Origin of the sequence: Roseibium sp. HPY-6, assembly GCF_040530035.1 — a bacterium.
Taxonomy (GTDB): domain Bacteria; phylum Pseudomonadota; class Alphaproteobacteria; order Rhizobiales; family Stappiaceae; genus Roseibium.
The window spans coordinates 224772-455457 of sequence record NZ_JBEWCD010000003.1 but is presented as its reverse complement, the minus strand read 5'-3'; the positions used below and the strand labels follow the sequence as shown (position 1 = coordinate 455457).

The 230686-nt window shown below is 57.3% G+C and carries 214 protein-coding genes, 2 tRNA genes and 1 pseudogene (1 of these 217 running past the window's edge); 101 read left to right on the top strand and 116 right to left on the bottom strand.

Translation table 11 applies throughout. The features are described from left to right. Positions 1-167: 167 nt before the first annotated feature. The 5 genes from htpX to ABVF61_RS28060 all read left to right on the top strand — a co-directional run bounded on the left by htpX (position 168) and on the right by ABVF61_RS28060 (position 8559). Positions 168-1130, top strand: coding sequence for a zinc metalloprotease HtpX (htpX, locus tag ABVF61_RS28080; RefSeq protein ID WP_353996916.1), 963 nt, complete (start codon positions 168-170; stop codon positions 1128-1130). A gap of 140 nt (positions 1131-1270) precedes the next feature. Continuing rightward, positions 1271-2647 (top strand): RsmB/NOP family class I SAM-dependent RNA methyltransferase, encoded by a 1377-nt coding sequence (locus ABVF61_RS28075; protein WP_353996915.1) that lies wholly within the window; start codon positions 1271-1273, stop codon positions 2645-2647. A 147-nt stretch (positions 2648-2794) separates the two neighbouring features. Next, complete coding sequence (locus ABVF61_RS28070; RefSeq protein WP_353996914.1) at positions 2795-4552, top strand: heparinase II/III family protein; 1758 nt, start codon at positions 2795-2797, stop codon at positions 4550-4552. A gap of 97 nt (positions 4553-4649) precedes the next feature. Then, positions 4650-6266: a bifunctional phosphoribosylaminoimidazolecarboxamide formyltransferase/IMP cyclohydrolase gene (gene purH / locus ABVF61_RS28065; RefSeq protein ID WP_353996913.1), complete on the top strand. Its 1617-nt coding sequence runs from the start codon at positions 4650-4652 to the stop codon at positions 6264-6266. 181 nt (positions 6267-6447) lie between these two features. After that, the gene (locus ABVF61_RS28060) at positions 6448-8559 is read left to right on the top strand and encodes a methyl-accepting chemotaxis protein (RefSeq protein WP_353996912.1); all 2112 of its coding nucleotides are present in this window, start codon (positions 6448-6450) and stop codon (positions 8557-8559) included. 35 nt (positions 8560-8594) lie between these two features. On the opposite strand, the gene ABVF61_RS28055 is transcribed toward ABVF61_RS28060, so the two are convergent. Together ABVF61_RS28055 and ABVF61_RS28050 are read right to left on the bottom strand one after the other, a co-directional pair. Continuing rightward, complete coding sequence (locus ABVF61_RS28055; protein ID WP_353996911.1) at positions 8595-9974, bottom strand: MFS transporter; 1380 nt, start codon at positions 9972-9974, stop codon at positions 8595-8597. A 78-nt stretch (positions 9975-10052) separates the two neighbouring features. Further along, the gene (locus tag ABVF61_RS28050) at positions 10053-14864 is read right to left on the bottom strand and encodes an NAD-glutamate dehydrogenase (RefSeq protein WP_353996910.1); all 4812 of its coding nucleotides are present in this window, start codon (positions 14862-14864) and stop codon (positions 10053-10055) included. A 95-nt stretch (positions 14865-14959) separates the two neighbouring features. Between ABVF61_RS28050 and ABVF61_RS28045 the strand changes: the two genes are divergently transcribed. From ABVF61_RS28045 to ABVF61_RS28030, 4 genes are all read left to right on the top strand, one after another. Further along, complete coding sequence (locus ABVF61_RS28045; protein WP_353996909.1) at positions 14960-15526, top strand: peroxidase-related enzyme; 567 nt, start codon at positions 14960-14962, stop codon at positions 15524-15526. 89 nt (positions 15527-15615) lie between these two features. After that, positions 15616-16566 (top strand): N-acetyl-gamma-glutamyl-phosphate reductase, encoded by a 951-nt coding sequence (gene argC / locus ABVF61_RS28040; RefSeq protein WP_353996908.1) that lies wholly within the window; start codon positions 15616-15618, stop codon positions 16564-16566. A gap of 53 nt (positions 16567-16619) precedes the next feature. Beyond that, complete coding sequence (leuD, locus tag ABVF61_RS28035; protein WP_353996907.1) at positions 16620-17225, top strand: 3-isopropylmalate dehydratase small subunit; 606 nt, start codon at positions 16620-16622, stop codon at positions 17223-17225. 380 nt (positions 17226-17605) lie between these two features. Further along, complete coding sequence (locus ABVF61_RS28030; protein ID WP_353996906.1) at positions 17606-19459, top strand: sensor domain-containing protein; 1854 nt, start codon at positions 17606-17608, stop codon at positions 19457-19459. Between the two features lie 63 nt (positions 19460-19522). Here ABVF61_RS28030 and ABVF61_RS28025 read toward each other — a convergent pair whose 3' ends face one another. The 5 genes from ABVF61_RS28025 to ABVF61_RS28005 all read right to left on the bottom strand — a co-directional run bounded on the left by ABVF61_RS28025 (position 19523) and on the right by ABVF61_RS28005 (position 24349). Beyond that, the gene (locus ABVF61_RS28025) at positions 19523-20389 is read right to left on the bottom strand and encodes a formyltransferase family protein (protein ID WP_353996905.1); all 867 of its coding nucleotides are present in this window, start codon (positions 20387-20389) and stop codon (positions 19523-19525) included. Then, entirely contained in the window at positions 20382-21509 is a 1128-nt protein-coding gene (locus ABVF61_RS28020; RefSeq protein ID WP_353996904.1) for an SIS domain-containing protein, read from the bottom strand. The genes ABVF61_RS28025 and ABVF61_RS28020 overlap by 8 nt, the downstream gene beginning before the upstream one ends. Positions 21510-21729: 220 nt before the next feature. Continuing rightward, the gene (locus ABVF61_RS28015) at positions 21730-23049 is read right to left on the bottom strand and encodes an FAD-dependent oxidoreductase (RefSeq protein ID WP_353996903.1); all 1320 of its coding nucleotides are present in this window, start codon (positions 23047-23049) and stop codon (positions 21730-21732) included. A gap of 84 nt (positions 23050-23133) precedes the next feature. Then, entirely contained in the window at positions 23134-23640 is a 507-nt protein-coding gene (locus ABVF61_RS28010) for a Crp/Fnr family transcriptional regulator (RefSeq protein WP_353996902.1), read from the bottom strand. A gap of 25 nt (positions 23641-23665) precedes the next feature. Further along, complete coding sequence (locus tag ABVF61_RS28005) at positions 23666-24349, bottom strand: response regulator transcription factor (RefSeq protein WP_299477884.1); 684 nt, start codon at positions 24347-24349, stop codon at positions 23666-23668. A 229-nt stretch (positions 24350-24578) separates the two neighbouring features. Between ABVF61_RS28005 and ABVF61_RS28000 the strand changes: the two genes are divergently transcribed. From ABVF61_RS28000 to ftsY, 4 genes are all read left to right on the top strand, one after another. After that, positions 24579-25082 carry a L,D-transpeptidase family protein gene (locus ABVF61_RS28000; RefSeq protein ID WP_353997331.1) on the top strand — a complete coding sequence of 168 codons (504 nt, stop codon included), beginning with the start codon at positions 24579-24581 and terminating at the stop codon, positions 25080-25082. Positions 25083-25301: 219 nt separating this feature from the next. Beyond that, positions 25302-26210, top strand: a complete 909-nt coding sequence (gene dapF / locus ABVF61_RS27995; protein WP_353996901.1) for a diaminopimelate epimerase — start codon at positions 25302-25304, stop codon at positions 26208-26210. Then, positions 26207-27475: a tRNA (N(6)-L-threonylcarbamoyladenosine(37)-C(2))-methylthiotransferase MtaB gene (mtaB, locus tag ABVF61_RS27990; RefSeq protein WP_353996900.1), complete on the top strand. Its 1269-nt coding sequence runs from the start codon at positions 26207-26209 to the stop codon at positions 27473-27475. Before dapF ends, mtaB begins: the two co-directional genes overlap by 4 nt. 29 nt (positions 27476-27504) lie before the next feature. Further along, a complete protein-coding gene (ftsY, locus tag ABVF61_RS27985; protein ID WP_353996899.1) occupies positions 27505-28830 on the top strand; it encodes a signal recognition particle-docking protein FtsY in 1326 nt (441 codons plus the stop codon). Between the two features lie 76 nt (positions 28831-28906). Here the strand turns inward: ftsY and ABVF61_RS27980 are convergent, their stop codons facing one another. The 3 genes from ABVF61_RS27980 to ABVF61_RS27970 all read right to left on the bottom strand — a co-directional run bounded on the left by ABVF61_RS27980 (position 28907) and on the right by ABVF61_RS27970 (position 30602). Continuing rightward, the gene (locus tag ABVF61_RS27980) at positions 28907-29395 is read right to left on the bottom strand and encodes a DUF1993 family protein (protein WP_353996898.1); all 489 of its coding nucleotides are present in this window, start codon (positions 29393-29395) and stop codon (positions 28907-28909) included. Between the two features lie 105 nt (positions 29396-29500). Next, the gene (locus tag ABVF61_RS27975; RefSeq protein ID WP_353996897.1) at positions 29501-29905 is read right to left on the bottom strand and encodes a GNAT family N-acetyltransferase; all 405 of its coding nucleotides are present in this window, start codon (positions 29903-29905) and stop codon (positions 29501-29503) included. A 73-nt stretch (positions 29906-29978) separates the two neighbouring features. Then, the gene (locus tag ABVF61_RS27970) at positions 29979-30602 is read right to left on the bottom strand and encodes a CGNR zinc finger domain-containing protein (protein ID WP_353996896.1); all 624 of its coding nucleotides are present in this window, start codon (positions 30600-30602) and stop codon (positions 29979-29981) included. A 139-nt stretch (positions 30603-30741) separates the two neighbouring features. Between ABVF61_RS27970 and ABVF61_RS27965 the strand changes: the two genes are divergently transcribed. Further along, complete coding sequence (locus ABVF61_RS27965; protein WP_353996895.1) at positions 30742-31359, top strand: FMN-dependent NADH-azoreductase; 618 nt, start codon at positions 30742-30744, stop codon at positions 31357-31359. A gap of 64 nt (positions 31360-31423) precedes the next feature. Here the strand turns inward: ABVF61_RS27965 and ABVF61_RS27960 are convergent, their stop codons facing one another. The 4 genes from ABVF61_RS27960 to gloB all read right to left on the bottom strand — a co-directional run bounded on the left by ABVF61_RS27960 (position 31424) and on the right by gloB (position 33476). Then, entirely contained in the window at positions 31424-31846 is a 423-nt protein-coding gene (locus ABVF61_RS27960; RefSeq protein WP_353996894.1) for a hypothetical protein, read from the bottom strand. A 10-nt stretch (positions 31847-31856) separates the two neighbouring features. Continuing rightward, the gene (locus ABVF61_RS27955; protein ID WP_353996893.1) at positions 31857-32303 is read right to left on the bottom strand and encodes a cupin domain-containing protein; all 447 of its coding nucleotides are present in this window, start codon (positions 32301-32303) and stop codon (positions 31857-31859) included. Positions 32304-32362: 59 nt separating this feature from the next. Then, complete coding sequence (locus ABVF61_RS27950; protein WP_353996892.1) at positions 32363-32569, bottom strand: hypothetical protein; 207 nt, start codon at positions 32567-32569, stop codon at positions 32363-32365. Between the two features lie 124 nt (positions 32570-32693). Beyond that, positions 32694-33476: a hydroxyacylglutathione hydrolase gene (gloB, locus tag ABVF61_RS27945; protein WP_353996891.1), complete on the bottom strand. Its 783-nt coding sequence runs from the start codon at positions 33474-33476 to the stop codon at positions 32694-32696. Between the two features lie 149 nt (positions 33477-33625). Here gloB and ABVF61_RS27940 point away from each other — a divergent pair, with 149 nt between their 5' ends. Beyond that, positions 33626-34426 carry a class I SAM-dependent methyltransferase gene (locus ABVF61_RS27940; protein ID WP_353996890.1) on the top strand — a complete coding sequence of 267 codons (801 nt, stop codon included), beginning with the start codon at positions 33626-33628 and terminating at the stop codon, positions 34424-34426. Between the two features lie 63 nt (positions 34427-34489). Here ABVF61_RS27940 and metW read toward each other — a convergent pair whose 3' ends face one another. Both metW and metX read right to left on the bottom strand, forming a co-directional pair. Further along, the gene (gene metW, locus ABVF61_RS27935; RefSeq protein ID WP_353996889.1) at positions 34490-35122 is read right to left on the bottom strand and encodes a methionine biosynthesis protein MetW; all 633 of its coding nucleotides are present in this window, start codon (positions 35120-35122) and stop codon (positions 34490-34492) included. A 1-nt stretch (position 35123) separates the two neighbouring features. Further along, positions 35124-36326, bottom strand: coding sequence for a homoserine O-acetyltransferase MetX (metX, locus tag ABVF61_RS27930; RefSeq protein ID WP_353996888.1), 1203 nt, complete (start codon positions 36324-36326; stop codon positions 35124-35126). Positions 36327-36551: 225 nt separating this feature from the next. Here metX and ABVF61_RS27925 point away from each other — a divergent pair, with 225 nt between their 5' ends. The 3 genes from ABVF61_RS27925 to ABVF61_RS27915 are packed head-to-tail and all read left to right on the top strand — an operon-like array spanning position 36552 to position 39516. Then, on the top strand, positions 36552-37421 hold the full coding sequence (locus tag ABVF61_RS27925; protein WP_353996887.1) for a chorismate mutase: 870 nt from the start codon (positions 36552-36554) through the stop codon (positions 37419-37421). Beyond that, positions 37418-38554 carry a histidinol-phosphate transaminase gene (gene hisC, locus ABVF61_RS27920; RefSeq protein ID WP_353996886.1) on the top strand — a complete coding sequence of 379 codons (1137 nt, stop codon included), beginning with the start codon at positions 37418-37420 and terminating at the stop codon, positions 38552-38554. The genes ABVF61_RS27925 and hisC overlap by 4 nt, the downstream gene beginning before the upstream one ends. A gap of 17 nt (positions 38555-38571) precedes the next feature. Further along, entirely contained in the window at positions 38572-39516 is a 945-nt protein-coding gene (locus ABVF61_RS27915) for a prephenate/arogenate dehydrogenase family protein (protein WP_353996885.1), read from the top strand. Here the strand turns inward: ABVF61_RS27915 and ABVF61_RS27910 are convergent. Then, positions 39500-40405, bottom strand: coding sequence for a polyprenyl synthetase family protein (locus tag ABVF61_RS27910; protein ID WP_353996884.1), 906 nt, complete (start codon positions 40403-40405; stop codon positions 39500-39502). The two genes, ABVF61_RS27915 and ABVF61_RS27910, sit on opposite strands and share 17 nt — an antisense overlap. Positions 40406-40610: 205 nt before the next feature. On the opposite strand from ABVF61_RS27910, the gene ABVF61_RS27905 reads away from it, so the two are divergent. From ABVF61_RS27905 to ABVF61_RS27890, 4 genes are all read left to right on the top strand, one after another. Continuing rightward, positions 40611-41831 (top strand): class I SAM-dependent methyltransferase, encoded by a 1221-nt coding sequence (locus tag ABVF61_RS27905; RefSeq protein ID WP_353996883.1) that lies wholly within the window; start codon positions 40611-40613, stop codon positions 41829-41831. Continuing rightward, a complete protein-coding gene (gene mtgA, locus ABVF61_RS27900; protein WP_353996882.1) occupies positions 41818-42555 on the top strand; it encodes a monofunctional biosynthetic peptidoglycan transglycosylase in 738 nt (245 codons plus the stop codon). The genes ABVF61_RS27905 and mtgA overlap by 14 nt, the downstream gene beginning before the upstream one ends. 181 nt (positions 42556-42736) lie before the next feature. Next, positions 42737-42922, top strand: a complete 186-nt coding sequence (gene rpmF, locus ABVF61_RS27895; protein ID WP_353996881.1) for a 50S ribosomal protein L32 — start codon at positions 42737-42739, stop codon at positions 42920-42922. A gap of 156 nt (positions 42923-43078) precedes the next feature. Continuing rightward, positions 43079-43498: a hypothetical protein gene (locus ABVF61_RS27890; protein ID WP_353996880.1), complete on the top strand. Its 420-nt coding sequence runs from the start codon at positions 43079-43081 to the stop codon at positions 43496-43498. A gap of 19 nt (positions 43499-43517) precedes the next feature. On the opposite strand, the gene ABVF61_RS27885 is transcribed toward ABVF61_RS27890, so the two are convergent. Continuing rightward, positions 43518-44159 carry a septation protein A gene (locus ABVF61_RS27885; protein WP_353996879.1) on the bottom strand — a complete coding sequence of 214 codons (642 nt, stop codon included), beginning with the start codon at positions 44157-44159 and terminating at the stop codon, positions 43518-43520. A gap of 339 nt (positions 44160-44498) precedes the next feature. Between ABVF61_RS27885 and ABVF61_RS27880 the strand changes: the two genes are divergently transcribed. Next, positions 44499-45224 carry a DUF3299 domain-containing protein gene (locus ABVF61_RS27880; protein WP_353996878.1) on the top strand — a complete coding sequence of 242 codons (726 nt, stop codon included), beginning with the start codon at positions 44499-44501 and terminating at the stop codon, positions 45222-45224. A gap of 42 nt (positions 45225-45266) precedes the next feature. Here ABVF61_RS27880 and ABVF61_RS27875 read toward each other — a convergent pair whose 3' ends face one another. Genes ABVF61_RS27875 through ABVF61_RS27865 form a run of 3 tightly spaced genes read right to left on the bottom strand, consistent with a single transcriptional unit; the run spans position 45267 to position 46721 of the window. Continuing rightward, on the bottom strand, positions 45267-45728 hold the full coding sequence (locus ABVF61_RS27875; RefSeq protein WP_353996877.1) for a YybH family protein: 462 nt from the start codon (positions 45726-45728) through the stop codon (positions 45267-45269). A 59-nt stretch (positions 45729-45787) separates the two neighbouring features. After that, positions 45788-46192: a hypothetical protein gene (locus tag ABVF61_RS27870; RefSeq protein WP_353996876.1), complete on the bottom strand. Its 405-nt coding sequence runs from the start codon at positions 46190-46192 to the stop codon at positions 45788-45790. After that, positions 46185-46721: a peroxiredoxin-like family protein gene (locus tag ABVF61_RS27865; protein ID WP_353996875.1), complete on the bottom strand. Its 537-nt coding sequence runs from the start codon at positions 46719-46721 to the stop codon at positions 46185-46187. Before ABVF61_RS27865 ends, ABVF61_RS27870 begins: the two co-directional genes overlap by 8 nt. 70 nt (positions 46722-46791) lie before the next feature. Here ABVF61_RS27865 and ABVF61_RS27860 point away from each other — a divergent pair, with 70 nt between their 5' ends. Next, complete coding sequence (locus tag ABVF61_RS27860) at positions 46792-47397, top strand: TetR/AcrR family transcriptional regulator (protein ID WP_353996874.1); 606 nt, start codon at positions 46792-46794, stop codon at positions 47395-47397. Between the two features lie 185 nt (positions 47398-47582). Continuing rightward, positions 47583-48383 (top strand): hypothetical protein, encoded by an 801-nt coding sequence (locus tag ABVF61_RS27855; RefSeq protein ID WP_353996873.1) that lies wholly within the window; start codon positions 47583-47585, stop codon positions 48381-48383. Between the two features lie 385 nt (positions 48384-48768). Here the strand turns inward: ABVF61_RS27855 and phbB are convergent, their stop codons facing one another. Both phbB and ABVF61_RS27845 read right to left on the bottom strand, forming a co-directional pair. Then, positions 48769-49497 carry an acetoacetyl-CoA reductase gene (gene phbB, locus ABVF61_RS27850; RefSeq protein WP_353996872.1) on the bottom strand — a complete coding sequence of 243 codons (729 nt, stop codon included), beginning with the start codon at positions 49495-49497 and terminating at the stop codon, positions 48769-48771. A 137-nt stretch (positions 49498-49634) separates the two neighbouring features. Continuing rightward, entirely contained in the window at positions 49635-50816 is a 1182-nt protein-coding gene (locus tag ABVF61_RS27845) for an acetyl-CoA C-acetyltransferase (protein WP_353996871.1), read from the bottom strand. Between the two features lie 298 nt (positions 50817-51114). Here ABVF61_RS27845 and phaR point away from each other — a divergent pair, with 298 nt between their 5' ends. After that, positions 51115-51708, top strand: coding sequence for a polyhydroxyalkanoate synthesis repressor PhaR (gene phaR / locus ABVF61_RS27840; protein WP_353996870.1), 594 nt, complete (start codon positions 51115-51117; stop codon positions 51706-51708). A 154-nt stretch (positions 51709-51862) separates the two neighbouring features. Here phaR and ABVF61_RS27835 read toward each other — a convergent pair whose 3' ends face one another. Further along, a complete protein-coding gene (locus ABVF61_RS27835; protein ID WP_353996869.1) occupies positions 51863-52297 on the bottom strand; it encodes a GlcG/HbpS family heme-binding protein in 435 nt (144 codons plus the stop codon). Positions 52298-52550: 253 nt separating this feature from the next. Here ABVF61_RS27835 and ggt point away from each other — a divergent pair, with 253 nt between their 5' ends. Together ggt and ABVF61_RS27825 are read left to right on the top strand one after the other, a co-directional pair. Next, positions 52551-54146: a gamma-glutamyltransferase gene (ggt, locus tag ABVF61_RS27830; RefSeq protein WP_353996868.1), complete on the top strand. Its 1596-nt coding sequence runs from the start codon at positions 52551-52553 to the stop codon at positions 54144-54146. Positions 54147-54227: 81 nt separating this feature from the next. After that, entirely contained in the window at positions 54228-55613 is a 1386-nt protein-coding gene (locus tag ABVF61_RS27825) for a multicopper oxidase family protein (RefSeq protein WP_353996867.1), read from the top strand. A 14-nt stretch (positions 55614-55627) separates the two neighbouring features. Here ABVF61_RS27825 and ABVF61_RS27820 read toward each other — a convergent pair whose 3' ends face one another. From ABVF61_RS27820 to ABVF61_RS27790, 7 genes are all read right to left on the bottom strand, one after another. Further along, complete coding sequence (locus tag ABVF61_RS27820; RefSeq protein WP_353996866.1) at positions 55628-55951, bottom strand: hypothetical protein; 324 nt, start codon at positions 55949-55951, stop codon at positions 55628-55630. A 232-nt stretch (positions 55952-56183) separates the two neighbouring features. Next, a complete protein-coding gene (locus tag ABVF61_RS27815; protein WP_353996865.1) occupies positions 56184-56528 on the bottom strand; it encodes a hypothetical protein in 345 nt (114 codons plus the stop codon). 200 nt (positions 56529-56728) lie between these two features. Beyond that, the gene (locus tag ABVF61_RS27810) at positions 56729-57235 is read right to left on the bottom strand and encodes a hypothetical protein (RefSeq protein ID WP_353996864.1); all 507 of its coding nucleotides are present in this window, start codon (positions 57233-57235) and stop codon (positions 56729-56731) included. Positions 57236-57267: 32 nt separating this feature from the next. After that, complete coding sequence (locus ABVF61_RS27805) at positions 57268-58704, bottom strand: alanine/glycine:cation symporter family protein (RefSeq protein WP_353996863.1); 1437 nt, start codon at positions 58702-58704, stop codon at positions 57268-57270. A gap of 258 nt (positions 58705-58962) precedes the next feature. Beyond that, complete coding sequence (gene rplT / locus ABVF61_RS27800) at positions 58963-59322, bottom strand: 50S ribosomal protein L20 (RefSeq protein ID WP_353996862.1); 360 nt, start codon at positions 59320-59322, stop codon at positions 58963-58965. A 26-nt stretch (positions 59323-59348) separates the two neighbouring features. Beyond that, positions 59349-59546 (bottom strand): 50S ribosomal protein L35, encoded by a 198-nt coding sequence (gene rpmI, locus ABVF61_RS27795; RefSeq protein WP_145345317.1) that lies wholly within the window; start codon positions 59544-59546, stop codon positions 59349-59351. Between the two features lie 273 nt (positions 59547-59819). Continuing rightward, complete coding sequence (locus tag ABVF61_RS27790) at positions 59820-60434, bottom strand: FMN-dependent NADH-azoreductase (RefSeq protein WP_353996861.1); 615 nt, start codon at positions 60432-60434, stop codon at positions 59820-59822. A gap of 94 nt (positions 60435-60528) precedes the next feature. On the opposite strand from ABVF61_RS27790, the gene ABVF61_RS27785 reads away from it, so the two are divergent. Continuing rightward, on the top strand, positions 60529-61422 hold the full coding sequence (locus ABVF61_RS27785; protein WP_353996860.1) for a LysR family transcriptional regulator: 894 nt from the start codon (positions 60529-60531) through the stop codon (positions 61420-61422). 912 nt (positions 61423-62334) lie between these two features. On the opposite strand, the gene acuI is transcribed toward ABVF61_RS27785, so the two are convergent. The 5 genes from acuI to ABVF61_RS27760 are packed head-to-tail and all read right to left on the bottom strand — an operon-like array spanning position 62335 to position 67537. After that, positions 62335-63327, bottom strand: a complete 993-nt coding sequence (acuI, locus tag ABVF61_RS27780; RefSeq protein WP_353996859.1) for an acryloyl-CoA reductase — start codon at positions 63325-63327, stop codon at positions 62335-62337. Between the two features lie 15 nt (positions 63328-63342). Further along, the gene (locus tag ABVF61_RS27775; protein WP_353996858.1) at positions 63343-64977 is read right to left on the bottom strand and encodes an AMP-binding protein; all 1635 of its coding nucleotides are present in this window, start codon (positions 64975-64977) and stop codon (positions 63343-63345) included. Between the two features lies 1 nt (position 64978). After that, entirely contained in the window at positions 64979-66100 is a 1122-nt protein-coding gene (locus tag ABVF61_RS27770) for a dimethylsulfoniopropionate demethylase (protein ID WP_353996857.1), read from the bottom strand. A 12-nt stretch (positions 66101-66112) separates the two neighbouring features. After that, complete coding sequence (locus ABVF61_RS27765; RefSeq protein ID WP_353996856.1) at positions 66113-66739, bottom strand: DUF1326 domain-containing protein; 627 nt, start codon at positions 66737-66739, stop codon at positions 66113-66115. A gap of 15 nt (positions 66740-66754) precedes the next feature. After that, on the bottom strand, positions 66755-67537 hold the full coding sequence (locus ABVF61_RS27760; RefSeq protein WP_353996855.1) for a DUF2182 domain-containing protein: 783 nt from the start codon (positions 67535-67537) through the stop codon (positions 66755-66757). Positions 67538-67693: 156 nt separating this feature from the next. On the opposite strand from ABVF61_RS27760, the gene ABVF61_RS27755 reads away from it, so the two are divergent. The 15 genes from ABVF61_RS27755 to ABVF61_RS27685 all read left to right on the top strand — a co-directional run bounded on the left by ABVF61_RS27755 (position 67694) and on the right by ABVF61_RS27685 (position 83650). Continuing rightward, positions 67694-68425 (top strand): FadR/GntR family transcriptional regulator, encoded by a 732-nt coding sequence (locus tag ABVF61_RS27755; RefSeq protein WP_353996854.1) that lies wholly within the window; start codon positions 67694-67696, stop codon positions 68423-68425. A 266-nt stretch (positions 68426-68691) separates the two neighbouring features. Next, positions 68692-69204 (top strand): tetratricopeptide repeat protein, encoded by a 513-nt coding sequence (locus ABVF61_RS27750; protein WP_353996853.1) that lies wholly within the window; start codon positions 68692-68694, stop codon positions 69202-69204. 8 nt (positions 69205-69212) lie between these two features. Continuing rightward, positions 69213-69848 carry a hypothetical protein gene (locus tag ABVF61_RS27745; protein WP_353996852.1) on the top strand — a complete coding sequence of 212 codons (636 nt, stop codon included), beginning with the start codon at positions 69213-69215 and terminating at the stop codon, positions 69846-69848. 306 nt (positions 69849-70154) lie between these two features. Then, positions 70155-71645: a type II and III secretion system protein family protein gene (locus ABVF61_RS27740; RefSeq protein ID WP_502950023.1), complete on the top strand. Its 1491-nt coding sequence runs from the start codon at positions 70155-70157 to the stop codon at positions 71643-71645. Continuing rightward, positions 71626-71916, top strand: a complete 291-nt coding sequence (locus ABVF61_RS27735; RefSeq protein ID WP_353996850.1) for a pilus assembly protein — start codon at positions 71626-71628, stop codon at positions 71914-71916. Before ABVF61_RS27740 ends, ABVF61_RS27735 begins: the two co-directional genes overlap by 20 nt. Before the next feature lie 277 nt (positions 71917-72193). Next, positions 72194-73480 (top strand): metal-dependent hydrolase family protein, encoded by a 1287-nt coding sequence (locus tag ABVF61_RS27730; protein WP_353996849.1) that lies wholly within the window; start codon positions 72194-72196, stop codon positions 73478-73480. A 48-nt stretch (positions 73481-73528) separates the two neighbouring features. After that, entirely contained in the window at positions 73529-74656 is a 1128-nt protein-coding gene (locus tag ABVF61_RS27725; RefSeq protein ID WP_353996848.1) for a substrate-binding domain-containing protein, read from the top strand. 58 nt (positions 74657-74714) lie between these two features. After that, the gene (locus tag ABVF61_RS27720) at positions 74715-76238 is read left to right on the top strand and encodes a sugar ABC transporter ATP-binding protein (protein ID WP_353996847.1); all 1524 of its coding nucleotides are present in this window, start codon (positions 74715-74717) and stop codon (positions 76236-76238) included. Beyond that, complete coding sequence (locus tag ABVF61_RS27715; RefSeq protein WP_353996846.1) at positions 76231-77175, top strand: ABC transporter permease; 945 nt, start codon at positions 76231-76233, stop codon at positions 77173-77175. The genes ABVF61_RS27720 and ABVF61_RS27715 overlap by 8 nt, the downstream gene beginning before the upstream one ends. After that, positions 77172-78131 carry an ABC transporter permease gene (locus ABVF61_RS27710; protein WP_353996845.1) on the top strand — a complete coding sequence of 320 codons (960 nt, stop codon included), beginning with the start codon at positions 77172-77174 and terminating at the stop codon, positions 78129-78131. The genes ABVF61_RS27715 and ABVF61_RS27710 overlap by 4 nt, the downstream gene beginning before the upstream one ends. 21 nt (positions 78132-78152) lie before the next feature. After that, positions 78153-79514, top strand: coding sequence for a substrate-binding domain-containing protein (locus ABVF61_RS27705; protein WP_353996844.1), 1362 nt, complete (start codon positions 78153-78155; stop codon positions 79512-79514). Then, entirely contained in the window at positions 79507-80145 is a 639-nt protein-coding gene (locus tag ABVF61_RS27700; protein ID WP_353996843.1) for an IclR family transcriptional regulator, read from the top strand. Before ABVF61_RS27705 ends, ABVF61_RS27700 begins: the two co-directional genes overlap by 8 nt. Next, positions 80142-80978 (top strand): alpha/beta hydrolase, encoded by an 837-nt coding sequence (locus ABVF61_RS27695; protein WP_353996842.1) that lies wholly within the window; start codon positions 80142-80144, stop codon positions 80976-80978. Before ABVF61_RS27700 ends, ABVF61_RS27695 begins: the two co-directional genes overlap by 4 nt. Then, positions 80975-82129, top strand: coding sequence for a fumarylacetoacetate hydrolase family protein (locus ABVF61_RS27690; protein ID WP_353996841.1), 1155 nt, complete (start codon positions 80975-80977; stop codon positions 82127-82129). The genes ABVF61_RS27695 and ABVF61_RS27690 overlap by 4 nt, the downstream gene beginning before the upstream one ends. Before the next feature lie 12 nt (positions 82130-82141). Further along, positions 82142-83650: an aldehyde dehydrogenase (NADP(+)) gene (locus ABVF61_RS27685; protein ID WP_353996840.1), complete on the top strand. Its 1509-nt coding sequence runs from the start codon at positions 82142-82144 to the stop codon at positions 83648-83650. A gap of 44 nt (positions 83651-83694) precedes the next feature. Here ABVF61_RS27685 and ABVF61_RS27680 read toward each other — a convergent pair whose 3' ends face one another. Continuing rightward, complete coding sequence (locus ABVF61_RS27680; RefSeq protein WP_353996839.1) at positions 83695-84471, bottom strand: SDR family oxidoreductase; 777 nt, start codon at positions 84469-84471, stop codon at positions 83695-83697. Further along, on the bottom strand, positions 84468-85454 hold the full coding sequence (gene denD / locus ABVF61_RS27675; RefSeq protein WP_353996838.1) for a D-erythronate dehydrogenase: 987 nt from the start codon (positions 85452-85454) through the stop codon (positions 84468-84470). Before denD ends, ABVF61_RS27680 begins: the two co-directional genes overlap by 4 nt. 1043 nt (positions 85455-86497) lie before the next feature. Between denD and ABVF61_RS27670 the strand changes: the two genes are divergently transcribed. Next, a complete protein-coding gene (locus ABVF61_RS27670; RefSeq protein ID WP_353996837.1) occupies positions 86498-87739 on the top strand; it encodes a metallophosphoesterase family protein in 1242 nt (413 codons plus the stop codon). A gap of 25 nt (positions 87740-87764) precedes the next feature. Beyond that, on the top strand, positions 87765-88520 hold the full coding sequence (locus ABVF61_RS27665) for a hypothetical protein (RefSeq protein WP_353996836.1): 756 nt from the start codon (positions 87765-87767) through the stop codon (positions 88518-88520). Positions 88521-88848: 328 nt separating this feature from the next. On the opposite strand, the gene ABVF61_RS27660 is transcribed toward ABVF61_RS27665, so the two are convergent. The 5 genes and pseudogenes from ABVF61_RS27660 to ABVF61_RS27640 form a co-directional block, all read right to left on the bottom strand. Beyond that, positions 88849-89658, bottom strand: coding sequence for a peptidoglycan-binding protein (locus tag ABVF61_RS27660; protein ID WP_353996835.1), 810 nt, complete (start codon positions 89656-89658; stop codon positions 88849-88851). Positions 89659-89979: 321 nt separating this feature from the next. After that, positions 89980-90078 (bottom strand): annotated as a pseudogene (locus ABVF61_RS27655) (transposase); the annotation flags it as partial. A gap of 528 nt (positions 90079-90606) precedes the next feature. Continuing rightward, the gene (locus ABVF61_RS27650) at positions 90607-91530 is read right to left on the bottom strand and encodes an alpha/beta hydrolase (protein WP_353996834.1); all 924 of its coding nucleotides are present in this window, start codon (positions 91528-91530) and stop codon (positions 90607-90609) included. Positions 91531-91868: 338 nt separating this feature from the next. Further along, complete coding sequence (locus ABVF61_RS27645; RefSeq protein WP_353996833.1) at positions 91869-92747, bottom strand: ester cyclase; 879 nt, start codon at positions 92745-92747, stop codon at positions 91869-91871. Positions 92748-93173: 426 nt separating this feature from the next. Next, a tRNA-Arg gene (locus ABVF61_RS27640) sits at positions 93174-93250 on the bottom strand. A 428-nt stretch (positions 93251-93678) separates the two neighbouring features. Between ABVF61_RS27640 and ABVF61_RS27635 the strand changes: the two genes are divergently transcribed. Both ABVF61_RS27635 and ABVF61_RS27630 read left to right on the top strand, forming a co-directional pair. Next, positions 93679-94467: a hypothetical protein gene (locus tag ABVF61_RS27635; RefSeq protein WP_353996832.1), complete on the top strand. Its 789-nt coding sequence runs from the start codon at positions 93679-93681 to the stop codon at positions 94465-94467. A gap of 43 nt (positions 94468-94510) precedes the next feature. Beyond that, positions 94511-95962 carry a M48 family metalloprotease gene (locus ABVF61_RS27630; protein WP_502950033.1) on the top strand — a complete coding sequence of 484 codons (1452 nt, stop codon included), beginning with the start codon at positions 94511-94513 and terminating at the stop codon, positions 95960-95962. Positions 95963-96006: 44 nt separating this feature from the next. Here the strand turns inward: ABVF61_RS27630 and ABVF61_RS27625 are convergent, their stop codons facing one another. From ABVF61_RS27625 to ABVF61_RS27605, 5 genes are all read right to left on the bottom strand, one after another. Further along, positions 96007-96870: an RNA polymerase factor sigma-32 gene (locus ABVF61_RS27625; RefSeq protein WP_353996831.1), complete on the bottom strand. Its 864-nt coding sequence runs from the start codon at positions 96868-96870 to the stop codon at positions 96007-96009. 225 nt (positions 96871-97095) lie between these two features. Next, positions 97096-97686 carry a CarD family transcriptional regulator gene (locus tag ABVF61_RS27620; RefSeq protein ID WP_353996830.1) on the bottom strand — a complete coding sequence of 197 codons (591 nt, stop codon included), beginning with the start codon at positions 97684-97686 and terminating at the stop codon, positions 97096-97098. Positions 97687-98138: 452 nt separating this feature from the next. Continuing rightward, positions 98139-98471, bottom strand: a complete 333-nt coding sequence (gene fdxA / locus ABVF61_RS27615) for a ferredoxin FdxA (protein WP_353996829.1) — start codon at positions 98469-98471, stop codon at positions 98139-98141. A 220-nt stretch (positions 98472-98691) separates the two neighbouring features. Then, on the bottom strand, positions 98692-99105 hold the full coding sequence (locus tag ABVF61_RS27610; protein WP_353997329.1) for an RNA-binding S4 domain-containing protein: 414 nt from the start codon (positions 99103-99105) through the stop codon (positions 98692-98694). Next, positions 99105-102326 (bottom strand): helicase-related protein, encoded by a 3222-nt coding sequence (locus ABVF61_RS27605; RefSeq protein WP_353996828.1) that lies wholly within the window; start codon positions 102324-102326, stop codon positions 99105-99107. The genes ABVF61_RS27610 and ABVF61_RS27605 overlap by 1 nt, the downstream gene beginning before the upstream one ends. 794 nt (positions 102327-103120) lie before the next feature. On the opposite strand from ABVF61_RS27605, the gene pyc reads away from it, so the two are divergent. Both pyc and ABVF61_RS27595 read left to right on the top strand, forming a co-directional pair. Then, on the top strand, positions 103121-106561 hold the full coding sequence (gene pyc / locus ABVF61_RS27600; protein WP_353996827.1) for a pyruvate carboxylase: 3441 nt from the start codon (positions 103121-103123) through the stop codon (positions 106559-106561). 189 nt (positions 106562-106750) lie between these two features. Further along, a complete protein-coding gene (locus ABVF61_RS27595; RefSeq protein WP_353996826.1) occupies positions 106751-107347 on the top strand; it encodes a cytochrome P460 family protein in 597 nt (198 codons plus the stop codon). A gap of 24 nt (positions 107348-107371) precedes the next feature. Here the strand turns inward: ABVF61_RS27595 and ABVF61_RS27590 are convergent, their stop codons facing one another. Continuing rightward, positions 107372-108127: a glutamine amidotransferase gene (locus ABVF61_RS27590; RefSeq protein ID WP_353996825.1), complete on the bottom strand. Its 756-nt coding sequence runs from the start codon at positions 108125-108127 to the stop codon at positions 107372-107374. A 121-nt stretch (positions 108128-108248) separates the two neighbouring features. Beyond that, the gene (locus ABVF61_RS27585; RefSeq protein ID WP_353996824.1) at positions 108249-108725 is read right to left on the bottom strand and encodes a tellurite resistance TerB family protein; all 477 of its coding nucleotides are present in this window, start codon (positions 108723-108725) and stop codon (positions 108249-108251) included. 305 nt (positions 108726-109030) lie between these two features. Here ABVF61_RS27585 and ABVF61_RS27580 point away from each other — a divergent pair, with 305 nt between their 5' ends. The 5 genes from ABVF61_RS27580 (at position 109031) to ABVF61_RS27560 (ending at position 117156) form a co-directional block, all read left to right on the top strand. Then, entirely contained in the window at positions 109031-110293 is a 1263-nt protein-coding gene (locus tag ABVF61_RS27580; protein ID WP_353996823.1) for an imelysin family protein, read from the top strand. A gap of 77 nt (positions 110294-110370) precedes the next feature. Next, positions 110371-111909, top strand: a complete 1539-nt coding sequence (locus ABVF61_RS27575; RefSeq protein ID WP_502950022.1) for a di-heme oxidoreductase family protein — start codon at positions 110371-110373, stop codon at positions 111907-111909. Then, entirely contained in the window at positions 111909-112985 is a 1077-nt protein-coding gene (locus tag ABVF61_RS27570) for an imelysin family protein (protein ID WP_353996821.1), read from the top strand. The genes ABVF61_RS27575 and ABVF61_RS27570 overlap by 1 nt, the downstream gene beginning before the upstream one ends. Further along, positions 112966-114123 (top strand): DUF1513 domain-containing protein, encoded by a 1158-nt coding sequence (locus ABVF61_RS27565; protein ID WP_353996820.1) that lies wholly within the window; start codon positions 112966-112968, stop codon positions 114121-114123. The genes ABVF61_RS27570 and ABVF61_RS27565 overlap by 20 nt, the downstream gene beginning before the upstream one ends. A gap of 147 nt (positions 114124-114270) precedes the next feature. Further along, on the top strand, positions 114271-117156 hold the full coding sequence (locus ABVF61_RS27560) for an AsmA family protein (RefSeq protein ID WP_353996819.1): 2886 nt from the start codon (positions 114271-114273) through the stop codon (positions 117154-117156). 18 nt (positions 117157-117174) lie between these two features. On the opposite strand, the gene ABVF61_RS27555 is transcribed toward ABVF61_RS27560, so the two are convergent. From ABVF61_RS27555 to ABVF61_RS27545, 3 genes are all read right to left on the bottom strand, one after another. Beyond that, positions 117175-118233: an adenylate/guanylate cyclase domain-containing protein gene (locus ABVF61_RS27555; protein WP_353996818.1), complete on the bottom strand. Its 1059-nt coding sequence runs from the start codon at positions 118231-118233 to the stop codon at positions 117175-117177. Then, positions 118230-118598 carry a group I truncated hemoglobin gene (locus ABVF61_RS27550; protein ID WP_353996817.1) on the bottom strand — a complete coding sequence of 123 codons (369 nt, stop codon included), beginning with the start codon at positions 118596-118598 and terminating at the stop codon, positions 118230-118232. Before ABVF61_RS27550 ends, ABVF61_RS27555 begins: the two co-directional genes overlap by 4 nt. Before the next feature lie 308 nt (positions 118599-118906). Next, positions 118907-119716 carry an alpha/beta fold hydrolase gene (locus ABVF61_RS27545; protein ID WP_353996816.1) on the bottom strand — a complete coding sequence of 270 codons (810 nt, stop codon included), beginning with the start codon at positions 119714-119716 and terminating at the stop codon, positions 118907-118909. Positions 119717-119772: 56 nt separating this feature from the next. Here ABVF61_RS27545 and ABVF61_RS27540 point away from each other — a divergent pair, with 56 nt between their 5' ends. Continuing rightward, on the top strand, positions 119773-120093 hold the full coding sequence (locus ABVF61_RS27540) for an ArsR/SmtB family transcription factor (protein WP_353996815.1): 321 nt from the start codon (positions 119773-119775) through the stop codon (positions 120091-120093). Between the two features lie 70 nt (positions 120094-120163). Here ABVF61_RS27540 and ABVF61_RS27535 read toward each other — a convergent pair whose 3' ends face one another. Next, positions 120164-120997: a hypothetical protein gene (locus ABVF61_RS27535; RefSeq protein WP_353996814.1), complete on the bottom strand. Its 834-nt coding sequence runs from the start codon at positions 120995-120997 to the stop codon at positions 120164-120166. Positions 120998-121357: 360 nt separating this feature from the next. Here ABVF61_RS27535 and ABVF61_RS27530 point away from each other — a divergent pair, with 360 nt between their 5' ends. Further along, positions 121358-122149, top strand: a complete 792-nt coding sequence (locus ABVF61_RS27530) for a ChbG/HpnK family deacetylase (RefSeq protein WP_353996813.1) — start codon at positions 121358-121360, stop codon at positions 122147-122149. A gap of 53 nt (positions 122150-122202) precedes the next feature. Here ABVF61_RS27530 and phnN read toward each other — a convergent pair whose 3' ends face one another. The 9 genes from phnN to phnG form a co-directional block, all read right to left on the bottom strand. Next, positions 122203-122781, bottom strand: a complete 579-nt coding sequence (gene phnN / locus ABVF61_RS27525) for a phosphonate metabolism protein/1,5-bisphosphokinase (PRPP-forming) PhnN (RefSeq protein WP_353996812.1) — start codon at positions 122779-122781, stop codon at positions 122203-122205. Further along, the gene (locus tag ABVF61_RS27520) at positions 122774-123919 is read right to left on the bottom strand and encodes an alpha-D-ribose 1-methylphosphonate 5-triphosphate diphosphatase (protein WP_353996811.1); all 1146 of its coding nucleotides are present in this window, start codon (positions 123917-123919) and stop codon (positions 122774-122776) included. The genes phnN and ABVF61_RS27520 overlap by 8 nt, the downstream gene beginning before the upstream one ends. Continuing rightward, a complete protein-coding gene (locus ABVF61_RS27515) occupies positions 123916-124665 on the bottom strand; it encodes a DUF1045 domain-containing protein (RefSeq protein WP_353996810.1) in 750 nt (249 codons plus the stop codon). The genes ABVF61_RS27520 and ABVF61_RS27515 overlap by 4 nt, the downstream gene beginning before the upstream one ends. Positions 124666-124772: 107 nt before the next feature. After that, a complete protein-coding gene (phnL, locus tag ABVF61_RS27510) occupies positions 124773-125477 on the bottom strand; it encodes a phosphonate C-P lyase system protein PhnL (RefSeq protein WP_353996809.1) in 705 nt (234 codons plus the stop codon). A 15-nt stretch (positions 125478-125492) separates the two neighbouring features. After that, positions 125493-126281: a phosphonate C-P lyase system protein PhnK gene (phnK, locus tag ABVF61_RS27505; protein ID WP_353996808.1), complete on the bottom strand. Its 789-nt coding sequence runs from the start codon at positions 126279-126281 to the stop codon at positions 125493-125495. Next, positions 126278-127207 carry an alpha-D-ribose 1-methylphosphonate 5-phosphate C-P-lyase PhnJ gene (locus tag ABVF61_RS27500; protein ID WP_353996807.1) on the bottom strand — a complete coding sequence of 310 codons (930 nt, stop codon included), beginning with the start codon at positions 127205-127207 and terminating at the stop codon, positions 126278-126280. The genes phnK and ABVF61_RS27500 overlap by 4 nt, the downstream gene beginning before the upstream one ends. Next, a complete protein-coding gene (locus ABVF61_RS27495; protein WP_353996806.1) occupies positions 127204-128328 on the bottom strand; it encodes a carbon-phosphorus lyase complex subunit in 1125 nt (374 codons plus the stop codon). The genes ABVF61_RS27500 and ABVF61_RS27495 overlap by 4 nt, the downstream gene beginning before the upstream one ends. 3 nt (positions 128329-128331) lie before the next feature. Next, positions 128332-128973 (bottom strand): phosphonate C-P lyase system protein PhnH, encoded by a 642-nt coding sequence (gene phnH / locus ABVF61_RS27490; protein WP_353996805.1) that lies wholly within the window; start codon positions 128971-128973, stop codon positions 128332-128334. Continuing rightward, positions 128973-129458: a phosphonate C-P lyase system protein PhnG gene (phnG, locus tag ABVF61_RS27485; RefSeq protein WP_353996804.1), complete on the bottom strand. Its 486-nt coding sequence runs from the start codon at positions 129456-129458 to the stop codon at positions 128973-128975. Before phnG ends, phnH begins: the two co-directional genes overlap by 1 nt. A 130-nt stretch (positions 129459-129588) precedes the next feature. Here phnG and phnF point away from each other — a divergent pair, with 130 nt between their 5' ends. Beyond that, positions 129589-130329, top strand: coding sequence for a phosphonate metabolism transcriptional regulator PhnF (gene phnF / locus ABVF61_RS27480; RefSeq protein ID WP_353996803.1), 741 nt, complete (start codon positions 129589-129591; stop codon positions 130327-130329). A gap of 91 nt (positions 130330-130420) precedes the next feature. Here phnF and ABVF61_RS27475 read toward each other — a convergent pair whose 3' ends face one another. Then, on the bottom strand, positions 130421-131263 hold the full coding sequence (locus tag ABVF61_RS27475) for a LytTR family DNA-binding domain-containing protein (RefSeq protein WP_353996802.1): 843 nt from the start codon (positions 131261-131263) through the stop codon (positions 130421-130423). 389 nt (positions 131264-131652) lie between these two features. Between ABVF61_RS27475 and ABVF61_RS27470 the strand changes: the two genes are divergently transcribed. After that, entirely contained in the window at positions 131653-132309 is a 657-nt protein-coding gene (locus ABVF61_RS27470; protein ID WP_353996801.1) for a VPLPA-CTERM sorting domain-containing protein, read from the top strand. A 112-nt stretch (positions 132310-132421) separates the two neighbouring features. Here the strand turns inward: ABVF61_RS27470 and ABVF61_RS27465 are convergent, their stop codons facing one another. After that, a complete protein-coding gene (locus ABVF61_RS27465) occupies positions 132422-132886 on the bottom strand; it encodes an Lrp/AsnC family transcriptional regulator (protein WP_353996800.1) in 465 nt (154 codons plus the stop codon). A 156-nt stretch (positions 132887-133042) separates the two neighbouring features. Between ABVF61_RS27465 and ABVF61_RS27460 the strand changes: the two genes are divergently transcribed. Further along, complete coding sequence (locus ABVF61_RS27460) at positions 133043-134059, top strand: 1-aminocyclopropane-1-carboxylate deaminase (RefSeq protein ID WP_353996799.1); 1017 nt, start codon at positions 133043-133045, stop codon at positions 134057-134059. A gap of 93 nt (positions 134060-134152) precedes the next feature. On the opposite strand, the gene ABVF61_RS27455 is transcribed toward ABVF61_RS27460, so the two are convergent. Next, a complete protein-coding gene (locus tag ABVF61_RS27455) occupies positions 134153-135763 on the bottom strand; it encodes a BCCT family transporter (protein WP_353996798.1) in 1611 nt (536 codons plus the stop codon). Between the two features lie 263 nt (positions 135764-136026). Between ABVF61_RS27455 and ABVF61_RS27450 the strand changes: the two genes are divergently transcribed. Both ABVF61_RS27450 and ABVF61_RS27445 read left to right on the top strand, forming a co-directional pair. Then, positions 136027-136791 carry an SDR family oxidoreductase gene (locus tag ABVF61_RS27450; protein ID WP_353996797.1) on the top strand — a complete coding sequence of 255 codons (765 nt, stop codon included), beginning with the start codon at positions 136027-136029 and terminating at the stop codon, positions 136789-136791. Positions 136792-136896: 105 nt separating this feature from the next. Continuing rightward, a complete protein-coding gene (locus ABVF61_RS27445) occupies positions 136897-137793 on the top strand; it encodes a DUF5996 family protein (protein WP_353996796.1) in 897 nt (298 codons plus the stop codon). 152 nt (positions 137794-137945) lie between these two features. Here the strand turns inward: ABVF61_RS27445 and ABVF61_RS27440 are convergent, their stop codons facing one another. Continuing rightward, a complete protein-coding gene (locus ABVF61_RS27440) occupies positions 137946-138806 on the bottom strand; it encodes an SDR family oxidoreductase (RefSeq protein WP_353996795.1) in 861 nt (286 codons plus the stop codon). Positions 138807-138830: 24 nt separating this feature from the next. Continuing rightward, positions 138831-139601, bottom strand: a complete 771-nt coding sequence (locus tag ABVF61_RS27435) for an SDR family NAD(P)-dependent oxidoreductase (protein ID WP_353996794.1) — start codon at positions 139599-139601, stop codon at positions 138831-138833. Between the two features lie 103 nt (positions 139602-139704). Between ABVF61_RS27435 and ABVF61_RS27430 the strand changes: the two genes are divergently transcribed. From ABVF61_RS27430 to ABVF61_RS27390, 9 genes are all read left to right on the top strand, one after another. Further along, entirely contained in the window at positions 139705-140607 is a 903-nt protein-coding gene (locus ABVF61_RS27430; protein WP_353996793.1) for a LysR family transcriptional regulator, read from the top strand. Between the two features lie 335 nt (positions 140608-140942). Beyond that, positions 140943-141968 (top strand): LacI family DNA-binding transcriptional regulator, encoded by a 1026-nt coding sequence (locus ABVF61_RS27425; protein WP_353996792.1) that lies wholly within the window; start codon positions 140943-140945, stop codon positions 141966-141968. 227 nt (positions 141969-142195) lie between these two features. Then, positions 142196-143515: an ABC transporter substrate-binding protein gene (locus tag ABVF61_RS27420; protein WP_353996791.1), complete on the top strand. Its 1320-nt coding sequence runs from the start codon at positions 142196-142198 to the stop codon at positions 143513-143515. Positions 143516-143646: 131 nt separating this feature from the next. Beyond that, the gene (locus ABVF61_RS27415; RefSeq protein ID WP_319384609.1) at positions 143647-144594 is read left to right on the top strand and encodes a carbohydrate ABC transporter permease; all 948 of its coding nucleotides are present in this window, start codon (positions 143647-143649) and stop codon (positions 144592-144594) included. Further along, entirely contained in the window at positions 144591-145532 is a 942-nt protein-coding gene (locus tag ABVF61_RS27410; RefSeq protein ID WP_353996790.1) for a carbohydrate ABC transporter permease, read from the top strand. The genes ABVF61_RS27415 and ABVF61_RS27410 overlap by 4 nt, the downstream gene beginning before the upstream one ends. Next, complete coding sequence (locus ABVF61_RS27405; protein WP_353996789.1) at positions 145529-145717, top strand: hypothetical protein; 189 nt, start codon at positions 145529-145531, stop codon at positions 145715-145717. The genes ABVF61_RS27410 and ABVF61_RS27405 overlap by 4 nt, the downstream gene beginning before the upstream one ends. A 4-nt stretch (positions 145718-145721) precedes the next feature. After that, a complete protein-coding gene (locus tag ABVF61_RS27400; RefSeq protein WP_353996788.1) occupies positions 145722-146819 on the top strand; it encodes an ABC transporter ATP-binding protein in 1098 nt (365 codons plus the stop codon). Further along, entirely contained in the window at positions 146812-147807 is a 996-nt protein-coding gene (locus tag ABVF61_RS27395; RefSeq protein WP_353996787.1) for an ABC transporter ATP-binding protein, read from the top strand. The genes ABVF61_RS27400 and ABVF61_RS27395 overlap by 8 nt, the downstream gene beginning before the upstream one ends. Before the next feature lie 11 nt (positions 147808-147818). Beyond that, positions 147819-149456, top strand: a complete 1638-nt coding sequence (locus tag ABVF61_RS27390) for a dihydroxyacetone kinase subunit DhaK (RefSeq protein WP_353996786.1) — start codon at positions 147819-147821, stop codon at positions 149454-149456. Positions 149457-149503: 47 nt separating this feature from the next. On the opposite strand, the gene ABVF61_RS27385 is transcribed toward ABVF61_RS27390, so the two are convergent. The 3 genes from ABVF61_RS27385 to ABVF61_RS27375 form a co-directional block, all read right to left on the bottom strand. Next, entirely contained in the window at positions 149504-152656 is a 3153-nt protein-coding gene (locus tag ABVF61_RS27385) for an efflux RND transporter permease subunit (protein ID WP_353996785.1), read from the bottom strand. A 15-nt stretch (positions 152657-152671) separates the two neighbouring features. Beyond that, complete coding sequence (locus tag ABVF61_RS27380; RefSeq protein WP_353996784.1) at positions 152672-153769, bottom strand: efflux RND transporter periplasmic adaptor subunit; 1098 nt, start codon at positions 153767-153769, stop codon at positions 152672-152674. Between the two features lie 184 nt (positions 153770-153953). Further along, a complete protein-coding gene (locus ABVF61_RS27375) occupies positions 153954-154445 on the bottom strand; it encodes a hypothetical protein (RefSeq protein ID WP_353996783.1) in 492 nt (163 codons plus the stop codon). 231 nt (positions 154446-154676) lie between these two features. On the opposite strand from ABVF61_RS27375, the gene ABVF61_RS27370 reads away from it, so the two are divergent. Both ABVF61_RS27370 and ABVF61_RS27365 read left to right on the top strand, forming a co-directional pair. Next, positions 154677-155399: a LamG-like jellyroll fold domain-containing protein gene (locus ABVF61_RS27370; protein ID WP_353996782.1), complete on the top strand. Its 723-nt coding sequence runs from the start codon at positions 154677-154679 to the stop codon at positions 155397-155399. Positions 155400-155520: 121 nt separating this feature from the next. After that, positions 155521-156408 (top strand): phytanoyl-CoA dioxygenase family protein, encoded by an 888-nt coding sequence (locus ABVF61_RS27365; protein WP_353996781.1) that lies wholly within the window; start codon positions 155521-155523, stop codon positions 156406-156408. Between the two features lie 14 nt (positions 156409-156422). On the opposite strand, the gene ABVF61_RS27360 is transcribed toward ABVF61_RS27365, so the two are convergent. Next, on the bottom strand, positions 156423-157988 hold the full coding sequence (locus ABVF61_RS27360; RefSeq protein WP_353996780.1) for a CYTH and CHAD domain-containing protein: 1566 nt from the start codon (positions 157986-157988) through the stop codon (positions 156423-156425). A gap of 209 nt (positions 157989-158197) precedes the next feature. On the opposite strand from ABVF61_RS27360, the gene ABVF61_RS27355 reads away from it, so the two are divergent. From ABVF61_RS27355 to speB, 3 genes are all read left to right on the top strand, one after another. Next, positions 158198-158282 (top strand) — tRNA-Leu (locus ABVF61_RS27355). Between the two features lie 519 nt (positions 158283-158801). Next, positions 158802-160397, top strand: coding sequence for an autotransporter domain-containing protein (locus ABVF61_RS27350; RefSeq protein ID WP_353996779.1), 1596 nt, complete (start codon positions 158802-158804; stop codon positions 160395-160397). Positions 160398-160653: 256 nt separating this feature from the next. After that, complete coding sequence (gene speB, locus ABVF61_RS27345) at positions 160654-161619, top strand: agmatinase (protein WP_353996778.1); 966 nt, start codon at positions 160654-160656, stop codon at positions 161617-161619. 72 nt (positions 161620-161691) lie between these two features. Here speB and ABVF61_RS27340 read toward each other — a convergent pair whose 3' ends face one another. The 9 genes from ABVF61_RS27340 to ABVF61_RS27300 are packed head-to-tail and all read right to left on the bottom strand — an operon-like array spanning position 161692 to position 169696. Beyond that, positions 161692-162219 (bottom strand): 2,4'-dihydroxyacetophenone dioxygenase family protein, encoded by a 528-nt coding sequence (locus ABVF61_RS27340; RefSeq protein WP_353996777.1) that lies wholly within the window; start codon positions 162217-162219, stop codon positions 161692-161694. Between the two features lie 33 nt (positions 162220-162252). Further along, complete coding sequence (locus tag ABVF61_RS27335) at positions 162253-162954, bottom strand: SDR family NAD(P)-dependent oxidoreductase (RefSeq protein WP_353996776.1); 702 nt, start codon at positions 162952-162954, stop codon at positions 162253-162255. Then, positions 162951-163874: a sugar kinase gene (locus ABVF61_RS27330; RefSeq protein ID WP_353996775.1), complete on the bottom strand. Its 924-nt coding sequence runs from the start codon at positions 163872-163874 to the stop codon at positions 162951-162953. Before ABVF61_RS27330 ends, ABVF61_RS27335 begins: the two co-directional genes overlap by 4 nt. A 57-nt stretch (positions 163875-163931) precedes the next feature. After that, complete coding sequence (locus ABVF61_RS27325) at positions 163932-165140, bottom strand: L-dopachrome tautomerase-related protein (RefSeq protein WP_353996774.1); 1209 nt, start codon at positions 165138-165140, stop codon at positions 163932-163934. 26 nt (positions 165141-165166) lie between these two features. Further along, the gene (locus tag ABVF61_RS27320) at positions 165167-165817 is read right to left on the bottom strand and encodes an RraA family protein (RefSeq protein WP_353996773.1); all 651 of its coding nucleotides are present in this window, start codon (positions 165815-165817) and stop codon (positions 165167-165169) included. 60 nt (positions 165818-165877) lie between these two features. Next, on the bottom strand, positions 165878-166870 hold the full coding sequence (locus tag ABVF61_RS27315; RefSeq protein ID WP_353996772.1) for a C-terminal binding protein: 993 nt from the start codon (positions 166868-166870) through the stop codon (positions 165878-165880). Position 166871: 1 nt separating this feature from the next. After that, positions 166872-167885, bottom strand: a complete 1014-nt coding sequence (locus tag ABVF61_RS27310) for a DctP family TRAP transporter solute-binding subunit (protein ID WP_353996771.1) — start codon at positions 167883-167885, stop codon at positions 166872-166874. 18 nt (positions 167886-167903) lie between these two features. Next, the gene (locus ABVF61_RS27305; protein ID WP_353996770.1) at positions 167904-169190 is read right to left on the bottom strand and encodes a TRAP transporter large permease; all 1287 of its coding nucleotides are present in this window, start codon (positions 169188-169190) and stop codon (positions 167904-167906) included. Next, positions 169190-169696 (bottom strand): TRAP transporter small permease, encoded by a 507-nt coding sequence (locus ABVF61_RS27300; RefSeq protein ID WP_353996769.1) that lies wholly within the window; start codon positions 169694-169696, stop codon positions 169190-169192. The genes ABVF61_RS27305 and ABVF61_RS27300 overlap by 1 nt, the downstream gene beginning before the upstream one ends. Positions 169697-169857: 161 nt before the next feature. Between ABVF61_RS27300 and ABVF61_RS27295 the strand changes: the two genes are divergently transcribed. Continuing rightward, complete coding sequence (locus ABVF61_RS27295; protein ID WP_353996768.1) at positions 169858-170502, top strand: GntR family transcriptional regulator; 645 nt, start codon at positions 169858-169860, stop codon at positions 170500-170502. Between the two features lie 87 nt (positions 170503-170589). Here the strand turns inward: ABVF61_RS27295 and ABVF61_RS27290 are convergent, their stop codons facing one another. After that, positions 170590-171192, bottom strand: a complete 603-nt coding sequence (locus ABVF61_RS27290; protein ID WP_353996767.1) for a helix-turn-helix domain-containing protein — start codon at positions 171190-171192, stop codon at positions 170590-170592. Between the two features lie 281 nt (positions 171193-171473). On the opposite strand from ABVF61_RS27290, the gene gcvT reads away from it, so the two are divergent. From gcvT to ABVF61_RS27270, 4 genes are read left to right on the top strand one after another with little or no spacing between them, the layout of a single operon-like run. After that, on the top strand, positions 171474-172571 hold the full coding sequence (gene gcvT, locus ABVF61_RS27285; protein WP_353996766.1) for a glycine cleavage system aminomethyltransferase GcvT: 1098 nt from the start codon (positions 171474-171476) through the stop codon (positions 172569-172571). A gap of 15 nt (positions 172572-172586) precedes the next feature. Beyond that, positions 172587-172952, top strand: coding sequence for a glycine cleavage system protein GcvH (gene gcvH, locus ABVF61_RS27280; RefSeq protein ID WP_353996765.1), 366 nt, complete (start codon positions 172587-172589; stop codon positions 172950-172952). Between the two features lie 12 nt (positions 172953-172964). Then, positions 172965-175820, top strand: coding sequence for an aminomethyl-transferring glycine dehydrogenase (gcvP, locus tag ABVF61_RS27275; protein ID WP_353996764.1), 2856 nt, complete (start codon positions 172965-172967; stop codon positions 175818-175820). A 47-nt stretch (positions 175821-175867) separates the two neighbouring features. Continuing rightward, positions 175868-177283 (top strand): L-serine ammonia-lyase, encoded by a 1416-nt coding sequence (locus ABVF61_RS27270; RefSeq protein WP_353996763.1) that lies wholly within the window; start codon positions 175868-175870, stop codon positions 177281-177283. Between the two features lie 66 nt (positions 177284-177349). On the opposite strand, the gene ABVF61_RS27265 is transcribed toward ABVF61_RS27270, so the two are convergent. After that, positions 177350-178882 carry a cellulose binding domain-containing protein gene (locus tag ABVF61_RS27265; RefSeq protein WP_353996762.1) on the bottom strand — a complete coding sequence of 511 codons (1533 nt, stop codon included), beginning with the start codon at positions 178880-178882 and terminating at the stop codon, positions 177350-177352. Positions 178883-179278: 396 nt separating this feature from the next. On the opposite strand from ABVF61_RS27265, the gene ABVF61_RS27260 reads away from it, so the two are divergent. From ABVF61_RS27260 to ABVF61_RS27245, 4 genes are read left to right on the top strand one after another with little or no spacing between them, the layout of a single operon-like run. Then, a complete protein-coding gene (locus tag ABVF61_RS27260; protein WP_353996761.1) occupies positions 179279-179857 on the top strand; it encodes a YqaA family protein in 579 nt (192 codons plus the stop codon). Between the two features lie 14 nt (positions 179858-179871). Further along, positions 179872-180396, top strand: a complete 525-nt coding sequence (locus ABVF61_RS27255) for a disulfide bond formation protein B (RefSeq protein ID WP_353996760.1) — start codon at positions 179872-179874, stop codon at positions 180394-180396. After that, positions 180393-180647 (top strand): hypothetical protein, encoded by a 255-nt coding sequence (locus tag ABVF61_RS27250; protein ID WP_353996759.1) that lies wholly within the window; start codon positions 180393-180395, stop codon positions 180645-180647. Before ABVF61_RS27255 ends, ABVF61_RS27250 begins: the two co-directional genes overlap by 4 nt. A 38-nt stretch (positions 180648-180685) precedes the next feature. Beyond that, entirely contained in the window at positions 180686-181120 is a 435-nt protein-coding gene (locus ABVF61_RS27245) for a metallopeptidase family protein (RefSeq protein ID WP_353996758.1), read from the top strand. Between the two features lie 41 nt (positions 181121-181161). Here ABVF61_RS27245 and ppa read toward each other — a convergent pair whose 3' ends face one another. Then, positions 181162-181701 (bottom strand): inorganic diphosphatase, encoded by a 540-nt coding sequence (gene ppa, locus ABVF61_RS27240; RefSeq protein WP_353996757.1) that lies wholly within the window; start codon positions 181699-181701, stop codon positions 181162-181164. Between the two features lie 131 nt (positions 181702-181832). On the opposite strand from ppa, the gene ABVF61_RS27235 reads away from it, so the two are divergent. Beyond that, the gene (locus ABVF61_RS27235) at positions 181833-182408 is read left to right on the top strand and encodes a hypothetical protein (RefSeq protein ID WP_353996756.1); all 576 of its coding nucleotides are present in this window, start codon (positions 181833-181835) and stop codon (positions 182406-182408) included. 15 nt (positions 182409-182423) lie between these two features. Here the strand turns inward: ABVF61_RS27235 and ABVF61_RS27230 are convergent, their stop codons facing one another. Then, positions 182424-182942, bottom strand: coding sequence for a GNAT family N-acetyltransferase (locus ABVF61_RS27230; RefSeq protein ID WP_353996755.1), 519 nt, complete (start codon positions 182940-182942; stop codon positions 182424-182426). 548 nt (positions 182943-183490) lie between these two features. On the opposite strand from ABVF61_RS27230, the gene ABVF61_RS27225 reads away from it, so the two are divergent. Continuing rightward, the gene (locus tag ABVF61_RS27225) at positions 183491-183880 is read left to right on the top strand and encodes a DUF2794 domain-containing protein (RefSeq protein WP_353996754.1); all 390 of its coding nucleotides are present in this window, start codon (positions 183491-183493) and stop codon (positions 183878-183880) included. 69 nt (positions 183881-183949) lie between these two features. Here the strand turns inward: ABVF61_RS27225 and ABVF61_RS27220 are convergent, their stop codons facing one another. The 4 genes from ABVF61_RS27220 to ABVF61_RS27205 all read right to left on the bottom strand — a co-directional run bounded on the left by ABVF61_RS27220 (position 183950) and on the right by ABVF61_RS27205 (position 189124). Then, positions 183950-184732, bottom strand: a complete 783-nt coding sequence (locus ABVF61_RS27220; protein ID WP_353996753.1) for a Bax inhibitor-1/YccA family protein — start codon at positions 184730-184732, stop codon at positions 183950-183952. Between the two features lie 171 nt (positions 184733-184903). Then, a complete protein-coding gene (locus ABVF61_RS27215) occupies positions 184904-185677 on the bottom strand; it encodes a hypothetical protein (RefSeq protein WP_353996752.1) in 774 nt (257 codons plus the stop codon). 151 nt (positions 185678-185828) lie between these two features. Continuing rightward, complete coding sequence (locus ABVF61_RS27210) at positions 185829-188411, bottom strand: ABC transporter permease (RefSeq protein ID WP_353996751.1); 2583 nt, start codon at positions 188409-188411, stop codon at positions 185829-185831. Continuing rightward, positions 188408-189124 (bottom strand): ABC transporter ATP-binding protein, encoded by a 717-nt coding sequence (locus tag ABVF61_RS27205; protein WP_353996750.1) that lies wholly within the window; start codon positions 189122-189124, stop codon positions 188408-188410. The genes ABVF61_RS27210 and ABVF61_RS27205 overlap by 4 nt, the downstream gene beginning before the upstream one ends. Positions 189125-189248: 124 nt before the next feature. Here ABVF61_RS27205 and ABVF61_RS27200 point away from each other — a divergent pair, with 124 nt between their 5' ends. The 3 genes from ABVF61_RS27200 (at position 189249) to thpR (ending at position 191729) form a co-directional block, all read left to right on the top strand. Then, on the top strand, positions 189249-189878 hold the full coding sequence (locus ABVF61_RS27200) for an arylesterase (RefSeq protein ID WP_353996749.1): 630 nt from the start codon (positions 189249-189251) through the stop codon (positions 189876-189878). A 69-nt stretch (positions 189879-189947) separates the two neighbouring features. Further along, positions 189948-191000: an aldo/keto reductase gene (locus ABVF61_RS27195; RefSeq protein WP_353996748.1), complete on the top strand. Its 1053-nt coding sequence runs from the start codon at positions 189948-189950 to the stop codon at positions 190998-191000. A 192-nt stretch (positions 191001-191192) separates the two neighbouring features. Continuing rightward, positions 191193-191729, top strand: a complete 537-nt coding sequence (gene thpR / locus ABVF61_RS27190; protein WP_353996747.1) for an RNA 2',3'-cyclic phosphodiesterase — start codon at positions 191193-191195, stop codon at positions 191727-191729. Here the strand turns inward: thpR and ABVF61_RS27185 are convergent. Further along, positions 191711-192898, bottom strand: coding sequence for a glycosyltransferase family 4 protein (locus ABVF61_RS27185; RefSeq protein WP_353996746.1), 1188 nt, complete (start codon positions 192896-192898; stop codon positions 191711-191713). The genes thpR and ABVF61_RS27185 overlap by 19 nt on opposite strands. An 86-nt stretch (positions 192899-192984) precedes the next feature. Between ABVF61_RS27185 and ABVF61_RS27180 the strand changes: the two genes are divergently transcribed. Continuing rightward, entirely contained in the window at positions 192985-193758 is a 774-nt protein-coding gene (locus ABVF61_RS27180; protein ID WP_353996745.1) for an alpha/beta hydrolase, read from the top strand. 7 nt (positions 193759-193765) lie between these two features. On the opposite strand, the gene ABVF61_RS27175 is transcribed toward ABVF61_RS27180, so the two are convergent. Further along, positions 193766-194407 carry a DNA-3-methyladenine glycosylase family protein gene (locus ABVF61_RS27175; protein WP_353996744.1) on the bottom strand — a complete coding sequence of 214 codons (642 nt, stop codon included), beginning with the start codon at positions 194405-194407 and terminating at the stop codon, positions 193766-193768. A gap of 106 nt (positions 194408-194513) precedes the next feature. Here ABVF61_RS27175 and gluQRS point away from each other — a divergent pair, with 106 nt between their 5' ends. After that, positions 194514-195398, top strand: coding sequence for a tRNA glutamyl-Q(34) synthetase GluQRS (gluQRS, locus tag ABVF61_RS27170; protein ID WP_353996743.1), 885 nt, complete (start codon positions 194514-194516; stop codon positions 195396-195398). Positions 195399-195402: 4 nt separating this feature from the next. On the opposite strand, the gene ABVF61_RS27165 is transcribed toward gluQRS, so the two are convergent. Beyond that, positions 195403-196377, bottom strand: coding sequence for an AEC family transporter (locus ABVF61_RS27165; protein ID WP_353996742.1), 975 nt, complete (start codon positions 196375-196377; stop codon positions 195403-195405). A 200-nt stretch (positions 196378-196577) separates the two neighbouring features. On the opposite strand from ABVF61_RS27165, the gene ABVF61_RS27160 reads away from it, so the two are divergent. Next, entirely contained in the window at positions 196578-197732 is a 1155-nt protein-coding gene (locus tag ABVF61_RS27160) for an ATP-binding response regulator (protein ID WP_353996741.1), read from the top strand. Between the two features lie 51 nt (positions 197733-197783). Here ABVF61_RS27160 and ABVF61_RS27155 read toward each other — a convergent pair whose 3' ends face one another. Then, on the bottom strand, positions 197784-198440 hold the full coding sequence (locus tag ABVF61_RS27155; protein WP_353997328.1) for a 2-hydroxychromene-2-carboxylate isomerase: 657 nt from the start codon (positions 198438-198440) through the stop codon (positions 197784-197786). A 184-nt stretch (positions 198441-198624) separates the two neighbouring features. Here ABVF61_RS27155 and ABVF61_RS27150 point away from each other — a divergent pair, with 184 nt between their 5' ends. Further along, positions 198625-199404, top strand: a complete 780-nt coding sequence (locus tag ABVF61_RS27150) for a phosphatase PAP2 family protein (RefSeq protein WP_353996740.1) — start codon at positions 198625-198627, stop codon at positions 199402-199404. 432 nt (positions 199405-199836) lie between these two features. On the opposite strand, the gene ABVF61_RS27145 is transcribed toward ABVF61_RS27150, so the two are convergent. Continuing rightward, entirely contained in the window at positions 199837-200286 is a 450-nt protein-coding gene (locus tag ABVF61_RS27145; protein WP_353996739.1) for a low molecular weight protein-tyrosine-phosphatase, read from the bottom strand. Positions 200287-200443: 157 nt separating this feature from the next. Between ABVF61_RS27145 and ABVF61_RS27140 the strand changes: the two genes are divergently transcribed. Next, positions 200444-200737 carry a 4a-hydroxytetrahydrobiopterin dehydratase gene (locus tag ABVF61_RS27140; RefSeq protein WP_353996738.1) on the top strand — a complete coding sequence of 98 codons (294 nt, stop codon included), beginning with the start codon at positions 200444-200446 and terminating at the stop codon, positions 200735-200737. A gap of 6 nt (positions 200738-200743) precedes the next feature. Here ABVF61_RS27140 and ABVF61_RS27135 read toward each other — a convergent pair whose 3' ends face one another. Then, a complete protein-coding gene (locus tag ABVF61_RS27135; RefSeq protein ID WP_353996737.1) occupies positions 200744-200980 on the bottom strand; it encodes a sulfurtransferase TusA family protein in 237 nt (78 codons plus the stop codon). A 166-nt stretch (positions 200981-201146) separates the two neighbouring features. Between ABVF61_RS27135 and ABVF61_RS27130 the strand changes: the two genes are divergently transcribed. The 4 genes from ABVF61_RS27130 to ABVF61_RS27115 all read left to right on the top strand — a co-directional run bounded on the left by ABVF61_RS27130 (position 201147) and on the right by ABVF61_RS27115 (position 204720). Further along, positions 201147-201977, top strand: coding sequence for a substrate-binding periplasmic protein (locus ABVF61_RS27130; protein ID WP_353996736.1), 831 nt, complete (start codon positions 201147-201149; stop codon positions 201975-201977). 76 nt (positions 201978-202053) lie between these two features. Then, the gene (locus tag ABVF61_RS27125) at positions 202054-202605 is read left to right on the top strand and encodes a DUF924 family protein (protein WP_353996735.1); all 552 of its coding nucleotides are present in this window, start codon (positions 202054-202056) and stop codon (positions 202603-202605) included. Positions 202606-203029: 424 nt separating this feature from the next. After that, complete coding sequence (locus ABVF61_RS27120; protein WP_299478375.1) at positions 203030-203368, top strand: P-II family nitrogen regulator; 339 nt, start codon at positions 203030-203032, stop codon at positions 203366-203368. Positions 203369-203388: 20 nt separating this feature from the next. Next, the gene (locus ABVF61_RS27115) at positions 203389-204720 is read left to right on the top strand and encodes an ammonium transporter AmtB (protein WP_353996734.1); all 1332 of its coding nucleotides are present in this window, start codon (positions 203389-203391) and stop codon (positions 204718-204720) included. A gap of 113 nt (positions 204721-204833) precedes the next feature. On the opposite strand, the gene ABVF61_RS27110 is transcribed toward ABVF61_RS27115, so the two are convergent. The 21 genes from ABVF61_RS27110 to ABVF61_RS27010 all read right to left on the bottom strand — a co-directional run bounded on the left by ABVF61_RS27110 (position 204834) and on the right by ABVF61_RS27010 (position 226397). Beyond that, complete coding sequence (locus tag ABVF61_RS27110; RefSeq protein WP_353996733.1) at positions 204834-205949, bottom strand: methyl-accepting chemotaxis protein; 1116 nt, start codon at positions 205947-205949, stop codon at positions 204834-204836. Between the two features lie 205 nt (positions 205950-206154). Beyond that, positions 206155-206835 carry an HAD family hydrolase gene (locus ABVF61_RS27105; protein WP_353996732.1) on the bottom strand — a complete coding sequence of 227 codons (681 nt, stop codon included), beginning with the start codon at positions 206833-206835 and terminating at the stop codon, positions 206155-206157. A gap of 30 nt (positions 206836-206865) precedes the next feature. After that, entirely contained in the window at positions 206866-207696 is an 831-nt protein-coding gene (locus tag ABVF61_RS27100) for an ABC transporter permease subunit (protein ID WP_353996731.1), read from the bottom strand. A gap of 48 nt (positions 207697-207744) precedes the next feature. Beyond that, complete coding sequence (locus ABVF61_RS27095; protein ID WP_353996730.1) at positions 207745-208638, bottom strand: cation diffusion facilitator family transporter; 894 nt, start codon at positions 208636-208638, stop codon at positions 207745-207747. Positions 208639-208764: 126 nt separating this feature from the next. After that, a complete protein-coding gene (locus tag ABVF61_RS27090) occupies positions 208765-209538 on the bottom strand; it encodes a DUF1223 domain-containing protein (protein WP_353996729.1) in 774 nt (257 codons plus the stop codon). A gap of 127 nt (positions 209539-209665) precedes the next feature. Further along, positions 209666-210292, bottom strand: a complete 627-nt coding sequence (locus ABVF61_RS27085; RefSeq protein ID WP_353996728.1) for a DsbE family thiol:disulfide interchange protein — start codon at positions 210290-210292, stop codon at positions 209666-209668. A 5-nt stretch (positions 210293-210297) separates the two neighbouring features. Beyond that, the gene (gene ccmD, locus ABVF61_RS27080; protein ID WP_353996727.1) at positions 210298-210471 is read right to left on the bottom strand and encodes a heme exporter protein CcmD; all 174 of its coding nucleotides are present in this window, start codon (positions 210469-210471) and stop codon (positions 210298-210300) included. A 4-nt stretch (positions 210472-210475) separates the two neighbouring features. Continuing rightward, complete coding sequence (locus tag ABVF61_RS27075; protein WP_353996726.1) at positions 210476-211240, bottom strand: heme ABC transporter permease; 765 nt, start codon at positions 211238-211240, stop codon at positions 210476-210478. Positions 211241-211426: 186 nt separating this feature from the next. Then, on the bottom strand, positions 211427-212959 hold the full coding sequence (gene tssC / locus ABVF61_RS27070) for a type VI secretion system contractile sheath large subunit (protein WP_353996725.1): 1533 nt from the start codon (positions 212957-212959) through the stop codon (positions 211427-211429). 131 nt (positions 212960-213090) lie between these two features. After that, positions 213091-213747: a heme exporter protein CcmB gene (gene ccmB, locus ABVF61_RS27065; RefSeq protein ID WP_353997327.1), complete on the bottom strand. Its 657-nt coding sequence runs from the start codon at positions 213745-213747 to the stop codon at positions 213091-213093. Positions 213748-213758: 11 nt separating this feature from the next. Beyond that, positions 213759-214421, bottom strand: coding sequence for a heme ABC exporter ATP-binding protein CcmA (gene ccmA / locus ABVF61_RS27060; protein ID WP_353997326.1), 663 nt, complete (start codon positions 214419-214421; stop codon positions 213759-213761). 181 nt (positions 214422-214602) lie between these two features. After that, entirely contained in the window at positions 214603-215385 is a 783-nt protein-coding gene (locus ABVF61_RS27055; protein ID WP_353996724.1) for a YciC family protein, read from the bottom strand. A 159-nt stretch (positions 215386-215544) separates the two neighbouring features. Further along, on the bottom strand, positions 215545-216324 hold the full coding sequence (locus ABVF61_RS27050) for a hypothetical protein (protein ID WP_353996723.1): 780 nt from the start codon (positions 216322-216324) through the stop codon (positions 215545-215547). 146 nt (positions 216325-216470) lie between these two features. Next, a complete protein-coding gene (locus ABVF61_RS27045) occupies positions 216471-217238 on the bottom strand; it encodes a DUF7847 domain-containing protein (RefSeq protein WP_353996722.1) in 768 nt (255 codons plus the stop codon). Positions 217239-217300: 62 nt separating this feature from the next. Continuing rightward, on the bottom strand, positions 217301-218221 hold the full coding sequence (locus ABVF61_RS27040; RefSeq protein ID WP_353996721.1) for an RDD family protein: 921 nt from the start codon (positions 218219-218221) through the stop codon (positions 217301-217303). Continuing rightward, complete coding sequence (locus ABVF61_RS27035; protein ID WP_353996720.1) at positions 218218-219216, bottom strand: stage II sporulation protein M; 999 nt, start codon at positions 219214-219216, stop codon at positions 218218-218220. Before ABVF61_RS27035 ends, ABVF61_RS27040 begins: the two co-directional genes overlap by 4 nt. Further along, positions 219216-220451 carry a DUF58 domain-containing protein gene (locus ABVF61_RS27030; RefSeq protein ID WP_353996719.1) on the bottom strand — a complete coding sequence of 412 codons (1236 nt, stop codon included), beginning with the start codon at positions 220449-220451 and terminating at the stop codon, positions 219216-219218. Before ABVF61_RS27030 ends, ABVF61_RS27035 begins: the two co-directional genes overlap by 1 nt. A 59-nt stretch (positions 220452-220510) precedes the next feature. After that, positions 220511-221467, bottom strand: a complete 957-nt coding sequence (locus ABVF61_RS27025; protein ID WP_353996718.1) for an AAA family ATPase — start codon at positions 221465-221467, stop codon at positions 220511-220513. Next, positions 221457-222788 (bottom strand): hypothetical protein, encoded by a 1332-nt coding sequence (locus ABVF61_RS27020; protein WP_353996717.1) that lies wholly within the window; start codon positions 222786-222788, stop codon positions 221457-221459. The genes ABVF61_RS27025 and ABVF61_RS27020 overlap by 11 nt, the downstream gene beginning before the upstream one ends. Continuing rightward, positions 222785-223501 (bottom strand): DUF4129 domain-containing protein, encoded by a 717-nt coding sequence (locus ABVF61_RS27015; RefSeq protein ID WP_353996716.1) that lies wholly within the window; start codon positions 223499-223501, stop codon positions 222785-222787. The genes ABVF61_RS27020 and ABVF61_RS27015 overlap by 4 nt, the downstream gene beginning before the upstream one ends. Positions 223502-223604: 103 nt before the next feature. Further along, positions 223605-226397 carry a bifunctional aconitate hydratase 2/2-methylisocitrate dehydratase gene (locus ABVF61_RS27010; protein WP_353996715.1) on the bottom strand — a complete coding sequence of 931 codons (2793 nt, stop codon included), beginning with the start codon at positions 226395-226397 and terminating at the stop codon, positions 223605-223607. 445 nt (positions 226398-226842) lie between these two features. Here ABVF61_RS27010 and acnA point away from each other — a divergent pair, with 445 nt between their 5' ends. Together acnA and ABVF61_RS27000 are read left to right on the top strand one after the other, a co-directional pair. Continuing rightward, complete coding sequence (gene acnA, locus ABVF61_RS27005) at positions 226843-229518, top strand: aconitate hydratase AcnA (RefSeq protein ID WP_353996714.1); 2676 nt, start codon at positions 226843-226845, stop codon at positions 229516-229518. Positions 229519-229812: 294 nt separating this feature from the next. After that, positions 229813-230686 carry the 5' portion of a DUF1963 domain-containing protein gene (locus ABVF61_RS27000; protein WP_353996713.1) on the top strand. 848 nt of this gene lie beyond the right edge of the window, so only the first 874 of its 1722 coding nucleotides appear in the window; it begins with the start codon at positions 229813-229815; its stop codon lies off the right edge, out of view.

Here is a 230686-nt window from a genome sequence, read left to right as displayed (position 1 = left end):
GAAATCAGCGTCTGCACCACTGCGTCCATGTGAGTTACGTCTTGGCAAGGTGACTGGTCCGCAACTTGCCAAGTCTGGCTTCAATACCCATCTTCAGTCAGGATTTTGACCTGATCGGCGCCACTGCGCTCCGGTGACAAAAGGACAGGAAACGGACACAGGCACAAATGAACTACATTCGTACGGCAATGCTGCTGGCGGCAATGACCGCCCTCTTTATGGGAATCGGCTTCATGATCGGCGGACAGGCGGGCATGCTGATTGCCCTGGCCATCGCAGCTGCAATGAATGTGTTCAGCTATTGGAACGCGGACAAGATGGTCCTGCGTATGCACCATGCTCAGGAAGTTGATGAGCGATCCATGCCGGACTTTTACCGTATGGTGCAGCGGCTGGCTCGAAATGCAGACTTGCCGATGCCCAAGGTTTATATCATCAACAATCCGCAGCCGAATGCTTTCGCCACCGGGAGAAACCCCGAAAACGCTGCCGTTGCTGCCACGACCGGCCTGTTGAACATGCTGACACCCGAAGAGGTTGCCGGCGTGATGGCGCATGAACTGGCGCATGTAAAGAACCACGACACTCTGATCATGACCATAACGGCGACAATCGCAGGTGCCATTTCGATGCTGGCCAATTTTGCGTTCTTTTTTGGCGGGAACCGGAACAATCCGCTTGGTATCGTCGGGATGCTGCTGATGATGATCGTGGCGCCGATGGCGGCGATGGTCGTTCAGATGGCGATTTCCAGAACCCGTGAATACGCCGCGGACAGGATGGGTGCACAGATCTGCGGCGAGCCAATGTGGCTGGCGTCTGCCCTTGGCAAGATCGCCGGTGGTGTCGAGCGCATTCATAATCCGGATGCGGAGGCGAATCCGGCGACAGCACACATGTTCATCATGAACCCGCTGTCCGGAGAGCGCATGGACAATCTTTTCTCGACCCACCCGAACACGCAGAACAGGATCAACGAACTGCGAAAGCTCTCCAGCGGCGGTCTTGGAACCGGCGGATCGGCATCATTTGGCGATACCGGTTCAGCGCCGCAATCCGGTCCTTGGGCGGGAATGGGCTCGCGGCCCGCATCTACCAGACAGGATGCGCCTAAGGGTCCTTGGGGCTGACAGACGTTCTTGCGCTGGAAGAAACTGCTTTTCCGCGTGGGCGGTTGGTCTTAAAACAATGCGATTGCGCCGCAGCCGGGTGTCCGGTCTGCGGCGCTTGGTTTTCGTTGCCGAAACGCAGCGCCAAACAGGAACATTCTTTGAGAAGTCGCGCACACAAGACATCCGGATCGCCCGGCAAAAATGAGACTGAACGCACGGAAAAACCCGGGTTTGCCGCGCGCAAGGTTGCGGCTGATATCCTGGGAAATGTCGTTCACAAGAAGAGACCGCTCGACGGTGAAACCGACATTTCCTCCGGACATTCGGGATTCAGGTCACTTGCCGGCAACGACCGGGCACTTGTTCGCGCGATTATCGGAGCATCGTTGAGACATCGCGGTGAAATTTCGGAAATCGTGGACCGGCTGCTCGACCGGCCGATCCCCGAAAAGACCGGAAGGGTCCTGGACATACTGCACATCGCCATCGCGCAGATGCTGTTCCTGGAGATACCGGATCGGGCCGCGGTGTCACTCGCAGTCGATCACGCGGGTCTGGACCGCAGGGCCAGACCATACAAAGGGCTTGTGAACGGCGTTCTTCGCCGGCTTGGCAGGGAGCGGGAAGATCTCGTTTCGGACCTTGATGCGGAGAGGTTGAATACGCCCGAGTGGCTTTGGGAGAGCTGGCACACCGCCTATGGCGAAGACACAGTCCGTGCCATTTCGCGCGCGCATCAGAGCGAAGCGGCGCTTGATCTGACAGTCAAGTCGGACCCGGAAGGCTGGGCAAAAACGCTCGGAGGCAAGGTTGTTGGTGCAGGCAGCGTCAGGTTACAGAACAAGGGAGCTGTCGACACTCTTGCCGGATTTGATGACGGGATGTGGTGGGTTCAGGACGCAGCAGCTGCCTTGCCGGCGCGGCTTCTGGGAGACGTTCACGGCTTGAAGGTGGCTGATCTTTGCGCTGCTCCCGGCGGCAAGACCGCACAGCTGGCAGCTGCCGGCGCCGAGGTGACGGCCGTCGACATATCGAAGGGCCGCCTTGCCCGCCTGCAAGAGAACATGACGAGGCTCAAACTTCAGGTCCGGACCGTTGTGTCCGACCTGCGCGCATTTGAACCGGAGGAACCGTTCGACGCCGTATTGCTGGATGCTCCCTGCAGTGCGACCGGAACCATCCGCCGACATCCAGATGTCGCCTGGATCAAGAAACCCTACGACATTGAAAAACTGGCAGAAATCCAGCTTGAATTGCTCGACAGGGTGTTGGCGTGGGTCAAGCCGGGTGGTCTGCTTGTCTATTGCACATGTTCGCTCGAGGCGGCCGAAGGAGAACATCAGGCAAGTGCCTTCCTGGAACGCAATGCCGGAGCTGTCGAACTGGAACCGGTTCAGGCCAGCGAGGTCGGAGAACTTGACGAGGTTGTATCAGCGCAGGGGTATTTGCGGTGCCTGCCGAACCACAGGGCTGCATCGGATCTTCAAACTTTCGGGATGGACGGGTTCTTTGCCGCTCGTTTCAGGCGGTCTTAACGTGACATAAACCGTTCATTTGCAATGTTTCTATAAATGAAATGCTAACCTTAATGGTCTGTTTCAGAATTGAAGAGGGCTAAGCAGCTCTAAAACCGGAGAATTCACTATAGTTGCGCGTAAACCATCAGCGTCGGGGATGGTTTGGTGAATATAGCAAGCCTCAATGAAAGAAGCCGAGTCTGGCGTCTTGTGGCCCTGCATATCTGGCACCGTACCCTGAAATGGATGCATGGCGGACCTTTCTTCCGCCTGCAGCCGTTTTCTGCTGTGCCCGCGCGCCTTTTGATTGCACCGCAGGACCTGCGTACGGCCGATGAGACCAACGCCGCTGATATCTATGGCGGCCGGTTTCTTTTTTCCGGTCATCTGGTGGAAACCCAGGGCCGCTCGCCGTTCGAGCTGAATGCGGTTCACGAGGACTGGCAGCGGGAGCTGCACAGTTTCGGCTGGTTGCGGGATCTGCGCGCATCAGACAGCCAGATTGCCCGTCAGAACGCGCGCGTCCTGGTCGAAGACTGGATGAAATACTGCGGACGGCGGCATCCAATCGGCTGGGAAGCTCCCGTGGTGACCCGGCGCATATTGTCATGGCTAGCCCATTCGCCCTTTATTCTCCAGGATGGTGATCACGAGTTCTATCGCAACTTCGTCAAGTCACTCGCACGGCAGGTTCGGTATCTCCGCCAGACCATCAATGAAACAGAAGACGGTGTCGTGCGGCTGCGTGCCTCGCTTGCCGTTGCTTCCGCCTGCATTTCCATGGCTGGTCAGGGCCGTTTCGCGCGCCAGAGCATTCGCCGGCTTGAGCATGAGTTGACCCGACAAATACTGCCGGACGGCGGTCATATCTCGCGCAATCCGCGAGCTCTGATCGACATTCTGGCCGATCTCCTGCCGGTCCGTCAGGCCTTTGTGGCACAGGGGTTGGAAATGCCACCTGCCATGCTGCAGTCTGTTGACCGTATGATGCCGATGCTGCGCTTTTTCAGACATGGTGATGGTGCGCTCGCCCACTTCAACGGAATGGGGTCCACACCAAGCGACCTTGTGGCGACGATCCTTGCCTATGATGACGCCCGGGGAGCGCCGCCTTTGAACGCGCCCCATTCCGGCTATCAACGGCTGAGCGGCGCCAATTCGGTGGTGTTGATCGATGCCGGGCCGGTCCCTGCTCTCGGCGTTTCCGGTGACGCGCATGCCGGATGCCTGTCGTTTGAGTTTTCGTCGGGCACAAACCGGATCGTCGTCAATTGCGGTGTCTCGACCAAATCCAACCCGATGTGGCGCAAAGTCAGCCGATCGACCGCGGCGCATTCGACCGCAACGGTCGAAGACACGTCGTCCTGCCGTTTTCTCTCTGAAAAGCCCTTCGGCAGACTGCTTGGCGCGCCGATCCTCTCCGGCCCATCGGTAGTGGACCTGGAGCGTGAGGACGACCAGGCGGGAAGCCGGATTACCGCGTCTCATGACGGCTATGCGGCGGAATTCAACGTTGTCCACGAAAGGGACCTTCGCCTTTCAGGTGACGGTACGGTGCTTGACGGCATCGATACGTTGCGGGCCGTCGGGTCGATCGACCCTGAACATCGCTATGCGCTTCGTTTTCATCTGCATCCGGGCTTGCGGACGTCCATGCTGCGGGGCGGATCGGCAGTCCTGCTCGTCTGCCGCGATGGCGAGGCCTGGGAATTCGAGGCGCCTGGATGCGAATTGTCGCTCGACGAAAGCATCTATCTCTCGGACGTATACGGGCACCGGAAAACCGACCAGATCGTTGTCACAGGCTCGCTTCAGGAGGCACCGTCCGTTGGATGGCAATTCCGCAAAACGGCGACTGCCAAGCTGAGCCGCCGCGGGACAAGCGAGTTCGATGACTTTGGCGAGTTGCCTCTCGAAGACTAGCCTGTCCCGGAGCTCTTTCAAGAACCTTCCGATTTGCCGTAAGACGTGTTAGGGCGACGTCGAGCTCCCCGATCGTCCCCACTTGCGAGGCAAATTCATGGCCATTGTGTCGAAAGCCGTTCCCGTTCCCGAACTGGTGCCCGTCAAACGCGCGCTTCTTTCCGTTTTTGACAAGACCGGTCTCGTTGCGTTTGCAAAGGCGCTTTCTGAACGCGGCGTCGAGCTTGTTTCAACGGGGGGCTCCTACAAGGCTTTGAGAGACGCAGGGCTGAGTGTTCTTGATATTTCCGAAATCACCGGATTTCCGGAGATCATGGATGGCCGTGTGAAGACGCTCCATCCCAAGGTGCACGGAGGATTGCTGTCGATCCGCGATGATCAGGACCACCAGGCGGCGATGAGTGCGCACGGAATTGCCGGTATAGACCTCTTTTGCGGCAATCTTTATCCGTTTGAAGAAGTCGTGGCCTCTGGCGCCGACTACGCGACGGGCATCGAGAATATCGACATCGGCGGGCCCGCCATGACCCGTGCTGCTGCCAAGAACCACGCATATGTGACGGTCGTGACCGATCCGGCTGACTATGACACAGTGATCTCCGAGCTTGATGCCAATGACGGCCAATCGCCGATCGAGCTGCGCAAACGGCTCGCCCTGAAGGCCTTTGCCCGCACGGCTGCCTATGATGCCGCCGTTTCCAACTGGATGGCAGCTCAGCTCGAAGAAGCGACACCGGCGCACCGGGCTGTCGGCGGCGAACTGGCGGAAGTCATGCGCTACGGGGAAAACCCGCATCAGACCGCCGGGTTTTACATCACCGGCGAAAACCGGCCTGGCGTTGCAACTGCGCGCCAGCTGCAGGGAAAGACCCTGTCCTACAACAATATCAATGATACGGACGCGGCATTTGAACTCGTCAGCGAATTCGATCCCGCGCGCACGCATGCTGTCGCAATCATAAAGCACGCCAATCCCTGTGGCGTCGGCGAAGGCGCATGTCTGAAGGACGCCTATCTGAAGGCACTACGCTGCGATCCTGTCTCTGCTTTTGGCGGTATCGTCGCCTTGAACGGGCCTTTGGACGGGGCCGCGGCGGAGGAAATCGTCAAGACGTTCACCGAGGTGATCATTGCTCCGGATGCGGATGACACGGCACGCGACATCATTGCATCAAAGAAAAACCTTCGGCTTCTCGTCACGGGTGGGCTTGCAGATGCCAACGCGGATGGTCTTTTCGTCAAGTCCGTGGCAGGCGGGCTTCTTGTTCAGTCCAGGGATAATGGCGTCGTCGATGACCTGGATTTGAAAGTCGTTACCAAACGTGCGCCGAGCGAACAGGAACTTGCAGACCTGAAATTCGCGTTCCGCGTGGCGAAACACGTGAAATCAAACGCAATTGTTTATGCCAAGGACGGTGCAACCGTTGGTATTGGCGCCGGTCAGATGAGCCGCGTGGATTCGGCTCGGATTGCCGCCAGAAAGGCACTGGACGCTACCGAAGCGGCTGGTCTCAGCGAGCCGCTGACCAAGGGTTGCGTTGTTGCCTCCGATGCTTTCTTTCCGTTCGCGGACGGGTTGCTTTCCGCTGCCGAAGCAGGTGCCACGGCTGTTATCCAGCCCGGTGGTTCCATGCGCGATGATGACGTCATCGCCGCGGCCGATGAAGCGGGTCTTGCGATGGTGCTCACGGGCATGCGTCACTTTAGGCATTAATGACGGTATTCTGTCATCCTTGGTGACCTAACGAACTGAAAACGCTGTAATTTCTAACGATAGCAAGCGACGAAATATCGCGTTGCACAAAAGAGCTTGTTAACGTCCAGCGGGTAATTTGGGTCCAATTGCATTCGGTCAGTGAGTCGGCCGAATTCTTGCTGATCGCGGAGATTACCCGGTGTTTAAGAAAGCTAAGGTCACTACAAAGCTCATTGGTGCAAGTGCAGTCACGTTGACGGTTGCGCTGGCAATCGGAATCAGTGCCATCGGATGGCAGGCTTCGCGAATCACGGGTGAACTTGCGCGGGAAGAAGCTGAAACGATTGCGCGCGAGCAGGTGCAATTCGTTCAACGCGGTCTGGAAAAGGGTCTCAAGTCGGCCCAGTCGCTCGGAAGCACGCTCAGTGGTCTGAAAGCAGCAGGAGCGGTCGACCGGGAGGCCTGGAATTCAGTTGTTGAAACACTTGCCAGGGACAACAAGGATCTTTCCGGTGCCTGGGGCGTCATCGTGGAAGACCAGCTCGACGGCAGAGACAAGGAGTTCGTCGGTAACGAAAAATGGGCAACCCAGGGACAATGGCAACCCTACTTCTTCCGCAAGTCGGACGGCAGTCTGGCCTACCGGCCCATTGAAGATATCGATGTTGGTGATCTGAGCGACGAGGGTGAGCTCTGGTTCAACGGGGCCTATGTCAGCAAGCGGGACTACATGACCGAGCCCTACAGCTGGGAAGCGGACGGCAAGACGGTCACCGGCGTCTCCTTCAGTGTTCCGATCCGTGACGGGTCGAACGTGATTGGTGTTGCCGGTGGTGATATCCTGCTGACGCCTTTGTCCGACGTGCTCGGCCAGCAAAGACCGCTGAAAACCGGTTCGGTTCAGCTTCTGTCGCAAAAGGGCACGTGGATCGCACATGCCAACCCGGAAATCCTCGGCAAGAGCTGGGAAGAAGAGCGCTCTAAAGCCGATCTGGCCGTCAAGGCCGACGTGCTGAACGCCGTACAGAACGGCACACCTTTTACATACACAGGTTACTCCAACTCTCTCGGCGCTGACGTTTACCGGGTCGTTTCGCCGGTTACGGTTGGTGATACGGATGCCAAGCTTGCGGTTGTGGTCAGCGTTCCGCTTGAGACCCTACACGCTGCATCCACCCAGATCCTGACGATGATCATCGGTGTCGGCGTTGTCCTTTTGATTGTTGTTGCAATGTCGACTTACTTTGTCGGCAACAGCATCGTCCGCCGGCCACTCGAGCGGGCCGTTGGAAGCATTCAGGCACTGATTGACCGCCGCTACGACGAAAAAATCGAAGATACGGACCGCGAAGACGAGATTGGCCAGATCAGCAAGGCGCTTGAGGTCTTCCGTGACAAGGCCCGTCAGGCGGAAGCCCTGTCACTGGAGCAGGAAGAAACCCAACGCCAGCAGCTGGCGCGGGCCGAACGCATCAGCGATCTGTCGCAGGATTTCGACCGCCAGATTTCGGAGCTTACCGAAACCGTGATGACACAGGTCCAGGATCTGAACGCGGCTTCCGTTACGCTGACGGCCGGCGCTGACGACACCAGCGAAAAGAGCACAACCGTTGCCGCTGCTTCCGAAGAGGCATCGTCCAACGTTGAAACCGTCGCCTCTGCAGCTGAAGAGCTCATGGCATCGGTTGGCGAAATTTCGCGTCAGATGTCACAGTCGTCCGAGATTGCCTCCCATGCGGTTGAACAGGCTCAATCGACGAACAGCAAGATTGAAGGCCTTATGGAGGCTGCCAACCGGATCAGCGAAGTTCTAAAGCTGATTACCGATATCGCCGAGCAGACGAACCTCCTGGCGCTCAACGCCACAATCGAAGCGGCCCGCGCGGGTGAAGCCGGCAAGGGATTTGCCGTCGTTGCCGCCGAGGTGAAAGAGCTTGCGAACCAGACGGCCAAGGCGACCGAGGAAATCTCGACGCAGATCCAGTCGGTGCAGACGGAAACCGCCGGATCCGTGGAAGCTATCCGGGGCATTTCGGAGACGATCGAGAAGATGAACGAAATCTCCTCGAGCATTCAGTCTTCGGTCGAACAGCAGGGCCTTGCGACCGACGAGATTGCCCGCAACATCCAGGAAGCTTCCAATGGAACCCAGGAAGTGGCGCAGAATATCGTTAAGGTTGCAGCTTCGGCAGATGATACCGGCAACGCTGCCCGTCAGGTCAGCGCTTCGGCAAACGTTCTTCAGACCGAGGCCGACCGGCTGAAGCAGGAAGTTGTCGGCTTCCTGGACAATGTGCGTCAGGTCGCCTGATCCTACAGAACATTTTCACGTTAAGGCGCGCCGGTTTATCCGGCGCGTTTTTCTTTTACGACGAACAGAAGTGCCAGGCCGATTGCGAAGAAAACCAGAATGACAGACATGCCTGCCGGCTGACTGTTGAAGAGCGCGGTGACGACGCCAACGGCCAATGGGGCCAGGAAGCTCGTCACTTTGCCCGACAGCGCCAGAAGACCAAAATACTGGGTCATGTGCTCCTGCGGAGCGAGGCGTATCAGAAGGCTTCTGCACGATGCCTGCAATGGGCCCGATACGGCACCAATTAGCGCTCCTAGAGCGATAAACACCTGTTCCGGCAGTGACGCGAACAGCGCACCCTCCGGTGCAGCCTCTGTCTCAATGACAAAAAAGACCGTCGTTCTGTCGACGGAAATCATGCCGAGGCCGCATATCATCAGGACGACCAGTGAAAAAATGATCACCGGTTTTGCTCCGAAGCGATCATCCATTGGACCGCCAAGCAGAAGGCCGAGCGTGCCGGTGATTGTCAGGATGATCCCGAAGGTGCCGATTTCGATCGAACTCCAGCCCAACTGTCCGGCAGAATAGATCCCGCCGAATGCGAACAAGGCAACAAGGCCGTCCTTGAAGACCATGTTGGAGATGAGGAACAGGAAGATATTCCGGTTCGAGCGGGCCTTGGCGATGCTGTCGGAGAGTTCCTTGAGGCCTTTTCGGATTGCGGGTCCGATCTTTGCCTGATGTGGTGCGTCCGGAACAAACAGGAACATCGGCAGTACGAAAATCAGGTACCAGATGACGGAAAACGGACCGACTGCCCTGTCGCCCTCATGCGTTGTCGGGTCCAATCCAAAGATTGGTTCAAATCCTAACAGCGTCTTGCCGGTTTCGGGGCTCGCGGCCAGAAATCCGAGCGCGATTACCAGCGTCACCAGACCACTGACATAGCCCATTGCCCAGCCAAAACTCGACAACCGCCCAATCTTGTCGTGAGGCACGAGCGACGGCATCATTGCGTTGTTGAAGACCGTGGCAACCTCGATACAAAGGGTTCCGATGGCAAATGCCACCAATGCAATAGCGATGCTGTGCTGGCCTCCGGGAGCGGCATACCAAAACGCCCAGCAACAAATCAGAAACGGTATTGAGAATCCGAGTATCCAGCGCTTCCGGCGGCCTGTGGCATCGGCTATGGAGCCCAGTATCGGCGCCAACAAGGCTATTCCGAGCCCGCCGGCAGCTGTGGCAAAGCCCCAGAGCGATTGTCCTTCTTCAGGGGTACTGGCCAGCGTCGAGGCAAAATAGGGAGCAAAGACGAAGGTTGTTACAAGCGTGAAGAAGGGCTGGGCCGCCCAGTCGAACAAGGCCCAGGACACGACTGCCCGACGATCCGTCTTCTTGGGATGAGCACCGGAAACAGCAGACATTTCAATCCCTTCTTGTTGAATAAAGAAAGCCGGCAGCGGAACTGCCGGCCTTCGATATTCTGCACCGAGGCTACCACATCAATCCGAGCTGCAAATTTCAGCGAGCAAACCGGCCGCGACCGTGAATTTGGACACGCTCAGGCCACCATCGAGGATCTCGGTGACAGCAAGATGCCGGCTTGCGGCTTCGTCTTGATGTTCTTCGAGCCATTGGGAGAAGCTGCCGGCCCGGATGGACGCACTCGCCAGGGCCCTGTGTGCGGAAAAGAGAGTGGCACGGGCCCGATCAAGAGCAAGGCCATCGTAATAATCGCGGACCTCCAGGTTACTGGCCATCTCGTGCATGTTGCCAATCTTGAAGTGGTGGGCAACCTGGTAGTAGGCCATTGCAGCCGTATCAAGATCGGCTTCTGTCTCCTCCGAAACGATGACGATATCCGGGATCGCCTGTTCAGCCAGAAGCCAGGCAACCCTGCGCGCAAGCGTTTCAGGAACGCCCTTCGACACATATTCGGCAGCGCGTTCGTTCAAGATTGCGGCAGGTTCTTCCGGTAGCAGGCTTTCCAGGCGCTCCCGCAGATCCGAGATTCCGCTGCGGAACCGCTCAACGACAGCGGAAAGACCCTTGTCGAAGGCAACGTTGCGTTTGAACCAGACGACACGTTCCAGAAGCAGCGACTGGATCTCGGTATAGAGGTCAAGCTGCAGGCCGCCGTCAATTTTGGTGTCGAGTGCATCGATTTCAGCGTTGAGATCGGTCAGTTCGAAACTGTTGCGCACGGCAACAAAGCCTTGCGCGATTTCCGTCGGCGTGGCTCCGGTCTGATCCATCAGGCGGGTAAGGAACGTCGCACCGCCCCTGTTGATCATGGAGTTGGCCAGCATCGTTGCGATGATTTCACGGCGCAGCCGGTGCCCGCTGATCTCATCCTCGTAGGTCGTCGCCATCTGCGCAGGGAAGTAGCGGAACAGCTCTCTGGCAAGATACGCATCATCCGGCACTGTGCTGTCCAGAAGCGCGTCATAGAGCGTAATCTTGGCATAGGCGAGCAGAACACCAAGTTCCGCGCGGGTCAGAAGCTGACCGGCCTTGCGCATTTCCCGCAATGTCGCTTCGTCAGGAAGCTGCTCGACCACACGGTCCAGATGACCGGCCTGCTCCAGTTGGCGCATCATGCGGACCTGAAAGCCGAAATCCTCCAGCCCGCGCAGTTCGGTCATGGAAATCGCCAGCGTCTGCAGATAGTTGTTTCGCAGCACGAGATCGGCGACCTCGTCCGTCATGTCGGCAAGCAACTCATTGCGCTGTTCCAGGGAAAGTTTTTCCGATTTGACCGCCGCACCAAGAGCGATCTTGATGTTGACCTCCATGTCCGAGGAATTCACGCCAGCGGAATTGTCGATCGCGTCGGAGTTACACCGCCCGCCCTTCTTGTTGAACTCGATGCGCGCCAGCTGGGTCAGGCCGAGGTTGGCCCCTTCCCCGATAACCTTCGCGCCGACATCCGGTGCGGTGATCCTGATCGGGTCGTTGGCCCGGTCGCCCGCATCCGCGTCGGTTTCCGTTGTTGCGCGGATATAGGTGCCGATGCCGCCGAACCAGAGCAGGTCCACGTTCATCTTCAGGATAGCAGTCATGACTTCCTGGGGCGTCGCTGCGGCCTTCTCGAGGCCAAGCAGTTCCTGGATCTCCGGGCTCAACGGGATGGACTTCAACTGCCGGGAGAATATGCCGCCGCCTTTCGAGATCAGGTCGGTGTTGTAATCGTTCCAGGAAGACCGGCCGAGATCGAACATGCGCTTGCGTTCGTCCCACGTTTTCGCCGGATCCGGATCCGGATCGATGAAGATGTCCCGGTGATCGAATGCGGCAACCAGTTTGGTCGCCTTGGACAAGAGCATGCCGTTGCCGAAGACGTCGCCCGACATGTCGCCGACACCGGCGGCTGTAAATGGTTCGGTTTGAATGTCGCGGTTCATTTCACGGAAATGCCGTTTGACCGCTTCCCAGGCACCGCGCGCCGTGATGCCCATCTTCTTGTGGTCGTAACCGGCCGACCCGCCGGAGGCAAAGGCATCACCCAACCAAAAATGCCGGCCTTCGGAGATGCCGTTTGCCGTGTCGGAAAACGTCGCCGTGCCCTTGTCGGCGGCAACGACCAGGTAAGGATCGTCGCTGTCGAAACGTTGTACGCGCTCGGGTGGCAGGATAGCGTCTTCATCCAGGTTGTCGGTTACATCCAAAAGCGCATTGATGAAGATCTTGTAGCTCTCGGTGCCTTCCTTGAACCAGGCCTCCCGGTCAGTGATGGGGGGCAGGTGTTTGGGGACGAAGCCGCCTTTGGCACCAACAGGCACGATCACCGCGTTCTTGACCTGTTGCGCTTTCACAAGGCCGAGCACTTCCGTCCGGAAGTCCTGCGGCCGATCAGACCATCGCAGACCGCCGCGTGCAACCATGCCGAAGCGAAGGTGAACGCCTTCAACACGCGGGCTGTAGACGAAAATTTCCCGGAACGGACGGGGTTGCGGAAGGTCGTCGATACGCCGGCTGTCGATCTTGAAGGAAAATGTCGGCTTGGGCTGACCCTTCTTGTCGAGCTGATAGAAGTTTGTGCGCAGGATGGATCCGATGGCGTTCTGGAAACGGCGCAGGATGCGGTCATCGTCGAGACTCGAAACCTCTTCCAAATCGGCTGTCAGCTCTTCTGCCAGTCTGTCCGAACCGAGGTCCCGATCCTTTTGCGTAACGTCCGGATTGAACCGCAAATGAAACAGTTCCACCAGTTTCGCTGCGATCACCGGATAGTTGTTGAGCGTGCCCCACATATAGTCTTCGGAAAAGGGAATACCGGCCTGGCGCAGATATTTCGACAGGGCCCTGACGACTGCAACATCGCGCCAGGCAAGATCTGCGGTCATGACGAGGCGGTTGTAGCCGTCGTTTTCGGCGTGTCCCGTCCAGATGGCCATGAACATGCTTTCAAGGCGGGTCTGAAGTTCCTGCGGCAAATCGAAATCTTCCCCTGAATGACTTTCAAGGGTCATTTCATGGAGATAGGACATCGGCGTATCTGCGGGCGTGACGCGGTATGTCCGCTCGTTGATCACCTTGAATCCCATGTTTTCAAGGAGTGGTACGCGGGCCGACAACGGGATCGGAGAACCACAATGATACACTTTCAGGGACAGACGGTTCCCGGTTGTCCCTTGAGGCCTGTGAAAGGTGATCGTGGTGTCGTCCAGACCGGTAAGGGTCTCGAGCTTGACGATATCGGACAAGGCGGACTGGGCGTTGTAGACTTCCTTGTAGCCGCCATGGAACGACAGCGCATAACGCTCGGCAAGCTGCCGCGCCTGCACCGGTGGAAATTCCTTGTTGAGGGCATCGCGAACGTTGTCCGACCAGGTACGAACCATGTCCGCTACAGCGTTCTCAAGTTCCTCCTGCTCGGGTTTGGGCGTTTCGCCCTTGTCGCGCCCGATAATGTAATGGACGCGAGCAAGCGGGCCTTCGAGATAGGTCACATACCAGGCGGACAGGCGGCCTTCGTAGACCGAGGCCAGGTAGGTGCCGATATTGATTCTGACTTCAGTCGAATACCGGTCGCGTGGAACGAATACGAGGATTGAGACATAGCGATCGAACTTGTCCGGCCGGGACAGAACCCGGATCCGCGGACGTTCGTCCAATTGCAGGATCGCAATGGAGAAATCGAAAAGACGTTCGCGCTCGATCTGGAACAGTTCGTCGCGCGGGAAGGCTTCAAGCACGTTTCTGAGCGCGCGCCCCGAATGACTTTGTGAGCCGTAGCCGGCACGTGCCAGCACGCTCGCCACCTTGCGGCGCAAGAAGGGGATTGTGCTTGTCGGCTCGGTGTAGGCCGTTGAGGCGAACAATCCGACAATCCGCAATTCGCCGGTCAGATTGCCGTCATCGTCATAGATCTTGGCCCCGACATAATCCATATGTACCCGCCGGTGAACCGTGCTGCGCACATTGGCCTTGGCGATAATGAGCGGTTCCGGATTTTTCAGGAACTCGCGGATTTCGGGCGTGATCTGTACATATTCCGAGCCGCGTCTCAGGACGCGGACATCCGGGTCGGTGAGTAGCCCGAGACCGGTCCCTTCAGAGGGCGATAGTTCGCCTTCGTCGACACCGCCCTCGAACTTGTATTCGCGCATGCCGAGGAAAATGAAGTTGTTTTTCTCCATCCATTCCAGGAAGTGGATCGCTTCCCAGAGATCGTCGCTGCTTCCGGGGATCTGGGTGGTTTTGAAGGTGTCGATGGCCTCCGCCAGACGCTCCTGCATCGGCTTGAAGTCGTCAACGACCGAACGGACCGAGGTGAGGACGGTATCGAGCCGTTGCTGCAAAGCGTTGCGCGCTTCTTCAGAATCAATGCGGGTCACGTGAATGTGGATCAGGCTTTCCTGGCGATCCTTGCGTTTCGGCGGCTTTTTGCGCGCGACCGACGAGAGCAATTTGCCCTTGTCGTCCCTCTCGACAATGAAGATCGGATGCAGAACCAGGTGCACATCCAGTTTGCTGTTCTGCAATTCGTCCATCACCGAGTCGACCAGGAACGGCATATTGTCGTTGACGATCTCGATAATCGTCAGGTTGTCGATCTTTGGGTTCTTTTTCGCAGCGGCCGGATTGGTGATGCTGACCCTATGGGTGCCAAGCGCGTGATCCTGAAAATCCAGCCAGGCTTCCCGCACGAACCCGTTCAATTCATCAGCCGTATAAGCAACAAGATCTTCCGCCGCAGCTCGATCGAAAAATGCGCTGGCAAACTCCGCCAGGGCAGGATCCTCTTTGGTCAGGCCAGCGTGGACCGCGTCGATGAGTTTGTGTTTCTCGACGTCGTGTTTGTCCGGCATTTTAATCCCCCCTAGGCGATCTTAGTTGTGGCTCGGCTGCGTGATGTGATTTTGTATTGCAGCTATTGAAAAATCTTCATGACGGGAGAGGCAAATTGTCAAGTGAAGTCACCGCCTTGCAAATCGATTCAAACGAAACTTTAAGTGAAAAAACACAAGCCTATTTCGATTTGTGCGAAGAGAAGCTGGGATTGGTGCCCAATGTGCTGAAGGCGTATTCCTTTGATGATACGAAATTGCGCGCATTCACCGACATGTACAACGACCTCATGCTTGGCGAATGTGGTCTCACCAAGCTTGAGAGAGAGATGATTGCCGTTGCGGTATCTGCCGTCAACAGTTGTTTCTATTGTTTGACGGCTCACGGCGCTGCTGTCCGGCAATTGTCGGGCGATCCGGTTCTGGGCGAGCTGATGGTCATGAATTACCGGGTAGCCGATCTCAGCGATCGGCAACGCGCCATGCTTGATTTTGCCGTGAAATTGACAGAGCGGCCCGCCGAAATCCTTGAAAGCGACCGACAGGCCCTGCGCGACACTGGCTTCAGCGACCGGGATATCTGGGACATTGCATCCGTGGCGGCTTTCTTCAACATGAGCAACAGGGTCGCCGCTGCGAGCGACATGCGGCCGAATGATGAGTATCACTCAATGGCGCGTTGAGGTCTGATCGCGCTTCTCATCGGTGACAAGAGCGCCAATTGGGTGTATGACGCTGTCGATTTCAATCAGCCTTAGGAGAGGAACGGGCAATGGTTGCGCGCGTGTTCATTGATGGTGAAGCCGGTACGACGGGTCTGCAGATCCGCGAGCGCCTTGCCATGCGCCGCGACCTCGAGCTGCTCTCCATCCCGGAAGAAAGCCGGAAAGATCCGGCAGCGCGGGCCGACTACCTGAACAAGGCCGATATTGCCATCCTGTGCCTGCCCGATGCGGCGGCGCGTGAAAGCGTGGAGCTGATTCAGAACGACACGACCCGTGTGATCGACGCTTCCAGCGCACATCGGGTCGCGGACGGCTGGGCCTATGGGTTCGCGGAAATGGCTGCCGATCAGGCAGAGATCATTGCCTCGGCAATGCGAGTTGCCAATCCAGGATGCTGGCCACAAGGTCTCATTGCATCCGTGCGCCCCCTGATCGCAGCAGGCCTGCTGAAAGCGGATTTTCCGCTCACTTATCATGGCGTTTCCGGGTATTCCGGTGGAGGCAAAGGCATGATTGCCGACTATGAGGGCCGTGGAACGGATGCCAACGTCTTTGCGCCTTATGCACTCGGCTTCAATCACAAGCACTTGCCGGAAATGACCGCGTATACGCTGCTTGAGGCGGCTCCGCTCTTCACGCCTTCCGTCGGAAACTACTACAAGGGCATGCTGACCGTCGTTCCGCTGAACCTTGCTGCGCAAGACAAGGTTCCGACCGGTGCGGAACTGCATGCCGCGCTCACCGATCATTTTGCCGCGACCGACAACGGTTTCGTCGAAGTTGCTCCGCTTGAACCGCTTGAGCGTGCGGACTTTCTGGATCCGCAGGCTGTCAACGACACCAATCTGCTGCGCTTGCATGTGTTTGCAAACGATGCGCGCGCGCAGGCGGCGATCATTGCGGTCTACGACAATCTGGGCAAAGGCGCGTCCGGGGCGGCGGTGCAAAACCTCAATTTGATGCTCGGCGTCGATCAAGCCACGAGCCTTGCGGCCTGACGGGCCTGCTTGTGAAGATCATGCGAGCCTGACCTTTCAGGAGACAGAACAACATGGAAAAATTTGAAACCCTGACCGGTGTCGCTGCGCCGCTTCCGATCGTGAACATCGATACGGACATGATCATTCCGAAGCAGTTTCTGAAGACGATCAAGCGCACGGGTCTCGGCACGGCTCTTTTTCATGAAATGCGAACCAATGACGACGGTTCGGAGAATGTCGACTTTGTGCTCAACAAGGCGGCTTATCGCGATGCCAAGATCCTGATCGCAGGCGATAATTTCGGTTGCGGATCGTCTCGCGAGCATGCGCCCTGGGCGCTTCTGGATTTCGGTATCCGTTGCGTGATTTCAACTTCGTTCGCGGACATCTTCTACAACAACTGTTTCAAGAACGGCATTTTGCCGATCGAAGTGTCCGAAGACGAGCTCGAGACCCTGCTGCACGCATCTGAACGCGGCGCCAACTTTACGCTGACGATCGATCTGGAAAGCCAGGAAATTCGCGGTCTTGAAAGCGGCGACATTGCCTTCAAGATCGACCATTTCCGCAAGCACTGCCTGATCAACGGCCTCGACGATATCGGCCTGACCATGGCGAAGGAAGATCAGATCGACACCTACGAGGGCAAGCTTGGTGAGGCGCGCCCCTGGGTTTGATTGACCAGCCTCGGCGATGTCACTGACGGTTATCGCCGCTGTCAGGTTTCCATTCGCAGATATACATCTTCAGTGCCCCCTTCCCATTTAGGGAAGCGGGCACTTTTCGTTTTGGAGGGATTTGCCGTTCGCGACCAATGAAAATTGTTGCGTCGTCTGATAAGGACTATTTTGAGTTGTCGTATTAATGAAAGGATTGGCATTTTTCTCAAGGCGTCATGAAGAAAAAAGGCAATTTCAAAAGAATCTCTGGCAGATTAAATACTTGATGATACTATTTTTAGTGTGAAAAAGTGCTTGAATGCTGCAGAGTGATTTAAATTATCATTTGCATAATCTATTGATGCTCTTCTGTTGGCGTGATGAAGCGAGGCGCGCCGTTGATACCGACGCAAATTTTTGAGCAGATCAAAGACAAGAGCAGCGAGGGACTCGCGCTGGCATTGGCGTCCGACCATGACGGCGCCATCATGCACCTTCAATGGTGCAACAAGGCCTTCACCAGAATTACAGGATATGAGCTCGAAGAGGTTGTCGGGGAGCGCGGGACGATCCTGATCGGGTCAAGTGTGGAACAGGGAAGTCATCTGGTCATCATCGAAAAGTTGATGAACTGGGAGCATTTCTCGGTCAAGACTCTCAACAATCGAAAAGACGGGCAGGAATACCTGCAGAAAATGAGCTGGACGCCGCTATCGGATACGGCAACCGGCGCGCGATGGTGGCTCTGTTCGCTGATAGAACTGGAGGACGCACCGGAGGAACAGCGCGGCACACGCCGCCTGTCGATAGCAGCGGTCCATGATCAAGATCCGGTCGCAGACTATGAAGAGAAACTGCGTCATCTGGAAAAAGAGAACACACGGCTCTACGAACTTGCGAAAACCGTCGCGAAGGAGTCCAACGAGGACCCCTTGACTGGCCTTTCCAATCGACGGCACCTCGAGGTCGAGCTGAAGTCGTGGGTCGCAGATCTTCAGAACGGCGGATCGGAGTTCGCAGCATTTTATGTCGATCTGGACCGCTTCAAATCCGTGAACGATACGCTGGGCCATGATGCCGGTGACAGATTGCTCAAGTCCGTCGCCGACATGCTGCGACGGCTGACGAATGACAAAGACCTGATTGCCCGGATCGGGGGTGACGAATTTGTTATCCTGAGGCCCCTGGGCAGCAGTGCGTTGGAGATCTCCAGTCTCGCCGATGCGATAGTCCAGGAAATGCACGCGCCATTCACCTTTGAGGGCAAATCGACCTTCTGCAGCGCGAGCGTTGGCGTCGCGATCGCCAAGGCGAAAATGGAAATTCCCGAAGAGGTTATCGCAGACGCCGATACGGCGCTCTATCATGCCAAAACCAATGGCAAGGGACGTTGGTCTTTCTTCACCGAGGAGATGCATGCCGAAGCCATTGCGACGAAGCGGCTTGTTTCCGACTTGCTGGTCGCGTGTGAAAAGCGAGAATTCGTTCCCTATTTTCAACCGCTTATCGATTCCGGAACGGGCAAGATAACCAGTGCGGAAGTTCTGGTGAGGTGGTTGCATCCCACATTGGGCCTGTTGCCGCCCGCAGCCTTTCTTGAGACGGCTGCCAATATGGGGATCCTGAAACGCATTGATGAAATCGTCTTTAGCACACTTCCGGAAACGCTGGCGATTTTCGACGGAACTGGCGTTGAGCTGCCGCGTGTTTCGATCAATCTGTCCGCCGGGCGGCTGGCGGACCCGACCCTTATTCACGATATCAAAAGATCAGGAATTGATCCTGGGAGGCTGATAATCGAAATCCTTGAGTCTGTTTACCTGGAGCGTATCGGCGACGTCGTGAACTGGACTCTGGGGGAACTCAAGGAACTTGGGGTCACCATCGCGCTCGACGATTTCGGAACAGGACATGCTTCTGTCCAGGGTCTGTTGAAGATCAGGCCCACCGTCCTGAAAATAGACCGTCAGTTCATTCAGCCGATCGTGGAAGACGAAACATCCCGCGCCCTGGTGACTTCAATCATCGGTATCGGGAAAAGCCTTGGAATGAGCATTGTCGCGGAGGGTGTGGAAACCGAACAGCACGCGCTTTTTGCGAGCCGCATGGGATGTGATCTGCTGCAGGGGTTCTATTTCGGCAAACCTATGAGTGCAGAGGATTTGCGGGATAATCTGATTACCACCAGAGGCGCGTTTTGGCGTCCAAAGGTGCCATTGGCGGGCTTCAGGCACTCGAATATTTCTCTCTAAGCCATCGCCGCAAGTGCTTGCCTGAGCTCTCATGGAGTCACGCCGGCCGTTTCAGATCAGGCGTCATGCATTTCTTTTGAGGCAGCCACGCATGCGATCGATCAGTTCGCTTGCCGGCGTAAAACCGATGTGCTTGCCATAGCGATAGCGTTCAAGCTCGGCCTTGACGTCTTCAGAATAGGCAATCTGGAAGGGCGTAAAGTCACGCCCCTTGTCGATCAGTGCGGCAAGCAATGCCTTTACAAGTACGGGATAGGCAAACAGGCAGAATTTGAAGCCGATATGGAGCGGATTTGCCGGCAGAACACCATCGCAGTCGTGAAAGGGAAGGCCGGGCGTTTCAACAACAACGCGGCCATCGTCAAATTGGGAGTCGAGTTCATGTATGACGACTTTTCCAAGGTGCCCGTTTTCCTGTTTGAGGCCAGCTTCGATCGTATCAAGAAAGGGCCGCGGACCGCGGATTCCATGTTGCGTGTCTGAAGGGTGAACGTTAAAGGCGCCCAGTTTCGGGGCATGCAGCACACTCTCAGGGATGAGCTGTCCGTAGAATGCGGAAAGAACGATGTCCGGCTTGCAGACCGCAAGCCACTCCTGAAGAGGCCTGGCGTGAATAGAGCCGGAGAAGAATGCGATTTCATTTTCCAGACAGTAGGAACGGGTGCGTTGGTAAGATTGAGCACATTGTTCCGGCGTGTAGTGCTGCCACAGACGCTTCCTCGCGCTTATGCGCGCATTCGGGTCCGTGATTGCGTCTGTTGCGACCCCCGCCAAAATGAGCGGGTTCTTAGGCGTTGCGTTGATCTCATCGATTGCGGCGATGCAGGCAAAAAGCGGCACGTCACTGGCAAGCAGCAGGACGCGCGTACCTGGCTCGATGCTTTTTCCGGATGGAATGCATTCGCCCCAATCTTCCGCTTGGCTACTCATCACCGGCGAGACGGGTCTGGTCGCCGCGATCCTTGATCGAGCCCTGATTGTACCAGGGATTTCCGGAGGCATTGGAAATCAGTTCGAACGAAGGCTTTTCGTCGATCTCCGACAGATGTGCGGCAACGCTCGCGAAGAAATGCAAGGTGTGCAGCGACGTATCGAGAAGCGGACCCTCCGGTGCCTTGAACTCGTGGACATCGACGTTGCCCGCAGACGGGCATCTGGACAAGAGCGATTTCATCGCCGCCACGCGATCTTCCTCGAATGGATGGCCTGAAGGGGTGCGCAGGACAAGGATCGAAAGCGGACGCAACGTCGGTCCAACCGCCGCTATCTGGCTGTGAGTGAATTCATGTATGAGATTGGTCGCAATGTTCACCATCGCGATCTCGTTGAAATACATCCTGATCAGTTTCACGACCGACTCATCCCAGATCGGATTTGACAGAACAAGCAGGTCACGCCCGACGAGACGCTCGGCTAGAGCGGCAGCGCCTGTCAGATCTTCATTGTCGGCAAGAAACTGGCCCGACCGCTTAAGGAGACTGTCGCTCGTTTCGGTCAGGATCCCCAATTCGCGGCAGATTGCCGTGGCGCTCGCAAAAAATTCAACGGCACTGAACAGAGGATATTCCGGGTCTTCTTCTTCAAGCTGCCACTGAAAGGCCGCGTGGCCGTCAGCAAGCGCGCGGGCTTCCAGCTCATCACCGCCCTTGCCGGACGACCACACGACAATATTCTTTGTCCGCGCGGCGAGATAATTATAGGCGATCAGAGGCTCTTGCGACGACCCGCTGTAGGAACACATCACGAAAACCGTGTGCGGATCGGCGATGGCCTCATCATTGAAGTACCAGTCCAGGCGATAATCGTTGATCACGCGCGCTTCGACGTGGCTGTGTTCGGCAAACAGAAAGAGGCGCAACAGGTCGCCCACAACAGCTGAACATCCCATTCCCATCATGACGATCCGCCGGACCCGGTTTTTTCCCGCATGAGGGTAGGGGCTCAGGCAGCGGTAACTTGCTGTGCGTGTCACCTGCTCTGCCATCTTTGCGTTGAGCAGCTTGAACCGTTCTACCCTGTCGCCGAGCGGGCCGGATGGTGTGTCACTCATTCTGTCGGTACTCCCATGCAAATTTTCCCTGTGCCTCGAAACCGCCGTCGCAGCTCCCGGTTCAGTTGCGTTCCCCAAGAAGCGCTTTATCGGGAGTTGGGAATGAAATGTGGCACAGAACAGTCTGCAACAGTTAGACTTTCGATCCACAGACATCGGCGGCTGTTGTTGCTGTCAGGTATGCAGGGTAGAGCGGAAAACCAGCAGTCTTGCCGAGCGTTCATTCAGCAGCATCTGATTGGGGAACAAACTGTTTCAGACGATTGATCCCCTGTTTGCTCAGAGATTTTATCAAGGCCTCGATGGAAACGTCCTGCACGTTGACCCCCTCTTTGAGCGCGAGCCCGGCAGCTGTCCCGGTCGCCTGACCCATCGCCATGCATTGGGGCATGCCGCGCACAGAGGCGAATGCTACCGGATCCGCCGACAGTATCCGGCCTGCAAACATCAGGTTTTCAATCTTTGCAGGGAGAAGGGACCGGAAGGGAATTGTGTAGAAATCACCGGCCTCGATCGCCGCATCGTGGGTCATGCCACCGTTCGATCGCATGACATCGTCTATGGGATTGTCACAGGCAACGATCCCGTCTGGAAACTTTGTCGCTCGCGCAAGGTCTTCACCTGTAACGCGATAGACACCTTCCAGTTTGCGCGTTTCTCGCACACCGACCGTCGGCGACAGCATCGACATGTGGGCATTTTGGAAACCGGGCACATCATCACGTAGAAACCGTGCCAGCTGATGACAGCGTCGGCGGCCTTCCTGGGTTGCCCTGCCCACGGCAACGGGATCAGTTCCGTCCACGCCGCGAATGTGAACCGAATTGCAGAACACCGTGCCGTCGTGGAAGCCGCGCATGAGGTAGAGTTTGGCCAGATCGGCGTGGAGCCGCCCCTCTTCGATGCCACGCGCCGCAAATCTTTCAAAGTATGGATCAGGGTCGGCGAACGCAGCGACCCAGTCCACGCCGATCATGTGAAAAGAAATCGTGACCGCCATCATGTTGCCGGATGCGTCTCCGAGCGCGAAAGGAACGCCGGCCTTTGCCGAGACATCACCGTCGCCGGAACAGTCGATGACAATGCCCGGGACGATCGTAAAGAGTCCGTTCCTGTCGCAGCACGTAACGCTCTCGATCCGGTTACCGGCCATATGCGGTTCCAGGGCAGTTGCTCCCAACCTGACCAGAACATCTGCCTCTTCCAGCATCTCGAACATCGTGAGTGTTGCATTGTCGTGGTCGTAGACGATTTCGGGACCGAAATTCGCCAAGGTGCACGGGCGCTTTTCGGCTGCAGGCGGTTCCATCGCGGCAAGCCGATCCGTCAGTTCCTCGATCAGCCCTCCGACAATCCGGTCAACCGGGTAGCCCCCGCCCCAGGGCATGCCGGGACAAAATGCCATGACACCGCCTATTTTTGTGGTCGCTTCAAGCAGTGTCACGCGCAGCCCCTGGCGTCCGGCAGCCACGGCAGCGCCGAAGCCGGCCGTGCCACCGCCAACCACCAGAACGTCAGTCTCATATCGTCGGTCGGTCATGCGCTCAGCCTTTAAAGCCGATATCTTTGTTGTCAGATCTCATTCCAAACCTGTTGAAGCCCGGACCTGCTTCCTGACGGGACTTCACTCACCCTTGGCGTCGTCGCGCACGCGCCGTTCGGCGTTGAGCTGCTCGAGCTCCGCCATCTTGTCGCCGATCGGCCGGAGCGCGGCGATTGTTGCGCGGTATTTGAGCGAATGCTGTTCGAAAAGACGCTGCGCGAGTTCCGGATATTCCTGGATCATGCGCTTGAAGAGCGCCCGGCGGATCCGGATGATACTCACCGGACCTTCGGCATCGGCGCGGCAGGGACGCCTGCATTCGGTCAAAAGGGCGGTCTGGCCGAGAAGGGTGCCCTTGCCCACGCGATCGACTTCTTCAAATCCGTCTTCGGATTTTTTCAGAAGCACTACGGTGCCGTTTGTGATCACCAAACCACCGTCAGCCCGTTCCTCTTCTTCAAAGAGGCGCTGGCCATCCTGGTAATCCATGCTTTCAGCACTGAACGCCAGCAAGCGGAGCTGGTCGTCCTGAAAGTCCGAAAGCATCGGGATTTGTTTGAGAATCGCAATGTCTTGGGCAAGGCTCATGCCCAAGATTTACGCTGATTACCCGTTAGGGCACAAGCTTATATCCACCGGCTTCTGTGACAAGAAGCTCGGCGTTGGACGGATCACGCTCGATTTTTTGACGCAGGCGGTAAATGTGCGTCTCCAGGGTGTGCGTCGTAACACCGGAATTATATCCCCAGACCTCGTGCAACAGCACGTCGCGCGTCACCGGTTTTTCGCCAGCGCGGTAGAGGAATTTGAGGATCGACGTTTCCTTTTCCGTCAACCGGACCTTGCTGCCGGCATCGTCCTGCATGACCTTTGCGGCCGGCCGGAAGGAATAGCGTCCGATGGCAAAGGTCGCGTCTTCGCTCTGCTCGTGCTGGCGAAGATGCGCACGCACACGGGCCAAAAGCACTGCGAACTTGAACGGTTTGGTGACATAATCGTTCGCGCCCGCTTCAAGGCCAAGGATCGTGTCACTGTCCCCATCATGCCCTGTCAGCATGATAATCGGCGCCTTGAAGCCGTTTTTGCGCAAGAGCTTTACAGCTTCCCGGCCGTCGATGTCCGGCAGGCCGACATCCATCAGAAGCAGGTCGACATGCTCGTCCTTGGCAAGGCCGATGCCGGAAGTGGCCGAGTCTGCCTGTATGGTTTCGAACTCGTCATACAGCGAGAGCTGTTCGACGAGCGCTTCGCGCAGTTCGGTGTCATCATCGACAATCAAGATCGTGCGGGCGGTCATGGGTGCGGTCCTCGCCAAAAGTCTCAAACTGATCACGCCAACTTGTGCAAACTACACATGCGTGTTCCTGCCTCTATGTGCGTGGGAAATTCTCGCCGCACAAGCAGGTGTTCGTCAATTCTTCTTCACGCGGGGTTTAGGTCTGGTTTATCAATGCCTTCAATCGGAAAAAAGGAAGGTCAGTCCCACGCTCATGGTTAATACCGGTAAATTGGCGGATTCGCTGGACGTGCGCGCTCTGCCGCATGACAGGACAAAGGGAATATTAACTTTCGGCGCGATCACGGTTCCGTGTGCTCTGGGGAGGTCGGGTCTTCTTGTCCGTAAAAAAGAAGGGGATGGCGGAACTCCTGTGGGGTTTTTTGAGCTTCTCCATGTCTATTACAGGCCGGACAAGGGCTTGCCGCCGAAAACAACGCTGCCGGTAGAGCCGTTGACGCCCTCTTCTGCCTGGTGCGACGACCCGGCCTCTCATCTTTACAACCGACCGGTCTCGTTACCCTTCGATGCGAGCCACGAAAAAATGTGGCGCGACGACCGTCTCTACGACATTGTCGTCGTCCTCGACTGCAACATGTTTCCCGCGGTGAAGGGAAAGGGCAGCGCGATCTTTTTTCACATCGCGCGAGAAACCTATTCGCCGACGGAAGGGTGTGTCGCCGTTGCGCCCGAACACATGAAACTGTTGCTCGAGAAAACCAGGCCTGGTGCACGCATGTGCATCCGTCTTTGAAAGCCTCGTTTGACACATGTGTTGCCGCTTGGGTCTGCTACTGAGAAAGCAGCTGAGGTAAAACGGAAGCTGTCTTATACGCTGGAAAGGCCGGCGCAGACTGCATGGCTGGTCTGAGCGCCGGCCCCACTGGAAATTCCGCGCGTTTTCGGCCATATAGGGGCAACTGATCGCGACAAACCGATCAATTTCTCTGCTCGATTAAGAAGTGCACTCGTTATGGCGTCTGACATCAGACCCTTTTTGAAGATGAATGGCCTTGGCAACGATTTCGTCGTCTGGGACGCGCGCGCACAGCCGCTACGCTTGTCCAACGAGGTTATCGCCAGACTGGGTGATCGGGACACCGGCATCGGTTTCGACCAGATGATCACCGTTGAAAAGTCCGCGCTCGGTGTCGACGCCTTCATGCGTATTCACAATCAGAATGGCGGCGAAGTGTCGGCTTGCGGCAATGCGACCCGCTGTATTGGCCGGCTGCTTATGGAAGAAGGCGGCAAGGATCTTGTGACGATCGAAACCGGTGCAGGCCTTTTGCACGCATTCGACAGCCCGGGACCATTCAATGTCACCGTCGACATGGGAGCCCCGCGTCTTGCATGGGACGAGATCCCGCTTGCGGAAGAATTCGCGGACACGCGCGCGATCGAACTCCAGATCGGTCCGATCGATGACCCGGTGCTGCACACACCGGCGGCGCTCAGCATGGGAAACCCCCACGCGATCTTCTGGGTTGATGATGTCGAGGGCTATGAACTGGAACGCTTCGGCCCGCTTCTCGAGCACCACCCGATTTTCCCGGAAGGTGCGAATATTTCGTTGGCGCATGTCTTCGATGAGGACCAGATCCGCCTTAAAGTCTGGGAGCGGGGCGTTGGCCTGACCCTGGCGTGCGGAACGGCCGCCTGCGCCGTTGGAGTCGCGGCTGCGCGTGATGGCAAGACAGGCCGCAAGACAACGGTTCACCTTCCTGGCGGGCCGATCGGCATTGAGTGGCGCGAAAGCGACAGCCACGTCCTCATGACCGGGCTAACGGAAATTGAATTCGAGGGTGAAATCGATCTTGAAACGCTGGAGTGGCGCAAAACCGCGTCTGGCGATTCAACGGAGGCCGGAGCGGCCTCATGAGCATCGATGTCGTAACATTCGGGTGCCGGCTCAACTCCTATGAGTCCGAAGTGATGAAGCGTGAGGCGGAGGCCGCGGGTCTTCAGGATGCGGTCCTCATCAATACCTGCGCGGTGACCAACGAAGCTGTCAGACAGGCCCGCCAGGCTGTGCGCAAGGCGAAGCGCGACAATCCGTCAGCGCGTGTGATTGTCACCGGCTGCGCAGCCCAGACGGAAGCCGAGACCTTTTCCGCAATGGACGAAGTCGATCTTGTTCTCGGTAATACCGAAAAGCTTGAGCGCAAGTCCTATCAGGATGTCGCCGCCTTCGGGATTTCGGAAACCGAGAAGGTGCGGGTCAACGACATCATGAGTGTCGAAGAAACCGCCGGTCATCTGATCGACGGGCTGACGGGCCGTGCGCGCGCATTCGTGCAGGTTCAAAACGGCTGCGACCACCGCTGCACCTTCTGTATCATTCCCTACGGCCGCGGCAACTCGCGGTCGGTTCCCATGGGCGTTGTGATCGACCAGATCCGGCGGCTCGTTGAAAATGGTTACAACGAAATCGTTCTGACCGGCGTCGATATCACGTCGTATGGTTCGGACCTTCCCGGCACGCCAAAGCTGGGGACGCTGACGGCCAAGATCCTGAAAATGGTGCCGGACCTCAAGCGGCTCCGGCTTTCCTCGATCGATTCGATTGAGGCCGATGACGATCTTATGCGGGTGATTGCCGAGGATGATCGCCTGATGCCGCACTTTCATCTGTCGCTACAGGCCGGCGATGATCTCATCCTGAAACGGATGAAGCGGCGGCATTTGCGGGCGGATACAATCCGTTTCTGCGAGGATGTGCGGCGCTTGAGACCGGATGTGGTCTTCGGTGCGGACATCATCGCAGGCTTTCCGACCGAAACCGAGGCGATGTTCGAGAACTCCCTTAAGATCGTCGACGAATGCGGATTGACGCATCTCCATGTGTTTCCGTTTTCCCCGCGCCCGGGAACGCCTGCGGCGCGCATGCCTCAACTGGACCGGTCAATCGTCAAGGGACGGGGTGCACGGCTCCGCGCCAAGGGCGAAGAGGCCCTGACCAATCATCTGGCGGGGGAAATCGGCAAAGTCCGCCCTGTCCTGATCGAGAAGGAAGGCCTGGGGCGGACGGAACAATTTACGCAGGTCGAACTTGCCGGCGGGCACGCCGGAGAGATCCTCGATGTTCGTATTGTCGGTCACACCGGGCGGCATCTTCTGGGCGAAGCTCTTTCCAAGGCTGCCTGACAGGCGGCGAGATCCTTTTAGGCGGTTTCATGAGCGAGAAAAAACGCGGATTTCTGGGTCGGCTGTTCGGCGGCAAGGAAGCCCCGGCGGAACAACCGGAGGAAACCGTTGAAAAGAGTCCGGCCGAAGCCGACAGCGCGGAAAATGTGGACGAAAAACGGCTTGGTGCTGTGGAACCCGAGCTCACGACTGAAATGGAAGTCAAGCCGGTTGCCGCTCTAGATGAGCCCCTGAAGACCTTCGGGCTCGATGGCGGTCCGGGCATCGTGCCGGAATTCTCCGCAAAGCAAACACCTTTGCCCGCAGATGATTTTGTTTCGACCGACGTCGGATCGGATCCGGATGCCGACACACCCTTGGAAGACACTGAGCCAGCGGCGGAGGCGGTCGAGCCGAAAGACGTCCCCACTGATCCGTCCGTTGACCCCGAAGAGCCCAAGCTCTCCTGGTTTCAGCGGCTGAAAAAGGGCCTGTCGCGGTCATCGGCCTCGCTGACCGAAGGTATCTCGTCCATCTTCACCAAGCGCAAGCTCGACGCCTCCATGCTCGAGGAGCTGGAAGACATCCTGATCCAGGCCGATCTTGGCGTCGACACGGCAATGGCGATTACGGATCGGCTGTCCGATGGCCGGTACAACAAGGAAATCTCGCCAGAAGAAGTGCGGGAAATCCTGTCGCAAGAGGTCGAGAAGGTCCTCAAGCCGGTGGCCCAGCCTCTCGATCTTGATATGGGCAAAAAACCGCATGTTGTCCTGATGGTGGGTGTCAACGGGACCGGCAAAACGACGACGATCGGCAAACTCTCCAAGAAGCTCCGCTCGGAAGGCAAAAAAGTCATGCTCGCAGCCGGTGACACCTTTCGCGCGGCCGCCGTGGAGCAGCTCAAGATCTGGGGCGAACGGACCGGCGCCGACGTGATAGCCAGGGATACCGGCGCCGATGCCGCCGGTCTTGCCTTCGACGCCATGAAAGAAGCGCAGGAAAAGCAGGTTGACGTCCTGCTCATCGATACGGCCGGTCGGCTGCAGAACAAGGCGGAGCTGATGGATGAACTTGAGAAGGTCATCCGCGTGATCCGGAAACACGATCCCGAGGCTCCTCACACCGTTCTTTTGACGCTCGATGCGACAACCGGCCAGAACGCGCTCAACCAGGTGGAGATTTTCGGCAAGGTGGCCGGCGTCACCGGTCTCGTTATGACCAAGCTCGACGGAACCGCGCGCGGTGGTATTTTGGTTGCCATTGCGGCGAAGCATGGCTTGCCGGTGCATTTCATCGGTGTCGGAGAAGGCGTTGAGGACCTGGAACCATTCTCCGCGCAGGACTTTGCCAACGCAATCGCGGGTCTCGCGTGACAGGCGCTGACCCCACGATCGGAATTTCCAGAAGCTGATCCACTCTTCGTTCTGTCGTGGCAGTTCTCGATGTGAGCTAGTACTTATGCAGCCCGTCGAAATCCGCCTTTCCGATCTTCAGGCCTGCGTGACGCAAACCGGCATAGGCCTGCGTGAAATGAAACAGCATGTTTGGAAAGGCGAAACACACGACATAGTCAGCAGCTCGTTGTGTCAGCTCAGCTTCACCTGCGATGTGCGAAACGTTGCTGTCCCAATCGATCGGCGGGATCTGATTGATCGCGGTCCGAACATCCTCATGCAAAGACCTGAGGCTCTTCAGGCTGTAGGGCTCAACGATTTCCGGCACGGGATGTCCCACCGGCAGGCACAACGCGCGCGCTGCGAACTGAATGGCGACCGCGAGGTGAAATCCGGTATCGAATGCATCCGGCGCAAGCTGAATGGCGAGCAACTCATCGGCGTTTGGTTGGTCAGATACCAGTTTCAGGAGCTTGCCTGACTGGTCCAGGTAGTGTCCGACTGCCGCCACGAGCGCCTCGTCGGGTCCCGTCTGCTCATTCATCCTGCTCTCCGTCTTCATCTTTCCCGAAAGTAGGCGCTTTGTACTCGTCCGCTGGCAGGTTCGCCCAAAACGCCAGGAACTTCCGCAGTTGAGAGGTCGCGGGCATCACTTGAGCCGGTAGAACAATTCTCTTTCGTTGCTGAAATTCAGTTGGTCCGCGTATCCGATCTCGTCCGCCCCAATCTTTTTAAGAAGCGATTGCATCGCAAAGTTGTTTGCTTCGGTCGAGATGTACAATCGAACATATCTGTCGTCCTGGATGGCGTGCTCGATCAACTGTCTTCCCACGCCGTGATTGCGAAACTCCGATTTCACGCAGAGGTAAGCGACAAATGGCCAGTTCAAGAAGCCTTTTGGTGAAATGCGGAGATACCCAATCGCCTCTGAGCCTTCGGCGTCGGCGACACGCAATTCTCCGGCCTGCAGGTCAAGCCGCCGATCGCCCATGAATTCATCATATTGACGGATAACGGGATAGTCGGAAAGGCGTCCGGATCTGATGCTGCACATGGTTCAACGATTCCTGAAATCCCGTTCAGATGCAACGATCGCATTGTCTGCAGCGTCGTAAATTTCGTTCGCTTTACGATTGTTTCTTGCGCTCACGGAAGGCGGCAGTCTTGGCGCGATTGCCGCAGATCTTCATGTCGCACCACCGGCGTTTCTTGTTCTTCGTAATGTCAGTGAACCAGAATGTGCAGGTTGGTCCATCGCAATTTCGCGTCAGCTGGCAATCTGTTTCGCTCAAAAGGTCTGCAATCTGGTGCGCAATCGGGACCAGCAGGTCCTCTGCCTCGTTGATCTCGTAACCGCTTGAAAGACGAAGCTGCGCTTCGTCAGAGTCTCCTGGTTGGAGCTGAAACCGATAGGTGCCTTTCGACAGGATCCGGCTAATAAGCTCGATTTCGTCTGGTGCCAGCTTCCAACCGGAAAGTCCGTCTTGACGGATAATCAGATCACGAAACCATTCACGCAGATCCCTTGCGCGCGCTGCGGTTTCGTCAAGGTCTTTCGTACTGGCGCTCTCCGCAATGCCAGAGGCCCCGGCTTCGCTTAACAGACCCGCCGCCGTCATCCACGACAGCAAAGCTGCGCCATTGTTGATCCACTCGATCTCGGTGCCGTGCGGGGCGCCCACGCTGTTCAGAAAATCGAGCGCCGGGTGATCTGCGATGAGGATTGGGGGCGGTTTTTGCGGCTCGCTCAATGGGGTTTCCTGACATCTTCACGGGTTTTTGAAACCTGCAAATTAGGATTTTGATGGTTATCGATATTGTTTGTAACCGTCAAATATGTATTTAGATGGTTGCCAAGTTTTGATATCTCATCGCAAGGAGTTTTCCGCAATGACCAAGATCCTGCATATCAACGCCTCCCCGCGCGGGCCGAAATCTCAGTCCGCTCTTCTGGCCGATACCTATCTCAGTGCGCGGTTACAAAGAGAGCCGGCGGTCCAGGTCGACAGCCTGAACCTTTGGTCGGCAGACCTGCCGGAATTCGACGGTGACAAAAACGCTGCCAAACTGTCTTTCTTCGGCGTCGGAGAAATGGATGCTGCAGGCAAGAGCGCTTGGGACCAGGTTGTTGAAGTCACGCAAAGGTTCATTGAGGCAGACGAATATGTCTTCAACGTTCCGATGTGGAACGGCGGCATTCCCTACAAGCTGAAGCATTATATTGACGTAATCACGCAACCGGGTCTCCTGTTCGGATTTGAACCGGAACGAGGGTATTTCGGGTTGCTGGAAAACAAGACGGCACATGTGTTTTACAGTTCCGGAGTATATGCACCGGGCGCAGACAAGAAGTACGGCGAAGACTTTCACTCGGCCTACATGGATTGGTGGTTCGGGCTTGTCGGCATCAAGACCGTTGTGACCACGCGGCACCAGCCAAGTATCCTGACCATTAATCCGGACGCTGATCTCGAAGCCGCCGTCGCACGCGCCAAGGCCGCCGCCTGATCCAACGCTGTTTCAGACGTCTGTCGCCCCGGAAGACCGGCTCGCGTTCCGGGGTGACCGTCGGTCAGTCGAAGACGTTGATTTGCTTCTGTAAATCTTCCGGTCGTTTGCCTGCCTTTCGGCCTGCGAACCACCAGTAGGTGCAGCCGGAGGCGATGCCGCCGGGCAGAAAGACTAGCGACTGCGTGAGTATTTGAAGGTCCATACGAAGTGAAATTACCGGAAGTACGAAAATGCTCAGCAGACTTGAAAAGGCGACATAGAAAAGCGGATTTCTGATCGCATTCCTCTCGGACGCCATGATCAGGAATATTGATGGAATGATTGTGAGCGCCCCGGTTACCAAGAGCACAACCCCAAAGATCAGCAAATGTGCAGCATTTATGCCCCCTGGGCCGCCGGGCTGAACGAAGTTCAGTGTCAGGATGATCGTTGCACTCGCGACGGCCAGGCTGATCAGATATCCGCGAATGGTTCTTCCACGCACAGGCGCACTCCTATGATCCGCCTGGCTCCCACCCGTCCGGCGCCATTTCAAATCCCTCGAACTGAAAACCGGGCGCAACCGTACAGCCAACCAGCGTCCACGCGCCCAGGGAACGAGCCTGCTGCCAGCCGGCACGCGGCACAATGCCTTGAGGGCGTTCGCCGGCGACAAGGTCGTTTCCAAGCCGGACAACGCTCTTGGTCTTACCTTCGGCGCTGATCGACAGTTCCAAAGGGGCACCTGCGTACCAGTGCCAGGTTTCAGCGGCATCGACCTTGTGCCACCGAGACAGCACGCCTTCGGGGAGGAGAAAGTAAATCAGGGTGGAGGCCGCCCTGCCGTGGGCGTCGGTGAGGTCGTCCCGGAATGTCTCGACAAAATACCCGCCTTCCGGATGAGGCTGCATTTTCAGGAGGTCAACGACCTCATTGGCGGTCAGATTGGAGGAAGGTGACATTGGAACAACGAATTCGGTAAGAGTCAAAATGGATGTTGTTCGCAATTGTTACAAAAAACTCACGCCTCGGAACAATAGGCAAGATCGTCAATCGTTTCCCGAAGCGCAGCCACCACCTCATCGTAGAGGATCTGCATATCGAGTTTGTGGCCGCCACCGTGATGCATTGGAATTGCTTCCGCCTGGCTGACAATGCGGTGAACGACGTCCTGCGCACGCTGTTCGGCCGTGCGGGATGTGGACGCCGGAATGTTTGCGGGTGTCATGGTTTCTGCCCTCACATGATCACAATGGCAACCATATGGGGGACAGAAACCGGGGTTTTAAGGCTTAGTGTGCAGAAATGGTTTGAGTATTATTGCCGACGGAACGCTTGGCAATGAAACAGGCCTACGCGTTGTCTTTTCGTGTGCGGATCTCCGTAAAAACCTCTGTGGCTGATTTGCCCGACATGCCGAGCGCCTCCGCAACGGATGCCTCACCCGCTCTTAGAAACGGATTGGTCGCCTTCTCCAAGGCCATTGTTGTCGGCAGGGTTGGCTGGTTGTCCGCCCGCAATTGTTTCACTTCTTCCGCACGCGCCCTTAGGTCCGCGTTGTCCGGCTCTATCGTGAGTGAAAAAGCCGCGTTTGCTGCCGTGTACTCATGGCCGCAATAGATTTTCGTGTCGTCAGGGAGTTCCCGCAAGAGCTTGGCGAGGGACGACCACATCATTTCCTTGTCGCCTTCAAACACCCTGCCGCACCCGAGAGAAAACAGAGTGTCGCCCGTATGCGCCATCCCGATCACCGGGATGTACCAGGAAATCTGATCGAGCGTGTGGCCCGGCGTTGCAATCGCCTTGATTTCGTAGGGACCGCAGCGAATGTGATCGCTGTCTTCTACGAAGCGATCCAACTCGGTAATTTTCTGGCGAGACCTGGCCGGGCCAAAAACTGTCGCGCCTGTCTTCTGCTTCAACTCACCCAGCCCTTGCACATGATCCCAATGGTGATGCGTGATGAGAATGTGCGTAAGCGTCCAGCCCTTTTCCTGCAGCGCTTTCTCGTAAGGCCCGCTGTCGGGGACATCGAAGGCGATGGTCGTGCCACTCCCGGTGTCGTGAACCAACACGCCGAAATTGTCGTTAAGGCAGGGAAACTGGAGGATCTCGGTTGTGTCGTTCAAGGTCATGAGGAAGGTTTCCGAAGTGATTGACTTGTTGATTGTCACAGTGGCAAACAGGAAGCCGGAGGGCAAGACGGGAAGCCTGCGCTTTCAGTCCCCGCAGAGGAGCAGTCCGCCTCAAGCCAGTTCGAACCCGATTTTAGGCCCGTGCCCTTATGTATCTCGACGTCGTTCATTTGCGTGCATTTTACGATTTACCGCTCGGGCGCCTGCTTAGAAGCCTGATCGGTGCACCTATCCGGGAAATGTGGCCGGATCTGAACGGACAACGGCTTTTGGGGCTTGGTTATGCCGGGCCATTCATGCGGCCGTATCTCGACATGGCGGAACGCGCGATTGCTGCCATGCCAGCGCCGCAAGGTGCTGTGCCCTGGCCGCGGGAGCGAGACAGTACGTGTGCGCTGGTGGAGGATGCGGCGTTACCATTTCCCGACATATCCTTTGACCGGGTCATGTTGGTGCATGCGCTCGACCATTGCTCGGATCCGGAGGCTATGCTCAAGGAAGCCTGGCGCCTGTTGTCGCCCGGTGGCCGGTTGATTGCGGTCGTGCCGAACAGGCGCGGGCTTTGGGCGCAATCCGAATTGTCACCCTTCGGGTACGGCCGCCCTTATTCAAGCGGCCAGCTAAAAGACCTTCTCAAGAGCTGCGAATTCAACGTTGTCGACGATAAGGAAGCGCTGTTCATGCCGCCATCAAAGGCGCGCACGATCCTGCGTGCGGCAAGAACCTGGGAAGGGATCGGCCGCAGAATCTGGCCGGTCTTTGGCGGCGTGCTGGTCGTGGAAGCGGAAAAAGTCGTGTTCCAAAGCCTTCCGGCCGACGGCAAACGGAGCCGTCTCAGAGTGCTGCGTCCGGTTTTCATTCCCGAGGGTGTCGCGACGGGGCTAAAGCCTGTCCGGGCAGTCCGACCACAGCGGATCCAGTTGTCTCGTGAAGCGCCGGAAGGATCGTGACGGCGGTACGCCGGTTTCTTAAAAGGCTTTGTCGGAACGCTGGCGCGCGTGAGCGGTTAAGGATCACCGTTTCAGCAAAAATACGGCCTGTTCAGCAACGATATTCCACACCCACCAGGGCGCGTTGACCGGGATCTTGTTGCCTGTCGCGCTCAGCGCGATCGCCTTTTCCACGTCTGCATCCAGTTCATGGCACAGTTCGACAAAGTCGCGCAGCGAGCAGAAATGGATGTTCGGCGTGTCGTACCACTCATAGGGCAGGTATTTCGTAACGGGCATACGGCCGCGGAACAGGAGCTGCATGCGGTTGCGCCAATGGGCAAAATTCGGGATCGAAACGACCACCTGTTTGCCGATGCGCAGAAGCTCACGCATGACTTTCTTCGGCTCGCGGGTCGCCTGCAGGGTCTGGCTCAAGATGACAACGTCGAACGCGTCGTCCGGATAGTCCGAGAGATCCTTGTCGGCATCACCCTGGATCACGGAAAGCCCGCGTGCAACGCAGCGGTTCACGCCTGCCTGGCTCAGCTCCACACCACGGCCGTCGACCTGGCGTTCATGGACGAGATGGTCGAGAAGCGCGCCGTCTTCCGAGCCGATATCAAGGACACGCGCGCCGACCGGGACAAGCGCGGCAACAACCTTGTGGTCACCCCGAACTTCGCCGGGGCGTGTCTGCCTGGGAGCAAGGTTCATGTCAGGGAGCCTCCCCCGGCGCTGGAATGCCGCGCGCATGGGCGGCGCCTGTCATGAAGCCCTGGATGGTATCGAACATTTCGGGCACGTCCAGAAGGAATGAATCGTGACCACGGTCGCTTTCAATCTCGACGAAGGAAACGTTTGCCGCAGCGGCATTGAGTGCTTTCACAACGCTGCGGCTTTCCGATGTCGGGAACAGCCAGTCCGACGTAAACGACATCACGCAAAACCGGGTTTTTGTATCCGCGAATGCATTCGGCAGGGTGCCGCCAAACTCCTGTGCAAGATCGAAATAGTCCATCGCCCGCGTGACATAGAGATAGGAGTTGGCGTCAAAGCGGTCGACGAAGGTCATGCCCTGATGGCGAAGATAGCTTTCGATCTGGAAATCGGCGTCGAACCCGAAGGTCAGGTTCTCGCGATCCTGAAGATTGCGCCCGAACTTCTGGTGCAGGGATTCGTCGGACATGTAAGTGACGTGCGCCGCCATCCGGGCCACTGCCAGGCCCTTGGTTGGCCGGACGCCTTCTTCGATGTAACTACCGCCACGCCAGTTCGGATCCGCCATGATTGCTTGCCGACCGACTTCGTGAAAGGCGATGTTCTGCGACGTATGCCGGGCCGCCGCAGCAATCGGTATGGCTGCAAACACCCGCTCCGGATAACTGGCCGCCCATTGGAGCACCTGCATGCCGCCCATCGATCCGCCGATGACGGCGAAAAGTGTTTCGATACCGAGGTGATCCACGAGGCGCGCCTGCGCACGCACCATGTCGCGGATGGTTACCACGGGAAGATCGAGGCCGTAAGGCACACCCGTTTCCGCGTTGATAGTCGCCGGTCCGGTCGTGCCAAGGCAGCCGCCCAGCACGTTGGCACAGATAACGAAATAATGATCTGTATCGATGGGTCTACCGGGCCCGACCATCAGGTTCCACCAGCCCGGCTTGCCGGTCACAGGATTGGTTGACGCGACATACTGATCACCGGTCAGAGCATGGCAGATCAGGATGGCGTTCGACCGGTCGGTGTTTAGCGCGCCATAGGTTTCGTAGGCAATCTGCCACGGTCCGAGTCGGATGCCTGAATCCAGCTCCAGCGGCTCTTCCGCCGGAAACCGCACGAGTTTGCTGGAAGGCGTCTCCGCTTCATTCGCCTTTACAGTATCGTGTGCTGCCGGATTTTGACTGTCAGCTGGCATGATCAATTGGGCAATCTTGTTTTTTCGACTCTCAAAACGCGCCGATTGTGTCAGTTTGCAGCTGTCTGCGCTCGAGGATTCGCATGGAGAAGCCGTTCTGCACTACAGACAGACTGGCGACCTAGCCGCGCCTTGCTTGCCGAGTCAATGATTTCTTTTGCGTTTGGGCGATCACATGCCTATGACTATGCGCCGCTGACGAAAAAACCAAGGCTGGAACACCACATGCCGCAAGCACCGGACGGCGCGACGACCGATGTTGACCTGCGCGCGCGCGTTGACGATATCGACACGCGCATTCACCAGGCGTTGATGGAACGCGCAGAGCTGGAGACGGCAATTCAAACCGCCCGTGAATCTGGTGGTGCCACTTCGGATTTTTTTGATCCGGAAAGGGATGCGGACAGTGTCCGGCAAATGGTGGAACGGCATCAGGGATCATTGCCCCTGACAGCGGTTGAACACATCTGGCGTGACATTGTCGGGGCGTGTTCTGCGGCGCAGACCAGACCGGTCATTTATCTGGATGGCGGTGCCGAGCTGATCGAGATGCTTGATCTCGCCCGCTTCAATTTCGGATTTGCGACCGAACTTGATCCGTGCAGCGATGCTGCCGATGTGGTCGACGCCGTTGGTCTATCGTCCGAAGGAGCGATCGGCCTGGTCGCCCTGACGGACCGGGCGGAGTTGCCCTGGTGGCGCGGTTTGAGCGAAGCAGGTGCACAGGTGCGTGCAAGGCTGCCTTTCGTCATGCTCGACGAGCGGCCGGCAGATCTGCCAGCGCTTGTTCTGGCCAGGTCCGGCAGTCTTGCGGAAACTGCAGATGTTGCCGTTTACGATGCACGCTGGTCGGATGTGCTGCCGGGCAGGCTGATGGATCAGGGTATCGAGGTCCTGAGCTTCTTCCGTTCGGCAAACGGTGTCGATGCCCTGCTCGCCATATCAGGCGAATTGACGGAAGAAGATGTTCGCAAAGCCTGTGTTGCAGCAGGGGCTGAACCGGATGTCCTGCGGTGTGTTGGCGGATACGCCGCGCCAATCGATGCCGATGGCGATGAAGACGACGAATTTGGCGGCGAGGAGCCGCAACGATGAACGAGATGACGCACATGACGCACGCCGACAACACCAAGCCGGATCGCCCGCAGCCGCGCGCCGGTGTCATGGACATAGCCGCTTACGTTCCCGGTAAGTCCAAGGGCACGCACGGTAAAACCGTGCACAAGCTTTCGTCCAACGAAACGCCGCTCGGTGCAAGTCCGGCGGCCAAAGCGGCCATTGAAACTGTTGCCAGAAATCTGGAGCTCTATCCGGATGGCGCTGCCAACGAACTTCGCGACGCGATCGCCGAAATCTATGGCCTGCACCCCGATCGCATAATCTGCGGCGCCGGTTCCGATGAAATCCTGAGCTTTCTTGCCTACGCCTATCTAGGGTCAGGCGATGAGGCGATTTATTCCGAACATGGCTTCCTGATTTACGACATTGCCATAAGGGCAGCGGGTGCAACGCCTGTTGTTGCACCCGAAACGAACCTGAAGACCGACGTCGATGCTATCCTGGCGAGGGTGAACGACAAGACGAAAATGGTCTTTATCGCCAATCCGAACAATCCGACGGGCACCTACCTGCCGTTTGAGGAGGTCAAGCGCCTACACGAGGCACTGCCTGCGCATATCCTTCTGGTTCTTGATGCGGCCTATGGGGAGTATGTGCGCAAGAACGATTACGAGAGCGGGATCGAGCTCGCAGCGACGGCGCAGAACGTTGTGATGACACGAACCTTCTCGAAGATCTATGGCCTTGCCAATCTGCGGATCGGCTGGGGCTTCGGACCGAAACACATTATCGATGCGCTGAACAGGATCCGTGGGCCGTTCAACGTTTCGGGGATGGCAATTGCGGCCGGGATCGCAGCGGTCAAAGACCGGGAGTTCGTTACCAGGGCAATTGAACACAATGACGAATGGCTCCCATGGATCACCCAGGAGCTGGAAAAACTCGGCTTGAAGGTAACGCCGAGTGTTGGAAATTTCGTACTGGTTCACTTTCCTGACGAGCCAGGGAAACGTGCGGCAGATGCGGATGCCTATCTTCTGCAACATGGGTGCGTCCTGCGTCAGGTCGGGAATTATGGTCTGCCGAATTCGTTGCGCATGACGGTCGGTTCCGAAGAGGCAAATCGCGCCGTTCTTCAACATCTGAAAGACTTTCTGGGACAAGCCTGAAGGCAGAACAACAACACATGACCGGTGCTCCCCTTTTTGATCGGATCGCCCTGATCGGTATTGGCCTGATCGGATCGTCCCTTGCCCAGGTTGCCCGCCAGCGCGGCCTCGCAAAAGAAATCGCCATCTCGACGCGTTCGCCGGCGACGCTGCAGCGTGCGGAAGAACTTGGTTTGGGCGATCACTATTCGCTTGATGCCGCCGTTGCCGTTGAGGGGGCTGATCTCGTCGTCCTGTGTGTGCCGGTAGGGGCCAATGAAGCCGTCGCCAAGTGGATCGCGCCCGCACTGAAGCCCGGCGCAATCCTGACCGACGCGGGCTCGACCAAGGAATCCGTTGTCGAACAGGTCAGCCCTCATGTTCCCGATGGCGTCCACTTCATTCCTGGTCACCCGATCGCAGGTACCGAGCAATCCGGTCCGGACGCGGGCTTTCCAACCCTGTTTGATCAGCGCTGGTGCATCCTGACACCGTCTGCAGACGTCGATGCAGCTGCATTGGAAAAGCTCAAGGCGTTTTGGCAGGGCTGCGGGTCGGATGTGGATCTGATGGAACCCAAGCACCACGATCTGGTGCTGGCGATTGTTTCCCATCTGCCGCATCTGATTGCTTACAATATCGTTGGAACCGCGGACGACCTTGCCACCGTGACCAAGTCTCAGGTCATCAAGTATTCCGCTTCCGGTTTCCGCGACTTCACGCGTCTTGCGGCATCCGATCCGACCATGTGGCGCGATGTCTGTCTCAACAACAAGGAAGCCATCCTGGAGATGCTGGCGCGGTTCTCCGAAGACCTGTCCGCTATGCAACGCGCGATCCGTTGGGGCGATGGACAGATGCTGTTCGATCTCTTCACGCGCACCAGAGGCATCCGGCGCTCGATTATCGAGGCAGGTCAGGAAACAGACGCCCCGGACTTCGGACGCCACGTTGCTGGAAACCCTGTCAGTTCGAACGATTGACGATATAGTTTGCCAGGGCTGTAAGCGTTTCGGCACGTTCGCCGTAAGGCGACAGCAGCGCTTCTGATTCGGCGCGCAATCTTTTCAATTCATCATGTGTTTTGGGAGCACCCCAAAGACCAACAAGTGTTGCCTTGCCTGCCTCGGCGTCCTTTCCGGTGGCCTTGCCCATGACTTCCGAGCTGGCTTCAACGTCGAGCAGATCGTCCGCAAGCTGGAATGCGAGGCCGATTATCTCGCCGAAGCGGCTGATCCGCTCCACGTCTTCTGCCGGTGCACCGGCAAGAATTGCGCCCGCGCGACAGGCATAGCGCAGTAGTGCGCCGGTTTTCATGGATTGCAGCAGACGGATTTCGGTTTCGGTGCGCTCCCGGTGCTCAGATTCGAGATCAAGCATCTGCCCACCCGCCATGCCGCCGATTCCCGAGGCGCGCGACAGTTCCCGCGAGAGACGCAGCCGCACGGTGGGGTCGTCATGAACGGTTTCGCCACCAATCACGTCAAAGGCAAGTGTCAGGAGCGCGTCGCCCGCCAGGATCGCCGTTGCTTCGTCAAAGGCCTTGTGCACTGTCGGCTGGCCACGGCGAAGGTCATCGTCATCCATGGCAGGCAGGTCGTCATGGATCAGCGAGTAGCAGTGAATCAGCTCCAGAGCGCATGCCGCTTGCAGAATGCCGTCGTCGTCGCGTGCGAAAAGCCTGGCGGTTTCGATGACGAGAACGGGCCGCAAACGCTTGCCACCGTTGAGCGCACCATGGCGCATCGCAGAAAGGAGGCGTGGCGGGCGCGCGGTTTCTTCCTCAAGCGCATTTTCTTGCAGGAGCTGGTCCAGAGCGGCTTCGATGCGGCTTGCTTGCGCCGCCAGATGCTGCTTGAGGTCAAATGTCACAGTAATCTCCGGGCGGTCTTGCGCCAGTGCCGTTGTTGGTTGGGCGCGCGAACGGGTCCTCGTTTCCTGCTCATGCCCCAGGTCCGGTTTCCCTGAAACCAATTCTCTTTGTCGTCAAGGCTGGAAATTAAAAAATTGATCGGTAAAGCCTTTTGTCCGACGGTGGGGCCCACACCGATCGGACGTTAATCCCGGAGACCTGTCCATGAAATTGCTGTCGAGCCTGCTGCGTTCCTTTATCAAACGCGGACGTATGCGTGTGATTGATACCGATGGCGGGGTACATGAGTTCGGTTCAGGAGAAGACGGCCCGACGGTTACGATCAGACTGCATGACAAGAAGCTGTACCGATCCCTCTTCCTGAACCCCGAGCTGGCTGCGGGGGAGGCTTATATGGACGGCACGATGACAATGGAAGAAGGGTCCACGTGCTATGACTTCATGTTCCTGTTTTCCATCAACCGGGCACCGCTTGGGGCTCACCCTGTTCAGGGGCTCCTGCGCAAGGGCTGGAAAGCGCTGAGGCGCCATCATCAAAAGAACAGTGTCGAACGCGCGAAAAAACAGGCGCAGCATCATTACGACCTGTCGACCGAGCTATACCGGCTGTTTCTCGATGACGGACTGAACTACAGCTGTGCCTACTACACGTCTGAAGACGCAAGCCTTGAAGCGGCGCAGGACGCGAAGCTGACCCATCTGGTTGCCAAGCTTGACCTGGAAGACGACATGGAAGTGCTCGAAATCGGCGGTGGCTGGGGATCCCTCGCGATCCGCATGGCGCAGGCCGGTGCGCGCGTGACCTCATTGAACGTCTCGCCCGATCAGATGAAGATTGCACAGGAACGCGTCGAGGCCGCGGGCGTGCAGGACCGGGTTACGTTTGTACTGAAGGACTATCGTGAGTTCGAGGGTCAGTTCGACAGGGTGATTTCCGTTGGAATGATGGAGCATGTCGGCATCGGTCATCTAGATGCCTATTTCGGCAAGGTGCGCGACTGCCTGACGGAACGGGGTTTTGCCGTCATTCATTCGATTGGCCGGATGACACCGCCCGGAACAACAGGCCCCTTCATCCGCAAATATATTTTCCCTGGTGGATACGTGCCGGCCTTGTCGGAAGTTTTTGCGTCGACCGAACGCCTCGGGTTATGGGTCTGCGACGCGGAAATCCTGCGGCTGCATTATTACTATACGATCCGTGACTGGCGTGTGCGATTTGAACAGCAGCGCCAGGCCGCATCCGAGCTTTACGATGAAGCCTTCTGCCGGATGTGGGAGTTTTACCTGTGCGCCGTGGAGCTCGGTTTTCTGCACGGATCGAATATGGTGTTCCAGCTGCTTCTGTCGAAAGAACGCGACGCCGTGCCGATTATCCGGGACTTCATTGTCGACAACGAACGGAAGCTGAATGGCACGGGGTAAAGCGGCTACGGGGAAGGGAGCAGCTGCAAGGTCCCCAACGAAACGAACGTTCTGGCAGGCGCTGCGCAGGCGTGCGCTGCAACTGCTCCTCGTCCTGATTCTGCTTCCACCCGTTCTAACGGTCGTTTATTCCGTCGTGCCGCCTGTCAGTACGCTGATGATTGCCCGATATGTCCAGTTATTGTGGGTCGACCGGGAATGGGTGCCGCTTGAAGAGATTTCGCCGAACCTGATCAGGTCGGTGATTACTTCCGAGGACAGCGGGTTTTGCACCAATGATGGCGTTGAGTGGGACGCGCTCCAGGATCAGGTCGAAGCTTTGAGTGAAGGAGAGCGGCCGCGCGGTGCCAGCACAATTACCATGCAGACGGCCAAGAACCTTTATTTGTGGGGCGAACGGTCTTATGTGCGCAAAGCGCTGGAGCTGCCGCTTGCGTTGATGATCGACGCAATCCTCTCCAAGAAGCGGGTTCTTGAAATTTATCTCAATATTGCGGAGTGGGGTGAAGGAATCTTCGGTGCCGAAGCCGCTGCGCAGGCCTGGTTCGGCAAAGCCGCGAAAGATCTGACACGCACGGAGGCGGCCCGCCTTGCGACTGCTTTGCCCAATCCGCTTGGCCGGAACCCTGCAAAACCGTCAGCCGGGCACAGGCGTCTGGCGGCGACAAATCTTGCGCGCGTCCGCTCCGCAGGGCCGATTTTCGGCTGCGTATTGGCAAATTAACCATCAAGCACTTCGTTCACCGGGGCGAATGACCAAAATCAGCCAAGAAAATTTCGTCTTTGGGGTGGCAAAACGCTGACGTTGCCTGTATAACGCCGCGCATTCCAACACGTTGCGTGACGCCACGCCCCGGGCTAACCCGGTCCGGGCCGCGCGGTTATGGACCACGGAGAAAAACAAAATGGCCGTTCCAAAGAGAAAAACCTCGCGCATGAAGCGCGGTTTTCGCCGTTCTGCGGACGCCCTGAAGCAGCCGACTTACGTCGAGGACAAGGATTCTGGCGAACTGCGTCGCCCGCATCACGTTGACCTGAAGACCGGCATGTACCGGGGCCGTCAGATCCTTGCCCCGAAGGACGACGCATAAGCGTTTTCAGGGTGGATCGCCGCATGGCAAACCAGGATTGAGGCTGGCCTTGTTTCGACAGGCCGGCCTTTTTCTTTTGCCTTGAAATAGCTCATCTGATCGTGTCAGGTCGCCGTAATTCGCCCTCACGAGGGCTGCTTTATCAGGAGCTGCGCTATGCGCCTTTTTTCGGCAATTCCTTTTACGCTTTTCTCGCTGCTGATCTATAACGGCCTTGCCTTTACTGCGGGAGCCGACAATCCTCAGTTCTGGTCCCAACCCGTGATTTCGATCGCGATGGTGTCCGGCGCGACCTTCGAGTTGCTGGCAAGCGACCTCCTGATCACCCTCGGGCTTTTCTTTCTGTTTATCGAAATCCTGAAGGCGACTCGTATTGGCACTACGGCGTTGCTCGATCACATGTTTTCTGTTGTGGTCTTCGTCGCCTATCTCGTTGAATTCCTCGTCCTGCAGCAGGCCGCGACGTCGCTGTTCTTCATCCTGATGGCCATTTCGATGATCGATGTGATCGCAGGCTTCTCGATCTCCATCACCGGCGCGCGCCGCGACGTGTCATTCGGGCACGAGGGTCACTAAGTGTCAGGCGGAAAGAGGATCAGGCGTCCTTGGCCTCATCCGTGATCGCATACTTCTGGATCAGGGGAAGCTGGGTCAGCGTGAACACCAGCGTAATCGGCATGATACCGAACACCTTGAAGCTCACCCAGAAATCGGTGGAGAAGCTGCGCCAGACGATTTCGTTGATCAACGCCAAAACAAAGAAAAAGACGCCCCAGCGGAACGTCAGCTTGCGCCAGCCTTCGTCCGTCAGCTTGAACGCGCTGTCAAAAACGTAGCCTAGAAGCGCCTTGCCGAACAAAAGACCGCCAAGCAGGACGGAGCCGAACAGGCAGTTCACGATGGTCGGTTTCAGCTTGATGAAGAGTTCATCATGCAGCCACAGGGTCAGAGCCCCGAAGACCATGACCACGACGCCGGAGACAAGCGGCATGATCGGCAAACGGCGTGTCAGCCAGAGCGAAACGGTCAGCGAAATCGTAATGGCGACCATGAAGGCTGCCGTTGCCAGGAAAATGGGCTCGCCGACAGTTTGAAGCACCGGAAACATCGCGGCAATCTGTTCACCGCGCGAGTTGAACAGGAAAAAAACCGCCAGTGGACCGAGCTCCAACGCCAGCTTCAAAAGCGGGGAGAGTTCCTTGCGCGTCGGATCGTTCGGGGCGTGTTCTAATTCCATATTGCCAGAAGCTCCTGATCGGGTGTTCCCGGGAAATAGGGGCAAGGGGGTGTTGAGGTCAAGGCTCAACGGAATGCCGGATCATAAAATAACGGCGACATACTGTATGCGTCCGGCCACCACGTGAAGGTTCAAAAGCGCAAAAAAGATGCTTTTGTTACGCTCTATCTGCAACCGGCAGGTCTCAAGCTTGGCAAGGTTGGCGGCACTGTCTACCTGTCTGAAACTGTTTGCGAGAAAGATCACAATTCAGTCCTTACAGTGAAGTGACATGCCTGGCTGGCGTGAATCTGTTATCAGATTGGTATTCGGCTTGAAAAGAACCCACAGGTCCTCGAAATGCGAGCAGTCCTTTGCCTGATACTGCTGATGCTGCTCATGCACCCTTCCTGGGCGGCAAAGCAAGTTGCGTGGGACGATCTGATTGACGCCGAGGCTGCAGATTTCGATGATCCCTTTGCAGCGTTGAGCATCTTCGAACTGAGGGCGCTCGGGACTGTGATCCGTCTGCGGAAACAGCTCACTGCACAAGGTATCGACGACGAAAAACGCCGCCGAATGAAGGAGAGGCTCGATCGGGAAGAAGCCAAGCTGGCGGTTTCCGGGGTCGAGACGGATTGGCTTCTTTCGCAGAGAAAACGAATTGCCAGGAAACGTGCAGAGGCATCTCTTGCCGGCAATCCGGATCTGGACGGCAAAAACATCGTGATACCAGGCTACGTCATTCCCGTTCTCGACGCCGGCAGCGACACATCGGCAACCGGCTATCTGGTGCCTGAGCGCGGGATGTGCAGCCATATGCCGGCTCCGGATCCGAACCAGATGATCCGTTACAAGCTTGCGACCGACTGGCAGGCCGATTCGATATACGAGCCGGTTCAGCTCAAGGGAACGCTCAGTATCCGCCCGACCAGGCAGGAAATTACGTTGCTAGACGGTCAGATCGAGATGATTGCCGTTTTCGATATGACGGTGACCGAAGTCGTCCCGCTTGCCGGGAAAGGCCCGAAGCCGGATGCGCGGTCCTTCCTGAATTTCTTGCATCCCAAGACGAGCGCGGAGTGAGCACCGGCCAACGCCTGACCGATGCTCGACGACACACAAATATCACTCTTGTGCGGCGTGCTGATGCCACATGTCCGTGACGACTTTCCAACCGTTTTCATCTGGTTCCAGCACGTAGAGATAGGTTCCCGTTGCATCCAGTCCGACGCTCTCCATCCTGGCATCGACAGATCCGATCATCACGGCAAGCGTTCCGTCATCGGACACAAACAGCGTGTCGACGGAGTGGGTCACCTCACCCTTGTTGGCGGCCACGAACTCAAAGAGCTTGCGCGGTTCTTCCAGTCCCTTGACAGCTGGTTTGCCTTGCTCGATCCAGATCGTGTCTTCCGCGTAAAGATCGAGAACGCCGTTGGCGTCGTGGTTTGCGATCGCCTCGTTGAAGCGGTCATTCAGCCCGTGGAGTTCAGAAACAGGATCACTGTTTTGCGCGGTCGAGGCCGTTGCGGCGGCAAAAAGGGTTGCGGCGCAGGCGATGCCCGCGATGGATTTCCTGATGGTCATGCTGAAATCTTTCGAAGTGGTTTGGGTGCAGTCCGGAACCCCGGATCGATGCCGTAGCTTCAGGCGGCTTCGGGCAGAGGTCTTGTGAGAATGACTTCACGCGTGATCTGCCAGCGGCCCTGAACATGAATGAGATCGATCCCAAGCGTGATCTGCATATCAGGCCCTGTCAGCTCATTCCGCCGGGAGATGAGAACGTGGGCATTCTCGCCCTCGACCGTTATGTGATGGAACTTCGCCCAGGTTCCGATTGACCCGTTGTTTTCCTTCAGCGCGGACAGGACAACTTCCTTGAAAGCCGTTTTGTCGGACACGCTGACTTCATCATCAGGGCTGAGCATGATGACTTTCATGTCGTCGTGATAGATTTCGTCGAGAATGCCCGTGTTGTTGTTGCCAACGTTGTGGATCAGGGTCTCGATAACCGCTTGGACCTCGTTTGCGCGGGCGCTGTTATCAACCATGGTGGGTTCCTCGCACTGGGTAGTTGTTGTCCGGGTTCTTGATGAAATTCAGGCCCATGAGCAAAGACGCCAATGCGGGCCGTGCGAAGGGAGCATTCGAAATGTCGACGACTTGCAGTTTGCCGCTGCTGTTGACGACAAAAACACCGGGTTCGGCGAATGGCCGGTCTGTTTCCGCAGCCGACCGGGGATCGGAAACATAGAGCCCCAGCTCCTGCATCTGAAAGACGCTCATGTCGATACCGACGGGAAATGAAACACCGGCTTCCGTTACTTGCTCTTGCGCCTTTTCTTCCGGATCCGCGGATACGGCGACGACATCGATGCCGATTTTGGCGAGTTCCGGGACAATGTCGTCGAGTTCTTTCAGGTATCGCGTGCAGATCGGGCAATGCTTGCCCCGATAGACGACTACCAATTGCCAATCGTGTCCATTCGCCGGGCTGCCGAGGTCCAGTTGTCCGCCGCCCAGTTGCGGGACGGTGATTTTCGGGAACGTCTCGCCTACAAGAGGCTTTGGATTTGTCATAAGCGGCTCCATGATATATATAACGATCGATACATAAATATCGCGGAACGTCAGAGTCAAGAGTTATATATTGAACGATACAAAAAAAATGGGCCGCCCACGAACATTTGATAGCCGCCAGGCGCTGATGGCGGCCATGAATGTGTTCTGGGCAAAGGGTTATGACGGCGCGTCGCTCAAGGATCTCACCCGGGCGATGGGCATCAGCGGGCCAAGCATGTATGCCGCCTTCGGCGACAAGCGCGAACTTTTCCTCAAGACAATCGACCTTTACGGCGACGTCGACGGGTGCGCGCCGGTTGTCGTTTTCGAGGGCGAGGAAGATATCCGCAAGGCCGTCCGCGGGTTTCTCGAAGAAGTCATCCTCTATGCAACAGCACATGAAAGCGGTGCCAAGGGCTGCTTTCTGGCGTCAAGCGTTTCGGCAAGCATCGGCGAAGTGGATGGCGTTAAGGAGCGGGTCGAAAAGGCGATCGACGATACGGACCGGCGTCTGGCGGCGCGGTTTGACCTGGAAAAGGAAAAGGGCATCCTGCCCGCAAACTTTCCGTCACTGGAACGGGCGCGGCTGCTCTATGACATCCGGCAAGGCTACATGTTTCGTGGAAGAGCCGGCTGGACAGCAGAGGCGATGCGCGAAGACCTCGACCACCGCGTCAGCATGATACTTGCCTAGGGTCAGGACCCATTTATCCGGAAGGTCGACCGACCGCTTAGAGCCCAAGTTTATTAGTGCTGCACGTAGCGCCAATATCCGGTTCTCAATTCACGTAAAAATCGTCACAAAACCTTCTAGCGCCAACACTACCGAAATCCGATACGCTTACCCCGCGATCTTCCAAGAACAAGGGCTCCCCATCGATGGTCGGACTATTGAGAAAGTTGGATAGCTACGGGTATCTTGTCGGGGTCATCTCAGCAGCATTAATACTGCTGTCTTGGATGGCGAAAGAGATTGTTGGTGCTCAGGCTCGGACGGTCGAGACGACAATGCGTTCGGTCGTAAACAGCAGGACGGATGATCAATTTGACGGTATTGTTCTGCGCCTTCAAAACATCGAGAAGGCCATCTTACGCTCAGCAACGGAGGGAAGTGCTTCGTTAGATGATAACGACTACTTCACCGAAGTAATTTGGAACACAGAGGTACTTTCGAAGCTTCAACTCTTGTTCGATGACTTTGGTGCTCTGGCAGTCCGTGTAGAAAGGGTAAGGCATGAAGCTCTCGCCGTGCCTTTGGGTGACAACGAAAAGCGCTTGCAGAAACTCGTTCAAGAAACAAACGATCGTTTATCCCAGCTCATCCAGCTAAGGGCTGGGTTTGATGAGCAATTAACCTCTATAATAGGATCAGCTTCTATCTCACGAAACACGGTCACACCCGACAAAGTTGCTTCTCTGACAAGCCTCGTTGATCAGTACGAGGTTGCATTCATGAAGGAATATGAACCGTACTTGACCCTGACCAATAGCATGCTGTCTCTTCGGGAGCTGGTCTATGCAAAGGCAGAGAGCCGCGCGCGTGAGTATTCTTTCATGGCAACGTTGTCCGAGGTTTTCGCAGCGATCGTGTTCCTGCTTGGCTCAGTTATAGGCATCTATGGAACATACCGTGAAGCAATGGCAAAGGCATCGGAGCGTACTCGGCAACAGGATGGCTGAAACACCAACAATTAAGTTACGGTGAAGACATGGGCCAGCTTTGCTACTGGCGAAAAGTAACGCGACATCTGCTAGTCCAGTTTTTTGTGCCTTTCCTTTCTTCTTGGAACGACACTTTTTTGGGCGTACTGAAAGCAGCCATTGGCGCAACCGCAGCGAAAGCCAACTTTGTCCGCTCTGCGGTCATTTGCGCTTCAAGGATTCAAATTTGACTTCGAAATTCCTGCATGGCGTACAAAACCAGCAGCATATTGTCGGGGTGGGACAGGATCGCTTGTTTGCCATATCCGGTGCAGGGTTCTGTTGAGCCTGCAGGCGCCTTTGACGAAAAAGGGGCGCCCAGCGAGCGCCCCTTGAACTTGGAACAAATCACTCGGCCTGCCGGTTAGCCGTTTGCGACGTACTGACCGCCGTTGATTGTCATGACGGCGCCCGTCATGAAAGCAGCGGCATCCGACGCGAGGTAGACGACGGTCTGGGCAATCTCTTCGGGATGGCCAAGCCGGCCGACCGGGATGTTCGACACGATGGATTCCAGAACCTTTTCCGGCATCGCCGCGACCATGTCCGTGTTGATGTAACCCGGGCAGACGCAGTTGACCGTGATGCCCTTGAAGGCGTTTTCCTGGGCAAGTGCCTTGGTAAAGCCGATGACACCGGCCTTGGCGGCGGAATAGTTGGTCTGGCCCATCTGGCCCTTCTGACCATTGATCGACGAAATATTGATGATCCGGCCGGATCCGCGTCCACGCATGCCGTTAATAACCGGATGGGTCATGGTGAACATGGAATCGAGGTTGGTGGACAGCACGGCGCGCCACTGGTCGAAGTCCATCTTATGGAACATGCCGTCACGGGTGATGCCGGCATTGTTGACCAGTACCTCGACCGGGCCGAGCTCACTCTCGACCTGGGCGATCCCGGCGGCGCAGGCTTCGGGGTCGGACACGTCCCATTTAAAGACATGGATGCCGGTTTCCGCCTTGAAGGCTTCCGCCTTCTCCGTGTTGCCCGCGTAGGTGGCTGCCACAGTGTAGCCGGCGTCCTTCAGACCGCGCGAGATTGCCTCGCCGATGCCGCGTGTTCCGCCTGTGACCAGTGCGACCTTGCTCATTCCCCTTCCTCCTGACTTCCAGTTGGCCCTTTGGAGCTCCTGCTCCCGGCTCTTCAACAGAGTGTTTTCTATTAAAACTTCAGTGCTTGGACCACGGCCGGTTGGTTCCGGCCATGATCCTTGTCAAATCCGCGCGATCAGCGCTCCAGGCACATGGCAACGCCCATTCCGCCACCGATGCAGAGTGTCGCGAGGCCTTTTTTGGCATCGCGGCGGCTCATCTCATGGAGGAGCGTCGTCAGAACACGGGCACCCGATGCACCGATCGGATGTCCGATAGCGATGGCTCCGCCATTGACGTTGACGATATCAGGGTTCCAGCCCATGTCCTTGTTGACCGCGCAGGCCTGTGCGGCGAAAGCCTCGTTGGCTTCGACCAGGTCAAGATCGGCTGCCGCCCAACCTGCCTTTTCAAGTGCCTTGCGCGATGCCGGGATCGGACCAGAGCCCATGATTGCCGGGTCGACGCCAGCCGTTGCCCAGGACGCAATGCGCGCCAGCGGGGTCAGGCCGCGTTTTTCGGCTTCCGCAGCGCTCATGACCACCAGCGCCGCGGCGCCATCATTGATGCCGGAGGCGTTGGCCGCGGTGACCGAGCCTTCCTTGGTAAAGGCCGGACGCAGCTTGGCAACGCTTTCAAGCGTCGCGCCGTGGCGAATGTATTCGTCGTCTTCGACCACTTTCTCGGCCCGGCGCTCCTTGACGGTCACCGGCGTGATTTCGTCCTTGAACTTGCCGGCTTTCTGGGCTGCTTCAGCCTTGTTTTGGGACGCCACCGCGAACTCGTCCTGCTGGTCGCGGCTGATCTGCCACTTTTCGGCAACGTTCTCAGCAGTCTGGCCCATGTGATAGCCGTTGAAAGCGTCCCAGAGGCCGTCCTTGATCATGGTGTCGATCATTTTGTAGTCGCCCATTTTGTAGCCGTTGCGCATATGGGCTGCGTGCGGCGAAAGCGACATGTTTTCCTGTCCGCCTGCCATCATGATCGTCGCGTCACCGGTCTGGATCTGCTGCGCTGCAATGGCAACGGTGCGCAAGCCGGAACCGCAAACCTGGTTGAGAGTCCAGGCCGTCGATCCGTCCGGAATACCTGCGTTGATCGCAGCCTGGCGCGCCGGGTTCTGACCCTGTGCCGCGGTCAGAACCTGACCGAAGACGACCTCGTCGATGTCACCACCTTCAACGCCGGCCTGTTCCATGGCCGCTTTCATGACAATAGCGCCCAAATCATGCGCCGGTACATTGGCGAATGAACCGTTGAAGGATCCGACAGGTGTGCGGGTCGCGCTGACAATAACGATATCGGTGGAAGCGCTCATACTACTCTCCAGGACTTTAGGCCGAACGGCCGTAAATGGTTGGTACTGCGAAGGCACCTTGCGGTCCTTAACTATGGAAGGACTAGAAACTGACCGTCGTATCGTGTCAACCGTATCACTCCTTATGTGAGCGGTGTTTTCGCATTTGCGGCATAATCCTTTCGTCGGCGCACATAAAAAGAGTGGCAAGATCCGATACGATTGGCTTAGTCTCTTAGGCGGAGGAGATGACAGGCCTGCGAAAGTCTTGTCGTCACATGGAAAAACTAGCCGCAAGGCTGACAGGCGGAAACGACGCATGGCTAAGACAAGCGAGCCGACAATCATCAAGAAATACGCCAACCGGCGGCTCTACAATACGGGCACCAGCACCTATGTCACGCTCGAGGATCTGGCGGTGATGGTGAAGGGAGAAGAGGATTTTGTGGTCTATGACGCCAAGACGGGAGAAGACATCACCCGCTCTGTGCTGACCCAGATCATTTTCGAACAGGAAGGCAAGGGGCAGAACCTGCTGCCTGTCACCTTTCTGCGCCAGCTGATCCGGTTTTATGGCGACAGTATGCAGGGGCTCGTTCCGAGCTTTCTCGAATACTCCATGACCTCGCTTACCAAAGAGCAGGAAAAGCTTCGCTCGCAAATGAGCGAGGCGTTCGGCGCGACCGCGTTCGAGGCGATCGAGGATCAGGTCAAGCGCAACACGGAAATGTTCGAACGGGCCATGAAAATGTTCATGCCGTTTCCGACAGGCGAATCCGGTGGCGCCACAAATTCCGGGTCGGAGGCAGGCGCTGCCAAGAAAGGCCAGACCGAATCGGGGGATCTGGACGACATGAAGCGTCAGCTGGAAGAGATGCAGAAGAAGATCAACCAGCTGTCCGACAAAAGCTAGGCCTGACAAAGACTGCGCCGGACGGCTTCACTGCGCATGCACGCCACCGTTGAAGCCTCAACCCGGCACGATCCGGATCCGATGTGTCGCTTCGCTCCGGCCCTCCGCCAGGCTCAATCTGGCCGGGGTCAGGGCGCGTTGACGAACCCCCGGATTATCCGCAATCAGGAACCAGTCCGACTGTCTCGATACCGGCCACGGCGCAGGCCTCGTCATTTTCCGACGTGTCGCCCGTGATGCCGACCGCGCCGACTGTTTCACCTGCTTCGTTTCTGACAAGAACGCCACCTGGGACCGGGACGATATTACCTCCTGCGACACCGTTCAGAGCGTTGACAAAATGTGGGCGTGTTTCCGCGTTGGCATTCAGCCATCTTGTACCGGTTCCAACCGCCAGGGCACCGTTCGCCTTACCGGTGGCGATCTCCGGACGCAGGTTCGAAGATCCGTCCTGACGTTTCAAAATGATCGTGTGTCCGCCCGCATCAAGGACCACAACCGTCAGCGGCTTCAATCCCAGTTCGGCTGCTTTTGCAAATGCGGCAGAAGTGATGGTCTCTGCCGTTGAAAGTGAAATGCCATTTGCCATTGAATGTCATCCTTTTGACGGTTCATAACGGGGCGGGGCAAACAGATCTTGCAATATGCGTCATTCGGCGTAAGCCATAGATGGCTGTTTGCGCCGGAATTGTGTGTTTGCGCATTTGCCAGCCAATCCTTAAGGTGCTGCCCTCACTCAGGGCTTGCTAGCAGACAAGAACGCAGGCGAATAGGTAGCTTTGCCGAGAAACTTCTACGGCGAAACGGAACAAGTGATGTGAAATTCGGGTTGGAGGAATTCAGTGAAGCGTGATTTTCAGGCTCCGGGGCGCTCGCCGGTTTTTGCGCGCAACGCGGCCGCCGCAACCTCTCACCCGCTTGCGACCAGCGCGGTTCTGGAAGTTTTGCAAACTGGCGGCAACGCGGTTGATGCCGCGATCGCAGGTGTGGCCGTGCAATGTGTCGTCGAAACGCACATGACCGGCATTGGTGGCGACTGCTTTGCGATCGTTACGGAGCCCGATGGCCGTCTGACCGGTTTCAACGGATCGGGTGCAGCGCCCAAGGCCGCGTCGCCCCAGCGTCTTGCGGAACTGGGTGTCGAAGAGATAGCGGACACGTCCGCCCACGCCGTCACCGTACCCGGAGCCGTGAGGGCCTGGGAAACACTGCTGTCGGCCCACGGCACGCGATCCTTCAGAGAACTTTTCAAGAGAGCCATTGAATATGCCCGCGAAGGGTTCCCCGTTGCGCCGAGAGTTGCGCGGGACTGGGCGCAAAATGTTACGAAACTCTCAGGGGATGAGATCTCGGCGGCGCGCTACCTGATCAACGGACAGGCGCCAGAAGCCGGTACTATTTTGAAGTACCCCCATCTTGCCGATACGCTCGAGCAAATCGCCGAAGGCGGGGCGGATGCGTTCTACACCGGCGACATCGCCCGTGACATCGTGTCGGCGCTTCAGGCCAAGGGTGGCCTCATGACCGAAGATGATCTTGCTGCGTGCCACACCACCGCCGTTGCTCCCGTCATGCGCGACTACAAGGGCTTCTCCGTCGCCGAACTGCCCCCCAACGGGCAGGGTGTCATCGCGCTTGTGATCCTTGGAATCCTAGAAAAGTTCGATCTGGAAAATCTGGACCCGCTTGGGCCGGAGCGTTTCCATCTGGAGATGGAGGCTTCCCGCATCGCTTACGCGGTTCGGGACAAGTTCGTCACGGACCCGAATTACATGGATGTGTGCCACACACGGCTGATCGGGTCGGACTATATCGACCAGCTCGCGGGGCTGGTGTCACGCGAAACCCGCGTTTCCGCACTTCCCGAGGCGTCCCTTTCGCCGCAGACGGACACCGTCTATCTGAGCGTTGTCGACAAGGACGGTCTTTCGGTTTCCTTCATCAATTCGCTTTTCAGCGATTTCGGGTCCGGAATCGTCGCACCGGCAAGCGGTGTGCTGCTCCATAGCCGAGGCAGGTCATTCAAGGCCGCGCCCGGATATGCGAATTCGATCGATGGCGGCAAACGGCCTCTCCATACAATCATTCCGGCCATGGTGCTGAAGGATGGCGCTCCCTTCCTGTCATTCGGGGTGATGGGCGGCCAGTACCAGGCCTGCGGACACGCCCATCTTCTGACGAACATCATCGACTACGGCATGGATGTGCAGGCGGCGATCGATTTCCCGCGTATGTTCTTCGACCTGAACACTCATGACCTTGAGGCAGAAAGACTGATCCCGGCCTCGACAATCGACGGTTTGAGGGCGCTTGGACACAAGGTTCGTCCAGCACCGGGCCCGATCGGCGGAAGTCAGGCAATCATGATCGACAAGGCCCGTCATCTCCTGACGGCAGGGTCCGATCCGCGCAAGGACGGGCACGCGGCCGGATATTGACCTGCGTCATCGCGGATCTTGCCCAAGCCATCAATCAGGTGTTCAGTGCGCCCGGACGCGCCTGAACTCATGAGGTAAACCATGTCACGTATATCGCGCCGGGAGCTGCTGGCCGGTGGTGCAGGCATGCTGGCGACGTTTTCTGCCGGCGGCTTGGTGGCGCATCAGGCACATGCAGCCAGCCACACCCTGATGATGTCCCGTATCGACCACGGTATTCTGCCTGGGACGATAACGAAAGACATGATGAGCTTTTCACCGGACGGTCCCCCACCGGTGCTCCGCTTCAAGCAGGGCGAAGTGGCAACCATTTCGGTTACAAACACCCTTGACGAGGCATCCGTCGTGCATTGGCACGGCTTCAGGATCGCAAATGCGATGGATGGCGTGCCTTACCTGACCCAGTATCCGATCGAACCCGGGCAAACGTTTCGATACGAATTTGCGCCACCGGACGCTGGCACCTTCTGGTATCACCCGCATTGCAACACGCTGGAGCAGATGGCGCGCGGCATGACCGGTGTGATGGTGGTCGAAGAGCCGGAAGACCCCGGGTTTGATCGGGATCTTCCGCTTAACATTCGCGATTTCAGGCTTGGCGGTGACGGACAGTTCATTTCCCTGTTCAAGGCACGAAGCGCCGCAAGGGGTGGTACGCTCGGGACGGTGTCGACGGTCAATTGGCAGGTGGACCCTGTTTATGAGCTGAAGGCGGGGAGCCTTGTGCGGCTGCGGCTTGCCGTTACAGATGTCACGCGCGTTGGCAAATATGAGATCGAAGGCGCGGCGGCGGAAGTGATTGCCATCGATTCAAATCCGCTGCCATCCCCTCTGCCTGCCCGGGATATTGAGCTGTCGCCGGGACAGCGCGCGGATATTGCACTGAAGGTGCCGGACGAGGAAGGCACGGCCGTCAAGCTGGTCCTGAAAAAGAAATTCGACCAGAAGATTCTGGCACGCTTTGTTGCCAAAGGCACCAGCTCAAAGCGGGACCTGCGCGAGTTGAAACCGTTGCCTCCGAACCCTGTTCCGCAACCAGATCTCAACAACGCCGAAGTGATTGAGTTCGTCTTCGGCTGGTCACCGGAAGGCGATGCGCCTCAAGCCAGCATCTGCGGAACGCTCGGTTATACCTTCTGGTCGATCAATCGCACAGCCTGGCCGGGCGATGTTCCCGGCCCGCTCGATCCGCTGGCGACGCTCAAGCTTGGAAAATCCTATGTTCTAAGGCTTCGCAATGAAACGCCTAACGCTCACCCCATCCATCTTCATGGTGTTTCGTTCGTGCTGCTGCGCTCGAACAAACGCAAACTGGCACCGCTCGTAACCGATACGGCGCTGCTGCTTTCCCAGGAAACAATGGATGTGGCTCTGGTCGCGGACAATCCGGGAGACTGGGCGTTTCATTGCCACGTTATCGAACACCAGAAAACCGGCCTTGCCGGTTTTCTCAGGATAGAAGACTGACGACAGAACGTGTGTCAGGCAGACAGGGAGATCGTGTGGCTCCGCTCGTCGTCTTCATACGCCGTTAAAGCACTGTAGTGCTGCAGCTGACTCTGGCGTTCCAGGGATGTTTCAGCATGCGATACATCATTTGCCAGCAACTGGGCCGCGTATTCAGCATGCGCACCATGGTAAGTCTCGCGCATTGCAGCCGATGCGACAAGAAGCGGTGCCATCGCCATATCGGCAAACCGTCCGCTGTTTGTCGATGCTGGCTCAGTTTCGATTGAATGCGTTTCCTGCGGTTTTTGACGGATACGCAGTTCGTGAATGGCAGATACGGGTGTTACTTGCATCATTTAGTCTCCGTGGCGGGCCAGTCCGTGGCCAATCGAGTCGGAGGTCCGGGGTTTTCCGGAACTTCATTCAATATAGGTACGCGTGCAGCGGAAAACTGTGCCGTGCATCACATTTGAAGCTGGTTCACGCGAGTGTGCTGGCGGCGTGAAAAAAAAGACCCGGAGCAAAGCTGCTCCGGGTCAGGAACTCCAGTGGTACATCTGGAAACCCAATAACTTGAAAGCACCGCTGCTAGCGGTGGGTCTTGATCAGGTGCCCCGCCACACGCTGGCGCGGCAGCGCCGCGGTCGCCTTATAGACGTCCGAACAGATTTCAGGGACGGTCTTCTTGCGCGGGCGGGGATAAAGTTCACCGTCACGGGTCGCAATCAGATGCGCCAGAAACACAGAGTTCGGGTGGTAGTGCTTGAACAGGGTGTCCTGACGCCGGCCATGCTCCGGTTCCGGTTCCGGTGACGGCGGTGGTGGCAGATACCCGGCAAAGTCCGCCTGAGCTTCGGCCCGTGCCTCTCCCGTTGCGGGACGCTTGCGCCTCACATTGGAACGGCTTGCTGCACTGACCGGGTTTACTCGCACAAATCTACGCCTCGTTGTTTCAGAATGGCACGCTCAGTGCCGTCTTGCCTGAAACGTCGCAATCACCATGCCAATATAGGTAGGCGTTAACCTTTTGTCCGCGGAATCCGGCCAAATGAAGGTCACAAAAGTTAACGGATTGGTGCGCTACCGGACAGGTTTTTGTGAGCCAGCGTGATGATAGACAGCCGGCTTTTGCATTATTGGAAGTATGAACGGGCGAATGCGCCGAGAACGGCGCCGACAAATGCGGTCGCGGCGCTGATTGCGGGAATGGCCCACCAGCGCAGCTCGCGCTTGTGTTCTATCGCCCTGGAATGCAGCTGAATGGCCGAAGCGATCAGTGTCTCGATCTGGCTGCTGGTGAGAGGTGCGCGCGTGAGTTTCTTTTTGTCGACAGCGGGCAAAGACGAGATTTCATCCGGTGTCAGATTTCGTCCTGCGTCCGGAGAATACACGCGTCCTGTGGCCCATCGCCAGCGAATGCCAACCCAGGTTGCATCGTCACCACCGTCTTCCGTTGTGTTGGTCCGAAAGAATTCCGGATGTTCCCGGCAGACCTCAAACCAGTCTTCTCCGCTCTGGGGCACGCCGAGTTGCGCAGACCAAAGATCAGCTTTGCGGCTGCTGTATTCGTCATAAGCGCCCATAACCTGGATGGCGGCAATGACGTCCTGCAGCCGGTTCTCTTTCAGATAAGGTGACATCAGCCAACCCTATCCGATCCTTGAAGGCTGCATCAATCCAACTCCGGATCTTTCCCGGTCCAGGCCGTGCGGTCGATATCCAGATCCTGGAACTTGTCCGGATTGAAGACAGGCCGGGCGATGCCTGCGTTCACCTGCTCCTTGAAGTCGTCAAGTATCCGCTTTGCAGTCGGGAACAGCATCATCAGGGCAAGAAGGTTCACCACCGCGAGAACGCCCATCAACGGATCAGAGAAGAAGAAGACCGCTGTTGCTCCGGGTGCCGTTGCGCCGAGGAACACCACTCCCATGACCAGAATGCGCAACACCTGGATTGCGGCGGAATTCCCGGTCATCGATGTCAGCGCATTTTCGCCGAGATAGTAGTTGTAGATGATCGAGCTGAAGGCAAACAGCAGGATCGCCAGCGTCAGGAAATAGCTCGTCCAGCCACCCAGATGCGAGGCAAGCGACTGCTGGGTTAGAACGATACCATCGACGGCCTCGTCGCCCGGCGTATAGACATCGCCCAGCAGAATGATCAGGGCCGTACAGGTGCAGATGATGATCGTGTCGATGAAGACGGAGAAGGACTGGGTTATCCCCTGGCTGATCGGGTGGCGGACATCGGCCGTTGCTGCGACGTTTGGCGCTGAGCCGAGCCCGGCTTCGTTGGAGAACAGACCCCGACGCAAACCTTGTGCGAGCGCGGCGCCCATACCGCCGCCGACGGCTTCTTCCAGACCGAATGCGTTGGCCACGATCATGTAGATGGCGGCCGGAACCTCTGTGACGTTTACAAGAATCACGATCAGTGCCATCGCGATATAGCCGACCGCCATGATCGGAACGACCACATCGGCGACTTTCGCGATCCGGTGAATACCGCCGAAGACGATCAGTCCGGTTATGGCGGTCAGGCCGATTCCCGTCCATAGACGGCCGATGCCAAGGCTTTCCTCGGCGGCACCTGCAACCGTGTTGCCCTGGAATGCGTTAAAACCGAAAGCGAAAGACGCAATCAGGCAGATGGCGTAAAGAACCGCGAGCCAGCGGTAATCCGATCCCAGCCCATGGATGATGGTACGCGCCGGGCCGCCGCGAAACGTGCCGTCGCCTTCGGAGCGCTTGTAAAGCTGCGCCAGCGAACACTCGATCAGGCTTGTGCACATGCCGACAAGCGCGACGGCCCACATCCAGAAAACAGCGCCTGGACCACCAAGGGTAATGGCGACCGCGACGCCCGCTATGTTGCCGCCGCCAACGCGGCCGCCGACCGACAGTAACAGCGCTTCGCGCGCCGAAATGGCGTTGGGATCACCGGTCTGGTTCTTTGAAGACAAGACGCGGAACATGCGTTTGAAAAACCGGATCTGAACAAATCCGGTCATGACCGTGAAGAAGACCCCGATAATCACGAGGAACGGGATAAGCGCCCATCCCCAGGTCAGAGTTTCGATCAAACCGAAAAAAGACTGCACGAATTCCATGGATCTACCCCTCCATTGAACCGGGCTGGCGCGTTCTGACGACGCGCTCGGACCAAACCGATCTTACAGGGTAGGCTTGCAATGGATGGTTTTGCAATAAAAAAGGGAAATGTTTTAAAAATGCAACTCGTGGCTGTTTTGCGAGTCGAGCCTGACAGTCGCCTTTGTCCAGGCCTGCGCCGAAATGACAGCCTCCCGGTAAATAAAAAAGCGCGGCCAAGTGAACCGCGCTTTCTGGAACGTCTTTTCGCAACAACCTTAAGCGGCCAGTGCACCCTGTGCCTTGTCGACCAGGACCTTGAACGCGTCCGGCTGGTTGATGGCGAGGTCGGACAGAACCTTGCGGTCGACTTCAACGCCCGCCTTGTTCAGACCGTCGATGAAACGGCCATAGGTCATGCCGTGCTGGCGGGTTGCCGCGTTGATGCGCTGGATCCAGAGCGAACGGAACGTGCGCTTCTTGGCCTTGCGGTCGCGGTAGGCGTATTGTCCTGCCTTCTCGACGGCCTGCTTGGCAACGCGGATGGTGTTCTTGCGGCGGCCGTAATAACCTTTTGCGGCCTTCAGAACTTTTTTGTGGCGAGCGTGGGCGGTTACGCCCCGTTTGACGCGTGACATTTAGATGATCTCCTTCGGGGCTGGCGTTATGCGTATGGCAGGAACTGCTTTACGATGCGTGCATCCTGGTCGCTCAGCGTGGTCGTTCCACGGGCGTTGCGGATGAACTTGTTCGTGCGCTTGATCATGCCATGGCGCTTGCCGGCCTGCGCGGTTTTCACCTTGCCGGTCGCGGTCACCTTGAAGCGCTTCTTGGCGCCGGATTTCGTCTTCAGCTTGGGCATTTTGCATCCTTTCCTTGGCGCATCCGCGTAAAGCAGACGCTTTCTTTGTTGGAGCATTCAGAGCCGACACGGCATGCCCTTTTCTGCCGGGAGGACCTTGCATCGGAATGCAAAAATCCAGTCCACGACAAGCCGGACGGCTCTGGACCGGGCGCTTATATGGGAGGTTTCGGCGGATTGCAACCGGATTCAGGGTGGAAACCGCGACTTTTGGGGCCGCGGTTCGCGACAGGAAGGCGCACCGCACCCGAGTCTATTCGCCAATGCCTGGCGTCACGCTGCCTGGCTGCATTCCTGCTTGGCTGCTGCGATCCGTTCCGCAACAGTCTCAGCATCACCCGTCGTGCCCTGAACGGAGATGAACCTTATGTCCTCGATCCCGAGGAACGTGAGCAGGAATTTCAAATAAGGCTCAACAAAATTGGCGACGGCGAACGGCTGGCCTTCAAGGTACCCTTCAGCGCCATAAGCGCACACGACAACCGCGCGGCGCGTTTTTGCAAGTCCCTGAAACGACCCGTCTTCATAGGAAAAGGTATGCCCCATTCTGACGATCTGGTCGATCCAGGCCTTGAGCGCTGCCGGGACGCTGAAGTTGTAGATGGGAGCGGTGATCAGAAGCGTGTCGGCTTGCTGCAGTTCAGAGATCAACGTGTTGGAAAGCGCTGTCGCTTCCCTCAGACCATCTGTCATGTCGGTTGGTGCGGTGTAAAAGCCTTCGATGGTCTGTTGGCTGATGAGCGGGATGGATCCGTCGGCCACGTGCCGGGAAATCACGCGGCAGCCCGGATGTTTTTCGCGAAAGCAGGTTTCGAAGTGGTCTGCCACCGCCGTGGAGTGCGAGCCGGATTGGCGTGAACTTGAATTGATGCGCAAGAGCAATGTCATTGGAAATCTCCGTTGTGGGATGCCCAAGGCTATTTCTGCGATCAGTGAAGAAAAATACGATGCCGCGCAGCAGAATCGTGCGTAAACTGCACGAATGGATATTGAAGCTCTCAAGGCGCTGCTGCTCGTCCGTGACATCGGCAGCATTGCGGGTGCCGCGCGTGCGCTGGACGTCGATGCCTCCAGCGTATCGCGGATCGTTGCCAATACGGAACGCGATCTTGGCGTCCGGATCTTCCAGCGCAGCACGCGGAAACTCGCCTTGACCGAGGAAGGCGGGCGATACCTTCAAAGGATTGCGCCGCTGCTTGAAGAACTTGAAACGGCCGGGGAGGAAGCGGCCTCTCAAGGGGCGCAGCCGAGGGGAACGCTCAAGATGACCGCCTCGGTTGCCTTCGCGCAGGAAGGCATCATGCCGGTCCTGCCGCTCTTCCAGGAGCGTTATCCGGATCTTTCGGTCGAGCTCTATCCCTCCGACTACAACATGGATCTGCTTGCAGAAGGCCTTGATCTGGCGATCCGACTGGCCGCCGCGCCGAAGGGAGACCTGATTTCAACCAGGCTGTTTTCCTCCCACTATCGTGTTGTCGCTTCACCGTCCTATCTGGACCGTTACGGGCCGGTAAAGGCTCCAAAGGACCTTAAGAATCACAATTGCCTGTGTTTTGCGCTTCCGGGTTTTCGAAGCAGCTGGAAGTTTCGGAAAGAGGGTGTCGCGCCGTTTCAGGTCGATGTTTCAGGCAAGACCGTGATCGCGAGTGCGTTGTCGTTGCGGGAAGGCGCGCGTCTCGGTATGGGCGTTGCACTTCTGGCCAACTGGCTGATCCGGAGCGATTTGAAAGAGGGCCGGCTGATCGACCTCTTTCCGGAGTTTGACTGCGCCGCAACCGATTTCGACACGGCCGCCTGGATCCTGTATCCAAGCAAGGCCTACCTGCCGCGAAAAGTCCGCGTCATGGTCGATTTTCTGAAAGCGGAATTGCGGTGAGTGTCGGCTGACGCGCGCGCCGGGATCGGGGAGGCAATGACCTGTCGGTTTCCTGAGTGACCACCCGGAAGACCTTGGCTCTCCGGCCCCGGATCTCCGCTGTGCTGCGTCCGGGGTACGAAGTTGGAGTTAAGTCTTGAGGCTTTGGAAGGTGCTGCCAGTCCCATTTTCCTTGTCATCCCTGCGCAGGCAGGGATCCAGTAACCTCTTGTCTAACCATTCTCATTTGCGAGCCACACGGATTACTGGTTCCCGGTCTTGCCGTTTGTACGGCAAACCGGGATGACAACCTATAAATGGTCGATCCTTCGAGACGGGCCTCTGGCCCTCCTCAGGATAAGGCCTCGGTGGATCAGACTCTCTTGTCTGGTCGAGTAGCCACATTGGCGAAGTCGTCTTGGCCATATGGCGCACAAATACCCGTCGTCATCCCGGCCAAGCGTAGCGCGCGCCGGGATCGGGGAGGCAATGACCTGTCGGTTTCCTGAGTGACCACCCGGAAGACCTTGGCTCTCCGGCCCCGGATCTCCGCTGTGCTGCGTCCGGGGTGACGAAGTTGGAGTTAAGTCTTGAGGCTTTGGAAGGTGCGGCCAGTCCCATTTTCCTTGTCATCCCTGCGCGGGCAGGGATCCAGTAACCTCTTGTCTGACCGTCCTTCTCATTTGCGACCCATGCGGATTACTGGTTCCCGGTCTTGCCGCCTGTGCGGCAAACCGGGATGACACCCTTTGAATGAACGATCGTATTCCACTATCGCTTAGCTGCGTAGAACACGGCCTCATCCTGAGGTGCGACACGCAGCAGAGCCTCGAAGGATGGGCTACACGGTGGAGTGCTTGCCGCTGATCCTTCGAGACGAGCCTCTGGCCTTCCTCAGGATGAGGCCGTGCCTGAGCGACTTGCGGTTCAACCTCAAGCGTTCACGTCGACAACAACACGGCCCTTTACCTGGCCCTTGAGAATGTCGGCGCCGAGGCCGGGCAGGTCTGCCAGGGTCGCGGGCTGGATCATGGCTTCGAGCTTGTCCATCGGCAGGTCCTTCGCGAGACGCTCCCAGGCGGGAAGGCGGGCTTCGTAAGGTCGCATGACGCTGTCGATGCCGAGGAGGTTGACGCCCCGGAGCAGGAACGGAATGACGGTTGCAGGAAGCGCAGCGCCGCCTGCGAGACCGACGGCTGCGACGGAGCTGCCGTATTTCATCTGGCCGAGCACGCGTGCCAGCATCGCGCCGCCGACTGCGTCGATGCAACCGGCCCAGGTTTCCGCTTCCAGCGGGCGCTTGACGGTCTCGTTGACATCGTCACGGGGCACAATCCGGCTGGCGCCAAGCGACTTCAGGTAGTCCCATGTGCTTTCGCGGCCCGTGACGGCGGCAACCTCATAGCCGAGATTGGCGAGAATGGCCGTTGCGACCGAGCCGACACCGCCGGCGGCGCCCGTTACAAGAACAGGGCCGTCTTCCGGCTTCAGGCCATGATTTTCCAGAGCCATGACAGCAAGCATTGCGGTGAACCCGGCCGTTCCGATCGCCATGGCGTTGCGGGTGGAAAGGCCCTCCGGCAGGGGCACGAGCCACTCGCCCTTGACGCGCGCCTTTTGCGCATAGCCACCCCACCAGACCTCACCGACGCGCCAGCCGGTCAGAACGACCTTGTCGCCCGGCTTGTACCAGTCGTCGGAAGACTCCAGGACCGTGCCGGCAAAATCGATGCCTGGAATATGAGGGTAGTTTCTGACCAAGCCGCCGCCCGGCCCGACACAAAGCCCGTCCTTGTAGTTCAGCGTCGAGTACTCGACGGCGACGGTCACATCACCTTCAGGCAGCCGGCTGTCGTCGAGATCCTGTACCGATGCCGACGTCTTGCCTTCGTCATCCTTTTCCACGAGGAGTGCTTTGAAAGTCATAATCTAACTGCCCTGTTAGCTGGAGTTTTCGGTCATTGCCCTGGCATCCTGGCGCAGGACAAATTTCTGGATCTTTCCGGTCGCCGTCTTTGGCAACTCGGTAAAGACGATTTTCTTCGGCCGCTTGAACCCGGCCATGTGCTGGCGGCAAAATTCGATCAGAGTTTCCTCGGTGACCGTGCTGCCTTCTTTCAGTTCAACGAATGCACACGGGACCTCTCCCCATGTCTCGTCCGGCAGCGCGACGACTGCCGCCAGAACCACGTCCGGATGGCGGTGTAACACGCCTTCCACCTCGACAGAGGAGATGTTTTCGCCGCCTGAGATGATGACGTCCTTCAACCGGTCCCGGATCTGTACATAACCGTTCGAATGACGGACAGCGGCATCTCCCGACTTGAAGGAGCCACCCGACATGGCTTCATCGGTTGCTTCCGCGTTCTTATAATAACCTTTCATGACGGTGTTGCCGCGAATGACAATCTCGCCCTGGGTTTCGCCATCCCACGGAACGGAAGCGCCGGTCTCCCGGTTCACAACGTCCACCGTTTCGGTCATCGGAAAGCCGACGCCCTGCCAGGATTGCAGTTCAGCCTGTTCGTCCGCCGAAAGATCTTCCCACTCCTCGCGCCAAAGGCATTGGACCACATGGCCATAGGTCTCGGTGAGGCCATAGACCTGCATGACTTCAAACCCGAGAGACTTTGTCGCCGCCAATACAGCCGCCGGAGGAGGCGCACCAGCCGTCATGATCTTCACAGGCCCGGAGAGCGGTTTTCTGTCCTCTTCAGGCGTGTTCACCAGCATCGACAACACAATCGGTGCACCACCAAGATGCGTGATGCCAAGCTTGCCGATCAGGTCGAAGACGGCCTTGCCGGTGACCTGGCGAATGCAGACAATGGTTCCGGCCATCAGCGTCATGGTCCAGGCATGACACCAGCCATTGCAGTGAAACATCGGCACCGTATAGAGATAGACCGGATGCCGCGGCAGTTCCCAGGCGACGGGTGTGCCCATTGCCATGAGATAGGCGCCGCGATGGTGATAGACGACCCCCTTCGGCCGCCCGGATGTGCCGGAGGTATAATTGAGTGCCAGGGCCTGCCACTCGTCTTGCGGACCTTGCCAGGCGAAGGCGGGATCACCGGTGTCGATCAGATCCGAGTAGGTTGCCTCCCCGATCCTCTCGCCACCCGGCCCCTCCGGGTCGACGATATCGACGATGGGTAGCGCCTTGCCGTTGATCTCGAAGGCCTTGCTGACGACGCCGGAAAACGCCGTGTCGGCAATGACGAGACGCGCGTCGCTGTGCTCGAAAATATAGGCAACCGTCTCGGGCTCGAGACGGATATTGATGGTGTTGAGCACCGCTCCGGTCAGCGGAACCGCATAGTGAAGCTCAAACAGTTCCGGGGTGTTGGCGGCCAGGACCGACACCGTGTCGCCCTGTCCGATACCTCTCTTTTGAAGGCTTGAGGCGAGGCGGCGCACCCGCGTATGCACTTCGCTCCAGGTTCGTTGCAGGTTGTTGTAAACAACAGCGGTTCGATCGGGAAAGATGGTCGCCGTACGTTCCAGAAACGAGAGCGGTGATAGAGGAACATGGTTGGCATCCTGTTTGGAAAATGCCTCGTAGTGCTCCCGCATGTCAGCCTCCCTGACTGGTGAAGGATGTTTCCCAGACTGTCGCGCTCCGCATGCCATGCGGCGTATCGACCTGCACCTTCGTGCCGTCGTCCCAATGGGTCATCCGCACCATGCCGATAGCAACATTGGTCCGGTAATCCGGTGAGTAGGCGGCCGAACTGACCGTACCGACCTGTTTACCACCTGCAATGATCGGCCACAGTTCGTCGCAGGGTGGAACCGGATCCCCGTCGATCGCGATGCTGCGTATCTGGCGGACCGGACCTTCGACGGCAACGCGCAGCAGGGCATCGCGGCCGATGCAGCCGATGGCCGCCTGGGTCTGACAGAATTTGCCGAGACCGCATTCATGCGGCGTGTTGTTGCGGGTCATGTCATTGCCGTAAGACAGCAATTGTCCTTCGATCCGTTCAATGATGTTCGGGCAGCCGGCGCGAACGTCAAGATCCTGTCCGGCATCCATCAGGGCGTCCCAGATGGGTTCGCCCAGGTGGGATCCATCGACATAAAGCTCAAACCCGTCCTGCTTGGAATAGCCCGACCTGGCGAGGACGAGCTTTTTTCCCTGAAAGTCGACATGCTTGTAGCGGAAGAAGCGGATCGACCTGATCTCCTCACCGAACACACGGGCGACCAGTTCCTCCGCCTTCGGACCCTGGATAGCGAGTGGCGACACATCCGGCTCGTCGACATCGACTTCCAGTCGCAGTGCGTGTGCAAGCCCCTTGATCCAGAAAAGAAGATCGCTGTCGGCAACCGACACCCAGAACTTGTCTTCCGCAAGCTTTGTGGTCACCGGGTCATTGAGCATGCCGCCGGTCTCATCGACCATGGGCGTGTAGTAGCACTGTCCTTCGCTCATCGTGGAAAGATCGCGCGGCGTCAGCATCTGGACCAGGCGCGCGGCATCAGGGCCCCAGAGTTCAACCTGCCGCTCGCAAGCGACATCCCAGACCTGAACCTTGGTTTTCAGGTGCCTGTAATCTTCTTCGACGGAGTTGAAAACCGTCGGAAGCAGCATGTGATTGTAGACCGTGTAAGCCTTGACACCTGCTGCCTGCACGCGCCGCGAAAACGGCGTGTAGCGCGTGCGGCGGGAGACTGAAAGAGCCGGGACCTGCATGCCGGATCCTCCCTATGCGGCCTGTTCAGCGGCTGGTCCGGACCAGTCGATCTGGCAGATTTCGGCACTGCGGCCATCAAAATCCCAGACGCGGCCATAGGCGCGCACGCGGCCCTGTGTGGCCGTTGCGACCGTGATGTCCGGTCCCATCCAGTATTCGGTATTCGTCACGACGATGTCCTCATCCGGGTTTCCGCCCTGAACCGGCTCGACTTCGCCCTTGATGGCGCGACCGACGATCAGCCGACGCTTCTTGCCTTCGTTGGTATAGGAGACAGGCGCGCGTTCGGCGCCGAGGAACTCGCTTACCAAAACGCGGAAGAGGCCGGTCGTGCCCTTCGCCTGACCTGAAAAGATCTTCAGGAGACCGTCATAGGCGGCATCGCTTGCGCGTTCATCGATATAGGCGGCAGCCTTCCAGTTTCCCCGTGCCATAAGACCGGGGATTTCCAGCACCAGACCCACGTTCAGTCCCGAAAGATCCTCGCCCTCGTAGTGGCCTTCGTCAATGCGAACGCCGGCCCACGCCTGACAGTATCCTTCCGTCGGCGGATGCTTGCCGAGGGACACCACGCAGGGACAGAAGACGGTGCAGTTGCAATTCAGTATCAATTCGCCGCGAATGGACCATCCGGACATGAGATTTCTCCCTGACTAGAGATTCACAAGTGAGAGGACGATCACGACCGCCCCGCCAATTCCGAGAAAAACCCCGAGCGGTGCACTTAGCCGCGCACCGATCTGGGGAAGCTTTTCAAGCGTCATCAACACCATGGCCAGGCCCATGAAGGCGAGGTTCATCGTGCCGGCGACGAATGCGAGCAGCATCAATGCCCAGCAACATCCGAGACAGACCGCTCCCAGCCGGAGCCCGAGCTGTAGGGCGCCCCGCAGTCCGGGGTTCCAGTGATTGAAGAAAAAAGTCATCGGGTTCTGACACGCCGAAAGACAGGCATTCTTGAAGCTGCTGAACTGGTAAAGGCCCGCCAGCGCCATCAGCGCGCCGTTGAGCAGTCCCGATGTTGAGCGGCCTGCCTGGTCGAGGAGCCCCATTTGAGCGAGCTGAACCTGCAGAAAGGCTGCCGGCACCGCGAAGCCAACCCATACCGCAAGATATCCGGTGACGAGGACCGCAAGTGACTTGCCGCTCGCAGCGTCCGTGTGAGTCAGATCCGCGTAGGTTTTAAACGCCGGAAACGCAGTTGGCGCCATCATCGCCAGAGACATCAGCGACCACATGAAGACCGCGGATAGAAAACCGGTATCGGCCACTGTCTGCGTGCAAAGGGAGATGAGATAGGCCAGCCCGAAGTCTTCATCGGGCGTTACGACAGGCAAATGCGTTGCGAAGAGAACACCCCACGCAATCAGGACGCTTGCAAAAAACGTCAGCCACAGCAAGCCATGGCCGGGCAAAAGACGTGCGATTGTCTTCACCCGCTCCTCCCATTTTTCTTTGACGGTTACGCTGCGCTTCCTCAATTTAAAAGTCAAACATTTAATTGTCTGACATTTGTTTTTTTGCAATTGACCGGGTGGAGACCTGCCTCTAACGTGTCCGGGTTTCGGTCGAAAAGCACGTGAGGGGCCCCATTGGCGATTGAATTCAACACGATTCAAAAGGAAGGACTGTCTGTCCAGATTGCCAATGCGATCCGAGATGCAATTCTCGAAGGGCGGCTTGCCGGTGAAGAACGCCTGCCGAGCGAAGCCGATCTTGCAGAACGGTTCGGCGTTTCCAGATCCACTGTCCGGGAAGCTCTGAAGCGCCTTGCAGCCCAGAACCTGATCAGAAGCGAACGGGGATCATCCGGCGGTGCGTTCGTCAACCGGATCACATGGCCGGAAGCGCAGGACAATCTCGTGACCATGACGCGGCTTTTGATCGGTATGAACGACATTCCGCTGGAAGACGCCATTGAGGCACGGTTCGCGCTGGAAACGTCAGCATTGCCGCTGGCGGCTGAAAAATGTTCTGAAGTCGATCTGGAAGGTCTTCGTGCGGAGATTGACCGTCAGCGCGACCCGCAAACCAGCGATGAGACATTCTGCGCGTCCGACGTCGCCTTTCATTCAATCATCGCTCAGGCGACCGGCAACCCTCTGCTGACCTTCCAGCTCTCGGCGGCTTTCGAGGCCATGCAGCCTTTGATGAACATGCTTGTATACCGGTTGAGAGACCGGGAGCGGATCGCAGAACATCATGAAGCGCTGTGCGAAGCATTGGAACGGCGGGATTGTGCCTGTGCGATGACCAGCCTTGAATCGCTGTTTGCCTATACCCGCGAGCTGGCAGCGCAACGGCGCAAACCCAAGGCGAGCTGAGCCCGGCGAACAGTTCAAGAAATGCACAGGGCCGGACCGGCTGCCGCTGCTCAAGACAGCGCAGTTTCATCTCTTGAGCGTGTCTGAACATCTTGGCACTCATTTTACAAAATGTAATTTGACGCCTTTAACCAATAATTTTCTCAAATTCCCTATTCTTCCCAAAGACCGACAGAGTAGCGGCGGGGGCTATTGTGAATACTGCTTAGTAACGCTACTGCAGTAAATTGCCCCTGACAGAGTATAAGCGGTGTGGGTGAGAGACAATGTGGTTGCGTAAACGGTTCTCTGCTTTAGCGATATCGGCATTTTTGCTGACGGGGTGTCAGTCCGGGGATCTGGCAAACCTGTCCACTTACGGCGACAGTGCTGCGTCGAACCAGGATCTTTCCAAAGTTGCCTACTACCCGGACGATGAGCTTCTTACCAAGGCGAAAGTCCAGTTCCGGGAAAAGAACTACGGCAAGGCGTATGCGATCTACAAGCGCGCCGTTGAGGTCTATCCGAAAGATCCGGTTGCCTGGATCGGTTACTCGGCATCCGCCGACATGATCGGGCGCTTCGATAATGCGGATATCGGCTACAAGCGGCTTGCGCGGATGATACCCAACCGTCCCGAGTATCTGAACAATGTCGGATACTCATATCTTCTTCGCGGCAACCTTGTGGCAGCGCGACGCTATTTCCTCAAAGCGTATGACGTTGACCCGAACAATCAGACGACAGCAAACAACCTGGAACTCCTGCGCAACAGCGTCTCCTTTGCCAATCGGGGTTGAAAAAGCTGATGATCGCCAACGGGAACACCGGAAACGCAGCTGCTCACGGAACCGGCGGTGCCGCTTCTGAAAAAGGCACCAAACCTGCGCCTGCCACCTCTCCGCTGACGGCGTTCCTGCAGCGCAATGTCCGCGTGCTGATGGCCCTCAACGCGGTTTCGGTCGGGGTAACGGTGCTGTTGTTCGTTGGTCTCTTTTTCACCTGGTCCGCCACGACGGAACTCAATCAGATCCGACAGCAACTCAGCGGCCTTCAGGAATTCGAAAAGCGGATCTCCGGAAGTGTCAGCCTGATGAACACGGGTGTGCAGAACCGGCTTTCAAAGATCGACCAGCGCCTCAGCCAGATCCAGTCCGGCGTCAGGCTGATGCGGATCGAAAGAGGCGATTCCGATATACCGATCGACAAGTTGAAAACGAAGATCGACAGAGACATCGATTTCTTCCATTCCACGACCGCCGCGGCGATGTTTTCTCCAGCTTTGTCGGCGCAGGCGGCCAACCGGTTTGAAAGCGCCCGCACAATTCCGCGGGTCACGTTCGCACGCCAGCCGGAAGAAGCTCAAGGGTCTGCGCTTTTCCGTCGCGTCGTCACCTCTGATGGCAAGGTCAGATACGAAAAACGCCAAGGCTCTGCCAACTGACCGATTTGTCATCCGGAAAGCCGGACGAATTTACCCAAAATGATCGGCCGACAGACGCACTTTAATGGTGTATGCCGGTTGAATATTGATACTTGTTACAAAGACTTTGAACGTAAGAAAACTGACAACCGATGTCTTAATATAGTTTCGGAATGATAGTTTTCAGTTTTCAGATTTTTTTCACGAGCCGTTAATCGTCAGCATCTTAGTATTGAGGTCAGTAGGGCGGGGGCAATTTCAATATCTTCGGCATTTGTGCTGAGATGTGGAAATAAAAATGACCTTGCGTGACCTTAAATTTTGCGAATGCCAAAGACGAGGCACGACGTGAAGATATCGTCCATTTTGACAGTAGTGATCTGCGTGATCGTGCTTGGCCTTGCAGGCGCTCAAGAATCCAGCGCGCAAGTTGATGAAATGACGCTTGTCGTGAACGGCGGCAGCGTTTCAAGGGTCACAATGCAGCCCGGCACAACCCGGACCGTAAGGACGAACAGCAAGTTTTCAGATCTCGTTGTCGGTAATCCGGAAACGGCGGACATCGTGCCGTTGTCCGAACAGGTTCTTTACATTCAGGGCAAAGCGCCCGGCCTGACTAACATTTCGATCTACGATGCCTCAAAGACACTTCTTGGCGTTATTGAAGTGCGTGTGCAGCTTAATTTCGACGACGTGGTGCGCGCCATCCGGGCTGTCGCACCGACGTCTCAAGTGTCCGTTTCCAATGTCGGCAACAAGATCCGTTTGAGCGGGGCCGTCAACAATGCCGTGGAACTGGCCAAGGTTCTGGAAGTTGCCCAGCAGTTTTCGGAAGATCCGGTGATCAATGCGGTCAGTGTCCGCAGTCCGCAACAGGTGGCCCTCGAAGTCAGGGTGCTGGAGGCGAGCCGATCGATCGGACGGGATCTCGGGGTCAACTGGGTCGGCCGGTCCGACAATGGCAATATCAGCACCAGCGGTTCGCGCGTTCAGGTCGGCACCGACGGTGACGGTGGTCTCGTCGCACTCCTGGGGTCCGGTGCCAGCGTGGCGCAGCAGGGCGCCCTTCCCTTCGGAACGCTGATCGGAAAGGTGCTGGAAACGGCCGGACTTCGCATTGACACCATCATCGACGCGCTGGAAGGCAAGGGTCTGGTACGGCGGCTGGCGCAGCCGAACCTCACCACGATCAGCGGTGAGACGGCCCGTTTTCATGTTGGCGGTGAGGTGCCCATCCAGACCGCAGTGTCCAATTCCGGCGGTGTCGCATCCTCGACGGACTATCGTCCCTTCGGCGTTCGTCTGGAATTTGTTCCGACAGTCCTCGACGCCAGCCGTATCAACTTGCGTGTGATGACCGAGGTCAGTGATATCGACAACTCGATCAACGTAAACGGGAATCCCGGTTTTACGTCACGCCGCGCGGAAGCGGTGATCGAACTCAAGGACGGCCAGAGCTTTTCAATTGCGGGTCTTCTGGAGAACGTCGATACCCGCGACATCAGTCAGCTTCCCTGGCTTGGCCAGGTGCCGGTACTCGGCGTGTTGTTCCGGTCGACCAGCTTTCAAAAGCGCGAAACCGATCTTGTTATTGTGGTGACACCCAGGCTGGTGCGGCCGGCTCGTCCCAATGAACCGCTGGCCTCGCCCCTAGATCAGACGCGCCCGACAAATGACGTCGAAATGTTCGCGCTCGGTCTTCTGGAAGTGAACAAGGACATGCTGCGCAAATACAAGGAAGGCGACGGCCTGATCGGTCCCTACGGTCATATTGTCGATCTGGAACTTGAGGATGGTTATGTTTACTCGAAGAACTGATCGGCTGGTTGCGCTTGCGGCCCTTTTGCTGCTGGGCGGATGCGCCGACTACATGAGCCACCGTGACACCGTGACGGTGGGCGCTGGAAACGCGATGGATGCCAATATGGGCATTCATACAATTCAGCCTTTCCCCCGTCAGGCCTACAACACAAATCTTCCGGGCGACGGCCAGAAAGCGGTCCAGGCGCAAGAGCGTTACCTCGCACCGGGCGACCCGGACGTTGTGACTGCTGCCGGTTCTGAAGCGGCAATCAGCGGCGGTTCATAGCGCTATCCTGAAATCTGTTCCTAGAACTCCATGACTTTGCCGTGCAGGGTCTGGTGATGCCGCGCACTTGCCAGGCGTTCCCTCGTCCTATCTGGTCAAGATCGACGGCGAGGGATCTATGTGCGCGGCAAAAGTAAAATTACTTATCCATATTTCGGGATAATCCAAAATACGGGCAAATGCTGCGACAACCTGTCTTGTTGTCCGCCTTAAGTCTGGCATCCTCCCCAAAACACGCCGGGCGTAACACGTTGCCGGCGTGACTTGGGAGGATCAAATGACACAAACCGTTATCCAGGGTGCGATGATTTGGAACGGTGTCGCGGACGCAGCCGTTCCGGGCACCGTTGTGGTCGAAGGCAACCGTATTGCAAAGGTTATCGAAGGCACGGACGTGCCTTCCGGCTTGTCTGACAATCTGATTGACGGGACCGGCATGACTCTCATGCCGGGCATGGTCGAAGGCCATTGCCACCCGAGCTTTACAGGAATTTCGGAGCCGACCGAGTTGGGTCAGCTATGTCCGGAACGGCATATGCTGCTAACGGCGCAGAACCTGAGACTTCTTTTGAGCCACGGTTTCACGTCTATTTTCGAAGCGGCCTCCGCAAAGCCCATGCTCGGTGTGACGGCGAGGGATGCCATCAACGAGGGTCTGATCGATGGACCGCGTATGATGGCCGGCAGTCCTGAAGTGACAACGACAGCGGGGCTCGGTGACGAGCGCAAGCGGCACATCTACCAGGAAAGCTTTGGTCTGGTTGCAGACGGGCCGGACGAAATGCGGCGCGTTGCCCGCGAATGCGTGCGCGACGGTGTCGATATCATGAAGATCAATATTTCCGGCGACGAGTTCGTCAGCCATGCGCGGGCGGAAATCACCCCAACGGAAGACGAGGAGCTGGCAGCGTTCGTCAAGGTTGCGCATGCCTTCGACAAGATGGTGGCCGCCCATGCCAGATCGTCCAAGAGCGTGAAGATGGCAGTGCGTCATGGTGTCGACTGCATCTATCACTGCGACTTTGCGGATGAGGAAGCGCTCGACATGCTTGAAGGCGCCAAGGACCGCATCTTCGTCGGTCCGGCCTTCGGGCTTGTTCACAATAGCACGCGTGAAGGCGACGTTGTCGGCCTGACCCGGGAAGTTGCTGAAAGCATGGGTTTGTTCCGGAAATTCGAAGCGACTTGCGCGACTTATCACGAAATCCGCAAACGCGGGGTCCGTGTGGTCGTCGGCGGCGACTATGGGTTCTCGGTCACGCCGATGGGTCAGAACGCTCGCGATATCGAGCATTTCGTCCGCTACTTTGGCTACTCGCCGGTCGAGGCGCTTCGCTGTGCCACCCATGTCGGTGCCGAGCTTATGGGCCGGAGCGGTGAGCTCGGCCAGATCAAGGAAGGCTACCTTGCGGATCTGCTGCTTGTTCGTGGGGATGTCGTTCAGGATGTCTCACTGCTTCAAAAGCAGGACAACCTGGCCATGATCATGAAGGACGGCAGCGCCTGGAAGGACCCCCGACAGAGCGACCCGCGTTCTCCGGGACTGATCCTGGCCGCGGAATAAACACTCCTGAAATTTCATATCCACGAACGCATAATTATGGAGGAGAATATGCGTATCAGAACAATTGTGGCTGCGGCCGCAACCCTTTGCCTGTCCGCAGGCACGGCTCTTGCCGACTACGACGGCGTTCCGAGAACGTTCCTTTGGAACCCAGGATCCGTGGACATATTCGATGCCGCGGAATTCAAGAAGGACGGACCCTATGTCATCGGGTTCTCCAATGCATCGATTTCAAATCCGTGGCGTGTTGCCATGCTGCACGGGATCGAAGCGGCAGCGGAACGGCACGCCGACAAGATCGAGCGTTTCATTATCACGGACGCAAATGACGATCCGTCCAAACAGGCCGCCGATGTTCAGGATCTCATTGCCCAGGGTGTCGATATTCTGTTGATCAGTCCGGCAACCGCTGAAGCTCTTGATCCGGCGGTGCGCCGGGCCAAGCGTCAGGGGATCCCGGTGGTTCTCGTGGACCGCCAGGTCTCGTCCGACGAAAACTACATTACCTTCGTCACGGCATCCGACCAGGCGTTGGGCCGCATTTCTGCTCAGTGGCTCGCGGAAAAGCTCGGCGGCGAAGGCAAGGTTGTCATGCTTGGCGGGCTGGCCGGTGCCTCGCCAGCGGAAAACCGGATCAAGGCCGCGATGGAGGTGTTCAACCAGTTCCCGGGAATCGAGGTTCTGGAAACGCAATACACCTCCTGGTCGCCCGCGAACGGCAAGACCATCATGTCGGCACTGATCCAGAAATATGGTGACGAGATTGCAGGCGTGTGGGCAGACAGCGGTCTGCAGGGCTCCGGTTCCATCGAGGCCTTTCTTGCGGCCGGATACGAAGCCGGAAAGATCCCGCCACACACCGGTGGCGACTTCAACGCGATGTATCAGCTCTCCGTGCAGAACGACGTTCCGATGATCGGTATCGATTACCCGCCCGCAATGGGTGCCGAAGGGTTCGAAGTCCTGTTTGACGTGCTTGACGGCAAGGGCATTCCGCGCCGGATCGAGGTGAACCAGCAGGTGGTCGTGTCGGAAGGTCATGAGACTCCCTCTGTGAAAGCTGACGTCTTTACCGCCGACTATGCTCTTATGGATAAGCCGGGATCGGTCATCATGTCCTCCGGCGTCGGCGCGGACTACGATCCGGCAACTTTCACTGCAAACTATCCAAAATAAGCCTCACACCGGGCGGCTTCGGCCGCCCGGAAACTGGGATCGGGGAGGAGAACCAGCCATGTCTGAGCCGGTACTGGCCGCGCGCGCGCTGTCAAAGTCGTTCGGACCGAACGAGGTTCTGAAAGAAATTGAATTCGAGGTCCATTCGGGCGCATCCGTCGCGCTTTGCGGCGAGAATGGTGCGGGAAAATCGACCCTCATCAAACTGCTGACAGGCCTCTATCATCCAACATCCGGACACGTCGAATTCAGCGGAAAACAGGAAGACTGGTCGAGCCCGAGAGCGAGCCTCGATGCCGGAATTGCCGTCGTGCATCAGGAGTTCTCCACCATAGGAGCGCTAAGTGTTGCGGAGAACATTTTTCTCGATGCCGAGCCACTGACCCGGTTTGGGTTGATTGATCGAAAAGCACTTGTCGTCCAGACGGAGACATTGCTGGAAAAACTCGGCATCCATCTCTCCGCGAGATCCCTCGTCGACGATCTGAGCGTCGCCGACAAGCAAATGGTCGAAATAGCAAAAGCGCTTCGTTCCGATGCCAGGGTTCTGATACTGGACGAGCCGACGGCAGTCCTGTCTCAAAACGAGACCCGGCATCTCTTCAAAATCATCAATGAGTTGCGTTCACGGGGCCTCGGCATCGTTTATGTGTCACACCGTCTGGACGAGATCTTCGAGATCTGCACGGACATCACCGTCATAAAGGACGGCGTGGTCACATCCCAGGGGCCCGTTTCCGAATACACGCATGATACGGTCATTGCCGCGATGGTCGGACGCGAACTGGGTAACCTCTTCCCGCAAAAGCCACGTGACGGTGAGACCGGTGCACCCATGCTTGATGTCAGGGATCTGATCGTTGCCGATGGCCTGGCTCCGGTCAGCTTCGAAGTCAGGGCAGGTGAAATCCTTGGCCTGGCGGGATTGGTCGGTTCCGGGCGAACGGAACTTGCGCTTGCCATATACGGCGCGGAAGGCGCGAAGGGTACCGTCCTGATAGAAGGCGAGCCGCTGGATTACCGCTCGCCATCCAACAGCATCGATGCCGGCATTCTCATGCTCACCGAAAGCCGGAAGGATGACGGGTTGTTCCTCAACAGTTCCGTTGCGCGCAATTTTGCCGCGACAACGCCTGGACACGGGGTTCATCCGGCGCGTGTTGCCATTGGCCACGAGGAAGCCCGGGCGCGTGTCATGAAGGAGCGTTTTGGCGTTGTAGTCGACAATGTCGGTCTGCCGATCTCCGCGCTTTCGGGGGGGAACCAGCAAAAGGTTCTGATTGCGCGCCTTCTGGAGAACAGGCCTAAAGTGCTCATCCTCGATGAGCCAACGCGCGGGGTTGATGTCGGCGCCAAATCAGAGATCTACAAGATGCTCCGGCACTTGGCGGATGAAGGCATGGCGATCCTCGCCATTTCGTCTGAACTCATTGAAATCGTGGGACTTTGTGACCGTGTCTTCGTCATGCGGGATGGAGAGTTGGCGGCCGAGTTGACGTCTCAGGAGATATCGGAAGAGGCGATCATGAGTGTCGCGGCAGCCGAGACACCCAGCCATCACGGGGTAACTTCCAATGGATGATGTAATTCGCATGACGCGTACACAACCGGTGCATCTGGTCGTGCTCGCTCTGATCGGGCTTGTTGTCCTTGTCGGGATGTACAGTTCGGACCGCTTCGCCACCCCGCTCAATTTTGCCAACGTGCAGGATCAGATGGTTGCTCTTGCGCTTGTCGCCCTTGCGCAGACCATCGTCATTCTTTCCGGCGGGATCGACCTGTCCTATGCCGGTGCGCTCGGCCTTCTGACCGTTGTCTTTGCCTCGATCGCGGGGGAAGATCCCGCCAGCTTTGCAGCCGCGATCGCCATTGTTCTCAGCCTTGGCGTCTTCATCGGCGCGATCAATGGCAGCATCGTCACCTTTGTGGGTATCCATCCGCTGATCGTGACCCTGGGAACCTCAACCATCCTGTCAGGCCTGGCGCTGCTGATAACGCGCCAGCCGACAGGATCGGTTCCCCTGTTCTTCGAGGATCTGGTCTACGGGCGCATCGGCATGATCCCATATGGGACCATCTTCACGCTTATGCTTTACCTTCTGGCCGGCTTCCTGCTTTGGAAAACCAGGCTTGGCCTCAGGATCTATGCCATCGGCGACAATGAACAGGCGGCATCGATTTCAGGTGTCCCGGTCAAATCGACCAAGCTGATCGTCTATGCGCTATCGGGACTTCTGGCGGCGGTCACGGCGATCTATATCTGCGGACGTTTCGGCGTCGGCGACCCAAGAGCCGGTGTCGGGTTCGATCTCAAGTCAATCACGCCGGTCATTGTCGGCGGGACGCTGCTTGCCGGTGGCCGCGGCGGCGTTCTGGGAACCCTTCTTGCCGTGATTGTGTTGGCCCTGCTCGCCAATGTCCTGAATTTCATGAACGTTTCCAGCTTCTACCAGTGGATTGCGGAAGGACTGATCATCATCGCCGCCGTCTCCATCTTCGTCGGGAGAAAAAGCAAATGAGCATGACGGCGCTTTTTGGAAAAGACAGCGGCACGGTCCGGGCACAGCAAAACCGGGAGTTGCTCCTGCTGACCGGCTTTCTGGTCGTCATCTGGGCGGTCACGACGGTCCTGTCACCCAGATTCCTGAGCCCGGCAAACCTGAGCGACATTCTGCTTCAGGCAGCGCCGCTCGGGTTTGTCGTGATCGGGCAGATGATCGTCATCATCGTTCGCGGGCTGGATCTGTCGGTCGCCTCCATAATGGCCACTGTCGCGGTTCTTTCCATTGGATTGAACGACAACACCGTCGTGATCTTTGCGGTTGGTATCCTGCTCGGCGCGCTCATCGGCGGCATCAACGGATATCTTGTCGCCTATCGGGGCGTGACGCCTTTTCTGGCAACGCTTGCAACGATGATCGTGCTGCAGGGGGTCCGCTTCGCCTATACGGGCGGTGCCCCGGGTGGAACCTTGCCGGAAACATTCCGTTGGCTTGCGACAGGCGACCTGTTCGGGATCCCCGTTGCGCTGATGCTGCTGGCCATTGTTGCCTTCGCCGCGCACTGGCTGCTCGAATACACCGTTTATGGGCGACGTCTGAAACTCTACGGTGACAATCCCGAAGCGGCCTACATGACAGGAGCTCCGACCCGTCTGCTTGTGGTCAGCGCCTTCATGATTTCCGGTGTCCTTGCCGGATTGGCCGGGCTCGTCCTGGTCGGCTATGTCGGGATCGTCGACAACTGGACCGGGCGTGGTTATGAACTCGACTCGATCGCCGCTGCCGTTATCGGTGGCGCTGCGCTGAGTGGCGGCAAGGGAAGTGTTCCGGGTGTTCTGCTGGCAACGCTCGTGCTTGTCTCGCTGTTTAACATTGTTGTCATCCTTGGGCTTTCGATCGAGTTGCAGCTCGTGATCAAGGGAAGTTTGATCTTGCTGGCGGCGGCTGTTTACATGCGCCGGTCACGACGTTGAAACCAGGTTGAGGGCGCGACCGTGCCAACCGGCGAAACTCCAAGATCCAACCTCGTCCGTATTGCCCGGATCTTGAGCTGTTTTGATCATCGGAACAGCCCAAGACCCACGCACGAGATCCTGAGCGAAGTCGGCATGGGCCGGTCGACCGGGTTCGGGCTTCTGAGGGCGCTGACACTGCGGGGCTGGCTGGTAAGGGTTGATCACGGCTCCTTGAAACTTGGACCAAAGGCCGCTGAACTTGCCTTTGTGCCACTCGAAGCCATTGACGCTGCGCTGCCGGGCAGCACCACAACGCTGCCACTCGACAGAACCGCGGTGGATGCTCATCATGCGAGCACCGAATGGGATGCGCGCCTCTTTGAAACGGTCTCCACGGATGCCTACAAAGGGTCTGCTCCGTTCCGTATTGGCTTTGCAAACGCGTCCCTCTCAAATGAATGGCGCAAGGCGATGTTTGAAAGCATGCGCTACGCGGAGCGTCTGCATGCGGATCGGATTGAGGCCTTTCTTGTCCGGGAGGCCGGAGACGACGCCGGGACGCAGGTGAACCAGATAGACGAGCTTGTCGGAAGCGGAATTGATCTGCTTCTCGTCAGCACGACCAACGCCCATTCGCCTTTCTTGGACCGCAAGCTGAAGGACGTTGCGGATGCTGGACTTCCGGTTGTCGCGGTCGACCGACGTCCGCGCGATCCGTCTTCGCTGGTTTCCTTCGTGACGGCCTCCGACCGGCGCATAGGGCGTATAAGCGCCCTCTGGCTGGCGGAAAGACTCAAGGGTACCGGCCGTATCTGGATGCTGTCCGGCCTGGAAGGCGCAAGCCCGGCGATGCGGCGCCAGTCGGCAGCCTTTTCCGGATTTTCGGAGTTTCCAGGTATTCAGATCGAGGCAGTCACCTACACCGACTGGACCGAAGAAGGTGGCCGCAAAGCCATCCAGCGTCTGTTCGACCAGGGAGGTGGTGCTCCAGACGGCGTTTGGTGCGACAGCGGACTGCAAGGCGTCGGGTCGCTAAAGTTCTTTATTGAAAACGAGCTTCGCATCCCTGCCCATACCGGCGGCGATTTGAACCAGATGTACAAGCTTGCGCTCTATCACAAGGTTCCCTTTGTCGCGCTGGACTACCCGGCAGCGATGGGTGCCAGGGTCGTCGAGGTGGCGTTGGATATCCTCTCCGGCAAGTCCGTACCGCGCAGGGTGGAAGTGCCGGTTCCGATCGTTCTGCCCCGTGGTATGGAAACGGCAAGCGTGCGCGCTGATACCTGGGCGGAACGGCATGTCGGTTGGGATCTGCCAGACACTGCTATTCTGTCCCAGGGCCCAAGCCTGCGCGTACTTCGGTCGGAAGGTGTGAACAAGCAAGGGTCACGACATGGATAAGACCGATACGCCCTACGACAAGGCGATCGATATCTTCGAAGGGTTGGTTGAGCAACCGCTTCAGAAGATTGTTTCCGGGCCTCTCCCGCTTGCCCGCACAGTGGGACTGGCCACGACGTCGGGGTATAGAGCCGTTGCGATCGCGGAGAGCGAAGGTCTCTTGAGCCGGTCGACCGGAGGGGCCTATCTGCGCGGTCCCTCGGCGCTCGCAACCGGGTTGTCCGCGCTCGGGTTCGGTGAATTTGCGCTTGTAGCTGAGCCCGTGCTCATCCAGCTGCGCCAATCGACTCGTCTGACGGCCTTCCTCGCCGTCTTGAGCGATGGGACATGTGCGACCGGTCCGTTTTCCAGTGGTCGCGGCATCTCGTTCATAACCCCTCAGCGGCATTACAGTGTGCTGATGCCGCCTGCCTTCGATCCCGACGGGCTTGCCGAGATTTCCCTTGCTCATCAATTCGAGGCGGTGGCGGCACAGCGTGCCGTGATCTCCTGCGTTTCGGAACGCCGGAGCAAGCGTTGCATTGTGGGCGTCTTGTTGCCTGGTACCCGTGAAGTGACAGGAAACGAGCTTCGATCAGAGCTGGCCAAGGCAGCTGATCTACTTTGTTCGCATTCGGAGACACCTGCATGACTGACTTCGACGAACGCAGAACCTGGGACCCTCAGTTCCGGTTCTCGGATGTCCTGGATGATTTTGATGACTGGCTCCGGTGGCGGGCGGAGGCCAGCAGCACCGTCGGCAAGTCGTTGTCTTTTGAAAGGCTTGCTTATGGCCCTCACGAAAGGCAGTGGATTGAACTGGCGAAGTGCGGCGCCGGTCAAGGCAATGTCGTCCCGGTTTTCATTCATGGAGGTTACTGGCGCAGCCTCACTGCGGAAGATCATCGGTGCGTGCTGACCGGATTGTCTGCGTTTGGGAATACATGCGCAAATGTCGAGTACCGCCTCATGCCGGAATTTCGGATGGACGATCTCGTTGCGGACGCGGTTGCAGCCCTTGCCAAGCTTGCTGCGTTTTATCCGGACCCCATCCGGTTCTTGTTCGTCGGACACTCCGCTGGTGCGCATTTGGCTGTGAGCACAGCTCTCAAAGCCGGACTTACTGACCGGATCGCCGGTATTGTCGGGATCAGCGGCGTCTACGATCTTGCACCTGTTGCCAAATCTTTCCTGCAGGACGAGATCGGGCTGACGGAGCAAGAGATTCGATCACACACTCTGATTGGTGCATCAATCGATGTGCCCCTTCTTTGCGTGGTCGGCGGTGACGAAACGGACGAGTTCAAGAAGCAGTCACTGGCGATGGCTGAAACTGCCGGTGCGGGACACATAATTGTCCGCGGGGCGCACCACCTGAGCATCCTCAGCGATCTGAATTCGCAAAAGAGCCCCTTGATTGATGCACTGGGCGTCTGGTTAAACAAGTCCAGCCAACCTGCAGACGTGGACACGATATCATCATGACTTCTCAACTTAATCTGCCGGGCGACGGAGTTTTTGTGTTCCGGGCCTGGCGGCCGGATCTGTCCGGGCCCAGTCTTTGCGTGTTGCGCGGCGACACTCTGATCGACATTACCTGCGCTGCCGTGTCCACGATGCGGGACCTGCTCGAATTGGAAGATCCCGCAGGCTGGATCACCGGTGCGGACGGCGTCGCCATCGGCACAGTGGACGAAATTGCGGCCAATTCCGTTGAAAGCCCCAATCCGGCCCTGCCCTGGCTGCTCGCCCCTGCGGACCTTCAGGCGATCAAGGCCTGTGGTGTCACTTTCGCATTTTCCATGCTTGAGCGGGTGATCGAGGAGCAGGCAAAAGGCGATCCGGCAAAAGCCGAGAAGATCCGCGAACGTTGCACGGCCATTATCGGCGACAGCCTCAGATCCGTTACGCCGGGGTCCGAGAAAGCGGCTCAGCTCAAGGATGCCCTGATCGCCGAGGATGTCTGGTCGCAGTATCTGGAAGTCGGCATCGGACCGGATGCCGAGGTGTTCACCAAATCACAGCCGATGTCCGCCGTCGGCTTTGGCTCATCCGTCGGCCTTCATCCCATTTCGAACTGGAACAATCCGGAACCGGAAGTGGTTCTGGCGGTCGATAGTTCCGGGACCGTCAAGGGGGCGACGCTTGGCAACGATGTCAACCTGCGGGATGTGGAAGGCCGCTCCGCGTTGTTGCTGGGCAAGGCCAAAGACAACAACGCGTCCACGTCGTTCGGTCCCGCGATCAGGCTTTTCGACGACACTTTCTCGATGGACGATGTGCGCCGGCTTGAACTGGATCTGACCGTATCGGGGACGGACGGATTTGAACTCGCCGGTCATTCCACCATGACGGAGATCAGCCGCGATCCGCAGGACCTTGTCGCCCAGACGCGCGGGCGGCACCACCAGTATCCCGACGGCTTCATGCTGTTCCTGGGGACGCTTTTCGCGCCGACCGAGGATCGCGACGCTCCCGGCGAGGGGTTCACGCACAAGCTCGGCGATATCGTCAGTATTTCATGCGCGCAGCTTGGCACTTTGCGCAATACAGTCCGGCTCTCGACCGAGTGCGCGGAGTGGACATTCGGGACAAGCGCGCTCATGCGCAATCTGTCAAAACGCAATCTAATCTAAGGGACAAGCGGGATGCTAACGGGCAAGAATCTCATCAACGGGGAATGGGTCTCAGGCGACGCGACGTTTCAGTCGCAGCCGGCCGACGGCGCTCCAAACAGTTTTTCCGAAGCGTCGGTAGACGATGTCGATCGGGCGTGCCGCGCTGCGGACGATGCTTTCGAAATATTCAGCACCACGAGCGATCAGGAAAGAGCCGCTTTTCTGAAAAAGATCGCAGACGAAATCGAGGCGCGGGGTGCGGACCTGACCGAGATTGGTGGTCAGGAAACCGCTCTGCCCGCAGCACGTCTTGACGGAGAGCGCGGCCGCACGACCGGACAGCTGCGTCTGTTCGCGGAAACGATCCTGAAGGGCGACTATCTGGACCGGCGCCACGACAGCGCGTTGCCGGATCGTCAACCCCTGCCGCGCCCGGAACTTTTTCTGGTGCAGAGACCGATCGGACCGGTTGCCGTTTTCGGCGCGTCCAACTTTCCGCTGGCGTTTTCCACGGCAGGCGGCGACACGGCATCGGCCTTCGCTGCCGGTTGTCCGATCGTGGTTAAGGGCCATCCGGCGCACCCTGGGACGGGCGAGCTGGTTGCCCAGGCCATCGATGCTGCGGTCAAGGCATGCGGCCTCCCGGCAGGGACATTCGGTTTCCTGCAGGGCACGACACTTGCGCTCGGTCAGGGCGTCGTCCAGCATCCGCTTATCAAGGCGGTTGGTTTTACCGGTTCACTCAGGGGCGGACGTGCGCTTTTCGATCTCTGCGCCGCGCGGCCGGAACCGATTCCGTTTTTCGGTGAACTCGGTAGCGTCAATCCGGTTTTCTTATTACCGGGAGCTTTGGAAGCACGTGCGGAGGCGATCGGCGAAGGCTGGGCGGGGTCTCTTACGATGGGCGTCGGCCAGTTCTGCACCAATCCGGGCGTTGTTGTCGTTCATGCCGGAGAGAAGGCCGACAGCTTTGCGACCAGCGCCGTAAAGGCACTCCAGGCCGTTGGCGCGCAAACCATGCTGACCGACGGGATCGCGAGCGCCTGCCGGGACGGGCAAGGCCGGATCGGAGCCGTTGCCGGTGTCGAAACGCTGCTCAGCTCAGTCAGCGACAACAGGGGAGCAACGCCGGCCGTCTACCGGGCCAGTGCCGAGACCTTTGTCGGAAACCGCGACCTGCAGGAAGAGGTGTTCGGGCCTGCCGGTGTGATCGTCACCGTTAAGGATGACGGGGAAATGCGATCCGTCGCACGCAGTTTCGAAGGACAGCTGACGGCCACTCTTCAGATGGAAGAGAGCGATGCCGCGCTGGCAAAGTCGCTCATGCCGATCCTGGAGCGCCGCGCCGGCCGCATTCTGGCCAATGGCTTCCCGACGGGCGTCGAAGTCGCTGAAGCCATGGTGCATGGCGGACCTTACCCGGCTTCGACCAACTTTGGTGCGACCTCTGTCGGCACCATGGCGATCCGCCGCTGGCTGCGGCCGGTCTGCTATCAGAACCTGTCGGCGGAGTTGCTGCCCGACGCGGCCAAGAGCTGATTTCGAACGCCGCCGGATCCACTCCGGCGGCTTTCATCCATGGTCTAACCGCGTCCCACGAAGGGCATATTCGTTGCCATCACGGTCAGCGTGAGAACATTGGCGTCGAGCGGCAGGCTCGCCATGTAGACCACGGCGTCAGCGACGTGCGCCGCGTCCATCGTCGGTTCCGGTGCCAGTTCGCCGTTTGCCTGGGGGACGCCGCCGCTCATCCTGGCGGTCATGTCGCTGGCGGCGTTGCCGATATCGATCTGGCCACAGGCGATGTTGAACACCCGCCCATCGAGCGATGTGGACTTCGTCAATCCGGTAATGGCGTGTTTTGTCGAGGTGTAGGGCGCTGAATTCGGCCGGGGCGTCGTTGCCGAAATCGAGCCGTTGTTGATTATGCGTCCGCCGCCAGGTTCCTGCGCCTTCATGAGCTTGAAAGCCTGTTGTGTGCACAGGAACGCGCCGGTCAGGTTAGCGGCAACCACGTTGCTCCATTCCTCGAAGCTGATTTCCTCAAGCGGAACGGGTGAATTCCCGATGCCGGCATTGTTGACGAGAAGGTCAAGGCGTCCGAACTCAACACGCAGCTTTTCGAACAAGGCGCTGACCGATCCGGGATCGCCGACGTCACATGTCATCCAGGACACCTTGTTTCCCGTCTCGCGCTCCAATTCTTCCGCTGTGGTGGCGAGAACCTGATCGCGCCGGCCGGTAATAATCACGTGCCAGCCCGCAGCGCTGAGCCCCTTTGAAACTGCCTTGCCGACACCGGTGCCGCCGCCAGTTACAAGGGCGATCCTGCCGGCGGAGCTTGTTGAGGTATCGGTCATGGGATTACGCCTTCCAGTTCGTCTTCAATGTGGATTCTGATGATGTCGTCAAAACGCGTTTCCGCGATGAAGCCGAGGTCCAACGCACGGCGGGCATCGAAATTCCTTGGCCAGCCGGCAACGATTTTCCTGATCTCCGGATTTGGCTCCCGGCGGATAAGGTCAGCGGCTTTGGCGCCGGCAACGCGGCGCAGGGCCTCGATCTGTTCGCCGACCAGCGCCGACAGGCCCGGCATTGTCAGGTTGCGCCGGGCACCCAGCTGAGACGTGTCGAGACTTGCTGCGTGCGCGCAGAAGCCGACGGCGGCGCGCGGGCTGGCAAACCAGTGACGGACGTCCTCTTCCACAGGCAACATGGCTTCCTCGCCAACCAATGGCTCGCGCAGGATATTGGAAAAGAAGCCCGAAGCGGCCTTGTTCGGTTTTCCGGGCCGGATGCAGATCGTCGGGAGGCGGATGCCGATACCGTCGAGGAAACCTTTTCGGGAATAGTCGGCCAAGAGCAGTTCGCTGACCGCCTTTTGCGTGCCGTAGCTCGTCAGCGGCGTTGTGAAGAAGTCATCACTGATCCTCTCCGGAAACGGCTCACCGAAGACGGCGATCGACGAGGCAAAGACGAAACGCGGGCAGTACGGCTCGCGGACACCCTCACTGCGGATCGCGTCGAACAGGTAACGCGTCCCGTCCAGATTGATGGCATAGCCCTTTTCGAATTCAACCTCGGCCTCGCCCGAAACGATGGCGGCCAAATGAAAGACAAGGTCCGGCCGTCCGGCGATCAGCGAAATGGCGTCTTCCTGCTTCGCAAGGTCCACGGTCCGGGTCGTTGCGATCGACAGAAGCGATGTGGGAACCGGCGGCTCAACCACATCGGCCAGTGTCAGTTTTTCAACGTCTGCCCGGAAAAGATCCGGCTCTGACGCAAGCCGTTCCACAAGCTTGCGGCCGACCATTCCTGCAGCGCCCGTGACGAGAATATGCATATCCGGTGATCCTCCCTGCCGATGCGACCCGGCTTTTCTGCCAAAGTCCGGATGGGCTCCGGCGCTTGCGGCATCGGCGCGCAGGATATTGCCCGATCAGGGTCGTCCGCAAGTGATTGTGATAAAGGAAAAAACGCCGGTGATCCCGACAGGGTTCGAACCCGTGACCCCTGGATTAGCAAATAGATTTCTGGCGTATTCGCAATTTTCCTGAAGTGTGATCACTTCTTATATCTGTTTGAATACATTGATTTTTCTTCCTTACCTTTTGGAGCGCTTCAATAGATATGCCTGCACTTGGACGTCATATGGAGCCCGACTTTAGTGTCGGAAAGAGCACGTAGCAATTGCAGAGGCAGTTTGAAGGAAGATTTCAAAATGCTGCGTCGATGCCTTCGCTCCAAATGCTGAAGGGTGCTTCGTCTGCTCACGATGTTGCCAAGAAGGTTCTGGCAAGCGTTACGCTTGGAGAAGATCCAGCTGCGTAACGGAATGCCGAGCGACAGGCAGTCACGTTGGCTGAACTCTTGGAACTTTTCGTTGTCGGGCAAGGGCCAAGCTCAAACCCTCAAGTTATTTCTCCGCCCTGAAAAAACATGTGTCGACTGGTCTTGGAAAACGTCCGGCTAAGGCAATCACCAATGAACAGAGCTAAATTGTGCACCGGGACAATTCAGGGGCGGGATACGTCATACGAGGCGCAAAACTGCGTACCGAAATCGATAGGTGATTATCAGAAACCGTAACAAGTGCGCTTTAGGAACGACTACTTCATTCATCGGTAGTATTAGGAAAACTTTTAAACCCTTGCTGGCGGCTGTGTGAATGGATTAAGCTTTGGTATTCTATCAGAGACTATGATTGTGACTAAGTTAACACTTCATCCACGCGCTGCCCCAAGGAACAAGATACGCGTCTGGCTCTGCGTCGACGGTGCACCGGAGCAAAGCTCACCGGAACCTCTTCGGTGGAAATTAAACGGAGAGGTCGTCGAGCCGGAGATCCTGCGCCCCCTCTCCACATCACATAACTCTGGAACAGTCTTGCTCACCGGGGTCTTTGAGATTTCGATTGATGAAGACAGCGGTCCGTTCAATCGGGTATCGCTTACCGCGTTTGGCGAGACAGTCGCGCTGAGAGTAAAACAAGCTCCCCGGGAGATTCCGAAGGATACCTGGTTCCGTGTGTTGTTATGTTCCTGCTTCCACCAAGCTGAAAATCGTCAAGCCCTCGTTTCGCAAACCTTTTTGAATATTCCTGCATCCGAACGACAGGATCTGTCTGTGTTCATGGGCGATCAAGTCTATCTCGATCTGCCAACGCTCAACAACTACCCGGACAACGAGGCCGAACTGGCCGACAGGTTTGAGCGATATTATCGGACAAATTGGACCTCATATCTGGGCCTCGATACGATACTGAAAACTGCGCCAAGCGTATTTTGCCCTGACGATCACGAATACTGGAACAACTTCCCTCATAGATCGCCAATTATTCAAAATTCGTGGAAACAAGAGTCACGAGAGCGATGGAAAAGCGCAGCTGATCAACTTTATGACGCCTTTCAGTGTGGGGTGCCAGCTGAGCGCGGCGACAACATTGAAATCGACATCGACCCTATTTCCATTCTGGTTTTGGATCAGCGAACGCATAGGCAAGAAGATCGTAGTGCAACCCTTGCTCCCGAAGGACTCCAGCGACTGAACGAGTGGGTGGACCGGCTGATCGCGGAGAAAAAATTCGGCGCTGTTGTCACGGGGCAATCGCTCCTGGATAAACCAGTTGGTGAATTCAAGGGAGCCGTTGCGGACTGGATGCTTCCCAACTACCGCGACTACGAGAGCATTGTTAAAGCCCTTGAACGCCTATCAGACGCAGGCCGACCTGTTTTGTTGTTGACCGGGGATGTTCACTGGGGACGGGTCACTGAGGTCAAACGAGCCGGGCGCACCAAGTTCATTGAAATCATCTGCTCCCCTTCGTCACTGGTCACCACTATCGGTAACGATCAGCTCAAAAGTATCGGTGCAGGATTTCGCAAATTTTTCAAAGGCGAGGAAACACGTTGGCCACGTCACTCATCCGCGCCCGATCCTGAGCCATATTTTGCTCAAAGCGTTTTCGGCAAACGCTATCAAACAAAGGTCATCTACAAACACCAAGGCGACCAACTTTCAATGCTTGCACTGCGCAGAGCTGCCAACACGCTCGAAGCAAAAGTCACCTACTACGAGGTCCATAAACGACCGAAGGATCCCGAGAAAGTATCTCTCGGGCTGCTTTAGATGACAGGTTTTCAGGAGAGTTCAGATGCTCAATATCATTGCCTCATCAGCCAAGGAATTAAATCCCGATTTTGTCCAGACACCCAGGCATCGAAACGAAGACAATGTGAAATGGGTAGAGAGAAATCTCAAGAAACTTGCAGCGGAAGACGGCGCGCGGGGCATGTCCTATCTTGTTCTGATGGGCGGCACGCAGAAATCCTACTTCCATACCCGTGTCGCACAGGGACATTTAAGAAATGACATGAGCCCAAGCCACTGGTCGCACGTCGTGCTGCTGCAAGGATCGGGGCCCACGAAAAAGGGTGCAATCTGGGAGATTGCGCTGGAACCCGCAGAGGGATTTGGCTATCCGCCGTCCGACAACGCGGTTGAAGAGGCTCATCTATCCAACTACGCCAGCAAAAATATGTTTCCTAACATAGCGGTCCTGAGAGTGCCGGTGAAGTTGAGCGAGATGAAGAAAACCATTCTGCAGTTCAAGAAACAGCGCGTAGATCTTGATTGCGTCGAACTGCTTTTGCTTTGGCTTGGCTATGTCTGGGGGGTTGGAAGAGCCGATAACCCATTGTTCGACGGATACGGTCTTCCGTCTGCGGCATTCATCGAAGCACTTTGTTCGGCCAACGGTTACGATCTGACACCAGGTCTGGAAAGTCGGGCTAGCTGCCCCGAAGCAATTTGGCAAGCGGCACGCTGGTGGCACGAGTTTCAAAGAGATCAGCAAGGTGCAGCCCCATTAAGAGGCATGTGGCACACAGAGCATTATCTCGGAAAGTAGTTTCCATCATAAATCGCGGCGCTTTGCCTGACATTACGACTGTCTTGAAATCGGCGCAGAACTGGATTCCGTCATCGGACGCAACGTGCGCGGCGTAAAATTCGTCCGGGAGCTCACCAGTTGAAAAAGCTGGTGAGCCCGGCAGGATTCGAACCTGTAACCCTCAGATTGGGAATTTTGAATTCTGAGATTTCGCGGGATTAGTCAGGATTTTGCGAGATATCAAAAAACAGCTTGAACAAAAGGGCTTTTGTTGCGGCAACGTCTTGTACACTCCCGTTGCTGCTGACCACCCTTCCAACCTTGAAGAATTCAAAACCTACGCACCTTAAAACCGTGAGACGATGCGGCTGGCGCTGCGATCGTCGAAAAATCCGCGCAAAACAAATTCGTCGACCCAGACACAGGTCACTCCGGCGATGGATCCCGCGCCTTTCATCGCATCCGGCAAACGTCCCGAGCTGTCGTAGATCAGATAAAGCGTGATGCCAAAAAGCTTGTTTTTTCCCAAAACGGAAACCCAATGCCCAATTGATGGGCTCACCACATTGCTGAGCGCAACCATGGCAGGGGATCGCCCCCCATTTGTTCGCTCATCCAGGAATTCTATCAATTTGTCTTCAGTTGCGAAATTGCCCGGGTTCATGTCGTGCAATCGAAACCCACCTGCGCCCAGGCTTTCCAGATACCGCGCAGCATCCAGGACATGGAGGTCTTTTCCGGTGTTTTCCTTCCCGTGGTCCTTCACATCAATCGTTTCGTCAAATTCATCGCGTGCCGCCAGCGCATCGTCGCTGTTAAAGCTGATCGAGATCGGGCCGAGCGCGGACTTTACGGTTTCCGCAACGGCGTAGCCGGCAAAATAGCCACAATCCGCGCCACCGGGCAGACTCTGTTTTGCATGCATGAGGTTGGGTCTGTTGTTAAGCGCGGCCTTCAGTATTTCGCCCTCGGCGCGCTTCATGACCACATCAAGGGCGGGCCATGTCTCTTTTGTGCCCACGATCCCGTCAATTGTCGGCAGCTTGAAATTATCCTGAAAAATAACAACGCGCCCTGCGGTGAGACGGCCGTATTTGCCATCCGGAACCAGCAGCAGATCGCTGTCCTTCAGATCACTGAAGGTGTTATGGCCCATTTTAGACAAGGCCTTGCTGCTTGGAATATAGCTTTTATGCAGGTTCTGCACTTTTGCGATCAGATTCAGGTCTTTTTGGAGAACTTCGACAGTATATGACTCCGTATAATTCTTTAGCAATGGCCAGTATTTAGGCCCACCAAATTCTGGCATTGCGCACGTCCTTTCAATCAATTCGTCTGCAATAAATTTGCGTCAATCGCTGCACCAGTTAGCGCAATACCCAGGCTTCCAAACCCTGGCGTCATCTTCTTCGACAAGGATTGATCCTGCCGTTTGTCTTCCTTAGCTCGACCCAGACCAAAGGCCTGTCATATCGGTGCTAACGCCATACGCGCGGCAAAGCTCCGACGCCGAGATGCCGGCCTGATGCTCTTTCAAGATGCTGATGATCTGTTCCTCAGAGAACCTGGATCGCTTCGTCGTCTGCTACCTTCATTTGAGAACAGACTAACCTCAAGACGGGGAACATTCAGTGGAGCAGATCACACTTTGTAGAGATACGCTGAGATTTTCGAGCAGCGATTTGGTGCGAGCCTGCTTCGCTTGAGCTGCGCCATGGTTCCACTCAGCAGGCCATGACCAAAGACCAAACACTGGAAAAACGTGAACGGATCCTGCGCTTGAACGGCCCGGATCAGGGGGCTGGGTCACCCGCTAAGCTGAAAGGGACCTGGTTTGCGGAACCCATCAGGGCCAGCGATCAAAACCGCGCAAAAAGGCCGGACACATGACTGCTTCTGACAAACGCACAAATCAGATCAAAAATGTCTTGCTATGCAGGAGCCATCCACACAGGACATTCAATACAGTTTGTGAGAAATACTGCTAAGCGGACAAAGCAGACAGTCGCAGCATGCAGGCAATGACTGCTTTTGTGCCGTATGCAAGGGTCATCTCGCATTGTGACGTGAGGTGGAGAGCATCAATCAAAGCGAACCAAAAGTACTACACCGTCCGGTCGGCCACCTGTTTCTTAACAAAAGCTCCGATTTCTGCGACGGAGCTGTCTGCTTCCGGGCATCGTCCGACGTTCAAGTGCCAAACGTGGGACCGCCCTTCGAACATCTGCAATTTAGTTGTGACGCCTTGATCTCGAAGACGATCGGCAAGAGCCTTCGAATCGTCAAACAGTATCTCGGTTTCGTCGACATGGATCAGGCATGGCGGCGCAGCCACGAATTTGCCAAGCACCGGGGAGACCTCGGGGTCGCTAGGATCGTGTCCGGCAAGATAGGCACTTTTGCCCCGAAGGATCCAACTAAGTGGGACCAAATGGTCAGATCTTGCATTCGCCTGCAACGATCCGTTGGTCAAACGCAGGTCGGCGAATGGTGAAATTCCGGCAACAGCAACTGGTTGCTGCAAGCCACGGCAGCAAATGCGATGCAATAAGGCGAAGACTAGGTTGCCGCCTGCACTGTCGCCAATAAGACTAATAGGACCTGCTTTACGATCAGCACAAAGGGCTTCATATGCTGCTGTCGCTTGGTCAAGCGCCGTCGGAAAGCGATGTTCGGGAGAGAGCCCGTAGTGCAGGAAGTACGCTTTCTGGTTTGCTGCGCCACCAAGCCTGGCAACCAGGTGGCGATAACCGCGCAAGTTGCCAATCATGAACGCACCGCCATGTAGATACAGCATACTGCCGCCTGTCGGATCTTGACCAACCTGGCAAACTGTTGTTCGAACTGAGCCAGTTCCCCATTCCAATGATTTTTCTACCAGCCTTAATCCGCTGGGAGTCTTCAAGGTGATGGCTGCGCTCAAATCAGCAATGCGGCGAACCGTTGGTTGATGTGGGATCGAGGCGAGCACCGGTTTTTGAACCAACCTTGCATAGCCGTTCCAGAAACGTTGATGGCGTGACAGCATGAGGCTTCGTTGCACTGAAGTTCACCCTCGTCAAACGGGGTCGATGCGGACACCTACCACGTCAAAGGCCGCCCAAAAAACGGGCCTAATTCAGCCCAACGCCGCACAAGTTGTGCCTATCGGTCGTTAAAACAAACCGCAGCATTGGTCAAGATGGGCTCTCGGCAGACCTTTGCTGCAAGGTGTTCGGATGGCGGTAGGGCGGACAAAACCACTATTGCGATTTCGAAGTCCAATGTCCGTAGTCGTTCGATCCGTTAAACCGCTTTCTTTGCTGTGAATGAAATCCGCCGGTGATGTGCAGACGTTCAACGGCCATCTGTCGCTTGGGGAGGCAGCTACCAGAACGGCACGGCGTCGGGCAACGTCGCCCCACAATTCTTGCATTGCCGGACTTCGTCAGGATCTCGGTTCATCTTTCCACAGCTGTTACAGCGGACCATGACAGGGTTCATCCGAGCCTTGGCCCAAACAGAGGTGAAGCCGTGGGTAGCAAGTGAGCCGTCATACATGCCCTTCTGAACCTCTGCATGGGCACCCTCCCTCATCACGCGCCGTGGGGCATCGAGACTGTCCCATGCCGAGATCGTCACCATCCGGTGCCCAATCACCGCCGTAGTCGCCCCGATGAAGCCATCCATTTTCAACATATCGATCAACGAAGCCCGAGATCCTTCCCGAACCTTCTGGACGCAGTCTTCATCACGGGCGTGGAGCGTTGTGATCGAGAAAGCAACGGGCTCATCCAGACGGCCGGTTTGGACTTCTGTAGAAACTCCGAACTTGAACGGACCGATCTGGCTAGGTTGGACGACGATATTGAGGCCCAGTTGGGTGGGGACATCTCCCGCATTGAAGTATCCCTTGACTGTCGCGACTTTGCCGTCGCGGAGGGTAAAGAAGTCCGAGCCTTCCGCGCGAACCGACTTCTGCGTCGGCGGCAGTCCACGGAACGATCCGGTGTTCGTCCCCAGCATTACCCATTCGGCAGCTGCCCGGTCAGGACCTATGCTGCCAAGACTGCGCTCCTCAAATTGCAGATCCGGAAAAGCGGCCCAAAGCTGCTCAACATAGGCCTTCAGTTCGGCGCCCGAGATTGGACCACCTGTGCCAGGATCTTCGTAGCTTCCATCATCAGTAAGGCTTGCAAGGATGGCGTCAGCGTTTCGTTGGTTCCACGCGGAGAAATATGTCCTTACGGCTTCCAGATCGCTCATAGTCTCCCCCTAAACTCCGTTCCAAGTCTATTAACTTAATGCCAGAGTAGAGAGAAACATGCATGATCGCGATGTGTCTGGAAAGCCATTTCAATTGGTGTCGGCTGATGGAGTTGCTCTCAAGCTATTGACCCAAGCCCTCCAAGAACGGACATCGGCGGGTTGCGCAGCATTTGGAAGTTGTGGGCTCTGAGCTGACTTTTGCGGTACAACGAACCAATGGCCGCAATAGTAGTTTCAGGGGTGCTTCGGATCGAAAACTAATGTCCTGTCTAAAGCCAAAACCTAGCTTCGCAATATGTGTAGTTATCTTCTCCGGCAACTCAGAGAGTCAACCGGTGTTGCCTTGACTTTGAATTGTGGAAGCCCGGTGGAAGTCAGAAAAAATTTTTCTTAGCGCTTTTTTCGCTAACTTATTGAAAAATATGGTGACCCCGACAGGATTCGAACCTGTGACCCTCAGATTAGGAATCTGATGCTCTATCCTGCTGAGCTACGGGGCCTTGGCTAGCTCGCTTAACACGATTTGTAGGACTTTGCGAGCCCTTGCGCGATCCTTTGGGCCGCAAGGAACCTCTTGCCGGATGGCTGCGGCGCTCAGGTGTTTCACGGCGCTTCACGATAACGTTTCACGCTTTTGTCTCGGACTTGCCTTATTCGCTGCTTAGCAACGGAAGTAACATGCGCAGTCAACTTCGCATCACTCTTGCGAAACGTGCTCGAAGACTGGTCAAGAGCTGCGCCGGGATTCTGGATCGGCATGCCGGCGGCCGGAAGTTCCTGCACGGAACTGGTAACAGGGGGATAAGTGTTCAACTCTTTCAGGCGATACGAGCGGCAGGATCCCCTCCGTACTAGCGGGTTTGCGATACGTTCAGCTGTCCTGACGCTTTGCGTGGGTTCTGGAATCTGTCTGTTGAGTGAAAGGGCGATGGCCGAAATCGCAACCACATCTGAGGGCGGAAATAATCTGCCGGTCGATGCGTTGCCGGCCTGTGTTTCGGATGAAACGGCACGTATCGAAGTGAGAGCAGTTGCCGAAGCGGGTCTTTATTCCGATGCGGGCGGACGCAGGTATTTTGCGACGGATCTCTCCTTTTGGAACGCAAAGGGCCTCACTGGCCAACAGAGGCAGATGCATCTGGTTGCCGTGCCGGTTGGCGAACCCAACCGGTGGGGATTGATCCCGGCATGGATCATTCAGCTTGGAGACCAGAACCCGCGCCTTTATCAGGCCGAACAGCTTTCAAAAGGGAATGCCGTCTTCGCACCCGACAAGGCCTCGCCCGAGTGTGCCGTGTCGTTGCGACGTGCCGAAGCTGCGGCGCGGCGGGCCGAATCGGGGGAATGGGGGACTGAGGGGGATGTGCGCATCTTTTCAGGGGCGGCACCCGCTTCGTTCCAAGGCAATGCCGGACGCTACGTCATTGCACGCGGGCGGATAGTTTCGCTTGGAAAAACACGCAGCACCCGCTATCTCAATTTCGGCAGACACTGGAAATCGGATCTGACCGTGACACTCAAGTCTTCTGAAGAAGCGGCGTTTAATGAGGGCATGGGTGCCGATGGATGGCAGATTGAAGACCTGCAGGGTCTCTTTGTCGAGGTCAGGGGTGTTCTGCAGGAGAAGGACGGGCCGCTGATCGCGCTCCGGCATCCTGAGCAACTACGTGTATTGGAACGCAAAAGGGCAGGAAGTGGCGGCCAAAACAGCAACTGAATTGTGTCGCAATGAGCGTTTGAGACCGGCAGCCAATGCAAAACTGTCCGTCGGCAAACGGTTGCGCCTGCTCCTGGCTTGCCTTGTGTCGTTCACGGTCGCTTCGTGTCAGTTGCTCGGCGACGGCACGAGTGTGGGTTCGGTATCGCCCGGGACCCTGCGTCCGAGCCTGACCAGCGACATCGGAGCGCGTGAGCATCCGCGTGTCGTTGCGACATATGGCGGCGTCTACAAGGATCCGGGCGCTGAAAGAGCCGTTGCCAGCGTTGTCGGCCGGTTGGTTGCCGCATCGGATGACCCCTCGCAAAGTTACCAGATCACGATCCTGAACTCGCCGGCCATTAATGCCTTCGCTTTGCCCGGCGGATATCTCTACATCACGCGCGGGTTGCTGGCACTGGCCAACGATACGTCGGAAGTTGCCGCCGTACTTGCGCATGAAATGGCTCACGTGACCGCCAACCACGCCATCAAGCGGCAGCAGCGTGCGGAAGCCAAACAGCTTGCCAACAAGATCCTGACCGACGTGGTGCAGGATTCAGAGGAAGCACGCAAAGCCATCATTTCGTCCCAGCTGTCATTCGCCCGCTTCAGCCAGGTTCAGGAACTTGAAGCAGATGCGATTGGCGTCAGGACGCTTGCCAAAGCGAAGTTCGACCCATATGCGGCCGCGCGGTTTCTGAGGTCGATGGCGGCCTATGCGCGTTACCAGTCGGCGGACAAGACTTCGACAAGTGCGCCGGACTTCCTGTCATCGCACCCTTCAACACCTGAGCGGCTGCAAATTGCGGTGAAATCCGCGCGACAGATCGGTGCGCCGGGCATCGGCGAGCGGGACCGTGACAGGTACCTTACCCAGATTGATGGAATGCTCTACGGGGATGACCCGCTTGAAGGGTTCGTGCGCGGCCGATCCTTCCTGCACAAGGCGCTCGGTATCGGTTTCACCGTTCCACAGGGATACATTCTGGAGAATTCAACTGAAGCGGTTCTTGCCAGCAATGGAGACGGCACTGCGATCAGGTTCGACGGGGCCGATGTCAGCGGGTTCTCGAGTCTTGCGGACTATATGAAGTCGGGCTGGATCAACGGACTTCTGCCTGAAAGTGTGCGTGAGACAACGATCAACGGACTTCCCGGCGTGACCGGGGCCGCTATCACTCAGGGTTGGTCCTTCAGGATTGCTGTCATTCGCATCGGACGCACCGGCTACAGGTTTATCTTTGCAAGCAGGTCGCCCAATCAGCGCTTCGACGAAGACTTCCGGCAAACCGCAGACAGCTTCCGGCAACTGACACCGACGGAACGTGCCCGTCTGCAATCGCTACGGCTCAAGGTCGTCAAGACCAAGGCCGGCGACACGCCGCGTAAGCTTGCCGTCGGGATGAGCGGCGTGGAGCCGTCAAGGCGGTTGGAATTTTTCTCGATTTTGAACGACCTCGATCCGAACAAGACCATTCCGACGGGAACCGCTGTCAAACTGGTTGTCGAATAGGTCGAAGCAATGTTCTTCTGGAAGTGCCGCCGGACAAACCCGGCTCAGGTGCTGTAGACGGCCTTGTCAGGCTGCTCAGCGAGCAAGGCGGATCTCAGTTTCTCCATCGCACGGCTCTCGATCTGACGAACGCGTTCCTTCGAAATGCCGAGTTTCGCACCGAGAGATTCAAGTGTGGCACCTTCTTCTGACAAGCGCCGTTCCTTGACAATCCGCAGTTCTCGTTCGCTTAGAACCTTCAACGCGGACCAGAGCCATTTCCGGCGGCGTTCCGCGTCGATGTTCACAGTCACGATTTCGTCCGGAAGCGGTGCTTCGGAGACAAGGAAGTCCTGCCGGTCCGCGCTTGAACCCTCGCTGTCCGTTACCGGAGCGTTCAGCGATGTGTCCGGGCCAGACAAGCGCGCGGTCATCAGAGCCACATCTGATTGTTTCACGCCGATGGCGTCAGCAATTTTCAGGTGCAGCTCGCTGTCGGTGAGCGGTGTCTGATTGTTGGAAAGCTTTGCACGCAGCCGCCTGAGGTTGAAGAACAGCGCTTTTTGCGAAGAAGACGTTCCGCCACGTACAATTGACCAATTCCGCAGAATGTAGTCCTGGATCGAAGCCCGGATCCACCACGTGGCGTAGGTCGAGAACCTTACCTCCCGTGCCGGTTCGAACCGAGCTGCGGCTTCAAGAAGGCCGACATGCCCTTCCTGAATGAGATCCCCAAGGTTCAGCCCGAAATTCCGAAACCGTGATGCAACTGCTATCACCAGCCGCATATGCGACAATGACAGTTTCTCCAGTGCTTTTTTATCTCTGTGTTCGCGCCACTGAACCGCAAGCTCCCGTTCTTCCTCGCGTGTGAGGTAGGGTGCTTTCATTGCCGCCTGAACCAACTGCCGCTTTTCGCTTCCGGACATGACTGACGCTCCGATGTGTTATCGGGGGAATTACGTACGTAAGCGTAGATTAGATCACTTCTAAGGTTGATTGGCGCAGATTTTTTGCACTTCTGCGTGATAGTTTCGCGAGGAACAATCCCAGAGATACATTCCCTGGAACCAAGGAACCAGCTGGTGCAACAAAAAAGGCCCGGCAGTCGACCGGGCCTTTCTGTCTTGAAAAGGTGAATTAAACGCTTGAAATCAAGCAGCTTCTTCCTTGTCTTCGTCTTCTTCCACGTCACCTTCCGCTGCAGCAGCGGCCTTCGCGCGGCTCGGTGATTTAGCAAGGTTCTGTTCGATTTCCTTGACGGCCTCGGTTTCCGAACATTTGTTCACTGCAGCAATTTCACGCGCCATTCTGTCGAGAGCGGCTTCATAAAGCTGGCGCTCGGAGTAAGACTGCTCCGGCTGGCTGTCCGACCGGTAGAGATCGCGCACGACTTCGGAAATGGCAATCAGATCACCGGAGTTGATCTTTGCCTCGTATTCCTGGGCACGGCGGCTCCACATGGTCCGCTTCACACGCGGCCGGCCACGGACGGTCTCCAGAGCCTTCTTGACCGCTGCCGGTTCACCGAGTTTGCGCATTCCAACAGAAGCGATTTTCGCAACCGGAACACGCAGGGTCATTTTATCTTGCTCAAAAACGATGACGAGCAACTCCAAAGAGTGACCCGCAACGTTCTGTTCTTCAATGGCGGTAATCTGACCAACACCATGTGCCGGGTAAACGATGTACTCACCTGTTTTGAAACCTTGACGCTGCGCGGTCTTTTTGGTGTTCGTTGCCATACTCGTATTTTCTCCTGCGCAGTTTTCGATCCATTCGGACCTGTTTTGGGCCGTGATCAGGCCACCTGTTTTTTGCGACACGAATCCCGCCGAGCGATCCGATATGGAACGCCTGTTGATATGCGGCGTGTCAGGGCTGGTCAGTCGTCGATTTCCACTATAGAACCTTGTTCAGTCATAAAAGCTGCCGGGAGCCGACGCTTCCGGTTTCGCTGAAATCCGGAACACGTTTTGAAAACTCCGTTTTGGGGGTTGTTCTCGTGGTTGGCGACTATTCCCTATATGTAACATACTTTTGTGGAAAATTAAAGCGTTGCGCTTTTGTGGTGCACAATCACCACAATGCCGCTGTATTTTTTCTAATTTAAGCGCCTGAATTTAATGCCGAAAACGTGATCGCGGACGCAATAATTCCGCGTGCGGCGGACTGACGCACGCGTAAACCAAACGAATCAAGCCGGCGGATTTGCAGAGAAAAACTGCTCAAGCTTGTTTTCTTTGCCGTCGAATTCTTCCGCTTCTGGAAGCGGATCCTTCTTCTCTGTAATGTTCGGCCACTTTTCAGAGTATTCGGCGTTCAGTTCGATCCATTTCTCGAGTCCCGGCTCCGTGTCGGGTAAAATGGCTTCGGCCGGGCACTCGGGTTCACAGACACCACAGTCAATACATTCGTCCGGATTGATGACGAGCATGTTTTCGCCTTCGTAGAAGCAGTCCACAGGGCATACTTCCACGCAGTCGGTGTATTTGCACTTGATGCAGTTGTCTGTGACGACGTAGGTCATCGTTGTCCTCGCTGTGTACCGGCGTAGCCGTCAAAACCTTTCGGTCTCGCTTTGTCCGGTACTCGTTTTCGTGCAGCGCGTCCTTCGTCGGCGCACGGTTGGTATCTCAGATCGATGTTGCGTATCGTTTTTACCTGACACACGCAAGCGTACAACGTCGCGCAATCACCGCTCACAAGAGAAAGTTATTTCCTTTTGGCGCTGCCAAGTGGATTCTGCCTCAGTTTTCGCTTCGAAATGCGTCCAGTTTACGCCGATCACGTTTTGTCGGCCTGCCTGCTCCGGCTTCCCGCTGACCGGGCGGTGGCGGCGGCGCGGCCTGCTTTGGCGGTGGCGGCGGCGAGAGATCTTCGTAAAGCTTGCGCGCCTCTTCGTAGGGGCCCCGGCGCTTGCCGAGGGCCGCAACTTTCAGCACAAGCACCTTGCGTTCCAATCCAATGGTCAAGACATCGCCAACCTTTACGGATTTGCTTGACGAGGAGATCTTGTCCTTATTGATCCGAATATGGCCCGAGGTTGCCAGTTTTTGGGCAAGAGATCTGGATTTCGTGACCCTGGCATACCAAAGCCACTTGTCGACGCGCAGGCTGGCTCCAGCAGAACCAGGGACTTCTTGTGTTTCGTCAGCCGAGATTACTTCTTGTCCTTGCTGTCCATATCCGCTTTCAGTGCCATCAGCGCTGCAAAAGGCGAATTCGGATCGATCGGTTTGTCCTTTGGTGCATTGTTTCGCCGGTTCGCGCCGTCAAAGTTCCTGTTTCCGCCATGTTGTCCGCTGCGATTCCGGTTCGGCGCGCCCTTGCCGCCGCCTTTGCCATGGCGTTTTTCGCCGAAGTTGCCCTTCGGACCCTGACCCTTGCGCTGATCACCACGGCGCTGATCATGGCGTCCCCTCGGACGGCGGTCGTGGCGACCCGGACGCCAGATCTCAATCGTGACCGTTTCCATCTCGGCAGCTTCCGGCGCTTCGGCAGAGGCGTCTTGAGCGGGTTCTGACTGGTTTTCCGCGGCCGGAGAAGCATGTTCCGATGCGGTGTCGGCATTCTCCAGATTGCTTGCCGACGCGGTTTCGGCGACGACTTCTCTGTCATCCTGCGCAGCCGCAACAGGCGTCTCGGGCGCCGGGGACACGGCAGCTGCGTCCGCATCGGCGGGCGCGGTGCCGACGGACTGTGCCTCCGCGGGCTCAGCGCCTGCCGATGAGCCCTCTGCCACACCCTCAACGGGCTCCGGGAGCGCGGGTGCGGATGGACTATCTGCTTCAGCCGCAGCCTGGGCAGTCTCTTCAACGGGTTCGGAGGTTTTGTCTCCGGCATCGCCAACAGTATCGTTGCCGGCCGCCGTTTCGCCCTCTTCCGACACCGGCTTGGCGGTCACAGGCCGTTGCACTTCCTTGCTCTCGGAGCGGTAACCGAGCGACTTCAACACCGCGGAAAAATCTTCTCCGGCACAACCGAGCAAAGACGTCATTGCGACGGTGACCATGAAGCCGCCACCCTGTTCGATCGCGCCTTCCGGCGGGCTGACCTCAGCATCAAGCGGCTTCCAGGCAATCAAGGGACGGATCAGATCGGCAAGGCGCTCCAGGATATCGACCCGAACGGCACGCGGACCGCAAACGCGGAAGCCGACAACCTTGTAAAGCGCCTTGTCAATGCTCTCGTCCACCGGGATCGACGTGCGTCCCGATGCAGACAATTGCGGCAGTTCGGCCATGCCGTTCATGTCGAGTGAGCCGTGCTTCAGCGCCCAGAGCTGTGCGAGCAGCTGACTGGGAGCCGGCTTCAGCAACGCCGGAACGAAAACGGTGTAGGCGCCAAACCTGATTCCGTGCTTTCGCAGAGACGCGCGCATGTCCTGGTCGAGCTGACGGATTTCATCAGCCGCGTCCTGGCGTTCAAGTATTCCGAGGCCCTCAACGATGCGAAAGGCGATGCCGCGCGCAAGTCCTTCAAGACCCTCGCCGGCCTGCAGGTCGACCAGCGGTTTCAAGAGCGTTTCGGTCTGCGCTTTCACCCAGAGGTCAATCCTGCCCTGGACGGCGTCGCGCGCAGGACCCGTCAGGTGCTCGTCCGCGAGCAACAGGACTGTCGGGCTCAGCACGTCTTCTCCGGCAACAAGTTTGGCGACGGGTTCGCCGCGCCAACGGATTGCGCCCTCTGATGTGAGAACGAAATCGCCATTTTCCGACTTGCCGAGTTTTTCCGCTCGCGACTCGATTTCCGTCGTCAGCGCCTTTTGTGCCGCTGCACGAACCGTTTTGCCATCCGGACCTTCGGCTGCCGCATCGGGCGCAAACCGGAAGCCAAGCAAATTCCCGATGTGCTGACCTTCCACGAGCACATCGCCGCTCGATGTTATTTCTGCTTCCAGCATTGCGTTCTCTCTCAAACGTCGCATCAATACACTCGTCCGCCGATCCACGAAGCGTTGCGTTAAGCGCTCGTGCAGGGCGTCCGACAATTTGTCTTCGATGCCGCGTGTCTCTTCCTGCCAGTGAGCCGGGTCGGCCAGCCAGTCAGGTCGATTTGCGACATATGTCCAGGTCCGGATGTGCGCGATCCGGTTCGCGAGAGTGTCGATATCACCATCTGTGCGGTCTGCGAAGGCCAATTGACGCTTGAACCAGTCATCTGCAATGCGATTGTCCTGCATCAGATGGCTGTAGATCGTGTTCAAGAGCTCCGCATGGTTGGCAGGCGCGATCTTTCGGTAATCGGGGACCTGACACACATCCCATAACAATTCGATCGCTTTTTCACCCTTTGCCATGCCGGAAATTGCCGGATCGCGCAACAAATGTTCAAGCGCGGTGATGTCCTCTCCGGTCGGCGCCCGTGCAAGTCCCTCCTCCTGGGGCACTCTGTCAAGGCTTTGCCGCAAGTTTTGCGCCGATGAAAAATCCAGAGAACTGTTGCGCCATTGCAGCACTTTCAGGCTGTCGAAGTGATGACTTTCGATCTGTTCGATCAGATTGTCGTCGAGCGGATCCACGCGGCCGGTGACACCGAACGTGCCGTCTTTTGTGTGGCGCCCTGCGCGGCCGGCAATCTGTCCCATTTCGGCGGCAGTCAATTGGCGATATTGATACCCGTCATACTTGCGGTTTCCGGCAAAGGCGATGTGATGGACGTCCAGATTGAGGCCCATGCCGATCGCGTCCGTGGCAACCAGGTGATCGACGTCGCCGTTCTGAAACAGCTCGACCTGCGCATTGCGGGTGCGAGGGCTGAGTGACCCGAGCACGACGGCGGCTCCGCCGCGCTGCCTCCTTATCAACTCGGCAATCGAATAAACCTCGTCCGATGAAAAGGCGACCACCGCGGACCGGGCGGGGAGGCGCGACACCTTTTTTGATCCGGCATATTCAAGGACCGACATGCGCGGACGCGTAATGACGTTGAGGCCCGGCAGCAATTTTTCAAGCAGCGGCCTGACGGTCGCTGCACCTAGCAGCAGCGTTTCCGACCGTCCGCGAAGGTTCAGGATCCGGTCCGTGAAAACGTGCCCGCGATCCAGATTTCCGGCGAGCTGGACTTCGTCGATTGCGACGAATTCCGTGTCTAGATCGAGAGGCATGGCCTCGACCGTCGAAACCCAAAAGCGCGGCTGTTTCGGAATGATTTTTTCTTCACCGGTGATCAGCGCGACGCTGTCCTCACCGGACCTTTCCACGATCCGCCCGTAGACTTCGCGCGCGAGCAGGCGCAACGGCAGGCCGATAAGCCCGGATTTTTGCGCAAGCATGCGCTCTATCGCCAGATGGGTTTTTCCGGTGTTTGTGGGTCCAAGGACCGCCGTCACGGTGCGGGACCTGGCCGACGGTGGCAACGGCAAAGTTTGTGGGCGGGGCATGGGATTGGTTGTGGTCGGCTCTCGTTTGGCTCAACGCCTATATCTAGTGCCGCGTGTCTAGCACAGCCCGCCCGCGTGTGTCGCCATTTCTTTTGGCGAAATTCTCCAGATTTCAGCGGCTCGATAATTCTGTGGAGAACGACTCTAGAACAAATCGAAACCGAATCGCTGACTCAGCGTGATTCAGGATTTGTTCCCTACAATATGTGGCGTTCTGCCTGATTTGCGCTACGAAATCGTGAATCTGCTCAAAGGGTTGAGTCGCGTTTCCGGTTTGTCGCCAGATTTCGGGAAAAGGGTGTCAAGAGTTAACCGGAAATTTATTTTGAGATGTGGTCCAGCAAGAGCGCCGTTAACTTTCGGACACACCGGGAACGAATGCCGGACGAATCGGTGATTCCCAGATGTTTTTGTTTTGTTCGCTCAACATATAGGGGGTCGTTTCCGTCGCAACGCTAGAGGAGAATTGAAGATGTCTCGACCGGGTGAAACCATGGCCGGAAAACCCGCTAGCGTGTCACAAAGCGAGACGTCCTGTTAACCATGTTTTTTGGATGGGCCACAGGGCAATTCCGGTCCAGTTTGCTGCGATGCAAATTTTTTGTAAACCTAGTTACATGCGCAACTTTCGCTAATTTCCATTTCTTTTTCCGCGAGTTACGTGCGCAAGCGCAAAAAAATTTTCCAAGTTAAAAAAAGGACACCCCTTCTGCCCCTTTTCAAGTTCGTTCGACCAAAGTAGAAATCTTGCAAAAATCGGCATTGCCTTTGCGCAAAATTAGGGGAGAAGGCGTTTGGCTATAACAAAAATTCTCGTTGCGAACCGGTCGGAGATTGCGATTCGTGTTTTCCGAGCCGCCAATGAGCTCGGATTGAAGACCGTTGCAATCTATGCCGAACAGGACAAGCTCGCACTCCACCGGTTCAAGGCGGACGAAGCCTATCAGGTCGGCAAAGGCCTTGGACCGATCGAGGCCTACTTGTCCATTGACGAGATCATTCGTGTTGCCAAACTCGCCGGAGCCGACGCCATTCATCCGGGTTACGGCCTGCTTTCGGAAAGCCCGGAATTCGTCGATGCCTGCGAAACCGCCGGAATCACCTTCATCGGTCCCCGGTCCGACACAATGCGCCGATTGGGCAACAAGGTCGCGGCTCGTAACCTTGCGATCGATGCGGGCGTCCCGGTCATGCCCGCGACAGATCCGCTCCCTGACGATCTGGAAGACATCAAGAAGCTGGCGCTCGAGATCGGGTATCCGGTGATGCTGAAGGCCTCCTGGGGCGGCGGCGGCCGCGGAATGCGCGTTATCCCGGATGAGGCCACACTTGAAAAAGAGGTTCTTGCCGCCAAGCGAGAGGCCAAAGCCGCCTTCGGCAAGGACGAGATCTATCTGGAAAAACTCGTCCAGCGGGCGCGCCATGTCGAGGTTCAGATCCTCGGCGATGGCGAAAACGTTGTCCATCTGTTCGAACGGGACTGTTCCATCCAGCGGCGTCACCAGAAAGTGGTGGAGCGTGCACCGGCGCCCTATCTCGACGAATCCAAGCGACGGGAGCTGTGCGAATACGGCCTGAAAATCGGACGGGCCGTAGACTATCGCGGTGCGGGTACCGTCGAATTCCTGATGGATGCCGATACCGGCGCAATCTATTTCATTGAAGTCAATCCGCGCGTCCAGGTGGAGCATACGGTGACGGAAGAAGTCACCGGCATCGACATCGTGCAGGCACAGATCCACATTGCCGACGGTGCAAAGATCGGGACACCGGAAAGTGGTGTTCCGGCACAGGAGAACATCCGCCTGAACGGTCACGCCCTGCAGTGCCGCATCACGACGGAAGACCCGGAGCAGAATTTCATCCCGGACTACGGCCGCATTACCGCCTATCGCGGAGCGACAGGGTTCGGCATACGACTGGACGGCGGAACGGCCTATTCCGGTGCCGTTATCACACGGTTCTATGACCCGTTGCTCGAGAAGGTCACGGCGTGGGCTCCGACCGCGGAGGATGCCCGCAAACGTATGGACCGCGCTCTGCGTGAATTCCGGATACGCGGCGTCGCGACCAACCTGGTTTTCCTGGAAAACATTATCGATCACGCGGATTTCAGGGCGAACAAATACACCACGCGGTTTATCGACGAGACGCCTGCTCTGTTCGAGCAGACAAAACGTCAGGACAGGGCGACCAAGCTGCTCACCTACATCGCGGACGTTTCGGTCAACGGACATCCTGAAACGAAAAACCGGGCGCGGCCGCCGGAAGATGTCGCGGCACCCGTCATTCCCGTTTTCGGTGATGAAAAGCCGGCAGGCACCCGGCAACTGCTTGACGAACTGGGTCCCAAGGCCTTCGCGGCCTGGATGAAGGATCAAAGGCGCGCCCTGATTACCGATACAACGATGCGTGACGGTCATCAGTCGCTGCTTGCAACGCGCATGCGGACCCATGATATCGTCAACATCGCGGACGCTTACGCTACGGGCCTGCCGTCGTTGTTTTCGCTGGAGTGCTGGGGCGGTGCGACCTTCGACGTCGCGATGCGCTTTCTCACGGAAAGTCCCTGGGAACGCTTGCACCACATTCGCGAGAAGGCCCCTAACATCCTGTTGCAGATGCTGCTGCGCGGCTCCAACGGGGTTGGTTACACAAACTACCCTGACAATGTCGTCAAATACTTCGTGAAACAGGCTGCGGAAAACGGCATCGATCTTTTCCGCGTCTTCGATTGCCTTAACTGGGTCGAGAACATGCGGGTTTCCATGGACGCGGTTCAGGAAGCCAACAAGCTGTGCGAAGGCGTGCTCTGCTACACGGGCGACATGCTCGACAGCGCCCGGCCAAAATATGATCTCAAATATTACGTCGGGCTTGCCAAGGAACTGGAAGCGGCGGGTGCGCATATTCTCGGCATCAAGGACATGGCGGGTCTCTTGAAACCGGAAGCGGCACGTATCCTGATCAAGACGCTGAAGCAGGAAACCGACCTACCCATTCATTTCCACACGCACGACACCTCCGGGATCGCCGCCGCCAGCATTCTTGCGGCCATCGAGGCCGGTGCCGATGCTGTCGATGCGGCCATGGACGCGCTTTCCGGCCTCACATCGCAGCCGTGTTTGGGATCTGTTGTGGAAGCGCTGCGCGGAAGTGAGCGCGACACCGGACTGGATGCGAAGACGATCCGGCAGATTTCCTTTTACTGGGAAGCGGTCAGAACGCAGTACCGCGCTTTTGAGAGCGATCTGCGCTTTGGTGCATCGGAAGTTTACTTGCACGAAATGCCGGGCGGACAGTTCACCAATCTTAAGGAACAGGCGCGGTCGCTTGGTCTTGAAACCCGCTGGCACGAGGTTGCCCAGGCCTATGCGGACGTCAATATGATGTTCGGCGACATCGTCAAAGTGACACCGTCGTCGAAGGTTGTCGGCGATATGGCCCTGATGATGGTCAGCCAGGGCCTGACGGTTCAGGACGTCGAAGATCCGTCCAAGGACGTTGCTTTTCCGGACAGCGTTGTCAAGATGCTGCACGGTGACCTTGGCCAATCTCCCGGCGGATGGCCGGAAGCCTTGCAGAAAAAGGTCCTGAAGGGTGAAGCACCCATCATTGTGCGTCCGGGTTCTCTGCTCGAAGCATCGGATCTTGAGGCCGAACGCGGTGCTGCAACGGCTGCAACCGGACGCGATATCAGCGACATCGATCTTGCATCCTATCTCATGTATCCCAAGGTTTTCACCGACTTCGACAAGGCGCAACAGCAATACGGGCCGACATCCGTGTTGCCGACGCCGGTCTATTTCTATGGCCTGAACGCAGGCGAAGAGATCTTTGTCGATCTGGAGCCGGGAAAAACGCTGGTCGTGCGTTGCCAGGCGGTCGGGGAAACGGACGAAAAAGGTGAGAAGAAGGTCTTTTTCGAACTCAATGGCCAGCCGAGGAACGTCAAGGTGCCCGACCGGGCACATGGTGCAACTGGCGCGGCGGCGATGCGCAAGGCCGAGGACGGCAATGCGGCCCACGTCGGAGCACCGATGCCGGGCGTCATTTCCACCGTTGCCGTTTCATCCGGTCAGGACGTGACCGCAGGTGATGTCCTGGTTTCGATCGAAGCCATGAAAATGGAAACGGCCCTTCATGCCGAGCGTGACGGCAAGGTGAAAGAAGTTCTGGTCACTCCAGGTGCGCAAATCGATGCAAAAGACCTTCTTGTGGTCTTTGAAAGTTGATCGAGAAAAGGTGAGCGGTTCGCACGTTGCTGCGATCTGTTCACTAATACTATGTTTTTAGTGATTTAATTCGGACCAATCACGCCATATCACGCGTCATCACCTTGCAAGTGAATTGTCATCTCTCCCGGATGGCGGAAGCTGGTTGAGCCAAGTCTTTTATCAAGACATCAGCTTAGGGAGAGAACAATGAGGAAGCTACCTGTTTGGCTGGGAGGTGCAATCGCATCCCTTGTTTTCACGACATCCGCATATGCGGCCTGCGACGTGCAAAAACCGGGGTACGAGCTCACCGGCGACGAGGCCCTGGCGGTTTACGATTGTCTGAAAGCGGATCTTCAGGCGGGATATCAGAAGGGTCCGAAGCGCTGGATCCCGGAGGCATTCGTCAAGGACTACCCGGGTTGGACCAAGGCAAGTGCCTTTCCTGCAGCGCCCGGATTCCACGGTGGGCGCTTTTTGATGACCTACGTGAACTCCATCGGCGCAGACGAATACCTGCAGTACAAGTCCGAAAACGTCAACGTGCCGGCGGGAACGCAAATCGCCAAGGAATCCTTCGCAATCAACGACGATGGGAAGGTCAGCAAGGGACCCCTGTTCCTGATGGAAAAGGTTGCGGCGGGCAAGTCGCCGGAGACCGGCGACTGGTATTACATGATGGTTGCGCCGAATGGTTCTCCGCAGGCCGTCAACGTGATCACGGCCTGCAGCGAATGTCACCTGGAAAACTTCGGTGAACAGGGCGGTCTCGGATATCCGGTTGAGGACGCGCGCATAAAATAGCGGTCCGGCTGATTGGGCGGCGCTTTATTCCGCCGCCTTCAGCCGTGAATGCATGACTGGCGATGCCGCAGTTCCAATCCACATATCGAGGAAGTCGTCCAGCCATTTCCTGACGGCAGGGTCATAGACAAAGCGGCCTGCGAAATGATCCCTGCGCTGCTGAGCTCCCGGCAACTCCATGCGGGGCGCTGCCTTCGTGGTCCATTTGACCATCATCTGATGGGTCAGTTCGGGATGGAACTGAATGCCGTAAGCGGCCGGGCCGACCCGGATCGCCTGGTTCGGATAGGTTGGACCGCTCGCGAGAAGTTCCGCCCCGTTCGGGCAATCGAAGCCTTCCCGGTGCCACTGGTAAACTTTTCTGGGCCAGTCCATGAGCGCCTGGCCCGTTTCGGTCGGCTTTAAAGGGTAGTACCCGATTTCAACGAGACTGTCCCTATGGCCGGAAACGCTGCCTCCGAGATGTTTCACCATCATCTGCGCACCGAGACATATCCCGAGAAACGGCTTTTCTTCGCGAAGTGGGATCCTGATCCAGTCGATTTCCTTGTGAACGAACCCGTCCGGGTCATTCGCACTCATCGGCCCGCCGAAAATCACCGCGCCGGCATGATCCGCCATGGTGTCCGGCAAAGTGTCACCGAAACGTGGTTTTCGGATATCCAGGGTAAAACCGCGTCGCACAAGCTCCAGGCCAACACGGCCCGGTGAGGATGTTTCCTGATGCAGGACAATCAGGACTTTCGGGCGGGTTCCTTGCGGGTCGGAAAAAAATCTCATGGAACAAATATGAGGGAGCGGCGCAAAAAAATCGAGCCCGGAGCCGGGACTGTTCAAAGAAATCGTTGTTTAAGGGCAACGTTTCCGCGCAATTTGTTCCTGTCATAAAGCGCCAGAGGCTTCAGTCGCGGTCGTTGTCTTCCGGCGCCGTCTGGGCAACCTTATGCCGCAATGTCATGCGGTCCCGGGTCGATACGCCAAGAAGTTCGGCGACGCGCCAGATGGTGTTGTCTTCGAATTCGTGCACATGGCCGTCGGCATAAACGATTTCCCACATCATCTCGACGATGGCGAGGCGTTCGTTTTCGTCTGCCGTGCGCTTGAGGACCGAAGTGAAGCCGTAAAGGTCAACAGCTTCTTCGTCACGCTGCTTGGCGGCGGCGATCAGCTCCGTCGTTTCCTTGTCGGATAATTCGTAGTGTTTTTGCAGGATTTCGCGGAGTTTCTGGCTCTCGCTGTCTTCGATGATGCCGTCGATATCGATCAGGTGAAACAATAGGGCGGCTGCGGCAAGGCGCTTGTCGTCTTCCGCGAATGTTTTTTTGCCGCTTTCACCGAAGGTGATTTCCCGGACAAAGCTTTTCAGCGCACTCAGCATTTGGTTTTCTTCCTGTTTCCGGCATCCCTGCTTGCCTCATCTAATAGCTATACCATTCCCACTTAAGCATCAAAGAGTTGTTGATGACTTTCTTGCCCGGACGTGGGAATTAAATCTGGCATTTTTTAGTCAGCTTTTTTGAATGGTTCTAAACTATTGATTTTTCTCAATTTAAAACTTGACACAAACCTTCATGAAATGGTTTGACCGGTGTGCTGTCGACGCTTGCTGCGTCGCGTAATTTTTTTGAATTGCAAACCGGGACAGCATTCTTTGTCTCAATTGCATTGAAAGGGGATGAACCCATGAAATCACTCAAGTTTGGTTTGCTAACAGCGACGGCTCTCTTCGTGACGCCTGCAATTGCGGCTGCACCGGCAGACGTTTTGTCCAACTATGGCGACATCGCCGAGGCGAAATATGCGGATTCGCTTGCGACAGCAAAATCGCTAAAAGCGGCAATCGACAAGTTCCTTGAGGAGCCAACCGAGGCACATCTCGAAGAAGCCCGCTCCGCCTGGATCGAAGCGCGCGACCCCTACCAACAGACCGAAGCCTACCGGTTCGGCAATGCAATCGTCGATGACTGGGAAGGCAAGGTGAACGCCTGGCCACTTGACGAGGGCCTCATTGATTACGTCGATGCTTCCTATGGCGAAGAGTCCGAGGAAAACCCGTTTTACGCGGCGAACCTGATCGCCAATCCGAGCCTCAAAGCAGGTGGGGAAACGATTGACGCGAGTGAGATTACAGCGTCGCTCCTGGCCGACCAGCTGCAGGAAGCCGGCGAAGTCGAAGCGAATGTCGTCACGGGCTATCACGCTATCGAATTCATGCTCTGGGGGCAGGATCTGAACGGAATAGGTCCTGGTGCCGGTGCGCGCCCGGCGACTGATTTTGATCCGGCAAATTGCACGGGTGGCAACTGCGAGCGCCGCATTCAGTATCTGCGCGCCGTGACCGACCTGCTGATCAGCGATCTGGAAGAGATGGCAGCCGCCTGGCAATCCGGCGGGGCTGCGCGTGAAGAGCTGGCGGCAAAAGGCGAGAATGGCGGTCTGGCAACCATTCTGACCGGTATGGGATCGTTGTCTTACGGCGAACTTGCGGGCGAGCGCATCAAGCTCGGCCTGTTGTTGCACGATCCGGAAGAAGAGCATGATTGCTTTGCCGACAACACGCACATGTCTCATCTGAATGATGTCATCGGCATCCGAAACGTTTATTTCGGGTCCTATGCAAGCCCGCTCGGCAACAATGTGTCCGGAGCGTCGCTCGCCGATCTCGTTGCCGAGAAAGATCCTGCACTTGCTGAGGAAATGAAGACAAAGCTTGATGCCACACTGGCAGCCTTTGAAGTTATGAAGGCCCGCGCAGAGGGCGGTGAGGCCTACGACCAAATGATCGGCGAAGGCAATGAAGAGGGCAACGCCGTTGTTCAGGCCGCTGTCGATGCGCTGGTTGATCAGACAGCCTCCATTGAGCGTGTCGTGAAAGTCCTTGGACTTGATGAAATCGCCTTCGAAGGGTCCGACAGCCTCGACAATCCGGGCGCTGTATTTGAGTAAATTTCCGGTGCCGGGCGGTTGTTGAACCGCCCGGCTCACTAAGGGCTGCGATTTGGGGCTCGCATGCCACAATCAGGATGCGATTTATGAAGCTGGGTCCCCAGTCGCGTTCCCTATGGAGCGCGCTTTTGTGTTTGGTTCTTGCCGGAACACCATCGGTTGCCGGCGAGCCTCTTTCTCATCGGGATGACCTGACCGCGCAGGATAAGCGAAAGGCCGCCGGTGTCTTGAGGCCTCCGGCAGACTTTGAAGCCCCGGAAGCCTTCGAGCTCATGCAAGGGGGGGCGGGAACCTCTCAGCGAAGACCAAACCGCGATGCGTTTTCCCATTCCAATGCCAATCTGACTTTTGAAGAACAGCATGATTTCAAGGTCGGTAACGGGCTGTTCAAAAAGCTCTGGACGTCCTCGCCTTCGTCAACGCGTGCTTCGGACGGCCTGGGGCCACTCTACAACGCGCGCTCCTGTCAGGGGTGTCATCTGAAAGACGGGCGCGGACGGCCACCCCGGCCAGGTGACAAAGCTGTTTCCCTGTTCTTGCGTCTGTCGATCCCGCCGCAAGACAAGGCACAGCGCGACGCGCTTGCCAATCGGGACATTCAGCGCGTACCGGAACCGACCTATGGCGGTCAGTTTCAGGCTTTCGCGGTGCAGGGTCTATCCGGCGAAGGCCGCTTCGACATCGAGAGCGAAGAAATCGAAATTGCTTTGAATGGCGGCGAGACGGTGACCCTGCAGAAACCCCGCTACAGGATCCGGGATCTTGGCTTTGGGCCAATGCACCCTGAGACCATGACCTCCCCGCGCGTCGCGCCGCCAATGATCGGGCTCGGATTGCTGCAGGCTATTCATCCCGGTGACCTTGAAGCACTGGCGGACCCCGATGATCAGGATGGTGACGGTGTTTCGGGAAGGATCAGCCGCGTCAAAGATACTGCGTCCGGAAATTTGTTGATTGGCCGGTTCGGCTGGAAAGCCACAAATCCAACCATCAGGACACAGACCGCCGGTGCGTTTTCCGGTGATATCGGTATCAGCACACCGGACCGGCCGGACAATTACGGTGACTGTACGGAGGCGCAGACCGAGTGCCGGGCGATGCCCCATGGAGAACAGAGCAGTCTTGGACATTCGGAAGCACCGGATCCCGTCATGGATCTGGTGACCTTCTATTCAGAGAACCTTGCCGTTCCGGCACGTCGTGACGTCGATGATGCTGATGTCTTGAGGGGCAAGGAGATTTTCTACAAAACCGGTTGCACCGCCTGTCATCAGCACAAATTCGTGACAAGCCGGGATGCGGAAAATCCGGCGCACCGGTTTCAGCTCATCTGGCCTTACACGGATCTTTTGCTGCATGATATGGGTGACGGTCTCGCCGATCATCGCCCGGTTGGCGACGCCAATGGCCGGGAATGGCGAACGCCGCCACTTTGGGGCATAGGTCTCACGAAGACCGTGAACAACCATACGCGGTTTTTGCATGACGGCCGGGCCCGCAATCTTCTCGAGGCCGTGCTTTGGCACGGCGGTGAAGCGCAAGAGGCGCGCGACAAGGTCGTTGCCATGCGGCCAGATGAACGCGAGGCGTTGATCACATTTCTGGAGAGTCTTTGATGAAAACTCTGATACTAAGCTTCATCTCGGCGTTTCTTGCGGTACCACTTGCATTTGCAGCGGAATTCAATGGCCCGATTGAAAGGGCTATTACAGGTTACATTCGCCCGGCGACGACTGAGTTTGCAGAAAGCGCCAGCAAGCTGCCGGACGCAGTCGTCAGAGTGTGCAGCGAGACAAACGAAGCGAATGTGCTCGCTTTCCAGAGCACATACTCCGAGGTCATAGAGCGGTTTTCACGCGTTCAGTTTCTGCGATTCGGGCCACTGCTCGACGAAGACAGGTTGAGCCGTCTGGCCTTTCTTCCCGACCCGCGCGGCATTGCTCAGCGGCAAATCCGGAAGATCTATGCGGCGAACGATAGCAGCGTTCTGTCGGTGGAAACGCTTCGTAACAAAAGTGTTGCCGTTCAGAGCTTGACCGCCTTCGAGCTGATCGCTTTTGACAAGGATACCAATATTCTCCTCGGTGCGGGCGGTGACGACCGGGACTTTACATGCGCTTATGCACTTGCGATTGCTCAAAACACTGCCGCCATTTCTAAAGCTGTTGCGTCGGACTGGCAGGATCCAGAGGGTTACAGCAAGCTGCTACTGAGCGGTGGAGTTGAAAACGATCGCTTCCGGTCGTCACAAGAGGCGCTCGAAACAATCTACAATGCGCTCACGACTGGCATCACGATTGCCAAGGATCAGGACATCCTGCCGGCGCTTGGAACTTCGGAACAAAAGGCAAAGCCAAGGCGCGTTCCGTTTTCCCGGTCCGCAAACGGACTTCTTTATCTCACAGGTGAGCTGAACGGCATCAAGGATGCTGTTTTCAGCATGGATCTAAAGGCAGAGCTTCCTGAAGAAAATCACCGAGCACTGGATACGCTGGACTTTGAGTTCAAAAACATCGCAAGAAATCTTAGTGCTCTTCAAGCGCCGCTGCGGCGCATGTTTTCCGAAGAAGGCAACTACAGCAAACTGAATGCGGTGTCGTTTACGCTAAGTTCCGTACATTACCTCATGACCAATGGTATTGCCGGACCGCTTGGACTTGCAGGAGGCTTTAATGCGCTGGACGGCGACTAGGCGCCGGAAAATATCCCGCCGCGGTTTCTTGTCAGCGCTCGGCGGACTTGCTGCGTTTCCAGCATTTGCCGGGTCATCGCTTGCAGAAGCTCTGCTGGGGCACCCCAACAGTGAAGATGCAACGCTCTTTGCGAGCGCGTTCAAGGATGCTGGCGGCAATTTCGGCATCGGCCTTTTTGACGAGTTTGGCCAGGTTCTCGGCAGGATCGGATTGCCAGGGCGCGGACATGATATAACGGTTGCGCCCGACAAGCGCCGGTTTGTGGCGTTTGCGCGCCGCCCGGGAACCTTTGCGATCCTGGTGCGCCCCTTTGAGGAACGGCAGCCGGTGGTAATCGCCTCGGAGCCGGGCAGGCATTTTTACGGACATGGCTGCTTTTCCGCCGATGGCCGGTTGCTTTATGCCGTGGAGAATGATTTCGAAGCCGCTCGTGGCGTCATCGGTGTCTATGATCTCGGCGCACGTTTTCCAGAACGCATCGGAGAACTGGATACGCAAGGGGTCGGTCCCCACGACATTCTACTTTCTTCAGATGGCCGAACGCTTGTCGTAGCCAATGGCGGGATCAAGACGCATCCGGATCAGGGCAGGGCAAAGCTGAACTTGGAGACCATGTCGCCGTCGGTCGTGTTTGTTGATGCCCAGACCGGCGATCTTGTTTCCAAACATGTCCTGCATAAGTCGTTGCACCAGTTGTCCTTGAGGCACATGGCGCTGGACAAGAAAGACCGTGTCTGGGTTGGTGGCCAGTTCGAGGGACCGGCATTTCAGGCACCGCCGCTTGTCGCTGTTTTTGCAAAGGACGAGGACCCCAAGACAATCGATATTCCCGCCGTGTTCGATGGGAAACTTGAAAACTATATCGGCTCGGTGACAGCGAACAGGTCAGGAGATGTGATCGCAACGTCCGCACCGCGCGGCGGCCAAACGCTGTTCTGGAGTGTCGAGGACAGTGTATATCTGGGGGCGCAGCCGATACCCGATGGCTGCGGTGTCGCACCAATTGACCAGGACAGCTTCGTGGTGTCCGACGGCAATGGCGGCCTCTCTTATGTCAACGACCCCACGGCTCCTTCCGAGATCCTTGCACGGCCACCAGGCATTTCCTGGGATAACCATATGGTTGCGCTGTCCTGAAAGAGACGATCTTTGACCGGAGTGGCGGTGCTGGCGTTGCCCGTCGATCGAATTTCCTGCTTTTGTCAAAATCAACGTGCAGTGTAGGTGCGGAAGAGCGGTTGTTTGGTCTACATTAAGGCCGATTCGCGAAGGGAGACGCTCAGTATGCGACGACTTCTGATCGGACTTGGCAGTCTGGTGATCGTGCTGGTGACCATTGTTCTGGTCGTACCGCTGTTCCTGCCCAAGGATGAGATCAAGCGTCAGGTGGTTGAACAGGTCGACAAGCGGCTTGGATGGCGGGTCCGACTTGACGGTCCTGTGTCCCTGTCCCTGTTTCCCGGGTTTTCACTCGACGCACAGGACATCGGCGTTTCCGGTGAGGCCGGTGCCGACGGCATAGAATTCGCCAAGGCAGAGCGGGTTGTTTTCGGTCTCGCCTGGGGTGGTCTGCTGTCGGGTAACATCCAGGTGACGGGGATTACGCTGGATCAACCCGACATCTATCTTGAGGTCAGCCCGAACGGCGCCACAAGCTGGGAACCCCGCCGCGATCTCGGACTGGTCGACGGCGCGGCTGCCGGCGCCCGCGAGGTGCCTTCCAACGGAACTGACAGCCAGCCGGCACCTGTAACCACAGCGAGTGATTCCGGGGGCTATCTCAAAAGCATCGGTGTCGACAGTCTCACGATCAATGGGGGTACTCTTACCTACAAGGACGGGTCGGAAGACCAGCCCGTCAAAGTCAGCGATCTCGATCTGACCCTGTCCGCACCGGATCTTGGCGGCGATGTAGAGCTGACGTCCGGCTTTGTTCTCCAGGAGATCCCGATCGCCGTCAGTGGAAGCCTGAACAATCCGCTTGGCTTGACGTCTGGCGAGCAGGTGCCTCTTTCGCTGACCGTCTCGACAGGTGAGAACTCCTTTGAGATCTCAGGGGAAACAGGACTCGAGCCGGCGCGCGCCGAGCTGTCAATCAAAGCGGCGGGACCGTCGCTCAAGGCGCTCGCGCAACTGGCGGGACAGGAGATTGAAGCTGATCCCGGCGCTTATTCGTTTGACGCAAAGATATCCGGTTCGGAAGCTTCGATTTCCGTTGCGGATCTGCATCTGGTGCTTGGCCAGCTCTCACTGGGCGGCGCGGCGGATGCCGACCTTTCCGGACTTGTTCCGGAAGTCTCCGGCCGGCTGGTGCTGAAAGACGGGTCGATCAAAGACTTGTTGCTGCTGGCCGGGCAGGACCTGCCGGCAAGCGGCAAGTTGAGCGCGGATCTTGCCTTTGAAACGGTTGGCCTGACGGGTGCTGAGCTCGTGGCAGGCCTCGACATGAATGGATCGGTATCGATCGCTGACGGGGAAATCGGGGGTCTCGGCCTGGCGTCGACCGTCGGTGATCCGGAAGCAGACCGCCTGACCAATCTGGCGGTCGATGTGGATCTCCAGGGGCTGGAACGCCCTATCTCGATGAGTGGTGCGCTCGCCTGGCGCGGTGAGGCCTTCAGCATCACCGGTGAAGCCGACACGGCAAAACTCCTGGCAGGCAACTCCGCACCCGTGTCCGTCGCGCTGAAAGGCAACCGGGTCAGTGCCGGATTCAGCGGACAGGTTGCGCTGGCTGGAAGTGTTGATGGGGCCGTCAATGTCGATACGGCTGATCTGCGCGGGCTTATGGGTTGGCTGGGTCAGCCGATTGGAGCGGGCGGCGGGCTAAAGACCTTCAAGGCATCAGGGATATTCGGACTTCAGCCCGGTGCGATTTCGTTTGAGGAGACACGCTTTACGCTCGACGAAACAAGCGGTGAAGCGAACGGCAAAATCGCCTTTGGAGGCAAGCCCAATGTGAGCGCCCGTCTGGCGCTGCGTCAGCTTGTTCTGGATCCTTATCTCGGCGAAGCGCCGCAGCGCCAAGCCAGTAGCGGCGGAAACTCCGGTTCTTCAGGCGGTGGCTCCGGCAACGCTGCCCCGCAGACATCCCAGGCACCACAACAAGCCTGGAGCACCGATCCGATCGACTTTAGCGGGCTTCAGGCGGTCGATGTCGATTTCAAGGTCACAGCCGACGAAATCCGCTGGAACGAAATCAAAATCGGTGAAAGTGCGCTCTCCACCACGATCAAAAACGGCATGCTGCGGGCCAACCTGGAAAAACTGGCGCTCTACGAGGGCGCGGGGACCGGCTCCGTCACCTTGAATGGCAGTGCGCAGCCGCCGCAGGTTGCCGCGAATTTTTCGCTGTCGGGGCTGAGCGCCTACCCGCTCCTGCGTGACGCCGCCGGGTTTGAATGGATCGAGGGCCGGGCGGCCATCAACCTTGATGTCACGTCAATTGGAGCGTCCCAACAGCAACTTGTGCAGGGCCTGAACGGAACCGCCGACTACGAGTTCGTAGACGGTGCCATCCGCGGGATCAACATTCCGAAGATGGTGCGTGGCCTTTCGGTAGAAACGTTGCTGGGATGGCAGGAAAACCCGTCTGAAAAAACCGACTTCAGCTCTCTTGGAGCCTCTTTCCAGATCGAAAACGGCATTGCCCGTACCGATGATCTGGCCATGGTCGGTCCTTTGCTGCGCATGTCGGGCAACGGGACGACTGATCTGCCGAACCAAAGCCTCAAGTGGCGTGTTGAGCCGAGCATCGTGCCGACGCTGGAGGGTCAGCCGCCGATGCCGCGCCGGAAGGGCGAAGACAAGAAGATGGCCGGCCTCGGGGTCCCGGTCGTGATTGACGGGCCTTGGAGCGATCCCCGGATCTATCCCGATATCGCAGGGATTCTGAAAGATCCGGAGGCCGCCTACAAGCAATTGCAGCAAACGGGCGGCGAATTGATCTCCATTTTGCAAGGCAACAAGGATGCCCCCCAGGAGCTTGTTGAGACGGCAAATGACGTCATTCAGCGCGCGACAGGCGGGCGGACGCAGATCGACGTCCAGAAGGTTATCGATGGCGATGTCGATGATGAAGAGGTGCTCAAGGCGGTCGAGGAAGGCTTCGGTCTGCCACCCGGATTGCTTGGCAGCGTTTTGAAGAACAAGAAGAGGGAAGAGAATTAACCGCGGTTTTGGCAGCGGTTAAAACCGGCCGGCCTTGCGCGCCAGCTCAATGCCGGGGCTGACCCGCATCAGGCGCATTTCGCCGAAGCTGCGGACCTCCTGTTTGCCGAGATCGTCCAGATGAAACTCCTCGACCAGAAATTCCTTCATGGAGTCTGGCGCCACAACGCACATCGGATTTGCAAATGCCTGCAGCCGTGCAGCAAGGTTTACCGCCGAACCAAAGACGTCGTAGACATATTTCTGGATGCCGACGACGGAACCGACCGCCGAGCCGGTTCCCAGCCCGATACGCGCCTGCCATTTGTACTGGTGGCTCTGGTTGCGCCTTTCCAGATAGCGGATAAAGCGCACGGCGCAATTGGCTACTGCGCGCATATGATCCGGTGAGGGTTCCGGCATGCCGGCGACCGCAAGGTAAGCATCACCAATAGTCTTGATTCTCTCACAGCCGAATTGCTCGGCGATCCGGTCGAATGCGGTGAAAATGTCGTTCAGCTCTCCAAGTGTTACCGTGGGATCATGATTTGCGGCGAAGCGGGTAAAGTCGACAAAATCCAGCATGACAACCGACACGCTTTCGTAGAGCTGGGGTGTCACGACTCCGAATGTCTTGAACTCCTCGTAGACCGTGCGTGGCATCAGGTTCAACAGAAGCCGCTCAACGCGTTCCTTCTCACGCTCAAGTTCGCGCGTGTTCCGCTCGACCATCGACGAATAGCTGTCGATCATCGACTCCAGCTCCCGAATGCGCGTTATGTTCTGGCATTCGACCACGAAGAAGTCGTCCGTGTCTTCATCGGTGCGGGAAATGGATATGGCGATCACAAGGGTGCGGCGCTTCAGCTTGACAGAAATCTCGCCTGAAAACCGGCCTGACTCGCTCAACGCTTCCCGGACCCGGTCAATATCAATATCCTGCAGCACATCGGTCAGCGCGGAGCCGGCTTCGGGTTTTCCGAACCAATCTGAAAATGGTCCATTGCTGAACAGAAACTGGAGATCATCACCGCGAACAACGGCGATGCCCACGCCGATGGCGCGCAGAAGCTGCTGGTTGATCGCCGTGATGCTCATGGTCTGCCAATCGAGAGGATACTGGTTCGTCGGGACTCAATCTCGGACATCACGGTATCGATGTCGTGCGGCGCGAAATCATGCTCTGCGAGCGTCTCGCTCAGCAACCGGCTGACCTCGTCAAAGTCTTCATGGCTGAGATCAAGGGATGCATGCGCGCGCTTCAGGCGATCATCGGAATAAGAGACAGGGCCGCCCAAAAGCGCCGCGATGAATTTGGTCTGATGATCGATCAGCTTCGGCAGATCAATGCCATCGAAATAGTCGCCGATCTGATCAGAGTCGAGTACCTTGTCGTAGAAGTCCATTACAATCCGGCTAACAGATTTAAAGCCGCCGTATTTATCAAAAAGCGCCTTGGACATTTCAGCGAAACTCAAATGCTAGATAATTCCAATGTAGAAATGGAAGACTAGGCGACAGCGCACGTAAAGAAAAGCGTTTTGGATTGTCTCCAGCGAAATTTTGACCCTGCCTATTTATTCATCAGAAGCGGGTGTTTGCTTTGCCCGTTTTAAACTGACATTACGGCAAAAGGCTTCACCGACTGAGCAATCGCAAGCTCAACCAACCTGTCGGCAAATGTTTGAAGAAGGCATTGAAGCGCACTGCCGCCGGGAACTTTAGAACGAACCTGTCTTTCCGGGGCGTGCCGTGCCGGGGCAAGAATTTTTCAAAGGTGCTGCTGCAGAGCACCCAGCAGAGCAGCCGGTGCGTCTTCATGGACGAGATGTGCAGCATCCTCGATCGGCGTGAAACTGGCAGCTTTGAGCAACTCCTGGACTTCTCGGCCTTGTTGCTCCGGAATGAATGTGTCGCGCGTTCCCCAGATCATATGAACGTCAAAGTCTGTCGGCTTGTAGAGTTGTTGTGCCTGTGCGATGTTTCGGACGTCCGCCTGTGCGATCTGGCGGTAGAAGGCCGGTTTGCCGATCTCGCCGGACCAGGGTTTGAGGTACATCCTGACTGTGTCCTCGCGAAGCGGGTAGTGGGCCGCCGCCTGAATGTAAGCTCGAAAAAGGGCTTCATGGGCGTAGTCGGGCATTCCGGCGAACGCCGGTTCATGTTGCGCGACATGGGCAAAGAACGGGGAACCGGACGGTAATACGGCGACGGCATTCACCAGATGCAGTTTGCTGTAGTCGATGCCATTCACGAAATGCCCGCGCAACACCGCCAGGCCGCCGAAATCGTGGCCGACCACGTGCGGCCGTTCCAGTTGCCAGTGACCGATCAGGTGCTCCAGGAGGTCGCTTTGCACCGACTCGGTTACATTCTGTGAAGCGCTTTTTTCAGACAGGCCCGTTCCCAACATGTCGAAGTAAAAGACCTTGCGGGTGCGCGCCAACCACGGCGCGATCGAGCGCCATGCCTGAGCCGACCAGGGGAAGCCGTGCACAAGGACGATCGGCTCGCCTTCTCCTATCGATCCCCAGGCCACGGATTGACCGTTGAAGGAAAACCGTTCATTCAAGTGCAGCATCGATCCGACTCGCATTCAGAGATTTATAATTAGCAAAATAGCTATATGACTATAATATGCCTCTCCGTGAAGATCAAATAAAAGCGCTCGCCAACGAGACCCGGATAGAGATTCTCCGTATTCTCGACCGGCCGATGGAGCATTTTGGACACCAGGAATCAGCGGATCCTGAAGAGAGCGGTGTGTGTGTTCAGTTGATTGCAGAGCATTTCGGCGTCAGCCAGCCGACAATGAGCCGGCATATCGAGCTGCTAAAGCGCGCGGGATTCCTTTCCGCCAAGAGGCAGCAGAAATGGACGTATTGTCTGCGGAATGAAGCCGCGCTGGCGGATTACGCCAACTGGCTGAAAGAGAGCCTGAAAATCAGAGACGTTTAAATGGGTTCGCGCCGAGACCCTTAAAAGCCCCGGCGCGTCCATTCCGGTATGATCATGTGCATTTTGATCGTTAGTACCAGAAACCTTCGCGGCGCCAGATCGTCAAATGTCCGCGCACCGGCGGTGCCGGCGTTCCGCCGTCAATCATGAATTCGCGGCCGCCGTTGATGCCCTTGCCATTGGTCTGACGCAGGATCACCCACTCATTGCACTGGGGACCGCCACTGGAACTCTGGCACATGTCGATACGGACCCGCTTTTCATCGATCTGTTCCCAGACCCAATCCACGATTGCGACGTGACCACCCCAGACCATGAAGTCCAGCGGCTTGACTTCGCTGACATCGTCGATGTTGATCTTGCAGACGTGTTGCGGGTACTTGCGCGGCGACACGCCGTAATACTTGTCCCATTCGCCGACCCAGATCAGGAAATTCGCTACAAACCCAATGCAATCCATGCCGAAAAAGCGGTCCTGAACCATTGCCTGCAGGGCGGCGCGGTCTGACATCTTGTCAAAGTAGAGTCTTTTGATCTTGCCCTTTTCCTCGACATCCTTGGTGCCGTCCTTGTTGGCGCGCCCGCAGACTTCAACCTTGTACTTGTCGAGCAGATCCTTGTGCTTCAGCATGAAATTCCAGATCTTGAGAAAGGCCTCGTCGTTACCCTGTCCCTTCAATGCAAGGTCAATCGCCCTGCCACCGACATGCCTGTTGAGGTTTTCGCCCACCTCGTTTTTGATCCAGCGAAAGTTCTTGTAAAAGCTGTGTGCACTGTCATTGCCGCCGTTGCCGCGGTCCTTGCACAGATACTGATTAAGTGCGACCGGGCCAGCCGAGGTCGGCAGGCCTGGATTTGTGAGCAGATCGACATATTCGTAAGGCAGGTTAAATGCTTCAGCCAAAATAGTTCTCCATCAATTGTTGTTGCGACCGGTCGGGGTCCGATCAGCGAATACGGCGCACGTTGCCTGATATGCAGGCCGTGAGACTGGCCGCCGTTCAGGACAGAAAAATTGCCCTGGTTAAAATCAGTGCGGTCAAGCGGGCGAATCTACCACATTTCCAGGTTCAGCATTAGAGGCAAGGATGCACGAAGGTGTTGCGCGGATGCAGATAGGCAGCATGCGTCCGCTGCACCTGCGGGCCCGCGTTCCCAGACCGATCTGAAAGCTCTGGCCGCGACAATTTTTGGCGTATGCGGCAACTGACGGCGGCAATGCCTTGTGCTTTGATCGGCACTGCCAACACAAACAGGTCATCGAATGCCGGAAAAAACGAGATTGCTCATACGCGCGGATGATGCTGGCTCCAGCCTGGCATCGAACCTTGGGTGTCTGCGCGCCTGTTCGGCAGGGCCGGCACGCAGTGTCGAGGTCATGATGCCGTGCGCCTGGGTCCCCCATGCGGCGGCGCTCTTCAACGCGCGCACCGCAATCGACATCGGCATCCACCTGACCTTGACCAGCGAATGGAATGCCGTGAAATGGCGCCCTTTGACATACGCGGCAAGCCTCGTCGATGAGGCGGGATACTTTCTGCCGTTGCTGATGCCGAGGGAGGGAGACCCTCGACCCAGTCTGGTCGACAGGCGCTGGTCGATCGACGATATCGTGCGTGAGTTCCGCGCTCAAATCGAACTGGGCGTGAAGCTGTTTTCAAATGCCTCTCACATCAGCTCGCACATGGTGAGGCATTTTTCGGATTTCGACCCCAGACTGGGAGAAGCTATCGCCGAGCTGTGCGAAGAATTCGGACTGATCGACGATCCATTCGGACACGGCGTTCCACGGTTCTCACCCTACCCGGCGCATCCGCGTGAAGCGACCTACAGGAGCAATGCCTTCGTCCAGCAACTCTGTGAATTGTCGCCGGGAACCCATATTTTTATTGACCATCCTGCCGTTGCTGGCAGCGATGCATCTGCGTTGGGGCATATCGGCTATGAAGACGTGGAAGCAGATCGCGTGAGTTGTCTGGAAATGCTCACCAATCCCGATCTGGCCAATGCAATCAAGCAGCATGGGATTGAGCTGATAAGCTACCGGGAGCTCTGAATTATTCCTGCATAAACGAGGAGAGGCTGCCCTCAGATAGGGCCTATTTCAGGTTAGAGATCCAATGCCCGGATCATTGCAGCTACACCCTGTTCCACCGTGCCTGTGTTTTCGATCCGATAAAGGTTCGGGACGTCCTGCGGTTCTAGGTCTGCCCGTCTCAGGCGCTGTTCGATATCGTCTCTGCTTTCCCGTCCGCGGGCAGCAAGGCGCTCCGCAAGCACCTCGACCGGTGCCGTAATCAACAGCACTACGGCTGTCTGGTATTTTTCCGATGCATGTGCCAGGACGCGGCGCGATCCGTTGGCGATGACGGTGCTTCCGGCCTTTATATGATCGTCATAGGTCTTCGGAATGACATAGCCAAGGCCATGCGCCTCCCAGGACAAGGCGGTCTCACCCCGTTCGACCAGCCGATCGAACTCCTCGCGCGTAAGCGTCGCATGATCTTCAGCATTCGGGTCGGCGCGGCGGGTGATGGCGCGGCGGGCGAAGAGGACTTCGGTCCTCTCCGCCAGCTTGAGCTGAAGCGCGGACATCAAGGTGTCCTTGCCGGCACCGCTTGGTCCGACCACAAGCACCATTCGGCCAGGGCCGATCTTCTCCTGGAATGCTCCGCCGGCTTCAGGCAACGCGCCTGCCCTCGCGCCAGACGCCGCGTACGATCGGCACACTGCCGACAAGCTTCACCTGGATGAGGTCAGCGCGCAGACCCGGAGCCAGAATGCCGCGATCGGTCAGCCCGATTGCACGGGCCGGACTGGATGTGACCGTGGCGACCGCCTTGGGAAGGTCGATGGTCTCGATTTCGTCCGCGAGCTGGAAAGCCGCCTGGATGAGCGAGACCGGAACGTAGTCGGAGGAAAGCACGTCGAGATAACCCGCTTCGGCGAGTTCTTTCGCCGATACGTTTCCGGAGTGCGATCCACCACGAACCACGTTGGGGGCTCCCATGAGGACGGCCATGCCGGCCTCGTGAGAGGCCTTCGCCGCCTCGATTGTGGTCGGAAATTCGGCGATTTTCGTGCCCAGTCCGATCGCTTCGTCGACATGCTCAAGTGTCGCGTCATCATGGCTGGCAATGGCGATGTCGCGATCGCGTGCGAGCGCGGAAAGTTTCTGCCGGTTGTCGGGTGCAAGTCCGCCAGCGCGGGCTTGCCGCCGACGTATGAATTCGTCCATCTCGGCGTCGGTGAAGCCTTTCTTGCCCTGGTAATAGATTTTGTAGGAATCGAGCGAGACGAACTGTCTTTGGCCCGGTGTGTGGTCCATCAGTGAAATCAGGCGAATGCTCTCGTCATCCTGGAACACCTCGAAAGCGCTCAGCACATCGGGGGCGGAGACTTCGCAGCGCAGGTGAATGAAATGGTCAGCGCGCAGTCGGTGTTCACGCTGTCCCGTTTCGATGGCATCGGCAAGCGCGCGCATGTCCGAGTAGCGCAGGTCGGCGTCTTCATCCATTCCAACGCGCAGCGCGTCGAAAACGGTGGTGATGCCGGCACACGCAATCTGGGCATCATGTGCCTGCACCGCCGAAACGGTGTTCCAGCGCACTTTCGGACGCGGGGCGTAATGGGTTTCCAGGTGGTCCGTGTGCAGCTCAACAAGACCGGGCAGGAGAAAGTCGCCTTCACAGTCGTGACCTTCGACGTTGCTCGGCGTTTCGATTGCTTCGATCGCGCCAGATGAGTTCACGCTCAAGGAACCATTGATGACCTCTTCGGCAAGGACAAGTTTCGCGTTCTTGAAGACTTTCAGATGCGTACTCATGCATTCTCCTCGGCGGCCGGGCGGCCAGAATTGCCTTCAGCCGAGCTCTCGGCCTGCGTCCCTGTGAGCTGAAAAACGGTATGAACGTCGAACGGTGCGCCCCGCTCCGGTTCGACGTAAAGGGCGAAGGACCGGCAGGTACGCGGCCGGCCGGTAACCTCCGCGAAATGCCGTTCAGCCGCGGCCTTGATCCTATCGGCTTCCTCCGTGTTCTCCAGCTTGATGGAGAGGGTCATATGGAAGCGGAACTCGTCGAAGATGTAGGGGTACCCCCACTCGGTCAGATAGCTATCCTGTTTTGCCGTCAGGCCGCTCTTGCGGCGGCGCTCGATGTCCGCCTGTGAAAGCGGCGCGCGAAAACCCTCGAAACGCCGGACGCATTCTGACGCAAAGGCAGCCAGCCCCGGTTCATTCTCGTTGGGCGTCAGGGCAAGGAATTTGCCGAGCCGGTTGACGCCAAGGCTCCGGACGTCAAAGGGTGATGCCGTCTGTGCAAAGTCCTTGCAGGCCTGAACCAGGTCCGCTTCGGCAGCGTTCGCCTGCAAGTGAAACGGCGCCTTGAGGGTGCCGTGAAATCCGTAGCGGCGCGGACTGTCGGTCAGCGCGTAAAAACGCTCCGGATCAATTTCCGCTACACTCGGTTGCGTGAGGGATGTCCCGGTAAACGGGTCCCGGCCCAGCCAGGCATTCCCGAGCCGCATCAGAAGATCGTCCGCATCGGCAGCAAAGTAGAGGGCGTAACGCATTTCGGTACCAGAGGTTCAGTCGAGGGAGGCAACAGGCTCTAAAGGCAGGCCGTGACTGTTCTGTGACAGTTTGAACCTGCCTGCAACCGTTTCCTTGTCAAAGTCGGTCAGGCGGCCGCGTCTGCGGCAAAAGCGGTCACATCGATGATGCGATCGGCGATTTCCTCCCTGACATCCTGATCGTGCAGAATGCCGACCATAGCAACGCCCTGTTCCTTCTTTTCCTGCACAAGACGAACCACCACGGCCCGGTTGGCAGCATCGAGTGAGGCGGTCGGCTCATCGAGAAGCAGGATCGGATAGTGTGCGATAAATCCGCGGGCAATATTGACCCTTTGCTGCTCACCGCCCGAAAAGGTCGCGGGTGGCAGCGTCCACAGCCGTTCAGGAACATTCAGGCGGGCAAGGAGCGAACGTGCCTTTTCAACGGCGGCTTCCTCGCTTTCACCCTGGGCAACCAGTGGCTCTGCCACGACGTCCTCGGCCGACACGCGCGGGATTGTCCTGAGGAACTGGCTGACATAGCCTATCGTGTCTTCACGCAATTGCAGGACTTTGCGGGGCTCGGCGTCGGCGACGTTGATGATCTCGTCGTCAATGGTGACCAGGATCTGGCCCTGATCGCAGCGATAATTTCCGTAGATCATTTTCAAAATGGAGCTCTTGCCGGCGCCGGACGGACCGCCCAGAACGACGCATTCCCCGGCGTTCACGGAAAATTCCACTTTGTCGACGACCGGTATGATCGTGCCACCCTGCAGATGCATGGTGAAGGACTTGCCGACATTGTTGAGATAAAGACGAACAGGCATGATTGGTTGCTCCTCTCAGACTTGAAGGATGGAGGACACAAGAAGTTGTGAGTAGGGCTCGCGCGGATCGTCGAGCACCTGATCGGTCAGGCCGGCTTCGATTACATAGCCGTGCCGCATCACCATGATCCGGTGCGAGAGCAGCCGGGCAACGGCAAGGTCATGGGTCACGATCACGACCGACAGTCCGAGATCGGACACAAGCCGCCGTAACAGGTCGAGCAACCGTGCCTGCACCGACACGTCAAGGCCGCCGGTGGGCTCGTCCATGAACACCAGCCGAGGATGCGTCACGAGGTTACGGGCGATCTGGAGCCGCTGGCGCATGCCGCCTGAAAAGGAGCGGGGGTCGTCATCTATCCGGTCGCTTTCAATCTCGACGCGGCCAAGCCAATCGTCAGCAGTGGAGCGGATATTGCCGTAGTGCCGTTGGCCGACTGCCATCAGCCGCTCGCCCACATTTGCCCCGGCGGACACATTCATGCGCAGTCCGTCGGCGGCATTCTGGTGCACAAAGCCCCAGTCGGTGCGCATCAAGAGGCGGCGTTCTGCTTCCGTCAGCTGGTAAAGATTGCGCATGGCGCCGTCGCGCATCCGGTACTCGATGGCACCAGCTGTCGGCGCGAGCCGTGTCGACAGGCAGTTGAGCAATGTGGTCTTGCCGGAGCCGCTTTCCCCCACGATCGCAAGCACTTCGCCCGGCCACAGGTCAAAGGAGACGTCTAAGCAACCGACCCGGTCGCCGTAGTAGCGGGTGACGTTATGAACCTGCAGAAGCGGTTCGTCCGATTGAATCGTGTTCATCGGGTCGTTTCCCTCTGGTTCTTTTCGGTAATCTGGGCCGCGGCCGGATTGGCCGCCATCGGTCCGGTGTGACCTTGTGCGCGGCGTTCCTCGCAGTGGTCACTGTCGGAGCAGACGAACATCCGCCCGCCTTTGTCATCGAGGATCACCTCGTCGAGATAGACATGTTCCGCGCCGCAAAGCGCACAGGGTTTGTCAAACTTCTGAACCTCGAAGGGATAGTCTTCGAAGTCGAGGCTTTTCACCTTCGTATAGGGCGGGATCGCATAAATGCGTTTTTCTCGGCCGGCACCGTAAAGCTGCAGCGCAGCCATTTCATCGATCTTAGGATTGTCGAATTTCGGCGTGGGCGAGGGATCCATCACGTAGCGGTCATTGACCTTCACCGGGTACGCATAGGTGGTGGCAATATGCCCGTTTTTCGCTATGTCCTCGTAGAGCTTCACATGCATAAGGCCATAGTCCTCCAGTGCATGCATCTTGCGGGTCTCGGTTTCGCGCGGTTCCAGAAAACGAAGCGGTTCAGGGATCGGCACCTGGAACACCAGGATCTGGTCTTCGGTAAGCGTTTTCTCCGGGATGCGGTGCCGTGTCTGGATGACCGTCGCCTCGGAGGTTTCGTATGTCGTCCGGACACCTGCCGTCTTTTCAAAGAAACCGCGCAGGGACACTGCGTTGGTCGTGTCATCGGAGCCCTGGTCGATCATCTTAAGGCAATCGTCCTTCCCGAGGACCGCGGCCGTCACCTGGACGCCGCCTGTTCCCCAGCCATAGGGCATCGGCATTTCACGGGATGCAAAGGGCACCTGATAACCGGGTATTGCGATCCCTTTCAGAATAGCCCTGCGGATCATGCGCTTTGTCTGTTCGTCCAGATAGGCGAAATTGTATTCGCCCTGATCGTAGATCTGAGCCGTATCATTCATTCTGCAGCCTCCTGGGCAGCGGCTTTTTCATCCGGGATCTGGTCGCGCTTTTCGAACCACTCCGCCCGCATCCTGCGGACAAGATCGAGTTCAGCCTGGAAGTCGACATAGTGGGGCAGTTTCAGGTGTTCGACGAAACCGGTCGCCTGGATATTGTCGGAATGCGAGAGGACGAATTCGACGTCCTGGGCCGGCGCAGACTGTTCTTCACCAAGCTCCTGCCAGCGCATGGACCGGTCGACCATGGCCATCGACATGGCCTTGCGCTCGACCTGGCCGAAGACGAGGCCGTAGCCGCGCGTAAAGGTCGGTGCGGCTTTTGAAGACCCCTTGAACTGGTTGACCATCTGGCACTCGGTGACCTTGATTGTCCCGAGCGTTACGGCAAACCCCAGTTCTTCTGCGAAGAACTCGACTTCCACCTCGCCATAGCGGATTTCACCGGCAAAAGGGTGGGTCCGCCCGTAACCGCGCTGGGTGGAGTAGGCGAGTGCCAGCAGGAAACCCTCATCGCCACGCGCAAGGTTCTGTAGCCGAAGGTCGCGATCCGCTGGAAAGGCAAGCGGTTCACGCGTGAGATCGCCGACAGGCGCATCCTCATCGGTGATCGGGTCCGGTTCCATAAGGCCTTCGTCACCGAGCAGGTCGGTCACGCGGGGCATGGCGTCGTCGTGCGCTTCTGCCGTTTCAACAGGCATTTCGGCACCGTCCGCTTCCGCGGCGAGCGTGAAGTCGAGCAGCCTGTGGCTGTAGTCGAATGTCGGGCCGAGCACCTGGCCGCCCGGCAGGTCCTTGTAGGTGGCTGAAATCCGGCGCTCCACCAGCATTCTGGCGGTGTCCACCGGTTGGCTGTACCCGAACCGAGGCAAAGTGGTCCGGTACGCCCGCATCAGAAACGCGGCCTCGATCAGGTCACCGCGCGCCTGCTTGATGGCAAGCGCCGCAAGAGTTTCGTCGTAGAGTGAGCCCTCGCCCATCACGCGGGCGACGGAATGGGACAGCTGCTCAGCGATCTGCTCCAGCGTCAGCGCGGGCACCGACGTGTCGCCCCGGCGGCGTTTGGCGAGCAGCTTGTGAGCGTTTCGGATAGCGGTTTCGCCACCTTTGACGGCAACATACATGGCTCAGGCCTCCGTGAGCGTGATGCGGGTGGAGCGGGGCAGTGCCGCGACCTCTGTCGTGCCTGCGAAAATCAGATCGACACCACGGGGAAACAGGCGGTTGTTCGAAACGACCTGATCCCAGAAAACGGGTGGTGTCGGGCCAGTGCTGAAGGCGGTAGTGTCCTTGATGCCGGGACCTGCGAGCGTGACAGCCTGAGCCTTGCCGAAAGTCTGTCCGGTGAGAATGACCGTTGTCGATTGGTCAGGGTACTCGGCCGAGCCCTGGTTGAAGCTCGCCAGCGGGATCATCGATTGTGGTTCGCTCAAGAGCGCAAACGCAGCCTCGACAGGCTCTGACAGGATAGGCGCTCCTGTGTGAAAGCGAAGGAAGGCTTTCACCGCTTCGGATTGCATGAGCGGCCGGTCCAGCCAGACCGGGGTATCGTAGTCGAAGAGTGTCAGGGCAATGGCGGCCGCTGCCGGGGTCAGCGGTTCGGGCGGGTTTTCCGCGCACAACACAAGTTTTTGGCGTGTACCCGGACGTGCCATCACGCTCATGATGGCCCGAAAACAGGCCTGTGCGTCGTGAACGGGGTCGAGGAAGCCGGCTGAAAGCGGCGCGCTTCCTCCATTTTGAACGGATGCTGAAACGCTCGTGTCCATCAGTTGTCTCCCCGCACCATCGTGAAGAAGTTGACCTTTGTCGCTTCGGTTTCCTCTTTCACTGTATCGCCGGCGGCCGCATGAGCTTCCGCAAGAGGTGCAATGATGTTCTGTTCGATCCGCACACGATCTTCGTCGCGCTGCCAGCGGGCATCGATCAGAGCAGCGTGAAGCGCCTTTTCCTTGTTGCGTCCGAGGCTGTAGGAGCTCCCGGTTTCACCCGTTGCAAGACGAACGACGCAACGGGTTACCGTTACTTCGCCAAGATTGAAGGGGTTGCCGGTGCCACCCATGCGTCCACGCACCATGACGAGGCCGGTCTCGGGCTGGCGCACGAGCTCGTAGTCTGCCGCTTCGAGGGTATGGAACTTCTCGGCGACGGCATCGGGGGCGGCAGCAGCAAGCGTTGCCATGATTTTCCGGCGTTCGAGTTGGGCACCGGCCGTGGGATTGGAGGTGCCTTCAGGAGTGCTGGTTTCGGTCATGAGTTGCGCCTTTGGTTTGGCGGTCACTAGAGAGAGTGTCGAAAACACATTTCCTCTACCGCCGAATTGTCTATTTGTCTATACAAATAATCCAGTTGACTCTTTGGTACTGAAATTTGATGACGAGCGCATGACGAAAAACACCATTCTCGACCGCAGCGCAGGCATTGCCGTCTGGCGCCAGATCATGGAAACGCTGAAGGCGGAAATTGTCAGCGGCAGGTTTGAAGAAGGTAGCCGTCTGCCACCGGAGGCGGAGCTTGCCGTGCGCTTTGGCGTGAACCGTCACACGGTGCGGCGGGCCATTGCGGCGCTGACTGCGGAAGGCGTGCTCAGGGCAGATCAGGGCCGTGGCACCTTTGTCGCGTCCGCACCTTTGAATTATCCCATTGGGCCGCGAACACGGTTTTCGGAAATTGTTTCCGGGCAGGACAGATCGCCAAGCGGACGGCTGATCGGTTCAGCGCTGGAGGAAGCCGATGCCTTGCTTGCACAGCAGCTTGAACTGCCGCTTGGAACCATGCTCATCCGGCTTGAAACGCTGCGTGTTGCAGACGGCATTCCGATGATCGTCGGGACAGGCTGGTTCGAGCAGTCACGGGTACCGAATTTCGTTGCCGACTATGCTGAAAGCGGGTCGATCACGAAGGCCTTGCAAAAAGCCGGGATCGACGATTATCGACGTAAGGAGTCACGCATAACCGCTGAGCTTGTGGACGCCAGGGATGCGCAACAGCTTGGTATCCCGCTGGGCCAGCCGGTCATGGTGGTGGAAAGCGTCAATCTCGACATGTCCGGTAAGCCGATACAGTACACTCGCGCGAGGGCCGCTGCAGACCGGATCCAGCTTGTGGTGAACGGGGAAATCTGATCACGGTAACCTGCGGGTTTCCGAGCGTCGCTTGCTGCGACTTTACGCGTTGCAGGAGAAATTGCATCCGCGGCCGAACCACAAGGTTTGGCTAGACAGGTTCGACCCCGGCACCGGAAACAAGCTGCTGGCGCGCTGCCTCAAGATAGGTTGCGCTGACGGGAAGGTCCCGACCGTCCTCGAGCACAGCACGGTACCCCCTGTCGCGTCTTTCAATCGCCGTCAGAAATTGTTGTGCCACCCAATGCGAGCGATGCACGCGCACGCCGGGATACCCTTCAAGAAGGTCGATGGCGTCACTCAAGCGCATGAGGATCAATGCCTTTCCCGTCGTCAATGTGACCTCTGCATAGTGATCCTGCATCGAAATCGACACAACGGACCCCTGTCGCACATTGTGAGGCAGTCGCGACATCAGGGGCAGTGATGCGTCCTCCAACTGCTTGTGCGCAAGAGTGGCCGGTGCTGCTTCAGCAGCTTCGGAAACGTCTTCATCGGTAGCGCTGCGCTTTTCCTGCCGGTTGCCAAACAAAGCAGGCCAGAGAACGAATTCGGTCAGAAGAAGCAAGATCGAGAAAATCGTGACCTGCACATAAAGCAGCGGATAGGGCGTCGTTATCTCAAGCCTGTCACCGACCATTCCATAGAGAACGGATATGTAGCCAGCAGCCGGCAGCGCGGCTAACGCGATCCCCAGGACAAATCGCGGAAAGGACGGAATGTTGCCTGCGAGACGGCTGAAATAGAAAACGTGCAGGATCGGTACGACGATCAGCGCACAACCTAGAATATCCAGGCTCCAGAAAACCGCCCGCTGCCACAAGGTCATGGTCTCATAGGTTCCGAACGGGCCGACGCCTATGGCAATAAAGGTTATGCCAAAATAGAGAAAAAGCTTCCTTTCGGGATCAAAAACTACGTCAATTTCACGCATCGCGAATTGGTCTCTGCGAATTAATTCAAAATTTCTCAACGTTTTCACGCAGACACCGTTCCGTAAGCACGAACTTTCTGGATTAGTTATCTGCGCTTGTTCCAATCGGAGAAGATTGATGTGCGCCGGACGAAAAATCAAGCGCCGGGGCGAATCGATTTCGATCAGGCAGCAGCTTGGGTGGAAGCGATAGGGGGTGTTGAAATTGAAGTGGAAGCAACTTTTGCGTTTGCTGAGTTTCACCACGCGTCAAACCCATATCGCGCAAGCGACGGCGAAACGGATTCCTTTGAACCGCGAGCCAGAGGACAAATCTCCGCACACTCCTTGAGTTCAAAACCAGCTGGTTTCTTTAGCTGATTTCCAAAACAGAATGTGAGAATCGCATCATGAAAAAACACATATTTGCAACACTGGCAGCGCTGATATTTCCGACATCCCTGTCCGCCGCGACAATGACGATCAACACGGTCGATGATGGCTGGGTGCAAACTTTCGGTGGAGACACCGTGAACACCAGCGACACCACGGTTTCGGTATCGCAATCGGGCGGGAATATTTTCAATGGAATTTTCGAGTTCAATCTCGCGGGGATTGACGACAACGCGACGATCAATTCAGTCGCCTTTGAATGGACCAATACCCGGTTCGTTTCAAACCTCGGAAACAGCGCAGAAGTGGATCTGTTTGCCTATTTGGGAGACGGTACAGTCACAGTTTCAGATTTCGATGCTGCCGGTGACCAGGTTGCGGACACCAGCGTTTCCACGGGTGGGTCGCCGGGCGATGTCACGATGATCGCCTTTACGGACCTGAACATGTTCACAACGGCTTTGTTGGGGGATTTGTTGAGCGTCAGGTTCGAAACGGACAGCTTTGCTTCCTTTCAGATCGCTTCCCTGGAGAACCAGGACTGGGCTGCTGCAAGGCTGACTGTTGACTACACACCTGGCCCGGTTTCAGCGGTGCCGCTACCGGCCAGCGGGCTGCTTCTCTTGGGTGCGCTCGGCGGCGTTGCCGGTCTTCGCCGCCGTAAAAAGACCTGATCCCGATCCAGGTCGATGCACTCAGCGCCCGTTCAACCCACAGAGCGGGCGCATTTGTCTGGTATGCAGGTTTTCTGGACAAGTGTTGACGCCAGATCCATCGTGTCTCGATCTAGAAAGGCAGCGGCGCATTATCCGTGACTTCCTTCATCACAAAAAAGGTACGCGTCTGACGGACGCCCGGTAATGCAATCAGTTTGTCGCCGTGCAGCTTGTTGAAATCCGCCATGTCCTTTACTCTGATTTTCAGGAAATAGTCGAAGTCGCCGGCAACCAGGTGGCAATCCAAGACGAAATTCAGGGCCTCAACGGCATTCTCGAATTCCGCAAAGCTTTGCGGTGTCGAGCGATCCAGAACGACGCCGACAATGACAAGCGCGGCCCGATCCACCATTTCCGGATTGACCATGGCGCGCACTGATCCAATGACACCTTCATCGAACAGGCGCTGTGTCCGCCGGTGACATGTTGCCGGACTGACGTTGACACGTTCTGCAAGCTCGGCATTTGAAAGTCTGCCGTCTTCCTGCAGGAGCTTCACGATTTTCCTGTCAGTTCTGTCCAGGTTCCCTGTCATGAAAGATCCTTTCAAAAAAGCAAATCAAGACGTATTAAATTAATATTAATAATGAATTTCTCCGAATATATTGTAATTTTTTGTGTCCAAATTGAAAGCACCTTCGGTAAATTTTCTGTCAGCCTTGGGCCGTCTCAAACAACAAGGCATGCACTCATGAATCTCGACCGATTTGAACGCTATCCGTTGACCTTTGGGCCGACACCGATTGAGCACCTGCCACGTCTGACGAATGCACTTGGTGGAGAGGTCCAGATTTATGCCAAGCGCGAGGATTGCAACTCCGGCCTGGCGTATGGCGGAAACAAGCTCCGCAAACTGGAATACATCATTCCCGATGCCATTGCCTCCGGTGCCGACACGCTGGTTTCAATCGGGGGCGTGCAGTCGAACCACACACGAATGGTCGCCGCCGCCGCGGCGAAAATCGGCATGAAATGTGTTGTGGTGCAGGAGAAATGGGTGCCCCATTTTGATGCTGTTTATGACCGTGTCGGCAACATCCTTCTGACACGGCTGATGGGGGCCGATTCCCGGCTTGTCGATGACGGTTTCGATATCGGCATCCGCAAGAGCTGGGAAAATGCGATGCAATCTGTCCGGGATGCGGGCGGAACGCCATATGGTATTCCGGCCGGAGCTTCCGTTCACAAGTTTGGCGGGCTTGGATACGTGGCGTTCGCCGAAGAGGTGAAAGCTCAGGAAGCTGAGCTTGGCTTCCGGTTCGACTACATCATCGTGTGCGTCGTCACCGGCTCCACCCAGGCCGGTATGATCGTCGGCTTTGCTGCACAGGACAGGGCTGAGAAGGTGATCGGGATCGATGCGTCGGGAACGCTCGAACAGACACGCGCGCAGGTCAGGGAGATCGTTGACAACACCGCTGACCTGGTCGGATTGGGTCGTGCGGTTTCAGATGCGGAAATCGTCATCAACCCCGACTACGCCTATCCGGCTTATGGCGTTCCTTCGGAGGAAACCAACGATGCAATCCGGTTGGCCGCCAGGACGGAAGCGATGATCACGGATCCGGTCTATGAGGGCAAGTCGATGCAAGGGATGATCGATCTAGTCAGGAAAGGGGAGATACCCGCAGGCTCAAAGGTCCTTTACGCACATCTGGGCGGTGCGCCTGCGCTCAATGGCTACAGCTACTACTACAAGGATGGGTGATTGTCCGATTGTAAGCCGCAGGACACTGCTGTCTGAACGGGAAGAAAGGCAGACAGCGGACGGATGGTCCGTCCGCTGTCCAATTTCACAAGGTCAAAGTTTGGCGCGTTCCGCCCTGAGGGCGAGCCACAGGCAGTAGCACATGACCAGCACGACAACCGTGAACGGTATGCCGGTCGATACCGCCGCCCCCTGGAGAGCCGAAAGCCCGCCACCGAGCAGCAGCGCAATAGCCACCAGGCCTTCCAGTGTGCACCAGAAGATGCGCTGGATAACGGGCGCATCCATCTTTCCGCCAGCGGTGATCGTGTCGATCACCAGCGAACCGGAGTCCGACGACGTGACGAAGAAGATGATGATCAGCAGCAGCGAGATCGGTGCGACGATCTGGTAGAACGGCAGTTCCTTCAGGAAGCCAAAGAGGGCTCCTTCCGGCTTGTAGGCATCAATCACCGTCGCGCGCACGCCTTCTGCACCGCCCGCGTTCAGCATATCGATGGCCGCGCCGCCGAAGGTCGACATCCAGAGGGCGCAGACTGCCGTTGGCGCGATCAATGCGCAGAGCACGAATTCGCGCACTGTCCGGCCTTTTGAGATGCGAGCGATGAACATGCCGACGAAGGGCGACCAGGCGATCCACCAGGCCCAGTAGAACGTCGTCCAGCCGTGGAAGAAGCTCGTATCCTCTCGCCCGAACGGGTTCGATAGCGCTGGTAACATCATAATGTAGTCGGTCATGACGGAGAAGTAGCGCGAGATTGCGACGCCGACCCCGGTCACAAGGATTACGAAGATGAACAGCCCGACGGCCATGATCATGTTGATTTCCGACAGTCTCTTCACACCGGCGTCCATGCCGAGAAGAACCGAACCGAGAGCGATTGCGGTAATGAAGATGATAAGCAGAACCGTCACCGTCGGAGTAGGCTCGATGCCGAAGACCTCGTAAAGACCTGCGGCTACCTGTTGTGCGCCAAGACCCAGTGAGGTGGTCAGACCGAACAAGGTCGCGAAAACGGCAAGTGTATCGATCGCATGGCCCCACCACCCCCAAACACGTTCGCCGAGCAAAGGATAGAATGCAGACCGCAGGGTCAGCGGCAAACCGAGATTGTAGGCGAATATCGCAAGCGACAGTCCGACCGCGGCGTAAATCGCCCAGCCCTCAAGGCCCCAGTGGTGAATGGTTCCAACCACGCCAACATACTCGTTTCCGGGCTGCGTGATGTCGACGCCAAGCGGACTCGCACCGCCGCTTTCGGCGAAGTTGTAGTAGACCGGCTCAAGTACGCCGAAAAACAACAGCCCGATGCCGATGCCGGCGGCAAACATCATTGCGATCCAGCCGGCATAGGAATAGTCAGGCTTGGCATCCTTGCCGCCGATCCGCACGGATCCGACCGGCAGAACGATCAGCGCCAGGCAGAAAAGCGTGATTGCATTCACCGACAGGACAAGGAACCAGTCGAATGTGCTGGTCAGCCACGGCCTCAACCACCCGAAGAACGCAGCGGCAGCTTCCTGGTTGGCGAGCGCGATCAGGACAAAAGCCGCGATCAGGATGCTCGAAATCAGAAAGACGGGATTGTGAAGATCCAGACCAAACGGGCGAATATTGTCCTGGCCGAGTTCATACTCGGTTTCGAAATCCCAGACCCGGGGATCCGGATCCAGCATTTTCTTGGTTTCAGACGAGTCAGACATGTCCCCTCCTGTCCGTTGCTGTTCCCCGTCCGTTAGCGTTGCATAAGAAAGGGACGAGTGTCCAATGATTGTGCGAATAAATGTCGCATTGAAGCGGACGAATACGTCACAGGGTATCGCAGGCCCGACTTCCGCCACTCACTTGACGTGACTTTGCGGAACCGATCGACAACTACTGGACCACTGCGTTGTGAAGGGTCCGCAAAGGGGCTTTTTTCTGTTTTCAGTCCCATGAAATCGTCATGGCTGGAGGGGACGATCGAATGAAGAGGCGTGTTTTCGTATCGGGTGGGGCTGCCGGTATCGGCCGGGCCATGGCGGAACGGTTTATGAGAGATGGCGCGGAAATCGCAATCTGTGACGCGGATGCTGCCGCGGTTGCGGAATTCCGGGAAACACATCCCAACGTCATCTGCGGCATAGCGGACGTAACCAGCGAAGCGGACATGCAAGCCTTTCTCGGCGAATTGGAAAGCCGGTGGGGTGAGGTGGATGTCGTCTGCGCGAATGCGGGAACAGGTGGTCCGGCCGGCGCGATTGAAACGCTGAACTACGACGAATGGCAACGGTGTGTCGCGACCAATGTCCATGGCACATTTCTGACCTGCCGCTGGGCCGCCCGGGTGATGAAGGCCAAAGGCACGGGCCTGATCGCGATGACCTCCTCCACCGCCGGGATCATGGGATACCCGATGCGGTCGCCTTATGCGGCAGCAAAGTGGGCCATCATCGGCCTGATGAAGACACTTGCCATGGAACTCGGGCCGCATGGCATACGCGTCAACGCACTCTGTCCCGGCGCGGTGGAAGGCCCCCGGATGGACCGCATCGTGGCGAAAGAGGCTGTGGCGCGCGGGATCAGCGAGGAGGAGGTGCGTGCTCTTTATGTCGAGGGCGTATCCCTGAAAACCTGGGTCAGTGCGGAAGATGTCGCCAATATGGTTCACTTTCTTGCATCGGACGCGGGAAGACGGATATCCGGGCAGGCGCTCGCCGTCGACGGTCATACCGAGACGCTTGCACCGTGAAAAGGCGGCGATGCGCACGCGAGACTTTCCGGCGGCCACCTTTCGCCTAAATAGTTGCGGCAGGCCACCCGGCCGTGCCCTTCAGGAAAAGACGGATGCGAAGCGATGACCACACTGCCGCCCCTTCCCTATGAAGACTGGTCCGATACCAGGGACACACTTCATCTTTTTCTGCAGATTATCGGGAAAATCCGCCTCAAGTCGCACCCGAAGCTGAACCACTGGTGGCATGTTACGCTTTACCCGCATGTTCGCGGATTGACGACGGGCCGCATTCCCTATCGGGACGGCGGGTTCGAAATCATGTTCGACATGATCGATCATCGCGTCAGCGTCAGCCGCAACGACGGAAGACAAGAGAGCTTCTCCGTTGCAGGCCTGACCGTCGCCGAATTCTACACCGCGCTGTTTTCGCTGCTTGGTGATCTGGGCGTCACGGTGAGCATCGTTGCCGTCCCTTATGACAACAAATCCAAGACGCCCTTTCCCCAGGACGCCGCGCCGCGCGTCTACGATGAGGCAGCGGTATTCCGCTTCTGGCAGGCGCTTTGTTCAGTATCGGGCGTCTTCGAAACCTACCGGTCGGAATTTGTCGGCAAGCAGACGCCGGTGCAGCTCTACTGGCACTCCTTTGACCTGGTGGTCACCCGCTTTTCGGGCCGTGCACATCCGCTGGAAGGGGGGACGCAATCGGACAGGGAGGCCTATTCGCATGAGGTGATTTCGGTCGGTTTCTGGCCAGGAGACGATACGTTCAAGGAAGCCGCATTTTACGGCTACGCCTATCCCGAACCTGCGGGATTGAACAAGGTTCCGCTTCGGCCCGGCTCTGCGTTCTGGGCGGAAAAGAATGGCGGCGCCCTTGCAATCCTCAAGTATGAAGATGCGCGCAATGCAATAGACCCGGCAGATGCCATCCGCTCGTTTCTCGACAGCCTTTATGAAGGTGCAGCTGAAAAGGCTGACTGGCCAGCAGGCGACCTGAGGCATGTGCATGCCTGAGCGACTCGGGGACGTGTTTTTTCCGCTTGCGCGGCTTGGGGCGGGTCAGCCCGCTTGTGATATCGCGGTTATTGAAATGCGATCTCACGTGATCGCGTCATGTGAGCCGGCGTAAAAGTGCCCGGAGACACGGTGTGCCTCCGGGATGATGATTAGCGGGTAAGATAACCGCCGTTGATCCAGACCGTCTGCCCATTTACCCACTGAGACTCTGGACTTGCGAGGAACGCGACGATCGGCACGATGTCGTCGATAGCGCCCAGACGCTGTTCGGTCGACAGGCGCGCGGCATAGGCTGCCGATTGCTCGGTTTCCTGTTCGTGGAAGAAAGGCGTGTCCACCGGACCGGGTGCAAAGGAGTTCACGGTGATCCGCTTTGCGCCCAACTCCTTGGCGAGCATCCGCGTGTATTCCTCAACAGGCGCCTTGGTGCCCGAATAAATCGTGTAGCCCGGTGCCGCGCCAGCCAGGAGAGACGTTCCCGTGTTGATGATCCGGCCACCGTTGCGGACACGCATCGCAGCTTCTCGCAAGCTGTAAAACAAACCCCGGTTGTTGATCGCATCCAGGCGCTCGAACTCGTCGTCAGAGAATTCGGCAAGCGGCTTCTTGAGGATTGCGCCTGCATGGTTCAGCACGATATCGACGCCTCCGAAGGCCTGTTCGGCAGTGTCGTACATGGCTCGTACGTTCTCAACCTGCCCAAGATCCCCCATCGTCAAGGCCGCGCGCACGCCTTTTGCCTCGACAAGACGAGCGGTCTCTTCTGCCTGGTCCCGGGTTTCCGCCCGGTGGTAATGGACAACGACGTTAGCGCCCATTTCGGCCAGCTTGACCGAGAACGCGCGGCCCATGTTATTGCGCGCTCCTGAAACGATGGCCACTCTTCCGGCGAGCGGTTTAGCGCCTGCGGTTTGCGCACTGGCCTGTGTCGCAGCAGCGCCCGCCACTGCGGCTACTCCCATTCGGGTCAACATCGAACGCCGAGAAATGGAATTGTCACTGTTCGTCATGTTCCTGTATCCTGTTATGAGAGGTTAAAGCTTGAAACCGCCGTCTATTTTCAAAACGGCGCCGGTGACGAATGCGGCCTTCGGATCGCAGAGGAATGCGATGACACCGCTCACGTCCTCCGGCAGGCCAACGCGACCAAGTGCCGTGCTACTGGTGATGTAGTCGCGCGCGCCGGGTATGATTTCGTCGAAGAGCCGGGCGTTGAAATCGTCGTCGAGCCCACCCGGTGCCACTGCATTTACGGTGATTTGCCGTGGCCCCAGAATTTGCGCCCAGTAAAGGGTCATTGTCTGCAAGGCGGCTTTCATTGGCCCATATGCGATCAGCGGAGGGAAGACACCGTTGGCCAGGCCGGAGCTCAGGTTCACGATGCGGCCGCCATCGCGCAGCGACGGCAAAAATGCCTGGGTCAGCAAGACAACGCTCTTGAAGTTCGTCGTATAGATGGCGTCCAGATCGTCGCCGGTTATCTGATCGAACCCGCCGATCCGTATCGCGCCTGCATTGTTGACCAGGATGTCCAGCCCTTCGGCTTGCCAGTGCGTCAATGTCTCCTGCGCCTTTGATACAAGTAGCGTGACGTTGGAACTGTCGGAGAAATCTGCCTGCAGAGCCTTGCCCCGCCGTCCAGCCGCTTCGATCTCGGCTACAACTTCTGCCGCGGCATCAGCCTGGCTGTTATAGGTCACAATGACATCTGCGCCCTTGGCAGCGAGTTCCAGCGCGGTTAACCGGCCGATATTGCGGCTTCCGCCGGTGACCAACGCTGTTTTTCCATTCAGCGGTTTTTCCATGTTCTAAAGCTCCTGTGTGCGATTGCAGGATCCTATGCGATCGGCTTTCGCTACATCAGTCGCTGATTTGACAATCAGGTGTAGACAAAATAACAACACTTGCATGAAACAGGCGAGCCAGGTTGCATTTCTGAAAGTGGTTGAGCTGGGCTCAATTCGCGCTGCCGCGCGTGCGCTTGGTCAGGATCCGTCGGGCATTTCGCGGAGGATTACCCGGCTGGAACAACAGCTCGGCACAAAACTGCTGGACCGAAACGGCAACACCACTGTGACAACGGCGCAAGGGCAGCTCTATTTCGAGCGCTTGTCATCAATCATCGACCAACTTGAAGCATCGGAAGCCGAAGTCAGCGGCGAGAATCTCGTTCCGAGCGGATTGCTCCGCGTGACCTCGGCGATTGATTTTGGACAGGAATTTGTTGCGGACTGGCTTCTGGACTATCGCAGAAAGTACCCGGACGTTGAGTTTGACCTAGTTCTTGCGAGCGGATTCGTCGATCTGACACAAACCGGGATTGATGTCGCGTTGCGCGTCGGCAACCTGCCGGACTCAAACCTGATCGCCAGGAAGTTGGCGGATGTGCCGCGGGTCCTGGTGGCGTCGCCGGACTACCTTAAACGGATGGGGACACCGCAACATCCCGACAATCTGAAAACGCACGAGCACGTCTTTTTTGCCTCCTCCAATCGCCAAAATCCGTTGGAGCTAATCGGGCCCGGCGGAGCTGTGATGCGGGTGCAACGGACCAATGGGGTCGCGATCAATTCGGTCCGGTCTGCGGTCAAAGCTGTTGCTGACGGGGTTGGGATTCATGCAGGCCCGCTCTGGGCATTCGCTGGCCATATCGAACGCGGCGAAGTCGTCACGATCCTATCGGAATTTACGCAAAAGCAGCTGCCGCTTTACGCGGTCCGAAATCCGTCGGCTGTCGTTCCCGCTCGCATTTCAAGGTTCATAGATCACGTGGCAGCGAAGGTGCGAAGTGTTGAAGGTCTTAGGGTTTGAACGGCTCCGTTCCATCTATCCGGACACAGAATTACCAGGCGGTGTCTCTCTTTCTTTCGGCATCGCGGAAACGAAGTCGAACGCAGCTTGAGTTGCGAACGTGGACATCCGCGTGAACACCGCAAAGGTGAAGCCGGTCGTCGCGCTTGCGCTTCGCAACCGATTTGGAAACCTGGCATGTCGAAACCGTCTTGCAGGAAGATCGCGCAAGTGCGTGAAGAACGCTAAATATCTGACAAGAAATAATATTCTTGGACAAGTCTGTGATCAAGGCACATTTTGACTGACGTATGTCAGAAAGAGGCGCCAACTTGGCGGTCCGCGGGAGATGAAGAGTGAAGCCTACTGTCCACGATATAGCGCGCGAGGCCGGTGTCAGCCTGTCGACCGTCGACCGCGTCCTCAACGGACGGGCGGACGTGCGGCCAAAAAACGCTGAACGCGTAAAAGATGCGGTCCGAAGGCTCGGCTATGTGCGTGACACCAATGCGGCGAACCTTGCAAAGAAAAGGCGCTACAAGTTCACGTTTGTCCTGCCTGAAGGTCCGAACCATTTTGTCGAGACTGTTGCCGGCGCCGTTCGGGAGGCAACCGATGCACAAGTAACCGACCGGGCCGATGTCGACATCATCTACGTGAATGCCGCTGATCCGCATGCCGTTGTGAAACGCCTGAAATCTCTGGATCTCGGACGCCTTGACGGTGTTGCGATCATGGTACCGGAGACACCGCAGGTGCGCGACGCGATTGCGCATATCAAAAGCGCAGGCGCTTATGTGGTCGCCCTGGTGTCCGACCTGCCGAACTCGCGCTGCGATCACTTTGTTGGAATTGACAATTTTTCGGCCGGTCAGACAGCTGGCGCGCTACTTGGACGCTTCCTGCGCAAAGAAACCGGCTGCATTCTGGTGGCCACGAATTCGATGGTGTCCCGCGACAGTATCGAGCGGCGCTTTGGCCTCGACGAGGTGCTGTCGCGTGATTTTCCGAGGCTCAAGGCGTTGCCGACGATCGAGTTTCACGACGATCCGGACCGGATCAGGGAAACGCTTCAAAGAAGCATTGCCGCCCATGGCGATCTGAAGGCTGTTTATTCCATGGGCTCCGGGAATGCCATCATGCTGGATGCCTTGAGACAATCTGCACGTGATCGCGATCTTGTTGTTGTTGCGCATGACCTGACTTCCGTCACGCGCCAGGCATTGCTGGATGGTGAAGTGGATGCCATCATCGTGCAGAACGTGGGGCATCTTGCCAGGAGCGCTCTCAGGGTACTTCGCGCCAAGTGCGATGACGCTGGAATCTATGAAGCGCAGGAGCAGATCCGCATTGAAATCATCATGCGCGAAAACCTTTACTAGTCCGCTTCGACTGTTGCACGCACCGCGTGTCGCCCTGAAAACATCATTAAATCAGAAATTTGTAGCTCATTCGTTTTGAAATTCGAGTTGCTTCACTCAAAAAGAAAGACGTATGTCAGTTTTTTGATTGACTTGACATACGTATGTCAAATACGGTGATCGCGCACTTGGAGGAGTGCCGCCACCCGGTGTGCGCCGGGAGCGACCATATCGGGAGGAAATCAGCGATGAAAACTGCGAAACTTCTCGCGGCGACCGCTTTTGTGGCGGCAAGCGGGCTAAGCGTATCTCAGGCACAGGCAGAAGAACTGACGCTGTGCTGGGCCGCATGGGACCCGGCAAACGCCCTTGTTGAACTTTCCAAGGAATTTGAAGCCCAGTCAGGGCATACAATGAAATTCGAATTCGTGCCGTGGCCGAACTTCGCGGACCGGATGCTGAACGAACTTAATTCGGGCGGCAAGCTCTGCGACCTTCTCATCGGCGACAGCCAATGGATCGGCGGTGGTGCGGAAAACGGCCACTATGTCAAGCTGAACGACTTCTTCGACAAGGAAGGCATCAGCATGGACGACTTCGCGCCAGCGACCGTCTATGCCTATTCGACCTGGCCTAAGGGAACGCCAAACTACTACGCGCTGCCTGCAATGGGCGATGCGAATGGCTGGTTCTATCGCAAGGACTGGTTTGCGAAACCGGAAATCCAGGAAGCCTTCAAGGCTGAACACGGCCGCGACCTGGCCCCTCCGAAAACCCAGATGGAGCTTTTGCAAGTCGCCAAGTTCTTCCAGGGCCGCGAAATCGACGGCCAGAAGCGCTACGGCGCGGCCATCTTCACCGAGCGCGGCTCTGAAGGCATCACCATGGGCGCAACAAGCGCCATGTACCCGTTCGGCTTCAAGTATGAGATGACGCCGGGCAAATATGACATGGAAGGCGCGGTGAATTCACCGGATGCGGTTGCCGGGCTTGAGTTCTACAAGGAGCTCTACAAGACGTCGACGCCTCCAGGCTACACCGATAGTTACATGGAACAGTCTCTTGACGCCTTCAAGTCGGGTCAAGTGGCCATGGCCATGAACTGGTTCGCCTTCTTCCCGGGCCTTTACGCGGATCCGGATACCGGTGGCGACAAGATCGGCTTCTTTGTGAACCCGGGGCAGCTGAAAGAGGCTTCCACGCTTGGCGGACAGGGCATTTCCGTTGTTGCCTATTCCGACAAGCAGGACGCAGCGCTCGAGTACATCAAGTGGTTTGCACAGCCTTCCGTTCAAAAGAAGTGGTGGGATCTCGGTGGATATTCCTGTCACGTCAGCGTTCTGAACGATCCGAACTTCGCGGACAGCGCGCCGTTTGCCGCCGACTTCCTGCTCGCCATGGACGGCGTCATGGATTTCTGGCAGGAGCCCGCCTATGCGGAACTGCTGCTGGCGATGCAAAAGCGGCTGCATGACTATGTCGTGGCCGATCAGGGAACGGCAAAAGAAGCTCTCGACAAACTCATCGAAGACTGGACCGAGGTCTTCGAGGACGAGGGCAAGCTGTAACGTACTCGGACTGCCGGGCAAGCGGGTTCAGACCAGCTTGTCCGGCCCAAAACCGGGCGGGTGCGAATGCGCAGTGAATGCCCGAACGTACCCCGCCGGGTTTTCCGGACTATTCTTCGAACAGGCAACAGATGTCAGACACCCCTATCGACCGCGTGGCGAAAGCGACGCCGCCCTCCGTTGCTGCCAAAATCCGCGGCTTGAGCGACCGGGCAATCGCCTGGCTCTTCGTTCTGCCGACGATTTTCCTGCTGCTGGCGGTGAATATCTTTCCGCTCATCTGGACCATAAATCTGAGCTTCACGAATTTTCGCGCCAACCGTCCCAACCGGGAGGTCGATTACATCGGGTTGCGCAACTACGAGCGCATTCTGACGGATGAAGACATCTGGCTGACGATGCAGGCAACGGCACATTTTCTGTTCTGGACCATCCTGTTGCAGGTGCTGATCGGGTTCACGCTGGCCTGGCTGATCAACCGCAAATTCAAGGGAAATGATCTCTGGACGACCCTGATCGTCCTGCCGATGATGCTGTCACCGGCGGTTGTCGGCAACTTCTGGACGTTTCTCTATCAGCCTCAGATCGGGCTCTTCAACTATGGCATTTCGTTCCTGACCGGTATCGACCCGTCTTCGTTCCAGATGATCGGGGATGTGAAACTGGCGCCCTGGTCGATTGTGATCGTCGACACCTGGATGTGGACGCCGTTCGTTATGCTGATCTGCCTGGCAGGGCTTAGGTCCATCCCCGACTATATCTATGAGGCAGCGGAAATCGACAGAGCGAGCCAATGGCGACAGTTCTGGACGATCACCATACCGATGGTGCTGCCATTCCTTATGCTGGCAGTCCTGTTCCGTGGCATTGAGAACTTCAAGATGTTCGATCTTGTCGTGCAGCTGACAGGCGGCGGGCCCGGATCAGTGACTGAGCTCACGTCCATCAATCTGAAACGTGAAGCCTTCGAGAAATGGCGCACCGGTTATGCGTCCGCCTACGCGATCATCCTGTTCGTCACGGTGTTCGGCCTTGCGTCAATCTATGTGAAAGCCCTCAACAAGGTGAAGGAAAGATGAGCAGCTATTCCATTACCGAACCTTCGCCGCTGCAAAAGTGGCTCGCAGGCACACTGGTTGTTTTTTATGCGGTAATCACGCTGCTTCCGCTTGTCTGGATCCTGACGACCGGTTTCAAGTCTCCGGTCGATGCGATCGCCTATCCGCCCAAGGTCTTTTTCGAGCCTTCGCTTGAAGGCTACGTGAACCTCTTCACGACACGCACGCGTGTGTCCCCGGAAGCCCTGCAGGCCTTGCCGCCACCCTCGAGCTGGTACGAGGAAATCGTGCGCAACCGCGACATGGTGATTGCCGGTCCGTCGCGCTACGGCGAGCGGTTCCTGAACTCCGTCATTATCGGTTTCGGGTCGACCTTTCTGTCGGTTTTTCTGGGCACACTCGCGGCCTATGCGTTCTCGCGGTTCAAAGTGCCTTTGAAGGACGATCTCCTGTTCTTCATCCTGTCGACAAGAATGATGCCGCCAATAGCGGTTGCCATTCCAATCTTCCTGATGTTCCGCACGCTCGGGCTCTCCGATACGCATCTGGGCATGATCCTGCTTTATACGGCTGTGAACATTTCGCTGGCGGTGTGGTTGCTCAAGGGGTTCATGGACGAAATACCGCGCGAATATGAAGAAGCCGCGCTGATCGATGGCTACACGCGGTTTCAGGCTTTCTACAAGGTGGTCCTGCCACAGGCAGCGACCGGCATCGCGTCGACTGCCATCTTCTGCCTGATCTTCTCGTGGAACGAATATGCATTCGCAGTCCTCTTGACCTCGGGAACGGCGCAAACCGCACCGCCCTTCATTCCGACGATCATCGGGGTCGGCGGCCAGGACTGGCCGGCGGTGGCCGCAGGCGCGACGCTGTTCCTCGTGCCGGTCATGGTGTTCACAATCCTGCTTCGCAAGCACTTGCTGCGCGGCATCACCTTCGGAGCTGTGCGCAAATGAGCGACTTTTTTCAAGGACTGACACGGTTCCGGCGCGGCCCCTGGGAGTTGCTGGCCTCCGTTCTGATTGCCGTTGGCGTCGTCATGCTGATGCAGCCGCTGGTGCTATGGGCATACACCTATTCCTTCATTGTCACGCTGACTGGCACGGTGATGTTCATCGTCGTCAGCCATTTTCCGGACTAGAGCAATGGCCGAGATTGTCATCAAGAACCTCAGGAAGGAATTCGGCGACTTCACTGCCGTGCAGTCGTCCTCCTTCAAGATCGAGGACGGTGAATTTTTCATGCTGCTCGGGCCGTCGGGATGCGGCAAGACCACAACGCTGCGCATGATTGCCGGTCTTGAACTTCCGACATCCGGCGAGATCTATATCGACAAGGAGGAGGTCGGACAGAAACCTGCCCGGCAGCGCGATATTGCGTTCGTTTTCCAGATGTTTGCGCTCTATCCGCACATGAATGTGCGGCGGAACATCAGCTATCCGCTGGTCAGTCAGGGAATGCCTAAGAAGCATGTTCGGGACAAAGTTGCAGAAGTCTCGCGCATTCTCGGTATCGAAGATATTCTCGACCGCCCCGTCAGCGGTCTTTCGGGTGGGGACCGGCAGCGCGTTGCACTTGGCCGCGCCATAGTACGAGAGCCGAAGGCCTTCATGATGGACGAGCCGCTTGGAGCGCTGGACGCCGAATTCCGCGAACATATGGCAGAGGAACTGCGCGCACTGCACGACCGCATGGGTGCCACTACCGTCTACGTCACGCATGACCAGCTCGAAGCCATGCAGATGGGGGACAAGATCGTCGTCATGAATCACGGAGTGATCGAACAGTTCGGAACGCCGCAGGACATTTACGACAAACCGGCAACGATGTTTGTCGCTGATTTTATCGGGTCGCCTTCCATGAACTTCCTGAGATTCCACGGCGAGGTCCACTCGGGCGCCTCCAGCGTTCGCATGCATCACATCGATCTTGCTGTTCCGACTGTCCGGGAGCCATTCCAGGGTGACCTGGTCTACGGCATCCGGCCGGAGCACATCCGGCTTCGGGACGATGGGGGCAACCGGGGGGAAGTGGTCGCCGCCGAGTATCTTGGAACAACGCAGATCGTCACCGTTAAGACAGCCGGGGGCGACCTTAAGGCCAGGATCGCGTCGGACCAACCGGCGACACCAGGTGAAACCGTCGGCCTCGATTTCAATGGGGCGACTGCGACGCTGTTCGACAATCAGTCCGGGCGCGCTCTGCGGTCGGACCTGAACGAGGGAGTGCTCTCCCATGTCTGAAGTGCGTTTGTCCAACCTGTCGAAGGCGTTTGGCGACACGGTCGCCGTCGATGATGTGAGCATGACCATTCCCAACGGGGCTTTCGTGACGCTCCTCGGACCGACGGGTGCCGGCAAGACGACGATCCTGCGTCTCATTTCCGGCCTTGAGCAGCCCGACGGAGGCGACGTCTTCATCGGCGGACGCTCTGTTGCCGATGAAACGCCGGCGCAGAGAAATGTGGCTATGGTGTTCCAGCAATATTCGCTCTATCCGCATATGAGCGTGCGGGAAAACCTGGCATTTCCCCTGCGCTCGCCGTTGTTAAAGACGCCCGCGGACGAGATCGAACGCAAGGTATCGGAAGTCGCCAAGGTCCTGCGCATCTCGCACAAGCTGAACAACAAGGCGACCGAGTTGTCGGGTGGTGAAATGCAGCGCGTTTCGATCGGCCGCGCGCTTGTGCGTGACCCAACCATCTACCTGATGGACGAGCCCCTGAGCTCGCTTGACGCCAAGCTGCGTTCCGACCTGCGTGTCGAACTCAAGCGCATTCAGGAAAACCTTGGCGCGACGCTGCTCTATGTGACCCACGACCAGATCGAGGCCATGACCATGTCGACCCATGTCGGCGTTCTGGATAATGGGAAGCTGGTGCAATTTGGTACGCCACGCGAGATCTATGAAAACCCGGTCAACCTCTATGTGGCGGGCCGGCTCGGCCAGCCCCGGATCAATGTCCTGCCTGCGGATATGTTTGCCGGTGCACCGGCGGGCGCTGCCAAGATCGGCCTGCGGCCGGAACATATCCAGCAGGGCGAGGGCAAAGGATCGACCGTCAAACGGATCGAACATCTTGGAGATCAGATCCGCCTCCATCTGATACTGGAAGGCCACAACGTGATCACGCTATCGGACCCGCATTCCGGTCTGGAACCTGGCGACACCATCGCCATTCAACCCCGCAATCCGCTGTTCTTTGATGCAAGCGGCATTCGTATCACCTGAGGAGAGGGAACATGAAGCAGTTCATCAACTCAAAGGAAACGCTGGTCACGGAAGCCATCGACGGGGAATTGCGAACGGCGGGCGGGCGTCTCGCCCGTCTGGACGGATATCCGCACATCAAGGTCGTTGTGCGGACCGACTGGGACAAGTCGAAAGTGGCACTGGTTTCCGGTGGCGGGTCAGGCCACGAGCCGAGCCACGCCGGTTTTGTCGGGCAGGGAATGCTGACAGCCGCCGTCTGCGGGGAGGTTTTTGCATCTCCCTCGGTTGACGCGGTTCTGGCTGGCATCCTTGCGGTCACGGGCAAGGCCGGTTGCCTGGTCATCGTGAAAAACTATACAGGTGACCGGCTGAATTTCGGACTGGCGGTGGAACGTGCCCGCGCCTTTGGCCTCAAGGTGAACATGGTCATTGTCGACGACGATGTCGCGCTGCCCGATTTGCCTCAGGCACGCGGCGTTGCAGGTACGCTTTTTGTGCACAAGATTGCCGGTGCGCTCGCCGATCAGGGCGCGGACCTTGAAACGGTCACCGAGGCGGCAGGCCGCGTCATCGCAGGTGCGGTCTCCATTGGCATGTCCTTGGACACATGCACGATCCCCGGGTCTCCCAAGGAAGACAGGATCAGGCCCGGCATGGCGGAGCTTGGACTCGGCATCCACGGGGAAGCGGGTATCGAGCAGGTCACCTTTTCCAATGCGAAATCGGCGATGGCGATGGTGGTCGACAGGCTTGAACCGGCATTGACGCCCGGTCCGCATGTCGCCCTCCTGAACAATCTCGGCGGCACCACGCCACTTGAGATGTCGGTTCTGGCAGAAGAGCTTACGCATTCGCGGATCGGTGGGCAGATTCGCTGGCTGGTGGGGCCGGCCGCCATGATGACCTCGCTCGACATGCACGGGTTCTCTGTGTCGCTGCTTCCTGTCAGCAAGACGGAAGAGGCCCTGTTGCAGGCTCCCGTCGCGCCCTGGGTCTGGCCGGGGTGCCTTGCGCTCGGACCGGTGTCGATATTGCCGCTTCCGGATGGCCTGTCGCCGATTCAGCCCTTGCCATCGAAGAACGATGCGACGCGGGCATTCATCGAGCGGTGCTGCAACATCCTGATGGCCGCGGAAGACGACCTCAATGCGCTGGATGCGAAATCGGGCGACGGCGACACCGGAAGCACACTGGCGACGGCCGCACGTGCCCTTATCAAGGCGCTTGACCGCATGCCGCTTGCGGATCTGACACAGCTCTACCGGGCGATCGGTCTGGAACTCAGTCAGACCATGGGAGGATCCTCCGGTGTGCTTCTTGCCATTTTCTTTGCGGCAGCCGGAGATGCTTCTTCCAGCGGGCGGGACTCGATCGGGGCGCTCAAGGCAGGTCTTGATCGGGTGATGCAGGTTGGCGGCGCCCAGCCTGGGGACCGGACCATGATCGACGCACTGATGCCTGCGCTGAATGCACTCGATGGCGGTATCGGAGCGGCTGCAAGCGCAGCGCGTCAGGGTGCCGATGCGACTTCCAGGATCACCCGTGCGCGTGCCGGCCGGGCGAGTTACGTATCCGAAGCGAACCTCTCGGGTCACAATGATCCCGGAGCGGAAGCCGTTGCACGCCTTCTGGAGCAACTCACCCAGGAGTCGGCGCTGACGGGCTGAGGATCGGCTCAAGGACGTGCGTCGGCTTCAAAGTCGGGGCTATGACGTCACGTGGCTTCGGCAGATGCTTTACGCGCTGTGTCCTTGTTCCGGATGCGAGCGATCCGGTCGCTGACCGACTGAAACGCGGTGTACAGCACGGGGATCATCAGAAGGCCGAGTGTGCTGTCCACGATCATGCCTACAAACACCGGCACGCCGATCGAAATCCTTCCGGCCGCGCCTGCACCGCTTGCCAAAACGAGCGGCAGCACGCCAAGGATAAAACAGAGGCCGGTCATTGTGACCGGCCGAAATCGCAGTTTCGCAGCCATGATCGCCGACTCGCGGGCGCTGTGGCCCTGTTCCCGAAAGCTCTTGGCAAATTCGACAACCATAATCGCTTTTTTTGCCGCCAGACCGATGAGAAGCACCATGCCGATCTGAGCGTAGATATCATTGTTCAGTTCAGGCAGGAGTTTCAGCGGAAGCAGGGCGCCGAAAAGTGCGAATACTGTGGATGCCATGACAGACAGTGGCAGTACCCAGCTCTCATATTGCGCAACCATGAACAGGTAGGCAAACGCGACCGCCAGGATCAAAATGTAGGTGACCAGACCGCCGGCCTCGACTTCCTGCAGTGTCTCGTCAGTCCAGTCGTATCCGTAACCTTCGGGCAGCGACGCCGCCGCAACATCAGCAAACTTCTTGATCGCGGTTCCGGAACTCACACCCGCTTCAAGCTGTGCGCTGATCGCTGCAGATGTGAACAGGTTGTATCTGTAAATGGTCTGAGCACCGAGTGTCGGATTGGCCGTCAGAAAGGTTCTGAGCGGCAAGGCCTCTCCATTTGCGTTCTTGACATAAATACCTTTCAGCTGGCTCGTCGTCTGCCGGAACTGCGAGTCTGCCGACATGACCACCCAGTAGACCCTTCCGTCCTTGACGAAATTGTTGACGTAAAGCGAGCCAAAGCTAGCCTGGAGGGAGGTGAAAATATCGCTCACGTCAACCTGCAGCGCCTCGGCCCGGTCCCGGTCTATTGTCAGGTGATATTGAGGTGCGTTTGCGGAGAAGCTGCTGAATGCGGACTGGAATTCCGGTTCCTTCATGAGCGCTGTCAGAAAGGCCAGTTTGACGGCATTGAAGTTTTCGATGCTCTCGGATTTGAAGTCCAGCAACTGGGCCGAAAGTCCTCCACTTGAGCCGACACCCTGAATAGACGGTAGCGGGAAAATGAACGACGTTGCCTCGGGAAATGTCGCGAGGGTCTCGTCCAGCGAGGACATGATCGCCTGCCATTGCGTGTCAGCTGTCTTTCGCTGATCCCAAGGGTCAAGAAGCAGCACGAGAAGTCCAACATTCGATTTGTTGCCCGCGATGATGCTGAAACCGGCGACGGAAGTGACCGACGAAATACCCTTGTGCTGCTGCGCCCGCGCGCTGAGTTCCTGAACGACAGCCTCCGTGCGCTGGAGTGATGCGCCATCGGGCAATTCGATACTCGCGAACAGCACCCCGTTGTCTTCCGTTGGAATGAAGCCTGTTGGCGTCGTCTGGAAAAGATAGATCGTGGCGGCAAAGACTGCGGCGCAAACGATCAGCGAGACCGCCATGAACCGCAGCATCACCCTCACAAGGGCGACATAGGCATCGCGTATTTTGTCGATGAATGCGGGGATGAGCCGAAAAATACCTTTCGGATGACCTGTTTTACGGGACAGGAAAGTCGAGCAGAGGACAGGTCCGAGCGTGAGGGCATTCACTGCAGACAGCGCGAATGCGAATGTGATCGTCAGGGCAAATTGCAGATAAATCTTGCCGGTGATCCCCGGGAAGAAACATACCGGTACGAACACGGCTGCCAGCACGAAAGTGGTCGCCACGATTGGCCTTGTAACCTGCGACATGGCCTTCAGCGTTGCCTCGCGCGGTTCGAGGCCTTCCTCATCCATGATCCGTTCGGTGTTTTCAATGATGACAATGGCATCATCCACGACAAGCGTGATCGCCAGGATGATTGCAAACAGCGTGATCATGTTCGCGCTGAAACCGGCGACATATATGAGCGCCATTGTGCCAAGCAGGGAGACAGGTATGGCGATCGCCGGGATCAGCGTTGCGCGTATGCTCAGCAAAAAGAGGAATGTCACCGCGATCACCAGCGCCGTTGTGATCGCGAGCGTAAATCCGATTTCCTCAATGGATTTGCGGACGGCGGTCGTGACATCGTAGGCGAGCACATATTCCACGCCTGCCGGAAACTGTTTCGACAATTCGTCGAGTTGCGCACGCACGGCATCGGCGACGTCGAGGGCATTTGCGCCGCTTTCCTGGAAAATGCCGATCACGGCTGAAGGCTGGCCATTGAAGAATGCCGTTGCCGAATAGCTCTCCGCACCCAGTTCAACGCGGGCGATGTCCTTCAGCCGGATAAACGAGCCATCGTCCTGCGACTGGACAATGATGTCCTCGAATTGCTCAGAAGTTTCAAGCAATCCGTCGGCTTCAAGCGTGAACTGAAAGGCTGTCGACTGGTCGCCGAACGGAGGCGCACCGATCTGGCCCGCTGCTGCCTCGACATTTTGTGCTTCAATCGCGTCTGACACATCGGTTGCCGAGAGATTCAAAGCGGCCATTTTCTCCGGATTGAGCCACACGCGCATGCTGTAGTTCAAAGGTCCGAACTGGCTGACGGAGCCGACACCGTTAATCCGGCTGAGAGGGTCTTGCAGAAAGTCAGCTGCATAGTTGCTGAGATAAAGCTGATCGCGGCTGTTGTCGGGAGACAGCAGGTTGATAACCTGCAACATGTCGCTGTCTTGTTTTGAAATCGAAATGCCTTGCTGTGTGACGGCCTCCGGCAGCAAGGGCGTCGCCAGTGCGACCCGGTTTTGAACATCAACCGCGGCAATATCCGGGTCGGTCCCGACCGCGAATGTCACCGTCAACTCATAGCTGCCCTCGCTTGAAGATGATGAAGACATGTAAATCATGCCTTCGACGCCATTGACCTGTTCTTCAATCGGCGCTGCGACCGCATTCTGGATCAGCGCGGCATTTGCTCCCGGAAACGACGCGGTGACCTGCACGTGCGGCGGCGCAATCTGCGGAAACTGGGCGATTGGAACAAACCAGATGGCCAACGTGCCGACCAGCACGGTCAGCACTGCGAGGACCAGCGCGAAATTGGGCCGGTCAATGAAGAATTTGGAAATCATCGATTGAGACCCGGCTCACGATTGTGTTTCGGTCGGAGTGACTTTTGCGCCCTCATGAATTTTTTGGAGGCCCTGGATTACAACGGGGTCGCCGGCCTTCAGGCCGGATTGAACCACCCAGTCCCGCCCAACCTGATCGCCGAGCTTCACGTCTCTGCGTTCAACAGTGTCGTCCTTGCCGAGAACAAAAACGAAATGACCTTTCGCATCGAGCTGAATGGCCGTTTGCGGCACGACCACGACGTCTGCGGCACCGGGGTCCTGAAACGTAACCGTGACCACCTGACCAGGTATCAGAAGGTCGTCCTTGTTTTCGAATTGTGCGCGGACTTCAACCGTGTCTGTCGCGGTTTCGACCTGGTTGCTGACATAGTCGATCTTTCCGTCGGCCTGGTAGGCTGCTCCGTCCGAGAGTTCGAGTTTGACTGTCAAAGTGGATGAATTTTCGTCGATGAGGCCTTCCTGGCGTTTCAGAACAAGGTCACGTTCGCTGACAAAAAACACCACATAGATCGGATCGGTGCTCGTAATCGTTGCCAGCACACCGCTGTCAGAACTGACAAGGTTGCCTGCATCGATAAGCGATCTTGAGATTCGTCCGTCGATCGGGCTGGTTATCGTTGTGTAGCCAAGATTGATTTGGGCCGATTCCAGGTCTGCCTGCGCTTCGCCGATTGCCGCGACATCAAGCTGGTAAGTTGCTTCCGCGGCATCATAGGTGGCCTGCGAAACATCTCCTTTTGCAAGAAGGTCCTTCTGCCTCTGAAGGTCCAGTTCCGCATTGCGTGCCGTTGCCTTTGCGCCTTCAAGTGTTGATTTCATCTTGTCGACGCTGGCCTGATAAAGACCTTGCTCGATCTGAAACAATGTATCGCCGCGCTTCACGAGACCGCCTTCCGTGAAGTTTCGCTTTTCGAGGACCCCTTCGACGCGCGCAAGAATTTCAACTTTGCTGATCGCCTCGACGCGGCCGACATAAACATCGGCCATGCCGGGTTTGGTGCTTGTCGCGCGCTCGATCAGAACGGCTGGAGCTTGGCTCTGTTGGGCGTACAGGGGAGACCAGGCAAGGCAAACTGGCAAAAGAACACCGGCAGCTTGAAACCACTTCATGGAGATCGGAGCCCCTCATCGTGAAAGTGAACACCGAGAGTTGCACTCAATGCGTGCCGGGTCAATTCGCGCGCAAAGACCCTGGCGACGCGATCAACCCGGATGCTTAGCCCGGATGCTCAGATTGTGTTGACGTATGGTCTCGTTGTGGGAACGGCTCGGATTGCGAACACTCTACGGAGTTTCAGTTTGCCGAAGCAGGGCATTCCATCCGTGCCTCCATGTAGGCGGCGAGACGCTGCGCGGGGGATCCTTCGCCACTCAGGACTGTCGTCTTCCATGCGTTCGCTTCGAAGGTGACGATGTCCATTTCCCAGAGACATCCAATGACCTCTTCGACGCCGTCTTCGAACAGGGTCGGCGTTTGCCAGGACGCGCGCAGCTGACCAATTTTTGAAAGAACGCTACCCCATTGCCAGTAGAAGACCGGTGCAACGACGGCAACCTGGGCAAAGTGCACGATCTGAAAGCCGATGCCGTGGGCGTTGACCGGATCTTCCAATCCTCCTGCAGGCGGGAGCCGGTCAAACGCCTCGGAGCCTGCCGCTTTGGAGACCGCAGTATCGAATGTCCTTCCTTCCGACAGGATGGCGTATTGTTTCAGCTGCCAGCCGTTCCCTTCCAGGACCGGCATGGGTAGGACATCTCTGGGCTGGAACCGGCCAAGGTGGTTCATCGGCGCGTCTCTTTCTTCCTCGCAGCTCATATGACAAAGAAACGCACCTTTTTGACGCCGGACAAGCGAAAAAATGTCTGACAACACAACCAAGTCCTCGTTGCGGCCCGTCTCTGGCCCTGGCGCGGTCTTGTAGTTCGTCCGGATCACGGAGCCTTAAGACATCCGCATTAATATCAGGAAGCATTTGCAATCCGATTGTTGTTGCTGATCTAAAAATGGGAGCGGACAATGCGCAAGATGGGACTGATTGCAGCTTTTGCAGGCGTCTGTGGCGTCGCGCTGATTGCACTTTGGCCACGAGGAGATAACGTCCAGGCGTATTTACCGGCGCCAATCGAAGGCGCTTATGTGCAATTGGCCTTCGAAGGTTCGCTCGATACGCTTGGAGCTTTGAACGTGTCCGCACAGTCGCGCGATGGCGATGCCGTTTTTTCGCCAGGTCCGACAGGCAGTGCCTACTTTGCGCAAGGTGACGGGCGCTATCTGGAGCTCGCGACACCTGACCTGAACACGCTTGCGAGGCGGATTGACATATCATTCGATCTCAAAGCCGAGGAGTGGACGAACCCATATGAAAAAAGCGCTCCTGTGAAGACCATTGCTGTGGTCAGCGGCAAAAGCGGCGATCGCATCCGTCATGTCATCTTCAATCTGTCCAGTGGCGACCGGCCGACCTTGAGCGTATCGGTGGAAGACGAAAACGGTTCAAAAGACCGGTTGGTCGCCGAACGCGGAGCTTTCACAATGGCTTGGCACCGCATCAGGCTTGTTATCGATCAGGGTGAAGACAGCACCCAACTTTATCTGGATGGCGAACTGGTTGCCAAATCAGAGGTCATCCCCTCGATCGTGTCGCACGGCGTCGATCGAGTGAAGATCGGCACGTGGTATCGCCAAAACCAGGCGTTTCGCGGTCACGTGGACAATTTCGTCATCCGGGATGCGACGTAATAGGCAGGTTAGGAACCTTTTGGCGGACGCCCGCCTTTCAAAACACCTTTTCGTGCTGTCTCCGCGCCGAAATTGACACCTCCGACTGGTGGTTCCAGACTGTAATCCAGGAGGAAAACATATGACCGAGGTTCTGAGTGAAAGCCAGATCGCGTTCTACCGCGATAATGGATATCTGGTGCTTGAACGCCACCTGCCGGATACCGTCATTGGGGACATCCGCGCCGAAATCAGCCGGTTTGAGGATGAAGCGCGCGGCATGACGGCATCCAACGACCGGCTTGACCTGGAAGACAGTCATTCACCGGATCAGCCACGCCTGCGGCGGATCAAACTGCCGCACAAGATCAGCGATATCATGCGCAAGCTGATGTTTTCCGATCATATTCTTGCGCCCGCGCGGGATCTGATCGGCCCGGACCTGCGGCTGCACACGACGAAACTCAACATGAAGTCGGCCGGCTACGGTGCCGCAGTCGAGTGGCATCAGGACTATGCCTTCTATCCGCACACCAACGACGATATCCTCGCCATCGGTGTCATCATTGATGACATGGAGAGTGAAAACGGGCCGCTGATGGTCTATCCGGGCAGCCACAAGGGGCCGGTTCATGACCATCACGTCAATGGTGTGTTTGCGGGTGCATTCAATCCGCAGGATGTGGGGTTAAACCCATCCGACGCCGTTGAACTGAAGGGGCCGGCAGGGTCGATATCCATTCATCACGGGCGCATTGTGCATGGGTCGGCGCTTAACACATCTGACCGTTCGCGCCGTATTCTCTTTTATGAAATGATGGCTGCCGACGCCTTCCCCATCATGGGATCGATGACCAAATGGGACGGGATCGAAGATTATGACACGCGCATGCTGTGCGGAGAGCCGACGATCACGCCACGCCTAAAGGATATCCCGATCAGAATCCCGCAGCCGCAGCCCGACGTGCCGATTTCGATTTACGAAATCCAGAAGGGCCTGAAAAAGCGCGCCTTTGGAACCTCCACCTGACAGGCCCGATCGTCCTAGACCCAGAACCGGGGTGTTTCACACGTGGCTTCCCAGTAACCTTTGGCATGCTGCCACATGGTTTGGCACTGAGATTCATGCCATCCGATCACAAAGCCTATTGCCTGGGTCGCAGCGAGGGCGTTTTTGCCACTGACTTTTGCTTTGTCCGGGAGCGTCTCGGCCATGGCGACGTCGTTGAGATAGCCGAAAATGTCCTGAAGTTTTTTCATGCGCTTCAGAAAGGGTTTTACCGTGTCGGCAGGATAAAGGCTGCCGTAGAATTCGATGCCGTAGCGCATCTTCTTCATCGCCTTGCGCATGTCATGCCGCTCGGGAATCGTAAGCTCTTCCAGCCGTTTGCCGTAGCCGAGTACCTTCTTCCACTGTCTTGCCAGCGCCTTGCTTGAATGGATTTCGATCGGTTTTGCCAGATGGGTCGTCTGGTCGAAGTTTTCCGGATCGAGCCAGCCACGGGTTTCGGTATAGGCGGCAAGATCGAGCAGGAAGGCGTTGACTTCCGCAGATCTCAGATGTTCCAGGACCGCGCTGCGCGTGTCTTCACCACGGGAGGCGTTGAGGGTTTCCAGTAACGCGTCGAACGATAGGCTTGCCGGTGCCTTTTTAATGAGCGGTTCCACGATCTCGTCAATCAGCACATCGAGATCGCGCATCGATCCGACTTCACTTGCAATGGTCTTCGCCATCTGATCGATCTGAGCGACCGTTGCAGGGTTCAATATCGGTTTGAACAGGCGGATAGCGCTGCGCAATCGCCGCAAGCCGACGCGCAGCTGGTGAGGACCTTCCGGGTCGTTCGAACCAAGCACCACCATGCGGTTTTCCGAGACCTGCTTCAGGCAGGATCTCAAAACGTCGCGAAATGCCAGTTCTACGCTTGTTCCAGGGGTGAACCTGATCGCTTCGGCAAAATAAGGTTTAGGCGTGCCGGCAGATTGGCCTTCGGCAAACCGATAGCCCCGCTCCGCCTTGCTATAGGGTGAAAACCGGAACGGAACATCGTTCAAGAGAGCTTTCGCCGCGTCATAAATCGCCTGGCTCGGCCCGGACTTGAGTTCCATCTCGAGCTCGACAAGCGGCTGCGCGCCTTCGCCAGCCAAAATGTTGCCGGTGTCAAATGCCAGTTCGATCTCGGCGCCGTCACTGTCGCGGGTCAGGATGCGCGTTGTCCGTTTCATGACCGTCTCAAAGCACTCTGAAAGCGGGGCATCTCCAATGACCTCGGCGAGGGTCTTGGTCACGTTCGGATCTTCGATTACGGAAAAATCAAGCGCTCTGCCGCTGACCGGATGTTCCGCCTCCACCGGAGACGACAGACCACCGACAACACCGGTGCCGATCTTGACCGTCTGAACCCAGTTGCGACCGGATTTTCGCACTCTTAGAGAAATCTTTGCCTTGCGAAGCGCCTGATCGGGCGTGTCGAAATAAATCGACTGCAGGGTCTTGGTTACGGCACGGCCGGCGGAAAAACCGCGGATGGCGCCGACCCGCTTCATGGCGTCCTGCGCCGACTTATCTAGTTCAAGCTTAAGCTCAATTTCGCGTGCTGATTTGCTCATGAAACCGTTTCTAACCAAGCCCAAATAGCTTGTCTAGAAAAAGCGCACAATTTGCGCTTTTGTTCGCTGGCTAACATTTTTCCGACCCTCTGCCAGCCGACGACTTTCCGTCTGGCCGGTCCAAAAGAACCTGATTTCCAGTGCAGCGTTCCGAGCAATTGCTTGCATCGCTCAATAGGCCATGATAGGCACCCTCTCCGGTGTCAGTTGCCCCTCTGGCGGAACTGGTAGACGCGCGGGATTCAAAATCCCGTTCCTTCGGGAGTGCCGGTTCGATTCCGGCGGGGGGCACCACAAAACACCTTTCTCTTCCGATCACGTTTTAGAATCTCATTTCTTCTTGCAGTCTGGTCTTCGGCAACAGTCTCAATGCTAGGAGTTGGCGTTAGGGTACGGCATTCCTACTACGCTGAATTGTGGCTTGGGTGCACCAGAAAGTCCGGGACAGTATCTGTGATACACGGTTCAAAAAGATCAGAAGACGTCATTCCGTTGGATCGACTTCCCGCAATGCACCAAATACAGATAGCACCAATCAAATAGTTTGGCTCTGAGACATTCGCCCGGAACTATTGTCAAAAATCGCCAGGTTTTCGCTGACTTGCTTCAATTTAGGTGCTATTTTGGCACCAGCGCATGGTTAAGACCTGTCCGGAGCATATCCGGAATTGAAAGTAGCTTGTCATTCAGTCTTGCGTAATCTAGCAGTAACCGTGTCTGGGGAAGACGGTAATGAGATTTACTGAAAGAGCCTTTCTTCTTCTGTTCTTCTACTTTGCAACTGTGACTACTTCAGTCTCACAAGAATTTATTGTGAAAGACAAAATCACAGGCTTCAATTCGCCAGCAACAAATTCTCTGAACAATCAGACGGCTGGCGTCGGTGGCCGCCAGATCCTTTTGACGCAGTATACTTTCACGCGGCAAACACAGGTTACGCGCTTCGTTCAGCTGTCAAATTCAACGGTCACAGGAGCGAACGGGTTTTCCTATTCCGTCAGGGCCCTTGCTTCGCCCTTTGCGGAGCTTACCTCCGGGACTGCGACGCGCACCGGCAGCACAGTCTACAGCAACGTCACCTTGGGCGGGAACAACACCAACCTGGATGAATTCTCCATTTCAGGGCTTACGCTGGAAGCGGGTACCTATTGGATCGCCGTCCATGCAAGTGACGGAAACGCCTATCAGGTTGCTGCCAACTCGGGCGAAGATCCCGAGCCGCTGCTGGCAGACAGCGGTGGTGTGCCTTTTGTGGCCGGTAGCAACTTTCACATGTACACGATCCTTTATGGCATCAATCCCTTCAGTGCCACTTTTGACGAGCAGAAGAGCATTGCGTTCAATACGATCCCGGTTAACGTATCGCAGGTCAATTCCATCAGTTCCTTGACTCTCGCCCTCCTCAACAGGCGTTTGTCCAGACTGCAGAACAACAAGTTTTTAGCTGCCCGGACTGGCGCGGTAACAGGTCTAACCGGATATTTCGACGATACTTACCTGAGTGGGTATGAGGCCGACTCGTCAGGCAGTTCTCCATTTCCAGATGCAGCGTTGGGAACCAACGGATCCTTGGATTCAGCGGAAAGACCTGGCCGCATCAGAGTTTGGTCGGAAGGCAGCTTTGTTTCCATCGAACATGGCACAACGGGCAGCTTCGACGGCTATGACGGCACTCTGATCGGCGGTCACCTTGGGGCGGATATCGACATCACTGAGTCTTTAGCAGTCGGGCTTGCGTATGGCCGAAATTACACCGACACAGACTATGTAGACGATTTGGGAAACACGCAGTCAAACAGCGATCACTTTTCAGCCTTTGCGCAATACATCCATGAGAACGGGTTTTATTCGAACCTGATCTACAGCTATGGCCATTTCGACCTCGACCTTGACAGAAATGCAGGAACGTCCGGTGCCGCCAAAGCATCAACACACGCGGGCGCCCACAGTGTTCAAGGGACCGTCGGATACCGGTTCCCGCCCGTCAAAGCGTTTACGACAAGTGTTGAATCAAGGCTTTGGTATACGAACATCAACGTCGACGGCTATAGCGAGAGCAATGCGGGAAGCGGCTCTCTTTCCGTCGACGAGCAAAACGCTGACAATGTGTCTGTCGCCGTCGGCTTTAACGCCCGCTACAACCACGGTAATTTCAGTCCTTATCTCAGCGTGTTTTATCAGTACAACAATCTGGATCTGGGCGATGCCACGATCAGCTTGCTTCAGGATCCGAGCCTGACGGCAACGCAGCAATATATCGGGAACGACGGCGGCAGCGTAAATCTCGATATTGGTCTTGATTATGCATTCGGTGGCGGCCTCAGCCTCGGTGCCAATTATGCAACGTCTCTGAGTGACGGAGACCTGGAGTATCACGGTCTGAACCTAGCGTTGAATTATGTGTTTTGACGGATGGCTCAGGCATCTAGATCATCCCGAACCCTTTTCCTGCCGGACTTGACGCATTGACTGGGGCTGGCCAGTGGTCCAGCGCGCAGGCAGCGTAAAACTTTCCTCAAGTGTTGTGAGCAATTTGGCCCTGTTGAAGGGCAAAACCGGTCGCGCCCGGTTTTCTGGCAGCCGCTTGTTTCCAAACCCACATTTTTCCAGCACAGTGCAGCCAACCGCCGAGCACGGCCTATCGACATTCGATTTGGAGAGACACATGTCGGGACACGGTTATCAATCGGGCCGCCTGAATTTACCCTTTGTCGGTATCCCGACATTCGGCAAGAAAGAATACGTGTCCGATTGGGATGCGATCAACGCGGATGTGGCGGTCCTCGGGGCGCCGTTCGACTTCGGTTGCCAGTTCCGATCCGGCGCCCGGTTTGGGCCGAGGTCGGTGCGCGAGGCATCGACCCTGTTCAGCTTTGGTCACGCCGGGGCCTATGATCACGAAGACGATGCAACTTACCTTGGCTCGGATGTCCGCATAGTCGATATCGGTGACGCCGACATCATTCACACCAAGACTGATGAAAGCCACGCAAACATCGAATACGGCGTCCGGAAAATCCTGAATGCGGGCGCGCTGCCTGTGGTGATCGGAGGCGATCACTCGGTGAACATTCCATGCATCAACGCCTTTGACGTGGATTGCGCGAAAAACGGGCCGATGCATGTTGTTCAGATCGACGCGCATCTCGACTTTGTCGACGAGCGCCATGGGGTGACGGCCGGTCACGGCAACCCGATGCGCCGGGCAATCGAGAAAAACTACGTCTCGGGCATGACCCAGCTGGGCATCCGCAATGTCTCCTCAACCGCCAAGGAAGGCTACGAGGACGCAAGGGCTCGGGGCTCCGACATTCTGTCCGTGCGCCAGGTGCGCAAGCTCGGGACTGATGCCGTGCTGGAGCGCATACCCGCCGGCGTCCGATATTATGTCACCATCGACATTGACGCCTTCTGCCCTTCCATTGCGCCGGGCACGGGCACGCCGAGCCATGGCGGCTTCCTCTATTATGATGTCCTGGAAATCCTGCAGGGTCTATCAAAGCGTGGAGACGTTGCGGGGATCGATCTGGTCGAGGTCGCGCCGGATTACGACCCGAGCCAGAGCACGCAAATCCTGGCGGCCCAGATCCTGCTCAATTTCATCGGATTCATCTTCCACAACAGGGCATGACACCACGCGCTTTTTAGGCCGTGGCATTTCTTGGATCATGCCCAGACTCGCCGCGGCGAACCGGGACTTCAGTTATCTCAGAAACTGGTCCACGAAGTCTTCACCAAGTCCGACACTTGCGTAATGCTCACGGCAAATGTCGATTTTTGTGAAGACGTCCTCGTATCCGAGATGGTTCCCGTAAGGGTCGACGTAATACATGATGCCATTGACCTGGAAGAGGGTGATCATCTCCTCGACATCGTCCGGCACAACGAGCGTGTGGGTTTCGCCCGGCGGTTCATAGACATAACCACCTTCTTTGGCCACCCAGTCATGTTCCAGGTAGTGCCAGCGGCCCTTCAGGACATATCCGTGAACAGGGTTGGGGTGGCGGTGGCGTGAAAGAACACCGGCTTTTCGGACGCGGAGCAGGTTCACCCAGTATCCCTGACTTCTGTTCAGGCACAGCGGCCGGAACCAGACGTTCTCGGCTTGAGGAACCCAGACCCGCTCGTCATCCGGGATTGCGCTCGGCACCACGATTTCCGCCTGCGCGTCCTTGGGAAAGGGGAGCTGATAGGGAACACGCGGGTTTTCATCTTTTTCCGTAACCGGCATGTCAAATCCTTTCCATCATGCCAAACCAACAAACTAGACAGCGGAATACCCACCGTCCACGGGGTAGACCGCGCCGGTGACAAAGCTTGCCTGATCGCTCAACAGCCATGCAGCGAGCGCACCGACCTCTTGGGGCTGTCCCCAGCGCCCCATGGGCGTGCGGGACAGTATTGCCGTTTCCCGGGAAGTGTCGGCGCGAAGGCCTGCGGTCATTTCCGTTTCGATCCAGCCGGGCGCAACGGCATTCACGCGAACGCCGCTTTCCGACCACTTCGCCGCCAGAGCCTTCGTGAGTTGGGATACCCCGCCTTTCGAGGCGGAGTAGGCCGGGACAAGCGCGCCACCGAAATAGCTTAACATCGACGCGGTGTTGACGATCGACCCGCGCGACTTTTCAAGAAGCGGCTTTGCGGCGAGACACATGCGCATTGTGCCGGTGAGATTGACATCGATCACCTTGCAGAAGTTTTCAATTTCATACTCTGCTTCGCGCATGAGAATGCCTGCGCAATTCACCAATCCGTCGAGCGCGGTCAGCTTTGCAAATACGGCGGCCATGCTGTCTGTATCGGTCACGTCGAGAACACATGTATCGAGATTGTCGGTAGGCGCACAGGCCTCAACCTCGCTCTCGCTGATACCCGTTGCAATGACGGACCAGCCTTGGTCGAGAAGCGCCTTTGTGACGCCGAGACCGATCCCGCGCGTTCCGCCAGTGACCAGGGCATGTTTCATGCAGCTTTACCTTCATTCAAGAACCGTTCGACATCAGGCCGCTTCGGCATTGGTGCCACGGCGCCATAGCCCTGCGTCGACAAGGCGGCTGCGGCATTTGCGTATTTCGCAGCTTCGTAAGGGTCGCGGCCAGCGGCCATCTCGGCAAGGAATGCACCATCAAACGTGTCGCCGGCCGCCGTCGCATCGACCGGTTTCACCGGCTGTCCCGGTACGCGCCTGCGCTCGTTCTTCAGTGCAATCAGAGTGCCCTCCTTGCCCAGAGTGAGGGCAACAATTTCACAGCCGAGATCCAGATAAAAGTCGGCAATCGCATCAGGGTCGGTGAAACCGGTCAAAAGCACAGCGTCTTCAAGCCCCGGCAGCGCGATATGCGCGCGTGCCATTGCCGCGTGGGTGACGGCGCGTGCCCGCTCCAAGGACCAAAGGTTCTGGCGAAGATTGGTGTCGTAGGAAACCCAGCCGCCGGCATTCCGGCAGATTTCGATCGCCGCGAACACCGCATCGGCCGCCGTATCCGAAATTGCCTGGCTGATACCGGACACATGAAGGATCCGGGCATTTGAAACATAGTCCGCTGGAATATCGTCCGGGCTCATCAGGCTCGCGGCCGATCCTTTGCGCATATAGGTGAAGGAATGGCCGCTCTCGGTGTGGCTCACAAAATAAATACCGGTCCTGGCTTCCGTGTCCTGAATGACCCGGCTGGTATCTACACCCTCCCGCTGCCAAAGCTCGAGAAACTCATTGCCGAAATCATCCTGCCCCAGGCGCGTCAGATATCCGACCGAGGCGCCCTGTCTTGCCGCAGCGATCGCGGCATTTGATGTGTCGCCACCATGGCCCTTCAGAAACCTTCCGTCCTTCTGCTCATTGAACTCGAGCATGGGTTCGCCCAGGCAAACAATATCTGAGTACATTCTGCTGCTCTTCACTTGAGAGCCGGCCCGCGACCAAAGCAGGGCCGGCTGTGTTGATTATTCGGCCAGATAGCTTTGTCCGACATTGGGAATGCGCCAGATCCTGAAGTTCGGGATCTTCGGCGCGTCGAAATTCATGTCGCCATCCACCCAGACATGCAGGTGATTGGAAACCACGTACAACGATCCGTCCGGTCCCCAGGCAAGCGTGTCCGGCCAGTTCATTTCCGGATGATGGACGAAGCGGGTGACCTGACCCGTGGATTCATCGAATTTCATGATGCCGTCGAGCGACAATGCGGTCATGTAAATGTTGCCGGCGTTGTCCGCAGTCATGCCATCCGTGTTAGACGGCAGCGTCGCTTCGACGCGAGCAGCGTTTTCGATGACCGTTTCGTTGATTTCGAAGTTGCGCAGTAATTCGGTCGGCAGCGAGTAGAGCTTGTTGCCTGTCAGATTGGTCCAGTAGATGGTCTCCTTGTCACCCGAAAGCGCAATCCCGTCCGCGCCGGTTTGCATGCCGCCGTTCTTCAGCACGGGCCGGTCGTCGATATTGAAGAAGAAGTTCGGTTCGTTGTTGGTGAACTTGTGCTGATCGAGAATACGGCGGACGGAATTGGTGTTGCTGTCGTAGACTATCAGGCCGCCGTGCAGCGGATTGCAGAAGATACCGCTGTCGGCGATGTAGGCGAAGCCGGTGTCATTGTCGACAGCGAGATCGTTGAGGAAGGAACACTGTCGGTCGGCTTCGTCCGCAGTAAAGACGTAGCGTTGAATTTCCTTGTTGGCCTTGATGTCCCACAAGACGAGTTTGGCGTCGCCGTCTTCAAAGGGAGGGCCGGCAACATGGCCCTGATCAAGGATCCACATGGTGTCGTTGCGGTCGATCTCGAAGCCGAGGACCGCTTTCAGGCCGGCCGCGTTGGCGATATCGTTCATCTCCTGGCTCGGATAGGGCTCGAGTTCCCAGATGTCCCCGTTCCTGACGAGTTTGGAGAGGGTTGAGGGGATTTCTTCCCCGCCCCATCGGGCTGTCGACACATAGATGTTGCCCTGGCTGTCCACTTTGGCGCCCTGGATGAGGGCCTGCCCGAAAATCCCGCTGTTTTCCCAGGTCGATCTGATGTCCTCGGACGCGACCTTGTAGGGCAGACTGTTCCACTCGGCGAAGACCTCCGGTTGAGGCGCATCCTTGGCGACAGCGCCGCCCAGTCCAAGACATGTCAGCGCGATGACCGACAGCGTTGTGGCTTTGAAGTGCTTCATTGTTGTTTTCCTCCGCCTGATTGCGCCTAGATGCGTCCGTATTTTGCGAGACCCTCACGCAGCGAACCCGCCTGCATGATCAGTTTCGCCTGTTCGGCTTCGCGAACATCGATTTCCCGTGCCATGGCCAGAACCTCTTCCGCCTTTTCAAGAGGAACCACCACGACACCATCGATGTCTCCGACGATGATGTCCCCTGGATGAACAATGACGTCGCCGACAGGAACAGGCTCGTTGGCGGCCAGGGTCTTGTGGCGGCCGAGGGTCGTGCCCGGAGATGTGGCGCGCGCATAGACCGGAAAGTCATAGTCGCGGCGGATTTCGGTGATGTCGCGGACCGCGCCGTCCAGAACAGCGCCCTCATGCTTGTTGGCAACAGCGCCTGCGGTCATGAGGCCACCCCAGACGGCCACGTTCTCATCGCCGGAGATGGAGATCACGATGACCGAGCCAGGAGCTGATTCATCGATTGCGTCCAGCGCATGTTGCGGCGGTACGAATTCGTCGGTTGGGCCTTCCAGGACAGTCACGGCCGGGCCGACAATCCTCTTGTCGTTGATGCGCGGTTTGATGGCCTGGTCAAGATATCCCTTGCGGCCGGTTACTTTGTCGACCGCGTCCGCAACGGAGGCGGTTGCCGTCTCCCGGAAACCTGCGATCAAGTTCTTAAGTTCCATGTTAGGCACTCCTGATTAGCGCCGTCACGCGACGGCAAAATGCTGTGGTGACGTCTGCGTTCACCATCGGTTGACCCAGTTCTGTGGTGGATGTCCTTCAAGGACCCGCGCCAGTTCGGCACCCGCGCGCCTTTGAAGTTCGTTGACGGAGGCCTCCGAATACCAGCCGCAGTGATCGCTGAGCACGGTGTTCGGCGCCTTGAGCAAGGGACTGTCTGTGGCAGGTGGCTCCTGGTCGAACACATCGATCCCCGCACCGAAGATGCGGCCGCCGTGAAGGGCTTTGGCCAGTGCGTCCTCATCGACAAGTCCGCCGCGCGAGACATTTACGAGGATCGCTGTCTTTTTCATCAGGCCGATCCGCCGCGCATCCAGGATGTTGCGCGTGTCGGTAGTCAGCGGTGCATGAAGGCTGATCACGTCAGACTCCCTGCAAAGCGTATCCGCGTCACAAGCTTCAACGTCCCAGTACGTGCGCGTTTCCTCATCGAGATACGGATCGCTCACCAGGACGCGAGAATACCCAAGGGCACGAAAGCGTTGGCAGACGGACCGCGCAATGCGTCCGAAACCAATCAGACCGACCGTTGCGTTCCGGCGACCTGGGATCGGATCGCGTTGGCCTATTCCCCATTCGCCCTGGCGCACTTCCCGGTCCCTTGAAACGATCCTGCGCGAAACAGCGAGATAGAGCGCCACTGCGTGATCGCTGACTTCGTTTTCGGCTCCATAGTCCGGGATGTTCGCAATATAGATCCCGCGTTCCGTGGCGCGGTTCAGATCAACATTGTCCACTCCGACGCCATATCTCAGGATCAGCTTGAGTTTCGGGAAACTCTCATAGATGGCGCTGTCGATGGGGCGCTCGCGTACGAGCACCGCAAAGACATTCCTTTCGTTCAGCGCGGAGACTGCATCCTGTTCCGGCGAAACCGGCAGCACGCAGGCACCGAAGCGCTGAATGGCTTCCTGCTCCAGCGCGTAATCGGCGTATCCCGGCTCAAGAACCGCTGCGCAGGGCATGTCCAGATCGGTCACAGTCTCCGCACGCATCTTACTGGCTCCGATACGCAGCCACGGCTTCATCAAGCTTGGACGGCCAGTCCTCACCGATTTCGCCGACGATGTATTCACGCACGGCCGGCTGCGCCAGATCGCGGAACTTGGCCTTCTGTTCGGGGCTCACGGGGACAACTTCCAGCCCTTTTTCACCCAGAATGGTCGCCGCGTTGGCGTCCTGGGCGGCCGTCATGCCGCGATGAATAACCTTCGAGATTTCAACGCACTGATCGACTGCGAGCTTTTCGTCTTCGGTCAGGCCATTGTAGAAGTCGTCGTTGATCATGTAGGCATGCCAGGAAAAGACATGGCCATCGAGGGAGACGTATTTCTGGTGCTGGTAAAGAGACGCGTTGACGATGTTGGTCACACCGTTCTCCTGCCCGTCGACAACGCCCTGCTGCAGCGCGCCCGGCAGCTCCGGCCACGGCACGGGCGTAGCTGAAGCGCCGAGAGACTCAACCAGCTTCGTCCAGACCGGAGCGGTCATGACGCGCATCTTGAGCCCCTTCATATCGTCAGGCTCAGCGACCGGAACCTTTGAGTTGGTGAAGTTACGGACGCCATTGTCCGCAAGACCAAGGATGCGAATGCCGGTTTGGGAGCGCATATCCTCAAAAAGCTCGTCGCCGAACGAGCTGTCGACGATCGACCAGGCCATCGCCTGATCGTCGAACAGGTAGGGCATCGCGAAAACCGCGAAGGGCTTATAGACCGCGGAGATCGGACCGTCGTGCACGACACCCATCTGTACCGTGCCCAGTTGCAGGCCCTCGATGATCTGGTTGCCGTCGCCAAGCTGGGATGCCGGAAACACCTGCACATCGATGGAGCCGGATGTTTTGCCTTCGACGCATGTCTCAAAGGCAAGCGCGGCAGCGTGTTTCGGCGATGACATGTCAGCCGCCTGAAAATGTGCGTATTTCAGGTCCTTGGCATGTGCGGCGGACGCGGCGGTGAAGAGGGCCAGGGCAGCTGCCCCACCCAATAAACGTGTCGTCAGTTTCATAAGTTTCCTCCCATGTTGCTAGCTCGAGAAACCGAAGAAGCGAGGTAATGCGGTGCTGAGGGCCGGCACGAGAATGACCAGGAGCAGCACCGCCAATTCCGCAGCGAGTAGCGGCAGAACAGCGCGCGACAGGCCCTCAATGCGGAGACGGCCGATGGTCGCGATAACGAAAAGAACGGGTCCGACGGGCGGCGTGATCATTCCGATCGTCAGGTTGAGAACCAGCATCATCGCGAATTGCAGCGGATCGATTCCGAATTGGGCGGCAATCGGCCCGAGGACGGGCGTCAGGATGATGAGGGCCGGAAGCGTGTCGATGAAGAGACCGCAGATCAGCGCGAAACCCGCCAGAAGGAAAAGCACGACAATCCGGTCGTCCGTCATCAGGGCAATCGCAGCGGCAAGCGTTTGCGGGATCTGCAAATAGGTCAAAAGCCAGCCGAAGACCGAAGCCATGGCGACAATCAACAGGACCGAAGAGGTCGTGATGGCCGCCCTGACGAGAACGGTGTACAGCTTTGATGTCGACAGCGTGCGAAGAACCAGACCGAGGAGCAGGGCATATGCGGTTGCAACAGCACCCGCTTCCGTCGGCGTGAAGATGCCGCCGATAATTCCGCCGAGAATGATGATCGGCATCAGCATTGCGGGGCCGGCGCTGATTGCGCTGCGCGATACTTCGAGCTTTGAAGCGCGCAGCTCCCGGCCGCGATAACCTTTTTTCACCGAGACAATGTGATTGGCTGCGGCGAGCGCGAGCCCGAGCAGCAGGCCCGGAACGACGCCCGCCAGAAACAGGCCCGCGACGGTCACCCGATTGTCAGATATGGCGAAAATGACCATGAGGATGGACGGCGGGATGATCGGGCCGATGGTCGCTGTCGCGGCTGAGAGGGCTCCGGCGTAGTTGGCCTCATATCCGGCGTTGCGCATCATCCGCATGACGATTGCGGACGGACCGGCGGCGTCGGCGAGCGCGGATCCCGAAATTCCGGCAAACAGCATGGAGGTGAGCACGTTGACGTGTCCGAGCCCGCCCCGAATGTGGCCGACAAGATCATTTGCAAAGCGGAGCAGCGCAGCCGTCAAGCCGCAGGCCGTCATCAACTCGGACGCGAGAATGAAAAACGGGACGGCCATGAGCGGGAAGGAATTGATCCCGCCAAACAATCTTTGCGGGATGAGCAGCGGGTTGAGCGAGCCGTCGATCAGGATCGCCGCCGTCGAGGCGACGCCCATGGTGAACACGACAGGAAGTCCGAGCGCAAGCGTGCCGAAAAACAGGACTATGAGGGTCTTTGCCATCACAGTTGGTGCTCCTGATCATCGAGAACAGAGTCTGTTTCGAAATCACCGGAGACGAATTTTCGACATGCAAATGCCAAGTGGCACAGAAACAGAGCCGCTCCCAGCGGAATGGCCAGATAGGGAATGCCGCGGGATATGCCGGTTGCCATGGTTTCCTTGTTCCAGCCAAAACTGACGAACTGGATTCCGAACCAGAAAATCAGGGCCATGAAGGCCGCCATGACAACAACGCTGCCCCAGCGAATGACTTTTCGCAGTCGTTTCGGGAGCATGGCGACAAAGAGGTCGATTTCGACCAGCCGTCCGCTGCGAAGCGCCAGTCCAGCGCCGGCGAACACGCCGAAAATCATCAGGAACCGCGCCACTTCCTCGCCCCAGGAGAGGGAAATGCCGAAGAGGTAGCGGCCAATCACGTTGGTGATGACGATCAGGAAGACCAGCGCAAGAGCTGCTGCAACCAGAAACCGGTTCACCGCGATCAGGGCACGCTCAAACTGCGCCATCAATGTCCTCCCAAACTGCGACCTGCGTTTTCTTTTCGTGCGCGGTCATCGATTGGCGAGAAGCTGGCATACTGGCATACCGTATGTCAATGACAAAAATACTGTGCACAAGATGCCATAGCGTCTATAACGCTTTCTATTGGCGAAGGGATTTGAGAAAAATGCTGAAAATTCAGAGGCAAAAGTCGTTTGCCGAGCAGGTATCGGATGTGCTGCGCGCGCAGATCATCAGCGGTGAGCGCGATATGGGCGACGCCCTTTCCGAAACGAAAATTGCGAAGGAACTTGGTGTTAGCAGGACGCCGGTCCGGGAAGCATTTGCCCGTCTGGAGCTCGAAGGACTGGTGTACACCGAACCGCAGCGTGGAACGTTTGTGTTCACGCTCAACCGGTGTTCCCTGATCGACATCTGCGACGTTCGCGTGTGTCTAGAGACGGCTGCCTTAAGAAAGGCTGCCGAACGGGATCCAGCCGGTCTTGCTGCGACGCTGAAGGACATCGCGAAAAAGATGACCAGGGCACGCAAGAAGGGTGATGATCGGGAGTACCTGTCGCTGGATACAGACTTTCATCAGGGCTTCTTCGACCATGCGAAGAACACGTTCTTGAATGATGCCTATCAGACGATAGCTGCCAAAATGGCGTGTTTGAGGAACAAGCTGGGTAATCACCCGGATCACATGCAAAAGTCCTATGCCGAACATCTGCAGCTTGTCGACCTGATATCGGAGTCGCGCCTGGAAGAGGCGGTCGATGTCCTCATAAAGCATATCGGCAGAAAAGAGGGTTCCTACTGGAATAACTGACGCGCCTGGTTCTTCGCCCTGCCGGCTCCGGACCCCAAAACCGGGGAGCGCCCTCATTTAAGTGCCGCAGCGGCCGTTGCCGGAAACCTAATCCAGGGACACCCAAAGCACCTTGGCATCTTCCTCGCTGGTGGAGATGCAGCCGTGCCCCATACCGCTGTCGTAATAGACGCTGTCACCGGCTTTCATCGGCAGTGGCTTGTAGTGTTCGGTCAGAAAGGTCAGTTCACCGCTGATCACATACATGAACTCCTCCCCCCGGTGCCGGATCCAGGAATCGAATTCAGAAACGTCCCGCGCCTTGATGGTGCTGACATAGGGAAACATGCGCTTGCTGGTCAGCTCGGTGCACAGGAGTTCGTGTGAATAGGTAGGGGTTTCCTGAGGTTCGCCCTGACCGGCAAGGGTCACGTCGCGTCGACCGGAAATATCACTCGGTCCCGACTGCACAAAGAGCTGCGGCGTTTTCAGTTCCAGTGCCTTGGTCAGGCGGCGCACGATGTCGAAGCTCGGACGTGTCTGGCTGTTTTCAATTTTTGACAGGGTCGAGCGGCCAATGCCTGCGGCTTTGCCGGCTTCTTCCAGCGTCCAGCCTTTTTTGAGGCGCGCTTCACGGATCATCTTTCCCAGGTGATCGGGATCGTTGGCCTCGGCGATGTCGTCCTCAGGAGCCTGGGAAACGGGATCCATGTGCAGCCTTTCCACTGTTTCCAAGAGTCCTCGCATAATCTCCAAAAATCGTCAAACTCTTCTCACGAAAACATTCGTTGCCAATTATAGAAAAGTTTCCTATAAGAAACAAATGATGAAAAAGGGGAGCGTTGTGGCGTTTCCGGCAGAGAAAGACGGTGTTACTCTTTCCCATGAACCGGATGTCACGGAGCCCAGTCTGATCCCAGTTCCTGCCGGCGAACATGCCGGCACTTAGATCGGAAGGTGTCGCTCCAACTGGACAGGGAAGGACCGGTAAATTGGCTGACGCGCCCAAACGAACGCCCCTTTATGATCTCCATGTTGAACTCGGCGGGAAGATGGTTGATTTCGCCGGCTGGGAAATGCCGGTTCAATATCCCCTCGGCATCATGGGTGAACATAAGCAATGCCGTGAAAAAGCGGCGCTCTTCGACGTCAGCCATATGGGGCAGGTGATCCTCAAGGGCGAGAACGTTGGCGAAAAGCTGGAGGCCTTGTGCCCGCAAGCCTTCTCGACACTGAAAGAAGGCAAGGCGCGCTACGGCTTTTTCACCAACGAGGCCGGCGGCATCATGGATGACCTGATCGTCTCCAATGCGGGCGACCATTTTTTCGTCGTGGTGAATGCGTCGATGCGGCATCAGGACATCCCGCACATGGCACGTCATCTTGACGGCGTCGAAGTGATCGAGATCTTCGATCGCGCCCTTGTTGCCGTGCAGGGTCCCAAGGCGGAAGACGTTGTGGGGGCTTTGTGTCCGGCAGCGCGCGATCTCAAATTCATGGAAACGACGGTGGCCGAGATAAACGGCGTCACCTGTCGGGTGTCCCGTCTCGGTTATACCGGTGAAGACGGCTACGAGATTTCCATTCCCGAGGACAAGGCAGTCGAAATTGCGCGTTCCTTTCTGGCAAATGAAGACTGCGAACCCGCAGGTCTCGGTGCGCGCGATTCCCTGAGGCTGGAAGCCGGTTTGTGTCTTTACGGAAACGACATCGATAACGATACCTCCCCGATCGAGGCATCGCTTATCTGGGCAATCCAGAAACGGCGGCGCGAAGAAGGCGGGTTTCCCGGTGCCGATCGCATTCTGCGCGAAGTCGCCGAGGGACCGTCACGCAAGCTGGTCGGTCTCAAGCCTGATGGACGCGCACCCGCGCGCCACGGTGTCGAGGTACAAAGCGAAGGTGGACAGAGCATCGGTGTCGTGACCTCCGGTGGATTCGGACCAACCGCAGGTGGGCCTGTTGCCATGGGCTATGTGAGTGCGGCATCCGCCGAACCGGGCACAAAAGTCAATCTGATGATCAGGGGCAAGGCACAACCAGCCGAGATCGTGCGGCTGCCGTTCGTGCAGCAGAATTACAAGCGTTAATCGGGAGAGACCGACATGAGCACTTATTTTTCCGAAGACCACGAATGGATCAAGGTCGAAGGCGACACGGCGACCCTGGGGATCACGGCCCATGCTGCTGAGCAACTCGGTGAGATTGTCTACGTGGAACAGAAGGAAACCGGTGAAAGTTTTGAGAAATCGGATGAAATTGGCGTGGTTGAATCCGTCAAGGCTGCGTCCGAAATCTATGCTCCGGTAGACGGTGCGATCGTTGAGGTGAACGGATCACTCTCAGACAGCCCGGCAACCTTGAGTGAACATCCAGAAGGCGACGGCTGGCTTTACAAGATCAAGCTGTCGAACGCAGAGCAGTTGAACGAACTGATGGATCTTGATGCCTACAAGGCCTTTATCGCCTAGGGAACTCAGCAGATGGCTTTTGAACTCACCACATACCAGGCTTACGACTTCGCAAACCGCCGTCACATCGGCCCGTCTCCTTCCGAAATGGAAGAGATGCTGAGCCTGATCGGATTTGACAGTCTCGACGACCTCATCGACGCGACCGTTCCTCCCGCGATCCGCCAGAAAGAAGCGCTCGACTGGGGTGGGCCCGGGCTTTCAGAGCGCGACGCGCTGTTTCACATGAAGGAAGTCGCCTCCAAGAACCAGGTGCTGACGTCGCTGATCGGACAGGGCTACCACGGCACGACGACTCCGGCCCCGATCCTGCGCAACATCCTAGAAAATCCGGCCTGGTATACGGCCTACACGCCCTATCAGCCTGAAATCTCGCAAGGCCGCCTGGAAGCCCTGCTTAATTTCCAGACCATGGTGTCCGATCTGACCGGCCTCGACATCGCAAACGCGTCGCTGCTGGATGAATCCACCGCGGCTGCTGAAGCCATGACGATGGCGAAGCGGTCCGCGAAGTCCAAGGCGAATGTCTTCTTTGTCGACGAAAACTGTCATCCGCAGAATATCGCCGTTATTCAGACCCGAGCCGAGCCGCTCGGGATCGAAGTCGTGGTGGGCAACCCGGACGATCTCGACCCAGCCGGCGTTTTCGGTGCGATTTTCCAGTATCCGGGCACATATGGCCATGTACGCGACTTCACCGGCATCATCGGCAAGCTGCATGAAAACAAGGCTCTTGCCATCGTCGCGGCGGATCCCCTGGCCTTGGCGCTGCTGAAATCCCCCGGCGAAATGGGTGCAGACATTGCCGTCGGCTCAACGCAGCGTTTCGGCGTGCCAATGGGATATGGCGGACCGCATGCCGCCTACATGTCCTGCAAGGATGCGTTCAAGCGCAGCATGCCGGGCAGGATCATCGGGGTCTCGATCGACAGCCGTGGCAAGAAAGCCTATCGCCTGTCGCTTCAGACGCGCGAACAGCATATCCGCCGCGAAAAGGCCAATTCGAACGTATGTACGGCGCAGGCGCTGCTTGCCGTGATCGCATCGATGTACGCGGTCTATCACGGCCCGGACGGCATCAAGGCGATAGCCCAGTCGGTTCACCGGAAGACATCACGTCTGGCGACTGGTCTTGAAAAACTCGGCTTCAAGGTCGAGCCCGATGTCTTCTTCGACACGATCACCGTCGATGTCGGTGCCCTGCAGGGTGTCGTCATGAACGCGGCGGTCGCAAACGGTATCAACTTGCGCAAGGTTAGCGAGACCCGTGTCGGTATCTCGCTCGACGAACAGACGCGGCCGGAAACCATCGAAGCGGTCTGGCGTGCGTTCGGCGGCGACATGGTCGATGACAGTGACCTCAACCGGGATTATCGCCTGCCGGAACACGCCCTCAGGGAAAGCGACTACCTGACGCATCCGATCTTCCACATGAACCGTGCGGAAGCCGAAATGACGCGTTACATGCGCCGATTGGCAGACCGTGACCTTGCTCTGGACAGAGCCATGATCCCGCTCGGCTCTTGCACGATGAAGCTCAACGCGACCATCGAGATGATTCCGGTGACTTGGCCGGAGTTCTCCAATCTGCATCCGTTTGTTCCTGAAGATCAGGCCGCCGGCTACCACGAGATGATCTCTGATCTGAATGACAAGCTCTGCCAGATCACGGGCTATGAAGCGATCAGCCAGCAGCCCAATTCCGGTGCGCAGGGCGAATATGCGGGTCTTCTGACGATCCGCAATTACCACGTGGCGCGCGGCGAAGGGCATCGGGACATCTGTCTTATCCCGACGTCTGCACACGGCACCAACCCGGCCTCTGCGCAGATGGTCGGCTACAAGGTGGTGCCGGTGAAGTCGGACGAGAAAGGTGATATCGACCTTGTCGATTTCCGGGAAAAAGCCGAGCAGCATTCTGCCAATCTTGCCGCCTGCATGATCACTTATCCGTCGACGCATGGCGTCTTTGAGGAAACGGTCCAGGAAGTCTGCCAGATCACCCATGATCATGGCGGACAGGTCTATATCGACGGTGCGAACATGAACGCGATGGTGGGCCTATCGCAGCCGGGAGCTATTGGGGGCGACGTCAGCCACCTGAATTTGCACAAGACCTTCTGCATCCCGCATGGCGGTGGTGGTCCCGGCATGGGGCCGATCGGCGTCAAGGCGCATCTGGAGCCTTACCTGCCCGGTCATCCGGAATACGGCACCGCCGTCGGTCCGGTTTCCGCCGCGCCTTTCGGTTCACCTTCCATCCTGCCCGTGAGCTGGGCTTATGTGCTGCTCATGGGTGGTCCAGGGCTGACGCAGGCGACCAAGGTCGCGATTCTGAACGCCAACTATATTGCAGCTCGGCTGAAGGATGCCTACGAGATCCTCTACACGTCCGAAACCGGACGCGTTGCCCATGAGTGCATTCTCGATACGCGCCCGTTGGCCGAAAGTGCAGGTGTCACGGTGGAAGATGTCGCCAAGCGCCTGATGGACAGCGGATTTCATGCGCCGACCATGTCCTGGCCTGTCGCCGGGACCCTGATGGTGGAGCCGACCGAATCCGAACCCAAGGCCGAGCTCGACCGGTTCTGTGAGGCAATGCTTTCCATCAGGGCCGAAGCACAGGACATTATCGACGGCAGGATCGACCCGGAAAACAACCCGCTGAAAAACGCGCCGCACACGGTGGCGGATCTCGTTGGTGAGTGGAACCGGCCTTACACGCGCGAACAGGCGTGTTATCCGGCAGGGTCGCTGGATGTCGACAAATACTGGGCGCCCGTCAACCGCGTCGACAATGCCTATGGCGACCGGAACCTTGTGTGCACCTGCCCGCCAATGTCCGACTACGCAGAAGCTGCGGAGTAACACCCACGCGCGGCGCTCGGGCGCCGCGCGCTCAGAGGTCAACGGGTATGTTTCTCAGCGTCTTCGATATCTTCAAGATCGGCATCGGCCCATCGTCATCGCATACGATGGGGCCGATGACCGCGTCGGTGAGCTTTCTGGAGCGATTGTCATCCGGTGAACAAGGTGCATTCGACCCTGGGTCTGTCGACCATATCAGCGTTTCTCTGCATGGATCGCTTGCCTTTACGGGCAAAGGCCATGCGACCGACCGGGCGGTGATGCTCGGGCTCCTGGGATTTCGTCCCGACAATGTGGACGCGGACCTGGCTGAACAGAAGCTGACGGAATTGAAATCCTGTTGCCGGCTTGAAACGGCCGGATGCGGGAATGTCCGGTTTGACCCGGATTGTGATCTCGTCTTCGACTATGGCCCCGCTCTTCCGCTTCACGCCAATGGCATGAAGCTCTTTGCCTACGATGGTCAAGGCGATCTGCTGCTGAGCGAGACTTATTACTCCATCGGAGGCGGGTTCGTTGTCACGGAAGCGGAGCTGGTAGCGGACGAGAAAGCTCCCGATGCGGATCTTCATGTTGAGAAGGAGGCTATCGGTTATCCCTATCCGTTCGGATCTGCTGCTGAAATGCTGCAGATGGGCAGGGCGTCCGGCCTGACCATTGCCGAGATGAAGCGGGCCAACGAGGAATCGGTACTGGGGCATGAGGCCTTGAACCAGGGTCTCGACGCTGTCTGGTCGGTCATGGACACCTGTATTTCAAGGGGCTTGTCGCAGGACGGCATTCTGCCGGGAGGTCTCAGCGTAAAGCGCCGGGCGCGGGCCATTCACCAGCGTCTTATCGATCAAACCGGCTCAAACAGCCAGCAGCCTCATGCCATCAACGATTGGCTGTCCGTCTACGCCATGGCGGTGAACGAAGAAAATGCCGCCGGGGGTCAAGTGGTGACATCGCCGACCAATGGGGCGGCAGGGGTCGTTCCGGCCGTCATCCGCTACTATCGGGACCATTGCATCGATACGTCCTCCAAAGGCATCGGCGATTTTCTTCTGACCGCGGCGGCGATCGGCGGTCTCATCAAGCACAACGCGTCGATTTCCGGTGCCGAATGCGGTTGCCAGGCGGAAGTCGGGTCCGCCTCTGCCATGGCTGCCGCAGGGCTGTGTGCAGCCCTTGGAGGAAGCAACGAGCAGATTGAAAACGCTGCCGAGATTGCCCTGGAACATCATCTCGGCATGACCTGTGATCCGGTCAGGGGTCTGGTTCAGGTGCCGTGCATCGAACGCAACGGCATGGGCGCGATCAAGGCGGTGACTGCAGCTTCGCTTGCACTGCATGGTGACGGCGCGCACTTCATGCCGCTCGACAACTGCATCGAAACGATGCGCCAGACCGGGCAGGACATGCGCGACAAATACAAGGAAACATCGCTCGGCGGACTTGCGGTCAATCTGCCGGAATGCTGAGCGGGAACCGTCTGTGCCTGTGAGGGGGAGACGGTCCGCACTCGTCTGCCCGGTGCCCCTTTCCGTTTAAAACAGAAACTGGGCGTCGTCGTTCAGCTGCACAACATCGAAGCCGCCCGACGTTGTATTGAAACCCACCGTCACAGACTCGCCCGCGCCGATATTGGCGTTCCAGCCTGCGTCATCGATCGTGAACCGGTCGCCGGACTGGCCCTCTATGACTGCGTTCCAGATGTGCTGGATGTCTGATCCAAGCGTGAACTCCAGATCCCAGTCCGTGACGTCCTCTGCGCTGTTGTTGGTCACAACGATGTTCAGGGTTGCCCCGTGGCCCCAGTCGTTGGCGACCTGGAACTCTGCTGAGAGCCCGCTGGCCGGATCGGCTGGGTCCGGATCGACCGGATCAGGGTCTACCGGATCTGGCTCAACGGGGTCCGGCGTTGGATCGACAGGGGCAGGGTCGACCGGGTCCGGCGTTGCTCCGGAGGGCAATGCATCACCAAGCGGGTCACCCAGCACGACCATGGACTGAAAGTAGTCGATGACATCCTGATGTGGCACATCCAGCGCGCTCCATTGTGGCCAGTCGAACGTGTCATTCATGAAGGGCTGGGTCTGGTCGTGGCTGAGAACGGTCAAGTGATTGACGTCGTGGGCCCTGGCTCCCTGTCCGTCCGGAAAGGTGAGGTCACCATGGACGCGCCCGTGCATCCAACCGCCATAGTGCGGCTCCATCTTAAGCGTGTTGATGAATGTGTCGACAAGGTCGTTCCGGGTCAGATAATCGGCAAAGCCGTCATGGCTGTTGGCTTCCACCATGGCCATCACGTCCGCCGGATCGCCAAGCCGGGCGGTGCGCTGGATATCGGCAATCAGCTGGGGGTCGAAGGCATCGTCCCGGATCCAGCCGACCTTCGCGCCCTGCATGGCGTAGTAGAGGCCAACGCCCTGCAGATCCTGGCCCCAGGCCTGATCGTTGTTGGTCAGGTCGTTGTCAAACGCCCATTGGCCGATGGTGACGATGTCGAGGTCCTCGAGACCCAGAAAATCGCGCAGACCGTTATAGGCGACCAGCGCTTCAGTCGTGATGGCGGTGCGGCCGCCATGCAGATCGTCGTGCCCTGTATGACTGCTGGTGCCGTGAAAGTTGCCGAAGGTGGTGATATCGACATAGTCGCCGGACGCGGGTGCTGGGTGGGCCGGATGAGGCGCGACTGGGTTAGGATCAACGGGATCGGGATCAGCAGGGTCCGGCGCTGGATCCACAGGGGTCGGATCGGCCGGGACATCGCTTACGGCCATGCTTGACGGGTCAATCGATGTGTCGGTGCCCTCTGCGACAAAACCAAAACTGACTGCATCGCCGGCTGACAAAGAGCTGTTGTAGGAAACGCCCTCGACCACGTAGGTGTTGCCGACATGAGAAACGATGCGTGCATTCCAGATCTCGCCGATATCCGCATTCAGGTCGAAGGTCACGCGCCAATTGTCCGTTCCATCCGGGAACGTCACGCTCATTCGTCCGACAAAACCAGACTGCCACTGATCACTCACGTTGTAGTCAAGCGTTGCGCTTGTAGCCGCATTCTGTGTTGTCATCGAAAAACCCCCACCTGTTCACCGCTGTCGCTTGAAGTTTCAGCCGCCTTGAGGCGCCCCAATCTTTCACAGTCGATGACGTAACAAATCAGATTTATTGTGACGGGTACGAGGCCGTTTTAAGATTTCTGCCAAAAATCAAAATATTCATATCAAAAACCTAAGTAATAGACGGATTTTCAATCAAATATACTCTTAATGTCAATTTTGATTTCACATGAATGGGCGTGAAGTATGATTTTTGTTAGAGTTTGCAGAAAATCCCAATGTATTTTGGAGCTTGAGATTACGTGTGCCGGGAAACCCGTTTCCCGGATGGATTTAATGTTCATCAAATTCCCGAAAACTCCACATCGATTGGTGACTTTTTAAGGCTCTGCGGCTAAGGGAGACGCCATGATCAGACGCCTCTACGACTGGACCTTGTCCCTTGCCGCCGGACCCCGCGCCCCTGCCGCGCTCGGGTCCGTTTCGTTTGTTGAAAGTTCCTTCTTTCCGATCCCGCCGGATATCCTGCTGATTCCGATGGTGATCGCCAGGCGGGAAAAAGCCTGGTGGTACGCTCTGCTGTGCACGCTGACCTCCGTCGCGGGCGGTGTCCTGGGCTATCTGATCGGCATGTTCCTGTTTGAACAGGTCGCCCAGCCAATTCTCTCATTCTACGGAAAGATGGACAAATTCGACGAATTCAGCGCCGTCTTCAACCACTGGGGATGGTGGTTCGTTTTCATCGCAGGTCTGACGCCCTTTCCCTACAAGGTCATAACCATCGCATCCGGGGTTGCGGGTCTGAGCCTGCCGATCTTTATCGTCGCGAGTGTTGTCTCAAGAGGAATTCGCTTCTTCATTGTGGCCGGCCTGCTCTACTTTTTCGGTCCGCCGATCAAGGAGTTCATCGAAAAGCGCCTTGGTCTCATGTTCACCCTATTTGTGGTGTTGCTGGTCGGCGGATTCATCTTGTTGCGATACATCTGATTGAAGAGGAAGCGATGACGCGGGAGCTATTGGCGCGGAATGTGACCGCACTGACTTTGCTTGGCGGTCTGGTTGTGATCGCCGCGGCCTGGGGGTTTCAGCTGATTGGCGGCTATGTTCCCTGCAAGCTCTGTCTTGAACAGCGTATCCCCTACTACGCAGGTCTGCCGCTGGTCGCTCTTGCCCTGATCCTGATGACGCAAAAGCGGAATGGTCTCGCTGTTCTTTCTCTGTTGGGCGTCGCTGCCATTTTCGCCTACGGCGCAGGGCTTGGTGTGTATCAGGCCGGTGCCGAGTGGCAGCTGTGGGACGGACCAAACGATTGCGGCGGGGGAACCGCTGCACCGAATTCGGCTGCAAACATGCTGCAGGCGCTCCAGTCGACGCGTGTCGTCAGTTGTACCGAGGCAAGCTGGCGCATGCTTGGCCTATCCTTTGCGGGATGGAATGCCGTCGCATCCGCCGGTCTGGCTGTTCTGGGTCTTATCGCTGCTTTTCTGTTGAACCGGGGCAGAAACAGGGCCACTGTGAGCGCATGAGTTCAAAGCAACATCCCAAGGACAAGCAGCGGGAAGAGGCCCTGCGTTCGCTCGATCGCGTTCAGGCAGAGAGCGAAACCATTGTCGGATCGACTTTCGTGCGCATGGCGGATCGGGCTAAAAGCCATTTGAGCGCAGCCGACAAGGACGAGGATGACCAGATTGAAGTCTGGGGCACCCGGATCGGACGGGGCGCCGGCGTGATCTTCGCCATAGGGCTGGTGATTTACCTCGCCGTTACCTATTTGTAGCCCGAATTCCGCGAGTTGAGTGAACCAAGGCAGGCAGTATGGCATCCGTCCGACCGATCAGCCGGAGTGACTGGTCTGAGCGCAAGGCGCCTGAACTGGTTGATTTCGAGCAAATGGCAAGCGAGGTCCTCGCCGGGCTGCCGGATGATGTTCTACTGCGGTGCGGACATATCCAGGTAAGTCTCGCCGATTATGCGCCGGACGATGTTCTCGATGCGCTTTCCATTGAAGACCCGCACGACCTTTTGGGACTGTTTGAAGGCCAAGGTCTCGCGCAAGGTGGAGATGCGGAGTTTACCGGGCAAATGCCAAACCGTATCTGGCTTTTCCGCAGGCCGATCCTGGACTACTGGGCTGCCATGGACGACACGCTCGGTGATGTCGTTGCCCACGTCCTGATACATGAGATCGGGCACCACTTCGGACTGTCGGATCAGGACATGGAACGTATTGAGGCCGCCGCGGACCTTTAAGCCTGCGGCGGCCTCAATGTCATGAATCCGTCTGGAAGTGTTTATTCAGCCGCGTCCAGCTGCGCCCGCTCAATTGAGTCCGCGATCAGCTTCTTGGCGGCATCGGCACCTTCTATACCCGTGATCTTGACCCATTTTCCAGGCTCCAGATCCTTGTAGTGTTCAAAGAAGTGCTTGACCTGATCGACCGTGATCTGCGGCAGATCAGAGACGTCGCGAATTTTGGCGTAGCGCTTGGTCAGCTTGTCACCCGGGACTGCGATAATCTTCTCGTCCTGGCCGGATTCGTCTTCCATCAGCAGGACGCCGATCGGCCGGCAGGACATGATTGCGCCCGGGACGATCGGACGCTGGTTGACGACAACGACATCAATTGGGTCACCGTCGCCGCACAGGGTGTGTGGCACGAAGCCATAGTTGCCAGGGTAGCGCATCGGCGTATAGAGGAAGCGGTCGACATACATCGCGCCTGCGTCCTTATCCATCTCGTATTTGATCGGCTCGCCACCCACAGACACTTCAATGATGACATTGATGTCTTCCGGCGGGTTCTTGCCAATCGGCACGGCGTCGATACGCATTTTGAAACTCCTGTTGATTGCTGCTGCGTCTATCGCAATCCTGCAGGAGAAGTTCAAGCGTTTAATTTTGCATTGCACCAAAAGTCGAAAGCTTGGATCTGATTGCGGAAACGGTTTTGGAGGCACTAAAAATGAAAGGAAATTCTTTCCTCATCAAGGGACTACAGGTCGCGACACTGTCTTGGATCGCGGCCACGGGAACAGGCGCGGACGCCGCTGAATTTACGAACGCATATACGACGATCAACCTTGAGAGATGCACCCAGGTGGAAAGCGCCGATGAGGAAGGGACATTTGGCGGCAGCTGGAATTGCCCCGGGTACGGAGGTTTCGACGTCCTTGTCGCCGAAGGGGATCTGCGGATGTTTGTTTCCTTCGGCCCGGACGCGGGGCATGAGCCTGCTGCCCGCCAGACGCTCCCCCGGTTCAACACGATCAACGAAACGCTGGAATGGCGGCTGCGGGACGGCGTTCCGTTTGCAACGATCCTGCGATGGTTTCCGAGCCTTGATGATGGCCGCAAAACCGGAAGCGTTCTGATTGTTACTCAGCTGAAGCCGGGGTCGATCTGCCAGATCGGGAGGGTAGACGCTCAAGTCAATCCCGGTGCCAACCAGATGAGCCGGGATCTGGCGGACACCATGGCCGGCACTTACGATTGCTCTGTTCCCCCGATGGTCCTCGGAAACAAGGGCATACTGGACTGACGCGAAAGGTTGGTGTCAGGCGCTGGTGCCCGGCCAGCAATAGATCGATAGCTCCATGCGCCGGCCGCCGAGCCTGTACCAGGACTTTGCCTTCAGTCTGCCACCTATCGCCCTGTAAAAACTCCGGGCCGGCTCATTGTCGCTGAGTACCTGAACGGCAAGTCCGTTCATTTTTCTGGAAGCAAGCGTCTCCCGGACGCTTGCAAACAGCGTCCGTCCAAAGCCGAGGCCCTGGTATTCAGGTTTCAGATAGAGCTCGTAAATCTCGCCATCCATGCCGGTGTCATGCAATCTGCAGCGGCCAAATGTGGCATATCCGGCAGGCACGTCCGCGACGCTCAAGATCTTGATTTCCACGCCGCGTGCCAGAGCGCCCCGCCACCAGCCCGCACCGCGGCGGGAGACCATTTTTTGAAGATCGACGCCAGGCAAAACCCCTCGGTAGGCGCCGAGCCAGGCTTCGTTGTGAATGCCTGCAAGCGCTTCGCAGTCGGCGGTCCTGGCCGCACGTAAGTCAATCAGGTCGGTTGTCATCTTGAGGGGAAGGATACAATACCAGCGCGAATGGAAAAGAGGCAAAACCGGACAAACATGCAGAAAAGTGGGACGGGATCTTTTGATTGCGGGAAAAGCCGCGCCGGATCAAAATGCAACTGCAAATGAAAAGGGCCGGCATTTAGCCGGCCCTTCAGTTGCCCTGACGTTTGACTCTGTAAATCTGGCTGACTGGTAAGAACCCCGGGGGGCTGGGGGGCTAATGCATTCCGCGATCCTTACTGGTCACACCCATCAGGGTATGATCCGAATATGGGGGGCCAAAATGGCTTGCCAAGGGCTGGATTGCGGCGAAATCATGGAATTTTGATCATTCTTTTTGGGCAAGGCGGCAAAAGGTACATTTTTGGCTGAAAACCCGAGATTCTGGCCTTGAGCTGTCACAGGAATGTGAGCCGGAAAAAGGTTTCTGAACCTGTGGGCTTGCCATCGGACCCAAAGCCAACGCATCATAACCGGTAAGGGTCCGGAAAGCGCTTGGAAACGCCTTTTCGGCACAGAAGGTTTTTAAAGTGAATGGAGGCGGAATGAGCGAAGCCGATGACAGCGCGTCACAGCGCGGCGCGGGTCTGAACCCGTTGCCGCAAAGCCAGCCGGCTCTTCCCTCCAAACCCATTGTTGCATTCAATAGGCGTGAACTAGACACCATCCTCCGGCTTTATGGCCGGATGGTCGCGGACGGCGAATGGCGTGACTATGCGATTGATCTGTTGAAAGACAAGGCCGTGTTTTCTGTCTTCCGACGGTCGTCTGAAATGCCACTGTTTCGTATCGAGAAGGACCCGAAGCTGGCCCGTCGGCAAGGAGCCTATTCGGTGGTTGCCACGGGTGGCATGATCTTGAAGCGCGGGCACGACCTCGCCCAGGTCCTGCGTGTTCTTGAAAAGAAAAAGCACTTGCGGGTCGTCGACGCCTGAATTGAGATACATCGAACACAAAAAAGCCCGGCAGTGCCGGGCTTTTCGTTGTTCTGAGGTCTGCGCCGCTTATTCGCGGTTGCCGAACAGCTGCAGCAGCATCAGGAACATGTTGATGAAGTCGAGGTAGAGACGCAGAGCGCCCATTACAGACTTTTTGGTCGCAACTTCAGAGCTGTCGCCTTCGTAATACATTTCCTTGATCTGCTGCGTGTCGTAGGCCGTGAGGCCGGCAAACACAAGCACGCCGATCACGGAGATAGCGAACTGCAGTGCAGAAGATGCCATGAAAATGTTCACGATCGACGCAATGATGATGCCGATCAGGCCCATGAACAGGAACGAGCCCCAACCGGACAGGTCCTTTTTGGTGGTGTAGCCGAAGATGCTGAGTGCACCAAAGGACGCCGCCGTGATGAAGAACACGCGTGCGATCGATCCACCTGTGTAGACAAGGAAGATCGAGGACAAGGAAATGCCCATAATGGCCGAATAGACCAGGAACATCGTGCGCGCGGAAGACGCGCTCATCGATTGCACGCGGAACGATAGCCAAAGCACCATTCCGAGCGGCGCAAGCATCACGACCCATTTCAGCGGGCTGCCATAAAGGGTGACACCAAGCTGCGTCAGCATTGTGCCGTTGCCCAACGAGGCAACAGCCGCGCTCTGATCCGAGGTCGTCGCGAGCATCATGGTTGCCAATGCGAAGAAACCGGTCAGTGCAAGCCCGATTGTCATGTAGTTGTAGACGCCCAGCATGTAGGCGCGCAGGCCTTGATCGATGCCGGCCTCGGCGCGCGAGCCGGCAACGGTGTAGGCGCCTTGAGATTGACGGTCAAAGGTCGACATTGTTGTGTTCATCCCCTTCTAGATCGATTATTGCATGTACCATTACATGCAGCACAACTCCCTCAACATATGGGAAAATGCGGACACAAGCACAAGACAGGATTTCTGAAAAAATCGTAATCTGTCTGCTCCAGGCCGCATTATACGCCATTATGCTTAAAATATTGAAAGTTATTTCATCGCCTTAAGACGCGAAGCGATTTGTCGGTCGCAGTCGCCGCCGGGATTGCGAACGATTTCCTCGGAGGCAAAATCGAGGATTTCCCGTTCCTTGTCACGCATCTGCTCGACTGTGACACCGGGTTTGAACCATTGAAGAACCGCGTAGTCACCGCCGGCATCCGTCAGGAAAGCAACCGGCTTGCCGTCCTGCGTGATCCCCATGCGCCCGACCCGGACTTCTTCGATTGCGATATTGCGAGCTTCCCCGTCGATGGTGATCTTGCTCTTGCCGACATTCAGTTTCTTGAGCTTGGAGCCGCTGGTTCCGACCCAGTTACCGAAAAACCTCTTGCCTTTCTTTTCCACCGAAAGACAGGAGTTTTCAAAGTTGGGAATGGACAAGCGAACCGCAGATACCTCGACCGGTTCCTCACCCTTGGGGGCAAGTGTGTATTTCATCGCATTTTCACCGGTTCGGTAAACGCGAATACCGACCGGAGTGTAGCCGGAATCGCCTATGGTGCGGCTGAAAAAATCGAACTGGTTCTCGTCGTTTGTGCCTGCCCGGCGATACAGCCAGCGTTTGGGCAGACCGTCTTCGAACACCAGCCAGTCGCTGACGACCAGCCCGCGCGGCCCTTCGGCCGTGTTCAGCTGCCATACACCGGTGTGGAACGGGCTTTCGGCAAGCGCAGGAGCTGCAAACGGAGCGGCAGCAAGACATACAACAAGCCCCGCCCGGGCGGTGACTTTGAATGCGGATTTTTTGATATTTTCGAACATGGATCCTGCCCTTTTTTAAATCTTGTCCCGACTGTAATCGGATATCCAAGATCACAAGCGCTTGCAAGCAGGACCAGACGGAACGGCGCATGGAAAGCTTCTGTTTTTCATGAAGCTTTCATGACGGGTCTCACCGGTGTGCGCCGCCTTGTTAAAGGTTCCTGAGAACAGGTGCCGGTTTTTCGCCCAGGATCCGCCAGGTTCCGATCAATCCGAAGCCAACTGTCAGGACGAGGGCGATCAGCGCTGCACTCGCTGCGGTGACCGGCAGCAGCACGAAACTGCCTTCCATGATTTGCGTGATAACGAACCACGCCGCTATGCCGCCGGCAACGAGCGCAAATACCGCCGTGGTGAGACCGAGGATCGCGTATTCCAGACCATAGGCGAGGATCAACCTCGGTCTGGTTGCTCCAATCGTCTTCAGGATCACCGCGTCATAGATGCGGTTGCGGTGCCCGGCAGCCAATGCACCGGCCAATACCAGAACGCTTGCGATCAGTGTGATGGAACTTGCGCCACGAATAGCCCAGGCGAGTTGCGCGACCAGGTCGTTCACCTGGGCAATTGCGTCTTTCACCCGGACGGATGTCACCGTCGGGTAGGTCGTGGAAACAGTCTTGAGAAGCGCCAGTTCGGTTTCCGTCGGCACGTCATCTTCCCAGCCAAGGGTCATCAGATGCGCATGGGGCGCGCCGGCGAAGGTGTTCGGAGAAAACACCATGACGAAATTGATCGACAGCGACTGCCATTCAATGTCCCGGAAATTGGCGATTTCAGCGCTGATTTCCCGGCCGAGAACGTTGACGGTCACCTTGTCTCCGATATTGAGGCCAAGATCCGTTGCCGCTTCCTCGTCGAAGGAGACAAGCGGCGTTCCGGAATAGTCCTCAGGCCACCATTCTCCGGCGACAAGCTTCGAATTTTCAGGCATCACGCTTTCATAGGTGATGCCGCGGTCGCCTCTCAACACCCAGTCCGAGCCTTCCTGTGCGGGTTCGAACTCGTCTGCGGGAATGTCGTTCAGGCTAACGATCCGGCCGCGCAGCATCGGAACGCTCCGAAGCTCGCCGTCCGGCGCCTCGGTCTGCAACAGGTTTTCAAACGCGTCGCGTTCGTGGCTTTGAATGTCGACAAAGAAGAAACTTGGCGCCTTGTCGGCCATGGTTGCCGTGAGTTCGCGCCTCAGATTGCCGTCAATCAGTGCGAGAGCAACAAGCAGCGACAGACCCAGCCCAAGCGATAGGACAACCGATGGCGTCAGCGCGCCGGGGCGGTGAATGTTGGCAATGGCCAGGCGTAATTCCGTCGATCGAACGCTTGGAAGCCTGCGCGCGACTGACATAATCACCCGGGCAACCAGCACAAGAAGAATGAACGCGCCGGCTGATGCGCCGATGTAAACGGTCGCGATGAATTTGTCGTGCGACAGCAAAATGGCAATGCCGGCCAAAAGGATGACTGTTACTGCCGTAGCGGCAAGGTAGCGTTTGCGCGGGAGCTTTGCCCCGCCAGTGACAATGTCGCGGAAGAGCGCAGTCGGCGGTACATCATGCGCACGCCCGAGTGGCCACAAGGCAAACGCAAAGGCTGTCAGCAGGCCGTAGACCAGCCCAAGACCCAGTTCTGCCGGATAAATACCGGTGGCCAGTTGAACAGGCAGCACGGATGAAAGCGCTGCTCCGGCGGCAAACGGTATTGCCGCGCCGATAACAAGGCCAATCCCGATACCGATCAGAGCGATCACCAGCATCTGAATGAGATAGATCCGGAATACAAAGTCGCCTGTTGCTCCGAGACATTTGAAGCTTGCGATGACTTCCCGTTTTGTTTCCAGATAGGCGCGGATCGCATTGGCAACGCCGACACCACCCACGACAAGAGCTGTCAGGCCGACAAGCGTCAGGAATTGGGCGAAGCGGCCGATGCTGCGCTGAAGGCCGGGCGAGGCATTGGCGCGGGAGCGGATCCGCCATGCGGTGTCCGGCTGTGCTGCTTTCGCTTCTTCCACGACCCCTTCAAGATCTCCGAGACCTGGGGCTGGAGACAAACGCACACGATAATGCCAGCGCACGAGGCTGCCGGGTTGAACAAGTTCCGTCTCAGCAACTGCCGCATCTGAAATCATCAGGCGCGGACCGAATTCCATGCCGCCCGCGAGCTTGTCGGGTTCGGTCTCGATCACGTCATTGATGCGTACGTTGGTTCTGCCGAGCGCCAGCGTATCGCCGACGGAGACATCCAACCGGGCAAGGAGTGCCAGATCCGCGACCGCGCCCCAGACGCCGTCGCTTTTTGCGAGCGCATCGTCGAGCGCTTGGCCGGAAACCAGATCAAGCGAACCGTAAAGCGGGTAGGCGTTGTCGACAGCTTTAAGCTCGACGAGCGCCTGGTCGCTGTTGTCTGCCCGACGGGACATGGCGCGAAGCGTGGCAACGCGCGAGATCGATCCGAGCGTGTCCAAGAAGGCGGCTTCTTCGGTGCTGGCCTGCCGATGTATCAGCGAAAATGAAAGGTCTCCGCCCAAAATGGCCTGGCCTTCATTTGCGATACCGTCGGTCAGGGCACGCGAGACAGACGTCACACCGGCAATCGCCGCGACACCAAGCGCAATGCAGGCAATGAAGATATAAAAACCACTCAAACCGCCGCGTAATTCGCGCAAAGCGAAGCGGGAGGCCAGCTTGAATGTCTGGTGACTGGAGTGCACGTTCGCAGGAACGAAGCTGCTCATGCAGACACCTCTTGGTGTGCAGCACTTTCTTCGGTCTGGGTTTCTTCGATTTCACCGGAGCGCACACGGATCATGCGGTCGCACTGGCGGGCAAGTGAGGGATCGTGTGTCACAAGGACGAGAGTTGTCTTTCGGTTCCGCTGCGCGGTGAACATGAGGTCGACAATCTGCGTGCCGGTGGAATCGTCCAGGTTCCCGGTCGGCTCGTCGGCGATCAGGATCTCAGGTTCAACGACGAGCGCCCGGGCGACAGCGACCCGCTGCTGCTCTCCGCCGGACATTTGCGCCGGATAGTGATGCAGGCGGTGACCAAGACCAACGGCTTCAAGTTCTGCCTGGGCCTTGTCAAAAGCGTCATCGTCGCCTGCAAGTTCAAGAGGAACCGCGACGTTTTCAAGCGCTGTCATGTTTGGCACAAGATGAAAAGACTGGAAGATAATACCAACGTTCCGGCCCCTGAACCTGGCCAACTGGTCTTCCGAAAGCGGGCCGAGTTCAGAACCTGCGACAACCACCGACCCTTCGTCGGCGCGCTCCAGTCCCGCCATCACCATCAGCAGCGTCGATTTTCCGGAGCCGGACGGGCCGACAAGCCCGACGGAAACGCCTTTTTCGATATCGAGGTCGATCCCTTTAAGAATATGAACCCGGCCGGCGCCTTCCCCCAAAGTCAGATGCACGTTCTTGAGGGATATTGCGGGAGAATTTGTCATCTTAGGGCCTTTACAACGGCTGCGTTTACCGGCTTCCTGAAGGGTGTTCGCCCTAGACAAGCGAACGCTTTGCGACCATATGGGCTCGAAATGCTTGATCTTCCAGTCCCGAAAGAGTTTTAGCGTGCGACGACTATACGTAATTCTAAGCTTCCTGGTTTTCTGCTTCTCTCCCATCATCGCTAATTCTGCGGAGCTCAAGCTGGTTGTTCTGGGAGACAGCCTTTCCGCAGGCTACCAGCTGGCGCCGGAAGAAGGCTTTCCCGAACAGCTACAAAAGGCGCTTGATGAACGCGGATACTCTGTTGAAGTCGTGAATGCGGGGGTTTCTGGCGACACATCTTCCGGAGGGCTATCGCGCCTTGACTGGTCGGTCGGTACGGATGCGGACGCCGTTATCGTCGAACTGGGAGCAAATGATGCGCTCAGGGGTATCCAACCGGAGATCACACGCAACAATCTGAACGAGATCACGAAACGGCTTCGCGAGCGCGGGGTTGAAGTGTTGCTGGCGGGCATGCTGGCACCGCGCAATCTCGGACCGGAATATGCCGAGGTCTTCGATCCGATCTATTCGGAGCTTGCCAAACTTCACGGGGCTTTGCTTTATCCCTTCTTTCTTGAAGGCGTCGCGCTCAATCCCGACCTGAACCTGTCTGACGGGATTCATCCCAATGCGGACGGTGTTGGCGTCATCGTTCAAAATATCCTGCCTAAAGTTGAAGAACTTTTGGCCAAAGCACAGTCTTCCTGAGGGATCTTTTCCGATCCCCTGCCTTCTAATTCTCACGAAGGTTCATCTCAGAACTTTAAGGAATGCCTGATGGAACAGCGCCGTCTTGGCCGCACCGATTTGCAGGTAAGCGCCCTTTGTCTTGGAACCATGACATGGGGCGAGCAGAACTCGGAAGCCGAAGGTCACTCCCAGATGGACTACGCCTTCGACGCGGGGATCAATTTTTTTGATGCGGCCGAACTCTACCCGATACCAGCGAAACGCGAGACCCAGGGCCGAACCGAGCGGATCATTGGATCCTGGTTCCAAAAGAGCGGTCACCGCGACAAGGTTGTCATGGCAACAAAAGTTGTCGGCCGAACCGTCATGGACTGGTTTCGCGAAAACGGAGAGACAGGTGAGCTGAAGCGCAGCCAGATAGAGTTTGCGGTCGACCGGAGCCTCAGAAACCTCCAGACCGACTATATCGATCTATATCAGATCCACTGGCCGGACAGGAACGTGTCGGGGTTCGGGTCCAATCCGACCCGCTGGCAGGATGCTGAACCGGTTGAAAACGAGAACAGTATCCAGTCCGTTCTCGAGGTCATGGCTGATCTGGTGAAGGCCGGCAAGATCCGTCATGTCGGGGTCTCGAACGAGAGCGCCTGGGGAACAATGCGCTACGTCACGGCCTCTGAATTATATGACGTGCCCAGGATCGTTTCGATCCAAAACGCCTATTCCATGGTGAACCGGACATTCGAAACGGGATTGGCGGAGGTTGCGCGCCGTGAGGATGTCGGACTGCTGGCCTATTCCGCTCTGGCACAGGGCTATCTGACCGGAAAATACCGCAATGGTGCCTTGCCCCAGGGTGCCCGCAAAACGCTGTTCAATAAAATGCAGCGTTACGAGCACCACAGAACGTTCGAGGCAGTTGAAGCCTATTTCAGTCTCGCCAAGACAGCAGGGCTGGACCCTGCGCAAATGGCCATTGCCTTTGCAAAATCACGCAGTTTCATGACTTCGGTCATAATTGGCGCGACACGGATGGATCAACTGGAGACCGACATTGGCGCTGCCGATCTCACACTGTCGCCGGATGTGCTTGAGAAGATCGACGCGATCCATCAGGAGTTCGGCAACACGGCTCCCTGAAAAACGCCTGCTTCAGACCATCCCAGAGAATCAGTTTCAGGCGGGCTGTCAGATTGACGGCAGTTGAAAGGGCCCACTGGTTCGCGTGCAGGCCGAAATCCGATTCTGCGTCAGAAGCTTAGTTTTTTGTCTTGCGCTTTTCTTGAAGTTGATTCCTCATGGCTTTTGTCAGCGTCAGCGGAGGGAGAACCCATGCCGCGCCTATTTACAGGCCTTGAGATACCGTCTCAGACAGGTCTCATGCTTTCACTGCTCCGGGGAGGTCTTCGGGGCGCCCGCTGGATCGATCCGGAAAACTATCATCTGACATTGCGCTTCATCGGAGACATCGACGACCGAACGGCCGATGAGGTGGTTGCAGCGCTTGACCGTGTGCGCCGGGATCCCGTCGAAATCAGGATGAATGGCCTCGGATCCTTCGGCAACGGCAGGCCACATGCGGTGTGGGCGCGTGTTGAACCGACCGCGCAACTGGCCGAGCTTCAGGCGGAGCAGGAAAGGATCCTTCAGCGTCTCAATCTTCCGGCGGAGCGGCGCAAATACACTCCGCACGTCACGATCGCCCGCTGCAAGACGTCGACAAACGAAGACGTTGCCAAATGGCTCAGTGAGCGTGGGAACTTTCAGGCACCCCCATTTGTTGCCGGTCGATTTGTCCTGTTCTCGGCAAAGTCGAGCGTCGGCGGAGGGCCTTATCTGGTCGAAGAGGCCTATCCGCTCGCAGCCTGATCCAGGAGACTTGCATATACGCCAAGCGTTCTGGCGCACATTGTTTCAACGGAAAAGTTTTGCTCGACATGGCTTCGAGCCCGGCTGGTCATTTCCCGGCGCGCGTCTTGCGGCTGCAAAAGCGCGTTCTGGATAGCGTCCGCCAGTGCAACCGCGTTTCCCGGCGGAACGCGCCAGCCGGTACGCTCCCCTTCGCAAGTCTCGGGCGGTGCAAGTACGGTTTCCGGCACCGCGCCGTGATCTGAAACGATCACCGGAACACTCGCGGCCTGAGCCTCGACAGCGGCTCTGCCGAAAGCCTCCGGTTCAACAGAAGCCACCACCGCAACATCGGCAAGTGCCAGGGCCGCCGGGACATCGGCGCAATGACCGACAAGCCGCACTTGCTCCTGCAGCTCATGGTCAGCGATCATTTTCTTCAGCTCAGCCACATAACCGTCACGCCCCTGAGCGTCACCGGCGAGGATCGCAATGGGATCCTTCAATCCCATGGATTTCAGGTTCACCATCGCATCGATCAGGATTTTCTGGCCCTTCCAGGCGGTCAGGCGCGCCATGTTCAAGACAATTGGACGTCCTGCTGGAACGCCCCAGCTGTCCTTGAGTGCCTGCTGGCGAAGGGCGCTGACGTTTTCCGGAGCAAGGCTCTTCAGATCCGAGCCGCGTGTGATAACACTGATCTTTGCCGCAGCGGCCGGGTGCCTGCTTGCAATGAGATCCGCGATGAACCTTGAATTGGCAATGACGGCATCGCCGCGTGCCATGACCGAATTGTAGAATGCTTTCAGCCCGTTGGATTGATTGTAAGTGCCGTGATAAGTGGTGACGAACGGAATTTTTGTGCGTCGCGCGGCCCTGAGCGCTGACCAGGCCGGTGCCCTGCTTCTGGCGTGAATGATATCCACATGACGCGAAGCGATCAGATCTGAAAGGGCTGATGCGTTCTTCCAGATTGTAAACGGGTTTTTCGATTTGACGGGCAGGACGATATGTTCAGCGCCGCTTGCTTCGAGCTCAGGAACCAATTGCCCGCCTTCGCTGACCACCAGTGCGGTGCTGCCCGCCTGGACGAGCGCGTTTGCCACATCAAGCGTCGTTCTTTCCGCGCCACCGGAATTCAGATCCGGGATCACTTGCAAAACGGTTGTTGCGGAAGGAAGCTGATGCAAATCGGGTCTCCGAAGAACTTGACTCGAAACAACGCGGAGATGCCTGGTGGCTCGCCGGGAAACAGAAACGCAATGAGAGCCATAATATGGGTGCTGGCGAACCGCAATTCATTCAAGTTGGAAAAAATGCTCTGGCGCGCAGGATTGCGGTCGACATCGAGCCCGGAAGCGGGCCGACCCTGATGTGGCTGTCCGGTTTCAAGTCGGACATGAGTGGAACCAAGGCGGAGGCGCTTGCCGCATTCGGTCGCGACGCAGGGCAGGAAGTTGTCCGGTTTGACTATTCCGGCCACGGGATGTCCGAGGGAGACTTTGAAGCCGCTTGCGTGTCGGATTGGCTGGAAGAAGCAGAAGCCGTTTTCGACAGGTTCTGCCGGGGCGACACCATCCTCGTCGGATCGTCCATGGGAGGCTGGATCTCCCTGCTTCTGACACTACGGCGGAAAGCAACACACCGGATCAAGGGACTGGTTCTGATTGCTCCCGCAGTCGACTTCACTGAAGAACTGATGTGGAAAGAGCGCTTTTCCGATGACATCAGACAAGCCATCCTGAAAGACGGGCGCTGGGAGCAGCCCTCACAATACAGCGACGATCCTTATGTCATAACCCGGAAACTGATCGAAGACGGGCGAAACCACTTGCTCCTGGACCAGGATCTGCATCTGGGTGCGCCGGTCACGATCCTGCAGGGTGCGCAGGATCCGGATGTGCCGGCCCGCCACGTGCAGCGGCTGGTCGAAGCCCTGCCTTTGGACGACGTCACTTACTCGCTGGTTCCGGATGGGGATCACCGCTTGTCGCGGCCGCAGGACATAGACCTGCTCGTAAGGGTCGTAACAGAGATGTCGTCTTGCTAGGGTCCGGCTAGACCGGCAACGTTTCCCGTCCCTGTTTCTGGACGCGGTACCAGGCCCAGAAAAGCCTTGCTGCGATCGCTCGATGCGGCTCCCAAACAGAGGCAATCTCGTCCAGTTCTTTCGGGGCGGGTCTCTTTTCAAGGCCTAGAGCGTCCTGCACGGCAATCTGGAGTGCCAGGTCACCGCTCGGGAAAATATCCGGATGGCCAGCGCAGAACAGGAGAAAGATGTCCGCGCTCCAGCGGCCGATACCCTTGATGGCACAGAGTTCCGCGTGTGCTTCGTCTGCCGGACATGTTGCCAGCCTTGCGAGGTCCAGGCCGCCCTCGCAAGCAGCAGTGACGGCACGCAGCGTTCTGATCTTTGGCCGCGAGAGGCCCACGTCGGCCAGATCCTGATCCGAATGGCGGGCTATCGTTTCAGCGGTCAACGGAGTAACGCGTTCCTGGAAACGCTTGAAAATCGCCGTAGCGCTGGCAACAGAGACCTGTTGCGCGGTGATGATCTGCGCCAGGCCCGCAAAATCCGCGGGCCGGCGACGGAGAGGCAGAGGACCTGCAACAAGCGCAATTTCTTCAAGGCGTGGATCGATTGAAATGAGGTTCGCAAGGCCGGTGGTTACGTCATCCTCGGTCGCAACGGGTTTCATCTTTTCGCTCAGCTTTTGTGCTCTTGCACGGATCGGCGCAAGTGGTAGGAATACCGTCGGTCTTGTTCCATACCCGCGCGTACGTCAACCCGGTTCTCCTTGCCAAATGACAAAGCCCTGCTTTCGTTTCGCACCGTCTCCGAACGGGCATCTTCACATCGGGCATGCGTTGTCCGCGCTGCTGAACGTTCGTGCGGCTGTTGCGCTGAGCGGCCGGTTCTTCGTGCGTGTCGAGGACATTGACCAGACGAGATGCACGCCGCAGCTGGAACAAGACATGTTCGAGGATCTTGCCTGGCTGGGTGTTCCGCTCGATGAACCGTCCCCAAGGCAATCGGAAGCCTTTCCGTTTTACCGTGCAGCGCTGGAGAAGCTTCAGGATCTCGGACTGGTTTACTCTGCCTTTTTGACCAGGTCGGAAATCAAAACCTTCGTTACCGAATACGAGGCGGATGGCAATACATGGCCTAGGGATCCCGATGGGGCGCCTCTTTACCCTGGGGATCTGGCCGTGTTGTCGGAGGAAGACGTTCAAATTCGCGCAGACAGCGATGCCTCCTTTGCGCTACGGCTCGACATGAAGAAGGCTCTTGCCCGGATCAGTTCCGATCTGTGCTGGCAGGAGGCAGGTGCCGAAGGAAAGTCGCTTTTCGACCCGGGAAATCGCGTTCCCGTCGAAGCGGATCGCTGGGGGGATGTCATCCTCGCCCGCAAGGATACGCCGACAAGTTATCATCTGTCCGTCGTGGTCGACGATGCCCGCCAAGGCGTCACTGATATTCTCAGGGGACAGGATCTTTATCACGCGACAAGTGTTCACAGAGTTCTGCAGGAACTGCTCGGGCTTCCCGAGCCGCGGTATCGGCATCACCGGCTTGTCTTGGATGCGGATGGACGAAAACTGTCCAAATCCAATCAGGATACAAGCCTAAGCGCTTTGCGGGCTGACGGCCTCTCGCACGCCGACCTTCGCAGGCGTATCGGGCTATAGGCGCCTACAAGAGGTCTGCACCAAACCAGAAACTCAGGAACGACACCCATAGGCTGGTGGTCACGATTGCGCTTAACGTCGTCATGGTAATGGCGTTGGCGGACATCGCATGACCGGTTCCATAGCGATTGGCAAAGATATACGCGTTGACACCTGTTGGGCAGCCGGCAGCCAAGGTTGCGGCGGCTGTCCAAAGCGGCGGCAACTGAAACAGGAAGGTACCGGCAAGAAAAACAACTGCCGGCATGATGACGATCTTGATGGATCCGAGGAGGAACCCGGGCAGCATGTTCCCGCGCAAGCCGTATTGCACCAAGCTCATGCCCAGGGAGAGAAGGGCTAGCGGAAGCGCCGTGGCGGCAATGCGCCCGAGCACTTCTTCCCCCAATTCCGGCAGGTCCAGGCCTGTCTGGCGCCAGGCAAAAGCCAGAAGAATTGTGATGATCAGCGGATTGGCGATTATTTTGCGGGCAGCATCCAAAACGAGATTGCCCAGTGACGGCATGGCCTCGCCGCTGTCGATTGCGGCGGTGCGTTCCATCGCAATGGCCATTACGAATGTCATTGTCGCCAGATGGATTGAAATGATCAGCAAGACGGGAACCAGGCCTTCATTGCCGTAAACCGCCGCAACCACGGGCATTCCGACCAGGAGCAGGTTGGCGTAGGAAGCGGAGATGCCGCCAATTGCACCTGCACGTGCCTCTCTTCCGAATCCCTTGCGTATGACAAGCGTGCCAAGCGGCCAGGCAACCGCGACGCCCATAAAGTAACTCGCCCAAAGCGCCAGCGGCAGTCCGCCCGAAAGATCTGCACCAATCAGGGACCGGAACACAAGAACAGGCAGTGCCACTATGAAAACAAACTGGCCGAGTGCGTCTCCAATGCCTTGTGACAGCACGCCAAATCGCGCCAGGCAATAGCCGATGCCGATTAAGAGAAACACCGGAGCGACAATGGAAAAGGTCTGCGCGATCATGTGGGTTCCGGTTGGAGCCTGGAGGAAGGTTTTGGCAAGGCGCGCAAGAATTTGCGGTTGGGAACTGTTTTTAGGGGATTGGATCGCGCTCCGCCAGCCTTCAAAGTGAAGCTGCAAAAGGACGATGCACTATTCAGCCGCGGCCGCATATCTACGCCGGACAGAATTGACTGCACGTTCTTCAGAAGGAAATGGGCAGAATGCCGGATCGTGATGACGATAATGCCAGGCTCGCGCTTCTGGCGCATGACCTCAGAACGCCTCTGTCGGCCATGCGGCTTACGGCCGATCTGATCGGAAATGGGCCTCTGGATGAGGATCAGGCAGAAAAACTCGCAATCCTGATCAAGTCCATCGACTCTCTGGCCGAAATGACCGGCGACCTCATGGAAACGATCAGGGCGGGTCATGCCTCATCCATTGCCCTGCATAACATTGTTGAGCTTGTTACCGAATGCACGGACCTCTTCCGTGTAGCGGCAGAAAACAAGAACCTTTCGTTTGAAGTGCGGGTTGATGAGCGTCTGCAAGACATGCCGACAGCGCATCCGATCGAGCTACGCCGTGTTCTAACGACTGTTCTGGACAATGCCATCAAATACACCGAAACGGGAATGGTGTGCGTCTGCGTGCAGCCGTCGATGTCCGGTGAAGCAGATGACCAGAAGCTCGCCGGTCAAGCTTCCGTCTGCATTGCAGTCTCGGACACTGGTCCGGGAATTGATCCTGACGAAGAAGTCCATCTCTTTCGCCCTTTTTCGCGCGGCCGCCATGGGCCTACCGCAGTTGCCGGACACGGGCTGGGATTGTGGGGCGCTACCCGGTTGGTCGCTGAGATGCGAGGACGGTTGCTATTGCACCGCCCGGAGGAGGGAGGAAGCTGCTTTGAAATTCACGTGCCCGCTTCCGCTGATGAGGCCGCGCCCGATGCGAGGGGCGCCGCCGGCCGTGTAGCGTCAAATCTGGAAAACAAGCGCGGTCTTACAGCGCATATCCTGATTGTGGACGACAATGCCACGAATTGCCGGCTGCTGGCTGCTTTGCTGGAAACGTTCGGATGCACATTCGATGTTGCCCAGTCCGGCGATGAAGCGCTTGAGCTGACCGGGCGCCAAAGCTACGACGCCGTTCTTCTTGATCTCAACATGCCCGGAAAGAGCGGTGTCGAAACAGCGTTGGAAATGAGAGCTGATCCGGGCAGATCAGGCCTGCCGCTGATTGCGGTGACGGCGGCTTTGGAAGCCGTCAGTGAGCGGCAACTGCGGGAGGCAGGGTTCCGCGAGACCGTAAGCAAACCACTTTCGCCAGCTGAGCTCTTTGCTGCGCTCCAGCGCGCGTGCAGTGACGCGGCCTGAGGTGCATTGGAGAATGACCTCTACGGGCTGGCAGCCTCCGCTTCAAGTTGATCAAAGGCGCGCTGCCACATCCAGGGCCTGTTCGAGACGATCGTCGCCCCAGTAAAGATCACCGTTTGACAGCACGAAGCTCGGTGCTCCGAATATCCCGCGTTGTTCCGCTTCCGCGACTGCCGCTCGTAACCCAATTTTCGTCTCGGATGATTTTGCATCGCTGAGGGTCTGGTCAACGGGAGCACCTGTTTCCAGCAGGAGGTCTGCCATCAGCGCTTCATCGGAAATGTCGAGACCTTGGCCGAACTGAGCCACATACACCGCGCGCGTGAAAGCGCCAATCCAGGGTTCCTGACGGCCGCAAAAAGCAATTCGCGCTGCGGCCAGGCTGTGCTGCGGAAAGGGCGCCGGTACACGCATCGGCAATCCGTAACGTTCGCATTGACGTTCCATGTCCCGCCACATGTAGCGGCCTTTTGCCGGTTGCAGGTTAAAGGGCGAGGTGTCCCAGCCCTGCTTTTTGAAAATGGGACCAAGCAAAAAGGGGCGCCAGACGACGTTCACGTTGAAATCGCTTGCGAGGGTCTGAATCCGCATGGCTGAGAGATAGCTGTAGGTCGACGCAAACTCGTACCAGAATTCGACGACGGGCTGATCATCCGATTTAAGATGCACGATGTTTGAATCTTCAGGCTGATTGGACTGGCGGTTCATTGTCACCTTGTGATACTCCGCAAACGCTTAGCCGGGTTTTCGGGGATTGGATGCTCCTGGCGAATGAGCTAGATCATGAGTTCTCAAATCGACCTGAAATACAGTGATGACACAAAGCGATCTTTCCAAGAATAGCCCGAAGTCATGGGTTCGCAAGTTGGCCGCGTGGTGTATGAGCCATCCAATGATCGCCGTCACTGCTTATGTTGTCTTCGTTTCGATGTTTTTTCTCATTTTCCCGGGTGTCGATTTTTGGGCCAGCGGGGCTTTCTATGACGAGATTTCGGGCTTTTGGGCACAGAATGAACCGTTCCTGCGAGATGTGAGGCACCTGGGCCCGTTTCTTGTGAAGGTGATCGCGATCGCCTGTGTCGGTGTGCTCGTCATCAAATTGCTTGCACCCGGGCGTCCACCTCTCATGCCGCTTCGCCAACCGGTCTTTCTTCTGACGACGCTCATTCTGGGTCCGGGCGTGATCGTGAATGCGATCCTGAAGGACAATTGGGGGCGACCCAGGCCTCGGTATGTTGAAGAGTTTGGCGGTGATTTGCCGTATCAGCCTGTCTGGAAAATCAGCGACCATTGCGAGAGCAACTGCTCGTTCGTCTCGGGCGAGGCGTCTGCGGCCATGTGGCTTACGTCAGTCGCCTTTCTGGTTCCGGCGACCTGGCGCAAGGCGTCTCTGTGTTTCCTGGTGCCATTGTGTCTGGTGCTATCGGCCAACAGGGTGGCGTTCGGCGGACACTTTTTCTCAGACACGCTGATTTCCTGGGGCATCACGCTGTTGCTGATCCTCGCAGTCTATCACCTTCTCTACCAGCGGGTTCCACCTATCTTAAGTGACCGAAAGCTGGATGAATGGTTCACGGTGAACGGACGCAGGCTACACCGGCGAGTGAACAGACTGGTGCTGCGTGTCCGGTTTTTTGTGCGTGGAATGGCCCGTAAGTTCTCAGAGCACTAGCCGCCGCTCGGGCTGACAGTAGATTTCTGACATCATCAAGTCCGGCTTTCCGCGTCGGGCTGATGCTGGTTTTTCCGGGGTCTGGTGCGCTTCAGAATTCGGGCGAAGCGAAGTGGCGATCTGTTTTCCACCCAGGTAATCGCGTTGTTCAAAGGTGGTGTGTTCCTGCGTCGCTTGCGTAAATGGCGAGCGGCACTGCGGCTTGTGCCGACAATTACAATAAGCCCGAGCGCCAAAAGTGGAACGCCGGTAGGAATGGGGAGCCATACCGTTGCAAAGCCAAGCAAGAGGAGCAAAGCGGCCAGTGACCACCACAGAAATTTCATCGCAAAGCCAAGCTACTAACCAGGGAGGTCTGTCATAGCGCAGGCTCCAAGAAGAATTTATGAAATCAAACGCTCAAATTCTCTTAGCTGAGCAAGCAAGCCAATATCAGGTATAGGCGTCGAGCAGTTGTCCACATCCTGATCGGATAAGGTGATAAACCTCCTCAAAGCCCTCGGGACCGCCGAAGAACGGGTCGGGTACATCCCGGGGCGGCGTGTTCAGCAACAGGCGAACATCGGCGGACTTGGCGGGGTTCAGCTCTGTCAGCGTCGACAGGTTCTGCGCGTCCATGGCTACAATGACATCGAATGTCTCGAAATCAGCGTCGGCCACCTTACGGGCACGCTGAGCGGAAATATCGATACCGTGACGGGCTGCAATCTCAATCGAGCGCGTGTCCGGTGGATTGCCGACATGCCACGGGCCGGTTCCGGCCGAATCTATTCTGAATTCATCGGAAAGGCCTGCATTTTCAACGAGGTGCTTGAAAATACCTTCCGCAAGCGGTGATCGGCAGATATTGCCAAGGCAAACGAACAAGACAGAACGTGACACTTTGGTCTCCTGAGTGCGCAACAAGCGCAACGTGCTGCCTTAGTGAAACAATTGCAATGGCGCGAAGCGGAAATCACCGTCGTCTTCGCGAGGTGTTGCCTCTGGACCGTGAAGTGCCATGTGTTCCATTAAACGTACGTCGTCAAAGGAGGATGGGATGGCCGAGCGACTGAAACCCGAAGATCGTGCAGCTGGGCTCGCCACGTTGCCGGAGTGGCAGCTGTGTGAAGGGCGTGAAGCGATCTTCAAGTCTTTCAAATTCAAGGATTTCTGCGAGGCGTTCGGGTTCATGACCCAGGTCGCGCTCGTCGCCGAGAAAATGAACCATCATCCCGAGTGGTCGAATGTCTATCGGACGGTCGACATCACCTTGGCGACGCACGACGTTGGCGGATTGAGTGAGCTCGACCTGGATCTGGCTCGTGAAATTGAAAACATAGCGTCTGCTTAACCAGGGCTATCCGGTCTGGATACCTTTTGATAGCAGGAAGCGGTGTCCGAACTCGGTCCGTTCACGTTCGACCAGCGTATGGCCGTTCTCCTGGCAGAAGTGCGGGATATCGATTTCTGCCATCGGGTCGGTCGTCAAGACAGTCAACTGATCGCCGTCGCTTAGCCGCGTCAGCGCCTTGCGGGTTTTGAGAACCGGGAGCGGGCATTTGAGCCCCTTCAGATCGAGCATTGTTTCAGACACAGGTTTTATTCCATTGATTTTTGGCCGATTTTTCCATCTCCGCCAAGCCTTCCCGCCAAAATGAGTCTCAGATCTTCAAGCGGCATTAATGGTTCCGGGCTAGAATGGGCGCTGACATTGCAAGGCCCATTTGATGGTTCCTTGCAACAATTCGCAGAGACGTCAAATGCTTTGTTTTGATCCGGACAAGAGAACAAAACCTTTGCAGATCCTCGCCGTTGCGCTCGCGGTGTTGCTTGGCAGTGTTGTTGCGGCATTGAGCGAATCCAGGGAAATCAGGATTGTCACTCAGAATTTTGCGCCTCTCCAATGGGAAAACAATGGTGCACCCGACGGATATGTCGCGCGCTACATTTCGGCGGTTTTCGAACGCGTGAACGAAGATTTCCCGGTCGAAATCGCTTCTTTCGAATTCCTCCCCTGGAAACGGGCTATCCTGACGGCAAAGTCCGCGCCGAACGTAATGCTGTTTTCCATGTCGCGGACGCCCCAGCGTGAAGACCAGTTTCTTTGGCTTGGCGAGGTGTCGCCTTATGGACAGTATCTGTTTCAATTGAATTCGAAGCCCCGCTTCGTGGCCGATACGGTGGAAGACCTTCTGGATCTCGACGTAAAGATCGGCGTACAGGACGGTGGTAACATGTACGCCTATCTGAAAAGCCTTGGGTTTGGCTCCTCCGGTCAGCTCGTGCCCATCACCGACTATCGGCAGGGGATCGAAATGCTCTATCTTGGTCGGGTCGATCTGTTGCCGCTCACGGGGTTTCTCGCCGAAGCTGCCGCCTGCAAGCAAGGTTATGATGGCAGCCTTCTCCAGCCGGTTGTCTATATCGAAGATCTTGCCAAGCCACTCTGGGCAGTGTTCAGCAAGGGCACCGACCCGGATCTCGCCGATGCCTTTCGCCGCGAGATGGTTGCTCTTAAAGACAGCGGATATCTGGAAGAGTTGACCCAAATGCATCGGGAAAACTGGCAGATTCAGGCCTGCGGCCAATAAAGCCTGTTGCATCCGGTGTTAACGGGTGCTTTCGAATGGCCGGACATTCACTGACCTGCATGAACTGGATACCCTGATGACTGAGACGGCTATCACGCCTTTGGATGTGCTCGATTTCTGGTGGCAGGCCGGGTCTGCCAAGTGGTTTGCGGGCGGTGAAAAGTTTGATGGCCATTGCCGCGAGCAATTTGCCGCAAGCTTGGCTGCGGCAAATGCCGGTGAGCTGGATCACTGGCAGGAAACGGCGGACGGCACGCTCGCTTTGCTTCTCTTGCTCGATCAGATGTCGCGAAACATCCACCGTGGTTCGCCCGAAGCCTTCAGCGGCGACGCCAAGGCGGTTGCCATCGCGGAAAGGGCAATCGACCGGGGCTTTGACCGGGCTTTTCCAAAGGAAGCCAGAGGATTTTTCTATCTCCCCTTTGAACACTCCGAGGATATGGAGCACCAGGAAAGAGCAGTCGACCTGTGCCGCAGGCTCGGAGACAAGGAGCTTTACCACTATGCGCTGGTGCATATGGATGTGATCCGCCGATTTGGACGGTTTCCTCACCGCAACAAGGTTTTGGGGCGCGTGACGACACCTGAGGAAGAAGCCTATTTGAAGGATGGCGGCTTCTCAGCCTGACCTGGCGAGTTCGGCCCCTACAGGTTTGAGGTTCTGTCAACATCCGGCAGGTTCCATCGGGACCTGCCTTTTTTCAGTGCTTTTGCTCATTATTGGCCCTGCACAGATTTTCACCTACGACATAAATTTTGACTATTTTTTAAACAAAAAAGCCGCCTAATTTTTCATCACTTCGTGGCGGTTAACCTGATGATGAATCGCAAAGTAGATTTAATAAGCTGAAAAACAATAGCTTTTTCGTTTGCTTCTCCAGTTGGCACGGTCCTTGATTAAGAAAGGCCGACGTTGGGCCGGCTTACCAGACAATGGTGCATCTCAAGACCTGAAGACCCTTCCAGAGGGGGAACTCAACAGGCGCGTGTCCGGTACCGACGACCGAGCCTCTTCGATGGGAAGGGGCAGAAAAAGGGGAATGGTACGAGCAATGAAAATAGTGATGGCCATCATCAAGCCGTTCAAGCTCGACGAAGTGCGCGATGCCCTGACGGGTATCGGCATACAGGGTCTGACGGTGACCGAAGTGAAAGGCTATGGCCGCCAGAAGGGGCACACCGAAATCTACCGCGGCACGGAATACGCGGTGAGCTTCCTGCCGAAGCTGAAAATCGAAGTCGCCGTCGATACTGCCGACGTCGAAAAGGTCATTGACGTTATCTCCGGCGCCGCGAAAACCGGCCAGATCGGAGATGGAAAAATATTCGTTCACTCGATCGATCAGGCTGTGCGCATCCGCACTGGCGAAACAGACGCCGAAGCTCTGTGATTTAGGTAAGGAAACGTATCATGAAAAAACTTGTCGCTAAGAGTGCGGCGACGCTTGCCGTGTTGAGCCTTTCGGTTCTTCCGGTTTTCGCTCAAGACACTGCGGCTGAAGCTCCGGCTGTATCTCCGGAAGTCGCCTATATCTTCAACACGCTTCTGTTCCTGATCGGTGGCTTCCTCGTTATGTGGATGGCTGCTGGCTTTGCGATGCTTGAGGCCGGTCTGGTCCGTTCCAAGAACGTGTCCATGCAGTGTCTGAAGAACATCTCGCTGTATTCAATTGCAGGCCTGATGTTCTGGATCACCGGCTACAACCTGATGTACACGGGTGTTGACGGCGGCTTCATGGGTTCCTTTGGCCCTTATTCCTTTGACGACGTTGGCGGCAATGCGCTCGACACGGGCTATTCGACAGCTTCCGACTGGTTCTTCCAGATGGTGTTCTGTGCGACCACCGCATCCATCGTCTCCGGAACACTTGCTGAACGCATCAAGCTGTGGCCGTTCCTGATCTTCACGGTCGTTCTGACAGGCTTCATCTACCCGATCGCGGGTTCCTGGCAGTGGGGCGCCGGCTGGCTGTCCGAAATGGGCTTCTCCGACTTCGCCGGCTCCACGCTCGTTCACTCCGTTGGTGGCTGGGCCGCACTTGCAGGCGCCATCATCCTCGGTGCACGTAAGGGCAAGTATGGCGCAGACGGTACGGTTCATCCGTTCCCGGGTTCCTCCATGCCGCTCGCAACACTCGGCACGTTCATCCTGTGGCTGGGCTGGTTCGGCTTCAACGGCGCGTCTCAGCTTGCGATGGGCACGATCGGTGACGTATCCGACATCTCGCGCATCTTCGCGAACACCAACATGGCCGCTGCTGCCGGTGTAGTTGTCGCAGTGCTGCTTACCCAGGCTCTCTACAAGAAGGTCGACGTAACCATGGCGCTGAATGGTGCTCTGGCAGGTCTCGTGTCCATCACGGCTGAGCCGCTGGCACCGAGCGTCTGGCAGGCTGTGTTCATCGGTGGTGTTGGCGGTGCGATCGTCGTGTTCACTGTTCCGCTTCTCGACAAGCTGAAAATCGACGATGTCGTTGGCGCAATCCCGGTTCACCTCATTGCAGGTATCTGGGGCACCTTCATCGTGCCGCTCTCCAATGGCGACGCATCCTGGGTCACGCAGATCATCGGTATCGTTGCTTACGGCGTGTTCACACTGGTGGCATCCGCAGTTGTCTGGTTCATCCTGAAAGCTGCCATGGGCATCCGGGTTTCCGACGAGGAAGAGGCGCTTGGTCTCGACAAGGTCGAAATCGGTGTGGAAGCCTATCCGGAATTCGGAACCGGTTCTCAGCGTCTCTGATTGGACAGAGGCGTCAGAAAAATCTCCCAGGCGGTCTATTGGCTCGGACCGCAAACTGGAAACCCGGGGGCAACCCCGGGTTTTTTTTGTCTGCATCTGGATGAGAAGATGAGTCAGACGCTCGCTGGTTTCAGTCTTTCGGCAACGTCCTGAACCGCTTCGGAAGCACGCTTTGCAAGCTCAATGTTCTTGGCTGAACCCTTGATGGCGTTCTCCGTGTCCTGCCGGATCTTGTGCAAGTTCGTTGAAACTTCGTCCAGCGCCGTCGTCTTGTCATTCATCTGTCGGGATGTCGCTTCGTTGCGGGTGGTCAGGTCCCGCAAATACGCTTCGACTGTCGAGATCTGTTCGAGGCTGCCGGCACTCTGCGTATCGGAGAGTTCAAGCCTCTCCCTGGCTGTCTTGACGAGTTGCCGGGTCTCGGCGAGCGATTGCGTCATTTCCGACAAGATTGTTGCGATCGACTCGACCGCCTTTTCCGTAGATCCGGCGAGCGCCTTGACCTCTCCGGCAACGACGGCAAAACCCTTGCCCGCATCTCCGGCTCGTGCCGCCTCGATCGTTGCGTTGAGCGCGAGCAGATTGGTCTGTGCCGAAATGGACGAAATTTCCTGGGCAAGATTTTCGATGTCGTTGAACTTGGTCGTCAGGTCCGAAGTCGCTGTGTTCAATTTGCCGATCAGCTCCGCAGCACCGAGACAGGTTTCGGAAATCGTCTGGATGCCCTCGCGTGCCTCTGTGATCTTCGTTCCGGCACTTGCAAGATCCTGCGTGCAGCTCTCGGCCCGTGCGCCAACGGAACGCAGTTCTCCCTGAATCTGATCGGCGGTCGAGATGAGCTCGCCAAGGAATTCGGCTCGCTCCCTGCTGGCCGAGTTTACCGCCTTTGCGTTCTGGCCGATCTGCGAGACTACCTTCCATGCGTCCTTGAGCCGGTCGATTTCGGCATCGGTGGCCGGGTGCGCCGCGACAGCGAGATTGTTTCCCTCAATGCGGGATCTTTCATCGCCGGGGTTTGGTTGCTGATCGTGCAACCTGTCTTTCTGGGTGATGTCCTTGTGCCGCAATGTGAGATACGCGCTCACGAGAGAGACGATAAACGGCACGGCAGTCGACAAAAGCGCCTGCCAGATAACCAGCTCCGCCGGACCAAAAACGGCATCAACCTGATTGATGATCGTCAAGATTGAGCCCACGACGACTGCCGTAATCAAGGCACGTTTCAACATAGGACCAGTTCCTTCGTCACTGCTTCAACAGGATCGTTCAACAGGGTTAATAGTGTGAAAATCGGCGCTCCGGCGTCAAATTTTGATGATCGAACGCAAACCGAAGGACAGTGCCCTCATTTGGTCGGGGCATCGTTCGCAGCAGTGCGGTGAATGGCAGGCAGGAAGGTCATCAGGGTAAGGTCGATTGCACACTTGTGCCGCTTCAGGCCGGCGCTTCGCTGCTCAAGAGCTCAGCCATGTTACTGTGGCTTTCGACGACCTTGTGTGCGCCTGCTTCCAGCAATTGTTCGGTGTGGCCACCGTGGCTGTGCCCGCCGCCGACAAAACCCCAAACCGTCATGCCAGCGGCAAGGCCCGCTTTCACGCCATTTGAGCTGTCTTCGACCACAAGCGTTGCTGCGGGATCCACCCCGAGTTTTTCAGCGGCAAGAAGGAACAGGTCCGGCGCCGGTTTGCCATTGGAAACCTGTTCGCCGGAATAAATGTGCGGCTCGAAATAGTCATAAAGACCGGTGTGCTGAAGTTTGTGGATGAGCCGGTGCAGACGTGACGACGATGCAACGGCCCTCGGGCCTTCATGCGCTTCGAGCAGTTGTTTGATGCCTGCTATTTCCGACAGCTCCCGATCAATCCGCTCCATCGTCGCAGCATCGAGCTCTGGCCCAAATGTCTCCGGCAAGGGGCCTTTGCCGATCGCGCGGTGATCTTTGTCGAGCGCAGCCCAGAAATCAGTGCTGCCAAGGCCCTGGAACTTGTTCATATATTCATCCAGGCCGTAGTGAAGGCCAATGCGCGCGAGGTGTTCGCGTTCCACCTCGACATAAATGATTTCCGAATCAACCAGAACGCCGTCGCAATCGAACAGGATCGCTTCAAATGCCATGCGATATTCGCCTTCTTACGGTCAGTTTCGTTAATGTGAACCGTCAAACAGCCCTTTGATGACCTGCCTTTGAAACAAGATGACAAGGATTGACGGCGGAAGAACAGCCAGGATTGCCAGCATCAAACCCGGCAGGCTCGCCCGTCCGAAAAACTGCATGTCCCTGACGACGGTATAGGCGGATTCTTCTGACGTGACGATGACGGGCCAAAGATACTGGTTCCATCCGTTCACAAACAGAACGAGAAACAGGGCTGCAGCTGTTGGCAGGGACAGAGGTAACAGGATGTCCATGAAAAACTTCCAGGCGCCTGCGCCATCCAGCTTGGCCGACTCAAGCATTGTGTCCGGCACGGTCATGAGAAATTGCCGGAAAAACAGTGTTCCCAATCCGGACGCGACAAGCGGGAGCACAAGCGCCGTGCGGGTGTTCACCAGCCCAAGGTTAGCAACAACTTCATAAGTCGGCAGGAAGCGCGATTCCAATGGCAGCATCAGCGTGAGCAGCAGCACCGCGAATATCACGCTTGCTCCCCGGACACGGAAATAGATCAGGGCATAGGCTGCCAGCAGGGAGACAGCAGTTTTCAATGCCGCAAAGGCCATGCCGAGCGCAAAGGAATTCCAGATCATGGCGACAACGGTGATGTCTCCGGAAAACCCTCCACTTGAAGTCAGAAACGAGCCGTAATTTTCCAGCAGCGCCCCACCTGGATCGAGGCGAAGCATTATCGGAGTGCCGGGAACATGGGTCGTTGCCGCGAACAGGGCATAAACCGGCAGGCACATGAGCAAAGCGCCCGCGATGAGCAGAATGTGGTCCAGAACCTGAGCAGCTCGACGTTTCTCAATCGCGTTCAACGACAATTCCTGCTTGTTTTCATACTTCGCGCGTTTCCTGCAAATCTCTCAAACGACAACAATACCAGAGTGCTTGGCCTTGTGTTCAGGCTCAACATGAATGGTGATATGCGCTCCGGGGACGTCTTCCTTGATGGCGATTTCTATGCGGTCGCAGATATCATGAGCAGCATCCACCGACATGTCGCCCGGAACGACAAGGTGGAAGTCGATAAATGTCGACTTTCCGGCAATCCTTGTTCTCAGATCATGCGCCTCAATCGCACCTTCGCCCTGCTCGGAAATCTGATCGCGTATTTTTTCAAGAACGTCGGCGGATGCCGCTTCGTCCATCAGTCCGCCAATGGACTCCTTGACCAGCTGCCAACCCGACCAAAGGACCGTAAGTCCGACAAGTAGCGCCAAGGCCGGATCGAGCAGGGTCCATCCTGTCACGAGAGCCAGAACGACGCCGGCAAGTACGCCAACCGAGCTTAGAACATCTGTCATCAAGTGTTTGCCGTCGGCAACAAGGGCGGGTGATCTTGCTGTTTTGCCGTACCGCATCAGGTAGCGGGCCCAGGCGCCATTGATCATCGCAGCGGCAACGTTCATCGCGATGCCCTCGCTTGAAAACTGAGGATGGTCGCCAGAGGTGAACCCGATCCATGCCGCCCTGAAAATCGAAATTGCGGCAAGCACGATCATGACCCCGACCAGAACGGCTGCGAAGTACTCTGCCTTGTCATGTCCGTAAGGATGGTTGCTGTCCGCAGGCTTTGATGCAAACCAGATCGCGGCAAGTGCCGCGAGCGACGAAGCGATGTTAACGGTGGTTTCAAGTGCATCCGACAACAAAGCGACTGAGTCGGTCAGAAGGTAAGCGCCCGTTTTCAGGGCAAGTACCACAAAGCCAACAAAGATGCTGATTACGGCAACGCGGATCCTGACCTTAAGGTCCATGCCATACCCCTGTCGCGAAGATCAAGCCGCGGCAAGGGGTATCAGTTTTTGCGAAGGTTACAAGGCTGAAACGGCGATAATCCTGCACTTTCTGAGGGTTCGCCGCCGCCGATAAGCCCTTCAGCCTCAGGCGCCGTCCTGCCAGTCCATGACCGCTGCGCCAATGATCTTGCCAGGCCCATCCCGGTCCTCGACCTGGATCAGGATTGCACAGCGGGCATCGCCTTTCAGCATCAGCTTCGATTTCGGCATGCGGAAAGTCGCAGACCCGCCCTCCCAGACGCCCATCGGCTCAAGATTGCGGACAATGTTGACGTATTTGATTTTCCGGCCTGCATTTTCTCCGCGACCGATATCGACGGTCGCCTCGTCTTCGATCCTGAGGAAGTAGACGGTCGCCATTTTCGCGCCCTTGGGCAATGTGCCATCGACCTTGGCCTGGACAACCATGTCCGAAATCGTCAGGTCGACATCCGCGGTAAAGGGATCCGCCCGGTTCAGGGCAGCCCGGACATCTCGCTCCCTGCTGCCAACGACATGTTCCTCGCCATTGATCACCATCTGAGGCGTGTAGACAGACCTGTCACCGCGGCGCGTTGCGTAGGACCGCTGGCGCTGGGAATGCACCGGGCTCGCAAAGGTGTCCTTCCAGCCGAGGTAATCCCAATAGTCAACGGGCATGAGAACAGTCAGAACATCCTTGTCCTCTTCAACAAGGCGCTCGGCAAGCTGATCAGCCGGCGGGCAGGACGAACAGCCCTGGCTTGTAAAGAGTTCCACGACCTTTTGCGGCTGCGCCGCAGCAAACTGCGTCGCGGCAATCGCTCCGGCTATTCCTGCGATAACAACAATTCCTGTCCGGAAAACCTTACTCGCTTTCCGATATGAGAGACCCACCATTTGGCTCGTTTCCTGTTTTGCTCGAGCGTAAAATATGCAACTTGGCATTCAATCGCGAGTCACGAGCCGGTGACATGCGGATCAGGAGGGGGAATTCGCGGGAAAGTGACTACCGCTGGAGCTGCCGTTACTGGCCTGACGCAATGATCTTTTGCAGTTCCGGCAGGAAGACCTGCTCATAGCTTGCCGGGCCAAGCGGTCCGATGAACTTGTAGCGGATCATGCCTTCCTTATCGACGACAAAGGTCTCCGGGACACCGTAGACGCCCCAGTCAATCGCGGTACGACCTGCAGCGTCAGCGCCTATTCGATCGTATGGATTGCCGAGGCTGCCGAGGAAACGGCGCGCGTTTTCCGGCTTGTCCTTGTAGTTGATACCGATGAGCTGAATGCCTTCAACCGTTGCAAGCCGTTCCAGAAGAGGGTGCTCGTCCCGGCAGGGTCCGCACCAGGACGCGAATACGTTCACGACCGAAATCTTGCCAAGGAGATCGTCCCGGGAAAACCCCGGCACTGCGGTTCCATCCTTGGCAAGTCCGTCAACAGCGCTCAAGCTAATGTCGGGTGCCGGTTTGTTGATCAGAGCGGATGGTATTGCCTGGGGGTCGTTTCCGAGCAGGAGCTGGAACATGAACAGGCCAGCCAGGGCCATGAACACGATCAGGGGCAGCAAAACGAGTATCGGAAAGCCGCGTTTTTGATTAGGCCCACCGGTTTCGGGATCGGTGCTGAGGTCAGGTTCTGACGTGCTCATTTGCCTTACCCGCGCTCATGTTGCGGACGCGCCCGCGAAATGCCCTGATCGGCGAGCTCCTTCAAGGCCCGCTCCTGGTTTGCCTTGTCAATTTTCACCCATGCCACGAGTGCAAGCACGGTCAAAAGGCAAAGACCGTAAGACGCCAGAATGAAGCCTGCATGTGGTCCAAGATCCATGGTGCTACTCCGCTGGCTGTGCTGTTGCTGCAGCCGTTCCGGGCTGTGATGCGCTCGCTGCCCGCATCCTCAAGGCACGCACCCGGCGCCTGAGCACTTCATTGCGCATGGCCATGAGATGCAGCACGAGGAACAACAGGGTGAAGGCAATCGCCATGACCAACAGCGGCCAGAGCTGGTCCGGGTGAATTGTCGGTCCGTCAAGGCGAACCACGCTAGCCGGCTGGTGAAGTGTGTTCCACCAGTCGACGGAAAACTTGATGATCGGAAGGTTGAGTGCGCCAACGAGTGTCAGGACCGCAGCAGCCTTGCCGGCCTTGATCGGATCATCCATGGTGCGCCACAGCGTCATCAGACCGAGATACATGATCAAGAGCACAAGGACGGATGTCAGTCGCGCGTCCCAGACCCAATAGGTGCCCCACATGGGCTTGCCCCAAAGCGAGCCCGTAACCAGCGCCATGAAAGTGAATGCAGCGCCGATCGGTGCCGCGCTTTTTGCCGAGACATCTGCCAGTGGGTGCTTCCAGACAAGAGTGCCGATCGAAGACAGCGACATGACCGTGTAACACATCATGCAAAGCCAGGCGGCCGGCACGTGGATATACATGATGCGGATGGTCTGGCCCTGCTGATAATCTTCAGGGGCCTGGAAGCTCATATAGAGCCCAACGGCAAAGGTAAGCCCGCACAATGCAACCAGCCAGGGCAGAACGACCTGCACGAGCCTTAGAAACCGCGTCGGATTTGCATAGTCCCAAAATGCCATAGCGTCTTACTTACTTTACTCTCACGTGACCTTCAATGCATTGCGTTGCCGCAGACTGCATTGCGATCGATCAAGACCGGGTGAGCGGATTGCGCAGACCTGCCGGATCTTGTTGCCGGAAGCGGTGTTGAATTCGCCCTGATCACGGGAGGCCGGAAGTGCGAATGATGCACCTGGCGCAGGTGTTCAGGTCCGGTCCGGTAACGTCAGCTCAAGCCGGATTGCGACACCCAGGCCCTCGAATTGATACCCCGGAAGAATCTCAAGCTCAGCCTGCTGGTTTTCACCCCTTTCGGTCAGAGTAAAGCTTGCCGCCTGAATTGGATACTCGCCTCTTTGCTCGGGGCGCAATTCCCAGGGTCTTGGGTGTACGGACCGGTCAAGCCAATCCTGAACATGTTGTTGAAAGGCTTTCCCGATGGGTTCCGGCCAGTCCGCCGCCATGCGCATAACGTGATGTGCATAGCGGCTCACACAAAGTACATATGGCAACCGGCTCAGCACGACTTGGCGTGCTTCTTCATCCGGATCGGCAATCTTGCCCACGTCCGGTGTGTTCAGTGACTGCGCTCCGAAAAACACAGGCTTTGCACGGCCTTTTCGCGGAAGCAGCGAAATCAGGCCTTCTCGGGCCCATTTTGTCTCAAGTCGCTCGTCGATCAGCAGCTCCAGCTGCGGCATCACGTTGGAAGGGTCATCGGCAGTCGGCATCGCCAGCTCCGGCAAACCCGCAACTTCACCACCGCCATCGGGGCCACGGATCCTGACGGCCCAGCCATAGGTTTTCGCCGATCGTCCAATATTTGCCGCCATCGCAAAGGCCGCATTGACCCACAAAAATCCGGGAGGTTCTTCGAAGGACGGATCGTTTTCTAAAGCAAATGCTCCCGCCGACGGCGGCTCGTTGTGATAAGGAAGCCGTCCGAGGACCCGGGGCAGGCACAATCCGATATAGCGGCTGTCTTTGTTCTGCCGCAGAGCAGACCAATCGGGATGACTGAACAAAGGCCCCGTGTTTTGAAGGGTCGTTTTTTGCGCATCAGCAGATCCGTATGAGAGGTAGAGTGCAGGCGACACCCCTGCAAGCAGCGGCGTTTGCGCCTTCGCGCAAATCTGGGCCAGCGCATTCAACAGCCTGATGTCTGCCTTGGTGTTCTCGACAGCCTCGTCCAGCACCAGGAGACCGAGGGGTTCGTCGTTAGACGTATGGTACACATCGTAATACAGAGCTTGGGAAACCGGGTTTCCGGGTTGGAGTTTAGAGGACCCGTCCCTGAGGATGGATTGCAGCTCGCTTCGGTTGATGTTCATTGCCCGAAGCCGCAATAAATCGTCCCACTCAACGCTGGACGCCAGATAAAAAAGCCCGCGCCAGGCGCTCTCCAGGTTCCGAAATGAGGGATGATGGAGAATTTCGAAGAGCTGCGCCGAAAGAGTCATATCCAGATGAGAGATCATGGCATCGAGTGTTTCGGCACCGCTGCCTTTGAGCAGGTCCGGCCGCTCCAACGCCAGCTTCACTATGTGGGGTTTGGCAGCCTCAAGTGCCCGGTCGATATCTTCTGGCGAGGCCAAACCACCTAAGTTGTCCGGCTTGTGATCCGTGTTGTATTCAGGTGGAGCGGAAGTTGCAGTCGCCTTACCGGGCGGCTCTTCGACGTGTGTACCGGGTTCACGGGACGAATTCAGACCAAGAAATCGGCGCAAAATGGAAAACACGTCGGGATGCCTTCAAACACTTGCATGTTCCGTTGTTTGGTGCCGGAACCGCGCAACAATCGACCGGATACTAGCACAAGTGGAGCCAGGATTATCCGAAGTGTGATTGTTCTGAGCTCGGCTCGCGCGTGTCAGTCCGCTGCAAATCGCAGCGCGGCAGCAGACGCGATGGGTCCAACAACGGTAGCGATCAGTGTCAGCGCGCACAGGATGAGGAACGGTGTCAGAAACGGCACCGGATCGTGTATGGCTGCGTCGGCCGCGCTCACACCGAAAATCAGAACCGGGATCGCCAATGGGACCACAAGGACCGCAAGCAGCAAACCTCCACGGCGCAGTGAGACAGTCAGCGATGCTCCGATTGCGCCGATCAACGTGAGGGCGGGGGTGCCGGCAAGCAGCGTCAATGTGACGGCGCCCATCGAAACCGGGTCCAGGTTCAAAAAGATCGCGAGCAGCGGTGCGGCGACAACGAGCGGCAAACCCGTTGCGATCCAGTGCGCCAGACACTTTATAAGGACCACCAGTTCCAGCGGTCGTCCTGCCATCATCATCAGGTCCAGCGTGCCGTCCTCCCGATCCGCCTGAAACAGCCGGTCGAGTCCAAGCAGCGTTGCCAGCAGTGCCCCGATCCAAAGGATTGCCGGACCGATCCGTGCCAGGAGGTTGAGATCCGGGCCGACGCCGAAGGGAATGACGGTGACGACAGCAAGGAAAAACAGAACCCCTACCAGGGCGCTGCCACCGATGCGAACGGACAGACGCAGATCGCGCCGAAACAGTGCCATTGCCCAACCGGTCACAACAATGCCTCCTCGCGAACCTGTTCGACAGGCTCCACGGCTTTGAGGTGCAGTGTTTTGACGCTGTCGAGCACGAGTTCTGTGTGGGTGGCGGTAATGATCAGACCGCCTGCGGCCAGATGCGCATTCATCAGACCAAGAAGCTGACCTTCAGATGCCTTGTCGAGCGCCGATGTCGGTTCGTCCATCAACCAGACGGGGCGCGGCGTAACCAGGAGCCGGGCAAGCGATAGCCGGCGTTTTTGCCCGGCCGACAGATAAGCGGCGGGCAATTGCGCGGTATGTGCGATACCGAGTGTCTGCAATGCGTCCGCTGGTGCCTGCGGAGTACAGCTGAACCCCTTTGCATCGCATCTGGACGTGAAACTTTGCCAGAACCCGAGATTCTCCAGAACGGACAAAGCTCCCTTGACTGCATCCTGATGTCCGAAATAGTGGGCCTGTTCATGTGGCAGCTTGTCCGGATCACCGCCTTCGAGCTGCAGTGTTCCTTCTGCAAGCGGAACAAGTCCGGCAAGCGTGCGCAAAAGCGACGATTTGCCGATCCCGTTGGCGCCTGTCACGACCAGAGCTGTTCCCTGTTCCAGTGAAAAAGACAAATTCTGGAACACCCGCCGTCCGCCGCGGTCGATGGTCAGGTTTTCGGCGATGAGTTTCAGGGTGCTGCTCCGATGGAAACTGGATATCGGTCTTGTTAGTTCCCAGAGCAGATATCATGCAAGGAAATTCAACGGCTTTAATCTCGGTCAAACTTGCGACGGCTCGGACCGTCGTGCCGATCCGGGAATGTTAATCGACGGGAGGAACGCCGCCAATTGGCGACGCTCCGTCATCCGGATATCAGTCGAACACAGATGCAATCTGGTCGACGTTCACGCCTTCCTTGATCTCGCGAAGCCGCGCATAGATGAGCGCGATCAGGATACTGACGTAACCGGCTCCCAGCGTGGAGATGGCCGCAAAGAGTATGACAGCGATGATCAGGCCGACGGTGCCAAGCACGGTGATGAGGCCAACGATAAACAGCGCCACGAAGCTGATGATCATGGAGAGGATAATCGCGAGCACAAGCGCGCCGACGATCGGCCAACGATACTCCTTGGTGAGTGCCCTGCTGCGCGCCATCGCGCCAAATCCGGCGCGTTCGATCACGACGATTGGTGCAATGACCGCGAATACCGCGTAGACCCAGATGCCAGGTACGATGAAAAGCATCAGGCCGATGACAACCACAATGGTGACCGCGATCGTCATGATCGCCAGCGGCACGACGACGCTGATCGCCGGTCCAATATAGCGTCCGATCTGGATGGGACGCGCCAGCTTTGCGTCGTAGGCGAGCTGGACCAGCAGAGCTGTTGTGATGGAATAGACCACCATGTTGACGACGATTGACAGGATGCTGGCAATCACGCTGCCAGGACCATCAAATTCCTGCGGTTCGATGCCCAGGGCAACGTCAAAACCCGTCAGCAAACCGGAAATCACGAAACCGATCAGTGTCGGTACGAAACCGATGATGATGACTTTGATAAAGTGGCCGAATAGGATCGAAAAACTCTCGCCGATGATTGAGCCCACACCAAGAGTCGCCTTGGGTTGGCCAAGGGATGCGTCAGTCATGCAAATTCTCCATTCATTCAAAAGCAATATTCAAAAAGTAATGTCTAAGAACTGTTGGCACGCCTCGGCGGGCGTGATCGTTTCTTATGGCTGGGCACAATAAGTCCTATGGGAATTGCCTACAAGCGCCGGCGGGCATGCCGGCGCTGTATCAACCAATCAGTCGAACACACCCGCGATCTGATCGACGCTGACGCCTTCCTTGATCTCGCGCAGACGCGCGTAGATGAGTGCGACGAGGATACTGGCCAGGCCAGCTCCAAAAGTTGACATGATCGCGTTCAGGATAAGGTCCAGCGCAACGCTGCCGACAAGCACCGAAATAATGCCGATGGCGAAGCCGGTGATCATGTTGATACCGATCAGAATCAGCAGGAACAGAACCATTAAGCCAACGATCGGCCAACGGTATTCCTTGGTCAGGCGCGCGCTGCGGCCAAGGCCGCCGAAGCCGGCCCCCTCAATGACGATGGCTGGCGCCAGGACGCAAAACACAGCGTAAATCCAGAGGCCTGGAACGATGAGCAGGGAAAAACCGATCATGAACAAGATACCGGAGATGAAGCTGAGAACAACAAGCGGAACCACGGACGCAAATGCAGGTCCGAAATATCTACCAAGTCGTGGCTGGCGGTTGAGCTTGGCGTCATAGGCCAGCTGAACAAGCAGGGCCGTGGTGACGGCATAAACAACGATTTGGATCAGGATGGTGAGCACAATTGCAATCGCGAATCCCGGGCCGCTGATATCCGGAACCGCCGTTCCCGCAACCACGCCAAAGCCAAGCAGCGCACCTGAAAGGAGCAAGCCGATCAGAGCCGGCCCAAAGGCCAGTTGGAACACTTTGAAAAAGTTTCCGAAGAAAATTGAGAAACTCTCGCTCAGCAGCGTTGTGACGCCAAGCGGTTGCTTCGTGTGCATTGCCGATATGTCTGCCATAAATAAAATCCCCGGTATTCAGTCTGAAGGCGAAAAATGCGCCTGATGCCCGTCTCGTTATCCGGATGAGGAATTCAAACGGACAGGTGCGATGGTGGTAAACCCGAAATCAAAATGAACTCTTAAGTTGATCATGTCGTTTTTGCTCAATCGAACACGGCTGCAATCTCATCGACGCTTACTCCTTCCTTGATTTCGCGCAGGCGCGCATAGATAAGCGCGGTTAGGATACTGATGAGGCCGGTTCCGACCGCGGTCAGCGCTGCGTAAATGACGATCGAGACTGCCAGGATGCCACTTGTCAACGCAAGGTCGGCAACGACCAAAGCGATGATGATGATGACAAGCGCGCATATCCAGGTGATTACCAATGCCCCGACGATCGGCCAGCGATAGTCTTTGGTGAGTTTTTCGCTTCGTCCCAGTCCTTTGAAGCCGAGGCGTTCGATGACGACGGCTGGTTCCATGACGGAGAAAACGGCATAAACCCAAAGCCCGGGCAAGACAAAGGCGAGTGCGGCCAGACCCATGAGAAGGCCGACCGCTATGCCTAGAATTGCGATTGGGAAAATCGCTGCCATCGCCGGCCCGATGTATTTTCCGATCCTGACAGGTCGCCTGAGTTTTGCGTCATAGGCGAGCTGAACCATGAAAGCCGTAGTGATCGAATAGACGACCAGGTCAATCAGACTGATGAGAGCACTCGCGCCACCGGACGAGGCGCTTGTTTCCTCAAGACCCAGTACAGCCTCAAAACCGACGAGATACCCGCCCAGGAGGACGCCGAAGAGGCTCGGGATGAAGCCGATCACGACAACAGGGATGATGTGCCTGAAAAGGATTGAGAAACTATCGGCGATCAGGGTTCCGACCCCGAGAGGGATTTTCGGCTCGCTGTCCTGTGCGTCAGTCATAAAAAGGTTCCACGTTCATGCAATTGAACCGGGGAGCATTGGCATACCAGCCGGAAACCTATCTAAGCGTCTTCTTCGTTGTTAGCATAATGCTTGTTAGCGCGGCGGTCGCCAAACAATTGGCGCTGTTCCAGATGTTCGCGCTGCGCCTTGTAAAAAGCCTGAAGGAAGCGCAGCCGGTCTGCAGGTGGAACCGGGTTCGCGTAGCCGATTTTCTTGCGGATCTTTTCGACAATTGCTTCGATCGTCTTGTTTCTTTCTGTATCCCCGCCGGTGGGGCGCGTGCTTTGAGCCCTCAGCAGTCCCTCGAGCGTCTGTAACTCGAACGCACCGTAGTGATCGAGCTGATGAGACAAAAAGACGAACTCCTTTTTGTCCTGGGACATCGTGCGCGGTTCGCTTGCCAGGTCTTTCAGCAGCACGGGAACCGGCATGTGAATGACATGGGTGCCGGCCATCATGTCGCCCAGGCGTCTTCGGTAGCGATCGAATATGGGCACCAGCAGGCAGACCAAAATCCACGCGAAGGCGGCGAGCGAAGCAAATGGTGAAGATGCATCGAGCATAAGCACCAGCGTTCCCGGCAGAAAGACCTCCGCCTCCTTCATCATGTTTCGCAGAACAAGCGCGTGGGTCGTCAGCGGGCCACCGTCATGGGAGACGACCTTGATCTTCAGGATGCGCTTGCCGAGCGTCTGACCGTTCCAGATGAGTTCGGCGAGAATGTAATAGGGAACGCGGATCAGAAAGAACAACAGAGCGCCGATAGCGACAATCGTCTGCGGGCCAGTGATGTTCAGGGCCGAGAGCAGGATCATGATGGCGACCAGCGCGATTGTCGTGATCACGATATCGGTTATCTGCGCACCCAACCGGACACCGACACCGGCGATCTGCATGGTGAGCGGGACGCCCTCCGGCGGCATGAGCTGGTTCCGCGAGGGCCGATCCTGTTTCTGCTTTTTGCGAAGACGCAGTTTCATTTTTGTTCCCGTCCCGCGAACAAGAACCAGATCAGCCACAGGGCGCCAATGCCCCAGCCGATGATAAACCGCATGTACATATCCTGAACCAGCTGCCGGCCAAATCCTTCCAGAAAGGCCGCCACGAGCAGCATCAGCGCAGCGACAAGGGCGAGTTTCAAGGCATCCCGCCCGGCCCGTCGCAGCGATGCGACCCTCGAAAGATCCCCAGGAAACAAGAGAGCCGCGCCGAGTTGAATTCCACCAGCGCACGCAATGCAAATTGCCGAGAGTTCCGTGACACCATGGATCGAGAGCCAGCCGGCAATGTCGGGTCCAAGTCCGCGGTCGACATGCAGTGCGAAAAAAGCTCCGAGCATCAGTCCGTTGTAAAACGTCAGCAGGATCGCGGGTGCGCAGGCAAAGACACCGAGCCCGAACACGAATATTGCAATACGCGTATTATGGGAGAACAGATAGGTGGCGAAGGCCCCGAGACCCGATGAGTCCGGGTTCTCGTCATAGATCACCGATCGCAGTGCCTCGTATGTCGCGTCCGGACCACGCCCGCCGGCAAGTTCCGCGGGCATGAAGACGTAAAACCAGTCCGCGCTTTCAAAATAGAGCAGATAGCCGGACAGCGCGCCCAGTCCCATACACAAGAAACCGAGCAGAATGAAGAACCAAGACCGTCTCATGGCCCGGGGCGCGCTGTAGGCAAAGAACTTCTGAAACAGGCCGCCGAGCCGTTCCTGAGGTGCATAGACACAGAGGTAGGCGCGGGAGGTGAGCGCCTCGAGATAGCCGAGCAGGGCCTTGTCGAGCGAGATTTCCCGTGCAATCGAAAGCGATGTGGTCGCCTGCCGGTAAAGCGATGCCAGGTCCCGGGCTTCGGCGAAGTCCATGTGCTGCAGCCCGCGGCTTTCAGCAGCTAGGACCAGTTTTTCCAGGCGTTGCCAGTCGGCCTCCCTTTCCTTTCGAAAGCGCGCGGAACGCATGAGATCCTGATCTTTCATCAAATCATCTCCCGCGCCTTGATCTCAAGATAGGTTGAAATCAACCGGGCCGTAACGGCATTTGGCTTCGCATCGACGATGGTAACCCCCATGCGTGCAAGCCGCTCCAGAACCAGCCGTCTTTCATTGATGGACTGGTTTGCAGCCACAATCGTTGCCGCGCCTTCAAGATTGTCCGGCGCCGTTTCGATCAGCGTTTCCAGGTCCGGGTCGCGAATGGCAACAAATATCAAGAGGTGCCGTTTGGCGAGAATCCCGATGTTCTCGATGAGAAGTTCGGCGGACGTCGTGTCGATGAAGTCGGTGAAGACGATGATGAGGCTGCGTTTCGGAGTGCGTGCGTTCAGCTCCGTCAAGGCCAGGGTATGGTTGGTCTCGCGGCTGACATAGTTGAGTTCGGCCGTCCAGTTGCGCAGACGGGCAAAGGCGGTACGTCCCGGCGCAGGTGCTGAAAATGTCCGCGGTCGCACGTCGTAGGAATAGTAGCCGACAAGGTCGCCGCCGATGGCCGCGGCCCAGGCCGTCGCAAGGCCTGCGGTAACCGCGTGATCGATCTTGGGCAGGCCGCCGATTTCCTCACGCATCAGATACCCGTTGTCGAGCGCGATGATGACATGATGATTGCGTTCCGCGCGCAATTCCTTCGCGACAAGCGACCGTCGCCGGGCTGACCGTTTCCAGTCGATCGATTTGATGTCCATGCCCGGCACGAAGTCGCGAAGCTGATGAAACTCCGACCCTTCTCCCAAGGCCCGGTTTTCCTTGACCCCGTAGAGTGTCGACATGACGGTCGTGGTGATTTCACCGGATTGCACCTGGCGGATGTTGGGCACAACGCGCAGCTCGGCGCCCAGGTCAAGGCGAGGAACGAACTCGAGCAGCCTGAGGCGCGATTCCCAAAAGAGCCAAAGATGCTCCAGTCTCCAGACGCCGCGCCGCACGGCACGTACCGGGACGCTTGCGGAAAAGCCTCCGTTCTCGCCTTGGTAAAATGCGATGTCGTGCTTGCCGCTCAGTCCTTCAGGCCATTCGAGCTTTGCGTGAAGTTCGGCAGGCGCGCTTTCGAGGCCGAGGCGGAGCAGCACGGTCTCGCCCACGAAGATCTCCGGCGGCGCCTCAAAAGAAAGATACCTCGGACGCCGAAGGGAAGTCGCCATATCGAAGGCAATCAAAAGGCCAAGGAGGAGCCAAGGCAGGATCGCAAGGTCACGCAGGGCCGTGCTGGCAACGATCATGATCAAAGAAACCAGGAGCGTGCCGGAGGCGAAAACCAGCAGTCTTTTGGACGGACGGATCAGCGTGGGGCCTCGATCTGGTTGAGGATGTTTTCCAGGACCTGGTCTGAACTGCGTCCTTCGATTTCCGCAGCCGGACCAAGTACGATCCGGTGCCGGAGCGCAGGAACAAACAGTCTCTTGACGTCGTCCGGAATGGCAAAATCCCGGCCATTGAGCGCCGCTGTCGCCCGTGTCGCACTCACAAGAGCGTCGGCCGCACGTGTCGATGCACCAAAGGCGATTTCCGAGTTTTCGCGTGTTGCCCGCACGAGGCGGAGAATGTAGGCGAGAATGTCGTCTTTCAGAATGATCCCGTCGACCAGAGCCCGGGTTTCGGCGAGCGCCGCGGCATCAAGAACCTTGGACAGAGCTGCGGTCTCAAGGCCGGATTCAAGCGGTTGCGCGGCATGCTGGCGCAAGATCGCCATTTCGATCGCCTCAGGCGGAAAGTCGATCACGAGCTTGAAGAGAAACCGGTCGAGCTGGGCCTCCGGAAGCGGGTATGTTCCCTGCTGTTCAATCGGATTCTGGGTGGCCACAACGACGAATTCGCTGCCGAGCGAATGGTCGGTTCCATCGATGCTCACCGTGCGTTCGTTCATCGCCTGCAGGAGGGCTGCCTGCGTTTTTGGCGGGGCACGGTTGATTTCGTCCGCCAGAAGCACCTGCGAAAACACAGGCCCTTTGGTCAGGACGAAATTATTGGTGCGAAAATCGAATATGGAGGTGCCGAGCACGTCACCCGGCATCAGATCCGGAGTGAACTGAATGCGGCCGAAATCCAGGTCCAGCGCGGCGGCAAAGCTTCTTGCAAGAAGCGTCTTCGCCGTGCCGGGAGGCCCTTCGAGCAGTACGTGCCCGCGCGCGAACAAAGAGACCAGGAGTAGGTCTATGATTTCGTCCTGGCCGAGAACCGTGCGTCCGATTTCGGCCCTCAGGGCTTCTGTCCGTTGGCGGAGGACCTCAAGTGTCATGAGTGATTTGCTCCAAAACCTGTTCAAATTCATCAATCAGATGGATTGCCTCGGTCGCGTGTGTGCGGACCGGCAGTTGTTGAATATTCGCGAGGACTGATCTGAGCCGCGCCGCCTCGCCGGGGTGTTGACGGTCGGCAAAACGCAGGAACTCGTCTTCCTTTGCATAGTGGCCGGCGTGGGCAGGACCGAACAGCGTTGCTGCAACAGCTGAGATCCGCGCGGAAACATATTCGCGCACCAGTGCCCCGTCCTGCCCGGAAAGCCGCAGAAGCCGCGCCCGCGCTTCAATGGCAAGCGCCTTTCCGGCGCCCGGAGAGGCACGGTCACGCAGGATCGGTCCATAGCGAAGCGACGCGCGCCACAGGAACAGGGCCAGCAGCAGTCCCGCTCCGAGCCAGAGGATGAGGAAGGGCGGTCCGAAAAAGCGGCTGAGGTCGGCCCAGGTCCGCTCCCGTTCCGGTTCCTGGAAGGGATCGCGCAGCCATGACGCCCTGCTGTAGTCGATCACGATGTTGCCCTCATCGATGTTCGAGGAGAGTACATCAATTGCAATCCGGGCGTTGTCGCCAAGGCGAAGGCCATGATTGTTCAAAAGGTCCGGGTCGGACAGCACCAGAACCCGTTCGCGTTCACCATCATCCGGATCGGTGCTGCGCGGCAGCGGACACTCGCCCAGGATCATCGCGTCCGAGCTTCCGATCAGCGGTGTGCAACCGTCGCTGCGGAACATCTGTGCCGCATAAATATTTGCGCGAAGCCGGGTTCCGTCCCCGGACTGATAGCTGAACTCCGTAAACGGCGTTCTCGCATAGACCAGTTCTGGCGTGCCACCGCCCGTAATCTCGTCCAAAGTGCGCTCGATCCGTTTCGGGTCGTTGAGCAGAACCGGGTGTGCGAGGCCGGTCAGCCGCATCCCGCTTTTCCATTTTGGCAGCACGACGAGGGTCGGGACCCTTCGCGCTTTCGTCAGGATAACGTCGCTAGACAGGTCGTACTCGTCCTGTTGCAGCAGCAGTTCTTCTTTGGTTGAAGGCGGTGTGCGCGCCGCGTCCAGAGACGTGTCGTAAACAGGCAGTACCAGCAGGTCGACAGTCGTCTGATCGATGGGCCAGCCGCCTGCAAAATTATAAGAAGTGATGTCGTTTGACGTCAGCCAGATCTGCAAACCATCGAGCCCGGCGGGCGAGCTGCGCAGGGACTGCTGCCGTTGTGACATGACATACCAGAGCCCCGCGACAATCACGACAAGGACGGCGGCAATCATAAGAAATTCGATGCGCGGTCCGTTGGGCCGGGTTTCGGAGGATGTGGTGCTCATGCGCCTCCTGCCCCCAGAAGCTGCTGGCAGGAAGAAACATGGTCCCGGAATTCGTCTTCGGTGACATCGCGGCCGCCGAACTGGACACGTTCGCTGTTCAAAACCAATGTTCGCAGAACCGTATGCTGGGTCTGTTCGAGAGGAATGTGACCGAGGGTATCGCGGGCCGTCCAGCTGCGCTGCATCAATACGCCGTTCGTGGAGGCAAGGGTTGCCAGCACCTTCTGAGTAAGAAGGACAAGCGCCCGGCGTCGGTCTTCTATGCGCAGAATGTCGTTGAATGAACCAAGTTTTTCAGCCCAGGCTGGCGTGTTTTGCGTGTTCGGCCCGCGCTGGCTGCCGGGATTTTCCGCGTCCCTGTTGAGGGAGACCGCAATATTCCCGCCAAAGCGCAAGACAACAAATACAATCCCTGCCAATACGAGACCGGCAATAAGCGCGGAGACCCATCTGGCGCTGCCGACCTGGCTCGTGCTGACTTCGGTTTCGCTGGTTTGCGGCGCGGGCTGTTGTTGTGTGTCGAGTTCCGGCGCCGGTGCGGTCGGATCGAAGTACGCGACATCGGAATCGATCCCGCGCAGACGGATCGACCGCAGATATTCGCTACCTGCTTCGCCGATTTCGACGGGCTCTTGAACCGCCTCCTGGGCGCTGGTTTGGAATACAGAGGCCGCGAGGCTGAAAATGCATGCAATCAGAAATAAACAACGCATGCCGTTTGATAGCGGGAACCGGTTAACGGCGCAATAATCGTTAGCGGCCGGCGGGCCGAAAAGTTCGGCCGGCAGCGGCGTCAATCCGCCGCTGCCGATCGTCTTAGAAGTGGACCGATTTTGTGTCCAAAGGCTTTTGAAGCGGCGGTGCGAATTTGGTCAGATCGATACCCTCGACCGCCGTCTTGTATTCGTCCACTGTCGGCGTTCTGCCGAGGATTGCAGAGAGAACAACAACGGGTGTCGATGCAAGCAGGGATTCGCCCTTCTTGTCGTCTGAGTCCTCAACAACCCGGCCTTTGAAAAGACGCGTCGATGTTGCAAGCACGGTGTCACCCTTCGCTGCTTTCTCCTGATTGCCCATGCAAAGGTTACATCCGGGTCGCTCGAGATAGAGAATGTTCTCGTATTCGACGCGGGCGGTCTGTTTTGGTGCCGTGTCGTCGAATTCGAAGCCGGAGTATTTCTGAAGAACGGCCCAGTCCCCTTCTTCCTTGAGTTCGTCGATGATGTTGTAGGTCGGGGCGGCGACGACAAGTGGTGCCTTGAACTCGACGCTGCCGGAGTCTTTTTCAAGGTTCTTCAGCATCTGCGCGACGATTTTCACGTCGCCCTTGTGCACCATGCAGGAGCCCACAAAGCCGAGATCGACTTTCTTCTCGGCGTTGTAGTGGGAAATCGGGCGGATTGTGTCATGCGTGTAGCGTTTGGAAACGTCTGCGTTGTTGACGTCCGGATCCGCGATCATAGGCTCGTTGATCTCGTCGAGATCGACAACGACTTCCGCGAAATACTTGGCGTTGGCATCTGGCGACAGGGCCGGCTTTTCTCCTGACCTGACTTCAGAAATGCGCTGTTCGGCAATGTCTATCAGGCCCTGCAGCATCCGGTTTTCATTATCCATGCCCTTGTCGATCATGGTCTGGATGCGGGCTTTGGCGATTTCGAGGGATTCAATCAGCGTTTCGTCCTCGGAAATGCAGATCGACGCCTTGGCCTTCATTTCGGCGGTCCAGTCCGTGAAGGTGAACGCCTGGTCAGCCAGCAAGGTGCCGATATGAACCTCGATGATACGTCCCTGGAAGACGTTGTCGCCGAACTGTTTCAGCATCTGCGCCTGGGTCGCGTGCACCACATCGCGGAAGTCCATGTGGTCGGCCATGGCACCCTTGAAGGTCACTTTCACGGATTCGGGGATCGGCATGGTCGCTTCACCGGTGGCAAGCGCGAGCGCGACAGTGCCGGAGTCCGCGCCGAACGCGACGCCTTTCGACATACGCGTATGGGAGTCGCCGCCGATGATGATCGCCCAGTCATCCACTGTGATGTCGTTCAGGACCTTGTGGATGACGTCTGTCATGGAGTGGTAGACGCCCTTTGGGTCGCGCGCCGTGATCAGGCCGAACCTGTGCATGAAGGCCATAAGCCTCGGCGTGTTCGCCTGTGCTTTGAGATCCCAGACTGAAGCCGTGTGGCAGCCGGACTGGTAGGCGCCGTCGACGGTCGGCGAGAGAACCGTCGCCGCCATGGCTTCGAGTTCCTGAGACGTCATCAGGCCGGTCGTGTCCTGCGAGCCGACAATGTTCACCTTGACCCTGACGTCGGACCCGGCATGGAGAACCGTTCCCGGTTTCACACCGACTGCGTTCCTGTTGAAGATCTTTTCGACCGCTGTGAGGCCCTGGCCCTCATGAGACACGACCTTGGACGGTGCAAAGGCGGATTTCAGCTCGATGCCGAGGGCTTCAGCGGCAAAGCTCTGAAGCTTCTTGCCGAAGACGATGGCATAGGACCCACCTGCCTTGATGAATTCAAGCTTCTGCGGTGAAAAAGAAGACGTGATATCGACAAGTTCGTCCCCGCCTTCTCCGTTCAGAAGCTTTTTCGTCTTGGTGTTGATGGTCAGGACGGTGCCGGTTTCGACAGAGTATTTCTGTTCAAGCACCGGATTGCCGTCATTGTTGAGGATCGGGTTGCCGTCGTCATCAAGCTTCTTGACCCAGTTCTTCAGATCAATGCCGATACCGCCGGTGACACCGACTGTCGTGAGGAAAATCGGAGAAATACCGTTTGTCCCGGCAACGATTGGAGCAAAATTCACGAACGGGACATAGGGGCTGGCCTGTTTGCCGGTCCACAAGGCAACGTTGTTGACGCCCGACATACGCGACGAGCCGACACCCATGGTGCCTTTTTCCGCGATCAGCATCACCTGTTTGTCCGGATGCTGCAGCTTCAGCGCCTGAATTTCCTCTTGGGCTCTTTCGGAAATCATGCACTTGCCATGCAGTTCGCGATCGGCGCGCGAGTGTGCCTGATTGCCGGGGGACAAGAGGTCTGTGGAGATATCGCCTTCCGCAGCGATATACGTAACGACCTTTATTTCCTCGTCAATCTCCGGGAGCTTGGTGAAAAACTCTGCCTTCGCGTAGCTCTCGACGATATCCTTCGCAATTTCGTTGCCGGCATCCAGCGCGTCCTTCAGACGGCTGGTGTCCGCTTCGTAAAGGAAAACCTGCGTTTTCAAGACCTCGGCAGCATCTTGCGCGATTGCCTTGTCTTCACCCAGAGCGAGATCCAGAAGCACCTCGACCGACGGGCCGCCTTTCATGTGCGACAGGAGTTCGAAGGCGAACGCAGCCGAAATCTCTTCGACAACCGAATTGCCAAGAATGATTTCCTTGAGAAACTTCGCCTTTTCGCCCGCGGCGCTCGTCGTGCCGGGCAGCGTGTTGTAGATGAAGAACTTCAGAGAGTCCTGCCGGTGCTCGTTTCCCGCTTCCTTGATCTGAGCGACGATCTCTTTGACAAGGCCGCCATCGTCAATGGGCTTTGGATGCAGGCCCTGGTCTTTGCGCGTTTCGATTTCTTGCAGGTAGTCTGAATACAAGCTCATGATGGGTCCCGGCGTTCTGACTTTGGTTGAAGCTTGATCACAGGATCACGGTCGAACTGGCGTGCCGGAACAAGCTGGTTGAGCGAGGTCTTAGTTCAGTATACAATGGTATGCAATATCTTTCTATTCAATAGTTCCAGGTCTTTTTCGGGTCTGGTATGCGGGGTTGCCCTGGCTTCGCGCGCAAACGCTCTAAATTGACCAAGGTAGAGCTCGATCAAATCTGATCAGGGCAGAAGCGTGCTGTCTGGCGATCAAGACCAAAGATTGCTATAGGGGCGGCGCATCCATTTGCGGCGGCGAAGGAGGGAGAGGCTCTCAATCGCATCCCCGCGAACACACGCCGGAAGAGATCTTCGAAGCTCACAATCCGGTGCCAAGAGAGATTATGCCAGGCCGGAGCAGATTCGACCGGACCTGCGGACAATTAAGGAGATCGCGTGCCGTGACCCAGTCCCTCGACAGTTTCAAGTCCAAGACGACGCTTCAGGTCGGCGACAAGACCTACACATACTTCTCGATCCCCGAGGCGGAAAAGAACGGTCTGGACGGCGTCTCGAAGCTTCCGTTTTCACTGAAGGTCGTGCTTGAAAACCTGTTGCGCTTCGAAGACGGGCGTACAGTCACGAAGGATGACATTTTCGCCTGCGCAGAGTGGCTCAAGACGAAGAAATCGTCTCAGGAGATTTCCTATCGCCCGGCCCGCGTTCTGATGCAGGACTTTACCGGTGTTCCGGCGGTTGTAGACCTCGCGGCCATGCGCGACGCTGCGGTGAAACTCGGTGGTGACCCGGAGAAGGTCAATCCGCAAGTGCCGGTCGATCTGGTCATCGACCACTCGGTAATGGTTGATTATTTCGGCACCAAGGATGCGTTCAAGATGAACGTGGACCTTGAATATGAGCGCAACCGGGAACGCTACGAATTCCTGCGTTGGGGCCAGTCCGCATTTGACAATTTCCGCGCCGTGCCTCCCGGAACCGGTATCTGTCACCAGGTGAACCTTGAATATCTGGCGCAGACCGTCTGGACCAGGGAAGAGGGCGGTGAAACCGTCGCTTATCCGGACACGCTGGTTGGAACCGATTCTCATACGACGATGGTCAACGGGCTTGCGGTCCTTGGCTGGGGTGTCGGCGGCATCGAGGCGGAAGCGGCCATGCTCGGCCAGCCGATTTCCATGCTGATCCCGGAAGTCATCGGCTTCAAGCTGTCGGGCAAACTGAACGAGGGCATCACCGCGACCGATCTGGTGCTGCGGGTCGTCGAAATGCTCCGTCAGAAAGGCGTTGTCGGCAAATTTGTCGAATTTTACGGGCCCGGCCTCGACAATCTGAGCCTTGAAGATGCAGCGACGATTGCCAACATGGCGCCGGAATACGGCGCGACCTGCGGCTTCTTCCCGGTTGACCGTGAAACGCTGAAATACCTCGAGGCGACCGGGCGCGACAAGGACCGGGTCGCGCTTGTCGAGGAATATTCCAAGGCGCAGGGAATGTTCCGCGCAGGCGGCGAAGAGCCGGAGTTCAGCGATACGCTCGAACTCGACATCTCGACCGTTGTGCCATCGGTCTCAGGTCCGAAGCGCCCGCAAGACCGCATCAATCTCTCTGACGCGGCTACCGGTTTTGCCAAGACAATGGCCGACGAATTCAAGAAGGCGGACGAGCTGACAAAACGTGTCGCCGTTGAAGGCAAGGACCATGACCTTGGTAATGGCGACGTGGTGATTGCCGCGATTACCTCTTGCACGAACACGTCAAACCCGTCGGTTCTGATCGGCGCAGGCCTTGTCGCCCGCAATGCTCTTAAAAAGGGCCTCAACGTCAAGCCCTGGGTGAAGACATCGCTGGCGCCCGGTTCCCAGGTCGTGACCGACTATCTGGAAAAAGCGGGCTTGCAGGACGATCTCGACGCGCTCGGGTTCGATCTCGCCGGCTATGGCTGCACCACCTGCATCGGCAACTCCGGTCCGCTCGACCCGGCAATTTCGGCCGCCGTCAATGACAACGACCTGATTGCCTGTTCCGTGCTTTCGGGGAACCGGAACTTCGAAGGACGCGTCAATCCTGATGTGCGCGCCAACTACCTGGCGTCGCCGCCGCTCGTTGTTGCCTACGCGATTGCCGGCAGCCTGAACGTCAACATCACCGAAGATTCGCTCGGCGATGATCAGGACGGCAACCCGGTCTATCTGAAAGACATCTGGCCGACCACGGAAGAGATCTCCGATCTGATCCGGTCCTCCATCACCGAGGACATGTTCCGCGTCCGTTATGGCGATGTGTTCAAGGGCGACAAGCAGTGGCAGGACATCAAGGTTGAAGGTGGTCTGACCTATGGCTGGCCAGTCTCTTCCACCTACGTCCAGAACCCGCCTTACTTCGAAGGCATGACGATGGAGCCGACACCGCTCGAGGATATCGAGAACGCGGCCGTGATGGGCCTGTTCCTGGATTCCATCACCACAGATCACATCTCACCGGCCGGTGCCATCAAGTTCGACAGCCCGGCGGGCACCTATCTGTCCCAGCATCAGGTCGCGCAAAAGGATTTCAACTCCTACGGATCGCGCCGTGGCAACCACGAAGTCATGATGCGCGGCACTTTCGGCAATATCCGCATCAAGAACCAGATGGTTCCGGGTGTCGAAGGCGGCGTGACCATGAAGGACGGCAAGAAGGAATGGATCTACGATGCCTGCATGGAATACAAGGAAGCCGGCACGCCGCTGGTGATCTTTGCGGGCAAGGAGTACGGCACCGGTTCGTCCCGTGACTGGGCCGCAAAAGGCACCAAGTTGCTCGGTGTGCGCGCCGTGATCACCCAGTCCTTCGAGCGTATCCACCGGTCCAATCTTGTCGGCATGGGCGTCATCCCGCTGACCTTCAAGGACGGCGAGAGCTGGCAGTCTCATGGCATCAAGGGTACCGAGCGCGTCACGATCAAGGGCATCGCAGATATCAAGCCGCGTCAGATGATGGATGTCGAGGTTACCTACGAGGACGGCACCACCAAAACCATCGAGTGCCTGTGCCGTGTCGATACCGAGGACGAGCTGGAATACATCAAGGCCGGCGGCATTCTGCACTACGTGCTTCGGAACCTTGTCAGCAGCTAAGCGGCAGGCAATGAACAGCTTTTCGGACGGGCCCTTCGGGGCCCGTTTTTCGTGCAACCTGCAGCTGCTAATTGATTGTGTTGTGTGTACTATCTAATTTACTGTCACTTAATAACTTGCAGTAAAAATCATGCTTGAATCCTGTTATATTTGGAACATAGCATGCCAGAGAACCTATATAGCGAAGCGGGACTTGTATTTATCGCAGGTTTAACTCTCATTTTAATGATTTTTATTACAATAGTCTGGTTGCTTTTGTCTAAAATTTTCAGTTTTATCCCGCGCAACGCACAATTGCGTCCTGCGTCGCCAGGCTTTGTCGTGCGCGCCGACCGTATTCAGGAGGTGCTCGAAAACACCAATAACCGAACCGTGCGCAGGGTCAAAAAGCCCGCTGCAGAAGCCCTTTACCAGCAAGCTGCGATTCAAGAGCCGGTCACTTCTCCGGCGGTGAAAGCGCCTGCGGCCGCGCGTGTCCCCCTGCCCGCGAGCAACAGCCATCGGACAGATGTGCAGGATATGCCCGAGACCGTTCTGGAAACAGTTTCGGTTGTGCTCCGCCGGCAAGTACCGATCCGGGGAGATGAAGCGCCGCGTTCGTGGTTCGGTGGTCTGCCCATGATGCCGGAGAACGTGCCCTGGCCGACGTCGATCTCGCGCGACCAACCGCAAAAAGGAGAGTTTCCGCTGCACTTTCTGGCGCAGCTTTCCTGCGCCGACCTGCCGGAAGATCTCTGGGGTGGCCTTGGACCACGCAGCGGCTGGCTGTTGTTTTTCTTCGACCCGAACTCCTGTGAACCGGAGAGCGGAGGCGAGGGCTACAGGGTGATTTATACCAAGACGCTTGGAGTGGAGCGGCAAGCGCCTGCGGATCTTGGACCCGTTTATGACGGTACCTATTCCGGACCGCAATACCGGCATCTGGAAGGTGTTGATGCCATACCCGACACGTGGCGCCGCTGGCCGGTCGATTTTGTGACAGTTCCAAACAGGGTGATCGAGGACAGCGGTTTCGCGCGGGTAACGCCTGAACACTTTGAAGAGACGCTTTATCCCGGTCAGGAACATTGCGAAAGCGAGCGGCCGCCGGTTCCTGAACCGTTCACACAGCAAATGATCCTTGCCGTGCTGACGTCCATCGAAACGCGTCTGGGCAAACACCCCCTCA

Excerpts from the sequence above, each read along its gene's own strand:
- htpX (WP_353996916.1), top strand. The coding sequence starts at position 168 with ATGAACTACATTCGTACGGCAATGCTGCTGGCGGCAATGACCGCCCTC.
- purH (WP_353996913.1), top strand. The coding sequence starts at position 4,650 with ATGGCCATTGTGTCGAAAGCCGTTCCCGTTCCCGAACTGGTGCCCGTC.
- ABVF61_RS28055 (WP_353996911.1), bottom strand. The coding sequence starts at position 9,974 with ATGTCTGCTGTTTCCGGTGCTCATCCCAAGAAGACGGATCGTCGGGCA.
- ABVF61_RS28050 (WP_353996910.1), bottom strand. The coding sequence starts at position 14,864 with ATGCCGGACAAACACGACGTCGAGAAACACAAACTCATCGACGCGGTC.
- argC (WP_353996908.1), top strand. The coding sequence starts at position 15,616 with ATGGTTGCGCGCGTGTTCATTGATGGTGAAGCCGGTACGACGGGTCTG.
- leuD (WP_353996907.1), top strand. The coding sequence starts at position 16,620 with ATGGAAAAATTTGAAACCCTGACCGGTGTCGCTGCGCCGCTTCCGATC.
- ABVF61_RS28025 (WP_353996905.1), bottom strand. The coding sequence starts at position 20,389 with ATGAGTAGCCAAGCGGAAGATTGGGGCGAATGCATTCCATCCGGAAAA.
- ABVF61_RS28020 (WP_353996904.1), bottom strand. The coding sequence starts at position 21,509 with ATGAGTGACACACCATCCGGCCCGCTCGGCGACAGGGTAGAACGGTTC.
- ABVF61_RS28015 (WP_353996903.1), bottom strand. The coding sequence starts at position 23,049 with ATGACCGACCGACGATATGAGACTGACGTTCTGGTGGTTGGCGGTGGC.
- ABVF61_RS28010 (WP_353996902.1), bottom strand. The coding sequence starts at position 23,640 with ATGAGCCTTGCCCAAGACATTGCGATTCTCAAACAAATCCCGATGCTT.
- ABVF61_RS28005 (WP_299477884.1), bottom strand. The coding sequence starts at position 24,349 with ATGACCGCCCGCACGATCTTGATTGTCGATGATGACACCGAACTGCGC.
- dapF (WP_353996901.1), top strand. The coding sequence starts at position 25,302 with ATGGCGTCTGACATCAGACCCTTTTTGAAGATGAATGGCCTTGGCAAC.
- mtaB (WP_353996900.1), top strand. The coding sequence starts at position 26,207 with ATGAGCATCGATGTCGTAACATTCGGGTGCCGGCTCAACTCCTATGAG.
- ftsY (WP_353996899.1), top strand. The coding sequence starts at position 27,505 with ATGAGCGAGAAAAAACGCGGATTTCTGGGTCGGCTGTTCGGCGGCAAG.
- ABVF61_RS27980 (WP_353996898.1), bottom strand. The coding sequence starts at position 29,395 with ATGAATGAGCAGACGGGACCCGACGAGGCGCTCGTGGCGGCAGTCGGA.
- ABVF61_RS27975 (WP_353996897.1), bottom strand. The coding sequence starts at position 29,905 with ATGTGCAGCATCAGATCCGGACGCCTTTCCGACTATCCCGTTATCCGT.
- ABVF61_RS27965 (WP_353996895.1), top strand. The coding sequence starts at position 30,742 with ATGACCAAGATCCTGCATATCAACGCCTCCCCGCGCGGGCCGAAATCT.
- ABVF61_RS27955 (WP_353996893.1), bottom strand. The coding sequence starts at position 32,303 with ATGTCACCTTCCTCCAATCTGACCGCCAATGAGGTCGTTGACCTCCTG.
- ABVF61_RS27950 (WP_353996892.1), bottom strand. The coding sequence starts at position 32,569 with ATGACACCCGCAAACATTCCGGCGTCCACATCCCGCACGGCCGAACAG.
- gloB (WP_353996891.1), bottom strand. The coding sequence starts at position 33,476 with ATGACCTTGAACGACACAACCGAGATCCTCCAGTTTCCCTGCCTTAAC.
- ABVF61_RS27940 (WP_353996890.1), top strand. The coding sequence starts at position 33,626 with ATGTATCTCGACGTCGTTCATTTGCGTGCATTTTACGATTTACCGCTC.
- metW (WP_353996889.1), bottom strand. The coding sequence starts at position 35,122 with ATGAACCTTGCTCCCAGGCAGACACGCCCCGGCGAAGTTCGGGGTGAC.
- metX (WP_353996888.1), bottom strand. The coding sequence starts at position 36,326 with ATGCCAGCTGACAGTCAAAATCCGGCAGCACACGATACTGTAAAGGCG.
- ABVF61_RS27925 (WP_353996887.1), top strand. The coding sequence starts at position 36,552 with ATGCCGCAAGCACCGGACGGCGCGACGACCGATGTTGACCTGCGCGCG.
- hisC (WP_353996886.1), top strand. The coding sequence starts at position 37,418 with ATGAACGAGATGACGCACATGACGCACGCCGACAACACCAAGCCGGAT.
- ABVF61_RS27915 (WP_353996885.1), top strand. The coding sequence starts at position 38,572 with ATGACCGGTGCTCCCCTTTTTGATCGGATCGCCCTGATCGGTATTGGC.
- ABVF61_RS27905 (WP_353996883.1), top strand. The coding sequence starts at position 40,611 with ATGAAATTGCTGTCGAGCCTGCTGCGTTCCTTTATCAAACGCGGACGT.
- mtgA (WP_353996882.1), top strand. The coding sequence starts at position 41,818 with ATGGCACGGGGTAAAGCGGCTACGGGGAAGGGAGCAGCTGCAAGGTCC.
- rpmF (WP_353996881.1), top strand. The coding sequence starts at position 42,737 with ATGGCCGTTCCAAAGAGAAAAACCTCGCGCATGAAGCGCGGTTTTCGC.
- ABVF61_RS27890 (WP_353996880.1), top strand. The coding sequence starts at position 43,079 with ATGCGCCTTTTTTCGGCAATTCCTTTTACGCTTTTCTCGCTGCTGATC.
- ABVF61_RS27885 (WP_353996879.1), bottom strand. The coding sequence starts at position 44,159 with ATGGAATTAGAACACGCCCCGAACGATCCGACGCGCAAGGAACTCTCC.
- ABVF61_RS27880 (WP_353996878.1), top strand. The coding sequence starts at position 44,499 with ATGCGAGCAGTCCTTTGCCTGATACTGCTGATGCTGCTCATGCACCCT.
- ABVF61_RS27875 (WP_353996877.1), bottom strand. The coding sequence starts at position 45,728 with ATGACCATCAGGAAATCCATCGCGGGCATCGCCTGCGCCGCAACCCTT.
- ABVF61_RS27870 (WP_353996876.1), bottom strand. The coding sequence starts at position 46,192 with ATGGTTGATAACAGCGCCCGCGCAAACGAGGTCCAAGCGGTTATCGAG.
- ABVF61_RS27865 (WP_353996875.1), bottom strand. The coding sequence starts at position 46,721 with ATGACAAATCCAAAGCCTCTTGTAGGCGAGACGTTCCCGAAAATCACC.
- ABVF61_RS27855 (WP_353996873.1), top strand. The coding sequence starts at position 47,583 with ATGGTCGGACTATTGAGAAAGTTGGATAGCTACGGGTATCTTGTCGGG.
- phbB (WP_353996872.1), bottom strand. The coding sequence starts at position 49,497 with ATGAGCAAGGTCGCACTGGTCACAGGCGGAACACGCGGCATCGGCGAG.
- ABVF61_RS27845 (WP_353996871.1), bottom strand. The coding sequence starts at position 50,816 with ATGAGCGCTTCCACCGATATCGTTATTGTCAGCGCGACCCGCACACCT.
- phaR (WP_353996870.1), top strand. The coding sequence starts at position 51,115 with ATGGCTAAGACAAGCGAGCCGACAATCATCAAGAAATACGCCAACCGG.
- ABVF61_RS27835 (WP_353996869.1), bottom strand. The coding sequence starts at position 52,297 with ATGGCAAATGGCATTTCACTTTCAACGGCAGAGACCATCACTTCTGCC.
- ABVF61_RS27825 (WP_353996867.1), top strand. The coding sequence starts at position 54,228 with ATGTCACGTATATCGCGCCGGGAGCTGCTGGCCGGTGGTGCAGGCATG.
- ABVF61_RS27820 (WP_353996866.1), bottom strand. The coding sequence starts at position 55,951 with ATGATGCAAGTAACACCCGTATCTGCCATTCACGAACTGCGTATCCGT.
- ABVF61_RS27810 (WP_353996864.1), bottom strand. The coding sequence starts at position 57,235 with ATGTCACCTTATCTGAAAGAGAACCGGCTGCAGGACGTCATTGCCGCC.
- ABVF61_RS27805 (WP_353996863.1), bottom strand. The coding sequence starts at position 58,704 with ATGGAATTCGTGCAGTCTTTTTTCGGTTTGATCGAAACTCTGACCTGG.
- rplT (WP_353996862.1), bottom strand. The coding sequence starts at position 59,322 with ATGTCACGCGTCAAACGGGGCGTAACCGCCCACGCTCGCCACAAAAAA.
- rpmI (WP_145345317.1), bottom strand. The coding sequence starts at position 59,546 with ATGCCCAAGCTGAAGACGAAATCCGGCGCCAAGAAGCGCTTCAAGGTG.
- ABVF61_RS27790 (WP_353996861.1), bottom strand. The coding sequence starts at position 60,434 with ATGACATTGCTCTTGCGCATCAATTCAAGTTCACGCCAATCCGGCTCG.
- ABVF61_RS27785 (WP_353996860.1), top strand. The coding sequence starts at position 60,529 with ATGGATATTGAAGCTCTCAAGGCGCTGCTGCTCGTCCGTGACATCGGC.
- acuI (WP_353996859.1), bottom strand. The coding sequence starts at position 63,327 with ATGACTTTCAAAGCACTCCTCGTGGAAAAGGATGACGAAGGCAAGACG.
- ABVF61_RS27775 (WP_353996858.1), bottom strand. The coding sequence starts at position 64,977 with ATGCGGGAGCACTACGAGGCATTTTCCAAACAGGATGCCAACCATGTT.
- ABVF61_RS27770 (WP_353996857.1), bottom strand. The coding sequence starts at position 66,100 with ATGCAGGTCCCGGCTCTTTCAGTCTCCCGCCGCACGCGCTACACGCCG.
- ABVF61_RS27765 (WP_353996856.1), bottom strand. The coding sequence starts at position 66,739 with ATGTCCGGATGGTCCATTCGCGGCGAATTGATACTGAATTGCAACTGC.
- ABVF61_RS27750 (WP_353996853.1), top strand. The coding sequence starts at position 68,692 with ATGTGGTTGCGTAAACGGTTCTCTGCTTTAGCGATATCGGCATTTTTG.
- ABVF61_RS27745 (WP_353996852.1), top strand. The coding sequence starts at position 69,213 with ATGATCGCCAACGGGAACACCGGAAACGCAGCTGCTCACGGAACCGGC.
- ABVF61_RS27740 (WP_502950023.1), top strand. The coding sequence starts at position 70,155 with ATGCCAAAGACGAGGCACGACGTGAAGATATCGTCCATTTTGACAGTA.
- ABVF61_RS27735 (WP_353996850.1), top strand. The coding sequence starts at position 71,626 with ATGTTTACTCGAAGAACTGATCGGCTGGTTGCGCTTGCGGCCCTTTTG.
- ABVF61_RS27730 (WP_353996849.1), top strand. The coding sequence starts at position 72,194 with ATGACACAAACCGTTATCCAGGGTGCGATGATTTGGAACGGTGTCGCG.
- ABVF61_RS27725 (WP_353996848.1), top strand. The coding sequence starts at position 73,529 with ATGCGTATCAGAACAATTGTGGCTGCGGCCGCAACCCTTTGCCTGTCC.
- ABVF61_RS27720 (WP_353996847.1), top strand. The coding sequence starts at position 74,715 with ATGTCTGAGCCGGTACTGGCCGCGCGCGCGCTGTCAAAGTCGTTCGGA.
- ABVF61_RS27715 (WP_353996846.1), top strand. The coding sequence starts at position 76,231 with ATGGATGATGTAATTCGCATGACGCGTACACAACCGGTGCATCTGGTC.
- ABVF61_RS27710 (WP_353996845.1), top strand. The coding sequence starts at position 77,172 with ATGAGCATGACGGCGCTTTTTGGAAAAGACAGCGGCACGGTCCGGGCA.
- ABVF61_RS27700 (WP_353996843.1), top strand. The coding sequence starts at position 79,507 with ATGGATAAGACCGATACGCCCTACGACAAGGCGATCGATATCTTCGAA.
- ABVF61_RS27695 (WP_353996842.1), top strand. The coding sequence starts at position 80,142 with ATGACTGACTTCGACGAACGCAGAACCTGGGACCCTCAGTTCCGGTTC.
- ABVF61_RS27690 (WP_353996841.1), top strand. The coding sequence starts at position 80,975 with ATGACTTCTCAACTTAATCTGCCGGGCGACGGAGTTTTTGTGTTCCGG.
- ABVF61_RS27685 (WP_353996840.1), top strand. The coding sequence starts at position 82,142 with ATGCTAACGGGCAAGAATCTCATCAACGGGGAATGGGTCTCAGGCGAC.
- ABVF61_RS27680 (WP_353996839.1), bottom strand. The coding sequence starts at position 84,471 with ATGACCGATACCTCAACAAGCTCCGCCGGCAGGATCGCCCTTGTAACT.
- denD (WP_353996838.1), bottom strand. The coding sequence starts at position 85,454 with ATGCATATTCTCGTCACGGGCGCTGCAGGAATGGTCGGCCGCAAGCTT.
- ABVF61_RS27665 (WP_353996836.1), top strand. The coding sequence starts at position 87,765 with ATGCTCAATATCATTGCCTCATCAGCCAAGGAATTAAATCCCGATTTT.
- ABVF61_RS27660 (WP_353996835.1), bottom strand. The coding sequence starts at position 89,658 with ATGGGCCATAACACCTTCAGTGATCTGAAGGACAGCGATCTGCTGCTG.
- ABVF61_RS27650 (WP_353996834.1), bottom strand. The coding sequence starts at position 91,530 with ATGCTGTCACGCCATCAACGTTTCTGGAACGGCTATGCAAGGTTGGTT.
- ABVF61_RS27645 (WP_353996833.1), bottom strand. The coding sequence starts at position 92,747 with ATGAGCGATCTGGAAGCCGTAAGGACATATTTCTCCGCGTGGAACCAA.
- ABVF61_RS27635 (WP_353996832.1), top strand. The coding sequence starts at position 93,679 with ATGGCCGAAATCGCAACCACATCTGAGGGCGGAAATAATCTGCCGGTC.
- ABVF61_RS27625 (WP_353996831.1), bottom strand. The coding sequence starts at position 96,870 with ATGTCCGGAAGCGAAAAGCGGCAGTTGGTTCAGGCGGCAATGAAAGCA.
- ABVF61_RS27620 (WP_353996830.1), bottom strand. The coding sequence starts at position 97,686 with ATGGCAACGAACACCAAAAAGACCGCGCAGCGTCAAGGTTTCAAAACA.
- fdxA (WP_353996829.1), bottom strand. The coding sequence starts at position 98,471 with ATGACCTACGTCGTCACAGACAACTGCATCAAGTGCAAATACACCGAC.
- ABVF61_RS27605 (WP_353996828.1), bottom strand. The coding sequence starts at position 102,326 with ATGCCCCGCCCACAAACTTTGCCGTTGCCACCGTCGGCCAGGTCCCGC.
- ABVF61_RS27595 (WP_353996826.1), top strand. The coding sequence starts at position 106,751 with ATGAGGAAGCTACCTGTTTGGCTGGGAGGTGCAATCGCATCCCTTGTT.
- ABVF61_RS27590 (WP_353996825.1), bottom strand. The coding sequence starts at position 108,127 with ATGAGATTTTTTTCCGACCCGCAAGGAACCCGCCCGAAAGTCCTGATT.
- ABVF61_RS27585 (WP_353996824.1), bottom strand. The coding sequence starts at position 108,725 with ATGCTGAGTGCGCTGAAAAGCTTTGTCCGGGAAATCACCTTCGGTGAA.
- ABVF61_RS27580 (WP_353996823.1), top strand. The coding sequence starts at position 109,031 with ATGAAATCACTCAAGTTTGGTTTGCTAACAGCGACGGCTCTCTTCGTG.
- ABVF61_RS27575 (WP_502950022.1), top strand. The coding sequence starts at position 110,371 with ATGCGATTTATGAAGCTGGGTCCCCAGTCGCGTTCCCTATGGAGCGCG.
- ABVF61_RS27570 (WP_353996821.1), top strand. The coding sequence starts at position 111,909 with ATGAAAACTCTGATACTAAGCTTCATCTCGGCGTTTCTTGCGGTACCA.
- ABVF61_RS27565 (WP_353996820.1), top strand. The coding sequence starts at position 112,966 with ATGCGCTGGACGGCGACTAGGCGCCGGAAAATATCCCGCCGCGGTTTC.
- ABVF61_RS27560 (WP_353996819.1), top strand. The coding sequence starts at position 114,271 with ATGCGACGACTTCTGATCGGACTTGGCAGTCTGGTGATCGTGCTGGTG.
- ABVF61_RS27555 (WP_353996818.1), bottom strand. The coding sequence starts at position 118,233 with ATGAGCATCACGGCGATCAACCAGCAGCTTCTGCGCGCCATCGGCGTG.
- ABVF61_RS27550 (WP_353996817.1), bottom strand. The coding sequence starts at position 118,598 with ATGTCCAAGGCGCTTTTTGATAAATACGGCGGCTTTAAATCTGTTAGC.
- ABVF61_RS27545 (WP_353996816.1), bottom strand. The coding sequence starts at position 119,716 with ATGCTGCACTTGAATGAACGGTTTTCCTTCAACGGTCAATCCGTGGCC.
- ABVF61_RS27540 (WP_353996815.1), top strand. The coding sequence starts at position 119,773 with ATGCCTCTCCGTGAAGATCAAATAAAAGCGCTCGCCAACGAGACCCGG.
- ABVF61_RS27530 (WP_353996813.1), top strand. The coding sequence starts at position 121,358 with ATGCCGGAAAAAACGAGATTGCTCATACGCGCGGATGATGCTGGCTCC.
- ABVF61_RS27520 (WP_353996811.1), bottom strand. The coding sequence starts at position 123,919 with ATGAGTACGCATCTGAAAGTCTTCAAGAACGCGAAACTTGTCCTTGCC.
- ABVF61_RS27515 (WP_353996810.1), bottom strand. The coding sequence starts at position 124,665 with ATGCGTTACGCCCTCTACTTTGCTGCCGATGCGGACGATCTTCTGATG.
- phnL (WP_353996809.1), bottom strand. The coding sequence starts at position 125,477 with ATGCCTGTTCGTCTTTATCTCAACAATGTCGGCAAGTCCTTCACCATG.
- phnK (WP_353996808.1), bottom strand. The coding sequence starts at position 126,281 with ATGAACACGATTCAATCGGACGAACCGCTTCTGCAGGTTCATAACGTC.
- ABVF61_RS27500 (WP_353996807.1), bottom strand. The coding sequence starts at position 127,207 with ATGAATGATACGGCTCAGATCTACGATCAGGGCGAATACAATTTCGCC.
- ABVF61_RS27495 (WP_353996806.1), bottom strand. The coding sequence starts at position 128,328 with ATGTATGTTGCCGTCAAAGGTGGCGAAACCGCTATCCGAAACGCTCAC.
- phnH (WP_353996805.1), bottom strand. The coding sequence starts at position 128,973 with ATGGACACGAGCGTTTCAGCATCCGTTCAAAATGGAGGAAGCGCGCCG.
- phnG (WP_353996804.1), bottom strand. The coding sequence starts at position 129,458 with ATGACCGAAACCAGCACTCCTGAAGGCACCTCCAATCCCACGGCCGGT.
- phnF (WP_353996803.1), top strand. The coding sequence starts at position 129,589 with ATGACGAAAAACACCATTCTCGACCGCAGCGCAGGCATTGCCGTCTGG.
- ABVF61_RS27475 (WP_353996802.1), bottom strand. The coding sequence starts at position 131,263 with ATGCGTGAAATTGACGTAGTTTTTGATCCCGAAAGGAAGCTTTTTCTC.
- ABVF61_RS27470 (WP_353996801.1), top strand. The coding sequence starts at position 131,653 with ATGAAAAAACACATATTTGCAACACTGGCAGCGCTGATATTTCCGACA.
- ABVF61_RS27465 (WP_353996800.1), bottom strand. The coding sequence starts at position 132,886 with ATGACAGGGAACCTGGACAGAACTGACAGGAAAATCGTGAAGCTCCTG.
- ABVF61_RS27460 (WP_353996799.1), top strand. The coding sequence starts at position 133,043 with ATGAATCTCGACCGATTTGAACGCTATCCGTTGACCTTTGGGCCGACA.
- ABVF61_RS27455 (WP_353996798.1), bottom strand. The coding sequence starts at position 135,763 with ATGTCTGACTCGTCTGAAACCAAGAAAATGCTGGATCCGGATCCCCGG.
- ABVF61_RS27450 (WP_353996797.1), top strand. The coding sequence starts at position 136,027 with ATGAAGAGGCGTGTTTTCGTATCGGGTGGGGCTGCCGGTATCGGCCGG.
- ABVF61_RS27445 (WP_353996796.1), top strand. The coding sequence starts at position 136,897 with ATGACCACACTGCCGCCCCTTCCCTATGAAGACTGGTCCGATACCAGG.
- ABVF61_RS27440 (WP_353996795.1), bottom strand. The coding sequence starts at position 138,806 with ATGACGAACAGTGACAATTCCATTTCTCGGCGTTCGATGTTGACCCGA.
- ABVF61_RS27435 (WP_353996794.1), bottom strand. The coding sequence starts at position 139,601 with ATGGAAAAACCGCTGAATGGAAAAACAGCGTTGGTCACCGGCGGAAGC.
- ABVF61_RS27430 (WP_353996793.1), top strand. The coding sequence starts at position 139,705 with ATGAAACAGGCGAGCCAGGTTGCATTTCTGAAAGTGGTTGAGCTGGGC.
- ABVF61_RS27420 (WP_353996791.1), top strand. The coding sequence starts at position 142,196 with ATGAAAACTGCGAAACTTCTCGCGGCGACCGCTTTTGTGGCGGCAAGC.
- ABVF61_RS27415 (WP_319384609.1), top strand. The coding sequence starts at position 143,647 with ATGTCAGACACCCCTATCGACCGCGTGGCGAAAGCGACGCCGCCCTCC.
- ABVF61_RS27410 (WP_353996790.1), top strand. The coding sequence starts at position 144,591 with ATGAGCAGCTATTCCATTACCGAACCTTCGCCGCTGCAAAAGTGGCTC.
- ABVF61_RS27405 (WP_353996789.1), top strand. The coding sequence starts at position 145,529 with ATGAGCGACTTTTTTCAAGGACTGACACGGTTCCGGCGCGGCCCCTGG.
- ABVF61_RS27400 (WP_353996788.1), top strand. The coding sequence starts at position 145,722 with ATGGCCGAGATTGTCATCAAGAACCTCAGGAAGGAATTCGGCGACTTC.
- ABVF61_RS27395 (WP_353996787.1), top strand. The coding sequence starts at position 146,812 with ATGTCTGAAGTGCGTTTGTCCAACCTGTCGAAGGCGTTTGGCGACACG.
- ABVF61_RS27390 (WP_353996786.1), top strand. The coding sequence starts at position 147,819 with ATGAAGCAGTTCATCAACTCAAAGGAAACGCTGGTCACGGAAGCCATC.
- ABVF61_RS27385 (WP_353996785.1), bottom strand. The coding sequence starts at position 152,656 with ATGATTTCCAAATTCTTCATTGACCGGCCCAATTTCGCGCTGGTCCTC.
- ABVF61_RS27380 (WP_353996784.1), bottom strand. The coding sequence starts at position 153,769 with ATGAAGTGGTTTCAAGCTGCCGGTGTTCTTTTGCCAGTTTGCCTTGCC.
- ABVF61_RS27375 (WP_353996783.1), bottom strand. The coding sequence starts at position 154,445 with ATGAACCACCTTGGCCGGTTCCAGCCCAGAGATGTCCTACCCATGCCG.
- ABVF61_RS27370 (WP_353996782.1), top strand. The coding sequence starts at position 154,677 with ATGCGCAAGATGGGACTGATTGCAGCTTTTGCAGGCGTCTGTGGCGTC.
- ABVF61_RS27365 (WP_353996781.1), top strand. The coding sequence starts at position 155,521 with ATGACCGAGGTTCTGAGTGAAAGCCAGATCGCGTTCTACCGCGATAAT.
- ABVF61_RS27360 (WP_353996780.1), bottom strand. The coding sequence starts at position 157,988 with ATGAGCAAATCAGCACGCGAAATTGAGCTTAAGCTTGAACTAGATAAG.
- speB (WP_353996778.1), top strand. The coding sequence starts at position 160,654 with ATGTCGGGACACGGTTATCAATCGGGCCGCCTGAATTTACCCTTTGTC.
- ABVF61_RS27340 (WP_353996777.1), bottom strand. The coding sequence starts at position 162,219 with ATGCCGGTTACGGAAAAAGATGAAAACCCGCGTGTTCCCTATCAGCTC.
- ABVF61_RS27335 (WP_353996776.1), bottom strand. The coding sequence starts at position 162,954 with ATGAAACATGCCCTGGTCACTGGCGGAACGCGCGGGATCGGTCTCGGC.
- ABVF61_RS27330 (WP_353996775.1), bottom strand. The coding sequence starts at position 163,874 with ATGTACTCAGATATTGTTTGCCTGGGCGAACCCATGCTCGAGTTCAAT.
- ABVF61_RS27325 (WP_353996774.1), bottom strand. The coding sequence starts at position 165,140 with ATGAAGCACTTCAAAGCCACAACGCTGTCGGTCATCGCGCTGACATGT.
- ABVF61_RS27320 (WP_353996773.1), bottom strand. The coding sequence starts at position 165,817 with ATGGAACTTAAGAACTTGATCGCAGGTTTCCGGGAGACGGCAACCGCC.
- ABVF61_RS27315 (WP_353996772.1), bottom strand. The coding sequence starts at position 166,870 with ATGCGTGCGGAGACTGTGACCGATCTGGACATGCCCTGCGCAGCGGTT.
- ABVF61_RS27310 (WP_353996771.1), bottom strand. The coding sequence starts at position 167,885 with ATGAAACTGACGACACGTTTATTGGGTGGGGCAGCTGCCCTGGCCCTC.
- ABVF61_RS27305 (WP_353996770.1), bottom strand. The coding sequence starts at position 169,190 with ATGGCAAAGACCCTCATAGTCCTGTTTTTCGGCACGCTTGCGCTCGGA.
- ABVF61_RS27300 (WP_353996769.1), bottom strand. The coding sequence starts at position 169,696 with ATGGCGCAGTTTGAGCGTGCCCTGATCGCGGTGAACCGGTTTCTGGTT.
- ABVF61_RS27295 (WP_353996768.1), top strand. The coding sequence starts at position 169,858 with ATGCTGAAAATTCAGAGGCAAAAGTCGTTTGCCGAGCAGGTATCGGAT.
- ABVF61_RS27290 (WP_353996767.1), bottom strand. The coding sequence starts at position 171,192 with ATGGATCCCGTTTCCCAGGCTCCTGAGGACGACATCGCCGAGGCCAAC.
- gcvH (WP_353996765.1), top strand. The coding sequence starts at position 172,587 with ATGAGCACTTATTTTTCCGAAGACCACGAATGGATCAAGGTCGAAGGC.
- gcvP (WP_353996764.1), top strand. The coding sequence starts at position 172,965 with ATGGCTTTTGAACTCACCACATACCAGGCTTACGACTTCGCAAACCGC.
- ABVF61_RS27270 (WP_353996763.1), top strand. The coding sequence starts at position 175,868 with ATGTTTCTCAGCGTCTTCGATATCTTCAAGATCGGCATCGGCCCATCG.
- ABVF61_RS27265 (WP_353996762.1), bottom strand. The coding sequence starts at position 178,882 with ATGACAACACAGAATGCGGCTACAAGCGCAACGCTTGACTACAACGTG.
- ABVF61_RS27260 (WP_353996761.1), top strand. The coding sequence starts at position 179,279 with ATGATCAGACGCCTCTACGACTGGACCTTGTCCCTTGCCGCCGGACCC.
- ABVF61_RS27255 (WP_353996760.1), top strand. The coding sequence starts at position 179,872 with ATGACGCGGGAGCTATTGGCGCGGAATGTGACCGCACTGACTTTGCTT.
- ABVF61_RS27250 (WP_353996759.1), top strand. The coding sequence starts at position 180,393 with ATGAGTTCAAAGCAACATCCCAAGGACAAGCAGCGGGAAGAGGCCCTG.
- ABVF61_RS27245 (WP_353996758.1), top strand. The coding sequence starts at position 180,686 with ATGGCATCCGTCCGACCGATCAGCCGGAGTGACTGGTCTGAGCGCAAG.
- ppa (WP_353996757.1), bottom strand. The coding sequence starts at position 181,701 with ATGCGTATCGACGCCGTGCCGATTGGCAAGAACCCGCCGGAAGACATC.
- ABVF61_RS27235 (WP_353996756.1), top strand. The coding sequence starts at position 181,833 with ATGAAAGGAAATTCTTTCCTCATCAAGGGACTACAGGTCGCGACACTG.
- ABVF61_RS27230 (WP_353996755.1), bottom strand. The coding sequence starts at position 182,942 with ATGACAACCGACCTGATTGACTTACGTGCGGCCAGGACCGCCGACTGC.
- ABVF61_RS27225 (WP_353996754.1), top strand. The coding sequence starts at position 183,491 with ATGAGCGAAGCCGATGACAGCGCGTCACAGCGCGGCGCGGGTCTGAAC.
- ABVF61_RS27220 (WP_353996753.1), bottom strand. The coding sequence starts at position 184,732 with ATGTCGACCTTTGACCGTCAATCTCAAGGCGCCTACACCGTTGCCGGC.
- ABVF61_RS27215 (WP_353996752.1), bottom strand. The coding sequence starts at position 185,677 with ATGTTCGAAAATATCAAAAAATCCGCATTCAAAGTCACCGCCCGGGCG.
- ABVF61_RS27210 (WP_353996751.1), bottom strand. The coding sequence starts at position 188,411 with ATGAGCAGCTTCGTTCCTGCGAACGTGCACTCCAGTCACCAGACATTC.
- ABVF61_RS27205 (WP_353996750.1), bottom strand. The coding sequence starts at position 189,124 with ATGACAAATTCTCCCGCAATATCCCTCAAGAACGTGCATCTGACTTTG.
- ABVF61_RS27195 (WP_353996748.1), top strand. The coding sequence starts at position 189,948 with ATGGAACAGCGCCGTCTTGGCCGCACCGATTTGCAGGTAAGCGCCCTT.
- thpR (WP_353996747.1), top strand. The coding sequence starts at position 191,193 with ATGCCGCGCCTATTTACAGGCCTTGAGATACCGTCTCAGACAGGTCTC.
- ABVF61_RS27180 (WP_353996745.1), top strand. The coding sequence starts at position 192,985 with ATGGGTGCTGGCGAACCGCAATTCATTCAAGTTGGAAAAAATGCTCTG.
- ABVF61_RS27175 (WP_353996744.1), bottom strand. The coding sequence starts at position 194,407 with ATGAAACCCGTTGCGACCGAGGATGACGTAACCACCGGCCTTGCGAAC.
- gluQRS (WP_353996743.1), top strand. The coding sequence starts at position 194,514 with ATGACAAAGCCCTGCTTTCGTTTCGCACCGTCTCCGAACGGGCATCTT.
- ABVF61_RS27165 (WP_353996742.1), bottom strand. The coding sequence starts at position 196,377 with ATGATCGCGCAGACCTTTTCCATTGTCGCTCCGGTGTTTCTCTTAATC.
- ABVF61_RS27160 (WP_353996741.1), top strand. The coding sequence starts at position 196,578 with ATGCCGGATCGTGATGACGATAATGCCAGGCTCGCGCTTCTGGCGCAT.
- ABVF61_RS27155 (WP_353997328.1), bottom strand. The coding sequence starts at position 198,440 with ATGAACCGCCAGTCCAATCAGCCTGAAGATTCAAACATCGTGCATCTT.
- ABVF61_RS27150 (WP_353996740.1), top strand. The coding sequence starts at position 198,625 with ATGATCGCCGTCACTGCTTATGTTGTCTTCGTTTCGATGTTTTTTCTC.
- ABVF61_RS27140 (WP_353996738.1), top strand. The coding sequence starts at position 200,444 with ATGGCCGAGCGACTGAAACCCGAAGATCGTGCAGCTGGGCTCGCCACG.
- ABVF61_RS27130 (WP_353996736.1), top strand. The coding sequence starts at position 201,147 with ATGCTTTGTTTTGATCCGGACAAGAGAACAAAACCTTTGCAGATCCTC.
- ABVF61_RS27125 (WP_353996735.1), top strand. The coding sequence starts at position 202,054 with ATGACTGAGACGGCTATCACGCCTTTGGATGTGCTCGATTTCTGGTGG.
- ABVF61_RS27120 (WP_299478375.1), top strand. The coding sequence starts at position 203,030 with ATGAAAATAGTGATGGCCATCATCAAGCCGTTCAAGCTCGACGAAGTG.
- ABVF61_RS27115 (WP_353996734.1), top strand. The coding sequence starts at position 203,389 with ATGAAAAAACTTGTCGCTAAGAGTGCGGCGACGCTTGCCGTGTTGAGC.
- ABVF61_RS27110 (WP_353996733.1), bottom strand. The coding sequence starts at position 205,949 with ATGTTGAAACGTGCCTTGATTACGGCAGTCGTCGTGGGCTCAATCTTG.
- ABVF61_RS27105 (WP_353996732.1), bottom strand. The coding sequence starts at position 206,835 with ATGGCATTTGAAGCGATCCTGTTCGATTGCGACGGCGTTCTGGTTGAT.
- ABVF61_RS27095 (WP_353996730.1), bottom strand. The coding sequence starts at position 208,638 with ATGGACCTTAAGGTCAGGATCCGCGTTGCCGTAATCAGCATCTTTGTT.
- ABVF61_RS27090 (WP_353996729.1), bottom strand. The coding sequence starts at position 209,538 with ATGGTGGGTCTCTCATATCGGAAAGCGAGTAAGGTTTTCCGGACAGGA.
- ABVF61_RS27085 (WP_353996728.1), bottom strand. The coding sequence starts at position 210,292 with ATGAGCACGTCAGAACCTGACCTCAGCACCGATCCCGAAACCGGTGGG.
- ccmD (WP_353996727.1), bottom strand. The coding sequence starts at position 210,471 with ATGGATCTTGGACCACATGCAGGCTTCATTCTGGCGTCTTACGGTCTT.
- ABVF61_RS27075 (WP_353996726.1), bottom strand. The coding sequence starts at position 211,240 with ATGGCATTTTGGGACTATGCAAATCCGACGCGGTTTCTAAGGCTCGTG.
- ccmB (WP_353997327.1), bottom strand. The coding sequence starts at position 213,747 with ATGGCACTGTTTCGGCGCGATCTGCGTCTGTCCGTTCGCATCGGTGGC.
- ABVF61_RS27055 (WP_353996724.1), bottom strand. The coding sequence starts at position 215,385 with ATGACTGACGCATCCCTTGGCCAACCCAAGGCGACTCTTGGTGTGGGC.
- ABVF61_RS27050 (WP_353996723.1), bottom strand. The coding sequence starts at position 216,324 with ATGGCAGACATATCGGCAATGCACACGAAGCAACCGCTTGGCGTCACA.
- ABVF61_RS27045 (WP_353996722.1), bottom strand. The coding sequence starts at position 217,238 with ATGACTGACGCACAGGACAGCGAGCCGAAAATCCCTCTCGGGGTCGGA.
- ABVF61_RS27040 (WP_353996721.1), bottom strand. The coding sequence starts at position 218,221 with ATGAAACTGCGTCTTCGCAAAAAGCAGAAACAGGATCGGCCCTCGCGG.
- ABVF61_RS27035 (WP_353996720.1), bottom strand. The coding sequence starts at position 219,216 with ATGAAAGATCAGGATCTCATGCGTTCCGCGCGCTTTCGAAAGGAAAGG.
- ABVF61_RS27030 (WP_353996719.1), bottom strand. The coding sequence starts at position 220,451 with ATGATCGTTGCCAGCACGGCCCTGCGTGACCTTGCGATCCTGCCTTGG.
- ABVF61_RS27025 (WP_353996718.1), bottom strand. The coding sequence starts at position 221,467 with ATGACACTTGAGGTCCTCCGCCAACGGACAGAAGCCCTGAGGGCCGAA.
- ABVF61_RS27020 (WP_353996717.1), bottom strand. The coding sequence starts at position 222,788 with ATGAGCACCACATCCTCCGAAACCCGGCCCAACGGACCGCGCATCGAA.
- ABVF61_RS27015 (WP_353996716.1), bottom strand. The coding sequence starts at position 223,501 with ATGCGTTGTTTATTTCTGATTGCATGCATTTTCAGCCTCGCGGCCTCT.
- ABVF61_RS27010 (WP_353996715.1), bottom strand. The coding sequence starts at position 226,397 with ATGAGCTTGTATTCAGACTACCTGCAAGAAATCGAAACGCGCAAAGAC.